Below are 226,530 nucleotides of genomic sequence, written 5' to 3' on the forward strand. Positions count from 1 at the left end.
CGCATGCTCACGCGGGCCACGGCGGCATGAAGATGACGGCCCCGGACCTCGTCGGCGCGCTCAAAACCGCGAGTGACGCGGACTTCACCCGCAAGTTCCTGGACGTGCTGTCCGGCCAGCAACAAGGCGCGGTCGAGCTGGCCCAGGCCGAGAACGGCACCGGCGGCGGGGTCAACACCCAGGCCCGCGACCTGGCCCGCCGGGTCATCGAGTCACGCAGCGCCGAAGTCGGGCAACTGCTGAACTTCAAGGCCTGATCTCCCCATGCCGAAGGCCTCCCCGGTCACCCGGGGAGGCCTTCGGCGTTCAAAAACTCAGCGGCGCTTCGGCCGCCAGACGACCATCGCGGTCTGCTGGTTCAGCGGCACCAGGTCCCGGCGGTAGGACGCGTGCGCCGCCGCCGCGGCCTGTTCGCCGGCGAGGTACGCCGCGGCCAGTTCCTCGGTCAGCTCCTGCAGGCGGGCCCGCAGCGCGTCGACCTGGTTCTCCAGCTCGATGATGCGCTTGATGCCGGCGAGGTTGACACCGTCCTCTTGCGACAGTCGCTGGACTTCGCGCAGCAGCGCGATGTCCCGCATCGAGTAGCGCCGGCCGCCGCCGGACGTGCGACCGGGGGACACCAGTCCCTGCCGGTCGTACGTCCGCAACGTCTGCGCGTGCATCCCCGCGAGCTGGGCCGCCACCGAAATGACGAACACCGGGGTCTCTTCGTCCCCCTCCTGGGGAATCCCGCCGAACATCCCACTCACCTGCCTTCGAGCAGCTCAGTGATCTCGGGCCGGGGGTCGTGCCCGGCCATCGCCTCGGCGTACGCCTGCAGTGCTTCGCGCGCCTTGTCGTCCAGTTTGGCGGGAATCGCCGCGGTGAGGGTGACGAGCAGATCACCTTGTGAGCCGTCGCGCTTGGCGATGCCCTTGCCACGCACCCGCAGCACCCGGCCGCTCGCGGTGCCCGGCGGCACCTTGAGCGAGACCTTGCCTTCGAGGGTCGGCACCGTGATCGTGGTGCCGAGCGTGAGCTCGGTGAAGTCCACCGGCACGGAGATCGTCAGGTCGAGGCCCTTGCGCCCGAACAGCGGGTGCGGGGCCACGTGCACCCGGACGTACAGGTCGCCCGCCTGCGCGCCGCCCCGGCCCGGCTCGCCCTGGCCGGCCAGCCGGATCCGCTGGTCGTCGTCGACGCCCGACGGGATCCGGACGGTCAGCGTGCGGGTCCGCGTGCTGATGCCTTCGCCGCCGCACTCGGGGCACGGGTCGTCGATGATCTGCCCGCGACCCCGGCAGTCGCGGCATGGCTCCGAGAACGCGAACGCGCCCTGGCTGCGGCTGACCAGGCCCGACCCGGAACAGGTCGGGCAGGTCCGCGGCGAGGTGCCCGGCTTCGCGCCGTTGCCGCCGCACGTCGAACAGGTCGCCGGGCTCGACAGCCGCAGCGGCAGGGTCGCGCCCTTGACCGCCTCGGTGAAGTCGATCCGGACGTCGGTCTCGACGTCGGCGCCGCGCTGGGGCCGGTTGGCCGTCGCGCCCGCCGTCGTCCGGCCGCGGCCGAAGAGCCCGCCGAGGATGTCGCCGAGCCCGCCGAAGCCCTGCTGCTGACCGCCCGCGCCGGCCTGGCCGAAGATGTCGCCCATGTCGAAGCTGCCGCCACCGCCGCCACCGGGGAAGTTGAACCCGCCCCCGGAGCCGCCGAACAGCCGCCGCGCCTCGTCGTACTCCTTGCGCTTGCTCGCGTCGGAGAGCACGCCGTAAGCCTCGGAGACGGCCTTGAACTTCTGCTCCGCCTGCGCGTTGCCGGAGTTCGCGTCCGGGTGGTTCTCCTTGGCCAGCTTGCGGTAGGCCTTCTTGATCTCGTCGGCCGTGGCGTCGGAGGAGACGCCCAGTTCACGGTAGAAGTCCTTGCCGATCCATTCCCGCGCACTCATCGGGCGTCTCCTCCTCCCACTTGACCCGGATACTGCTTACTGCTGCTGGTCATGAAGTCCGCCGTCGAGTGGCAGCTCGCCACCGACGGGCGGGTCCACCGGGGCCGCGCCGGGCTCGTGGTCGGTCACGCCGACCAGCGCCGCCCGCAGCACGCGGTCCCCGAAGCGGTAACCGCGGCGCATGACCACGGTGACCGTCGGGCCCGCCACGTCCGGCGAGGTGTTGTGCTGCACGGCTTCGTGCACGCTCGGGTCGAAGGGCTCACCCTCGTTGCCGAACGACTCGAGGCCCGCGCGCTGCAGACCGCTGATCAGCTTGTCGCCGACCGCCTTGAACGCCCCGGTGAGGTCACCGTGCTGGTCGGCCCGCTCGAGGTCGTCGAGCAGCGGCAGCAGGTCGTTCACGACCGTGGCCTTCGCGCCGATCACGACCGCCTCGCGGTCACGCTCGACGCGCTTGCGGTAGTTGGCGTACTCCGCCTGCAGGCGCTGAAGATCGGCGGTGCGCTCGGCCAGCTCCTTCTCGACGTCGGAGAAGACCGACACCGAGTCGTCCACAATGGACTCGCCCAGCGAGGGGCCCGCGTGCTCCACGGGCGCGTCCTCCGGCTCCGGCGCGGCGTGGGCCGGACCGGGCGGGCGGACCTGCCCGGTCTGGGGGTCCACCCGCCGCCGATCCCGCACGACCACCGGCTCCTCGGGGCCGCGGCCCTGGTTCTCGGATTCGTCGTAGCTGTGGGTCACTTCTTTTCGTCCTCTTCGACGATCTCGGCGTCCACCACGTCATCGGCCTTGGCCTGGCCGCCGGCCGCACCGGCGTCGCCACCGGCGGCACCCGAGGCGCCGGCCGCACCCGCGGCCGCGTCGGCGTTCGCGTTGGCGTACAGGGCGGTGCCCAGCTCCTGCGAAACGGTGTTCAGCTTCTCGATCGACTCACGGATCTTCGCCGAGTCGGTGCCCTTGAGCGCCTCGTTCGACTCGTCGATCGCGGACTTGACCTTGGCCTTGAGGTCCTCGGGCAGCTTGTCGTCGTTGTCCTTGAGGAACTTCTCGGTCTGGTAGACCAGCGTCTCGGCCTGGTTGCGGGTCTCGGCCTCTTCGCGCCGGGTCTTGTCTTCCTCGGCGTGCGCCTCGGCGTCCTTGACCATCCGCTCGATGTCGTCCTTCGGCAGCGCGGAGCCGCCGGTGATCGTCATCGACTGCTCCTTGTTCGTGCCGAGGTCCTTGGCCAGGACGTGCACGATGCCGTTCGCGTCGATGTCGAAGGTGACCTCGATCTGCGGCACACCACGCGGGGCGGGCGGGAGACCGGTCAGCTCGAACATGCCGAGCTTCTTGTTGTGCGCGGCGATCTCGCGCTCACCCTGGAACACCTGGATCTGCACCGACGGCTGGTTGTCGTCCGCGGTGGAGAAGATCTCCGAGCGCTTGGTCGGGATCGTGGTGTTGCGCTCGATGAGCTTGGTGAACACACCACCCTTGGTCTCGATGCCCAGCGACAGCGGGGTGACGTCCAGCAGCAGGACGTCCTTGACCTCGCCCTTCAGGACACCGGCCTGCAGCGCCGCGCCGACCGCGACGACCTCGTCCGGGTTCACGCCCTTGTTCGGCTCGCGGCCGCCGGTCAGCTCCTTGACCAGGTCCGACACGGCCGGCATGCGGGTGGAACCACCGACGAGCACGACGTGGTCGATGTCGCCGACGGCGATGTTCGCGTCGCGGATCACGTTGTTGAACGGGTTCCGGGTGCGCTCGAGCAGGTCCGAGGTGATCTTCTGGAACTCGGCGCGCGAGAGCTGCTCGTCGAGGAACAGCGGGTTCTTGTCCGCGTCGACCGTGATGTAGGGCAGGTTGATGCCGGCCGAGTTCGAGCTGGACAGCTCGATCTTCGCCTTCTCCGCCGCCTCACGGATGCGCTGCAGCGCCATCTTGTCCTTGGTCAGGTCGATGCCGTTCGTGGCCTTGAACTTGTCGACCAGCCACTTGACGATGCGCTCGTCCCAGTCGTCACCACCGAGGTGGTTGTCACCGGAGGTCGCGCGGACCTCGACGACGCCTTCGCCGATCTCCAGCAGCGAGACGTCGAACGTGCCGCCACCGAGGTCGAAGACCAGGATGGTCTGTTCCTTCTCGCCCTTGTCCAGGCCGTACGCCAGCGCGGCGGCGGTCGGCTCGTTGACGATGCGGAGCACGTTCAGGCCGGCGATCTGGCCGGCTTCCTTGGTGGCCTGCCGCTGCGCGTCCTCGAAGTACGCCGGGACGGTGATCACCGCGTCGGTGATCGTCTCGCCCAGGTACGCCTCGGCGTCGCGCTTGAGCTTCATCAGCACGCGGGCGCTGATCTCCTGCGACGTGTAGTTCTTGCCGTCGATCTCGGTCTTCCAGTCGGTGCCGATGTGCCGCTTCACGGACCTGATGGTCCGGTCGACGTTCGTCACCGCCTGGTTCTTCGCCGGCTGACCGGTCAGCACTTCGCCGTTCTTGGCGAAGGCGACGATCGACGGGGTGGTCCGGGAGCCTTCAGAGTTGGCGATGACCGTCGGCTCGCCGCCCTCAAGGACGGCGACGACCGAGTTGGTCGTGCCGAGGTCGATGCCGACCGCTCGCGCCATGGTGCATTCCTCCTGTGTAAGCCTGCTTCGTCCGTGACCTGCACGTTCGGCCCCACCTTGAGCGGGGCCTTGGCAAGTTGTATCGGGCCTTCGCGTGCCGCGTCAAGCTGGACTTGAGTCGGCTGCGCTCAACCTTCGTACCAGGGTAACGAGCGGTCCCGGGTTCTTGTTCCCGGCCCCGGGCACAGAACGTGCCCGGTGGCGGTGTGACACCGCTCACCAGGCACGTTCACCGGACTCGGAGCACCGCCAGGCTCGCCAGGTGCGGGGAGGTCACGCTGACCGGCACGCTCTGCGCGGGTGTGGTTCCGGGTTCGCTCCGCAGGAACCCGACCACGCCGAACATCGTGATCGCGCCGGCCAGTGCGGCGGCCAGGACCCGCCGTTCGATCTTGCCCATGGTGGAGAAGTTCCGTTCCCGAAAAGAGTGAAAAGAGTGAAGGGGGTCAGGCGGCGCGGACGGTCACGCTGCCGCTGTCCGTGGTGAGGTCGAGCGTGTGCGGCGCGGTGCCGTCGGTCGGGACGTCGATGTCGCGGTGCCCGCTGTCGCTGTCCCCGAGGACGCGGTAGGGCCCGCCCGGCACGGCGACCTCGACGCTGCCGCTGTCGGCCTTCACCTTGACGTTGTTCGGCTCCGCGAGCGACAGGTCGACGCTCCCGCTCGACGACGTCACGTCGGCCGGTCCCCGCAGCCCCGTGCCGCTGATGCTGCCCGAGTCGGCGTGCAGCTGGACCTCGCCGACGTCCCGCAGGTCGATGCCACCGCTGTCCAGCCGCAGCTTCACCAGGCCGGGCACGTCCTCGACCCGGGCGTGCCCGGAGTCGGCGCGCACGTCGACGCTCGCCATCCCGGCGATGTCCAGGCCGCCGGAGTCCACCTTGCCGGTGACCGGGATGTTCGCCGGCACGACGACCTCGAAGTCGACCGAGCAGTTCGTCCCGCAGTCGGCGAGCACGAGCTGGTCGCCTTCGACGCGGAAGAAGGTGTCCCCCGGGTTGCCGCGCCAGTGGTAGTCGATCTTCTGGTGCACGGTCGCGGGCCCCGACCCCGCGCGGATCTTCACCGACCCCGAGTCGCCGTCCAGCTTCACGCTGCGGATCGTCTCCGAAAGGGTCTTGGTGTTCTCGAAGTCCGATCCCCAGCCCCAGCCGAACGCGGTCGCCAGGCCGACGCCGATCAGGACGATGCCACCCAGAGCCAGAAGCGGGCGCGCCATGGTCGTTGGTCCCCTCAGTATGTGTCCCTCTGCGTGAGAAAACGTTATGGGCGAGGGGAAGGTCAGTACATGGGGTAAACCCCCCGAATGACCCTGAGATCCGTCCCTGACACGCGGGGGTGGCGCCCGGGGCCTAACCTGGCGCAAGACTCCAGTTCCGTGATCAGGAGGATCCATGCCGCAAGCACCCGGCCCGTACGAATCCCTGCCCGACGTGCCGTCGTTCACCGTCCGCAGCAACGACGTCGCCGACGGCGAAACCCTGGCCACGCCCCACTTGTCCGGCATCTTCGGCGCCGGCGGCGAGGACCGTTCGCCGCACCTGGCCTGGGAAGGCTTCCCCGCGGAGACGAAGAGCTTCGTGGTCACCTGCTACGACCCCGACGCCCCGACCGGCAGCGGGTTCTGGCACTGGGCCGTGCTGAACATCCCGGCATCGGTGACCGAGCTGGCTTCGGGCGCGGGCGACGGCTCCGGCCTCCCCGACGGCGCGGTGACGTTGAAGGGCGACGGCGGCGTCAAGCAGTTCCTCGGCGCGGCGCCCCCGCCCGGCCACGGCCCGCACCGGTACTACTTCGCGGTGCACGCCCTGGACGTCGACAAGCTGGAGGTCGACGGCGACGCGACCCCGGCGTTCCTCGGCTTCAACATGTTCGGCCACACCTTGGCTCGCGCGGTGATCACCCCGGTGTACGAGAACAAGGGATAGGTCTTCGAAGGGCCCGGCACTGTCGCGGATCGGCGACAGTGCCGGGCGCTTTTTTGGTGGTGGCCGATGACACACTGCGGTCATGTCACCACCGATAGCGACACCCCGGTCGAGAGCGCTGGGGTTCGGGCTGCGGAAGGCGCGGCAGGCGCGCGGCCTCGGCCTGCGCGAACTGGCTCGCGGGGCGGACGTGCGGCCCGGCGATCTGTCCAATTGGGAGCTTGGTCTGCGAGTGCCCAAGGTTGAAGAGGTTGCGCTCCTGCTGGGGCGGCTGCAGGTGAGTGTGGAGGAACGGACGCGGCTGCTGGAGCTGGCGGAGAACGCCCGCGAACCCAACTGGCTCGAGCGCGACATGCCGGACGCGCCGCCGATCCTCACGACGCTGGCCGAGTACGAGCGCACCGCCGCCTCGATCTTCAGCTGGCAGCCGATGCTGGTGCACGGGTTGCTGCAGACCGCCGACTACGCCGAGGCGATCCTGGCGCACGGCGGCGCTCCGCCTGCGCTCGTCGAGCAGCGGCTTCGCGTGCGCATGATCCGGCAGGCCGCCCTGCGCGAGCGCGGCGCGCCGGAATGTTCCATCCTGCTCGGCGAAATCGCGCTGCGGCAGCGGGTCGGCGGGCTCGAGATCCTGCTTGAGCAGCTCCGCCACCTCCTCGACCTCCCGCCCCGGCTCGCCGTGCGGGTGATCCCGTTCGGCGGCGATTTCCACCCCGGCCTCAACGGTTCCTTCAGCGTCTTCGAGTACTCCGACCTGCCCGCAATCGTCTTCTTGGACCAGCATCGCGGCAGCGCCTACATCTACGATGAGGATCAGGTGGCGGACTACAAGGCCGCCGCGAGGACCGTGTCATCCCTCGCCATGGACTCGGCGGAATCCCGCGAGTTCATCGAGGGGGTGATCGCCGAACTGGAGGCCTGAGTGAACTGGCGGAAGTCCAGCTACAGCGGGCAAGAGGCCGAGTGCGTGGAAGTGGCACTGGCTCAAGTGGTGCAGATCCGCGACACCAAGGACCGCCCAGGCGGAACCCTCCAAATCTCCACCCGATCGTGGGACGCCCTCCTCACCGACCTGAACCGGTGATCACGCCGGCCGTCCGGGATTCCCTTCAGCGCAAGGCTTCCTTGTTGACACCTTCGCGTTCGAGGTAGCGGCCCTTGGTGTGCTCACCGAAACCGAACTGCCGGTACAGCCCGTGCGCGTCGGCGGTGTGCAGCATCCAGCGGAAGCCGGCGCCGGGCCCGTGGTCGATCATCTCGCGCACGATCTCCTTGCCTAGCCCGGTGCCGCGCGCGGAGTCGACCACGAAGACGTCGGCGAGGTAGGCGCTTCCGACACCGTCCGAGAACGCCCGCGCGAAGCCGACCATTTCGCCACCGCGGTACGCGCCGACCACCCGCCAGGAACCGTCGATCGCGGCTTCGACCTGTTCGCGGGTGCGCCAGCGGCCCCAGTAGGCCTCGGTGGAGAGGAACTTCCACACCACTTCGAGGTCCAGCCGCGCCCGGTCGTCGTCGAGTTCGTAGTCACCGAAGGTCCGCATGATCGGCAAGCTAGCCCAGCGGACCGGGTCAGCCCCACTGATATTTCAGGAACTTGCCGTCCAGCGTGACGACCACCCGCTCACCACCCGGGTCTTCGCGGCGGGAGACGTCGAGCTTGAAGTTGATCGCGCTCATGATCCCGTCGCCGAACTGTTCGTGGATGAGCTCCTTGAGCGTCGGACCGTAGACCTGCAGGACCTCGTAGAAGCGGTAGATCGTCGGGTCGGTCGGCACCACGTCGTCGAGCGCGCCGCGCGTCGGCTGCAGCCGCAACGCGGCCTCGGCGCCGGCGTCCAGCTCCAGGACCTGCGCGGCCTTCGCCGCGATTTCGGCGGGGATCGGGTGCTGCCCGAGCAGCGCGGACGTCGTCCACGCGAGCGGGGCGTCCAGGGTCTCCGCGAGCTGGGCCCAGCTGAGCCCGAGGCGGATCTTGGCGGCGAGGACGGCTTCGGCGGCTTCCTGTTTCGTCGTCATGCGCCGACGCTAAAGCCGCCGTGTTTCACCGAGGTTTCAGCAGGTAGTCCACCACCGGCCGCAGCTCGTCCGCCGACGGCGGCTCGTCGTCGATCAGCCCCTGGATCAGCAGCCCGTCGATGCCCGCGAGGAACACCCGGAACGCCACTTCGTCGTCGTGCCGGACCATCGACGTCAGCACGTCCAGCCACCGCCGCGCCGCCGGGCGCAGCTCCGGCTTCCGCGCGGCCAGGAGGTAGAGCTCGTACTCGGCCATCGTCCGCCCGCGGCGCGGCCCGAGCGCCTCCGCGAGCAGGCCCGCGACCTCCTCGGCGCCACGCGAACCACGTGACCGGGCCCGGTCGATCATCCAGTAGACCTCGGTCGCCATGTCGCGGGCGCAGGAGATGAGCGTCGCGATCAGCAGGTCGTCCAGGGACGAGAAGTGGTAAGTCGTGGACGTTGTCGGGACGCCGGCCTCGGCCGCGACCGTCCGGTGCGTCACGCCGGCGACGCCGTCACGCTCGATCACGCGCAGCGCCGCCCCGATGATCTCCGCGCGCCGCTTCTCCCCGCGTACCTTGCGGCCGTCGACCTGCAGTTTCACGCTGACGCACTCCCGACCTCGATCAGCACCACACCGCCGATCACCAGCGCCAGCCCGGCGATCATCGCCGCGTTGACCGGTTCCTTGAGGAACACGACCCCGATGATCGCCACCAGCGCGACGCCGGCCGCGGCCCAGATCGCGTACGCGACACCGACCGCCAGCCCCATCTTCAGCACCCGCGCCAGCGCGACGAACGCGATGGCGTAACCGACCACCACGATGATCGACGGCCCGACCTTGGAGAAGCCCTCGGAGAGCTTCAGCGAGATCGTCGCGGACACCTCGGCGGCGATCGCCAGCGCAAGCAGAAGGTACGCACCCATAGGGTGAAAACTACCTGAACGATCGTCCCGAAACAAAGAGCGACGTACACCACATCGGTGGGACTTAGGCCCACTCAACGGGTTACTCATCAGTAAGGAAGGTTAGTCTCCCGGCACCACCACTGATCCATCCGGACGAAAGGCACCCGAACGATGGGCGCTCTGCAACTGACGCTCGGCGGGATCTCGGTCCTGCTCGGCCTCGTCGCCTGGGGCATGTTCGCCGCGACGATCGCCCGCTTCGTGCGGGTCATCCGCCTCGGCCAGCCGGACTCGACCCGCAACGGGCCGTTCATGCCGCGGCTCATGACGCTGGTCAAGGAGTTCGCGGCGCACACCCGGATGAACCGCAAGCGCAGCGTCGGCCCGGCCCACTGGCTGGTCATGTGGGGTTTCCTGCTCGGCTCGCTCGCGCTGTTCGAGGCCTACGGCGAGGTCTTCGTCCCGCACTGGGGCTGGCCGATCCTCGACGACTTCCCGCCGTTCCAGCTGCTCATGGAGCTGCTCGGGGTCGGCACGATCGTCGGCATCCTGGTCCTGATGGCGATCCGCCAGCGCAACCACCCGCGCCGCGCCGACCGCCAGTCGCGCTTCCAGGGCTCCAACTTCAAGTGGGCGTACTTCATCGAGGCCGTCGTCCTGATCGAGGGCATCGGCATCATCGGCGTCCGCGCCGCGAAGGCCGCGCTCGGCGCGCACGAGACGCCGACCTGGGCCGCCTTCGTGTCGAACCCGATCGGCGAGCTGCTGCCGGCCAGCCCGAACCTGGTCACGGTCTTCGCGTTCGTCAAGCTGATGAGCGCCACCGTCTGGCTGATCGTCGTTGCGCGCACGATGACCATGGGCATCGCCTGGCACCGCTTCAGCGCGTTCTTCAACATCTACTTCAAGCGCGAGCAGGACGGCGGTGTCGCCCTCGGCGCACTCAAGCCGATGATGAGCGGCGGCAAGGTCCTCGACCTCGAGGAAGCCGACCCCGACGAGGACACCTTCGGCGTCGGCAAGATCGAGGACTTCAGCTGGAAGGGCTGGCTGGACTTCTCGACGTGCACCGAGTGCGGCCGCTGCCAGGAGCAGTGCCCCGCGTGGAACACCGGCAAGCCGCTGTCCCCGAAGCTGCTCATCACGCAGCTGCGTGACCACGCCTACGCGAAGGCGCCGTACCTGATGGCCGGCGGCAAGCGCGACATGGCGGGTGACGAGGTCGGTTTGTCCGGCGACAACATGTACGCGGGCATCGACGTCCTCGCGATCGCCGAGTCCCAGAAGGCCCTGATCGGCGACGACGGCGGTGTCATCGACCCCGACGTCCTGTGGTCCTGCACCAGCTGCGGCGCGTGCGTCGAGCAGTGCCCGGTGGACATCGAGCACGTCGACCACATCGTCGACATGCGCCGCTACCAGGTGATGATCGAGTCGTCGTTCCCCAGCGAGCTGAACGGCATGTTCAAGAACCTGGAGAACAAGGGCAACCCGTGGGGCCAGAACGCCAAGGACCGGCTGGCCTGGACCGAGGACCTGGACTTCGAGGTCCCGGTGTTCGACGGCGACATGGGTGACGCCGAGTACCTGTTCTGGGTCGGCTGCGCGGGCGCGTTCGAAGACCGCGCGAAGAAGACGACGCGGGCGGTCGCCGAGCTGCTGCACATGGCCGACGTCAAGTACAAGGTGCTCGGCTCGGAGGAGTCCTGCACCGGTGACCCGGCGCGCCGCGCGGGCAACGAGTTCCTCTTCCAGATGCTGGCGCAGCAGAACGTCGAGATCCTGAACTCGGTGTTCGAGGGCCGCGACCGGAAGACGCGGAAGGTCGTCGTGACCTGCGCGCACTGCTTCAACACCCTCGCCAACGAGTACCCGGAGCTGGGCGGCCAGTTCGACGTGGTGCACCACACGCAGCTGCTGAACCGCCTGGTGCGCGAGAAGCAGCTGGTGCCGGTGGCGCCGGTCGCCGAGGACGTCACCTACCACGACCCGTGTTACCTCGGCCGCCACAACAAGGTCTACGAGGCGCCGCGCGAGCTGGTCGGCGCGACGGGCGCGCGGCTGCGCGAGATGCCGCGGCACGGCGACAAGTCGATGTGCTGCGGCGCCGGCGGCGCGCGGATGTGGATGGAAGAGAAGATCGGCAAGCGGATCAACGTCGAGCGCGTCGACGAGGCGCTCGGCACCGCGCCGTCGAAGATCGCGACGGGCTGCCCGTTCTGCAAGGTGATGCTGAACGACGGCCTGACGGCTCGCCAGAGCGACGGCAGCGCGAGCGAGAAGGTCGAGATCGTCGACGTCGCGCAGATGCTGCTGGAGTCGGTCAAGCGCAAGCCGGAGCCGAAGCCGGTCGCCCTCGGGGCGCCGTCGCTCACTTCGGACTCCACCGAAGAAGCCTGACGAACCGGACACCCACGGCCCGGCCACGACAGATGTCATGGCCGGGCCGTGATCGTTGACCCGGGTCCGGCGCCGCCCGCCGTCCGACGATGAGGGCATGCGAAAGTCCGCAGCACTCACCCTGACGTTGCTCTCTCCGTTCACGGCCGAGTTCCTGCTGGCCGACCAGTACCTCGCCGGTCCACCCGAACTGGTGCAGCAGCTCGTCATGTTCGCCCTTTATGTCGCCTTCTACGGCGCGGCCGCGCTGCTGATCCGCGAAACCGTCCGGCGGACGGGCCGCGGCTGGCCCACGATGCTCACGCTCGCCCTCGCGTTCGGCGTCTTCGAAGAGGGCCTGCTGACGCAGACGCTGTTCAACCCGCACTACCTCGGCCTCGACCTGCTGTCGTCCGGGCACGTCCCGGTGCTCGGCATCGGCGGGCCGTGGACGGTCTACGTGCTGACCCTGCACGTCGTGTGGAGCATCGGCGCGCCGATCGCGATCACCGAGGCGCTCTTCGGCCGGGAACCGTGGCTGAAGAAGGCCGGCGTGAGCCTCTGGAGCGTGACGCTGGTGCTCGGCGCCGCCGCGACGTTCGGCGTCTCGTACGCGATGGGGCACTTCCTGGCCCACCCGGCGCAGCTCGCCGGCGCCGCGGTGGTCGTGGTCGCGCTGGTCGTCGCGGCCTTCCGGTTCCGCTCGGCGGTGTGGACGTCGACGCCGGGGAACCCCTGGGTTGCGCTCGCGCTCGGCGTCGGCGCGAGCAGCGCGTTCCAGCTCCTCCGCGGCCTGGACAGCCTGCCGTGGCTGCTCGTCGGACTGCTCCTGGCACTGGAAGCGGCCACCGCCGTCGCGATCTTGCGACTGCGCCCGCCCGCGTTTCCGCTGGCCGCCGGAGCGGTGTTGACCTATTGCTGGATCGGCATGAAAACGACCATTCCGCACGGCACGATCGCCATTGTCGAGCAGTCCGTTCTCATTCTCGTAGCGGTAGCACTACTGGTTGTCACCAGTCGTTCAACCCGTCCACTAGCTGGGAATTCGTAGCGGCAATCGATTACCCACACAATGTTCGCGATATTCACCGAAATGGCCCATCAGGGAAAGGACAAACCACGGTCTCAAGACTGGACAACCGGCGTATCCTGGCCTTTCCTCGCCGCCATCGCTGCCAGCGAGGCCAATTCGACGATCACGGAATCAGGGGGCAGCGCGGATGGCCGAGGACCTGCGGACCGGGGAAAATTTCCTTCCCTCCACCGGCCGGCACGCTCTCCGCGGCATCCCACCCGTCGGTGATCCGCTCGGTTACCTGCCCGTCCAGCGGACGCTCGTCCGCCCGTACGTCCTGACACGCGGCCGCACGCAGTCGCGGCGGCACCTGGCGATCGAGGCCATGGTGTCGACCCGCGCCGGCGCGCACTGGAACGGCGCCCGGCTGACCGGTGAGTTCCGCTCGGTGCGCACGCTCTGCCATCGCCCGCGCTCGGTCGCCGAGGTCGCCGCCCGGCTCAGCGTGCCGCTCGGCGTCGCCCGGGTGCTGATCGACGACATGGCCGAGCAGGGCCTGGTGACCATCCACGACACCCGCGTCAACTCCGAGGGCCGTCCGGCGGTCGCGCTGATGGAACGTGTGCTGCACGGCCTGCGCCGCCTCTGACCATTACGCTCACCAAGGTGAGTGAGGAACCCGAAAAGCCTGGTGGCGAAAGCACGCTGACCGTCCTGCTCGCGGGCGGGGTGAACCTGGCGATCGCGATCATGAAGCTGATCGCGGGCATCATCACCGGCTCGGGCGCGATGCTGTCGGAAGCGGCGCACTCGGTGGCCGACACGTTCACCGAGGTCCTGCTGCTGACGGCGTTGAAGCGCTCCGACCGTCCCGCCGACCGCGTGCACCCCTTCGGTTACGGCAAGGAGCGCTACTTCTGGTCGCTGCTCGCCGCCGTGTCGATCTTCGCGTCGGGCTCGATGTTCGCGCTCTACGAGGGCGTTTCGACGCTGTTCGGGCACGGTGAGGCGCAGAGCACGTCGATCCTCAGCTACATCGTGCTGGCGGTGGCGTTCCTGCTCGAAGGCACGTCGTGGGTGCAGGCCGTGCGGCAGACCGTCCGGGAGTCCAAGGCGGAAAACCGGTCATTCTGGGCATACCTCCGGCTGATCGACGACCCGACGCCGAAAACCGTGCTCTTCGAGGACTCGGCCGCGCTGATCGGCCTCATCGTCGCGTTCGCCGGCATCGGGCTGCACCAGCTCACCGGCTCGGAGGTCTGGGACGGCGTCGCGTCGATCGTCATCGGCGTGCTGCTCGCCTTTGTCGCCTACCTGCTCGGGCGGACCAACCGCGGCCTGCTCATCGGCCGCCAGGCCAACCCGGAGATCGTCCGCGGGGTCCGCGACCACCTCTCGGCGGCGCCGGAGATCGAGGCCGTCGTGGACCTGCAGACCATGCTGATGGGCACCGACCAGGTGCTGGTCTGCACCCGCGTCGACTTCGACGACTCACTCGGCGCCGGCGACGTCGAACACGCCTGCGTCCGGATCGCGGCCGAGCTGACCGAGTCGTTCAACGACGTCACCGAGGTGTTCATCGAGCCGGTGCCGCGAACGGATCCCGACCTGCGGGCGACCGTGCTGGCCCGGTACGGCGACATCGCGGAGCGGTGGAACAACCCGGCTTAGCGCTCCTCAGTACGCCTCAATGCGCCTCAGTAGCCGAAGTCCTGCACCCAGTAGTTGCCGGCCTTGGTGAAGCCGACGCCGATCTTCGTGAGCGAGCAGTTCAGGATGTTCGCGCGGTGGCCCTCGGAGTTCATCCAGGAGGTCATGACCTGCGCCGCGGACGTCTGGCCCTTCGCGATGTTCTCCGCGCCCGGCTTCGGGTTGCCGGCGTTCTTGATGCGCTGGTCGAACGTGACGCCCTCGGGGTTGGTGTGGGAGAAGAAGTTGCGCGCCGACATGTCGTCGCTGTAGTCCTGCGCGGCCGTCGTCAGGTGCGACTCCTCGGCGAGCGGCTTGCAACCGGCGGTCGAGCGCTCGTCGTTGACGAGGTTGATGACCTGCTCGGCGACCGAGGAGGCAACGCGAGCCGCGGCCTTGGTGCTCGGTGGCGGGGCCGCTTCGGAGGTCGTCGGCTGCGGGGCGGCCGAGGTCTCGGACGGCGTGGGCGCCGCGCTGGACGTCGGCGCGGGCGCCTCGGACGAGGAACGGGGCTGGTTCGTGGCCGGGGCCTGGCCGCCGGCGAGCTCGGTGCCGCTGCCACCGCCGGAGCCGGCCGGAGCGTCGGGGAGCACAAGAGCCGCGGCGCCGAGCTCAGCGGTGTTTCCTTCGGCGGTCGCCATCCAGGTGCCGGTCGCGGCGGAGAAAACGCCGAGCAGCACACTGAGTGACACCATCACCACGCGAGCACGTTCACCAATGGGGGACACGGCGCGAGAACGTATCACGGAACGATTACAGCGAGAACCCTACGAACGCACGGGTCACATTTCTCCGGCCGGCATTCGCCGACGGACATCGAGCCCGCGGCAATCGGACGCTCCAGCGTTACTCCGTTCAGCCGCTCCGGACTTTGAACGTCGCGTCCCCGGACGCGCTCACCGGGCGCCCGGTCGGATCCTGGCCGGTGCCGGTCGCCTTGCTCGTGAAGCCTTCCTTACCGGCGATCGTCGTGCAGGAGTAGGTGATTTCGGCATCCGCGGCCAGCTCCGGAACGGCGTGCGCACACCCCGGCGTGTGGTCGTCCACTACGGACACGGCGGTGAGCGGCGCGTCGCCGGTGTTCTTGACCAGGATCTTGAACGTGACGGTTTCGCCGGCGCGCACTTCGTAGGGAGTGGCGTCCTTCATCACCGCGATCTCGGGGTGGACAACGTCGACTTTCGCTTTGGCATTCGATTGCACCGCGCGACCGGTCGGGTCCATTCCGGTGACATCGGCTTCGGCGGTGAAATCGTCGTCCGGGGCTTTGCGGGTGCAGGTGTAGGTCTGCACTTGGTGGGCTTCGAGTTTGTCGAACGCCTTCGCGCAGGCGGGCTCGTCGGTGATCTTGACTTCGGTCAGCGGCACGTCGCCGGTGTTGGTGACGGTGATCGTGAAGGTGACGTCGTCGCCCACGCGGACTGTGGCGGGCTTCGCGGCCTTCTCTATCTTCACCGCCGGGTGGATCACGTCGACTTTCGCTTGCCCTCGCGCCGTGAGCGGCGGCCCGATCGGCGCCTTCGCAGTCGCTTCGGCGGTGCTCACGACATCGTCCTTCGGGGCCTTCGTCGTGCAGTCGTACTTCTGCGCTTCGCGGGCCTCAAGCTTGTCGAACGCCTTCGCGCAGGCCGGCTCGTCGGCGACCTTGACTTCGGTCAGCGGCACGTCACCGGTGTTGGTCACGGTGATCGTGAAGGTGACGTCGTCGCCTTCACGGACCATGGCGGGCTTCGCGGCCTTCGTGACGCTCAGTCCGGGATGCAGGACGGTGTAGGCGGCGTCGTCGGTGGCGCTGACCTGGCGATTAGTCGGATCGGTGCCAGTTGCGGTGGCTGAGCTCACGAAATTGTCGGTGCCGGCGTTTACCTTGCAGGAGTGGCGCTGGGAGGCGCCGGGAGGGAGGGTGCCGATGGTCTGAGCGCACGCCGGAGTGCGGCTGTCCACAAGGGACACGTCGGTCAGGGGAACGTCCCCGGTGTTCGCGACGACGATGCTGAACGTGACGGTGTCGCCTTCCCGGACTTGCGCGGGCGCGGCGTCGTCCGTGACGGTGACCGCCGGGTGAATGACATCGACCGGTACCCCGGCGGCCGCGGTCACCGGACGGTTCGCGGCGTCGGTGCCCGTGACTTTCGCGGTGGCGGCAAAGTCGGCTTCGCCGGCGACTTCGGTGCAGGTGTAGGTCTGTGTGGCTTTCGGCTCGAGCGAGCCAAGGGGTTTGGCGCATGCCGGTGCGCCTTGATCGGCCACGGAGACGTCCCGCAGCACGCTGTCGCCGGTGTTGGTGACGGTGATCGTCGACGTTACGGTGTCGCCCTTGCGGACAACGGTGGGGTCGACGGTCCTGGCGATCGTGATGGCGGGATGGATGACGTTGATGCTCGCGGTGGCTCGGCTGAGCAAGGCCGGTCCAACCGGAGGAGTGGCGGTGACCTGCACGGCGGCGGTGACGTCATCGGCAGGTGCGCTGAGGGTGCAGCTGAAGTCCCTGGTGGCGCCGGGTTCAAGCGCGCCGTCGAGGACCTGGGCGCAGCCGGTGGCCCGCGCCTGCGGACCGGTGGCTCGTGGGGAGATGGACGCGGCCTGCGCGCCGGCGGCCTGGGCGCCCGACGTCTGTGGGCCGGCGGCTCGCGGAGCGGTGGCTTGTGTGCTGGGGGCCTGCTGATCCGTGGCCTGAGCGCCTGAGCCTCCCGTGCCTGCGACCTGCAGGGCGGTAGCTCCGATGCTCGGCTCCGGGGTACCCGGAGTCTGAGTACCTGACAGCTGCTGGCCACCGGGTCGCAGACCCGCGGCCTGCCCGTCCGTGTCCTGCCTGCAAGCCACCTCCGCGTCCGTGACCCGCAGCCCGGTCAGCGGCACGTCACCGGTGTTGCGCACGGTGATCCGGACCGGCACCGCGTCACCCTCGCGGAACGGCCCACCCGTCACCTCGGCGGTGATCCCCACCGCCGGGTGCTGCACGACGAACGCGGCCTCCGCGGTCGCCGTCACCGGCCGGGCGGTCGGATCCGTCCCGGTCACCACCGGGCGGTTCGTGAAGCCGGCCGCACCGGCAACCGTCGTGCACGTGTGCGTCTGCGTCGCTTGCGGCGCCAGCGTCCCGAGCGGCTTCACGCACCCCGCGACCTCGCTGGCGACCGCCACACCGGTCAGCGGCACGTCGCCCGTGTTGGTCGCGGTGATCGTCCAGGTCACCGTGTCGCCTTCGCGGACCTGTGCGGGCGAAGCCTGCGCAGCGAGCGTCACGGCCGGGTGGATGACGTCGACCACGGCGTCGTCGGTGACCTTCACGATGCGGCCGAGCTGGTCCTTGCCCGACGCGGCGGCCGTGTTCGTGAAGTCGTCCGGCGGGGCGGGTGCGGTGCAGGTGTACGTCTGCCTGCCCTGCGGCGGCAGCGCGCCGAGCGTCTTGGCGCACGCCGGGGTGCGGTCGTCCGTCACCGCGACGTCTGTCAGCGGCGCGTCACCGGCGTTGGCGACCGTGATCGTGAACGTGATCAGGTCGCCGGCGCGCACGATGCCGGGCGCGGCGTCCTTCGTGAGCGTCAGGGCCGGGGTGATCACCGTGACGGTGGCCGACGCGGTGGCCGTCACGGGCTGCCCGGCGAGGTCGGTGCCGGTGGCCGTCACCTGCGACGTTGTTGTCGAGGACGGGTTCGCCGTGCACGTGTACGTCTGCGTCGCGCCCGCGGCCAGGCCGTCGAAGGTGCGCGAGCACGACGTCGTCGTGTTGTCGGTGACCTTGACCGGCGCGAGCGGGCTGTCGCCGGTGTTCTTCACCGAGACGGTGAACGTGACGGCCTCGCCGGCGTGGATCACCGGCGGCGCGGCGGTCTTGGTGACCTCGACGGCGGGCGCGATCGTCGGCGCGGGCGCGTCGGCGGTGGCCGTGACCTGCTTGCCGAGCTCGTCGGTGCCGACACCGACAGCGGTGTTGAGACCGTCGGCGATCGGCGCGCGCGCCGTGCACGTCAGCGTGCGGCTTTCGCCCGGGGCGAGTGCGCCGGCAAAAGCGCACGACGGCGTCTTCGGGTCGGTCACCTCGACACCGCTGAGCCCGGTGTCGCCGGTGTTCGTGACCTTGATCGTGAACGTCGCGGTGTCGCCGGCGCGGTAGGCGGGCTTGTCGGCGGTGTTCGTGATGCCGATCGCCGGGTGGATGACGTCGACGTGGGTGGTCGCGACGCCGTCGAGCGGCTCGCCGGGCCCGCTTGTGCCGGTGACCTTCGCGGTGTTCGTGAAGTCGTCGGCCGGCGCGGGACCGGCGCAGGTGTAGTCGACCTTCTGCCCGGGCGCGAGCGTGCCGAGCGGCTTTGCGCAGGCCGGGACGGCCTCGTCGGTGACCTGCACATCGGATGCCGGGACACCGGCGGGGTTGGTCACGGTGACGGCGAACGTCACCGGCTCACCGGCGTGCGCCTTCGGCTGCGTCGCGCGCACGGCGATCTGGAGCTCGGGCACCGGCACCGAGAACGCCAGGTTCTGCGCGAGGTAGGTGTCGCCGCTGGTGACAAACCCGAGTTTCGCGCTGGTCGCGCCCGCGGGGATGTTGTCGACGTTGAACGCCTTCGCGTCCACGCTGAAGTTGTTCTTCACCCCCGGCGCCGCGGCGTTGTCGGCGTTCGAGACGAAGAAGTTCGACGTCCCACCGGTCGCCGGCTCGGCGGCCGGGGTGCCGTTGACCAGGAACTGGTCGCCGGAACCACCCCAGTCACCGTCGTAGGCGGTGACGCCGATGTGCGCGTCGGCGGCCGCCGCGCGGAAACCGGTGACCGTCGTTTCGGTGGGGACGTCGGAGACCGGGACGTGCCCGTCGTAGACGACCACCTTGCGCTTGTTCGGCGCGAAGTCGGCGTTGCGCTCCGGATAGGCGTAGACGAGCGCGATCGACCAGCCGCCCGCGCAGTCGAAACCCTTGGGGGCCCAGACGTTGCCGACCGTCACAGCCAGCGCCGACCCGGTCGGCGCACCGGCGAACTGGCTGGTCACGTCGGCGTTGGCCGAGTAGTACTGCCCCGGTTCCTCAGCGAACGCCGAAGGCGCGACGTCGACGGGCTTCGTGCTGCCGACCGAAAGCCGGACGTTCTGTGCAGCCGGTGTTCCCGGCGGCAGCACCGCGGGAGCACCTTCGCGCGAACCGCAGGTCTTCGCGCTCGTGTTGCCCGCCCAATTCAGCCGGGCGAAGACGATCTTCGCGTCGGGCGGGATGCTCACCGACGCGCTGGCCGAGTCGAACGTCCCCGGGTCGGCGTCGACGTCGGCCCACTGCATGAAGAAGTCGTCGTTGGCCAGCGTGTCCTTGCGGTCCGCGGTGTTCGCGCACGCCGCCGGCGTGGCCACCGCGGCACCCTGCAGCGCGCCGTCGGCGGCTACCGGACAGCGCAGGACGCCGTTGCCCGCGTACAGGAAGTCTCCGTAGACGACGCCGTCGTAGCCCACCTTGAACGGCTGATCGGCGGCCGCACCCGCCGACGGCACGAGCGCCGCGGCCGAGAAGACCAGTGCCAGCACGAGAAACAGGCGAAGCGGTCTTGCGGGCAACGGCACTCCTTGCCACCTCCGGGGCCGAGACGACCTTCCGGAGCCTGGCACGAGAGCGGGCCGCGCGCCTCTACCTTCACCCGTCCGTGGAGCCGGTCAGCTTCGCCGTCGACTCGTGGGTGAGGGCCGTGGCCCCCTCGACGAACCCGATCACCGTGCGGAGCTCGTCGTCGGTGTAGCGGTCGCACAGCTCGTACATGCGCTTGACGAGGTTGTCCCACAGGTGCACGCCGCTCGCGATGGCCTGCTCGTTCAACGTGATCAGGACCCGGCGGCGGTCGTCCGGGTGCGGCCGTCGGTCGACGATGCCCTTGGCTTCCAGCCGGTCGATCATCGCCGTCACCGACGCGGGCGCCAAGCCGGACAGCCGTGCCAGGTCCTTCGGCGTCTGAGGCCCGAACCGCGCGAGGTAGTCCAGCACCTTGCTGTCCACCGCCGACAGCCCGCGCGTCTCGGAGACCGCGGTGTGGAACATGACCGTCTCCGTCGACAGCTCCCGCGACCTGAGCAGGACTTCCTCGACCAGTTGCGCTCGCTCGCTTGACACGGCGCCCAGCCTAGCCCACTCTTTAGTTCGACAGAACGAATTAGTTTCTAAGAGTTTCGAGGGGATGAACGAGATGACCAAGGCGCTGATCATCGGGGGCGGGATCGCGGGCACGATCACGGCCATCGCGCTTCACGAGGCCGGGCACGAGCCGGTGCTGTTCGAGGCGTACGACCGCGGGGCCGAGGGTGTCGGCGCGTTCCTCACGCTGGCCATCAACGGTCTGGACGCGCTGATCCCGCTCGGCCTGAAGGACGTCGTCAAGAGCACGGGATTCGACTCACCGCGGATGTCGATCGGGCTCGGCAACGGCACGCGGCTGACCGAATTCACCCTGGGCGGCACGCTCCCGGACGGCACCGTGACCCAGACCGTCCTGCGCTCCGACCTCTACGTCGCCCTCCGCGACGAGGCCGCGCGGCGCGGAATCCAGGCCGAATACGGCAAGCGCCTGATCGGCGCGAGCCAGACGTCCGCGCAGGTCAGAGCGGACTTTTCGGACGGCTCACACGCCGAAGGCGACCTGCTGGTCGGCGCCGACGGCCTCCGCTCGCGGGTGCGCACGATCATCGACCCGGACGCGCCGTCACCGCGGTACGTGCCGCTGCTCAACACCGGCGGCTTCGCCGAAGGGCTGACCCTCCCGGACGAGCCGGGCGTGCTGAACATGGTCTTCGGCAAGCGGGTGTTCTTCTGCCACGTCGTCAGCCCGGCCGACGGCCGCGTCTGGTGGTTCGCGAACCCGGCCCGCAAGACCGAGCCGACCGCGTCCGAGCTGGCCACGCTGGCCGGCGAGAAGCTGCGGGCGGAGCTGCTGCACCTGGTGGCGCGTGACCAGACGCCCGCCGCCGAGATCATCCGCGCGACGCGCGAGGTCTACCCGGCGTGGCCGACGTACGACTTCCCGACGGTCCCGGTCTGGCACCGCGGCCGCATGGTGATCATCGGCGACGCGGCGCACGCAACGTCACCGGCGGCGGGCCAGGGCGCGTCGATGGCCATCGAAGACGCCGTCACGCTGGGCAAATGCCTGCGCGACGTGCCGGACGTCGCGCAGGCGCTGACCACCTACGAGGGCCTGCGGCGCGAACGCGTCGAAGCTGTCGTCGCGGCCGGGAAGCGCAACGGCGACAGCAAGGTGATCGGCCCGGTCGGGCGGGTGATCCGCGACTTCTTCATCAAGCGCGTGTTCTCGAAGCCGTTCGACGAGGACCCGAATGCCTTCATGTGGAACCACCGGATCGACTGGGACGAGAAGATCTCCGCTTAGCGCCAGGTGTCGACGCGGTGGAAGTTCTTGTACGCCCGGCTCGGGGTCGGGCCGCGCTGCCCCTGGTAGCGGGACCCGGCTTCACTCGAGCCGTACGGGAACTCGGCCGAGCTGGAGAGCCGGAAGATGCACAGCTGGCCGATCTTCATGCCCGGCCAGAGCGTGATCGGCAGGTTCGCGACGTTCGACAGCTCGAGCGTGATGTGCCCGGAGAAGCCGGGGTCGATGAACCCGGCGGTCGAGTGCGTGAGCAGCCCGAGGCGGCCGAGCGACGACTTGCCCTCGAGGCGGCCGGCCAGGTCGTCGGCCAGGGTCACGAGCTCGTACGTCGAGCCGAGCACGAACTCGCCGGGGTGCAGCACGAAGGGCTCTTCGCCCTCCTTCTCGACCAGCGAGGTCAGCTCGTCCTGCTGCAGCTGCGGGTCGATGTGGGTGTACTTGCTGTTGTCGAAGACGCGGAAGAACCGGTCGAGCCGGACGTCGATGCTGGACGGCTGGACCATGGCGGGATCGAAGGGGTCGATGCCGAGCCGGCCGGCGTCGAGCTCTTTGCGGAGGTCACGGTCACTGAGCAGCACGCCCGGCAGCCTATCCGGTGGGTTCAGGCGACCTGCATGTGCTGCGCGTAGGTGGTGTCGGGCGCGAAGATCTTCTCGAGCCGCTTCACATACCCGCGACGCCCGGCCTCACCGATCCGCTCCTGCAGCGCGGTGGCCCCGGGAATGAACCGCCGCACGGTCTCGGCCGCGAAGTTCACCCCCGCGACGGCGACGATCGCGGCCTGCGCGACGGGGTCGTTCGGCAGGCCGAGGAAGTCGGCGTTGGTCTTCCCGAGCACCAGCCGGCTGATCGAGGAGTGCACGGCGACGGACACGTGCGAAAGCACCTTCCCGACGGCGCCGCGCCCTTCCCCGACGGCCGCGTTGGCCTCGATGAGCGCCTTGGCGAGGCGCTTCGAATCGTCGTCCGGGATGAACTCGGTGGCCGCGAGCAGCCAGAGCAGCCGCCAGGCGTCCTCTTCGCCGGTCGGGAGCAGCTCGTCGTCAACACCCATGAGCCAGCCGATGTAGCGCCAGAGGTGCAGGATGTCGCCGCGTTCGCGCGCGGAGTAGCGAAGGCCGAGCAGCTGCGTCCCGAAGACGTAGACGAGCGAGAAGAGGAGAAGGGTGCCGGCGGTCTGCACCTGGTTGACGGGCCGGTCCCAGGCGGCGTAGTCCCAGTCGTCCCGCCGGTTCATCGCGGCGCGCACGTGGGCGTGCACAACCCGGATCCGCAGCGCGGAGGCGTAACCCTGCCCGCCGTGCCCGAGGGCGCCGGGCGTGGTGACGTCGATCCACCAGGTGGCGGTCTCAACGAGCCGGCGCGTCGCCTTGTACTCGATCTCCCCGGTCCCGACCAGGGATTTTGTCGCGCGCGAGGCGAGATAACCGCCCATGAGCGACATGTCCCCGAGCGGGAAGAGCCCGAGCAACCCGGCCCGCGTGATGGCCTTGGCGCCGCGCTCGAGCCGCTCGTCGTCGACCCAGTAGGGCTTGGCGTTGACCTCGTCGAAGAAGGCCTTCAGCGGCCCTCCCTCGGCGACGCCGTTCTTCAGGGCGTCCTCGAAGAGCCTGCGCCCTTGGCCTTTCGGCTGCCGCGCCATCCAAGCGACAACGTCGTCGGCCAACCGATCCTCGACCTGGGCGAACTCCCGCAGCCGGGCGACCTGCCGCGCATCACCTCGGATGTCCCCTTCGATGAACAGCCGCTGGGCCAGCCGGAACCCGCCTTGCCGGAACAGCTCGGGCTCGTCCACGACAGCTCACCTCCGAAGTCGACAACAAGTGTTGTCACTTGAGGCGCCGACGTCAAGGAGGGAGGGGTCTGGACAAGGGGATCACGCCGCCGTGTATGCTGACGACACTGCCACACCGTGACAGCAGGCGGATGTAGTTCAATGGTAGAACATCAGCTTCCCAAGCTGAATACGCGGGTTCGATTCCCGTCATCCGCTCTTTACTCTTCTTCACTTGAGTGTTTGTTCGACGTAACGCTCTCGCCGAGTTCTTTCTTTCCCAGTCGCCTGCTGACTCGACCCAAATCAACCAGCATTCCCGAAATAGATTCGTCATTGGCATCGTGCGCACGGGTTACATCAATCGCTTCCCTGAAATAGTCAGCTGCCGCAACAAGATTCTCTTCTTCCCGCATCATGACTCCGAGTCTGGCGAGCACGACACCCAAAGATTGCAAGTTTTCTTCCCGTCGGAGAATCGTAACCGCTCTGCGGTAGGCGTTGATTGCCTTAACGCTCATTCCGTCGACGCCGAACTGTGCCACGTCCTCATAAATCTTTCCCACCTGGAACGAAAGCACAGCCAATCTCTCCTTAGACACGTCGAAGTCGGCCTGACACAGGACAGCCTCGACCGTATCGGCAACCTCAACCGCACTGCCGAACTGGCGATCCAAGATCAAACATTTAGCCAATGCATTCCTGGTGATCGCAATATCTTCTCGCCTGTCACCGTGATCCCTGGCCTTGGATTCGATCGACCTGCGATACAGATCGATTGCCTCCTTGACGTCTCCTGTATCGACGTGAACTTCGGCGAGGTCATGGAGAACCACGCCGTACCAACCGGGTGCGGCATCTTGGTCGATCAGGCTCAATGCTTCCTCGAACAGAGAGATCGACTCCGAGAAGTACTCAACCGGGCCGACCTGCTTGCTGGTCATGAGGTTTCCCCTCTTCATATTCGACATAGTTTGTTTGTCTGCTAGAGATTTTTTGCGTAGGTGCCGGCCGTGGTCGACCAGGACTGCCGCCAGCTCACGTTTAGCATGGGTTGTCCAGACATTATTTCTACCAAATAATTCATCACGCAACTTTGCTATTACGCGACACTCCATCAGCGATTCTTCTGTCCGACCCATCTTGCGATAAATAGACGCGATCCACGACCGCCACTCCAGAACTGCCGGGGACTTTAGACCCCACAATCGAGAACCGGACCGCAAGCCTGCATTGAATTCCACCAAGGCTTCTTCGAGTCGGCCTTCATGGTATAAGCGGGCAGCCAGACTCATCCGAATATGGATTGTCTTTGCGTCATCTTCCCCCAAAAGTTCGAAACTTTTTCTGTATGCAGACTCATAGACCTCGCGAGCACGTTCGCTGTGTCCCGCATAAGCGAGCGCGATACCGAATTCATGCTCTGCAACGATCGACTCAGAACAATCCCTACCCAGCGCATGGACATGCCTCTCGAATATTCTCTCCAATTCGCCGAGGGCTGCAGTCATTGCCGCCGGATCCGATCCGTCGAATAAAGATCGATCACGCCGCATCATTGCCTCGGCCAATCTCGACTTCAGGGTCTCACGCGCTTCTTCACCAAAGGTGTCCGCGCACTTTTCCCCGACTGCATGGAACTCGAGCTCAGCTTGACTCAGCAAACCGCGGGCGGCGTAGTACTCCGCAGCGTGATGAGCAGCGGCGGCAGCGTCGGTAATGGATTGAGCAGTTGATTCACTCATCAACTCGGAGATTATGAAAGTACAGTGAAGCGCCAGGTCGGACCAGTTGCTCCACGAACTGGCGTTCGTTGGGTCACCCGCGTCGACCGCCGCGTGACAAACCAGCGCCGAAGCCAAATCCAAATACGCAACGCGCCTTTCCAAGTAGTCGGCACTTCGACGGCTCGCGTCTCGTACGAGCGGGTGAATGCGCAAGAGATGCGGTCGCGACTCGCCTGGAACGCTTCTATTTGCAGCAATATCGACAAGACCTAGTTCGACCAGGCTTTGAACAGCACGTTGCAAGTCCTGACTATCAGAATTGTCGAGCAGGTCCGACTCTTTTAGCACATCGAAAGCGAGTAGAAGTAAGTGTGGTATTTCAGAATCAGCAAAGGTGGAGAGGAGGCGAAGGATGGGACGAGCCACATTTTCACCCCTTCTCTCCAGAAGCTCGAAAGATAGCTCCCAGGTGCGCGAGATGATTCCCCTGGAAACATCTTCGGTCTCGTGCACCCTTTTTCCATGGTCGAGCAGCATGACGCCCGTGCTCGCGAAGCGAGCCAGATAAGCCTTGAAGGTGCGTACAGATGATTCCGTTTGCCACACCGATGAATTTGTCTCGGCCAGATATGCACCCGCCAACCGCAGGGCGAGTGGAAGACCACCCAGTCGACGTCCCAGCTCGATTGCTTCGTCTTGCCCGCCCGCGTGCGGTGCATGATCGAGCAACACTTCGCCGGCGAATTTACCTGACAACGTGTTGATGAGATGAAACGAAGACCATGATCCCCACTCCCGAAGGCTGCCATTTCGAGTGGTCAGGATCACCGTACCCATGGAGCCGGCAGACAATGGCCTGAACCAGCCCCTCCCTTCCCTGATCGGTCGCCTGTTTATGTTCAATATTTGAAGATCGTCGATGTTGTCGAACACGAGCAGCCACGGCTTGTCGAGGTCGGCAAGAGCGTCCCAGAGAAGGTCTGCCAGATCCGGCCTTCTCACGTCGGACTCCGCAATTCCGGCGCGACGCGCGACGACTTCCATACTCAGCCGGAGCTGATGAGGATCCAACGGCGCCACCCACCACACCAGCACACCAAGACGGACAGCTCTTTCCGCGATCTCCAGCGCCACCGCGGTCTTACCGCAACCACCCAGTCCGTGGATGACGTGGGACGCCGTACTTCCATCGCTGCAAGCGCCACCGTCGGAGGTCAACGACAAAAGACGAGCCATTATCTCGTCGACCACTGAATCGCGTCCGCGAAGTGGGCCTGGTCGTTGCTCGACTGGCGGGTATACCGATACGTCCACATAAGGCAAGGCCGGTTGACCGACGACAACGGTGATACCCGCCTCCGCCGCGACGTTGTGGAAGTCGACCAAAGGCGCCTGGACGGCCGGAGCGCCTTGCAGATCTCTGGATGGATTATCCGTCAGACCGTAGTGCCGTCCGATTGCGCTTTTCCCGACTTGATGGTTCCCACGTCGATTCCACCCTCGAAAGCGCCGTCGACCACTCGTACACCTGTTCCTTCGGATTCCACTGACCGGACGCGAAGAAATTGCGCTTGCACTCGTTCCAAGTCTAATCCGGCAGGAAGTTGGAAGTTTCCTTCAAGCCGCTGCACCTCATCCACCAGCTTCTGCGCCGCGGCAACCAGTTCTGCATCGAGGTCGATCCCCGAGTCGACAATGTCCTCGATGACCGCGGTTCGACGCGCTGCCGACGCAGGCTTTTGCTCGATCACATCGACGTCGACTTCGGGAAATTTCTTTGTGAACAGGGTTTCAACGCGGAGTACGCTTCCTTGACAGCCGTGCTCGCCGTCTCTCGCACTCCGGCTGCGGCGCCAATCGCAAGCGCTGAAACAAGGAGCGTAACCGGATCCACGATTACTACCACCTCTCACAAGTGCCGGTAGGGTCTGCCGCGTTGAACGTCTCCCGAGCGCACCTTGTTACGTAGCGGTCTGTAACGATCCGATAGCGGCCGGAGCGGGGTCTGGATTTTGATCACTAATGCACAGATCTGGCACCAGCGAATTCGCGCCTTTATCGAGCCAGCCTGCGCCGCAGACGGGCCGCGTGCGCGGCGGGCAAACCGGTCTTCACCGCACGCTCCAAAGCGTCGGACGCCGCCGGAGAACCCAAGCGGTGCAACAACTCCGCCCGCGAGGCATGCCACCACGGGTAATCGTCCAACTCCGCCAAGGCATCCACCAACGCCAACCCCGCCGCGGGTCCGTCCCGCTCGGCCACCGCCGCCGCGCGGTTCAAGCGGACCACGGGAGTGTCCTGGACCGACAACAACACGTCGTACCAGGAGATCACCGCGTCCCAGTTCGTCTCCGGATACGACGGTGCCAGGTCGTGGCAAGCCGCGATCGCCGCTTGCACCACGTAGACGTTCGGCACCGATGGTGTGCGGCGCAGGCCGACGCCCACCAGCTCGACGCCCTCCTTGATCAGCTCGAAGTTCCACGCCGAACGGTCCTGGTCGGCCAGCAGCACCGGCACCCCCGCGGAGAACCGGGCCGCACGACGGGCGTCTTGCAGCAGGACCAGCGCCAGCAACCCCAACGCCGTCGGCTCGTCCGGCATCAGCGAAGCCAGCAGGCGCGCCAGGCGGACGGCCTCGGCGATCAACGCAACGCGCCCCGTGTAGCCCTCGTTGAAGACCAGGTACACCGTCGACGCGACGCCGGCCAGCCGTGAGGGGAGTTCCTCGGCAGAAGGCACGCGGTACGGGATCCGAGCCGTGGCGATCTTCTGCTTCGCGCGCGTCAGGCGCTTCGCCATCGTCGCTTCCGGGACCAGCAGGGCCCGGGCCACCTCTGTGGTCGACAAACCGCCCAACGTGCGAAGCGCCAAGGCGACCTGGGCGTCCAGGGACAACGCCGGGTGACAGCACGTGAAAACGAGACGCAGCAGGTCGTCGCGGACCGACAGCGGGTCGGGCGACGGGTCGAAGGCGGGCATGGCGTCCGCCTCCTTCCCGAGGCGTTTCGCTTCGCGGCGGACGACGTCGACCGCGCGCCGGCGGGCCGCGACCAGGAGCCAGCCGCGGGGGTTGGCGGGGACGCCGTCGCGCGGCCACGTCTCGAGGGCTCGCACGACGGCGTCCTGGACCGCGTCTTCGGCCAGGTCGACGCTGCCGGTGACGCGGACCAGCGTGGCCAGTACCCGGGTGCCCTCGTCCCGGACCAGCCGCGCCACCGCGTCCCCGGCGCCGGTCATCCGAAGTCGACGACCGGCCGGACCTCGATCGCGCCGTCCCAGGCGCCCGGGATCCGGGACGCGACCTTGACGGCTTCGTCGAGGTCGGCGCACTCGATCAGGTAGAAGCCGGTGAGGGCTTCCTTCGTCTCGGCGTACGGGCCGTCGCTGGTGACAACGTCGCCGCCCTTGCCGCCGGTGACGCGCACGGTGGTCGCGGTCGCGGTCGGGTACAGCGCCGCGCCGCCGCGGATCACAGCCTGGGCGCCGTCGTGGAACTCGTTGTAGTCCTTCATCATGTCCGTCGCCTCGGGCCGCGTCGGGTCGACGTCGGAGGCGTAGATGATGGCGGCGTACTGGGGCATGAGAGCTCCTCACAGTCCTGACCGGCGCCGATCGCCGGCTCTCACTGTAAGGACGAACAGCGCGGACGTCCTCTGGACAACCGCGCCGGACTTTTTTCTCAGCCCTCGACGAGCTCCCAGTCGCTCTCCGGGGTCTCGCGGTCGTACACCTGGCCCGGCGCCGCCTTCAGCACGGTGCGGACGTCCGGGTACAGGTTCGCGACGTGCTCCAGCTCCAGGCCCTCGACCTCGAAGTCCTCCGCTTCGGGAACCTCGAAGCCGACGAACAGCCAGGTGCCGTCCTGCTCGCGGACGACCTGGCGGACCGCGCGCACCGGGGCGTCCGAACCGGTCGGGATCTCCGTCAGGCCGCTGCTGATCTGGGCTTCGTCGTCGGGGGAGCCTTCGAACTTCCAGGCGGCGCGGCGCTGGCCGAGCAGCCGGATGTCCTCGTCCTCGTCGTCGGAACCGGTCACCGACGAGAGCAGCCACGTGCGGCGGTCCGGGTCCCAATCGGCGGCCATGCCGGTCGGCAGCTCGGCGAGCGCGGCCAGCTGCGGGAGCAGCTCGAAGGCCTCGCGCACCGACATTCTGCCGAAGCTTTCGCGGTTGACCACGACGTCTTCGGACAGCTCGGTCCCGTCGCTGATGAACCAGTCGTCCTCGTCGTCCAGCACGACGAAGCCCAGCGCGTCCGGATCGTTGACCAGGGCCAGGGCGATGATCACCGGCGCTTCCGGGTCCTGGCGCAGCGGCCATGCGGTCGACATGCGCCATATCCCACCATCGGCGCGGCACACGGCGGGAGCCGGGGTCACCCGATCGATTAATTCATCGCTTGTTGATATAGTCGGGCCATGGTGCTGCCCAAGGGACTCGCCCGCTTCAACCGCGTGGTGACCAACCGGATCAACAAGCACGTCGTCAACTGGGCGCCGGGCTTCGGCATGATCGTCCACAAGGGACGGAAGTCGGGCAAGGAGTACCGCACGCCGCTGAACGTCTTCCGCACGGACGACGGCTTTGTCGTCGCGCTCACCTACGGGCCGGACACCGACTGGGTGAAGAACGTGCTGGCCGCGGAGAGTTGCACCGTGGTCACCCGGCGGCGTAATTACCGCGTGCATTCCCCCGAGCTCGTGCATGATGAGTCGCGCCGAGCGATGCCCACGCCCGTGCGGCAGTTCCTCGGCCTGCTGAACGTCCACGACTTCCTGCTGCTCAAGCGGGACTAGGGGGAGAAATGCTGCTCGAGGGGGAGCTCGTCCGGCTGCGCGCGCTCGAACCGGAGGACGCCGAGAAGATCCACCCGTGGATCCACGACCCCGAGGTCGGCCGGTGGATGGTCAACAGCCACCCCCGGTCGCTCGCGCAGATCCGCAAACGCGCCGAAGAACGCCCGCTCAACAGCTACGAACTGGTCGTGCTGGGGATCGAGGCCGACGGCAAGCTCATCGGCATCATCGACCTGCGCGACGCCGAGCCCGAGATCGGCGAGGCGGAGCTGGACGTCTACATCGGTGACGCCGAGTACCGCAAGGGCGGCGGTTACGGCACCGAAGCGCTGCGCCTGATGTGCCGCTACGGCTTCAACAACATGCGCCTGCACCAGATCACGCTGTGGGTGGCCGCGCCGAACGAGCGCGCCCGGCACGTCTACCGCAAGGTCGGCTTCGTCGAGGAAGGCCGGCACCGCGAGGCGTTCGTCGGGCTGGACGGCGAGCGCCACGACATGATCCTGATGAGCATGCTCAAGGGCGAGCTCAAGTGGTGAGCCGGCGAGGCGCCTTCAGCCGCCAGGCTTCTTCGAGCAGCTCGCGCAGCTGATCGACGTCGACGCGATCCAGGTCGACGATGATCGAGCCGGACCCGTCGTAGTGCGGTGTCGTGAAGAAGGCCGCGTCGCCGGAGTCCAGCAACGCGGCCTTCTCGTCGAGCCCGCACATCACGACCAGGCCGCCTTCGGCCTCGGTGCGCAGCCGCGCGAACCCCTTGCCCGCCACCTTCAGCGCGGGCGTGCGGTACCAGGTCGCCGCCTCGACCTCGGGGAGTTCCGAGGCCAGGCGGACGACGTCTTCCCAAGTCGTCATGGGTCCATTGTCGACCCGGCGTCTTGGAAAAACCGGATCACGGCAGCTGGGTGATCCGGTCGGCCGCGGGCGGGGCCAGGTTCGGGTGGGCGCCCAGGTACGCGACCAGCGCGTCCAGGTCCACCGGTCCGCCGACCAGGTTCGTGCCCTTGGTGAACTCGGTGAAGCCGTCCCCGCCGGCGGCGAGGAAGTTGTTCACCGACACGCGGAACGTCGCCGCCGGGTCGACCGGCGTGCCGTTCACCGTGATGTTCGAGACCCGCGAGCCCTGCGGCGCGGACGCCGAGTAGCTGTAGTGCAGCGAGCTCGAGATCTGCAGGAACTTCGGGTTCACGCCCGGCGCCCACTGCTGCTCCAGCACGTTCTTCAGGTTCGCGCCGGTCAGCGTGATCGTCTGCATGATGTTCGAGAACGGCTGGACCTTGAACGCCTCGCCGTAGGTCACCACGCCGTCGCCTTCGCCCGCCGGGGACGACGCGAAGGTCAGGTCGGCGCGGATGCCACCCGGGTTGGTCATCGCGATGACCGCGCTGTTCGACTGCGTGCCCGCCAGCTGCGCGTCGGCGATGACGTCGCCGAGTGCCGACTCGCCGGCCGCGTTCCCGGCCGCCTTCAGGTCCGTGGTGATCGTGCCGACCTGCTTGTTCCCGATCGGGGCCGCCTTCGCCGTCGCGTCGGCGACCAGCGCCGCCACGGCCGGGTCCGGGGTGACCGTGCGGGTGACGATCTCGTTGTGCGCCTGGGTGGCCGAGCGGACGACGTCCCGCGTCTTCAGGTTGATCTTCAGGTCGACGACCGACAGGAGCCGGCCGAAGGACGAGCCCTGGATGACCGGGCGCGGCTGGCCCGCCGGGTCGTTGATCACGCAGTTGTACTGCTGGTGGCTGTGGCCGGTGAAGATCGCGTCGACCTTCGGGGTGACAGCCTTGGCGATCGCGGTGGCCGGGCCCGGCAGGACCTTGCAGTCGTTCGGGCCCTCGAGCTCGGTGCTGTCGCCCTGGTGCATCAGCACGATCTGGGACTTGACGCCGAAGAAGTCGAGCAGGTTCGCGGTGCGGTTGATCGCTTCGACCTCGTCACCGAACTTGAGGCCCTTGATCGCCTCCGGCGTGACGACCGACGGCAGGTCCTTCAGCGTCGCGCCGATGATTCCGACCGGCACACCGCCCTCGAACTTGACGGTGAACGGCAACAGCGCGGGCAGCCCGTTGGTGAAGTACACATTGGACCCGAGGAACGGGAAAGCCGCACCCTTGAACTTCTTGTCGAACTGGCAACCGTCCGTCGGGTGGCAGCCGCCGAACTGCATGCGCTGCAGTTCCTTGTAGCCCTCGTCGAACTCGTGGTTGCCGACGACGGACGCGTTGACGCCCAGCATGTTCAAGAAGTCGATGGTCGGCTCGTCGTGGAACAGCGCCGAGGTCAGCGGCGACGCGCCGATGTTGTCACCGGCGGAAACGACGAGCGAGTTGCGCACCTGCGACTGCAGCTGCTTCACGTGCGTCGCCAGGTAAGCGGCGCCGCCGGCGTCCACAGTGGTCCCGTCGGACTGCGTGACGCGGCCGCTGGAGCCGGTCGGCGGCTCCAGGTTCCCGTGCAGGTCGTTGAAAGCGATGATCCGGACGTCGGTGGTGGGGTCCGGGCGCTGGCCCGCGGACGCGGGCGCGGTGGTCACCGCGGTCGTCGCCAGCGCGGCCGCGGCGAGCACCACGAGCCGGGTTGAAAGCCTCATGCGTGTTTCCTCCGATTCGCGCCCAAGGTCCCCAAACGGGCGCACGGCGGAGGATTCTGCCTCGCGGGGCAGTCACCGACCAGGGTCAAAAGACGGACGTAAAGCGAATGTCACCTAACGGCTGCCTTCGAGCAGCACCTTCGCGACGAGCGCCGGGTCGTCGTTCATCGGCACGTGCCCGCAGCCGGGCAGCAGCCGGAACGCCCCGTCCGGCGCGACCTTCCGCAGGTCGGCGACGCGTGGCCGGGCGAGGATCCGGTCGTGCTGGGCCCAGGCGATGGTCACCGGGACGCCGGTGACCGGGCCGGTGAAGCGGAAGTCTCCGCGGGACTGGGCGGCGGTCGGCTCGAAGCCCGGCGCCGTCGCGAGCGCGTAGGCGTCCTCGACAACGGCCTCCGGGGTCTGCAACTCGGGCCGCCCGACGATCATCCCGGTCAGCGCCTTGCGCCCGGCCGCCGTCGCGGCTATGCGGCGCACGACGTGCGGGGGTGTGCGCTGGGCGAGCGCGCGGTGGGCCTTGAGCGTGGCGATCGCGTACATCTTCTGGGTGCGGTTCCACAGCCCGGCCGGCGACAACGCCGTGACGCTGCGGACGAGCCCGGCCTGGCCGAGCTCCAGCGACAGCAGCCCGCCGAGCGAGTTCCCGGCGACGTGCGGACGGTCGAGGCCGAGCTCGGTGAAGAGCTCCTTGAACATCACCAGCGCGGGCTCGACGCCGTAACCACCGGCGGGTTCGGGCGACTCGCCGAAGCCGGGCAGGTCGACGGCGATGACGTCACGATGCGGCGTGAGCAGCGGAATCACCGGCGCCCAGGCCTGACGACGGTGGCCGATGCCGTGGATCAGCACCAGCGGCTCACCCCGGCCCGCGCGGTCGTAGACAACGTCGTCCATTACCCGAGAGTAAGTCCGGATCGGCGGAAAAGCTACTACCGTCGGTAACAGTTACTCTGCGTCCGGGTGAACCCGCGCGCCGGTGTCGGCCGACCGCTGGACGGCGTCGAGGACCCGGTGCACGCGCAGTGCGTGCGCGAAGTCCGGCAGATCGCCCTTGAGGTGCCGCGCGTAGGCGTGCGCAACGTTGTACGACGGCTCGGCGCTGCGCCCCGCCAGCTGCGGCAGCTCGTACCGCGTGGGCACGGAGAGCCGCTCCAGCGAACCGGTGCGGCTGCCGCGCAACGTCAGCTTCGCGATCCAGAACAGCGGATCCGCGGCGTTGACGACCAGCGTGCCCTCGGTGCCGTTGATCTCCCAGAGGAAGTCGGTGGCGGGCGACGTCCCGCCGCGCAGGTGCAACGACGCGACCGCGCCGCCGGCCAGCTCACCGGTGACGGCGATCTGGTCCGGCGCGGTCATCGGCACGGACTCGCCGGAGACCTCGTCCCGCACCCGCGACCGGACGGTCGCCATCGTCGCGGACAGCTCGGTGAACCCGCCGAGCACCATGGCGAGCGCGTCGACGGTGTGCGCGAACGGGATGGTCAGCATCGTCGCCCCGCCCTCGGGGTGGAGCTGGTAGTCGCGGCCGGCGCGGACCGAAGGCCCCCAGTTGCCGCCCGAAGCGATCAGCGACGTCGAAAGCACACGGCCGACGTAGCCGTCCTTGATGAGGTCACGCAGGTAGCGCAACGCCGGCGCGGACCGCCCCTGCAGCCCGACCGCGGTCTGCCCGCTCTTCGCGGCTTCGGCCAGTGCCTGGCTTTCCGCGTAGCTCACGCCGAGCGGCCACTCGCTCAGCACCTGCTTGCCCGCGGCCAGCGCAGGCTCGATCAGCGACCGGTGCTCGGACACCTTCACCGCGACCACGACCAGGTCGACGTCCGGATGCCGGGCCAGCTCCCCGGCGTCACCGAAGGTCAGCGGCACGCCGTACTTCTCCCCGGCCACCCGCGCCGACTCGGCGCTGCTCCCGCTCAGCGCGCGGAGTTCGTAGCCGTCCACGGCGGCGAGGGCGGGCACGTGCGCGGTCGCGGCCCAGCCGCCGTTCGCGCTGAGCCCGACGATGCCGACCCGGACCGGTGCCATGAGCTTTCCTTTCGTTGCCCTGCACAAGACTTCGACGTGCCGAGCGTCGTGGTCATTCCCGGTTCAGCGCAAGCCGCATCCGGTTACGTCTGCCGCGCCCGGCTATGACTTCGGACTCGCCGGTGAGGACGAACCCGAGCCGCTCGTAAACCCGCCGCGCGCGGTCGTTCCCGTCGAAGACGTGCAGGCCGATGGCCTGGGCGCCGGCTTCTTCGGCCGCGTTCCGGACGGCGTCGAGGAGCTGGGCGGCCACCCCGCGGCCGCGCGCTTGTGGCGCAACCCACATCGAGAAGACCAGCCACTCAGCCTCGTCGGGCCAGCCGCAGACGAGCGCCACGGCGTTGTCACCGTCGAACGCGGCGAACCAGGCGCGGTCGCGGATCCAGGTCCGCCACTCCTCAGCCGGCCGCACCCGTTCGACGGCGACGAGCGAACCGAAGTTCTCCGGGGTGTCCGCCAGCGCGCGTAGCCGGGTCTCGCGCAGCACAGGGGCGTCGTCGGGGGTCAGCCGTCGCACGTGGATCACCGGACCAGGCTGGCACGCGCCCGCGTCCGGTAACACCGGATAACGCGGCGCCGATGAGGCGGACGTTCCGACATGTGGGGGAAAGAATGGGCATCGAGGTTGTCCTCGTGGTGCTGGCCGTCGTGGTGCTGCTCATCGGCGGCACCCTGTTCAGCGCTTCGCGCGCCGACCGCTCCGAGGACCGCGAGGACGACTAGCCGATCGGCCCGTCGGCGGATCGGCCAAGTGGCCGATGGCGGTCCTGACTGCCGGGCTCTTCGACCGAAGCGGCACCCGGGTCAAGATCCATAACGTCGTCGGCATGACGAACGCACAGGTCACCGCCCTGCAGTACGGACTCATCGGCTTCCTCGCGCTGTGGACCGTGGTGTTGGTGCCGCAGCTGCTCACGCAGCTCGCCCGGCACGGTGGCCTCCGGCTGCGCGGCATCGTCACCACCGCGGCCGTGCTGCTCTACGGCTGCATGACCCTCGCCGTCGTCTTCCTGCCGCTGCCCGGGCCCGGCACCCGCCGGCTGAGCCAGACCGTGCAGCTGCACCCCTTCCAGTGGATCACCGACATCCACACCGAGCTGCTGAAGCACGGCGAGCCGCTGTCGCAGTGGTTCATGACGCAGACGTTCCAGCAGGCCTGCCTGAACGTCCTGCTGTTCGTCCCGCTCGGGGTGTTCGCCCGGATCCTGTGGCGCCGCGGGCTCGTCGGCACCGCGCTGATCGGCTTCACCGCGTCGCTACTCATCGAGATCACGCAGGTCACCGCGAACTTCGGCACCGCGCCGTACGTCTACCGCATCTTCGACGTCGACGACCTCATGAACAACACGTTCGGCGCCGGCGTCGGCTGGGTGTTCGGGGCGCTGCTGCTGACCCTGGTGCGGGCCCGGCGTTCAACGGTCGACGTGCAGCCGGCTCGGAGCCAGCGGATCCACCTCGCCCAGACGCGCTAACCGCGCCTTCCGCTGCAGGGCCGCCCGCTTGGCGGCCCGCCTGTCCTCGAGGACGACCACGAGGGCCGCGACGGCCAGGACCAGTGCGACCAGCCCGAGGACGATCGGAAGCTGCACAAAATCCTCCTCGGAACGGCGCTGTGCGGGAGATCACACAGGGTACGCAGGTCAGTGCTGAATCCGCTACCCCCGGCGACCGGCGCGGGCGGCGAACCAAGTCCGGTCACGACTTCGCCTTGTCACCGCGCCTCGCGGCGAACCAGCTCCGATCCGCGGTCAGCCAGCCGTCGAAGACCAGATCCGCCGAGGCCAAGACCTCGTCGAGAGCCAACCGGCGACAAGTGAACTCCTGGTCCCACCGCTGCCCCCGCGCCGAATACCGGACGGTCGCGGACAGCAGGTCGCCCTCCCGGACGACGTCGGCGAGCTCGAGGGTCACCTCGCCGAGCTGCCCGCCCTGACCGGAGGCGGCGGTGTCGAACCACTCCGGCGGGTGCCACTCGACGACCAGCCGTCCGTCCGGCCCGAGGTGGCGGCGGGCGGTGGCGAGCATCGCGCGGCGGTCCTCGTCCCGCTCGGTGTTGATCAAGTGGCTGCCGAGCAGCACCACGTCGAACGTCCGGCCGAGGTCCAGGTCGTCGATGCGGGCGCAGACGGTTTCGGCCCGGACGTGGGCGAGCATCGCGGGCGAATCGTCGACCGCCACGACCTCGTGGCCCAGGCCGAGCAGCGGGTGCGTGACCCGGCCGCGGCCGCTGCCGAGCTCGAGGATCGACGCGCCGGGCGGGACCGCCGCGTGCACGATCTCCGCTTCGCCGTTCGGCGGGAGCAGCAGGTAGACCTCGACGTGACAGCCGTCCGCGGTGACCTGGCCCCGATCCATGCTCCGAGCGTGCCCGAAACTGGACCGGTGAGCACCCGACCCACGAAGGACCAGCTGGCCGCCGCGTACGGCAAGACCATTCCGGACGTTCTCGCGCCCGGCCTCGACGTGCTGTTCTGCGGCATCAACCCCGGCCTCTACTCCGGCACGCTCGGGCAGCACTTCGCACGCCCCGGCAACCGCTTCTGGCCCGCGCTCCACAACGGCGGGTTCACGCCGCGGCTCTTCCACCCCGATGAGCAGGAAGAACTCCTCAAGCTCAAGCTCGGCATCACGAACGTCGTCGCCCGGACGACGGCCCGCGCCGACGAGCTCACGGATGACGAACTGCGGGAAGGCGGGAAGCTCCTGCAGGCCAAGGTCGAGAAGTACCGGCCGCGGTGGCTCGCCGTAGTCGGAATCACGGCCTATCGCACCGCCTTCGGGTTCCCCAAGGCGCGCGTGGGCCGGCAGGAGCACCGGATCGGCGAGACCGGTGTGTGGGTGCTGCCGAACCCGAGCGGGCTCAACGCGCACTGGACGCCGGCCGGGCTCGCGGTGGAGTTCGCCGCACTGCGGGACGCCGTCGTGACCCGCTGACCAGTAATGATCCGCACCCAACCAGCGTCTGACCCGTTAGACGCAACGAGGCCGGGAGGAAGGGGAGGCGCGGCCGGTTCCGGCGTCCGGACCGACGGCACGGCACCCCGTCGGCGCGGGCCACCCTCAGTAGCACCCAGCGCCCCATCCGAGCATTCTCGTCCCCGTCGAGCCGTTGTCCCGACGGGGTTTTCTACCCAGAGTTTGCTGTGACCAGCGGGTTGGGCCATGAGGGGGAATTGGCGTCATGAGCTGCGCAATCGCGACTCGTACCAAGCAGGAGGAGTCACTTTTGGCCGGTCCCGGCAGGGGAGACCGGACGGTGCCGAACGCGAGAACCGAGGGGACGCGTCCGGCGTCCCAAGAGCGACGGCGCAGAGACGGAGGCCCACGATGCACGGCATCGAGCCCACCCGCAGGCCCGCCGGGCCGATCGGACCCGGCGGGCGAAGTCTCGGCGTGGCGGTCGTGGACCCGGTCCCGATCTACCGAGACGGCCTCGCCGCGCTCGTCCACCGCAGCCAGGGGCTGCACTGGGCCGGGCAGGCGGCCAGCCACCACGCCGCGTTGCAGCTGTGCGAGCAGGTCAAACCGGACGTCGTCGTGCTGGATTCGGCACTCGACCCGAACTGCCACCTGACGAAGCTGCTCAACGCCGGCGACCCGGCGCTGATCCTCGTCACGCTGATCCGTGACGCGAATCGCACCCAGCAGTACCTGGCGGCCGCGATCGCCGCCGGCGCGCACGCGATCGTGCCGCGGTCGATCGACTCACGACGGCTTGCCGAAGCGATCCGGCGGGCGCACAGCGAGCGCCGGTACATCGACCCGGCGCTGGCCGCGCTCACCGCCCGGCCGAAGCGGTCGACGGTGCCGAAGGGGGACCTCGCGCACGACAGCCCGCCGTCGCCGCGTGGCGGAATGCCGCTGTCCAGGCGCGAATACCAGGTGCTGCAGCTGGTCGCCGAAGGACTGGAGAACTCGGCGATCGCGAAGCTGCTGTTCCTGTCCGTCGAGACGGTCCGCACGCACGTGAAGAGCATTCTGCGGAAACTCTCCGCACGAGACCGCACACACGCGGTGACGATTGCCTTCCGGGGCGGGATACTGGTTGCGAGGGCCGAGGACGGCCACGTTCCGGTGACCGCCGACACAACCGCGCTTCCGGGCCACCGCTGAGCCGCTCAAGCAGCTCGAGGCCCACTTTTCGGCGAATTTCCGTTACTCGGAAGTGCGGATCTGCTTGCTCCAGTTACCCGCAGGTAATATCCTGAAGTTACCGGCGAGTAAGGCGAACATGTGCCCGGCCGGGGAGCCGAACACATTGGAGTGACGACATGGGCCACTACAAGAGCAACGTCCGAGACCTGGAGTTCAACCTCTTCGAGGTACTCGGCGTCCAGGAGCGCCTGGGCAAGGGTGTGCTCGCCGAGTCCGACGAGGAGACCGCCCGCGGTGTGCTGTCCGAGCTGAACAAGCTCGCGTCGGGCCCGCTGGCCGACTCCTACGCCGACGCCGACCGCAACCCGCCCGTGTACGACCCGAAGACCTTCAGCGTCAAGATCCCCGAGTCGTTCAAGAAGAGCTACCAGCAGCTGCTCGACGGCGAGTGGTGGCGCCTCGGCCTGACGAACGACCTCGGCGGCTTCGGCCTGCCCCCGACCGTGCAGTGGGCCGCGTCCGAGCTGATCCTCGGCGCCAACGCCCCGCTGTTCATGTACCTCGCGGGCCCCAACTTCGCGATGATCGTGAACAAGAACGGCACCGAAGAGCAGAAGCACTGGGCCCAGCTGATGATCGACCGCGCCTGGGGCGCGACGATGGTGCTGACCGAGCCGGACGCCGGCTCCGACGTCGGCGCGGGCCGCACCAAGGCCGTCAAGCAGGAGGACGGCTCCTGGCACATCGACGGCGTGAAGCGGTTCATCACCTCCGCCGAGCACGACATGAGCGAAAACATCATGCACCTCGTGCTGGCGCGCCCCGAGGGTCCTGGCATCGAGACCAAGGCGGGCACCAAGGGCCTGTCGCTGTTCCTGGTGCCGAAGTTCCACTTCGACACGAAGACCGGTGAGCTGGGCGAGCGCAACGGCGCCTACGTCACCAACGTCGAGCACAAGATGGGCATCAAGGCCTCCACGACGTGTGAGCTGACCTTCGGCCAGCACGGCACCCCGGCCAAGGGCTGGCTGCTCGGCGAGGTCCACGACGGCATCGCGCAGATGTTCCAGGTCATCGAGTACGCCCGGATGATGGTCGGGACGAAGGCCATCGCGACGCTGTCGACGGGTTACCTCAACGCGCTCGAGTACGCCAAGGAGCGCGTCCAGGGCGCCGACCTGCCGAACATGCTGAACAAGACCGCGCCGCGCGTCACCATCACGCACCACCCGGACGTCCGCCGCTCGCTGATGCTCCAGAAGGCGTACGCCGAGGGCCTCCGCGCGGTGTACCTGTACACGGCGTCGTTCCAGGACCAGCTGTGGACCGGCGAGGGTGACCAGAAGGTCGCGCACGGCGTCAACGACCTGCTGCTGCCGATCGTCAAGGGCGTCGGCTCCGAGCGCGCCACCGAGCAGCTCGTGCAGTCGCTGCAGACGCTGGGCGGTTCCGGCTTCCTGCAGGACTACCCGATCGAGCAGTACATCCGCGACGCCAAGATCGACTCGCTGTACGAGGGCACCACGGCGATCCAGTCGCTCGACTTCTTCTTCCGCAAGATCGTCCGCGACAAGGGCGCGTCCCTGGCCTTCGTCGCCGGTGAGATCACGAAGTTCATCGAGTCCGAGGCGGGCAACGGCCGGCTCAAGAACGAGCGCGGGCTGCTCAAGCAGGCGCTCGAGGACACGCAGGGCATGCTCGGCTCGCTGATCGGCTACCTGACCGCGTCGCAGGAGGACCCGCAGAACATCAACAAGGTCGGCCAGCACACGGTCCGGCTGCTGATGTCGGTCGGCGACCTGCTCATCGGCTGGCAGCTGCTCAAGCACGCCGAGGTCGCCATCGCGAAGCTCGACGCGGGCGCGTCCGCCAAGGACGTCCCGTTCTACGAGGGCAAGATCGCCGTGGCGTCGTTCTTCTCGAAGCAGGTGCTGCCGGAGCTGACCGCCCGCCGCGCGATCGTGGAGGCCGCCGACAACGCGCTCATGGAGCTCGACGAAGCCGCGTTCTGATAGTTACGAATAGGGCTCTCCTCGCGTGAGGAGGGCCCTTTTCGTGTTTCGGGGTCACGCGGTCCGGGCACTCCGCTCACCGAGTCCGACGGACCCGAGTGGCCGGGTCCGCGGATCCTTGAGAGGAGCAAGTGATGACTGTTGCCGGCATCGTCAGCGCACTCATCGTCGGGCTGATCATCGGTGTTCTCGGCCGGCTGGTCGCACCCGGCAAGCAGGGCATCCCGATCTGGCTGACCATTTTGATCGGCATCATCGCCGCCTTCATCGGTACGGCCATCGCGCGAGGTCTCGGGTACGCGGACACCAACGGCATCGACTGGCTGGAGATCCTCACCCAGGTCGTCCTCGCCGCGATCGGCGTCAGCGTGGCAGCGGGGCTCTACGGCCGCCGCGGCGTGACCAGGTAACACCTCGGACCCCGGCCCGGCCGGGTTCGCCGCCGAAGCGAACCCGGCCGGGCCTTTCCGTGTCACCCCATCGGGGGTCCGGGCAGGCGATCCGCCGGAATCGGTGTCACGGTGGCGCTTATTGGGCGATCCGAGGAGGCATCCGTGCTCGGCGGACTTTGGGGCATCATCTCGACGATCATCGTGGGCCTGATCCTGGGGGTGCTGGGCAGGCTGTTCGCACCCGGCGACCAGAAGATCCCGATCTGGCTGACGATCGTCGTCGGCATCGTGGCCGCGTTCATCGGCAACTGGCTGGCCGGCGTGTTCGGCGTCCGGGACACCAACGGCATCGACTGGATCCGGCACATCTTCCAGATCGTCGCCGCCGTTGTCGGGGTCATCGCGGCCTCGGCCATCTACGCGAAGATCAAGGGCGGCAGCCGGACCACCGCCTGACCGACGTGCGCGCCAGCACCACGGCGAACCCGGCGCCGACGAGCAGCAGCACGGCGGCCCAGGTCATCGTCGTGGTGATGGCGTGTGCGGAGGAAACCCCGGCCAGCGTCAGGAAGACACTGCCGAACGTGGCCACGCCCACCACCTGGCCCAGCTGCAACGTCGTGGTGAGCAGGCCGCTGACGTCCGCGGCGCTTTCCAACGGGACGTGCGTGAGCGCGTGCGCCATCAGGGAGCCGAACGCGCACCCCATCGACAGGCCGAAGAGCAGCAGGGCGGCCGAGAACAGCGCTCCGCCGTCACTGCCCAGCCCGAGCAACACGTACGCGACTGCCGAACCGACGTAACCGCACGGCGTCAGCCAGGCGTGCACACGTTGCGGCAGCCGGTTCCAGAAGAAGCCGCACACCCCGAAGACCACACCACCGGGTGCCATCGTCAGGCCCGCGGCCAGCGCCGTCTCGCCGAGGCCGGTCTGCAGGTGCAGGGACACGCAGAACAGGAACCCGCCGTAGGAAGCGATGCCCGTCGCCAGCGCGGCGAGCCCCGGCGCCACCCCACGGATCCGCAGGACCTCGAGGTTGACGAGCGGGTCGCGCACCCGGCGTTCCACCACGACGAAGAGCACGGCGAGCAGCACACCCGCGGCGATCGAGGCGAACGTCCAGGCGGGCCAGCCGGTTTCGTGCCCGAGCACCAGCGGCAGCACCACGAGCACCACCGCCGGCACGGCGATCGCGAGCCCGGCGAGGTCGAGGCGGCGACCGGCTTTTGCGGCCCCGCCCGGCACCAGCTTGGCCGCCAGCACGGCGACAACCACGCCGATCGGCACGTTCACCAGGAAGATCGGCCGCCAGCCCGCGCCGAACAGGTCGGCGCCGACGAGCACACCGCCGACCACCTGGCCCGCGACGAACGCGACGGAGATGACGGCGGTGTAGGCGCTGAGCGCCTTCGCGCGTGCCGGCCCGGTGAACTGCGCCTGGATCACGCTGATGACCTGCGGCATCATCAACGCCGCCCCGGCCCCCTGCGCGATCCGCGCGGCGATCAGCACGCCCGCGCCGGGCGCCAGGCCGCAGAGCAGCGAGAAGACCGTGAAGGCGATGGTGCCGGTGACGAACAGCCGTCGCCGTCCGTAGAGCTCGCCGAGCCGGGCACCGGTGATCAGCAGCATCGCGTAGCCCACGGTGTAACCGGACACGACGAGCTGCAGCGCGGCGCCGGAGGTGTGCAGGTCGGTGCGGATGTCGGTCATGGCGACGTTCACGACGGTGACGTCGAGCAGCGCCATGAACTGGCCGAGCAGCAGGACGGCCAGCATGAACCACGGCCGCCGGTCCGGCCGGGCGGCCCGGTCCGTGGCGGCCGGGACGGAGGTGGTCAGTGTCATGCCCCTGACCTTGCGGCTCTTGTTCGTCCGGCGGAGAGAGCCTGGTGGTGCTGGTACTCCCAGCACCTGGTTCGCCGCTGGTCCGCCCAAAACTGTCGTACCCCTCGGGCACGATGTCGGCATGACCCAGACGCAGGTCCACGCGAGCCGCCGGGAGGAACTCGGCCGGTTCCTCAAGGCGTGCCGGGCGCGGATCGGCCCGGAGGAGGTCGGGCTCGCGCCCGGCGTCCGCCGTCGAACGAGCGGGCTGCGGCGGGAGGAAGTGGCGCTGCTCGCCGGTGTCGGCGTCACCTGGTACACGTGGCTGGAGCAGGGCCGGCCGATCAACGCGAGCGCGCAGGTGCTCGACGCCGTGGCCCGCACGCTGCGGATGGACCACCCTGAGCGGGAGCACCTCTACCGGCTGGCGGAGCTGACACCGTCGCGGCTGCCTTCGGCGGTCGAAGTGGTGCCGGACGCGGTGCGCGAGGTGCTGCGCGCGCTGGATCCGTTGCCCGCTTCGGTGGTCAACGGCCGCTTCGACGTGCTGGCGTCGAACGCGGCGCAGGAGGAGCTGTTCTGGGACTGGCACAGCCTGCCGTGCCTGCACAGGAACCTGCTGTGGTGCTGCGTGACCGAGCCGGCCGCGCGCGGGTTCCTGCTGAACTACGACGACGAGGTGCCGCACATGGTCGCCCGGATGCGCGCCGAGTACGGCCGGCACCTCGGTGACCCGTCGTGGGAGGAGGACATCCGGCGGCTTTCGGCGCTGAGCCCGGAGTTCACCGAGCTGTGGGCGCGGCACGAGGTGGCGGAACCGCGGCCGCGGCTGCGCCGGTTGAACCACCCGCAGGCCGGACGGCTGGACTTCCGGCTGACCGAGCTGGCGGTGTCGGAGGTGCCGGGCCTGCGGGTCCAGGTGTCCACTCCGGACGACCCGCGCACCTGGGCGCGGCTGCCTTCGACACGGCGGTCGTCATGACGTCACTCGAGCTGGGCCGCCAGGGGCTGACCGATTTTCCGGAGTTGCCGCCCGGCCTCACCCGGCTGGATCTCTACTCGAACGAGATTTCGTCGGTGCCCGCCTCGTTGTGGGAGCACACCGGGCTGGAGGTGCTCAACCTGTCGGTGAACCGGCTGTCTTCCCTGCCGCCGGGCATCTCGGCGCTGACGTCGGTGCACACGCTCGACCTGGGGCACAACCGGTTCACTTCCCTGCCGGACGAGCTGGGTGAGCTGGCCGGGCTGACCGAGTACCTGTACGTCAGCGACAACCAGCTGACCGAATTTCCCTCGGCGTGGTGCCGGCTGGGGAAGCTGAAGTACCTGGGCTGCACGGACAACCGGATTCGTGAGCTGCCGCCGGACCTCTCGGGTTTTGCCGCGCTGCGCGAACTTCGGTTGTACCGCAACGAGCTGAGCGCGCTGCCGGCGTCGATCGGCACGCTGGGGGCGTTGCGGGAGCTGCACCTGCGGGGCAACCGGTTGACTGCGCTGCCGGATTCGATCGGCTTGCTGAGTGAGCTGCGTCAGCTCGACCTGCGGGAGAACGCGCTGGTGACGCTGCCCGCGTCGATCGTTCGTTTGTCCAAATTGGACAAGCTGGATCTGCGCTGGAACAAGCACTTCCGCGAGCCGGCGTGGCTGCGTGACTTCGAGGAGGCGGGGTGCATGGTCCTTCGCTGACAACTCAACACAGGATGGTCGGACGCGGACCGTAGGTCGCGGTATGCGACGTCCGCCGGACCTCGGCGCCGCTGGTGACGTCGTAGAGCACGCGCGTGTCGGTGACACTGAAGCCGGGGGTGCCGATCGACGGCTGGCACGGGCTGATGCCGCCGAACTGGACCGGAGGGGGATCCCCGGGGGTCTGGGCGCCGGCCTGGCCCTCGACGCGGTAGTGGCGCGTGCCCCAGATCCGGACCGTCACGGAGTCACCGGAAACCGTGGCCTGGACGGCGATCCCGGTCGGCGCGTCGTTGGTCAGCTTGAGCTCGACCGGGCTGCCGTTGGCGTTGACGGCCTTGGCGTCCCGGCCCACGGGGTAGCGGTCGAGGTAGTGGTCGTGCTCGAGGTGGCCGCCGTCGGTCAGGCCCGCGAGGTAGCCCGCGTTGTACAAAGTGGACGCCAGCTGCGAGACGCCGCCGCCGACCACGGTGGGGCCGGTGCCGTCCTCGTCGGCGGGCGCGGGCACGTAGCCGTTGTCGGCGGTGCGCGGGCCGGAGCGGCCGCCGAGGCTGAACGTCTCGCCGGGCTTGACGATCGTGCCGGACACGCGGTCGGCGAGCGTCCGGTTGTTCGTCGCGGCCGGGCCGGTGAGGCCACCGGTGGTGAACTCGCCGATGACCGCGGTGATGCCGAGCGCCCCGGCGGCTTCGGTGGTCACGCCCGGCTTCGAGGCGTTGTAGACGACCGGGAGGTCCCGCGCGTCGGCCTTCTTGAGGACGTCGATCAGCGGCAGGAAGGTCTTCTCCCAGTTCACCTTCCGGGCGTCTTCGGACGGCTCGACCGCCGGCTGGTCGCCGGTGAAGACGATCTGGGCGTCCTTGCCGTCGGTCTCGGTGCTCGCGAGCCCGTCCTTGAGCGCGGCCTGGAGTTTGCCCTGGTCGATGCGGACCTCGACGGCCCCGCCCTCGACCGGCGCGAACTGGAAGGAGGACGCGATCGCGTCCGGCTTGAGCGAGACGTCCTTGCCCTGCCCGTGCACCACGACGGGCTTCGCCACCGCGGGCACGACGATCTGCCGGAAGGCGGCTTGCACCCCGGCGGCGGTCGCCCTCACCGGCGTGATCGCCATGGTCAAAGTGACCCCGCCCCGGTCGAGCCAGTGGTCGGTGACGCTGCGCACGGCGCCGTCGAGATCGGTCAGCTGCTGGCCCTGCCGCGGCAGGATCGGGTAGGGCGTGACACCACCGTCGCTGCCCTGGAGGGGCATGAACCCGACCGCGCCTTCGGTGGCCGGGTGGTCGAGCCGGCCCGCGGCGAGCTCGCGCACGGCCTGGCTGATCTGGTTCGCATCGGTGCGCGTGGCGACCCCGACCTCGCGGCTGCTGAAGAAGGACATGATCCGCGTGATCGGGCTGAGCGGCTGGTGCCCGGCGAGCCCGAGGGTGTTCGGCCAGTCGAGCCCGAGCCCGGAGCGCGAGGGGACGAGCTCGGCTTGGACATCCCCGCCGTGGATGACAACGGGCCGGGTCAGCCGCGGCTCAAGCTCCTTGCGCAGCTTCGCTTCCGCCTCGGCGTGCGTCAGCCCGCCGACGTCGACGCCCGCGACGGTGACCCCGCGCGGAACGTCCCCGGCGCTGGTGAGGAGGTCGATCGTGTAGAGGATCACGAAGAGGCCGAGCGCGAGCCCGATGGCCATCATCGTCCGGGCGACACCCTTGCGCAGCTTCCGCGCGGGAGTCTCGGGCACGGGCGGCGGCGCGGGGGTTTCGAGGAGTTCGCCGAGGAGGTCATCGGCGAAGAGATCGGTGGTCACGGCGGCCGCGTCGACGGCGGTTTCCTCGGTCGCCGCGGGTTCCTCGGGCGCAGGCTCGCGGACTTCGGTCGCGGCGGGCGGCTCGGCGATCACCGCCTCAGCAGGTGGCTCGGGCTCGTCCGCCGATTCGGGCTCGGCAGTGGCTTCTCCCGCGGGCACCAGCCGGGCGTCCGCGATCTCCGCCGCACCGGAGTCTTCGGTGACGGACTCCTCCGGCGGCTCAGCCACCTCGGACTCGGCGGCTGACTCCGCAATCGCAGGCGAAGCGAGCGGCAGCTCGGAGTCGAGTTCGTGCACCACCTCGGCGCGCTCGCGCACGTCGTCGTCTGACACGCCCCCGCCCTCCGCGGGACCCGACCTAGAGGTAGAGCCCCGTTCCGTGCTCGGTCCGCTCGGTCGCCACCGCGTGGATGTCGCGTTCGCGCATCACCAGGTGCCCCTCGCCCTGGATCTCGACCTCGAGCTGGTCTTCCGGGTTGAAGAGCACCCGGTCGCCGATCTTGACGTTCCGCACGCTGTTCCCGATGCCCAGTACATCACCCCACGAAAGCCGGCGCGCGACCTGCGCGGTCGCCGGGATCACGATGCCGCCGCTGCTGCGCCGCTCGCCCTCTTCCGGCGACAGGCGCACCAGCACGCGGTCGTGCAGCATCTGGATCTCGAGTTTCGGCCCGGCAGACACGGGCTGCATGTTACCCGCCGGAGCGCGGCTCACCCGCCATGACCAGGCTCAGCTCTCCGGCACCGCCGGCCTCGAGCCGCACCGGGACGCCCCAGTCCTGCCGGGTGATGCGGCACGCTGGGTGCTCACCGCCGTCGTCGCAGCTCGCGGCCTGGGCGACAACCTGCAGCACACCCTCGGTGACACCGTCGGCGAACCGGATCTTGCGCGTCAGGTCCGTGCCGGCGCCGACCCCGTCGGCCAGCAGCGACGGCGGCGACGCGCTGATCTCCAGCCGCGTCGAGGGGCCGAAGCGGTTGTCCAGCTTCTCGCCGGGCGGCGCGGTGAACACCACCGAAAAGTCGATCTCGCCGGGTGCGAGCACCGTCGGCGGGCGGCGCACGGCGTGCGCGTCGCCGCTGACGACCGTCGGCTCGGCCGCGGGCAGCGGGCCGACCCGGTTGCCCGCCGACTCGACGACCAGCAGCCGGCCGTCGTGCAGCAGCAGGCCCTGGGGCTCCAACAGCCCAGTCGCGATCGTGGTCACTTCGCGCGTGAAGACGTCGAAGCGGCGTACGGCGCCGTTGTAGGTGTCTGCGATCGCGATCTTGTCGCCGGGCAGCACGGCGAGGCCGAGCGGGTGCTGCAGCAGCGCCTGGTCGGCCGGGCCGTCGGTGTGGCCGAACGAGAAGAGGTCGATGCCGATCGCGGTGTGCACGGTGAACGTGTAGCCGTCGGGCTCGATCCAGCGCAGCGCTGACGTCTCCGCGTCGGCGAGCCACAGCTTGTCGCCGTCCACCGCGAGGCCCGACGTCTGCGCGAAGAACGCTTCGCTGACGTCGCCGTCTCGGAGGCCTTCGACCGTCGTCCCGGCGAAGCGGCGGATGGTGCCGCCCACCGGGTCGAACACGCTCAGTGTGTGGTTGCCCGCCATCGCGACGACGATCCCGCCGGCCGGCCCGTACCAGGCGACGTCCCACGGGCTCGACAGGTCGACCTCGACCCCCTTGCCCGCGTCGGGCCCGGTGCGCCACTGCGCGCCGGTGCCGGCGACGGTGGTCACCTCGCCGGTGATCAGGTCGAGGCCGCGCAGCTTGTGGCCGGCGGTGTCGGCGACGACGGCGTGGTACCCGGCCCGCTCGGCGACGTCGTAGGGCAGCAGCGCGATGCCGGACGGCTCGGTGAAGGTCGCGACGTCGAACGGGCCGTCCTGGTCACCGCGCGCCCCGCTGCCGAAGCGGCGGATGACGGTCTCGCCGTCCGAAGCGAACTCGACGATCGCGTGGTGCCCGGTGTCCGCGACGAGGACACGTCCCTCGGCGGTGGCGACGGCCTTGCTCGGGAAGCGCAGCTCGGTGCCCTGCTCCTCGACCGGCACGTACAGGCTGCCGCCGCGGCGAAGCGTCCCCTTCGCTTCGTGCTTCTCGACGAGGTCCGCGATGACGCGGCGAAGCGCCTCTTCGTGCCCTTCGCCCGCGGCGACGTGCACGACGTACCCCTCGGGGTCGACCACGGCCAGCGTCGGCCACGCGCGGACCGCGTACTGCGACCACAGCTCCATCTTCGGGTCGTTGACCACGGGATGGTGCACCTCGTAGCGCCGGACCGCGGCCTCGATCGACGCGCGCTCGCCCTCGTGCAGGAACTTCGGCGAGTGGACGCCGATGGTGACCAGCACGTCCGCGAACTCGGCTTCGAGGGGGCGCAGCTCGTCGAGCACGTGCAGGCAGTTGATGCAGCCGCTGGTCCAGAAGTCCAGCAGCACGATCCGCCCGCGCAGCTCGGCGAGGGTGAGCGGGCGGCCGCCGGTGTTCAGCCAGGTGTCGCCGCGCAACTCGGGGGCGCGCACGCGGCTCTGCGGTCGTGGTGAAGTCACGGCAAGAGTGAACTACACGCGTTCACGCTCTGTTCCGGCGTCCGGCTGATGAGAGAACAAACTCACCTCCGCAAGGCCGCGCGTGAAGACGGCGGAAAAGAACGCGCGACGGGGTGAGCCGCCGCTTAGGCTCGGGTCATGACCCCAGTCCAGCCGGCCGGCGCCCTCACCCCTGAGGAGGCACGGCACCTGCAGGAGAACCTCCGGGAACCGGTGCGTCCCGGGCTGAGCGAAGCCGAGCTCGACGACGTCGAGCGCCGGTTCGGCTTCCACTTCGCCGCGGACCACCGCACGTTCCTGTCCGCCGGCGTGCCGATCGGCGACCGCTGGCCGGACTGGCGCTGTGGCAACCCCGAGCAGCTGCGCAAACGTTTGGCCTGGCCGGTCGACGGCGTGCTGTACGACGTCGAGCACAACGGCTTCTGGCTGCCCGACTGGGGCACCCGCCCGGTCGGCCCGGAGGACGCGGTCCGCGAAGCCCGCCGGCGGCTGGCCGACGTGCCACAGCTCGTGCCGGTCTGCGGGCACCGGTACCTGCCCGGCCTGCGCGGGTCGATGGGCGCCCCGGTGCTCTCGGTGTACCAGACCGACATCATCGTTTACGGCTGTGACCTGCGGGATTACCTGCACCGCGAGTTCGCGACGGGCGGCATCAGCACGGCCCCGCCGGACGGCCCGAGGTACATCCCGTTCTGGTCCCGCTTCCTCGACTAACCGTTTCTGATGAAGTATCGGCTCAGCGCTAGACAGCCCGATAAACCGCCAGAGATCAGTTCTCCCGGCGCAGCATCCGGCTCACACCCGCGGCCACCGTCGTCGCCAGGATCCAGCCGGACGCCGTGAAGCCCGCCGCCATCCAGTTGTCCGGGCCGTGCATGTACCAGCGGCTCTTGTTGCCGAAGTCGACGATCGGGACCAGCAGGTCCGCCGTGTAGATCACCGGGTTCCACTGCAGGCCCGTGTCCTGCTGGTTCACCACGCAACGGGGGCCGTTCGCGATGATCTGGTGGGTCTGGTCGGCGGACTGCCAGTGCACGCAGTCGTCGGAGCCGAGGCCGAACCACAGGCTGCCCAGCACGAGCAGCGTGAACAGCCAGCCGAGCGCACGCACCGGGCGGTAGCCGTAACCGACCATCGAGCGCTGCAGCCAGCTCCACAGCCGGACGCCCGGGCCGAAGAACTTGAACCCCTGGGCCAGTGCCTCGTAGCGGAACTGCTGTTTGCGCAGCGCCACCGTCGAGGCGTGCTCCTCGTTCCCGGCCGCGCGGAGCATGTGCGCGAGCTGGTCGTACGGGCCGGGCCGGTAGCCGCGCATCGCCTTGCGCAGCAGCTCGATGCGGTGGTCAAGCGCCTTGTCGTCGGCGAGCGGGATGCCCTTGCCGAGCGCGTCGTAGCGGAAGTCCTCCAGCTCGATGCCCTCCGACGCGGCCCAGAACGCCTCGTTGTCGTTCAGCGTGCCGCAGTGTGCGCGCCGCAGGACCACCCGACCGGCGGGCGGGACGCTCGGGGTCAGCGTGAACTCGTCCGCGGCGACGTCGCCGGCGTCGAGCGCCACCGCGAACGGCGGCAGCGAGCCGAGCTGTGAACCCCGCAGGTCCACGCGCCGGGCGACCTGGGCGCCGTCGAGGTTGACCCCGCCCTCGGCGACGAACGGGCGGCCGTTGTTGTCCCGCAGCGTCAGGTCGCGGCCGATCCGGCCGGTCCGGACGTCGAGGGAGAAACTGCTGGTGGACCGGCGGCCGGGGTCCGTCAGCCGGGTGCCGGCCAGGTTGATGCTGCCGCCGACCTCGACACCCTGCAGCCGCAGCGTGCCGTGGATGGTGGCGTCGGTAAGCTGAAAGTTCCCGGCGATCTTCGACCGGCGCGCCGAAAACACATCGCGGCCCGGGTGGCGGAACATCGAGTTCCAGGCCAGGAAGTTGCCGCCGACGGTGACGTCGGCCAGCCGCAGCTGCCCGGCGGGCACCCGCAGGCTCGTCGCCTCGATGTCACCGCCGATCTCGGTGCCGTCCAGGTGCAGCGCACGGTCGTAGTACGGCTGCGACTTGCCACGCACGACGGTGATCTCGGCGCCGGCCAGCCGCAGCGAACCGCCGATCCGGGCGTTGACCATGCGCAGCGTGCCGAGCGCCTGCAGGCCGTCCGACAGCTCGAGGTTGCCGTCGACCCGCAACCGGTCGACGACCAGCGCGGGCCGCGGGTCCAGGTACGGGTCGTTGGACTTCCACGCGTCGACGGCGATCGGCCCGTGCTGGGACACCGTCAGCTTCGCCTCGCGCAGCACGATGTCGCTGTCCACCGTGGCGCTCGGCAGGTACATGATCCCGGTGGCGGAGAAGCGCTTGCGCTGGCTGGCCGGCCCGTAGTTGTCGACCTCGCAGAGCAGGCTGCCGCCGATGTGCAGGCCGTTGCCGTTGAGCGCGAAGCCGTCCGGGTTGTTCAGCGTGGCGCCGGAGAAGTTGACGTTACCGCCGGTCCGCAGGCCGGGCAGCCGGACCTCGCCGTTCGCGACCATCCGGTAGGCCAGCAACGCGCCGTTCAGCACCAGCCGGTCGGCGTGGATCGCCTTGCCGTGCGGGTGCGAGATCACGGTGCGGGTGAGCACCAGCGAGCCCTCGATCACCGCGTCGGTGAGGTTGACCGCGGCGTTCGGCATCCCGCGCTCGCGGTCGTCGCCGCGCTGGACGGTGGTCTCTTCGATCTCGTGGTCGGCGCCGTCGACCTGCACCACGCTGCGGATCAGCCGGACGTCGTTGCGGCTGCGCATGTTGCGGGCCTTGAGCCCGGGCAGCCAGCATTTGCGGAAGACCAGGCCGAGCAGGTTCGCCTCGCGCACGTCCGGCGGGTGCTCGAACCGGCAGCGCTCGAACCGGAACAGGTACTTGAGGTCCGCGGCCCGCAGGTCCAGCGTCCCGGTGATGTAGGCGTCCTCGACGTAGACGATCGGCGCGTTCGTCGCCTGCCGCCGCCAGCGCAGCAGGCCGCCGTTGCCGGGTTTCAGCAGGTCGGCGGCCTTGACCTCGTACCGGCGGTCGGGGATGCCGGCAAACGGGTCGAGGGGTGGCAGCGCGCTTTCGGTCGTCATTGCGCCGCCTCCCCCTCCTCACCCACTTTCAAAGTAGCGAACACGAACGGAATTCGCAGGCGTTTCCTAGCCCTCGAGGCCCGCGCTGTTCGTCGGGTCGAGCACGCGGGCGAGGAACGACTTCGTGCGGTCGTGCTGCGGGTCGCCGATCACCTGGCTCGGCGGGCCCTGCTCGACGACCACACCGCCGTCCATGAACAGCACGCTGTCGGCCACCTCGCGGGCGAACTGCATCTCGTGCGTGACGACCAGCATCGTCATGCCCTCTTCGGCCAGCTGGCGCATCACGGCGAGGACGTCGCCGACGAGCTCCGGGTCCAGCGCGGACGTCGGCTCGTCGAACAGCATCACGTCCGGGTTCATCGACAGCGCCCGCGCGATCGCGACGCGCTGCTGCTGACCGCCGGAAAGCTGCCCGGGCAGCGACGTCTCCTTCTCGCTCAGGCCGACCTTCTCGAGGTTCTCCCGGGCGATCCGGACGGACTCCTCCTTGCCGCGCTTGAGGACCTTCCGCTGCGCGACGGTGAGGTTCTCCAGCACGGTCAGGTGCGCGAAGAGGTTGAACGACTGGAAGACCATGCCGATCTTGCGCCGGGCGCCGTCGATGTCGACGTCCTCGTTCGTGATCTCGTTGCCGTTGACCTCGATCTTGCCCTGCTGCGGCTCCTCGAGGAGGTTCACGCAGCGCAGCAGCGTCGACTTGCCCGAGCCGGACGGCCCGATGATGCAGACGACCTGGCCGCGCTCGACCTGGAGATCGATGCCCTTCAGCACCTCCAGCGGGCCGAACGCCTTGTGCAGACCGGAAATTTGGACGATGACGTCGGTCATGTGGCACCTCCGCCGGACACCCCGGCGCCGTATTTCTTCTCCAGCCGCTGCTGCAGGATCGACAGCGGGATGGTGATGACGAGATAACAGAGCCCGGCGACGACGATCGGGGTGAGCCCCTTCGCCTCCAGCAGCGCCTGCCGGCTGAACTGCGCGAGCTCCTGCTGGGCCGGTGTCGTGCCGAGCAGGAACGCCAGCGACGAGTCCTTCGTCAGCATGATCAGCTCGTTGGCCAGCGGCGGCAGCACGATCCGGAACGCCTGGGGGATGACGATCGTGATCATCGCCCGGGTCGGCGACATCCCGAGGGAGCGCGCGGCCTCGACCTGCCCGCGCGGCACCGCCTGGATGCCGGCGCGGATCGTCTCGGCCATGTAGGCCGAGGACACGATGCCCAGCGCGATCATGATGGAGACGTTGCGCGGCAGGTGCGTGTCCGGGAAGGCGATGGGGACGCCGACGCCGACCGCGAGGAAGATCAGCAGCGCGGGCAGCCCGCGGAAGAATTCGATGTAGGCGCGCGCGAACCACCGGTACGGCCCCACCGAGGACAGCCGCATCAGCGCGAACACGAGGCCCAGCCCGAGGCCCAGCGCGAACCCGAGCGCGGTGAAGATGATGGTGTTCTTGAGCGCGACGGTGATCACGTCGGGGAACTGCTGCGCGGCGACGTCGAGGTCGAAGAACGCCCGCCCGATCTGGCCCCAGTTGGCCAGGAAGGCGAACACGACGATGATCACGAGCAGCAGGACGTACTGTGCACTCCGGAACGCCGATCGTCGCTGGCGTCGGCTCAGTGCCATTTCACTCCTCTGGCAAGCCCGGAAAGGGCATCGGAAACACCGCTGTGGCCGGTGCCGAAGCACCGGCCACAGGCGGGGGTCTTACTGAGTGGGGTTACCTGGCAGCCAGGTCGGCGCCTTGCCGAACCACTTCTGGTAGATCTGCGCGTAGGTGCCGTCGGAGACCGACGCCTTGAGCGCGTCGTTGACCGCGGTGAGCAGGGCGGTGTTGCCCTGCTTGACGCCGATCCCGTAGAACTCGTTCGTCTTGAACTCCTTCACCACCGCGGTGTCCGGGTTCGTCTTGACGAAGTCGTAGAGCACGCCGTTGTCGTTGACGCCGGCGTCGACGGTGCCGTTCTTGACGGCCTGCTCTTCCAGGGCGAGGTCGTCGAACGTGACGATCTCGGCGCCCTTCGCGTTCTCCTTGGCGTAGTCGGCGCCGGTCGTGGCCGACTGGACGCCGATCTTCTTGCCGGCGACGTTGCTGAAGTCCTTGATCGGCGAACCCGCCTTGACCAGCAGCGCCTGGGTGGCCTCGAAGTAGGGCTCCGAGAAGTCGAACTTCTGCTTGCGCTTGTCGGTGATCGTCATGCCCGCGGCGGCCAGGTCGCACTGACCGGTGTTCATGGCCTCGCCCGACTCGATGTTCTCGAAGGCGATGTCGACGATGCTCTGCTGGACACTCAGCTTCTTCGCGACCAGGTCCACGAGGTCGACGTCGAAGCCGACGATCTTGTCGCCCTGCTTGACCTGGAACGGCTGGTACGGCAAGTGCGTGCAGGTCGTGAGCTTACCGGCCGCGATGGTCTGGACACCGCCGGTCGCCGTGCCACCTTCGTCGCCCCCGCACGCAGTCAGGGCGGCGGCCGCCAGGGCGAGCGCCGGAATCAGGGCGAGCGCCTTGAGTTGGGGTCCTCGGGCCACGTCGTCACTCCTCGTAGTTCTCAGTTCGTGAGAGCACGCATATTGCCACTCATCCATACCAAAGCACAGCACTGTCGAGTTACAGCGACGTTTCGCACCGTTCCCACCAGCGTGTGAGTGTCGCGCCGGCGTGGGCACGTGGGTCAGGATGTCGTTCATGAACGCGACCCCGCCCCGGCTGCCCCCCTCCGGTCGACGTGCGAGGAAGGCGACGACCAGCCGGATCACCCGGCCGGGTGCCCGGTTCGACGGGTACCTCTCCCCGGACCGGCCGCACGCAGACGCCTACGACGAGATGTTCGCCGCCGACGGCACGGTCCGCGGGCCGTACCGGGCGCTGTACGAGTCGATCGCGGCGCTCGACGCGCACGACCTGAACTCGCGGACGCTCGCGCTGGACCGGGCGATGGTCGACCAGGGCATCACGTTCTCGCTGTCCGGGCAGGAGCGCCCGTTCCCGCTGGACCTGGTGCCGCGGGTGATCCAGGCGGCCGAGTGGTCGAAGCTCGAACGCGGCGTCGCCCAGCGGGTCCGCGCGCTCGAGGCGTTCCTCGCCGACATCTACGGCGACCGGCAGATCCTGCGTGACGGCGTGCTGCCGCGGCGGCTGATCACCTCGTGCGAGCACTTCCAGCGGGAGGCGTACGGCATCACCCCGCCGAACGGCGTGCGCCTCCACGTGTCCGGGGTGGACCTGGTGCGCGACGAGGAGGGCACGTTCCGGGTGCTGGAGGACAACCTCCGCAACCCGTCCGGAGTGTCGTACGTGATGGAGAACCGGCGGACGATGGCCCGGGTCTTCCCGGACCTGTTCGCCCAGCACCGGGTCCGGCCGGTCGGCGACTACGCGTCCCACCTGCTGCGGGCGCTGCGCGCGGCGGCCGCGGCGAACGTCGCCGACCCGATGGTCGTCGTGCTCACCCCCGGCGTTTACAACTCGGCGTACTTCGAGCACTCGCTGCTGGCGCGGCTGATGGGCGTCGAGCTGGTCGAAGGCCGTGACATGTTCTGCCGCGACAACGTCGTCTACCTGCGGACCACCGAGGGCGAGCGCCAGGTCGACGTCATCTACCGGCGCATCGACGACGAGTTCCTCGATCCGGTGCACTACCGGCCGGACTCGGTGCTCGGCGTCGCCGGGGTGCTCAACGCGGCGCGCGCGGGCAACGTCGTCGTCGCGAACGCCGTCGGCAACGGCGTCGGCGACGACAAGCTCGTCTACACCTACGTACCCGAGATGGTGAAGTACTACCTCAACGAGAAGCCGCTGCTGCCCAATGTGGACACCTTCCGGTGCTGGCTGCCGGACGAGTTCGACCACGTCATGGCGCACCTCGACGAGCTGGTCGTCAAGCCCGTCGAAGGCTCCGGCGGGTACGGGATCGTCTTCGGCCCGGAGGCGACGAAGAAGGAGCTCGACACACTGCGCCGGAAGGTGCGCGCCCACCGGCGCGGCTGGATCGCGCAGCCGGTGGTCCAGCTCTCGACCGTGCCGGCCAAGGTGGACGACCAGCTCGCGCCCCGGCACGTCGACCTGCGGCCGTTCGCGGTGAACGACGGCAAGGACATCTTCGTTCTCCCGGGCGGGCTGACGCGGGTGGCGCTGCCGGAGGGCAGCCTGGTCGTCAACTCGTCGCAGGGTGGTGGCTCGAAGGACACGTGGGTGCTGGCGTCGCGGACGGCCGGCGTCGAGCGCGAGCTGGAGCAGCCGGCCCTCGGCACGATGTCCACTGTGGATGGCCTGGCCGCCGAACAGGGACCCGAGCTCTCGGCGTCCCAGCAACAGCAGCAGCAACAGCAGAGCTAGGGAGGTTCGAATGCTGGCACGCAACGCGGAGTCGCTGTACTGGATCGGCCGGTACGTCGAACGCGCCGACGACACCTCCCGCATCCTCAACGTCTCGGTCCACCAGCTGCTGGAGGACGCGACCGTCGACCCGGACCACGCGAGCCGTCAGCTCCTGGCCGTCCTGGGCATCGACACGCCCAACGGGGAAGCCCTCGACGTCTGGAAGCTGACCGAGCTGGTGGCGTACGCGAAGGACAACCCGGCGTCGATCGTCGGGTCGATCAACTCGGCGCGCGAGAACACTCGCGGCGCCCGGGAGGTCGTCTCGACCGAGCTGTGGGAATGCCTGAACGCGACGTGGAACGCGGTGCCCGACCGGCAGCGGTACGCGCGACGAGCTGGGCCGCACGCGTTCCTGTCGTTCGTGGAAGAGCGCGCGGCGATGTTCGCCGGGCTCGCCGACTCGACGATGAGCCGTGACGACGGCTGGCTGTTCATGGTGCTCGGCCGCTCGATCGAACGTGCCGACATGGTCGTCCGGCTGCTGCTTTCACGGGTCGCGGACCGCGCGTCGTCACCGGGCTGGATCACGGTGCTGCGCTCGGCCGGCGCGCAGGACACGTACCTGCGCACGTACCGGGGCGCGCTGGACGCCGGGCGCGTGGTGCAGTTCCTGTTGCGGGACACGCTGTTCCCGCGCTCGGTGTTCCACGCGCTGCGCCAGGCCGAGGAGTGCCTGCAGCGGCTCGACCCGGGCGGCGGCGCGCGAAACAACGAGAAGTCCGAGGCACTGCGTGAGCTCGGCCGGGCCCGCAGCGAGCTGGAGTTCCTGCGCCCGGCGGACCTGCTGACCGACCTGCCGCGGCGGCTCGGGGCGTTGCAGACGTCGATCAAGGACATCGGCGAATCCGTGTCGATGCAGTACTTCAGCACGTCGCCGTGGGTGGCGTGGAGCGGTGCGGAGGTTTCGCTGTGACCTGGCAGCTGCGGGTGGCGCACCGGACGGGGTACCGGTACGCAACACCGGCGACCCAGTCGTACAACGAGGCGCGCCTGACCCCGCGCTCGGACCGCCGCCAGACGACGGTCGCGACACGCATCGAGACGACCCCGGCGACCCGTGCTTACCGGTACACGGATTACTGGGGCACGGTCGTGACGTCGTTCGACCTCCACGCGCCGCACACGGAGTTCACGGTGCTCGCGACGTCGGTGGTCGAGACGGCCGACGAGGCCGAGCCGATCCGCACGGCGTCGTGGAAGGACCTGCGCAGTGACACGGTGGTCGACCACCGCACGGAGTACCTGACCCCGACCGACTACACCCCGCGCGACGTCGCGTTGGCGCGCGAGGCCCGCGCGTTGCGGACCGGCCTCGACCCGGCGGACGCGGTGCTGGCGGTGTGCGAGTGGGTGAACAAGCAGCTGAAGTACCAGCCGGGCACCACGGGCGTGCATTCCACGGCGACGGACGCGTGGAAGGCGCGTGAAGGCGTGTGCCAGGACTTCGCGCACGTGACGCTGGTGATGCTGCGCGCGATCGGCGTCCCGGCGCGGTACGTGTCGGGGTACCTCCACACAAAACGGGACGCGAAGCTCGGCGAGGTGGTCGAGGGCGAGTCACACGCCTGGGTCGACGTCTGGACCGGCGGGTGGTGGGCCTACGACCCGACGAACGCGATCCCGGTGGGGCCGCGGCACGTGTGGGTGGCGATGGGTCGGGACTACGCGGACGTGGCACCGCTGAAGGGGATCTTCACTGGGGGTGGGCAGTCCACTTTGGATGTTTCTGTCCACTTGACCCGGCTGGCCTAGCGCGCCCCAAGGCGGCCTTCGGTGCGTCAGACGCAACCAAGGCCGCCTTGGGGCGCTCGTCAGCCGCGGGCGTGCGCGTCCAGGATGTGCGCGACGGCTTCGGTGACCTGCTGCGCGTAGTCGATGTGCAGCCACTCGTCCGGCACGTGGATGTTCGAGTCGGACCCGCAGGCGCCGGTGACCAGGAACTGGGCCTCCGGGTACTTCCGCGAGAGCAGGCCCATGAACGGGATCGACCCGCCCATGCCGGTCGCGCGGTGGGGCTGGCCGAAGACGTCGTCGCTGACCGTGCGCAGGGCGGCCGTCAGCCAGGGGGACTCGGTGGGCGCGTTCCAGCCGTCCTCCGACTGCGGGTTGTCGCCGAAGGTCACCTTCGCGCCGTACGGGACGTCCGTCGTGAGAGTCCGCTTCACGGCTTCGAGCGCCTTCGCGGCGTCGGCCGTCGGCGGGAGGCGGAAGCTCAGCGTCAACGTCGTGCTTTCGCGGAGCACGTTGCCCGCGTCGGCCGGCTTCGGGAAGCCGTCGGCGCCGATCACCGACAGCGTCGGGCGCCAGGCGTTGTTGAGCATCAGCTCCAGCGCGTCTTCGGTGATCACGCGCCCGCCTTCGACCAGCGGGAACGCCTTCGACAGCGCCTCCGGGAAGTCCTGCGAGACGGCCTTGAGCTCCGACAGCCGGTTCGCCGGGACGTCCACCTTGAGCTCGTCGAGCAGCAGCTCACCGGTAGCGCTGTCCTCGAGCCGCTCGATCAGCTTCCGCAGCACGCGGAACGAGCTGGCGACGACGCCGGACGCGATGCCGGAGTGCTGCGCCGAGCCCAGCAGCTGCACGGTGACGTCGAGGTGGAGCATCCCGCGCAGGCTCGTGACCAGCCACAACCGCTCGTAGTCGCTGCCGCCGGCGTCGAGGCAGATCACCAGCGACACCTCGCCGATGCGGTCGGCCAGGTGGTCGACGTAGGCGGGCAGGTCGGGGCTGCCGGACTCCTCGCCGGTCTCCAGCAGCACCACGATGCGCGCGTGTTCGCCGCCGGCCGCGTGGACGGCTTCGATCGCCGTCGTCGCCGCGTAGCCGGAGTAGCCGTCGTCGACGGAGCCGCGGCCGTACAGCCGGCCATCGCGGATCACCGGGGTCCACGGGTCGAGGCCCTCGGACCAGCCGCCGACCGGGGGCTGCTTGTCGAGGTGGCCGTACATCAGGACGGTGCCCTTGTCCGCCGCGCCCGGGGTCGCCGGGACGTCGACGAGCAGGAGGGGGGTCCGGTCTTCGAGCTGGACGACCTCGAGCGTCGCGCCGGGCAGGTCGCGCGCGGCGATCCACTCGCGGACGTGCTCGACGGCGGCGGCGAGGTGCCCGCTCTTGGCCCAGTCGGCGTCGAACGCCGGGGACAGGGCGGGGATCGCGACCAGCCCGGACAGGCTCGGGATGACGTCGTCGGTCCAGGCGGACACGACGGATTCACGAACGGATTTGTGCTCCACGCGGCCCATCGTGCCACGCACGTCCCGGCGTGCGGCACGTCACAACGGCGGGCACGGAGCGCGAGCGCGCGTGTGCGCACGGCCGCCCGCGTGTGCGGACGCGCCTGGTGAACGCGCGGACCGACGCCCTACTCTCGTAGGTCCAATGCTCGGGCTTCCTAACGTTTTCCCTGTTCAGAGCCCGTTTCTCAGCAACAAATCAGCAACCGCGTCTGACCAAAACGTGGACCTTCGTGCCAGGATGACGGCGTGAACCGTCAACGCCGACGGTGACCGAGCGCTTCGGAGACCCGAAACGCTGGTCCCCGCCGGTGCAGTCGCTGTGGTCGCCACAAGCGGCCGCCAGAGGCACCGACACGAGGAGTACCGCCCATGCCGTCCGAACAGTGGACGCACCCGGAGCCTGGAGACGGGCCGGCCGCCGTCGCGGCCCAGCCTTCCCCCGAGCAGGTGATCGCCGGATTGCGAGCAACCAGCGAAGGTGGCGCTGAGCTGACTCAGCTGCTCACCCCCGAAGGCGAGCGGGTCCCGTCGCCCCAGTTCGACAAGTACGTCGACGACATCGACGACGAAGCCCTGCGCAACCTGTACCGCGACATGGTGCTCGTCCGCCGCGCGGACCGCGAGGCCAACGCGATGCAGCGCCAGGGCCAGCTCGGCATCTGGGTCCCGCTGCTCGGCCAGGAGGCCGCGCAGATCGGCTCCGGCCGCGCGCTGAAGAAGAACGACATGGCGTTCCCCAGCTACCGCGAGCACGGCGTCGCGTACGCGCGCGGGGTCGACATGAAGGACCTGCTCGGGATCTTCCGCTGCACCGACCACAGTGGCTGGGACTACCAGGGCACGGGCTTCCACCCGTACACCATCGTGATCGGCAACCAGGTGCTCAACGCCGCCGGGTACGCGATGGGGCAGAAGTTCGAGGGCAAGGTCGGCGACGACGACGGCGAAGCCACGATCTGCTACTTCGGTGACGGCGCGACCTCGCAGGGCGACGTCCACGAAGGATTCGTCTGGGCCGCGGTCTACGACGCGCCGCTCGTGTTCTTCTGCCAGAACAACCAGTGGGCCATCTCCGAGCCGACCGAGCGCCAGTCGCGCCTGCCGCTCTACCAGCGCGCCCGTGGTTACGGCTTCCCCGGCATCCGCGTCGACGGCAATGACGTCTTGGCCTGCCTCGCGGTGTCCCGTTGGGCGCTCGACGAGTGCCGTCACGGCAACGGCCCGGTGCTGATCGAGGCGTTCACCTACCGGATGGACGCGCACACGACGACCGACGACCCGTCGCGCTACCGGCTGTCCGACGAGCTCGAAGAGTGGAAGCTCAAGGACCCGATCGAGCGCGTCCGGGCGTTCCTGGCCCGCAAGGGCGGCGCCGACCACGACTTCTTCGACCAGGTCCAGGCCGAGGCGGACGCCTTCGCCGCGGACCTGCGCGAGTACACGTTCAACATGCCGGAGCCGCCGCCGGAGAGGATCTTCAGCAACGTCTACGCCGAGGGCAACCCGGTCCTGGAGGCGCAGCGCGAAGAGTTCCTGTCCTACCTCGAGGGCTTCGTATCGGCGGGTGAGCACTGATGAGCGACCTCCAGAAACTCACCATCGGCAAGGCGCTCAACCTCGGTCTGCGCCGCGCGATGGAAGAGGACCCCAAGGTCCTGATCATGGGTGAGGACGTCGGCAAGCTCGGCGGCGTCTTCCGGATCACCGACGGCCTGCAGAAGGACTTCGGCGAGCAGCGCGTGCTGGACACGCCGCTCGCGGAGTCCGGCATCATCGGCACCGCGGTCGGCCTGGCCGTGCGCGGGTTCCGGCCGGTGTGCGAGATCCAGTTCGAGGGTTTCATCTTCCCGGGCTTCGACCAGATTTCGTCGCAGCTGGCGAAGCTGCACTACCGGACGCAGGGCAAGGTCAAGATGCCCGTCGTGATCCGGGTGCCGTTCGGCGGCGGGATCGGCGCGGTCGAGCACCACTCGGAGTCGCCCGAGTCGCTGTTCGCGCACATCCCGGGCCTGAAGGTCGTCTCGATTTCGAACGCCGTGGACGCCTACTGGGGCATCCAGGAGGCGATCAAGTCGGACGACCCGATCCTGTTCTTCGAGCCGAAGCGGCTGTACCACTCGGGCGCGCTGCGTGCGGAGATCGACACCGCGGGCACGCCGCAGCGGATGTTCTCCTCGCAGGTCGTCCGCGAGGGATCAACGGCGACGGTCGTCGCGTACGGCCCGTCGGTGAAGGTCGCGCTCGACGCGGCCGCCGCGGCGGAGGACGAAGGCAAGTCGCTGGAGGTCATCGACCTGCGCACGCTCTCGCCGCTGGACCTCGGCCCGGTGTTCGAGTCGGTGCGCAAGACCGGCCGGCTGATCGCGCTGTCCGAGGCGCCGTCGGAGTCGTCGCTGACGTCGGAGATCGCCGCGCGCGTCCAGCAGGAGTGCTTCTACTCGCTGGAAGCGCCCGTCCTCCGGGTGACCGGGTTCGACACGCCGTACCCGCCCGCCAAGCTCGAGGAGCACTACCTCCCCGACCTGGACCGGGTGCTGCACGCCGTCGACCGTTCACTCGCCTGGTAAGGGGGATCTCCGCGCAATGCCTACGTACAAACAGTTTCCCCTCGCCGACACCGCGGAGGGGCTGACCGAAGCCGACATCCTCTCCTGGCACGTGAAGCCGGGCGACACGGTGACGGTCAACCAGATCGTGGTCGAGATCGAGACCGCGAAGGCCGCCGTCGAGCTGCCGATCCCGTGGGCCGGCGTGGTCACGGAGCTGCACGTCGAGCCGGGGCAGACGGTGGAGGTCGGTACCGCGATCCTCACCATCGACGTCGACCCCGGTGGCGCTGCTGCTCCCGCACCGGCCGCTGCTCCCGCTGCCGCCGCCGCGCCTGCCGAGGAAGAGGAGATGAAGCCGCTGGTCGGCTACGGCTCGAAGGCCGTTGTCACGCAGCGGCGGGCCCGGAAGGGAGCCGCGCCGGCTCTCGCTCCCGCGGCTGCTGTTGTCGCTCCTCCCGCGCCTGCTGCTCCCGCAGCCCCTCGGGGTGGTTACGTGCCGCTGGCCAAGCCGCCGGTGCGGAAGCTGGCCAAGGACCTCGGCGTCGACCTGCACGCGCTGACCGGCACCGCTTCGGGTGGCGTGATCACCCGGGACGACGTTCACAAGGCGGCCAACGGCGCGGCTCCGGTCGCGGCCGCGGCGTCCACTGTGGACGCCGGTTACGACCCGGCCACCCGCGAACGGCGCGTGCCGATCAAGGGCGTCCGCAAGATGACCGCGGCCGCGATGGTGCAGAGCGCGTACACCGCTCCGCACGTCACGGAGTTCCTGACCATCGACGTCACGCCGATGATGGAGTTCCGCGAGAAGCTGAAGAAGTCGCGGGAGTTCGCCGGGGTCAAGGTCACCCCGCTGACGTTCGCGGCGAAGGCCGTCTGCCTGGCGGCGAAGCGCACCCCGGACATCAACGCGGTCTGGGACGAGGCGGCGCAGGAGATCGTCTACAAGGACTACGTGCACCTCGGGATCGCGGCGGCGACGCCGCGCGGCCTGATCGTGCCCAAGGTCCGTGACGCCGACTCGCTGTCGTTGAAGGAGCTGGCCACCGCTCTGACGGCGCTGACCGATGTCGCCCGCGAGGGCAAGACGTCGCCGGCGGACATGGCGAACGGCACGATCACGATCACCAACGTGGGCGTGTTCGGCGTCGACACCGGAACGCCGATCATCAACCCGGGCGAGTCCGCGATCCTGTGCCTCGGCGCGATCAAGGACCAGCCGTGGGTGGTGGACGGCGAGATCAAGGTCCGCAAGGTGCTGCAGCTGTCGCTGAGCTTCGACCACCGCGTGGTCGACGGCCAGCAGGGTTCGGAGTTCCTGGCCGACGTCGGCGCGTTGCTGGCCGACCCGGCGATGGCGATGACGTACTGAGTTTTCGCAGGTAGAGGGCCGTCCCGGAGCTTCCGGGGCGGCCTTCACTGCTTGCGGAAGACGATCTTCCCGGCGTCGAGGTCGACGCGGGTGCGCGGCGGGGCGCCGTCGGCTTCGTCGTCGACCAGCATCAGCTGGACCTGGCGTTGCTCGAGGTCGTGGTGCTTCGTGCCGCCGAGGATCGCTTCGACCTCTTCGGTCGCGACGCCGCTGGCCATGCGGGAGCCGTCACCGCGGCGGTGCCACGGCAGGAACCGGCGGCCCCACACCTCGAACACGGCCAGCAGGAACAGCAGCACGAGCAGCATCGGGAACGCCATCGCCCAGACCACACCCATGAGGCCCAACTTATACTCGCTTGACGGAGTGAGCACTCACTCCGCACACTGGTTGCATGACACCAGCACCCGAAACCCGGCGTAGAGCGCCGGGCATGAGCGTCGAAGCCCGGCGCGCCATGATCGTGCACGCGGTGCTGCCGCTTCTGATGGAGCACGGCGCCAACGTCACGACCAGCCAGATCGCCCGCGCCGCCGGCATCGGCGAGGGCACCATCTTCCGCGCGTTCAAGGACAAGGACGAGCTGTTCGACGCCTGCACGGCCGAGGCGCTGCGCCCCGACCACGTGCTCGACTCGATCGCCGAGATCCCCCTCGATCAGCCCCTGGCGGACCGGCTCGTCGAAGCCGCCGACGCGCTCAGCGCGCACCTCGAGCGGATGGGTGCGCTGATGGGCGCCCTGCACGCGTCCGGGCGGCACAAGCATCGCGACCCCGAGCAGCGCCTCAAGGACCGGCGCAGCACCTGGAAGGGCGGCCGCCGCGAGTCGATGGCCGTCATGCGCGGCGCGATGGTCGAGCTGTTCACGCCCGAGAAGGACCGGCTTCGGCTGCCGCCCGAGCAGCTCGCCGCACTGTTCCTGGCCCTGCTGTTCGGCGGCCGCCCGATGGCGGCGGACGACGACGCGCCCACCACGCGCCAGGTGGTCGACGTCTTCCTGCACGGCGCCGTGGAGGCCAAATGATCCCGGGCGGTGGGGGCGGGATGGAGTTCGTGATGGCCCGGCGCGGCCGCCGGCGGCACGCCACGACGGTGCCGGAAAGCGGGCTCACCGGCCCGGTCGACATCCCGGAACCGAAGCCGGAAGATCAGCCGAAGGACCTGCGCTCGCGGCTGAAGCGCGCCAAGACGTCGGTCTCGGGCACGGTCCGCGGGCTGCCGAAGGTCGTGAAGCTGACCTGGCAGGCCAGCCCGATCCTGACGATCCTCCTGGCGCTGATCACGCTCCTGTCGGGCCTGCTGCCGACAGCGACCGCGTACATCGCGAAACTGCTGCTCGACTCCGTCGTCGCGGCGATCCAGCACCGCGGCACCACGGCCGACATCGTCAACGTCGCGCTGTTCCAGTTCGGCGTACTCGCCGCGACCGCGATCAGCAGCGCACTGACGTCGATCGCGCAGTCGCTGCTGCAGGAGCGCATGACGCTGACCATCCGCCACCAGGTGATGGCCCACGCCAGCGAGCTGCACCTGGCCTACTTCGAGGGCTCGACGTCCTACGACATGCTGCGCCAGGCCGCGCAGGAGGCGCCGACGCGGCCGCTGTCGATGATGAACTCCGCGCTGGGGCTCGTGCGGACGCTGATCACGTTCGGCAGCATGATCGCGCTGCTCGTGGCCGTCAGCCCGTTGCTGGCGCTGGTCGCGCTGCTCGCGCCGATCCCGGCGTTCATCTCGCAGTCGAAGTACGGCTCGCGCGCGTTCTGGCTGACGTTCCTGATGTCGCCGATCAAGCGCCGGATGGACTACCTGTCCTCGTTGGTCACGACGGACACCTACGCCAAGGAGACGAAGCTGTTCGGGCTCGGCCCGTACTTCGTCGACCGGTTCCGCCGGCTCGGCGTCGTCTCCTACGAGCGGCAGCGGAAGCTGACGATCAACCGCAACATCAGCTCGACGTCCTGGGGGCTGCTGAGCACGTTCGCGGGCTCGGCGATCGCGCTGTACATCGCACTGGAGGCGGTCGGCGGCAGGTTGACGCTGGGCGACCTGGCGCTCTACACGGCCGCGGCCACGTCCGTGCAGACTTCGGTGTCCGGGCTGTTCACGGCGTTTTCCGGGATGTACGAGAACAACCTCTACCTCGACACGCTCTACCGGTTCCTGGACACGAAGCCGGAGATCACGCCGCCGCCGTCACCGCGCGCCATGCCGTCCACAGTGGACGGGCACATCGAGTTCGAGTCGGTGACGTTCGCCTACCCGGGATCGGAGGAGCCGGCGCTGGACAACGTCAGCTTCGAGATCCGCCCGGGTGAGACGGTGGCGGTGGTGGGCCGCAACGGCGCGGGCAAGTCGACGCTGTTCAAGCTCCTCTGCCGGCTTTACGACCCGACCGGCGGCCGCATCCGCCTCGACGGCGTCGACATCCGCGAGTACGACCCGGTCGAGCTGCGGACCCGGATCAGCGCGATGTTCCAGGACTACGTGACGTACCAGGGCACCGCGGCCGAGAACATCGGCCTCGGCGACCTGACCCGGCTCGAAGACCGCCCGCACATCGAGGACTCGGCGCGCCGAGCCGGCGCGGACGAGCGGATCGAGCGGCTCCCCAGCGGTTACGACAGCCCCCTCGGCCGCTGGTTCGACCAGGGCGTCAGCCTGTCGGGCGGCGAGTGGCAGAAGATCGCGCTGGCCAGGGCGTTCCAGCGCGAGGCGCCGCTGCTGATCCTCGACGAGCCGACGTCGGCGCTGGACGCCCAGGCCGAGCACGACCTTTTCTCGCGGCTGCGGGAGCTGTCCGAAGGCCGCACGACGCTGTACATCTCGCACCGGTTCTCGACGGTGCGGCAGGCGGAGCGGATCCTGTTGCTGGACCAGGGAAAGGTGGCCGAGTACGGGACGCACGAGGAGCTGATGGCGGCGAAGGCCGGGTACGCGGAGCTGTTCACCCTGCAGGCGCAGGCGTACCTGGACGAGATCCCGAGCTAGGGAACAATCCTAAAGACCCTTAGGAGAAATCTGTGCCGACAATTCGATACTTTGAACCCCCCTTGATCGTTCCAGGAACGCGCTCAATCTCACCTTTCTCGATTAACTTTTGAAATACTCGTCGGATTTCACCATCACGCTGAATACCTGTCACATCACGAGCCTGTCGATTTGTGACAGTTCCTTCCGATTTAAGGAATTCGATTATGAGGGTCGCTGGAGAATCCAGCTTTTCGTGACGAATTACGACAAGAACCGAGCTGTCCCTTTCGTAAATTTCAGGATCTTTGAGGCGCATTTTTTTCATGGCATCGAACGCTGTGCGAAGACCTTCACCGACATTCTTGTTTGGCGGATCCGGGAACTTATGTAACCATCGCTCAATTTGCTGATTTCGAGAAAATCGGGCGTCAAGAATATTTTTTGGTGTCACATGCCCACTTAGGCGACCAGGGCTTTCAACCTCAACCCTATCGTCGAATATTCTCACATGGACGTTGTCTTGCGCAGCGTAGTCACGATGAATAACCGCATTAGTTACGATCTCATGCAGAGTCTCATTGGGATACTGCACCTTCTCAAGAGTATCACTCTTAATCTGCTCAATTAAACTAGTCACCAACGACACCGAATCGGCAATTTGACGATAAGCAGAACCTTCGATCAGATGTGTTTTCCCGTCCACTAGGAACTCTCGACTTCCAACGAGATTACTGGTCGCGTAGCGATATACAATCACCGACGCTTTCGGCAAGACGACCTGAGGATCGTCAGCGAACAGAACCAGCGCTGCTACAGTTGGGCGCCCTTCGCGGATCAGGAGCTGTTTCCTGACCCAAGGCTCTGCAGTATCGACAGACGGAATCACGCTAACCAAAAATTCGAGCACTTGATACGAATCGACAACAAGCTCAAGCGGAGCATCTACAGTTTCAGTTTCGTGAGTTGTTATTCCTTTTTGAAGCCTTAAGACCTCCATCTCTACATCGGATTCTACCCTCTTAACCTGAGCCCCAACTCGCTTGTATATTTCACCACTGGACGACTGCTTGATGGTCCGCGTCTTACCGACCTCGATACGAAGAACAAACCCCTTAACCCTGGCGCTCTCCAGAAAAGTATATCTAAAGTCATCTCCGACTGGAAAGATTGGATTCAGGACAGCGAGATGCTGGTTTGCATCTTCAATCCGATCAAAACCATCCCACTCGAACGTACCCCTGGACGGCTCTGCGATACCAACGTATATGTCACCGCCGGAAGAATTCGCAAACGCGCTCATCCATTTTGACAGGCTAGCCGGCTTTACATCTTTTGCTTTGAAGTCGACGTAATAGTCTTCTTGAAGAGAAAGAATCTTCTCTACGTCAGCCGAGCTGATCTGCGTCCGGTCTGCCACCAAGCTCTCCCGTCTCCAGACAGACAAGACTAGACCATGGACGACGTTATATGAAGTACGCAGCAGCTGTCTGGGCAGTTGTCGAATAGGTGGCCGCTAGCAGGAGAAACCCGGTTCGCTGCGACCACGAAAGCTTCGAAGAACACGGATCGATTAACACCACGGACCAGCCTAGTCGCTGATTTAGCTCGTGCGCGCCCTCAGGGAACGAGCACGACCTTGCCGACACCTTCGCGGCTTTCGACGCGCTCGTGCGCCGCGGCGGCCTCGGCGAGGGGGTAGGTCCGGTCGATCACCGGCGTCAGCGTGCCGTCCGCGACGAGGCCGAGTGCCTCGTCGCGGGCGGCCGCGACGTCTTTGCCGTAGGCGTCCGGGCCGCCGAAGCCGATCAAGGTGAGTCCGCGTGCCACCAGGCTCGCGACGGAGTACGCCGGGAATTCGCCGCTGAGCAGGCCGTAGGCGAGGATCCGGCCGCGCGGGGCGAGTTTTGCCGTGAGCTCGGCAGCGCGCGCCCCGCCGATCGACTCGAAAACGACGTGGACACAGTCGGGGACGTTCTTCCGCCATTCCGGGTCGTTGTGGTCGAGCACAACGTCCGCGTCCGGGATGGCCTTCCCGCCGCCGGCGGTGGTGACAACCCGGGCGCCGTGGGTCTTCGCCAGCCGCGTCAAGTATCCGCCGATCGCGCCGGAAGCGGCCTCGACCAGCACTGTTTCGCCCTCGACGACCTTCGCCGTGCGGAACAGAGCGAGCGCCACCGCAGCCGGGACAGCGGCCACAACTGCCTGTTCGGCGGAAACCCCTTCGGGCACCACCGTGTACTGGCTCGCGGCGACAACCTCGGCGTAAGCGCCGCCGGTATAGGACATGGTGACGACCCGGCGCCCGACGAGCGACTCGTCGTCGGCCTCGACGACGATCCCCGCGGCTTCGTGCCCGAAGACCGTCGCTTCGCTGCCCGCGGGGAGGAGCCCGGCCCGCAGCTGGGTCTCGTAGAACGGGACCGCGACCGCCTCGACGCGGACCAGCACTTCGCCTTCGCCGCGTTCCGGCTCGGGTCGTTCTTCCACCTTCAGCACCTCGGGACCACCCGTTCCGTGCTGGACCACTGCTCGCATCTCGTCTCCCCAAGTGGACTGCCGGTCAACTTACGGTCGCCTACTATATGGACCGACGGTCAACTTGTCGAGGAGTCTTCATGGAACGCGCCGACGCGGCCCGCAACCGCCGGGCGATCCTGCGCGCGACCGAGGAGCTCCTGGAGACGAACGACCTTTCACAGGTGTCGATGGATCGCGTCGCGGCCGCGGCCGGCGTCGGCAAGGGGACGGTGTTCCACCGCTTCGGCAACCGCGAAGGCCTGATGCGCGCGTTGGTGGAGGAGCGGGTGCGAGCCCTTTCTTCCGCGGTCGACTCAGGTCCGCCACCACTGGGTCCGGGCGCCCCGCCGGCCGAACGGCTCGCGGCGTTCTTCGACGCGGTGGTCGAGCTGGCGACGCGCAACGTGAAGGTGATGGCGGCGTTCGAGCAGGCGTCGACGGACCGGCTGAACAACCCGATCTACCTGTCGTGGCACGCGCACGTCACGGGCTTGATCACGTCGGCAGCGCCTGCGCTGGACGCGGACCTCATTGCGCACCTGCTGCTGGGATCCCTGCACAGCGACCTGATGCGGCACCTGCTGAGCACCGGCGAAACCCACCGGCTGACCACCGGCCTGCGATCGATGATCAAGACGCTGCTGCGCTGATCAGACCGCCGCGAAGTGGGCGGGCAGGGAGGTGCCGCCCCGCAGCTCGACGTTCGACCACCCGCCGGGCTGCGGGTCTTCGTCGCGGTCGACGACGGTGACGGTGTCGAGCACACAATCCGTCAGCACGACGTGGCGGCCGACCCGGCTCAGGTCGATCCGGCACCGCTCGAACCGGCAGTGGTCAACGAGCACCGTCGCCCGTGAGATCGCCTCGTAGGACTGACCGTTCGCCAGGTCGAACTCGAGGTCGGCGAGCGCGCAGCGGTCGAACACCACCCGGCTGATGTGGGTGCTCAGCTGCGAAAAGCCGACCACGGGTGCGGTGAACCGGCAGCGGAAGAAGGACATCGACGCGAACTCGAGGAACCCGTCGGAGAAGTCGGCCTTCTCCCCGCCGAACTCCGTCCCGACAAATTCGGCCTTGCCCGAGGTGACGCTCAACCCGGCGAAATTGGTCTCGGCCGCAGAGAACCGCGCGCCGTGGAAGCTCAGCAACCGCCCGAACTGCGCGCCCGCGAAGGAGGCCACGCCGCCGACGAACTCCGCGCCGTCGAACAGGACTTCGCCGTCGAACTTGAGGCGCGCAAAATCGGCGTTCTCGAGGGTGACGCCGCTGAAGTCGAAGTCCAGCGGGGACCAGGAGATCACCGCCGAGGCGCGGGTCCGGTCGCGGATCACGCGCAGGATCGCTTCGCGCACTTCGGTCTCGCCGGCGCCTTCGCGCGTGATCCGGAAGTAGCCGCAGAGGACGTCGACGCAGACCTGGCGCTTGTCCACCCAGTCGTCGGCGAGCCCGGCCATCGCGTACACACCCGCGAGCCGGACGGCCGCGCTCTCGTTGGCCAGCTGCTCGGCGGCGCTGCCGAACCGTTCGTTGAACTTCTGCACGACTTCGCGCTCGGCCCGCTGAACGGCGAGATCGTGCTCGTCCTCGGCAACACGTTGCTTCCGGTAGTTGACCGCGAGCAGCACCACCCCACCGAACCCGGCGACCACCGAGAGCGCGATCTTCAGCAGGTCGAGCAGCTGCGCGACGTCGAACTGGCCGGCGTCGGGCAGCCGCGGCCAGCCGAGGAACCAGAGCAGGCCGCCCCCGGTGCTCCCGGCCACGACCAGGGCGACCACCAGCCAGCCCAGCACGGAGCCGACCATCCCGCGACGGCCGCGCACCCGCTTCCGCCGCGTCCACTCGACCCCGGGGAACAACGACCGCCGACGGCGGCCGAGCCAGACCACGAGCAAGGCCAGGACCAGGCACAACGCGATCAGGAGCCAGCGGAGCCAGTCGGACACGATCGGTGAGACTAGCCGGTGCATCCCGAGGCCGGGAGCAAATCGGACAGGTTGTTCGTTGTGCGGGTATGGCTGTCGCGTTCCTGCTCTACGTCTTCGCCGAGATCGCCGCGATCTGGGCAGTCGGCTCGGCCGTCGGCGTGCTCGGCACGCTCGGCCTCCTCCTGGCTGGCGCCTTCATCGGCTCCTGGCTCGCCCGCCGCGAAGGCGCCAAGGCGATGAGGGCGTTCACATCCGCCGCTCGATCTGGGCAGCCGGCGGAGAAGGAGCTGACCGACGGAATGCTGGTCGGCCTCGGCGGCGTGTTGATCCTGATCCCGGGGTTCGTTTCCGACGTGCTGGGGTTGCTGTTGATGCTGCCGCCGTCGCGCGCGGTGGTGCGCCGGTTGTGGCTGAAGCGGATGGAGAAGCGGGCGGTTCGGTTCGCCAACCAGCGTCGGGGGCCGGTGATGGTGGTGGACAGTGAAGTGGTCCCTGAAGAACCGCGGCGGCCGGAGCAGCCGACGGTGATCGAAGGCCGGATCGTCGAGAACTAGTCCACGGTCGGCTTGGGGATGTCGAAGTAGCTCGAGAACCGCACCGCCGGGGCGTACTCGCCCTTCACCTTCACTCGGCCCGTCACGAACATCGCTGCCACTGCCGCGTTGCCTGTGGCCATGCGGATGAAGTCGTCCACGGACAGGGTGATCGTCGTGTCCGGGCTGCGGGACAGGTCCGCTGAGGAAACGCACACGCCGTCTTCGATTACTGTCTGGAAACGGTCGTAGCCGTCTTCGCCGGTTCCTTCCGAGAAGCGCCAGGAAACCACGAAGTCCACGTGGCGCGCTCGCTCCGGCAAGAAATGCTCGGACATTCGGCGGAATATCTCGTCCAGGAACACCGAACGCAGCTCCGGGTGGTCGGCGATCGCCTTCAGCTGGTTGCGGGAGGCTCGGCGGACCACGTCCACCAGGACGTCCGTCGACAGGGAGCTCAGCTCGATGCCTGCACCGGACTCGCCCAGCATGTGCAGCGTTTCCAGGACCTGGATGAACTGCTCGGGGGTCAGGTTGGCGATGACCAGCTTGTCCGCGAACGCGTTGACCGCGTGGCCGGCGCGAACACCACGGGGCCGGGAAAGGCGCCACTTCGCTTTTCGGGGCACAGCGACGAACTATACGGGGTGTGGGAGGTCGAAGAATCCGATCAGACCCGCCGCAAAGGCGAGGTCACCTTTGACTTTGATTTTTCCCGTGACGAACAACACTGCCGGCGTCGCCTGGTGGGTGATGAGGCGGAAGAAGTCGGCCGGGGCGATCGTGATCGTGACTCGCGGCGAGGAGTGCATCTCGCGGCTCACCGTGCACGAGCCGTGCGAGATCACCGTCTCGTAGCGGTCGTAGCCGCCTTCGCCGATGCCGCCCGACATGCGCCAGTGGACCACCGCGTGCAGGTCGCGGGCCCGGTCGGGGCGGATGTGGGCGCCCATCCTGGCGAAGATCTCGGCCAGCACGCGCTCGCGCAGCGGGCGCTCCGCGACGACGCTCTCGAGCTGCGCGCGCGACGCCGAGGACACCAGGGACGCGAAACGCGCCGGTTCGACCTTGCTCAGGTCGAACGCGGGGGCGCGCTCCGCCAGGCGGAGCAGCGCAGCCAGGAGTCTTCGGAAGTCGTCCTTGCCGAGGTCGCGTGGGTTCACCGCGTCGGCGAGCGTGTTGACGTCGAGAGTGTGCGCCTCCCGGCCTACCGGGTCGAGCCGCTCCAGGGCGTTGAGCAGGGCCGCTCCACGGAGCTCCGCGACCTGATCTGCGCTGGTCATCCCGGCGTTGTCGGCCATGGTCACTCCCTCTCAAGTTACTCACACGTAGGCTACCCGCCAGTAGGTAGGCGGGCAAGCGTGCCGAAATCACCCTCCCGGGGCAGCGCCCGGTACCGTCTCCGGGCAGCAACAGGGAGGTCCAGCGTGTCAGAGGATGATCAGCGTCCGCCCGAGCGGGCTCGGCGGCTGCCGCGCGCGGTGCGCGAGCGGCAGATCTTGGACGCGGCCGTCCAGGTCTTCTCGCGCCACGGCTACCACGCGGCCTCGATGGACGAGATCTCCGACGTCGCCGGTGTCTCGAAGCCGATGATCTACACCTACCTCGGGTCGAAGGAAGACCTGTTCGGCGCGTGCATCCGCCGCGAGGCGACCCGCCTGCTCGAGGCCATCCAGGCCGGCGTGAAGCCCGATCTGCCGCCGGACATGCAGCTCTGGCACGGCCTGCGGTCCTTCTACCGCTTCGTCGCCGAGTACCGCGAGTCGTGGACGGTGCTGCACCGCCAGGCGCTCACCGTCGGCGGCGCGTTCGCCGCCGAGATCACCGACATGCGGGCGCGCGCGATCCAGCTGGTCGCGGCGCTCGTGGTGTCCGCGGGCACTCGCAAGGGCGTCGGCGAGCAGGCCGAGTTCTCCGGCGAAGGCCTGTCCGCGGCCCTGGTCGGGGCGGCCGAGTCGCTGGCCGACTGGGCCCTCGACCACCCCGACATCTCGGACGGCGTCCTGGCGTCGTGGCTGATGAACCTCGTCTGGCTCGGATTCAACGACCTCATCGAGGGTGCGGTCTGGAAGCCGTCAGAGTGAGGTGATCGTGCCGTCCAGGTGCGGCTTCGACTTGCTCCACAGCTCGAACGCCCAGCCCTCCGGCGTGGACCACGACGTGAAGCCCGCCTTGGCCGGCAGCAGCACCGGCTGCTTGAACCGGACGTCGACCGTGAACGCCTCCGGCAGGCGGCCTTCGAACGCGGCCAGGGCGTGGGCCTTCGTCCACATCCCGTGGGCGATCGCGCGAGGGAAGCCGAACAGCTTGGCCGTCAGCGGGTGCAGGTGGATCGGGTTGCGGTCGCCCGAGACCTCGGCGTAGCGCCGGCCGATGTCACCAGGGACCCGCCAGATCGCGTCCGGGGTCGGCGGGGCCAGTTGCTCGCGGCGCGTCGAAGAGCCAGCAGAGCCGCCGCGACGCAGGTACGTGCTGACGTCGGTCCACACCGCCTCGTCGCCGACCTGGGCTTCGCTGACAACGTCGAACTGACGGCCCTTCTCGTGCGGGCGCAGGTTCTCCGCGCGCACCCGGATCGTCAGCGGCTCACCGAGCCGCAGCGCGCGGTGCTGGGTGATGCGGTTCGCCACGTGCACCATCCCCAGCAGCGGGAACGGGAACCCCTGCTCGGTCATCAGCGCCATCTGCAGCGGGAACGCCAGCATGTGCGGGTACGTCGCGGGCAGCTCGTCGCTCAGCCGGAAGCCGCACACCGTGTTGTACGCCGCCAGGTGCGCCGGGTCGACGACAACGCCGGTGCGCACCAGCTCCGTGTCCGGCAACGATGAACCAGCCGGCTTGCGCAGGACGCCGCCGAGCAGGGCCTTCGGGTACAGCGTCGCCAGGCTCGGCGTGCTGTCGAGTTCGCGGATCGCCACGCCTCACGCCCCCAGCAGGGCCTGGCCGCAGACGCGGACCACGTTGCCGTTGACCGCGGCCGACGCCGGGTTCGCGTACCAGGCGATCGTCTCGGCGACGTCGACCGGCAGGCCGCCCTGGCCGAGGCTCGACAGCCGGCGGCCGGCTTCGCGGATGAACAGCGGCACCGCCGCCGTCATCTTGGTCTCGATGAACCCCGGCGCGACGGCGTTGATCGTGCCGCCGTAGGCCGCGAGCTGCGGGGCGCCGACGTTCACCATGCCAATCACGCCGGCCTTCGACGTCGCGTAGTTCGTCTGGCCGACGTTGCCGGCGATGCCCGCGATCGACGAGACGCCGATGATCCGGCCGTTCTCGTTCAGGATCTTGTCGTCGAGCAGCTTGTCGTTCACCGCGAGCTGCGCCGCCAGGTTCACCGCGAGCACCGAGTCCCACGCGCTCTCGCTCATGTTGCCCAGCGTCTTGTCGCGCGTGATGCCCGCGTTGTGCACAACGACGTCGACGCCGCCGTGACGCTCCTTCAGGTACTCAACGAGCTTCGCGGGCGCGCTCGGCGAAGTGATGTCGAGCTGCAGCGCAGACCCGCCGATCTTGTTGGCGACCTTCGACAGGTCACCACCCTGGGCGGGGATGTCGAGGGCGACGACGTGCGCGCCGTCGCGGGCCAGGGTCTCGGCGATCGCCGCGCCGATGCCGCGGGACGCGCCGGTGACCAGCGCGACCTTGCCGTCGAGGGGCTTCTCCCAGTTCGCGGGCGCAGCAGCCGTCTTGCCTTCGGCGCCGATCCGGATGACCTGGGCGTCGACGAACGCCGACTTCGCGGACAGCAGGAAGCGCAGCGTCGACTCCGTCGCCTCTTCGGCGCCTTCGGCGACGTACACGAGCTGAGCCGTCGCGCCGCGCTTCAGCTCCTTACCGACGGAGCGCACGAAGCCCTCGAGCGCGCGCTGAGCGATCCGCTCGCGGCCGTCGACCTGCTCCGGCGGGGTGCCCACGATGACCACCCGGCCGGACGGCCCGACACTGCGGATCACCGGGTGGAAGAAGTCGTAGACCTCGCGCAGGCGCGAAGGGTCGGTGACGCCGGTGGCGTCGAACACCAGCGCCGCGTGCCGGTCACCCGCACTGGTGACCACCTCGATGCCCGCGTCGGCGAGTTGATCCTTAAGGGTCTTTTCGAGGCGGCCGCCAGGCGCGGCACCGAGAAGTGCGGGACCCTCGAGGGCGGGTTGCCCGGGCTTGTACCGGCGCAGGGTGGCGGGGTTGGGCAGGCCGAGCTTCGGCACCACGAACTTCCCCAACGGGCTTTTCGTGAACTGCTGGTACCTGTCAGCCATCGAATGCCTCCCGTGCAGTCTGCGTCACGTCGCAGTCTAACCTACTCCTGAGTAGGTTACAGTGTGAGAGAGCCGACCAGAGAGGTGGAGTTCATGCCGCCGAAGAAAGCCCCCGCCGTGCGCAAGGTAGCGATCATCGGCGGCAACCGGATCCCCTTCGCGCGGTCCAACGGCCCGTACGCGAAGGCGTCGAACCAGGACATGTTCACCGCCGCGCTCGACGGCCTGGTCAGCCGGTTCTCGCTGCAGGACGAAGTGATCGGCGAGGTTGCCGCCGGCGCCGTGCTCAAGCACTCGAAGGACTTCAACCTGGCCCGCGAGAGCGTGCTGGGCAGCAAGCTCTCGCCCGCGACACCCGCGGCCGACGTCCAGATGGCGTGCGGCACCGGCCTGCAGGCCATCGTCAACGTCGCGAACAAGATCGCGCTCGGCCAGATCGACTCCGCCATCGCCGGCGGTGTCGACACCACGAGCGATGCGCCGCTGGCCGTGAACGAGGACCTGCGCCAGATCCTCATCGGCCTCAACGCCGCGAAGACGCTCGGCGACCGGCTCAAGCTCGTCGCGAAGATCCGCCCCGGGCACATCGTGCCGGCGATCCCGCGCAACTCCGAGCCGCGCACCGGGCTCTCGATGGGTGAGCACGCGGCGCTGACCGCGAAGATCTGGGAGATCACCCGGGAGGCGCAGGACGAGCTGGCCGCCACCAGCCACCAGCACCTCGCCGCCGCTTACGAGCGCGGGTTCTTCGACGACCTCGTGACGCCGTTCCTCAAGCTCGCGCGTGACCAGAACCTGCGCGCCGACTCGACCGCGGAGAAGCTCGCCAAGCTCAAGCCGGCGTTCGGCGGCCCGGACGGCACGATGACCGCGGGCAACTCGACCCCGCTGACCGACGGCGCGTCGACGGTCCTGCTCGCCACCGAGGAGTGGGCGAAGGCGCACAAGCTGCCGGTGCAGGCGTACCTGACGTTCTCGCAGACCGCCGCCGTCGACTACGTGCACGGTGAGGAAGGCCTGCTGATGGCGCCCGCGTACGCCGTGCCGCGGATGCTCGCGCGCGCCGGGCTTTCGCTGCAGGACTTCGACTTCTACGAGATCCACGAGGCGTTCGCGTCGCAGGTGCTGGCCACGCTCAAGGCGTGGGAGGACCCGGCGTTCGCCAAGGAGAAGCTGGAGCTGGACGAGCCGCTGGGCTCGATCGACCGCGCGAAGCTGAACGTCAACGGCTCGTCGCTGGCGGCCGGGCACCCGTTCGCCGCGACCGGCGGCCGGATCGTCGCGACGCTGGCGAAGCTGCTGCACGAGAAGGGGTCAGGCCGCGGCCTGATCTCGATCTGCGCGGCCGGCGGCCAGGGCGTCACCGCGATCCTGGAAAAGTAGCTCTCACACAAAAGGGCCGCCCCTCGCGAGGGGCGGCCCTTTTGTGTGGGTCAGCTGGTGGGCAGGGCCTTCTCGGCCCGCTTCGCGAGCTTCTTGGCCCGCTTCTGCCCCTTGCGGGTCAGCTTCCCGGCGCTGTTGCTGACGTCCTTCGCGGCGTTCCGCGCGCGCCAGGCGGCCGACGGCTTGCCGTGCGTGTCGGCCACCGCGAGCAGCAGGCCACCGGCCAGGCTCGTGTTCTTGAAGAACTGGATCTGCTGCTGCTGGCGCTCGCCCGGGTCCTGGATGGTCCAGAAGCTGTGCGCCGCGAGCGTCGTCGGCACCAGGCTGCCGAGCAGCAGCCCCGCCGCGAGGCGCGGCGCCTTGCCGGACGCGAGCGCAAGACCGGCGCCGATCTTCACGGCGGCGTCGATGCGGACGAGTGTCACCGGGTCACGCGGAACCTGCTCCGGGACGACGTCGCCGACCTTCTCGAACGCGCTCTCGAGGAACGGCTCCGCCGCCTTCGCGTGCCCCTGGGCGTTCCTCAGCGCATTGATCCCGCCGGTCACGAAGATCGTGGCGAGCAGGGGACGTGCCACTCGACGGAGTATCACGGTCATTGCCTTCCTCGTACGGGCCGCTGCCTGGTCGAACCTACCCGCTGGGTGCCCGCTCGGCTCGTGCTCGAACCCTCATCGGTGTTTCTGCCCGAATATCGTGTCGTTGCTAGAGAATGCTAGAAAGCGTTAGCGCTTGACCTTGACGTTGCGTCAACTTCTATCGTCGAAGCCATGGAGTGGTCGATCCAGGACATCGCCCGCTCGGCCGGGACCACGAGCCGGACACTGCGCCACTACGGCGCGGTCGGCCTGCTCGAGCCCAGCCGCGTCGGCAGCAACGGCTACCGCTACTACGACGAGCAGGCGCTCGTCCGGCTGCAGCGGATCCTGTTGCTGCGCGAGCTCGGCCTCGGGCTGCCGGCGATCGCCGACGTCCTGGACGGGCAACGCGACAGTGCCGCCGCGCTCGAGACCCACCTGGAGCTGCTCGAACAGGAGCGGCGGCGGATCGACCGGCAGATCGGTTCGGTCCGCACCACGCTACGGAAACTGAGAGGAGGTGAACGACTGATGGCAGACGAAGTTTTTGCCGGCTTCGACCACACGAAGTACGAGAAGGAAGTCACCGAGCGCTGGGGCGCGGACGCCTACCGGCACGGCGACCAGTGGTGGAGCTCGCTGACGGCCGACGAGAAGAAGGCCCACCAGCAGGAGCAGCTGGACATCGGCACCGCGTTCGGCGAGGCCCACGCGGCCGGGCTTGCCCCGGACGCCGACGAGGTCCAGGCGATCACCCGACGGCTGCACGCGTGGCTCCGGCCGGCGGTCTCGTCGGTGTCCGCGGGCTACTTCGCCGGACTCGGCCAGCTGTACGTCGACGACCCGCGCTACGGCGCGTACGACGAGAACCACGGCGCCGGGACGGCGGAATTCATCCGGGACGCGATGAAGATCTACTCGGAGCGGAACCTCGGTGCGTAACGCTGCGTCGTAGTCGGCGCTGGGGGTAGGGACGAGCAGGGCTGCAGACCTGTTCGTCTCTATGTACCCGCTGGGCGCAGGAGCGTGCGCCGGGTCGTGTCGAGGTGGCGGACCACCTGGTATTCGGCGCGGCTGCCGACCACTGGTGGTGCGCCGTCGCCTTCCACCACCGACCAGCCCCCTTCGTACCGGACGAGGTACGAGCCGTCCGAAGCGAATGCGTCACTGACCTCGGCCGTCAGGATCACACCGACCGGGTGGCGGATCTTCCGCGCCCGCCAGTCGGCTTCGGACACGCCGTTGTCCAGCGGCCCCGACCGCCACCGCGGATCGAGTGGCCACAGGCGGACCTGCCTCGAACTCGATCACCGCGCCACCGTGCCACACCGGAGCGGGCGATCCGGTGGGCCATCCGGTCGAACCTCGGCGACACGCGCTAGCCGTCTATGGCCGAATATCGGGCTCGCGCTAGATACGTCGATAACTTGGCAGAGTGGACCCCATCCGCAACCCCTTCGCACCGGGCGCCGGGCAACGGCCGCCCGAGCTGGCCGGGCGCGAGCGTGAGCTCAAGGCGTTCGAAGTGGTGCTGGAGCGGGTTGCGCGGGGGAGACCCGAACGCAGTCTGGTGCTGACCGGGCTGCGCGGGGTCGGCAAGACCGTGCTCCTCGGCGAGCTGCGGGCGATGGCCGTCCGGCACAAGTGGGGTGCCGGGAAGATCGAGGCGCGGCCGGACGCCGACCTGCGGCGGCCGCTGTCCGCCGCGCTGCACCGGGCCATCCGGGACCTCGCCGTGCGGCACCGCGCGCCGGACCGGGTCGAAGAGGTGCTCGGGGTGCTGAAAGCGTTTGCGCTGCGGGCCAACAAGGCCGACGCGAAGCTGCGCGACCGCTGGCAGCCGGGCATCGACGTGCCCGCCGCGCAGGGCCGCGCCGACTCCGGCGACATCGAAATCGACCTCGTCGAGCTCTTCACCGACGTCGCCGAGCTGGCCGCGGACGTCGGCACCGGCGTCGCGGTGTTCATCGACGAGATCCAGGACCTCCAGCCCGACGACGTCTCCGCGCTCTGCGCCGCCTGCCACGAGCTGTCGCAGTCGGGCGCGCCGCTGGTCGTCGTCGGCGCCGGGCTGCCGCACGTGCCCGCCGTGCTCTCGGCGTCCAAGTCGTACTCCGAGCGGCTCTTCCGCTACGCGCGCATCGACCGGCTCGACCGCGGGGACGCCGACTTCGCCGTGATGGCGCCGATCGAGCGTGAGGACGCCGGCATCGAGCCGGAAGCCCTCGACGCGCTCTTCGACGCCTCCGGCGGCTACCCGTACTTCATCCAGGCCTACGGCAAGGCGGCCTGGGACGCGGCGCCGTCCGACCCGATCACGGTCAAGGACGTCCAGGTCGCGGCGCCCGAAGCGGAGTCGGAGCTGGCGGTCGGCTTCTTCGGGTCACGCTACGAGCGCGCGACGCCCGCCGAGCGGGAGTACCTGCAGGCGATGGCCGAGCTGACCCAGGGCCGCGACGAGCCCGCCGGCACTGCCGACGTCGCCGTGTTCCTCGGGCGGAAGCCGTCGTCGCTCTCGCCGGCCCGCGACAGCCTGATGAAGAAGGGCCTGGTGTTCTCCGCCGAGCGGGGCCAGATCGCCTTCACCGTGCCGCACTTCGGCCACTACCTGCTCGGACGCGACTGACCTGGGCTTTTCCGGCTGTCTCGCGGTCTATGAGAGTCCCTACGGCTCTATTGCAAAATCGCTAGATCTCCTTAGATGGCATTAGCCGGTTGCCTCGTCGTGACGGCCGCCACCCCCGATCTTTTCGGCGCTTACCCAGATTTGCCGATGATTCATCGGCGAGTGCGCCACATCACCGGACATCCGTTGGAATCCTTGTGAAAAAAGGTGCATACTAGAGGCACAAGCCACCGAAACCCTCGAAGGGGATGCAGAAACCGATGAACAACATCGCCGCCAAGCTCCGTGCCCGCCGCGCCGAGGCTCGTACTCGCCGGGCGCTGGACCGGGCGATCGACACCGCCGCGACCGCGACGGTCCGTCAGGAACTCATCGCGATCGCGCAGGCTCGCTCCGGCTACATGCGCTGATCACTCACCCCGTGGCGGTCGCCCATTAGAGTGACCTATGCCACATAGTGTGCGAGGTGTAACGCCGCGCGAAGTCGCGTCGATACCCCCTACGACCCCGTGATGCTGGCGGACCCCCGACCTGGCAGCATCGCGGGGTTTCCCATATCCAAAAGTTCTTGACCCGGGCGTTCCGTCGAGTAATCTTTGACTTCGTCAACGAACTTGTTGAGGTGGTCAATGAACGACGCTGAGCTGGCCGAACGGGTGGCCGCGGTCCGGGCTTTCAACCGGCTCTACACCGGAGTCATCGGTGTCCTGGACGAAGGCCCGGCCGACGCCGAGTACTCGTTGCCGGAAGCCCGCGTGCTCTTCGAGCTCGCGCACCAGGAGCCGCTCGCCGTCACCGACCTGCGGAAACGTCTCGACCTGGACGCCGGGTACGCCAGCAGGCTGCTCGCCCACCTCGAGTCCCGCGGCCTGGTCTCCCGCGAACGGTCCGACGAGGACGCCCGCCGCCAGTTCGTGCGGCCGACGCCGGCGGGCCGCGACGCGTTCGCCCTGCTCAACCGCCGGTCCACCAACCGCATCGGCGCGCTGCTGAGCCGCTTCGACGAGGAAGACCAGCAGCGGCTACTGACCGCCATGCGCACCATCGGCGACGTCGTCGGCGAACGCCGTCACGACCCGGCGCTCGTGCTCCGCCCGCCACGACCGGGTGACCTCGGATGGGTGGTGCAGCGGCACGGCGCCGTCTACGCCCGCGAGTACGGCTTCGACGCCCGGTTCGAAGGGCTCGTCGCCCGCATCGTCGCGGACTTCACCGCGCAGGACGACCCGCGCCAGGCGTTCTGGATCGCCGAGCTCGACGGCGAGCGGGTCGGAAGCATCGCATGCGCCCGTGGGCACGACGCGGAGACCGCGAAGCTGCGGCTGCTGTTGCTGGAGCCGTCGGCCCGCGGCCACGGCGTGGGCCGGCGGCTGGTCACCGAGTGTGTCGAGTTCGCCCGGGCCCACGGCTACCGGGCGATGGAGCTGTCGACGGTGTCCACCCTCGAGGCCGCCCGCAGGCTCTATCGCGCGGCCGGGTTCAAGCTCGTCGGCGAAGCGGATTTCGACGACTGGGGTCCGAAGCTGACCGACGAGACCTGGCGCCTGGAGTTCTAGCGCGGCACCCGGCCGAGCAGGAAGAACTCCGGGTTCGGGCGCAGCGCGGTCAGGTGCGCGAGCCGGTTCGACATCGCGAACAACGCCGTGATGGCGCCGACGTCCCAGATTTCGTCGTCGGTCAGGCCGGCGTCGCGCGCGGCTTCGAGGTCACCCTCGCCGAACAGCGCCGAGTCCTGGGCCAGCGCGAGCGCGAGGTCGACGATCGCGCGGCCGCGCTCGTCCAGCTCGACCTGCCACGGGTTGCTCGACACGCGGTCGGCCAGCTCGGGGTCCTTGGCGCGGATGCGCAGGATCGCGCCGTGCGCGACAACGCAGTAGGTGCAGTGGTTGGCCCCGGACGTCGCGACGACCACCAGCTCGCGTTCGGCCTTGCTGAGTCCGTCGGAGCGTTCCATCAGCGCGTCGTGGTAGTCGAGGAACGCCCGCAGCTCGGCCGGCCGGTGGCCGAGCGCACGGAAGATGTTCGGCGTGAACCCGGACTTCTCCGCGATCACGCCGACCCGCTCGCGCAGGTCGTCGGGCAGGTCTTCGAGTTCCGTCACCGGGAACCGGCTCACCGCGTCGCTCATACCCTGCACGCTAGCCGGGTCGATTCCGTGGCGCGTTGTGGTTATCCACAACTCGCGGAGGCCGGGCACCTGCCGCTGCCCGCCGCGCTTTACCTGCGGGCCTGGCCGCTTGCACCTGAAGCCTGGTTGGCTGTCACCGTGACGGACTACGTCGACGGGTACTGCGAACGGGTTGCGCCCGGGCTTTGGGGAGAACCGCTCAACAGTCTCAGCAATCTTGCGTTTCTCGTCGCCGCCGTGCTGGTTTGGCGGCTCGCCGCGGGGGATCGGGTCGGGCGGGTGCTGGCCGCGTTGATCGGGCTCGTGTTCGTCGGGAGCACCGTCTTCCACCTGCTCGCGACGCGGTGGGCCGCCGTCGGGGACTCGGTGTTCATCCTCGTTTTTGTGCTGGTGTACGCCGTGTTGTTCGCGCGGGTGTTCTTCGGCTGGCGGCTGGCCTGGCTTGCCGCGCCCGCGTTTCTCGCGCTCACCGTTGTCACCGCGCTGCTCGGCGGTGGCCTCTACCTCTCCGCGCTCATCGGGCTCGGGATCTTCGCCGCGCTACTGGCCTTCGAGCGCGACGCGTACTGGACGCACTTCGCCGTTGCGGGAGCGGTGTTCGCGCTCTCGCTGAGCTTGCGCACGGTCGACCGGGACGTGTGTGACTTCGTCCCGGTCGGCACGCACTTCCTCTGGCACCTGCTCAACGGCCTGGTGCTTTACCTCGTCTCGAGGACGATGCTGCTCGAGCGCCGTCCTTAGTGGACACCGATCGGGCGCAGGTCCTTGTCGTGCTCGTCGGCCAGGTAGTCCTTCGGGTTCGTGTCGTCCGTGCCGTTGAAGATCTTCATCTGGCGGGCGATCACCGTGACGATCGCCGCGACCACCAGGTTGGCGATCAGGGCGACGAAGCCGACGTAGATCTGGACCTGGGAACCGGCGAACGGGTGCCAGCCGAAGATCGACATGTTGCCCATGGCCAGCGCCGAACCGCCGAAGTGCTGCTTGCCGCTGGCCGGGTTGGGGATGCCGTACAGCATGATCAGGCCCCAGCCGATGCCGACGACCCAGCCCGCGATCAGGCCCCAGCGGTGGAACCAGCGCGTGTACAGCGCGAGCGCCACGGCCGGCAGCGTCTGGAGGATCAGCACCCCGCCGATGAGCTGGAGGTCGATCGAGAACTGCGGGTCGATCAGGATGATCACGGCGACCGCGCCGAGCTTCACGACCAGCGAAGCGAGCTTCGCCTGCTTCGCTTCTTCCTTCGGCGTCGCGTTCTTCCGGATGTACTCCTTGTAGATGTTGCGCGTCCACAGGTTCGCCGCGGCGATCGACATGATCGCGGCCGGCACCAGCGCGCCGATGCCGATCGCGGCGAACGCGATGCCGGCGAACCACGACGAGAACTGGTTGTCGAACAGCACCGGGACGATCGTGTTGCCGTCCGCCTTGCCGGTCGCCGCGTTTGTCAGCGGCTTGACGCCCGCCGTGATCGCGACGTACCCGAGCAGCGCCAGCAGGCCCAGCACCAGCGAGTACGCCGGCAGCGCGACCATGTTCCGCTTGATGACGCTGCGGCCGCGCGAAGCCAGCACGCTGGTCAGCGAGTGCGGGTACAGGAACAGCGCGAGCGCCGAACCCAGCGCCAGCGTCGCGTACTGCAGCTGGTTGTTGGCGTTCAGCAGGATGCCGTCGGCCTTCGACGGTGTCTTGTCGAACTTGTCCACCGCCGTGTCGAAGATGTGCGCCCAGCCGCCCAGCTTCGAGGGCAGGTAGATGATCGCCACCAGGATCACGATGTAGATCAGGATGTCCTTGACGAACGCGATCAGCGCGGGCGCCCGCAGGCCGGACTGGTAGGTGTAGAACGCCAGGATCACGAACGCCACCAGCAGCGGCAGGTGGCCGACGATGCCCGAGCCGTTGATGCCCATGGTCCGCAGCACGGCTTCGAGGCCGACCAGCTGCAGCGCGATGTACGGCATGGTCGCGACGATGCCGGTGATCGCGATCAGCAGCGCGAGGATCGGCGAGCCGAAGCGGCCGCGCACGAAGTCGGCGGGCGTCACGTAACCGCGTACGCGCGAAACCGACCACATCCGCAGGGCCGGCAGCAGCACGATCGGGTAGACGACGATCGTGTACGGCAGCGCGTAGAGGCCGAGCGCGCCGGCGCTGAACACCAGCGCGGGCACCGCCACGAACGTGTAGGCCGTGTAGAGGTCACCGCCGAGCAGGAACCACGTGATCCACGAGCCGAACTTGCGGCCGCCGAGGCCCCATTCGTCCAGGTGGTCCAGCCCACCGCCGCGCTGCCAGCGCGCCGCCATGAAGCCGAGCACGGTGACCAGCGCGAACAGGACCGTGAAGATGATCAGTTCGGGCCACTGCAGGTTGCTCATCGAGCGTCCCCCTCGTCCAGGTCGTCGACGCTCAGCCGGTCCGGGGCGTCAACCGTCGCCTTGTCCCGCGTCATCAGGTAGACGATCCAGGTGCTGAGCACCCCGACCGCGACCATCAGGAACTGGAACCAGTAGAAGAACGGCATCCCGAACAGCCGTGGACCGTCCATGTTGAACAGTGGCGTGACCAGGACCAGCAGCGGAACGATCAGGAGCAGGTTCCACGGGTTGAACCGCGACCCGTACACCTTCTCGTCGTGCTTCTCAGTCGACATCGGACCTCACCTAACACTCCCGTAACCGACCGCCTGACCTTAGAACCTGGGTGACGGGACGTCACGTCTGTCCGATATCGATTTGATCGCCACGGAGTGCGTTGCCGACCAACGTCGGTTGCCCCGCACCTGAGCGCCCTATATCAATAGCCGGACTCCGCACGCGAAAACCCATAAAGGGGCAACCGAATGACACGACTCCGCTACGCGGTGGTGATCCCGGCGATCGCCGGCACCCTGCTGGCCGGGTTCACGCCTGCGTTCGCAGGTCAGGAGGTCGCGGCCGCCAAGCAGCCGCTGAACTCCACGAACATCCCGCCGCAGTACGCGAACCAGACGCTGAGCTGGCACAAGTGCGCCGTCCCGGACGAGCTGCCGACGGCCCCGCCCGCCGGCGCCGAGGGTATGGAGTGCGCGACGTACAAGACGCCGCGCAACTGGTACCAGGCGAACGCCCAGATCGACCTGACCATCGCGGTCAGCCGCCTGAAGGCGACCAAGGACGCGACGGCCAGCGTCGTCACCAACCCCGGTGGCCCGGGCGCGCCCGGCCGCAACTTCCCGGCCCGGCTGCGCAACCAGCCGAAGCTGCGCGAGCACCAGGAGATCGTCGGGTTCGACCCGCGCGGCACCGGCAAGAGCACGAACATCACGTGTGGTGGCGCCATCGGCACCGGGTCCGACCTGGACCCGCGTGACCGCGACCGCGCGAACCTGAACCTGATCCTGCAGGCGACGAAGTACGCGGCGCAGTCCTGCCAGGTGAAGTCCGGCGAGCTCGGCCCGCTGATCAACACCGACCAGACGGTCAAGGACATCGACCTGCTGCGCGTGCTGCTCGGCCGCGACAAGATCAACTGGGTCGGTTACTCGGCGGGCACCTGGATGGGCGCGCACTACGCGCAGGCCTACCCGACTCGCACCGGCCGGTTCGTGCTGGACTCCGCGACGGAGTTCACGACGACGTGGCAGAAGTCGTTCGACTGGCAGCCGCTCGGCTTCGAGCGCCGCTTCCGGTCCGACTTCCTCCCGTGGGTGGCGAAGTACGACAAGCTCTACCACTTCGGCACCACCGGCGAGGCGGCCCGCCAGACCTACGAGCAGGTCCGCTACGCCCTGACCCAGGGCGCGGTCACGCTGCCCGACGGTTCGAGCGTGTCGGCCAACGGCCTGGACGCCTTCATCGCGTCGAGCATCTACTCGAAGCGCTCCTTCCCGGGTCTGGCCGACTACCTGGTCAGCGTCCGCACGCTGACCCAGGGCACCGCCTCGGCGCAGGCCAAGACCTCGGCCGCGCAGAAGGTCAAGGCCGGCGACACGAGCACCGTGACCTACGGCGCGCAGCCGCTGATGGTCCCGGCCGACGGCGACTCCTACGACGCCAGCTTCTGGACCATCCCGTGCAACGAGGGTCCGTGGACCGGCACGACGAACAGCGCCATCAAGGACTCGCAGAAGCTGATCGACAAGCAGCTGCCCCTGCTCGGCGCCGGCTGGTTCATCCAGCCGTGCCTGTTCTGGAAGAAGACCCCGGCGCCGCTGCCCGTGCTGGACGGCAAGGGTGTCCCGCCGGTGCTGATCGTCGAGTCGGAGCACGACCCGGCGACGCCGATCGAGGGTGCGCGCCGCGCGCACAAGGCGTTCGCGGGTTCGCGGATGCTGACGATCACCGGTGAGGGTGACCACGGCATCTACGCCGGCGGCAACGCGGGTGTGGACAAGGTCGTGGAGGCCTACCTGGTCGACGGTGTGGTGCCGAACGACCAGAGCCTGCCGGGTGTGGCACTTCCGGTGCCTCCGGGAGCCTGACGCCACCAGGTGTAGTGGGGCCCCGTCGGACTTCGGTCCGGCGGGGCCTTTTCCACACCTGTGCACAGAGTTGTCCACAGGCTGGGGACAACTCCTGGTATTAGAATCGGGTTCATGGTGCGGGTGCCGCTGACGGACGAAGAGCGCGAACGGGGCGAACGCCTCGGCCAGGCGCTGCGGACGGCGCGGGCCGGCCGGAGCATGGTCGACGTCGCCGGCGAGGCCGGGATCTCGGTCGAAACGCTGCGGAAGATCGAAACCGGGCGGATTCCGACACCGGCGTTCTTCACCGTCGCGGCCATCGCGGACGCGGTGGGGCTGCCGCTGGACGAGCTGCGGGCGGCGGTGGCGCCGGCCGGGTCTTCGGCGCTTTCGCAGGCCAGTTAGCTCGCTGGGCGTGCGCTGGCACCTCACCGAAGACCTCGACGGCTTCCTCGCCCAGGCCGGGGACTTCCTGCGGTCGCGGCCAGCTCTGCACACCTCGCAGCTGACCCGGATCGAGAAGCTGCGGACGCAGGAGGAGAAGGGCACCGTCTTCGGCCGGCTGGAGCAGGAAGGCGAGGTCCGCGCCATCTTCTACCGCCGGCCGTCGCAACGCCTGATCCTCACCGCGGCCGCACCCGAGCAGGCTGACGCACTCGCCGCCAGCCTGGCCGGCCTCGGCCACCCGCTCTCCGGCGTCACCGCGGACCATGACTCCTCGAGCGCGTTCGCCGAGGCCTGGCGACAGTGCACCGGCGCGACGGCCGTGCCCGATGTGCGGGTCCGCACGGAAGTCATCAGCTGGTGCGCCGAGTTCGCGGCCGCCGTCGGCGAGGCCGCCATGGACGCCGAGGCCTGGGCCGTTTCGCGCTTCGGCGACAAGCACTTCACGTTCTGGGAGACCGAGGAACCCGTCGCCATGGCGGGCTCGACGCCGATGGTGGCCGGGATGGTCCGGGTGGACCCCGTTTACACCCCGGCCCGCGCCACCGATGTTGTGCTCTACACCGACCCGGCCAACACCACCAGCAACGCCCTGTACCGGCGGATCGGCCACGTCCCCATCGCCGACTTCACCGGTTACGACTTCGCCTAGCTCGGGCGCAGCTGGGTCAGGATGTGGTCGCGGTCGTTGAGGAACGCGCAGGCGGGCACCGGCAGGTCGTAGCTGTTGAGGAGCTTCTCGAAGTCGGAGAACTCGTCGGCCGACAGGTTCAGGCCGACCTTGACCGCGTGCGCGGACAGGACGTCGGCCAGTTCCTCCCACTCGCCGGACCACAGCAGGGTTCGGTAGTGCGTGTAGTCCTCCGGGGAAAGCCGGTCGGCGAGGTGGGTCAGCACGCTGTCGGCGAAGAAGCTGATCCGGTTTTCCTTGAGGTCGGCGACCGTCGGGTTGGCCGGGTCGCGTGCCGTGTCCGGGTTGCGGACCACGCCGGGGCCGGCCACCGGGTAGGCCGTGTGGACGTGGCCGTTCTCCTCGACCAGCACGATCACGTGCACGTTGAACCGCTCGCCGGCACAGCGCCAGCGGCCGTTCAGCTGCTGCCGGCGGGCCTCGCTCGGATCGTTCGCGACGTCCTTCACGACCGCGATGATGTGCTCGTCACTCCAGCCGGCCGGGAACTCGCTGGTCGCCCTGCGCCCCACCCCCGGTGCGTGCCCGCCGCCCACTGGCTGCTCCCTTCGTCGCAACGAGCGTAGGTCAAATGCCGAGGGACAGCACCACGATCCCGAGGACCTGCAGGTCGAGGCCCCGGAAGAGCTGGCGGACGAGGTTGGCGGGCATCGGGCCCATCGGCGTGTCGACAAACGCCGGGTTGCCGTAGTCGACGGCCTTCCGGGTGACCGTGCGCAGGATCGAGAGCACCGACAGCGGCACGGCGAGCCACGCGGGGCCCGCGAACGACGTCCCGGCGGCCAGCGTGACGGCGAACAGGACCACCGCCCAGAGCAGACCGGCGCCGGCGAGCACCAGGCCGTGGGTCAGCACCAGCTCGCGGTTCGACGTCCCGAGCCACCGGCGGCGGCCAGGGTTGCGCCAGAGCTCGCCGAGCGCGGCACCGAACGGCGTCAGCGCGACGTACGCGCCGATGCCGATCAGGACCGCGCCCGGCAGCGTCGGCAGGGCGATGTGCGCAACGACGACCGCGAAGGCGACCAGGGCCGCCGCGCCCGCGTAGCGGGACCGGCCGAGTGTGCTCGCCCAGGCCAGCCGCAGCGGTGTCGGGCGGCGCAGCGAAAACCGCCCGATCGGCCCGGACGGCGGGAGCAGCATCATCGGGTCGAGGAACGTGACGGCGACCGAGCGCAGCACCCGGCCGTCCCACCCGGCGAGCAGCGACCCGCGGCCCGCGTGCGAAACCGGCTCGCCGCCGAAGGCCAGCGGCAGCGCCGCGACCAGCACTCCGGCCGCGACGAACTGCACGGTTGCCGGGCCGAGGCCGAGCGCGGCGATCACCAGCCCGAGCACCGCGAGCACCAGCGGCCCGAGCGCGTCCAGGCGCAGCGACGTCCGCCGGGCCGACACGAACGCGACCACCGCGGTCGCGGCGACCACGGTGACGGCCGCGCGCCACTGGTCCAGCCCCGCTCCGCCGACGGCGAGCAGCAGCGCGGCCAGGTAGGTGGTCACCGCGACCATGCCGGTCCAGGCGCCGAGCAGCCGCAGCGTGACCACGCGGCCGCGGTCCACCGGCGCGAAGTCGAGCCAGGTCAGCTCTGCCGGTTCGACCCACGCGAAGCCGCGGCGCAGCAGGCCGCGCCAGCCCACCGCGCAGCACAGCGTCAGCAGCCCGAGGACGGCCGGGAAGTCCACCCGGGCCGAGCCGTAGACGGCCGGGCGCCAGGCGTCGACGTGGAAGAACGCGGTGAACAGGAACCCGAAACCGAAGAGGAAGGCGAACGAAGCCGTGTCGCCGCTGAAGATCCCGCCGAACCGCTTGCGGCCCGGGATCCGCATCCGGCGCGGCGCCAGGGTCACCACAGCTCGAGGACGCTGTCCGCGGCTTCCAGCAGCGGCGGGTGGTGCGTCGCCACCACCACCGCCGCGCCGGCCGCCGTCGACCGGGCGATCACCTCGACCAGCCACTCCTTGCCCGCCGTGTCGAGCGCGCGCTCCGGCTCGTCGAGCAGCAGCACGCGGTGCGGGCGCGCGGTGACCCCGAGCAGGAGCAGCCGGCGGCGCTGGCCCGCGGAGAAGTGCCCGGCCGTGACACGCATGCGTTCACCCAGGCCCGCGTCACGCAGCAGTTCCTCGTGGTCACCGAGGTCGGCGCCGAACGAGCCGGACAGGAGCTCGAGGTGCTGCAACGGCGTCAGCTCGGCGAAGAAGTCGGAGTCGTCGAACAGCACCGACACCTTGCGGCGGAACTCGACGTCACGCTCGTCGGGCACCTTGCCGTCGACCAGCACCCGCCCCCGCTGCGGTGCCTGCATGCCGTAGAAGCAGCGCATCAAGGTCGACTTGCCGACCCCGTTCGGCCCGACGATCGCGGCGCACTCACCGGGGTCGACGGTGAAGTCGAGGTCGTCGAACAGCCAGTGCTCGCCGGCGCGGACGCCGAGGCCGGTCGCGGTGATCACCGGAGTGCTTCGATCACCGGCGCGAACTGGGTCATGTTCTGCTCCAGCACGGTGTAGTAGGTCAGCCCGAACCGCTCCCGGTGCGCGTGGAGCTGCTCGGCGACCTCCTCGGCCGAGCCGACCAGTGCGGTCGGCAGCTCCGCGAGCTGCTCGACGTCCAGCACGCCCTGGGTCTGCTTCGCGAGCTCGGCCAGCGCACCCGCGCGGTCGTCGGTGATGTGCACGAAGTGGCAGAGCAGGTTGAACTCCACCTCGCGGCCGCCCAGCTTCGACCGGACGAACCCGACGCGTTCCTCGATCTCCTCGGCGCTCGCCGGGGCCAGCGCGCCGCCGTCCGGCGTCTTGGCCGCGCCGGTGAAGCCGATGATGTCGGCGTGCTCGGCCGCCAGGGTCAGGAGCCGGTCGCCGCGGCCGGCGAGCAGCAGGGGCGGCCCGGCGGGACGCACCGGCGCCGGCTTGTGCTCCGGGTCGGCATACGCCCGCTTCAGCTCGAGGATCGCGCGTTCGAGGTGGTCGACACGCTCGCGGGCCGGCGGGAACGCCATCCCGGCGGCCTCGAACTCCTCCTTGACGTACCCGGCGCCGAGGCCGAGCTCGAGGCGGCCGCCGGTGAACTGGTCGGCGCCCGTGACGTCCCGGGCGAGCAGCACCGGGTTGTAGAACGGCGTGTTCAGCACGAAGGTGGTGAGCCGGACCCGCTCGGTGACCTCGGCGGCGAGCACGAGCGCCGGGAACGGCGGCGCCATCCCGAGGTGGTCCGCCGCGCCGATCACGTCGAAGCCGAAGTCCTCGGCCTTGCGGCACTTCTCGACCCACCCGGCGCGGTCGTCGGGCACGTGCATGTTGACACCGAAGCGGAAATCCCCAGTCATGGCACCAAGGTACTCATCGGCCGCGCAGGTGCTCGATCACCGGGGCGAGCCTGGTCAGGTCGTCTTCGATCACCGTGAAGTAGCTGATGCCGAGCGTCTCGCGGGTGCGCAGCAGCTGGTCGGCGACGGCGGCCGCGGATCCCGTGAGGACGGTCGGCAGCTCACCCAGCTCGTCAACACCGAGATCGGGGACGCGCTCGTGGACGGCCTCGAGCGCGCCGCGCCGGTCGTCGGTGATCCGGGTGACGTGCACCAGCAGGTTCAGTTCGACGTCCCGGCCGTTCAACGCCTTGCGCGTGAACTCGACCCGCTCGGCCAGCTCCGCCGGGCCGGCCAGGGACATCCGGCCTTCGACCTTGGTCGCGGCGGTCCCGGTGAACCCGACGATGTCGGCGTGCTTCGCGGCCAGCTTCAGCACGCGGTCGCCGCGCCCCCCGAGCAGCAGCGGCGGCCCTTCGGGACGCACCGGCGCCGGCCTGTGGTCCGGGTCGGCGAAGGCCCGCTTCAGCTCGGCGACCGCACGCTCGAGCCGCGCGAACCGCTGCCCCGGCGTGCCCCACTCGATCCCGGCCGCGTGGAACTCCGCCTCGACGTACCCGGCGCCGATGCCCAGCTCGAGACGCCCCGCGGTGAACTGGTCGGTGCCCGTGACGTCGCGGGCGAGCAGCACCGGGTTGTGGAAGCAGGCGTTGAGCACAAACGTGTTGAGCCGGACCCGCTCGGTCGCCTCGGCGGCGAGCACCAGCGCGGGGAACGGCGGCGCCATCCCGACGTGGTCGGCCGCGGCGACGACGTCGTAACCGAGGTCTTCGGCCTTCCGGCACTTCTCCACCCACTCGGCCCGTGAGCCGGGCACCACCAGGTCGACGCCGAAGCGGAACGGTCTCATGGGCCCGAAAGTACAGGGAAAGGGACGCCTCCCGGATGCGGCCGGGAGGCGTCCCTTTCTGTTTCGGGGAACTCAGGCGAGGCGCTGAGCCAACGCGTCGAGCTCGTCACGCAGCGAGGTGGGCACCTCGCCGATCTTCTCGAACCACTCTTCGATCAGCGGCAGCTCTTCGCGCCACTCCTCGGGCTTGACGTCGAGCGCGGCCTGGATGTCCTCGATCGGCTCGGTGAGACCCTCGGTGTCGAGGTCCTCGGCCCGCGGCACGAAGCCCACCGGCGTCTCGACGGCGTTGCCCTTGCCCTCGACGCGCTCGATGACCCACTTGAGGATCCGCGAGTTCTCGCCGAAGCCCGGCCACAGGAACCGGCCGTCGTCACCGCGGCGGAACCAGTTGACGTAGAAGATCTTCGGGAGCTTGTTCGCGTCGGCGTTCTTGCCGAGGTTCAGCCAGTGCTTGAAGTAGTCACCGGCGTGGTAGCCGAGGAACGGCAGCATCGCCATCGGGTCGCGGCGCACGTTGCCGACCGCACCGGCCGCGGCCGCCGTGGTCTCCGACGACATGGTGGCGCCCATGAACACGCCGTGCTGCCAGTCGCGGGCCTCGTTCACCAGCGGCACCGTCGTCTTGCGACGGCCGCCGAAGAGGATCGCCGAGATCGGCACGCCCTTCGGGTCGTCCCACTCGTCGGCGAGGATCGGGCACTGCGACATCGGCGTGCAGTAGCGCGAGTTCGGGTGGGCGGCCTTCTCGTCGGAGTCGGGCGTCCAGTCCTGGTTCTTCCACGACGTCGCGTGGGCGGGCTTGTTCTCCATGCCCTCCCACCAGATGTCGCCGTCGTCGGTCAGGGCGACGTTCGTGAAGACCGTGTTGCCCTTCTCGATCGTGCGCATCGCGTTCGGGTTGGTGTGCCAGTCGGTGCCCGGCGCGACGCCGAAGAAGCCGAACTCGGGGTTGACCGCGTACAGGCGGCCGTCTTCGCCGAAGCGCATCCACGCGATGTCGTCACCGAGGGTCTCGGCGCGCCAGCCCGGGATGGTCGGCTGCAGCATGGCGAGGTTGGTCTTGCCGCAGGCGCTCGGGAACGCCGCCGCGACGTAGTGGACCTTGTCCTCGGGCGAGATCAGCTTGAGGATCAGCATGTGCTCGGCGAGCCAGCCCTCGTCGCGGGCCATCACCGAAGCGATGCGCAGCGAGTAGCACTTCTTGCCCAGCAGGGAGTTGCCGCCGTAACCCGAGCCGTAGCTCCAGATCGCGCGCTCCTCGGGGAAGTGCGAAATGTACTTCGTCGTGTTGCAGGGCCAGGAAACGTCCTTTTGGCCCGGCTCGAGCGGCGCACCGACGGAGTGCAGCGCCGGCACGAATTCACGCTCGGATCCGTCCGGCGCGACGAACTTGTCGAGGGCCGCGCGACCGGCGCGGGTCATCACGCGCATCGACGCGACAACGTAGGCGAAATCGGTGATTTCGATACCCAGCTTGGGATTCTCGTCGGCGAGCGGACCCATGCAGAAGGGGATGACGTACATCGTGCGGCCGCGCATCGAGCCCCGGAAGAGCTCGGTCATGGTGGCCTTCATCTCGGCCGGGTCCATCCAGTTGTTGGTCGGACCGGCGTCCTCGGGACGCTCCGAACAGATGAAGGTCCGGTCTTCGACGCGGGCGACGTCGTTGGGGTCGGAGGTGGCCCAGAAGGAGTTCGGCTTCGACTTGAGCTGCACGAACGTGCCGGCGTCGACGAGCTCCTGGTTGATCCGGGCGGCTTCTTCGTCAGACCCGTCGACCCACACCACGCGGTCCGGGGTGGTCAGCTCGGCGACCTCCCGGACGAAGGACAGCACGCCACTGTGCGTCGTCGGCGCGGTGTCCAGTCCGGGGATGGCGACTGCGGTCATCTCTACTCCTGACTTCCGACGACAAATGAGCCCGCACCGGGAACGACGCTGTTCCGGTGCGGGCTTCATTGCCTGCGGCCGAATGGCTTCGCACACCGGTTGGCGAACCGGTGTGCGGGTTTTTGGGATTCTTCGAGAGTAACCGCATGACCGGCAGGTAACCGAGAGCTGACGTGTACGTTCTCTCACAGGACCGATAAGGGAATCGATTCAGAAGCCTGCTTCTTTTTGTTGAAGACATGAAGAAAGCCCGGCGCGCGAGCACCGGGCTTTCAAACTGTGACCTGGGTTACCCCTAGTTGGGTGAGATCCACTGACCGGTGCCGGAGTCGATGCGCGCGACACCCTCGAGCGTCTGCGTGCCGGCACCGCCCCACTCGGCGTCGCCCGCCGGGTCGCCGCCGAGGGCCGGCTCGCTCCCGGAGTCCATCAGTCCACTGGAGACTTCGGTCCACTGACCGGGGCCGGAGTGCTCGAACGTCGTGGTCGTGCCGTCGGCGTCGGTCTGCACCGCGATGTCCGCTTCGCCGTCGCCGTCCTTGTCGGTGAAGGCGATCGTGCCGCCGCTCTTCGTCTCGACGATGGCGGTGTCGTTGTGTCCGTCGTGGTCGGTGTCGATGGTCGCGACACCGGCGTCGACCTCGCCGTCCGGCAGGTCCGCGTGGATGTGGCCGCCGGAGCCGTCGTCCCGGCCGCCGGTGTCCGTGTCGTCGTGGCCGCCGTCGCCCGCCTGGACCCACTGGCCGCTGGCCTCGTCGTAGACAGCCTGCTCGACGACGTGCCCGGTCTCGTCCAGCACGGCGTACTGGTCGGCTTCGCCGTCGTGGTTCGTGTCGATGAAGGCCTGGGCCGTGCCGTCGTCGTGCTCGACGATCGCGGTGTCGTTGACGCCGTCCTCGTTCACGTCGTAGTTGACCTCGGCCTGGTACTCCTGACCGTCGACGTGGACGGTCATCGCGTCCGCGCCGCCGGCGTCGGTGTCGCTGCCGCCGCTCTCGTCGACCCACATGGGACTTCCCCCTTTGAACCGGGTAACGCCGTCTCTGACCTGCTGTCTGAGGGTATGACTCACCGTAGGCCCGTTCGGTTCCGCTCCACAACCGGGCGCGCGGTCAGGCCGGCTTGTCCCGGAGTGCCCGGATGCGGGTGAGGAAGGCTTCGGCGCGCTCACGGCCGTCGCTGACCTCTTTGAGCCGCTTCGCCACGATCGAGATCTTCTTGGCGCGTTCCTGGGCGCCCATCTTGATCGTCTTGTCGACTTCCTTCAGGTCGGCCTCGATCGCGTCGATGCGCCGGCCGAGCGCCTCGTCCAGCGCCATCGACAGCTGCTGCTCGGCCTCGATGAGCTGCTCGGCGACGAGCTGGTCGAGCGTCGAGCGGGCATCCGCGATGGCCTCGACCAGCCATTGCTTCATGTGCTGCTTGTCGGCCGCGTGCTTGCGCGTGCGGGCCATCCACCAGCCGGCGCCGAGGCCGATGATGATCGTCGCGGGCAGCACCACCGGGTTGAGGATCGCGACGCCGGCCAGCGGCAGCGCGGCCACCTTGCCGGCGCCGACCCCGCCCGAGATGCCCATGAACACGAGCAGCTTGTCTTCGGCCGTCGGCGGCTTCTTGTCCGGCGGCCGCAGCACCACCGGCGGCCCGCCCGCCCGGGCGAACTGCGCGCGGATGACGTCGAGCTCCTCGGGGGAGAACAGCTCCGACAGCGAGACGTTGGTGACCTGGTTGAGGCGTTGCGAGAGCAGCATCGAGACCCGCTGCGACGTCGTCTGCAGCGCGATGTCGACCTGCTGCGGCAGCGCGGCCAGCTCGTCCCGCTTCGCGCCGTCGATCAGCTGCCGGAAGTGGGTCTGCGCGTCCCGCATCTGCCTGCTGCTCTCGTGGCCGACCTCGACGCGGGTGCGCTGCACCTCGCCACGCAGCTTCAGCTGCCAGCCTCGGGTCGACGTCCGGCGCTCGGCCTGCAGCTGGTCACGGCGTTCACGCAGCACCTCCGCCTCGGCCTCGCCCGCGGACAGCGCCCGGCTCTCGGCCTGCAGCTTCGCCTTCAGCTCGCCCAGCGCACTGGACAGCGCGCGCAGCGTGTTCGCCTCGGCGAGCATCGCCGAGCGGCCGACGAGGAGCTCCTGCAGCGCCGTCTGGATCGCGGCGACGCCGGACTTCTCCCGCAGCATCGCGGCCATCTGCTCGTTGGGCGCCTTCGACGCGGTCTCGAACATGCGCGCCGACACCGGGTGGAACACCGCGTCGGCGAAGCGGGGCGCGTACTCGCGCAGCAGCTGCCGGTCGGCCTCCATGACCTCGCGCCAGCCGCGGAACATGTCCACCTTGGTCAGCGCGAACACGACCGTCTCGACGCGCTCGCCGACGTCACGCAGGAACTGCAGCTCGGTCGAGGTGAACGGCGCCGAAGCGTCCACGACGAACAGCAGCGCGGTCGCGCCCGCGGCGGCTTCCTTGGCGAGCTCGCCGTGCATCGAGTCGAGGCCGCCGACCCCCGGGGTGTCGACCAGCGACAGCCGCTCCAGCAGTGGCACCGGCCCGGTGACCTCGACGTACCGCGGCGGGATCTGGCCGGGCGGCAGCTCGTGCGCGGCGGACACCCAGTGGATCAGCTGGCCGAGGTCGATCGGCACCGGCGCGAGCTGGCCGGGGTAACAGGCGTGCGCGCCCCACGTGTCGGCGTGGTCGAACACGAGGTAGGTGGCGGTGGCGACGTCGGCGTCCACAGGGGACAGTCCCGGCCGCGCGAGCAGCGCGTTGACCAGCGAGCTCTTGCCGCGGTTCGTCTCGCCGACCACCACGACGGCCGGCTTCTTCGGGCGGGCCTGCCGGATGTTCTCGACCCACTTGGCGGCGTCCGGGTCGGCGTCGCGGACGACGGTCAGCAGCTGGTCCCGCGCGGCCTGGACCTGCGCGGGCAGGCTCGGCGCGGTCGGTGCGCTCACAGCGTCTTCTTCGCGTAGACGGTGACGATCGGGGCCCGCAGCAGCCGGTCGTGGTCGGCGAAGCCGGTGACCTCGGTTTCCGCGACCGTGCCGTCGAGCATCGGGTCGTCGGTCGGGATCGCGCCGCCGGCTTCGTGCCGGGCCGGGTCGAACCGCTGGCCGTCGGGCCGCAGGGCCTGGACGCCGATCGCGGCGAGCCCTTCTTCGAGGCGTTCGACCACGCCACCGCTGCGGGCGCGATCCAGCGCGTACAGGCACATCTGGATCAAGGCCTGGCGATCGGCGAGGGCGCGCTCGAGGTCGGTAACGGCTACCGGCTGCAAGGGGTGCACATCGGTGTCCGACGCCACTGCGGGGCTGCCGGTTCCCTTTTCCGCGTCGGCTTCTTCGACGATCTGCGTGAGGCTCACCGCCGCGATCTGGCCCGTCGGTGTGTCGTCGGGATCCACGGATCCGTCCTTCCGAAACCACGCCACCCGCACCACCCCGTCCCGGTTCCGGCTGATTCCACCAGTTTGCGGCACTCAGCTGCCATCCGGGGCCGGAACGGCGTGAACCGGGCGGAGGAAGCGCACCAGGATCGTCCGGAGGATCGCCTGTTCGGCGGGCAGATCGAGGTCGGGGTCGAGACTGGCCCGCGAAATCATCGCGTCGATCAGGCCGACGAGCCAGCCCGCGGCCGCGCGCGGGGGGACACCGGGGTCGATCAGCCCGGCGCCGGCGGCCCGCTCGACCAGCACGGCCAGGCCGTCGCGCAACGCGCCGTCGTTGCGCTGGATCAGCGCGGCGAACTCGTCGTCGCGGGCGGCCTGGGCGGCGGCCTCGAGCACGAGTCGGACGACGGCCGGGTGCGCGACCTGCCCCGCCAGCTCGGCGACGACGTCGAGCAGCGCGCGCCACGGGTCGTCCGCTTCGGCCGCGGCGGCCAGCCGTTCGCCGGTTTCGCGGGCGTCGTCGGTGAAGATCGCCGTGAACACCGCGCGCTTGTTGGGGAAGTAGTGGAAGAGGCTGCCGGAGCTGATCCCCGCGGCGCGGCAGATGTCCGCCGTGGTCGTCCGCTCGAAGCCCTTCTCGGCGAAGCACCCGGCGGCGGCGTCGACGATCGCGCCGCGTTTGGCCGCGTGCTTGGCCGGGTCGACCGTCCTCATCGTTCGACGGGCGGCTCGTCCCGCCAGGGATACCCGTGCTCGGCGAAGGCCGGCGCCAGCTCTTCGCCCGAAAGGTCGGTCTTCTCCCGCGCGATCTCCCGGCCGTCGACGGTGCGCAGGACGAGCTCCTTGCCGTCGAGGTAAACGGCGTCGAGGTCGGCCTCGATGCGGCGGGTCTTGTCCCCGCGAACCAGCGTGACCCGCGTCGGCGACACCGTGACGACCAGGCGTTCGTGCGCCCAGATCGCGGCGAAGACCAGGCCCAGCGCCAGGCCGCCGCCGACCGCGGCCAGCGTCGCCCACGGCTGCGGCAGGGCCGTGAGCACCTTGAACACGCCTTGGAACGGGAAAGCAGGCAGGCCCACGACCCAGGCGGCGATGGCCCAGACACCGACCCCTAGCGCACCGCCCACCAGCGGGCAGCCGATCCAGGACCCGGTGCGCAGCCACGACGGCTCGTCGACGGTCGTCTCCATGCCGCCTATTATTAGACCGCGTACTCGGTTTATGAAAGCCGGGTGGTCAGACCAGCTCGCCGATCACGTCGCGGAGCACGGCTTCCAGGCCCGGGCCGTCCTCGGCGAGCCGGGACGAGACGAGCAGCTGGTCGTCGGCCGTGCGCAGCCAGATCGACCCGGCCACCGAGATCTCGATGACGTTCAGCCGGAACGGGTACGCGCGCCGCCCCTGGCGCACCTCGGCCTCCCGCACGAGCTGGCCGAGCCGCTCGCCGGCCACGATCTGGCGCCGGTAGAAGCCGGGCGCCCACGGCGTGCCGCCGGACGGCTCGCCGGCGCCGCGCAGGGCGGGGCCGCGAGCGTTGGCGAAGTGCCGGGCCGCCTCCGGGGCGAAGATTTCGACCGCCTGGCGCATCGCCGACTCCGGGGCGAGCGCGGGCCGGCCGTAGCGGCCGCGGGGGTTCCGCGGGTCGGGGTCTTCGCGGTTGCGGAGGAACCCCAGCAGGTCGACCCACCAGTCGGCCCACTGCACCTGGACGGCCGCGCGGTCGATCTCGGGCGGGACGTGCACCGGCACCTGCGGCTCGACCGGCGGCAGCACCTGTCCTTCGGAAACGGACAGGGCCAGGGCGTCGCGGATGTACAACGCGACGTCGATCTCCGTCTCGCTGCTCCAGCCGGCTCGCCAGGATGTCGTGTTTTCTAGGCGCACGCCTTCACAGTACGCGGGAAACGGCGTCTACCAGCGAAAGTCGGCAAGGAGAAACAAGCTCAGGCTTCACGCAGCTGCTGCCAGATCAAGAAGTACGCGCGATGCACCACGTGGGCGACGCGGCTCTGGGCCGGCGTCGCGCCGAAGGAGGCGAAAGAACGCCACCAGCCCGCGCGTTCGAGGGCGTGCGCGGCCAGCTCCGGCCGCGGCGCGCCGGGCTTGCCGAGCTGGGCGCCGATGTCGGCGTTGCTGCCGACCCGCAGCACCTCTTCCGACAGGTCTTCCGGCATGTCGACCGCGCCGGACGCGACCAGCGTCAGCGCTTCGAGCAGCCGCAGCTGGTGGGCTTCGGGCTTGGCGAGCAGCACCTCGATGGCGTCGTGGACACGCTGGCGCTCGGCCGGGTCGCCGGAAGTGTGCGCGAGCGCGGTGACCGAAGCGAGGGCCGCGGCCGCCTTGATCCCGTCGGCGCGGGCGGCGAACACCACCGACAGCCGCTGCCGCACCGACTCCAGGCCGGACGCGTCGAGCAGCGACCGCCGCAGCGCGCCCGCCGTGAGCTCCGGCTCCTTGCGGATGGCGTCGACGGCGTGCGAGATGCCGAACAGGTCGAGCTTCTCCAGCAGCCGCAGCCGGGTGCCGGCCGGGACGTCGCACTCCCAGCTGGTGAAGATGTCGGCCGAGATCAGCATGGTCTGCAGGACGTCGTCGTCGAGCTCGGCGAGCTGCCGGAGCGCCTCGGCGTCGGCGGAGGTGAACCCGCCGGACTCGGCGGACTCGGCGATCAGCCCGATCACCGGCAGCACGTCGGCGACCCGCGGCTTGAGCGTCGACGCCTGCTTCTCCGACAGGATCGTCGCGGCCTTCCAGATGTCGCCGTCCGCGCCCTCGACCGACTCGGGTGCGATGGTGTCGGCCTTGTTGAGCACGGCGATCGCGTTGACCGGGCCCGCCTCCCGGCTCGCGGTGGCCGCGGTGAACGCGGCGAGCGCCTGCTGGTCGTCGGCGCGGACGCCCTGGGTGACGACGTACAGCACGGCTTCGGCGCCGGCGACGGCGTTGCGCGAGGTGTCGTCGAGCTCGTCCGAGCCGGCTTCGTCCTCGTCGTCGTCCTTGCGGTGCTTCGCGGCGCCGAGGAGCTGCTCGGTGCGGGACACCGACGCGGCGTCGAGCGAGCCGAGGCCGGGGGTGTCGATCACCGTCATGTCCTGCAGGACGGCGTTGGTCAGGTACGCCTCGATGTGCGACACCTTGGTGATGTCGACACCCAGCTCGGCCGGGATCATCCCGTCCGAGGCGAAGGGGAGCACCTGCTTGCGGCCGTCGGTGAAGACGATTTCGACCCGGTCGACCGTGCCGTACTGGAAGCGTGTCACCAGCCGGGTGCACTCACCGATGTCGGTCGGCGCGACCCGGCGCCCGATCAGCGCGTTGACCAGCGTCGACTTGCCGGACTTGATCCGCCCGGCGACGGCCACCTGCAGCGGCGCGCCGAGCCGGCGCAGCACCTCGGCGAACCCGGCCGCAGTGCGCGGGGAGACCTGTGACTGCAGCCGGTGGCACAGGTTGGCCACCGACATCGACAGCGGACCCCCGAGCCGGCCCTGATCCGGTGACGTCACGGCCCCCAGCCCTCCCCGGTCGAACGGACACGACCCGGTGAATCGTGCCATGGTCCTCATCCTCGGGTCGCACCGAAGGTGGTACCGCCGACCGACGCGCCGGTCCGGGCCCGGGACCTAGTGTTGTCTGGTGCGACGGCTGAGTCTTTGGATGCGTGCCCACCCCATGGCGGGCGACACGGTGCTCGCCGTCCTGCTCGGCCTGGTCGACATGCTGCTGTTCGTCGCCGACGGCTTCGCCGAAATGCCGGAGCTGCCGCCCTGGTACGTCGCCGTGCCGGTGAACATCGCGATGGTGACACCGCTGGTGTTCCGGCGGAAGTCGCCGCTGTGGTCGGCCTACGCGGTGCTGGTGATCAGCATCGTGCACGCCACGCTGCTGCTCGGCATCGGCAGTGTCGCCGGGCTGGCGATGAGCATCTACTCGGTCGTCGTCTACGCGGGGCGGCGGCAGGGGCTGGTGTTCGTCGGCGCGGTCGTGGTCGCCTCGGCCGTGCAGCTGGCGCTGGAGGAGACCGACGAGCTCGTGATCTCGGTGCTGTTCCTCGCGTTCGGCATCGCCCTGTGCTGGACGCTCGGCGAGTTCGTCGGCGCCCGGCGCGCCTACGACGTGGAAGTGGAGGCCAGGTTGCACCTGCTCGAGACCGAACGGGACCAGGCCACCCGGATCGCGGTGGCGGAGGAGCGCGGCCGGATCGCGCGCGAGCTGCACGACGTCGTCGCGCACGCGGTGAGCGTCATGGTGGTGCAGGCCGACGGCGCGTCCTACGCGATCCAGAGCAACCCCGAGCTCGCCCAGCGGGCCCTGCAAACGATTTCCGAGACCGGCCGCGGCGCGCTCGGCGAGCTGCGCCGCCTGCTGGACGTGCTCCGCAGCGACGACGCGGACGGCGAACCCCGCGTGCCGCAGCCGGACGCGCACGCCCTCGCCGACCTCGCCGAGCGGATGCGCGCGGCCGGGGTGCCCGTGGAGCTGGAGACCGACGAGCTCGGCGACCTGCCGGCCGGCGTCTCGCTGGGGGTGTACCGGATCGTGCAGGAGTCGCTGACCAACACGCTCAAGCACGCCGGGCGCGGCGCGACCGCGTCCGTGCGGGTGCACCGCACCGGCGACCTGATCGAGGTGCTGGTGTCCGACGACGGCGCGGGCCGCGTCCCGCAGCTCATCGCGGCCGGCCGGCGCGACCAGCGCCTCCCCGGCGGCAACGGCCTGATCGGCATGCGCGAGCGTGCGAACGTGTACGGCGGGACCCTGGAAGTGGGCCCGGCTCCGGGTGGTGGGTGGCAGGTCCGCGCGGCGCTGCCGGTTAGGTTGACCTCGTGATCCGTGTGGTGGTCGTCGACGACCAGGAACTGATGCGCGTCGGGTTCCGGATGGTGCTGGGCGCGCAGGCCGACATCGATGTCGTCGGCGAGGCCGGCGACGGCGCCCAGGCCATCCGGATGGCCGAGGAGCTGCGCCCCGACGTCGTGCTGATGGACGTCCGGATGCCGGTGCTCGACGGTGTCGAGGCGACCAAGCAGATCGTCGCCGCCGGCACCGCGCGCGTGCTCGTGATGACGACGTTCGACCTCGACGAGTACGTCTACGCGGCGCTGCAGGGCGGGGCGAGCGGGTTCCTGCTCAAGGACACCCAGCCCGACCACCTGGTGTCGGCGCTGCGCGCGGTCGCCTCCGGGGACGCGGTCGTCTCGCCGTCGGTGACCCGGCGGCTGCTCGACCGCTTCGTCGGCGCCGGCGGCTCGCCGATGCGGGACACCGCCGAGCTGGACGTGCTCACCGACCGCGAGCGCGAAGTGCTCGTGCTGATCGCCAAGGGCATGTCGAACCTGGAGATCGCGGAAGCGCTGTTCCTCTCGGAGGCGACGGTGAAGACGCACGTCGGCCGGATCCTGGCGAAGCTGGACCTGCGGGACCGGGTGCAGGCGGTGGTGCTGGCCTACGAAACCGGCCTCGCCCGCCCCGGCCTCGGCTGACGCTCAGGGTTCGAACCGCGCGAGCACCCGGCCGAGCAGGCGGGTCAGCGTCTCCCGGTCCTCGGCCGAAAGCGGCTCGAGCAGGTCGTCCTGCACCTGGTCGAGCCGGGTGTCCATCCGCCGCAGCTGCGCGGCGCCGCCGGCGGTCAGCGTCACCCGGTTCCGCCGGCCGTGGCCCGGGTCGGGCGTGCGGTCGACGTGCCCCGCCTCGACCAGCTCGTTGACGGCCGCGACGACGTCGCTGCGGTCGACGCGGCACCGGCGGCCGAGCTCGGCCTGGCTCGCGGGCCCGAACTCGTCCAGCGCCGCCAGGATGCGGTAGTGGTACCCGCGCGCCCCGGCCGCGGTGAAGCCGTCGGCCACCAGCCGGCGGACGTGCACGGCCAGCTGGGTGATCAGCCAGCTCGGCTTCCGGGCCAGGCGCTCGGGGGGTTCGTCCATGGCGGCGACTCTAGCGGCAGGAATGTTGGCAGCCCCCACGATCGAGCGTAGTGTTGGTCAAACCAACATTGGTAAGACCATCAAGGGAGCCGTCGTGTCCACCACGCACACCACCGACCGGACCGAGATCGCCGACCTCTTCGCTCGCCTGGCCGCCCTGCTGGACGAGCACCGCCCCGAGGACGCCGGCACCGTCTACCTCGACGACGCCGTGGTCCGCTCGCCGCAGCGCGAACTGCACGGCCTCGACGAGATGATCGGGCACCTGGAGCGAAGCCGGGTCGAGGGTGAACACACCCAGCACGTGCACGGGGACGTCCTGGTGCACGTGGACGGTGACCACGCGACGGCCACCGCGAACCAGCTCGTGTACGTCTACCGGACCGGAGAAGCCCCGCACCGGACCAGCGGCCAGCGCACGGCGGTGACCGCCGTGCGCACCCCGGCCGGCTGGCGGTTCGGCTCCATGCACATCACGCCCGCCTGGACCCGGAAGGACTGACCGTCAGCGGAAGTCGTCCGGCGGGGTGGTGGCCGGGTCCTTGCCCGCGTGGCGGACTTCGGTGAGCCAGCGGCCGAAGTCCGGGCGGTCGCCGTCGATGTCGGTGTAGCCGTACTCCTTCATCAGGGTCCACGACGCCAGCGTCTGCCCGGCGAAGCGCGCGGCGTCCGGATCCTGCGCCAGGGCCGCGACGCCGCGGGCCAGCAGGTACGGCGTCTCGGAGATCTTGAAGTCGACCGGCGCGATCTTGCCCACCGCGTCGCGCCAGTTTTCCTCGGTGACCTCGAAGATGTCGAGCATCGACTCCGACCGCAGGAAGCCCGGCGTCACGGCGAGCCCGACGCAGTCGTTCTTCTTCAGCTCCACGCCCAGCGCCCGGCCGAGCGCGCGGATGCCGCACTTCGCCAAGTAATAGGGGAGCCCCGCGCCGACGTAGTCGTCGTTGTCGCCGTCGGTCACCTCGAGCACCAGCCCGCGGCGGGCGACGACCAGCGGCAGGAGCTTGTGCAACGCGATGAGGTGGGTGTCCAGCGCGTTGTGCGTCAGGTTCAGCGCGTCTTCGAGCGGCGTCTCCCAGAACGGCGCGTCGAAGTGGAAGTACATGTCGCCGCCCCAGACGTCGTCGACCAGGATGTCGATTCCGTCCACTTCGGACTCGATGCGCGCCTTCAGTGCGTCCACATCGGACACCGAGGTGAAGTCGCAGCGGACGGCCACGGCCTTTCCGCCCGCCGCTTCCACCAGTTCGCCGGTTTCTTCGATCGTTTCCGGGCGCTTCATCGGCGACACCGTTTCGCGCGTCGTGCGGCCGGTGACGTACACCGTCGCGCCCGCGCGGCCGAGTTCCACCGCGATCGCCCGCCCGCAGCCCCGGGTCGCCCCGGTGACAACCGCGACCTTGCCGTGCAAACTCATGGTTCCTCCCGTCCCCGCCACGCGGTCAGCACCGCGTCGACGTCCTCCGCCAGCCGGTCGGCCAGCCGCCCGTGCGGCCGGATCGACCAGTCGATCGACACTCCGTTGATCACGCCGAGCACCGCGCGCGCCGCCCGTGGCACGCTCGGGGCGTGCGGCAACGCGGAAGCCGCCGCACGCACCAGCCGTCGCAGTTCTTCTTCGACCGCCGTGAAGTGCTCGCCCAGCAATGCGCGCAGCACCGGGTCGCCGATGTCCACACCGAGCTGGCCCAGGTGGTTCGCTGCCTCTTCGGCGTCACCGAGCACCGCGTAGACGGACACCGCCGCGGCGCGCAGGCCGTCGACCGGGTCGTCCGCGCGCGCGGCGCACTTCCGCATCTGCTCGACCGCGCGCCGCGTGGCCCGCCGGCTCATCTCCTGCAGCAGACCGCTCTTCGAGCCGAACCGCTGCGCGACCGTGCCGACCGAGACACTCGCCTCGGCGGCCACCTGCGCCAGCGTGAAACCGGGGCCGCAGCGGCCGATCACGGTCTCCGCCGCACTCAGCAGCCGCTCGTCGGTGATGCTCCTCGGCCGGGCCACGCCATTATTGAACCACAGTTCATTAATGACTGCGAATCAGGGTCACCTCAGGGTCATCACGGATCGCGCATCGGCCGAAGAGCCAGGAAGGTACTACTCAGGTAGGGGGGCCGGTTCGGCCTACAGGGTGACGCGCGAACCGCCCCCGACCCGCGACGATGAGTGCGTCGTAAGCGAGGGGCGAAGAGGAGAAGCCATGATCGAGGCAACCGGCCTCACCAAAAGGTACGGAAAAACGCTGGCGGTGAACAACCTGTCGTTCTCCGTGTCCGCGGGCAAGGTCACCGGCTTCCTCGGTCCCAACGGGGCGGGCAAGTCCACCACCATGCGCATGGTCCTGGGCCTGGACAACCCGACCGGCGGCCAGGTCACCATCGGGGGCAAGAAGTACCACGACCTCAAGGAGCCGCTGCGCACCGTCGGCGCGCTGCTCGACGCGAAGTGGGTGCACCCGAACCGCTCGGCGCGCGCCCACCTGCAGTGGATGGCGAAGTCCAACCGCATCCCGAACACCCGCGTCGACGAAGTTCTCGACACCGTCGGCCTGACCAGCGTCGCGGGCAAGCGCGCCGGCGGGTTCTCGCTCGGCATGTCACAACGGCTTGGCATCGCGGCCGCCCTCCTCGGCGACCCCGAGGTGCTGCTGTTCGACGAGCCGGTGAACGGCCTCGACCCCGAGGGCATCCTCTGGATCCGGAAGTTCATGCACCGCCTGGCCGAGGAAGGCCGCACCGTCTTCGTCTCGAGCCACCTGCTTTCGGAGATGGCCCTGACCGCCAGCGACCTCGTGGTGATCGGCCGCGGGCAGCTGATCTCGCAGTCGTCCACCCAGGACTTCGTCTCCCGCGCGGCGGAGAACACGGTGAAGGTCCGCTCGCCGCAGCTGGCCGAGCTGCGGGACGTCCTGCAGCGCGCGAGCGCCGGGGTCACCGAGGACGGCACCGCGCTCGTGGTGTCCGGAATGGACAGCGACAAGATCGGCGAGATCGCCGCGTCCAACCGGATCGTGCTGCACGAGCTGAGCCCGCAGACCGGCTCGCTGGAGCAGGCCTTCATGCAGATCACCGGCGACTCCGTCGAGTACCACACCGGGCTCGACGCCGAGGCGCAACACGTGCTCGAGTCCGCCAAGTAAACGGGGAAACCAAGATCATGAACCTGCTCGCGGTCGAACGCATCAAGCTGTTCAGCACCCGCTCGCCGTGGTGGTGCGCGCTCATCACCCTGGCCCTGACCATCGGTTTCGCCGCCATCATCGCCGGCGCGACGCCGTCCGACGCGCAGCTCACGCTGCCCGCCACCCAGTTCGGCGGCTCCCAGTTCGGCATCGCCGTCGTGATGGTGCTCGCCGCGCTCGCGGTGACCACCGAATACCGCTTCAACACCATCCGCACCACCTTCCAGGCGGTGCCGCACCGCTCGCCGGCGCTGATCGCCAAGGCGGTCGTCGTCGCGCTGGTGGCGCTGGTGATCGGCGAGATCGCCGCGTTCGGCGCGCTGGGCCTCGGCATGCTCATGCGGCCGAACGACAACCTCGGCCTGCACACCGCGCAGGACTGGATGAACGTCGCGGGCCTCGGCCCGGTGTTCGCCATCAGCGCCGTGCTCGCCGTCGCACTCGGGATCCTGATCCGGCACAGCGCCGGGGCCATCGCACTGCTGCTCATCTACTACTTGGCCGTAGAGGAGCTGGTGCAGCTGATCCCGAAGATCGGCGCCCACATCCACGAGTGGATGCCGTTCAACGTGGCGAACAAGTTCCTGCGCGGCTCGGCGGTCGTCGACGGCCCCGCGCCGTCGGACTCGCCGCTGAGCCCGGGCTGGGCGCTGGCGTACTTCGCCGGCATCGCCATCGTGTTCCTGCTCGTCGCACTCGGGGTTGCGAAGAAGCGGGACGCCTAAAAGGGGGAACAGGGGAAAGAAAACGGGAATCCGGGTCGCGCTGTCGGGGGGCGACCCGGATTCCCGTTTCACGTTAGGCTCCCGGTGACGGGACGGGGGAGCGCATGATCGAAGCGACGGCACTGACCAAGAGGTACGGCGCCACCACCGCGGTGAACGACCTCACCTTCACCGCGCGGTCGGGCCGCGTCACCGGGTTCCTCGGGCCGAACGGCGCCGGCAAGTCCACGACCATGCGGCTGATCCTCGGACTCGACGAGCCGGACGCGGGCCGGGTGCTCGTCGACGGCGTCCCGTACCGGCAGCTGCAAGATCCACTCAGGACGGTCGGCGCGATGCTGGACGCCACCTGGCGCCACCCCGGCCGCAGCGGGCGCGACCACCTGCGCTGGCTGGCCGCGACCAACGGCATCCCCGAGAAGCGGGTTGAAGAGGTGCTCGCGCTGGTCGGGCTGACCAGTGTCGCCAAGACCCGCGTCCTGCAGTACTCGCTCGGCATGCAGCAGCGGCTGGGCATCGCCGCCGCGATGCTGGGCGACCCGCGGGTGCTGCTGTTCGACGAGCCGGTGAACGGCCTCGACCCCGAGGGCATGGCCTGGATCCGCCAGCTGCTGCACGCGCTGGCCGCCGAAGGCCGGACCGTGTTCGTCTCCAGCCACCTGCTGCCCGAGATGGCGCAGACCGCGCAGGACCTGGTGGTGATCGGCCGCGGCCGGCTGATCTACCAGGGCACGATGGACGAGTTCATCGCGCGCACGAGTCAACACGGAGTGCGCGTGCGCACCCCGCACGCCGACGAGCTGCGTGCCGCGCTGACCGGGCAGGCCGAGTTCACCGAAGACGGCGGCGCCTTCCTGGTGTCCGGATTGGACAGCGACCGGATCGGGCAGCTCGCCTTCGACGCCGGCGCGACCCTGCACGAGCTGAGCCCGATCACCGGCTCGCTCGAAGAGGCCTACCTCGACCTCACCCGTGAGTCCGTCGAGTTCACCGCAGCGTCGTCCCCGGAGGTCGCCCGATGACCACAACGACGAACCTGCTCCGCGCCGAGCGCATCAAGCTCTTCAGCACCCGCGCGCCCTGGTGGTGCCTGGCGATCGCGTTCCTCGCGCCGCTCGGCTTCACGGCGTTGTTCTTCGCGCTGGCCGGGCCGGAGATCCCGGCCACCGTCGGCAACACCCAGCTCGCCAGCGGCAACGGCCGGACGGTGCTGCTCGTGCTCGCGATCCTCGCGACGGCGTCGGAGTTCAACTGGGGCACGATGCGGCTGACGTTCCAGGCCGTGCCGAGCCGGGTGCCCGCGCTGGTGGCGAAGGCCGTGGTCGTCAGCGCGGTCGGCGCGGTGCTCGGGCTGGTCGTCGGCTTCGGCTCGTGGGGGCTGGCGTACCTGGTGCAGCCGGACGCCGACCTGGGGCTGAACTCCGGCGCGGACTGGCGGTCGGTGCTCGGGCAGGGCCTGGTCTTCCTGATCACCGCCATCGCCGGGGTCGGGGTCGGCCTGTTGCTGCGCAGTGTCGCCTTCGGGCTGACGGTGGCGCTCGTGTGGACGCAGGTGCTCGAAGGCGTCGTCCTGTTCATCCCGGGCGTCGGCAAGCACCTCTACCAGTGGATGCCGTTCCACGCGGCCGACGAGTTCGTCGGGGCGGGCGGGTTCGCCGCGGGCCCGCTGCAGCTGCCGGACGCGCCGCTCGGGCCGTGGGGCTACCTCGGTTACTTCGCGGCGATCAGCGTTGCGCTGTTCGCGGCCGGGGTGTTCCTCACGGCACGGCGTGACGCCTGAGCGTGACGGTCGTCTCGATACCGCAAAAAACTGCGTTAAGAGAAGATGAAGAGCCTGTGGCTTCTCTCACAGCCACCGGACATACTGCTATGACCAGGCAATATTCGTAAGAGAGCGAACCGGAACCGTCTAGCTCCCCTGGAGGTGATCCTTGACGGTGGACACCGGTCAAGAATTGGGCAGCACCATTCCGCGAGCCCGCGTCGAAGACGACGCTCCCCGGCTCGAACCGATGTTGGACCTCGAATGGTCGCGGGCGATCGAACTCCCGCAGGCCGCAATGACCGCGGGCACCCCCGCGGAGCTCCGCCGGGCGTGGGTGCACCGCGCGCCGGAAGACAGCGTCCTGGCCCTGTTCCGCGCCTCGGCGGGGATGGCCGGGCCGATCCCCGCGCCGTGGTGGCTGCGTGCCGTCGCGGACGGCAAGCTGGATTCGCGGGAACAGGGTTTCCGCGTCGAAGACCGGATCGCACAACTGCTCGGCCGGCGGCCGGGCTGGGAATTCGTCCCCTGGGCCGCGGACGGCGAATCCGGCTACTGGGAGTTCATGCCGTCCGAACGCGGGAAATCGGGACACGCGATTCCCACCACGGTGATGAACACCGACCGGCACGCCGGCTGGATCGACGTCCTCCCGGCGCACACCGGGGCGACGCCCGACCCGATCCCGGTCGCCGGACTGGCCGGGCTGCGGTCCCGGCTCGGGGAGTTCGAAGCCGCTCGGTGACCGTTCGTTAGCCTCGGTACGTGGAGAACGAGGACAGTCGACGGCTGCGCAGCGTGGTCAGTTACGTCAAACGCGGCGGCCGGATGACCGTCGGGCAGCAACGCGCGTGGGACGAGCTGTGGCCGGGGCTCGGCCGCACGGTCGGCGAGCTGCCCGGCGGGAAGCTGGACTTCGCCGCGTGGTTCGGCCGCGAGGCGCCGGTGCTGATCGAGATCGGCTCCGGCATGGGTGAGACGACGTCGCAGCTGGCCGCCGCCGCGCCGGAGCTGAACTACGTCGCCGTCGAGGTCTACGACCCCGGCCTCGGGCAGCTGATGCTGCGTGCCGACAAGCTGGGTGTCGAGAACCTGCGGCTGCTGCACGGGGACGCCGTTGTGCTGCTGACCGAGCACGTCGAGCCGGGGTCGCTGCACGGTGTCCGGCTGTTCTTCCCAGACCCGTGGCCGAAGAAGAAGCACCACAAGCGGCGGATCGTGTCGCCGTCGTTCGCCGCGCTGGTGGCGTCGCGGCTCGCGCCCGGCGGCACCTTCCACATGGCGACCGACTGGGAGAACTACGCCGAGCAGATGCTCGAGGTCTGTTCCGCGGAGCCCGCGCTGCGCAACCGGTACGCGGACGAGCCCGGCGGCTGGGCGCCGCGGCCGGAGTGGCGGCCGGTGACGAAGTTCGAACAGCGTGCCGACGTCGAAGGCCGCGTCTCGCACGACCTGATCTTCGAGAAGCGCTAGAAACGCTGAAGGGGACCCTCCCCGGATCCCCGGCGGAGAAGGTCCCCTTCAGCTCACCACCCCCGGTGCTCGCCCCTCCCCCGACAGAGGGGCGAACGTCCTATTCGTCGGCCAGCGGCTCCGCCTGGACCCGCTTGAGGGCGGGCGTGCAGACCGAGGCACCGAGCAGGGCCACGCCCACGCCCAGCACCACCGGCGCCAGGAGCCACGGGCTCACCACGATGCCGCGTGGATCGACCATGCTGTAGAGCCCAACACCGACGAGCACCCCGACGATTCCCGCGCCGATCGTGGCGACCAGCGCCGGCAGCGCGGCCTCCATCCGCAGCGCCCTCGACAGCACCCGCACCGGCGTGCCGGCGGCCATCAGCGCCCCGAACGTCCGGCGGCGGTCCATCACCGAGCCCGCGGTCGCGACCGCGGCACTGCAGCCGGCCAGGATCCCGGCCGCGATCAGCCCGATCACGGTCACCCGGCGCAGGTCGCCGAGCTCGGTCTGCTGGTTGAACAGGTACTGGTCCCGGCTGCCGATCTCCTCGCCGGCGGCCGGCGCGGCCAGTGCCGTCCGGACGATCTCGCGGTTGGCGTCGGTGGTCGGCGCGACCACGGTGACGTACTTCGGCGCCATGCCGTCCGGCAGCGCGGCCGGGTCGATGATCGACGTGCTGCTCAGGTCGGCGTCCGGCAGCTGGACGGCTTCCGCCCGCGTCCCCGACTTGACGGCCACGGCCGGCCCTTCCCAGTTGTCGGCGATCTTGTACTGCGCCAGGTCGAGCGCCGAGTCGCCGAAGACGGCCGGACCACCCGTGCAGTTCTCCGCGGTGAGCCCGAACCGGGTCAGCTTGACCGCGTCCGCGCAGCTCATCACCAGCGCCCGGTGACCGGTGCGCTGCCGGCCCTCGCCCTGGACCAGGTAGACCTCGCCGACCGAGACGGCCTTCTCGGACTGGCCGTACTTCTGCAGCGACGCGTTGGCCTGGTCGACGATCTTGCTCGCGTGCTCACCGTCGGTGTCGACGTAGAGCACGGAATCCTGGAAGGACCGGCCGCCGCCGGCCATCGACTCGAACGTCGGTAGCAGGGTCAGCGCCATCGACCCGGCGAACACCGCGAGCACGATCCCGGCCGAGGCGCGGTAGGCGCCCTTCGGGTCGTCACGCAGGCGACGGCCGGCGAGCAGCGCGGACGGGCGCCGCCAGATGCGGACGAACGTGCCGCCGACCGCCGACGTCACCCACGGCCCGACGATCGCGGCCGAGCCGACCAGCAGGAACAACCCCGCCATCACCATCGTGATGCCGTCGGAGTCCCCCGCCGTCGTGACGGCGTAGAGGAAGAAGAGCCCCGCCGCGGGCAGCGCGAGCAGGCGCCACCAGCGCAACGGCTTCTTCGTGTGGCCGCCGGTGGCGAACAGCGGGTTCTTCAGCACGCGGCGCAGGCCGAGGATGCCGGCCAGCACCACGAGCACCGGGATGGCCACCACGATGAACACCGTCAGGCCGACCGGCAGCGCGAAGTCGGACGCGAGCCAGGTGCCCCCGGCCCACGGCACGAACGACGCGAGGCCGTGCAGCGCCGGGCTCAGCAGCAGGCCGAGCAGCGCGCCGATGCCCGCCGACAGCGTCGTCTCGGCGGCCACCATGTTCGTGACCTGCCCCGGCGTCGCACCGGCCAGCCGGATCGCGGCGAGCCGCCGTTCGCGGCGGGCCGCGGTCAGCCGCGCCGACGACGCGACCAGCACCAGGCTCGGCACCAGCAGCACGATGATCCCGACCCAGGACAGCAGCATGAGCAGGCCGTCCGGGCGTGCTTCGCCCTTCGGGAACCCGGCCACCTGCGACGAGGCCTCCGGCATCTGGTCCGCCGTGTGCCCGGTGAGCGCGACGAGCTGCTCGGGGAACCGCAGGCCGTCCTCGCCGAGCGCGCCGACGGGCTTGCCGAACCGGTCGCCGAGCTGCGCGGCGGAGTTGCCCTGCAGCAGCCGGCCGAGCGCGGGTGACACGACGGTCTCACCCGGGCCGGGCAGCTGCGGCACCCCCGCCGGCAGCTCGAGCCCGGCCGCCGTGGCGCCGGGCGCCAGCGCGACGTCGACCCGGATGATCTGCTTGCCGTCGAAGTAGTCCTTCGAGGTGGCGTACAGCAGCCTCGCGGGGCCGTCGGAGTTTCGGCTGTAGAAGTCGTCGCCCTGCCAGAGGGCACGCTGCTCGCGGTGCTGGGTCGCGAACGGCAGTGTCGCCAGCAGCAGCACCAGCCCGGTCGCGACGGCCACCCCGATCGCGGTGAGGATCGCCGACGTCCGGGTCCGCCGGTCGACCTTCAGCACCCGCAGGGCGATCTGGAGCGAGTTCACGCCGCCAGCCTCGTCGCGATCAGGCCGTCGCGGATGGCGACGGTCTTCGGCATCGACTCGGCGAGCTCGCGGTCGTGGGTCACCACGATCACCGCGGCTCCCGTCTCCTGGGCCGCGCCGAGCAGGGCGTCCATCGTGTCGCGGCCGGTGCGCGTGTCGAGCGCGCCGGTCGGCTCGTCGGCGAAGATCACCTTCGGCCGGTGCGTCAGCGCCCGCGCGATCGCGACGCGCTGGGCCTCGCCGCCGGACAGCTCACCGGGACGGCGGCGCTCCTTGCCGGCCAGGCCGAGGCGCGAAAGCCAGACGCGGCCGGCCTCGATGGCCTCCTTGCGGCCGAGCCCGGCCAGCAGCGACGGCAGCGCGACGTTCTCTTCGGCCGACAGCTCCGCGACCAGCATCCCCGACTGGAAGACGAAGCCGAACTCGGTGCGGCGCAGCTCGCTGCGCTTCTTCTCACCGAGGTGGTCGACCCGCTGGCCGGCCAGGAAGATCTGCCCGTCGTCGGCGCGGAGGATACCGGCCAGCACGTGCAGCAGCGACGTCTTGCCCGAGCCGGACGGCCCGACGATGGCGACGGCGTCCTTCGGCTGGATGTCGATGTCGATGCCGGCCAGGGCGTACTGCGCGCCGTAGCGCTTCACCAGCCCGCGGCCGGACAGCACCGGGCCGTTTGTCCACTGTGGAGTGTTCGGGTCCACGAGGTTCTCCCTGTCGGTTCGGATCTTGATGCCGATGAGCTTCGCCGAGAACCGGGGGTGTCCACTTCGGGCAGACGGCCAGTGACGGCCGGTGCCGCATCGGCCGATCGGCCGAGGGAGCACGAGCCACTCGGCCAAGGTGCGAACCGGCGCGGATCCTCTAACGTCACGTTGTGACCGCCGCGCCCCCGCCGAACTCCTTCTACGCACGCGCCGCCAACCTGGTGCGGCGGATCGGCGTGCCCTCGGCCGTCCTGTACGCGGCGCTGCTGTTCGACATCGTGTTCACCACGCAGGCCGCGCTCGACGAGCACGGCCCCCACTTCGTCGACTTCGGGCTGCTGCCCGGCATCTTCGCGATGGTGGCGTGTGCGTTGTGGGCCCAGCAGCGGGCCGCGGTCGCCGGCGCGGCCGGCGCGGCCGTGCTCGTGTTCTCGACCCTGGCCATCCACGCGTTCGACATCCCCGCGTACTCGAGCGTGCTGCCGAAGGTGACCATCACCGAGGTCGTGGCCGGGGTGCTGATGGTCTACTACGTGGCCCGCCGGGCGCGGGCCGGAGTGGCGTTCTGCGTGGTCGGCGCCCTGGTCGCCGGGTGTCTCGTCGCGGTGTTCGGCCGCTACAACCGGGTGAGCGGCATCGGCTCGAGCTCGGTGATCCAGGCGATGCTGTTCGGGCTCCTGCTGCTCGCCGGGGCGGTGCTGCCCGCCGTCATGAACCGGGACCGCGGCCCGAAGGCCGATCCGCGGGCGCGCAAGCTCCACCGGGTCAACCAGCTGGCGCTGGGGCAGTGGCCGCTGATCGGCCTGCTCGGCTTCGCGCTCATCTTCGAGTTCGGCTACACCTACTCGAGCAACGCCCGCGGTTTCCCGATCCTGTTCTGCTCGCTCGTCGCGGCGGCCATCGCGGTGCTGTCGCCGCGGCGCCCGGCGGACGCGGTCCTCGGCATCGCCGGGATCCTGCTGCTGTCCGCGGTCGTCACGCCGTTCCTGCACCTGCGCTACGACTACCCGATGCCGGGCGGTGTGCCGTTCGTGCAGGTCATCGCCGGGATGGGCGTGGTGGTGAACCTGACCCGCGCCCGGGGGCTGAGCTCGTCGTGGCCGCGGGTGTCGGTGCTGTCGGGCGTCGTCGCGCTCGCGGCGATCGTCAACTCGGACAAGCCGGACGGCCTGCAGTCCGACCCGCAAACGCTTTCGGTCCTGGCCTTCGCCGCGGCGCTGATGCTCGGCATCTCGATCGCCGTCGGCCTGATGCTGCGGTCGCGGGACTCCGAGCGCACCACGGTCGTCCAGTCCGCTGTGTCCGAAGCGCAGACCGCCGAGCGGATGGCGCTGGCCCGCGAGCTGCACGACGTCGTCGCCCACCACGTCACCGGGATCGTGGTGCAGGCGCAGGCCGCGCGGATGATGGCCGCGAAGAACCCGCAGATCGCGGTCGAGGCGATGGGCCGGATCGAGAACGCCGGGGTCGAGGCGCTCGTGGCGATGCGGCGGCTGGTCCGCTCGATGCGCGGGGACGCGCCGGCCGGGTCGAGCGAGTTCAGCGAGCAGGCGACCACGGATCTCGGTGCCGACCTGCGGAAGCTCGTCGAAAGCGCGAACCACGGCGTGCCGACGTCGATGCACCTCGAGCTGCCGCCGGACCTGCCGCACGAGGTCGGCCGCTCGGCGCTGCGGCTGGTGCAGGAGTCGCTGACGAACGTCGGCAAACACGCCTCCGACGCGACCGACGCGTTTGTCCTGGCCGAGGTGAACGGCGAGGAGCTGCACCTGCGGGTGACGGACAACGGGCGCCGGACGGCGCACCGGCCGGCCGGCGGGTCGGGCGGTTACGGTCTGGTCGGGATGCGCGAACGTGTCGCGCTGCTCAAGGGCCGGCTCTCGGCCGGGCGCGGCCCGGACGGCGGCTGGCGGGTCGAAGCTTGGCTGCCACTGGCGGCCACGGAAGGGGACGAGTGATCCGGGTACTGATCGCCGACGACCAGGAGATGGTGCGGATGGGCTTCCGCATGATCCTGGACTCCCACGACGACATCGAGGTCGTCGCCGACGTCGCGGACGGCGTCTCGGCGGTCTCGAAGGCCCGCGAACTGCGCCCGGACGTCTCCCTGCTCGACATCCGCATGCCCGGCCTCGACGGGCTCGAGGTCACCCGGCAGCTGGCCGGCCCGGACGTGACCGACCCGCTGAAGGTCGTGGTGGTCACCACCTTCGACCTCGACGAATACGTGCACACGGCACTGCGCAACGGCGCGTCCGGCTTCCTGCTGAAGGACGCCGGCCCGGCGCTGCTGATCGAGGCGGTGCGCGCGGCCGACCGCGGGGACGCGCTGGTGTCACCGCAGATCACCGTCCGGCTGCTCAAGCACTTCGACGGCGCCGGCTCGCCGAAGTCCAAGGCCGCGCCGCCGTCCGAGCCGCTGACCGCGCGCGAGATGGACGTCGTGAAGGCGGCCGCGCGCGGGCGGACGAACAGCGAGATCGGCGCCGAGCTGTTCATGTCGCTGTCCACCGTGAAGACCCACCTGGCGTCGGTGCAGAGCAAGATCGGCGCGCGCAACCGCGTCGAAACCGCGGCGTGGGCGTGGCGGAGCGGAGTCGTCTCGTAATTGCGAGTGCGTAGTATCCAGAGATGCAACGCCGTTTCCACGCCCCTGTCGTTCTCCCGGCCGACCCGTCCTGTTCGCTTCTCCGTGACGCGGTTGTCGATGTCGACGCCGATGGGCGCATTTCCCACTGCGGACCGGCGGCCACCGCCCCCGAGTCCGCCGCACCGGTCACCACCCTGACCGGCATCCTGCTCCCCGGCCTGGTCAACACGCACGCGCACAGCCCGATGACGCTGCTGCGCGGCATGGGCGGCGACCTGCCGCTGCTGCCCTGGCTCAACGAGATCATCTGGCCCGCCGAAGCGAAGCTGCGGCCCGAGGACGTCCGCACCGGCATGCTGCTGGGCTCGCTCGAGATGCTGCGCCACGGCGTCACGACCAGCGCCGAGATGTACTTCGAAGGTGAGCAGCTGGTCGACGCGGTGCTCACGACGGGCGGCCGCGTGCTGGTCGCGCCGCCGGTGATGGAGCTGCCCGGCCTCGACTGGCGCGCTCAGCTGGCCGCGATCGAGCGCTGGATCGACACCGACGGCCTGCGCTTCGGCCCGGGTGACCGGATCGAGCTCGGCTACGGCCCGCACTCGGCGTACATGCTTTCCGAAGAGGGTTTGCGCACGACGGCGGAGTCGGCGGCGGCGCGGGGCGCGCTGGTGCAGATCCACATCGCCGAGGCGGCGCTCGAAGACACGGCGGTCCGCGAGGCGCACGGCTCGGTGCCGGCCCTGCTGCAGAAGCTCGGCATGCTGGACGGCCGGGTGCTCGCCGCGCACGCGATCCACCTGACGGACACCGACATCGCACTGTTCGCCCAGCACGGCGTCGGCATGGCGCACTGCCCGGGTTCGAACGCGAAGCTCGCTTCGGGCATCGCGCGAATTGCCGAGCTGCGGGCGGCCGGCGTGGCGGTCGGCCTCGGCACCGACGGCCCGGCGTCCAACGACGACATCGACCTGTGGGAAGAGCTGCAGCTCGCGGCGATGTTCGCCCGCCTGTCCACCGGCGACTCGACGGTGCTGACGGCGGCCGACGTCTTCCTGCTGTCGACGCGCGGCGGCGCCGAAGCATTGGGCCGTGACGACATCGGCGCGCTGGAGCCGGGCCGCTGGGCCGACCTGGTGCACATCGACCTCGACGACCCGGCGTTCGCGTGCGGCATCGACGTCCCGGACGTCCAGCTGCTGTCGAACCTCGTCTGGGCGGCGGGTTCGCGTCGCGTCCGGGACGTGTGGGTCGCCGGTGAGCAGGTCGTCGCCGACGGCGAGTCGCTGAAGGTGGACCGGGCGAAGGTGCAGGCCGGTGTGGCCGAGACCGCGGCCCGGCTGCGCGCCTGAGCCTCAGCGCGGGCGGAGGATGACCTCCGTCGGGTGGGCGTCCGGGGTGGCTGACACCGCTGTCACCACCGCGGTCGCCACCGAGTCCGCCTTCAGCAGGTGCGACGTGTCGTACTCGCGGCCTTCGCCCTTGAAGATCTCCTGCTGCATCTCCGTGTCCGTGCGGCCGGGGTAGACCGTTGTCACGCGGAGGGCCGGCTCCTCCTCGCGCAGCGCGTCGGCGAAGGCGCGGACGGCGAACTTGCTCGCCGCATACGGGGACCAGCCCGGGCGGGCGTTCAGCCCGGCACCCGAGTTGATCACCACGACGTGGCCGTGGGCCGCGCGCAACGCCGGCAGCAGCAGGCGGGTCAGCTCGACCACCGCCAGGGTGTTGACCTCGAAGTTGTCGCGCCACGCTTCGGCGGGCAACTCCTCGATGCGGCCGAGGCGGGCGACGCCGGCCGAGTGGACCAGGACGTCCAGGGCGGCGATGTCCGCCACCGCCTCGGCGAGCGACGCGGGGTTCGTCAGGTCCACCGGCCACGGCTTCGCGCCCGGGAGCTCCTTCGCCAGCGCGGCCAGCGCGTCGGCGTCCCGGCCGCCGAGGAGGAGGCGGTGTGTCGGGGCGAGCTGGTGGGCGACCGCCGCGCCGATCCCGCGCGAGGCGCCGGTGACGAGGGCGAGGGGAAGATCCGTCATGGCCCCACCGTATCGGCGAACCCGGCGTCCACCGTGCGGTCGTCGCGGTGGCCGGGGCCGAGCGTCCGCTGGTCGGCGCACCCCGCCGGGTCGACGTCCGAGTCCTTCGTGTCGTCCCCGGCGTCCTTCTTCGTGGGGTGCCGGCCCTCCGCGGTGAAGCAGACCTGGTAGGCGCCGTCTTCGAGGCCGGTGAAGGCGTAGGCGCCGTCCGGGCCGGTGACGACGCTCGTGCCGGTGACGACGCTCGTGTCGGTGTTCAAGGTGGCCTTCACCCCGGCCAGCCCCGGCTCACCCGGGTCCTGGAGTCCGTTCCCGTCCTGGTCCTGCCAGGCGAAGTCGCCGAGCCGGTTCGTCGGCGGGGCCAGCCCGAGGTCCACCGTGAAGTCCTCGTGCGCCGGGCCGCCCAGGGTGCGCGGCGTGGTGCAGCCGTCCGGGTCCGCGTCGGAGTCGCGGTCGTCGGCCGCCGCATCCTTGCGCGTGGCGGTGAAGTCCGCCGGGATGGCGAAGCAGACCTGGTAGGTGCCGTCCTTCAGCTTCTCGAAGCCGTACTTGCCGCTCGTGTCGGTCGTCGCCGTCCCGACCGTGCCGCCCGCGCCGTCCTTCAGCGTCACCTGCACCCCGGCGACGCCGGGCTCGCCGGGATCCTGGATCCCGTCGCGGTTGCGGTCCGTCCACACGAAGTCGCCGATCTTGGCGATCGCGGGCGGTGGCACGACGGTGATCGTCGCCGACGCCGTCTTGTCGCCCAGCGTGCCGCCCGGGTGGTGGACGCCGGTGACCTTCGCCGTGTTGACGTGCCCGGTGTCGGCCACCGTCAGGTTCGGGTGGTCGCAGGTCAGCTGCCGGTTCGCGCCCGCGGCCAGCGCGAACGGCTCGAACGGCGTGGCGCACCACGGGTCCTGCACCGTGATCCCGGTGAGGTCCTGGGTGCCTTCGTTGGTGACGGTGACGCGGTAGTGCGCGGTCTCGCCCGCGGTGACCGTCGCGAACGGGCCCCACGCGCCGGTCGCCGGGTTCTGCACTTCCTTCTTCACCGAGTACGCCGCGAGCTGCAGCACGACGCAGTCCCAGCGCAGCCGTTCGGAGCTCGTCGTGGCGAAGAACTTCACGGTGGCCGCCTTGGCCGGCGCCGTCGCCGCGGGGAAGTCCTGCTTCGCGAGGTGCCCGTCGCTCGCGTTGTGGTCCGCGACCAGCTTCGTCTCCTGGACCTGCGCACCGGTCGTGTCGAAGAACCGCAGGCCGGTGGCCGGTCCGGCGGCCGGGGCGTGCGAACCGGTCGACACGCTCAGCGTGTAAACGCCGCCGGGCACGAACTTCTCGGTCTGGTAGGCGGTGCTGGCCTTGCCGTCCGGTGTCTGGACGACCGCCGACCGCTGCCCGTCGACGGCGTACGCCTGCTCGGTCAGCAGCTTCGGCGCCTTCGCGGCCGGGGTGCCCGGCGGCACCGGCGCGGCCGGGGTGAAGACGTACCCGTCGGGTGCGCCGTTGCCCGTCACCTGCTCGACGCTCGGGTTCGCCGCGACCCCGCCGCACGCCGGCGGCGGGTCGGCCGCGGCCGCCGCGGGCACCACCGCCCCTGAAGCCGCCACCACGGCCGCTGCCACCACGTGCGCCGAACGGATCATGCCTCGACTATGGCGCGGGGCGCGGGCCCGCACCGGCCGAGAACCGTCCACTTAAGAGTGAACCTCGACCGGCGCGGACCTGCTGTGTCAGCGTTCGCCGATCCGGCCGGGCAGTCCGAAGCGGCCCTTCTTCCACACCGACACGAGCGACGGCCGCGGCTGCGCGGTGCCGCCGTCGGGCCAGTGCGACGTCGGGTTCGCCGAGCTCGCCGCGTTCTCACCCGGGTGCTGCACCGCGACGAGCACCACGTGGTCGGTGACGTTCGGGCCGCACGTCTCGGCGCCGACCGGCACCGAGAGGAACTGCTTGACGTGACCGCGTTCCGGCCCGGTCACCGGCACCGAGAACAGGCCGTCGTTCGCGCCGAGCGCGTTGCCGTCGGTGGAGATCCACAGGTTGCCGTGCCGGTCGAAGGTGACGTTGTCCGGGCAGGAGATCGGGCTGACCTGGCTCTTGTCGAAGCCGCCGTAGTAGGTGTCGGCCGCCGCCGGGTCACCGCAGACGAGCAGCAGCCGCCAGGAGAACTTCGTCGACGCCGCGTCGCCGCGGGCCTCCTCCAGCTCCAGGATCTGCCCGTTCTTGTTGGCCACGCGCGGGTTCACCTCGTCGACGCCGGCCTTGCCCGCCGCGCCGCGGTCGGTGTTGTTGGTCAGCGCCGCGTAGATCCGGCCGTTGACCGGGTTCGGCTCGATGTCCTCCGGCCGGTCCATCTTCGTGGCGGCGACCTTGTCGGCGGCCTGCCGCGTGAAGACGTAGACCTCCTCCGCGGTGAATCCGTCCACAAAGGACTTGTTGCCGCTGGCCAGCGGGATCCACTCGCCGGCGCCGTCGAATTCACCGTCCGACGGGAGCTTGCCGGTGCCGTCGATCTCCGAAACCAGGCTGTCGCCGGTGAAGCGGGCGACGTACAGGGTGCCCTCGTCGAGCAGTGCCGAGTTGTGCCGACGCGCGTGCGCGCTCTTGCCCGGCTTGTACTTGCCCTTGGAGACGAACTTGTAGATGTACTCGAACCGCTCGTCATCGCCGGTGTAGGCGGCGACGCGGCCGTCGGTGGTGATCTTGATGTTCGAGCCCTCGTGCTTGAGGCGGCCGAGCGCGGTGTGCTTGATCGGCGTCGACGTCGGGTCGTTCGGGTCGATCTCGACGACCCAGCCGAACCGGTTCGGCTCGTTCGGCTCCTGCGCGACGTCCCAGCGCTTGTCGAACCGCTCCCACTTGCGGGTGCTCGTGCCGGTGCCGATCGCGTACCGCTTCAGCCGCGCGGCCTCGACCGGGTCGGTCACCTTCTCGGAGTTGGCGAAGTACTGGTGGATGTTCTCTTCGCCGGAAAGCACGGTGCCCCACGGCGTCACACCGCCGGAGCAGTTGTTCTGCGTGCCGCGGACCTTGCGCCCGGTCGGGTCGGCCGACGTCTTCAGGTACTTCGAGCCGGCGGCCGGGCCGCGCACCTCGAAGATCGTGTCGAGGGTGATCCGGCGGCCGTACCGGCTGGGCACGACCTCGAGGCCGCCGTGGACCGGGTCGCGGCGGGTCAGCAGCACCGAGAGGCCGTGGGCCGCCCAGGCGATCTTCACCTGCTCCTCGGTCGGGTTCGCCGGGTCGTACTGGTCGGCCGGGAACAGGTGCACCTCGGCGGTGTACTCGTGGTTGACGACGAGCAGGTTGGTCAGGCCCAGCGGGTCCTGCGGGATGAGCCCGACGAAGTCGTTGTTGTAACCGAACTGCTTCGCCTGGCCGGCCGCGGTCTGCTTGGTGAAGTCGAACTTCGGCGCCCCCGGGACGACCGGGTCGCCCCAGCGGATGACGACGTTCTGCGCATAACCGTCGGGGATGGTGACCACGTCCAGCTTGTTCGGCGGGACCGGGTCGAAGTCGGTGCCGGGCACCGGCCGCGGCTTCGGGCCGTGGCCGTGGTCGTGGCCGTTCGTGGTGACGTCGGCGGCGGCCGCGGTCCCCGAAAGCGCGGCGAACCCGCCGGCCGCGGCGGCCATCACGGCGCCGGCCTGGAAGGCCCGGCGGCGGGAGATGTCCTTGACGACGTCGCCGAAGTACTCGTTCCCGGACTCGTTCGGCTCGGGGTGGGCACAGGCGTTGCCACAGCGGTATTCGCAGGTGACCGGGGAGCGGCCGCCGGGGTGGACGGGAAGGAGCGGAAGCAGACGGTCGGGCACGAGGCCTCCATGGTGGGAGTTCGGGAACGAACCGACCGTAGGCTTTGAAAACCAGCCAATCCAGACATTCAGGTGAACGGCGGGTGTACCGCTCACCCGAATGGCCGTGGGCTCAGAACTCTTCGCCGACGAGTGCCGCTTCCTGCGGCACGGCGTGCGGGTCGGCCTTCCGCTCCCGCATCGAGAGCAGGCCACCGGCGATCACGCACAGCACGGCCGAGGCGACGAACGGCGCCTGCGGCGAGCCGAACCACTCGGCGACGTGCCCGACCAGCGTCGCGGCGACCGCGCCACCCAGCCAGCGGCAGAAGTTGTAGCCCGCGCTGGCGACCGGGCGCGGCGCGTCGCTGATCGACATCGCGGTGCCGGTGAACAGCGTGTTCAGCAGGCCGGACACCAGCCCGGAGACGATGATGCCGGCCACCAGCACCGGCTTGCTCGGCACGGCCAGCACCAGCATCAGCACGGCGTAGCCGAAGACGGCGGCCGCGGCCGCGTGCCGCTCGCCGAGCTTGGCGGCCAGCCGCGGCGCGAGGGCGACCCCGGCGACCGCGACGCACAGGCCCCAGCCGCAGAAGATCAGCCCGACGGCGATCGCGCTCCAGCCGAGGACGAACGGCGACCAGGCCAGCACCGCGAAGAACGCGGCGGTGTAGAGCGCCGAGGCGACGGAGGTGCGCAGCAGGCCGGGGTGCTTGAGCGCGCGGATCGGGTCGAGCAGCTTGATCGGCGCACGCTTCTCGTGTTTGTCGCCCTTGAGGAACACCGCGCACAGCACGAGCGCGCCGGCCATCAGGATCGCGGTGCCGAGGAACGGGCCGCGCCACGAGATGCTGCCGAGCAGCGCGCCCAGCAGCGGGCCGACCGACAGGCCGACACCGAGGGCGGCCTCGTAGAGCAGGATCGCGCCGGACTGACCGCCGGTCGCGGCGCCGACGATCACCGAAAGCGCCGTCGCGATGAAGAACGCGTTGCCGAGGCCCCAGACCGCGCGCAGCCCGACCAGCTGCTCGATCGAGCCAGCGGCCGCACACAGCGCGGTGGCCACGACGATCAGCGACAGGCCGGCGAGCACGGTCCGCTTGGGCCCGAACTTCGCGCTCGCCGCGCCGGTGACCAGCATCGCGACGACCTGGACGCCGAGGTAGGACGAGAAGAGCAGGGTGACCTGGGACGGCGTCGCGTCCAGCCCCTTGGCGATGGACAGCAGGATCGGGTCGACCAGGCCGATCCCCATGAAGGCGATGACCGCGGCGAACGCGGTGATCCACACCTGCTTGGGCTGGCCCTTGACCGCGTCCAGCAGGCTCGAGTGGTGTTCAGCGCTCATCGCTGATCAGTTCCTCCTTCTTGGTGTCGACGAGCAATTTGGCGAGAGCCGGCAGGGCGGCTTCGATCGCAGCGCGGTCGGCGTCGTCCATCACGATCAGGCGTTCGCGAAGGAACTCTTCGCGGGCGGCGACCGTCTCGGCGTAGAAGCGACGACCCTCGTCGGTGACGTCCACGAGCACCGCGCGCCGGTCGGCGGGGTCCGGCGTGCGGGTGGCGAGGCCGAGGCGTTCGAGCCGGCCGACGACGTCCGTCATCGACGGCAGCTTGACCTTTTCGAACTCGGCCAGCGCGCTCATCCGCCGCGGCCCGCCGTTGACCAGCTCGCTCAGCACCGAGCCCTGGGTGAGGGTCAGCGTCAGCTGCGGTGTCTGGCGGCGCACCTGGTGGTAGAGCCGGAAGACCAGCGGCCGCAGCCGGTGGGCGAGATCGGCGATCGGGGAAGTCACTTAGCTATGCTAACAAATATTAGTAAGGGTAGCTAAGTAAGTCGGCTCACAGGCTAGGCTCGGGAGCATGGACGCGGTGATCTTCGACCTCGACGGTGTGCTCGTGGACTCCGAACGGATCTGGGACGAGGTGCGGCGCGCGGTCGTCGCCGAGCACGGGGGCACTTGGCGCGAGGAGGCGACCCGGGCCCAGCAGGGGATGAGCACCCCGGAATGGGCCCGCTACCTGGTGGAAGAGCTCGGCGCGCGGCTCACGCCGCCCGAGATCGCGACGCTCGTCGTCAAGCGGATGGCCGCCCGGTACGCCCAGGAGCCGCCGCTGATCGACGGCGCGGTCGACGTCGTGCGCCAGGTCTCGAAGCGCTGGCCGGTCGCGATCGCGAGCTCGTCCCCGGTGATCCTGATCAAGGGCTTCCTCGACGTGACGGGCCTGCCGGTGGGGGCGGCGGTGTCGTCCGAGCAGGTCGGCGCGGGGAAACCGGCGCCGGACGTCTACCTGCGCGCGGCCGAGCTGCTGGGCGTGGCGCCGGAGGACTGCGCGGCGGTCGAGGACACGACGAACGGGCTGCGGTCGGCGCTGGCGGCGAAGATGGCGGTGTATGCGGTGCCGAACCCGCACTTCCCGCCGGATCCCGAGGTGCTGAAGCAGGCCACGGCGGTGGTCGAGAAGATCACCGACCTGCCAGGGGCACTGGGGCTCAGCTGACGGCGAAGCGCACCGGCGGCGAACCGGGCTTGACGTCGGCGAGGAACAGCTGGCCCGAGCCCAGCGTGCCGATCGGCTTGGCCTGGCTCAGGTCGCCCACCACGTCGTAGAGGCGCAGCTCCCGCACCCCCCGGTCGACGAGGAAGACCGCCTTGCCCTCGGGCAGCGGGCCGCCGTACTTGCCGATGTACCCGGCGAGCACGGGGGATCCCGAAAGGGGCACGCACGACGGCGACTCGATGCCGAAATTCGAGTTCGGCCCACCGTAGGCCACCCCCTTGGGCAGGGCCAGGACGCAGAGTATGCGCTTGCCCGCGTTGTCGGTGTTCTCGACGGCGTACGAGGTCCAGGTGTCGGTCTGCCCCACGAAGTCGGTGAGCGCCTTCGGCTCACCCGAGTCGACGATCACCGGCGACATCTCGGGCCGCCCGATCGTCAGCACCTGGCCCGGGTCCGCCGGCGGGGCCGGCACGTCCACCTGCGTGGCCACCGACACGCTGGTCAGCACCACCAGCACCGCGGCCAGCGGTGCGATCCAGACCGCCGCCCGACGGCGGCGGTGGGGTCTCCGCTGGCGGCGCTGCTGCTCCGCCCAGGCCGCGTCGAGGTTCGGCGTGACCTCCTCGGCCTGTCCGCGCAGTGCTTCGGCCAGTTTGCGTTCGAGGTCGGTCATCGCTCACCTCCCAGGTCGTCCCCCAAGTGTTTGCGCAGGTTCTCCATCGCGTGGTGGGTGGTCGCCTTGACGGTGCCCGGCGAGATGCCGAGCGTCTCCGCGATGCCCGCCGTGCTCAGGTCCAGCCAATACCTCAGCACGAGAACCTCGCGCTGTCTGCGGGAAAGTTTTTCGAGCACCGCGCGCAGCTGCTGGTGCTCCCAGTTGGCCACCGCCCGGACCTCGGCCGACAGCTCGTCCGGCGGCCGGTCCTGCGGCGTCCGCCGGACCACCTTCAGGTGCCGGGTGCGCGACCGCGACATGTTCACCACGGTCGTGCGGAGGTAGCCGGCCACCCGCGTGTGGTCGGACAGCGTGTCCCACCGCTGGTGGAGCTTGACGAAGGCCTCCTGCGCGACGTTCTCCGCGTCGTCCGCGCCGAGCAGGTGCGCCAGCCGTGTCATCTGGCCGAAGTACTCCCGGAACAGGTCGTGGAAGGTCGGCGCGCCCAGATCCCCCGGCACGCTCTCGCCCACGCTCGCACTCACACCCCGCCAACGCGCACCCCGCCCCACCGGTTTAGTCCAGCACGCGAAGAAGGCCACCACCAGGGTTTACCCCGGTGGTGGCCTTCGACGGCGAGTGGATTTACCGCTCGGTCTCGCCGCGGATGAACTTCTCGACGGCGTCGCGCGCGGTCGAGTCGTCGTACTGCTCCGGCGGCGACTTCATGAAGTAGGAGGAGGCCGACAGGATCGGGCCGCCGATGCCGCGGTCGAGCGCGATCTTCGCGGCGCGGACGGCGTCGATGATGATGCCCGCCGAGTTCGGCGAGTCCCACACCTCGAGCTTGTACTCCAGGTTCAGCGGCACGTCGCCGAAGGCGCGGCCCTCGAGCCGGACGTAGGCCCACTTGCGGTCGTCGAGCCACTGCACGTAGTCCGACGGTCCGATGTGGACGTTGCCCTTGCCGAGGTCGCGGTCGACCTGCGAGGTGACGGACTGGGTCTTCGAGATCTTCTTCGACTCGAGCCGCTCCAGCTCCTTCATGTTCAGGAAGTCCATGTTCCCGCCCACGTTGAGCTGCATCGTCCGGTCGAGCTGGACGCCACGGTCCTCGAACAGCTTCGCCAGGACGCGGTGCGTGATGGTGGCGCCGACCTGGGACTTGATGTCGTCGCCGACGATCGGCACACCCGCGTCTTCGAACTTCTTCGCCCACTCCGGGTCGGAGGCGATGAACACCGGCAGCGCGTTGACGAACGCCACGCCGGCGTCGATCGCGGCCTGGGCGTAGAACTTGTCGGCCACCTCGGAGCCCACCGGCAGGTACGACACGAGCACGTCGGCCTTCGCTTCGCGCAGCGCGGCGACGACGTCGACCGGGGTCTCGTCGGACTCCTCGATCGTCTCGCGGTAGAAGCGGCCGAGCCCGTCGTGGGTGTGCCCGCGCTGGACGGTGACGCCGAGCGGCGGCACGTCGGCGATCTTGATCGTGTTGTTCTCGGAGGCGAAGATCGCCTCAGACAGGTCGCGGCTGACCTTCTTGGCGTCCACGTCGAACGCGGCCACGAACTCGATGTCGCGGACGTGGTAGCCGCCGAAGTCGACGTGCATCAGGCCCGGCACCCGCGTGGTCGGGTCCGCGTCGCGGTAGTACTGGACACCCTGGACCAGCGACGCCGCGCAGTTGCCGACGCCCACGATGGCCACCCGTACGCGGCGGTTCTCGCCCATGGGGGTTTCTCCTTCAATCAGTGTCTGTTCAGTAGGTCTGGTGCCGCGACGCTGCGGCCCGGCCGTGGCTCAGGTCTCGGGACCCTGCCGTTCGGCTTGTTCGTGCGCGATCAGCTCGTTGAGCCAGCGCACCTCCCGCTCGCTGGTCTCCAGCCCCAGCCGGTGCAGCTCGCGGGTGTAGCGATCGATCTTCTGCTCGGCCCTCGCCAGCGCCGCCCGCATGCCCTCGCGGCGTTCTTCGACGCGACGGCGGCGGCCCTCGAGGATCCGCATCCGCACGTCGGCCGGGGTCCGCGAGAAGAAGGCCAGGTGGACGCCGAAGCCCTCGTCGTCCCAGGTCTGCGGCCCGGCGTCGCCGAGCAGCTCACCGAAGCGCTCCTTGCCCTCCGCGGTGAGCTTGTAGACCCGCCGCCCGCGCCGCGACCACGCCCGGTCGTCGGCCTCGTCCAGCTCTTCGACCAGGTACCCGGCCCGCAGCAGCTTCCGCAGGGTCGGGTACAGCGAGCCGTACGAGAACGTCCGGAACGTGCCGAGCGTCTCGTTCAGCCGCTTGCGCAGCACGTACCCGTGCATGGGCGCTTCGTGCAGAAGACCGAGGATCGCGAACTCCAGCACACCGCACCCCCTTCCGGGAACAAACCTCGACGATCGGCGTTGCTCCGAATGATCGCCTCGATCCAACCTACTCAGCCACTATATCGCGCCGATACATCGAAGTGGCGAAGCCAACAGGCCTCCTCACTCTGGAGTGGGGGAAATTCACCGGAGAGTTATCGAACGTCCGGCGTGTCCGCTCCGGCCCCGCTCCCGGCCGCGCTAGGGGGCGTGGACGACACAGGAAGAGCCCGTACTCTGTCCTGGTGCTCAACCAGCGGCAGGTCGTGGACTACGCGCTGCAGCGCCGTGCGCTGCTGGCCGAAGTCCGCTCCGGACGCGTCGGCAGCTACGAAGCCTGCGACGCCGGTCCGTACCTGCTGCGGGCGGCGAAGTTCCACGGCCGGGCCGGTGACCTGCCCTGCCCGATCTGCCGCCAGGAACCGCTGACCCTGGTGTCCTGGGTCTACGGTGACGAACTCAAGCACGTCGCGGGCTCGGCGAGGACCCCCGAAGAGCTGGCCAGGATGGCCGGACTGTTCGCCGAGTTCACCGTGTACGACGTCGAAGTGTGCCGGGCGTGCCACTGGAACCATCTGGTGCGGTCATACGTCCTTGGCACGGGGGAACCGGCCGACGGTCCGCGAAGGACCGCAGGCCGGTGAGCTGTATCACAACCGCTGCAGAGCGCAGAACGGCGCGCTACCGGGCGCCGGTCTGGGAGGCCCATTCGTGAACGACGACCGCAACCGCTCTTGGCCCGGCCAGGAGCCCGATGCACCTCGCCGTGCCCCATCAGGCTCGCGCCCGGGGGACGACCCCGGACCGGCGTGGCCCGGCGAAGACGCCCCTCGGCGGCCGCAGCGCGGCACGCCGCCCCGCGGGGTGCCGTCCGGCCGGGCCGGCGGCGGCCCCGAGTGGCCGTCCGGTGACGAAGGCGGTCCGCAGTGGCCCGGCGAAGAGCCGCCACGGCAACCGCAGCGTCCCCGCCAGCAGGGCATGCCGGCGCGGCGGCCGGTCCCGCCACCGCCGGGCCAGCGCCCGGCGCAGGGTCCGCCTCCGTCGCCGCCGCAGGGTTTCCGCCAGCAGCGCGGCGGGCGGCCGGTGCCGCCGCCGGGGCGCGAACCGGACCTGATCACCCACCACACGCACAACGGGACCGACGACTTCGGGCGTGACCCGTACGACGACGGTTACGACGACGACGCCGCCTTCAACGAGTTCGCCGACGACGTCGCGCCCCAGGAGGAGCTCGACGAAGACGGCAAGAGGATCCTCACGCCGGCGCAGCGCAAGAAGCGCCGGTGGAAGATCATCCGGCGGGTGGCGTACGCCGGCGTCGGGCTGTTCTTCGTGGTCCCCGCGATCGCGTTCGTCATCACCTACTTCCTGGTCGACGTCCCGACGCCGGAGAGCATCAAGGCGCTGCAGAACCAGCCGATCACCTACTACGACGCCGGTGGCCAGGTGATGGGCCGGGAGCTGCCGCCCGGCGGCGACCGCCAGCTGCTCAAGCCCGGCGAGGTGCCGGACGTCGTCAAGCACGCCGTCTACGCGGCGGAGGACGCGACGTTCGAGACCAACTCGGGCTTCGACGTCAGCGGCATCGCACGCGCGGTCTACAACCAGGTCACCGGTGGCCAGGGCGGTGGTTCGACCATCTCCCAGCAGTACATCAAGAAGGCCACCGAGAACGACGCCCCGACGCTGACCCGCAAGTGGACCGAGCTGGCCAAGTCGTTCAAGATGAACAACCAGCAGTCCAAGGAAGAGATCATCACTTCCTACCTGAACATCGTCTTCTTCGGCCGCGGGGCGAACGGGATCCAGGCGGCCGCGAAGGCCTACTTCAACAAGGACGTCAAGGACCTCAACGCGTCCGAAGCGTCCTTGCTGGCCGGCTTGATCCAGGGGCCGAGCAAGTCGGAGAACCAGGAGTACGCCCAGCGGCGCTGGGCGTACGTGATGGACCAGATGGTCGCCAACAAGTGGCTGCGCCAGGACGAGCGCGCCGGCTTCCAGTTCCCGACGCCGATCCCGAAGAACGCCAACAAGGAGCAGAACTCGGGCAAGCTCACCTACCAGGTCCGCGAGCGGATCAAGGACGAGCTCGCGGCGCGGGGCTACGACGAGAGCAAGCTGTTCACGACCGGCGCCAAGATCTACACGACGATCGATCCGGCGGCGCAAGCCGCCGCCGACCAGGCCGTCCAAGAGGGCATGAAGGGCCAGACGGACGAAAACCTGCTCAGCGCGCTCGTCGCGGTCGATCCGAAGACCGGCGGCGTGCTCGCCTACAACTACGGTCCGGAGATCGTGAAGGACAAGGACGGCAAGGACCAGATCGGCCAGGACCGGGCGGACCAGGCCCGCAACCCGGGTTCTTCGATGAAGCCGTTCGACCTCACCGGGTTCCTCAAGATGGGCGGGGGCCTCGGTGACACGTTCGACGGCTCCAACAACCGCAAGTTCCCCGGCGTCGCCAAACCGATCCGGAACGCGGGCGAGGACGAAAGCTGCGGCCCGGACTGCACGGTCGCGCGGGCCATGGAGATTTCGGCGAACACCGTGTTCTACGACATGGTGCTGAACAAGGTGCACCCGTCGGGGGTCGCGAAGGCAGCGGAACAAGCCGGCGTCCGGACGAAAGCCAACGGTGGCAACGCGACGCTCTTCACCGGCGACAACAACATCTCGCTCGGCGGTGGCGAGACGGCGGTGTCACCGAGGGACATGGCGGCGGCGTACGCGTCGTTCGCGGGCGGCGGCACCTACCACGAGCAGCACTTCGTCGCGAAGCTGACGAACAGCCAGGACGAGGTGGAGTTCGACGAGAACAACATCAAGTCCAACCCGGCGTTCGACAACGACGCGGCGAAGAGCCAGCAGATCGCGGGCAACGTCACCGAAGCGCTCAAGCCGGTCATTTCGCACTCGAACCTGAAGTGCCCGACCGGCCACGAGTGCGCCGGCAAGACCGGTACGCAGCAGTACGCCCCCAAGGAGACCGACCCGGCGTCGTACGGCAACCTCAACTCGCAGACCTGGATGGTGGGCTACACCCCGTCGGTGTCCGCAGCCGTGTGGGTCGGCGGTGACGGCAACCGGGCGTTGCACGACGCGAAGGGCAAGCCGATCTACGGCTCCACGATCGCCGGTCCGACGTGGCAGAAATTCCTGAACCTCTACCTCAAGGGCAAACCTGCGGAGAAGTTCGAAAAGGTCGCCCCGCTGGGCAAGGACGTCAACGAGGTGACGACGACCCCGTCGAAGCCGTCGGACACGCCGAGCACGACGCCCACGCCGACCAGCCCGGAGTCGTCCGACAGCACCGAGCCGTCGGACAGCGAGTCGAACACGTCGAGCCGTCCGAGCCGGCCCACCAGTTCCCGGCCCGGTCCGGGCACCGGGCTCCCGTTCGAACCGGGCAACAACGGCGGTGGTGGTGGCGGAGTTGCTGCCCCACCGGGCGCCGGGCCCGGATAACCCTCGGCACGATTCACCCGGCAACGGGCCCCGCACTTCGCCAGTGCGGGGCCCGTTGCCGTTTCCGGCTCAGTACCAGGGTGTCAGCGACATGACGCCGTTGAAGTACGCGCCGCCGCGGAAGCGCCAGTTCGGGCTCGGGTTCGTCGCCTTGGCCGCCGAGGTCAGCGACCAGACGTAGGACGACGTGCCGAACGGCCCGCACTGCAACCACGTGTTCCCGCCGTCCTGCGACCAGTCCATCCAGACCGAGTCACCCGGGCCGAGCGCGGCTTCGCTGCCGTGCGCCCGCGCCCACCCGCGCTTCACACCACCGACGATGCCGACCTCGACGGTCAGGCTGCGGCCCGGCGAGTTGGCCACGACCGTGCCTTCGAGGTCGTCCGGGATGTCGACGAACCCGTTCGCCCCGTGCGCGCAGTCGGCGGCGGACGCCGAAGCGACCCCGGAAACACCCACCATCAGCGACGCGGAAACCACGGCGACGGCCGCGCAAGCGCCCAGCTTTCTCAACGACGACAATGCATTTCCCCCTAATACCGAAGTTTTTACCAGAAGACGCATGACCGGAGTCGACGCTAGCAGTCGGACTCATTTCGAACGCTGATCCGATCGGGTTGCCTTCACTCGGATGATCAACCGGACAAAACCTATTAAATGCCACATGACAGTCCTTAACCACCTACGTGAACTCCGTGTCAAACCCACCCGAATGGCGGCTTGGCACCCACCTCGAATTCGCAGTTTGATGTTGTCTGCCGCGAGTTCGCGCTGGTGATCGCGGCTGCACCAGGGGAGGGCATCGGCGCTTCATGCACCGTGAGGTCTCTCATGACGGCGTTCTTCGGCTGCCGGCCTTTCCGCACCCGCGTCATCCACTTCGAATTCCACGCACGCTGATCCGTTCGGCGTAGCTCTTTCGACCACACGACGTCGATCACCAAGGTTTTCGTGCGCCGGAATTCCCCGTGTCCGAAATCTTTCGGCTCATCCTGCGCGCGGGAGAGGGAAGAAATGAGACCCAGCTGGCGGAAGGCCGCGGTCACCGCGTTCGCCTTCCTCACCCTGGCGCCGGCGGTGACGGCATTGTCCGTCCCCGCGCAGGCGTCACCCGCCGCGCCGGCGGCGGTTCCCGACGATCCGCCCGCGGTCAGCGCCGCGAAACGCGACGAGCTGCTCGGCCAGGGCTGGCAGGCGTCCGGCGACCGGTTGTGGACGACCACCGGCGACGCCGAAGGCCTGCACGTCCTGACCGCCGAGGCGAAGACCGGCTACAACTGGCACACCGTCGCCGATCTGACGGTGGCGGGACTCGAGACCGACCAATGGATCGGCCACGGCTGCGTCACCGGTTCGGGACAGCGCGCCGTGATCGTCTACGCGCCCCGCACCTTCACCAACCAAGAGGACCTCACCTCCCGCGGGGGCCTCACCGCGGTGGTCGACCTCGTCACCGGGGCGGTGACGAAGCTGCCGATCCGCACCGCGCTCTCGTACTACAACCCCGGTTGCGGCACCGGCGAAACCGCCACGCTGACCCAGGAAGGCGGCGACCGGATCCCGAAGACCGGCGTGGTCACCGTGGACACCACGACCGGCAAGCTCAGCGCGCGCACCGAGCTCGCCGGGCAGACGACTTCGGCCACGCCGGTCGACGGCGGTTTTGTCGTCGCCGACACCGCCGGCCTGCTCAAGGTCGGCACCGACGGGACCAAGCAGCGGATCGTCGCCGGCACCGGTGGTGTCCCGTTCAACGTCCGGGCCGACGCCCAGGGCGGCGTGGTGTTCATGGACCTCGCGGGCGCCGACAGCCGGATCCGGCGAGTCGCGTCGGCCGGCCGAGCCAGGCAGGACGCGCAGACGCTGGCCAGTGGTGCGGCCGGGTCGATCGGGGTGGCTTCGGGCCGCGGCGGCAAGGTGTTCCTCACCGGCACCCCCGCCAAGCTCGCGGCCCTGCCCGCCGCCGTCGCCAAGCTCGACGTGCCGGCGGACGCCGAGGTCTCCTCGCTCGGCGAGACGGCGATCACCGAGGTGGCGCTCGCCAAGGTGAAGCCGGGCAGCAAGGCGGCGAGCGACCCGCACCGCCCCCGTCCCGTGCACATCGCGACCCGCAGCGTGCGCACCGGCAAGACGTTCGGGTTCGGCGTCGACCCCGGTGACACGCTCAAGCCGCGCTGGAACGACACCGTGGACGCCGACCGCGTCTGCTCCGTCCCCCGCAACGACCCCGCGACGCAGGTCTACCAGCCGACCCCGCGCGAGGTGGAGTGGGCCGCGGACAACGCGGTCAACGGCGCCCGCAGCCAAGGCAACAAGGTGCCCGCGCAGATCCTGCTGGGCGTGCTGGGCCAGGAGTCCAACCTGTGGCAGGCCGCCCGCAACATCTGGGCCGGTGAGTACGGCAACCCGCTGGTCGGCAACTACTACGGCTTGAGCATCTACGAAGCCCCCACGACCGACGACTGGGACATCCGCTGGGACAAGGCCGACTGTGGTTACGGCGTCTCGCAGACGACCGACGGCATGCGGCTGGCCGGGCACCCGAAGCCGGGATCCACGGACGTACCGCGGCCGCCCGCCGAACAGCTGGCGATCGGCACCCGGTACCTGCAGAACGTCGACTCGGGCCTGGCGATCCTGATCGCCAAGTGGAACCAGCTGCAAGCGCGGCACATGACCCTGAACAACAACGACCCGCTGCGCATCGAAAACTGGTTCTACGCCACGTGGGCCTACAACTCCGGCTTCCACGACGGGACCCAGCCGGACGACGACCACGTCGTCGGCCTGGGCTGGCTGAACAACCCGGCGAATCCCCGCTACCTGGCGGACCGGGCCAACTTCGGCGCCAAGCCGTCAGACTTCGCGCACCCGGAGAGGTGGCCCTACCCGGAGAAGGTGCTCGGGTTCGCCACCAGCCCGCCGTCGGGCTTCGAGGGCCCGAACCAGCCGGAACCGTTCTTCCGGGCGGCGACCTGGAACGGCGCGACCGGCCCGGACACGACACCGGGCACGGACAACTACAACCGCCGGACCGCGCGGCCCGCGCCGCAGACGTTCTGCACCGCCGACAACAACTGCCTGTGGGGGCAGAGCATCCCGCCCGACGTCGACGGGGAGGCGCCCGGGCCGTGCGCGCACCAGAACGCGGCCGGCCAGTACGACCTCAAGTGCTGGGTCAAGACGCCCGCGACGTGGAAACCAGACTGCAGTGCCACCTGCGGCTTCGAATTCATCCGGTACGACCCCGGGGTGGGGAAGCCCGCCGACGGCGCCAGCTACCCGCCGCGGTGCGACAACAACGACGCGACGCACAACGGGATCGTCGCCACGGCCGGGGTGGTCGACGACGTCACCACCGAAACCCACGCCGTCCGGCCGTGCTCACCGGGGATCCACGCCAACCTGGCGGGGAGTGACTTCTCCTTCAGCTACCCGAATGCGTCGTCCAAGATCGACCTGCACCAGGTCGGCGGCGGTTACGGGGCGCACTTCTGGTACGGCCACACCCGGATGGACACCGACGAGGGGCGCAAGACGCAGCTCATCGGCAACTGGACCTTCCCGTCCGTCGACGGGCTGGCCAAGCTGATGATCTACGTCCCGAGCCACCTCGCGGACGCGAACGTGGTCTACGTGGTGGACACCGCCAACGGCCCGGTGAACGTGCCGCTCAACCAGGCCGACCACCACGACGAATGGGTGACCCTCGGGGTGTTCCCGTTCTTCGGCCAGCCGAAGATCCACCTGAACACGATCACGACCGCGGTCGCGAACGGCCTCGACGCGGTCGCGTTCGACGCGGCGGCGATCGACAAGGTGGCCGACGGCCCGGGGTACACGCCGATGATCGTCAACGAGTCCGGCGGTCCCGACGGCGGTTACGCGTGCCTGCAGCTCAAGGGCAACGTGGCCAAGGTGGGGTCGACGGCCGAGTTCCGGTCCTGCAGCAAGAGCTGGGGTTACGGGTACTGGTCCGCGACCGAAGCCGGCCCGACGGTGACGATCCCCGGCAGTCCGCCCACGGTCCTGAAGACGTTCGTCGTCAAGGACCGCACGGCGGGACTGTGCCTGCAGGTGGCCGACGGGCGCACCGACGACGGCGCCCCGGCAGTGCTGGCCAACTGTGTCGCCGGTGATCAGAACCAGATGTGGACGGCGCCGCCGCCCCCGCCGGCGCGGCCGGCCGGACCGGTCCGGCAGTTCATGATCAACTACAAGGCGGCGAAGTGTCTCACCCTCGGCACGGCGAACCCGAACGGCACCTCCACGGTCGTGCTGGGCAGCTGCGACCAGACCGGGGAAAGCCCGTGGCAGTACTGGAAGGGGTACACGCAGGCCAACCCGCTGGCCAGCTGATCCCGTGAAACCATGATCCGCGGGGCGGGCGTCGGCCCGCCCCGCGGATCCCTCATCGAACTGGCGCCATGTACAGGTTCTTGCTGCTCGCCGTCACGACGGCCCTCACGGTCCCGGCCGCCCCCGCGGCGGAGCCGTACTGGGCCGGCCAGCTCGAGCTGCCGCGGGCGTGGCAGCTGTCCGAGGGCGCGGACATCCGGATCGGGCTGATCGACACCGGCGTCGCCGCGGACCCCGACCTGGCCGGCGCGATGCTGCCCGGCGCCGACTTCCCCGACGTGGGCGCGCCGGCCGGCGACGCCATCGGCCACGGCACCACGATGGCCCTGCTCATCGCCGGTCGCGGGATCGGCGGCGGCACCCGCGGGGTCGCCCCCCGCGCCCGGATCCTGCCCGCCCGGCTGACCGGCGGCGCGGAAGACGCCGTCGCCGCGGTGCGCTGGGCGGTCGACCAGGGCGCCAAGGTCGTGAACATCTCGCTCGGCGCCGGGCACAGCGGCGAAACCGACTACGACTCGGCGCTGGCGTACGCGAAGGAACACGACGTCGTGGTGGTCGCGGCCGCGGGAAACGTCGGCGAAGACAGCGAAGTGACGAGCCCCGCCGACCGGCCGGGGGTGCTGGCCGTCTCGGCGGTCGACCGGTCCGGCCGGTTCCGCGACGACGTCGGCGTCAGCGGGCCCGCGATCAGTTTTGCCGCCCCGGGTGTCGACATCTCGACGTCGCGACCGGGGGAGCGGGCTCCCACGTCCGGGACGAGCCAGGCGACCGCGCTCGTTTCGGGAGCGGTGGCACTGGTCCGGGCCCGCTACCCGGAGCTCTCCGCCGACGAGGTCACCGACCAGCTCGCCCGGACGGCGAAGGACCTCGGCGCGCCGGGCCGGGACGACCGCTACGGCTTCGGCCTGATCGATCCCCTGGCCGCGTTGTCGGTGACGCCGCCGAGCTCGGGCGTGCCGTGGTGGGCGGTCGCGCTCGGAATCGCGGCCGGCCTCGCGGTGGTGGTGGGCGGTGCCCTGGTGTTCCGCCGTCGACGGCGAGCCGCCCCGGGGTGAACCACCGGCGGCCGCGGTCCGTGTCCCTACGAGAGGACTGCGTCCGCAGCCCACCGTGGAGGACGGCCCGTGAACAACGACCGCACGTCGCCCGGTCGCGCTCCCGACCCACGCCGTCGCGCCCGCCGGCCGGTGCCCCGCGCCGGGCTGCTGGGCAGCGAGCCGGAGCTGATCACCCACCACGAGCACAACGGCACCGTGCCGGACGAGCCGCCGACCGTGCCGATCCTGCGGCCGCGGCCCGGCCAGCCACCGCGCCGGCCACGCCCGCTCACCACCCAGGACCTGCGGAAACGGCGCTGGCGGAAGATCCGGCGGATCGGTTACGTCGTCGCCGGGGCGTTCTTCGTCGTCCCCGCGATCGCCTTCGTGATCACCTACCTCGCCGTCGACGTCCCCTCGCCGGAAACGGTCGCGCAGGCGCAGGGCCAGGCCGTCACCTACCTCTTCAGCGACGGCACCGAGATGGGCAAGGACGTGCCCACCGGCGGCAACCGGCAGATCCTGGCGGCGAACCAGATCCCGGACGTCGTCAAGAAAGCCGTGATCGCCACCGAGGACGCGTCCTTCGAGACCAACTCCGGCTTCGACATCGGCGGCATCCTCCGCGCCGGGTACAACCAGGTCACCGGCGGTTCGGGCGGCGGGTCGACGATTTCGCAGCAGTACATCAAAAACGCCTCCGGCGACGACGACCCGACGCTGACGCGCAAGTGGGTCGAGCTCGCGAAGTCGTTCAAGATGAACCAGACCTACGAGAAGGCGGACATCATCACCGCCTACCTCAACATCATCTACTTCGGCCGCGGCGCCTACGGCGTCCAGGCCGCCGCGCAGGCCTACTTCGGCAAGGACGTCGGCGCGCTCGACTACTCACAATCCGCGCTGCTCGCCGGGCTGATCCAGCAGCCGGGCCGCTCGGAGAACACCGCCGTCGCCACCGGCCGGTGGACCACGGCGCTGGACCGGATGCTGAAGAACGGCTACCTGACCCCGGCCCAGCGCGCCGCGGCGAAGTTCCCGACGCCGATCCCGCTGCGGGAGAGCCGCGAGGCGGGTGCGCTGAACCCGTTCATCAAGAAGCAGGTCAAGGCCGAGCTGGCCGCGCAGGGCATCGACGAGAAGCAGTACTACTCCGGCGGGTTCCAGGTGTTCACCACCATCGACCCGCAGGCGCAGCAGGCGGCCGAAACGGCGGTGGCCGAAGGGATGGCCGACCAGACCGACGACCGGATCCTCAACGCGCTGGTGGCCGTCGACCCGAAGACCGGCGGGGTGCTCGCCTACCACGGCGGCGACGCGATCGTGAAGGGCCCGAACGGCGAGGACCAGGCCGGCCGCGACTGGGCCGACGAGCCGCACAACCCCGGGTCGTCGATGAAGCCGTTCGACCTGGCCGCGTTCCTCAAGCTCGGCCGTGGCCTCGACGCGCGCTTCGACGGCACGTCACCCCGCACGTTCCCGGGCGTCGACCTGCCGATCCGCAACGCCGGCGACAGCAGCAGCTGCTCGGAGCAGTGCACCGTCTCCGAAGCGATGCAGCGGTCCACGAACACCGTGTTCTACGACATGGTGCTCAACGTGACGAAGCCGTCCGGGGTCGCGGAAGCCGCGCAGGAGGCGGGCATCCGGACGTCGGACAACGGCGGCCGGAGCAAGCTCTTCACCGGCGACAACAACATTTCGATCGGCGGCGGCGGAACTCAGGTCACGGCGGCGGACATGGCCTCGGGGTACGCGACGTTCGCGGCGGGCGGCGTCCAGCGTGACCGCCACTTCGTCCAGAAGGTGACCAACGCCAACGGCGAAACGGCGTACGAGGCCAAGGATCGCTCGGCGGACGCGTTCGCCGACAACGACGCGTCCAAGAGCGCGCAGATCGCCGGAAACGTGACGGCGGCGCTGGCCCCGGTGATCCAGTTCTCCCGGCTCACCTGCCCGGCCGGCCACGAGTGCGCGGGCAAGACCGGAACCCAGCAGCACACCCCGCAGAACGACGAACCCGCGTCGGCGGCGAACGCCAACTCCCAGACCTGGATGGTGGGCTACACACCCTCGGTGTCGGCGGCGGTCTGGGTGGGCAGCGACGGTGACAAGGCCCTGCGCGGCCCGGGCGGCGCCCCCCTGTTCGGCTCGACGCTCGCCGGGCCGATCTGGGACCGGTTCATGCAGCTGTACCTGACGGGCAAGCCGGCCGAGCGGTTCGACCGCGTGACGGCGATCAGTTCGCCTCAGGACCGGGTGCAGGTCCAGCAGCAGCCGCAACAACAACAGCAGCAGCAACAGCAGCCGCGTGATCAGCGGAACCAGCAGGCCCAGCCCGGCAACCGCCAGCAGCAGGACCAGCTCCGCCAGTTCCAGCAACGGCTTCAGGAGCTGCAGGACCGCCAACGAAACCGGAACGGCAACGGCGGCAACAACAACGGCAACGGCAACGACTCCGGCCAGAGCGGCGACCCGGATCCGGGCGGCTGAGCGAGAAAGATGGCCGTGACCTCAGTACTGGGGGTTACCGAGGTCACGGCCGGTCAGGGGGGCGCCGTCAGAGCTTGACGACGGTTCCTTCGACGCCGGAGCGGTGCGCGGCTTCGATCACCCGCAGCGCCTCGACCGAGGACGCGGGATCAACCGGGAAGTCGCCTTCACCGCGTAGCGCGTCGCGCACCTGGGCGTAGAACTGCTCGTAGCGGCCGACCTCGGTGGGCACGGTCTTGACGTCGTTGCCGACGCCGATCTTCCCCGCGTCCGCCGCCGGTTCCACACCCCAGCCTTCATCGCCCGGGCGCATACCCGCCTTGATCTGCGGTTCCTGCACGTCGAGGCCGTACTTGGTGAACGTCGCCCGGTCGCCGAGGATCCGGAACCGCGGGTTCTGGGTGCCGGCGAGCGCGGACGCCCACAGGTGCGACCGGACGCCGTTGGCGTGCTTCAGCGCGACGAACACGTCGTCGTCGACCTGGACGCCGGCGCGGCGCCGGTCGGCCTCCGCGTAGACGTGGGTGACCGGGCCGAACAGCTGCAGCGCCTGGTCGACGATGTGCGCGCCGAGGTCGTAGAGCAGGCCGCCGGCCTCGGCCGGGTCGCCGAACTCGCGCCAGTTGTCCTTGGGCTTGGGCACCCAGCGGTCGTAGCGGGATTCGAAGCGGAAGACGTCGCCGAGCCGGCCGGAGTCGAGGACCTTGCGCACGGTGAGGAAGTCGGAGTCGAGCCGCCGGTTCTGGAAGACGGTGAGGCCGACGCCCGCCGCCTTCGCCGCGGCCACGACCTGCTCGGCCTCGAGCGCGGTCGGCGCGAACGGCTTGTCGACGACCACCGGGAGGCCGGCTTCGATCGCCCGCAACGCGAGCGGCACGTGGGTGCGGTTCGGTGTGCTGACCACGACCAGGTCGAGGTCGCCGGCCCGCTCGAACAGGGCGTCGGCGCCGGGCACGACCGCCGCGCCCGGGTGGTCGGCACGCGCCTGGGTGGCGTTGCTCGACGTCGTGATCACCGCGGGGGTCAGCCCGGGTGTGGCGGCGACCAGCGGTGCGTGGAAGACGCGTCCGCCGATGCCGTACCCGAGGATCCCCACGCGCAAGTCGTCAACCATGGCGCCCATTAAACAACAGTGTTGCGTAATTCGCCAGGCGTGCCATGATCTGAGCCATGGCCGCCACCGGGAGGAACCTGCGCAACGTGCGCGAGCACAACCGCGCCCTCCTGCTCTCGCACATCCTCCGCGCCGGCGGCCTCAGCCGGGTCGAGCTCGCCGAACGCACCGGGCTGACCCAGCAGGCCGTCTCCAAGATCGTGCCCGAACTCCTCGACGCCGGCCTCCTGGACGAGGAGCGTCAGCCGGCCGGGGGTGTCGGCAAGCCGCGGACGCGGCTGACCGTCCGGTCCGGGGCCAAGCACGCGCTCGGCGCGCGCCTCGACCGCGACGAGTACCGCGTGCTGCGCACCAACTTCATCGGCGAGGTCGAGGAGACCGCGGGCGGCCCGCTCCCGGTCGGCTTCACACCCGAGCAGGCCGTCGAAGCCATCGGCGCCACCGCGCTCGAGCTCGCGGACGGCTTCGGCGTCCTCGGCCTCTGCCTCGGCGCGGTCGGCCCGCTGGACCACCTCGCCGGCCTGGTCCGCGACGCGACGAACATGCCGGGCTGGCACGACGTCCCCCTGCGTGACCTGCTCGAGAAGCGCACCGGGCTGCCCGTGACGCTCGACAAGAACACCAACGCCGCCGCGTTCGCCCAGCTGTGGCCGCACGGCGAGCCGACCGCGACCGCGGTGGTGCTGGTCGGCACCGGGATCGGCGTCGGCCTGCTGATCGACGGGCGGCTCTACCGCGGCCCGCGGACCAACGCGGGTGAGTTCGGGCACACCACCATCGCCTACGACGGCCCCCGCTGCGCCTGCGGGCGACGCGGCTGCGTCGAGATCATGGCCAAGCAGGCGCCCGACACCCGCACCGCTGCCGGCTTCCTCGGCATCGGGCTCGCCGACCTCGTGCAGGTGCTCGACCTGGAGCGGATCGTGCTGGCCGGACGCGCGGTGCGGGACGAACCGGGCACTTACCGTGACGCCGTTTCGGAACGCCTCGAGGAGCTGCTGCCGCTGCCGCACTGGCAGCGGATCGAGGTCGTCGAGGACTCCTTCGGCGAGGAAATCGTCACGCGCGGAGCGGCCGCCGAGGTCCTGGCCTCGTACTACGCGAATCCGGCATGATCGTCGCCTTCACCTCGGCGACGGGCGATCACCGATAACATCCCGCTCGTGCCAGAGGAGACCACGCGCGAGCCGGACCCCGGCCCCGTGACGCTGAGCAGGGCGGATCGGGTCGTCCCGAGTTGGACCGAACCCCTCGCGGCCGCGGTCACCAGACCCGTCGGCGGGCCGCTCGGCGAGCACGCGGCGGTCGGCAGGCACTGGTTCTGGTCACCCCAGCGGGTCGGGCTGCTGCTCGCGACGCTGGCCCTGATGCTCTGCTGGTTCGGCAAGGGCTCGTGCATCCAGCAGTACCAGGACTCCAGCGGCGCCAACCAGCTCGACTGGCGCGCGGGCCGCCCGTTCGTCGCGATGTGCTACTCCGACATCGTGCCGCTCTACAGCTCCGAGCGGCTCGACCGGCCGAGCACCTTCCCGTACTACACGTCGTGGAAGGAGAGCTCGCAGACCGCGGAGAACGACACCCGGTACATGGAGTACCCGGTGCTCACCGGCCTCTTCCAGTGGGCGAACGCGAAGCTCGCGGCGGGCTGGCTGGACGTCGCCCAGAGCGGCTGGCTGCCGGGCGCGCTGCCGGTGGCGATCTACTTCGACATCACCGCGTTCTTCCTGGCGATGGCCTGGCTGGTGACGGTGTGGGCGACCGGCCGGACGATGAAACGGCGGCCGTGGGACATGGTGCTGGTGGCGATTTCGCCGCTGGTGCTGGTGCACGCGTTCACCAACTTCGACGCGATCGCGACGGCGTTCACCGCGACCGGCCTGCTCGCCTGGGCGCGCAAAAGGCCCGTGCTCGCCGGCCTGCTGCTCGGGCTCGGCGCGACGGCCAAGCTCTACCCGCTGTTCCTGCTCGGTGTGCTGTTCGTGCTGTGCCTGCGCGCGGGGAAGCTGACGCCGTTCTGGAAGACCGCGGCGGCGGCCGTCGTGACGTGGGTGGCGGTGAACGCGCCGTTCATCCTCACCGCGACGCGCGGCTGGTGGGAGTTCTTCCGGATGAGCACCCTGCGGCCGATGGACCCGGATTCGCTGTACAACGTCGTCTCGTCCGCCACCGGCTGGACCGGCTTCGACGGCGTGCTGCAGAAGAACCAGAACCCGGCGTACCTGAACCTCACGGTGGCCGTGCTGTTCCTGGCCTGCTGCGCGGGGATCGCGTACGTCGCGCTCGCGGCGCCGAGACGGCCGCGCGTCGGTCAGCTCGCGTTCCTCGTCGTGGCCGCGTTCCTGCTGACCAACAAGGTGTGGAGCCCGCAGTACTCGCTGTGGCTCGTGCCGCTGGCCGTGCTGGCGATCCCGCGCTGGCGGCTGCTGCTCGGCTGGATGCTGATCGACGCGCTGGTCTGGGTGCCGCGGATGTTCTACTACCTCGGCGTCGACCACAAGGGCCTGCCCGAAGGCTGGTTCCTCGGCACGGTCGTGGTGCGCGACCTGGCCGTGGCCGGGCTCTGCGTGCTGGTGGTGCGGGAGATCTACCGGCCGGCGACCGACCTGGTCCGGGCCGCCGGCGACGACGACCCGGCCGGCGGTTTCCTCGACGGCGCCCGGGACGTGATCGTCCCGAACGCCGTGCGCCACCGCCGGAAGGTCGCTGCCGCTTAGCCGAGCTTTTCCCGCAGGTAGGCGATGTCAGTGGCCTGGCCGTCGGCCGGGGTTTCGACGACCACCGGCGCGCCGGCCGCCCGGGCCACCTCGACCAGCACACCGGGGTCGATGGTGCCGTCCCCCTCGACGACGTTGGCGTGCCGGTCGCGGGTCGAGCCGAACTCGTCGCGGGAGTTGTTGAGGTGCACCAGGTCGATCCGGCCGGTGATGGCCTTGACCTTCTCGACGGCCGTCGAGAGGTCCCAGCCCGCGGCGAACGCGTGGCAGGTGTCCAGGCAGAACCCGGCGCCGAACTCGCCGACCTTGTCCCACAGCCGGGCGATCACCTCGAGGTCGCGGGTGATCGCGTTGTCGCCGCCGGCGGTGTTCTCGATCAGGATCGGGACCTTGAAGCCGCCCTTCTCCTGCTCGCGCTCGAACAGCTTGCGCCAGTTGTCCAGGCCGGCCTCGACGTCGTCGGTGTCCCCGACGTGCCCGCCGTGCACGATCAGGCCCTTCGCGCCGATCGCCGCGGCGCCGTCCGCGTGCTGCGTGACGTTCTTGCGGGATGGGATCCGGATCCGGTTGTTCAGCGAAGCCACGTTGATGAGGTAGGGAGAGTGGATGAACACCTCGACCGGGTCGGCCGCGACGGCCTCCCCGTGCGGGTGTGGCTTCGGGGCCTTCCAGCCCTGCGGGTCGGAGAGGAAGAACTGGACGACGTCGGCTTTGCGCTCGGCGACGGCAGTCAACGGGTCGTCGTCACGGACGTGGGCGCCAATCAGCATGCCGAGCACGCTACTCCGGGTTTTCTTTTCCCCTGCGGGACCGGTTGGTGACGCTCGTGGAGTACCGTGAGCGCGTTCCGTGATCCAGATTGGTCCGACTGCCGGAGGGGCATCGATGGGGAAGCACGTCGCCCGGATCACCGCACTGGGGTTCACTCTCGCCACCACGGCCGTGCTCGCGGCCCCGGGCGTGGCGAGCGCGGCTCCCAGCCCGACCCTCGGCGGGGACTGCGCGGCCACGCTGCAGAACGGCCAGGCCCGCGACACGAAGACCGGCCTCCTGCTGGACGCCGGCGCCCCGCTGAACGCCCCGGACCGGCTGACCGTCGGCCTCGACTCCAGCTCCCGGAACACCAACGGCTCGGCCCCGCTGCTCACCCTTCCGGTGGGTGACACCGTTAAGGCGCTCGGCATCGGTGACGTGCCGGTGGTCGGCGACCTCGCGGCGAAGGGCGTCTGCCCGCCCGTCCAGGGTGTCGTGAACACCGTCGGCGGCGTGACGCAGGGCGTGGTCGACGAGCTGCCGCCACTGCCGCTCCCGCCGGCGCCGGCCCCACCCACGCCGCCTGCACCGCCGGCCCCGCCCGGTCCGACCCCGCCGGGGCAGACCCCGCCGGGGGACAGCACCGGCCCGGTGACCAGCGGTCCCGGGAGCGCGGGCCTGCCGGGTGACGCGATTTCGGGCATCTTCACCAACGCCGCGCTGCTGCCCGGCAGCCTGGTGCAGGCGCCGGTGATCGCCCAGATCATCCCCGGCCAGCAGATCCCGACGGTCGACGAGCAGAAGTCCGGCACCGCGGAGGCGCTGCCGGGCGTCACGCCGCCGGCGAAGCTGCCGATGCTGCTCGCGGTGCTGGCCCTGGCGATCGTCGCGGCGGCCCTCGTCCGGGCCTGGATCCGCCGCAAGCCCGCCTGATCTCACCCACGGTGACGCCCGCTTCCACTCGAATGCCGGACATTCCTGAGTGAGCGGGCGTTACTCGTCTGCCTTAACGTCGTTGTCCTGGGGAGAGGCCACGAGACCAAGGGCGGCGAGCATGCAGGATCGGGCACGGAGGGCTACTGCGGTCGGTGCGACGGCGTTCGTCCTCGCCGGATCGGCCGTGCTCGGCATGCCGGGTACGGCGTCGGCAGACACGGTCACGGCCAACTGCGGCGACACGGTGACCGTGAAGCCCGGCGACCTGATCAAGACTCCGCTCGGCATCAAAACCGTCACCGACCTGCTTGGTGGCGTGCTCGGCGCACTCTGCAAGATCACCGTCAAGGTGGTGGACACAGCCGTCGCCCCGGTCCCGGTGGTGGGTGCGCCCGTTGCGAGTGCGGTGAACGGTGCTGTCGCCGACACGACCAACGGCCTCGGCAAAGTCACCGACGATGTCGGCAAGACCTTGAGCGGCGACAAGCAGCAGTCGCCCGCTCCCGGCTCGGGCGGCAACCCGCAGCAGAACCCACCGTCCCAGGGCGGTGCGCCTCAGCAGGGCGGCACCCCGGCCGGCACCACCCCGATCCCGGAGGCGAACAGCCCGCTGCTGCCCGGCTTCTTCCCCGGCGGCGGCTCGGCACTGGGCGGCTTCCCGTTCACCCTCGGCACCGGTTACGCGCCGATGCGCGACTACAGCGGCATCCCCTACGCGACGGCCGGCCTCTTCACGCCGTCCCCCGCGATCCGGTACGGCAGCCAGATCCCGGGTTACGCGCCGCAGTACGGCCTCAACGGTCCGGACGGCACCGCTGACGGCAGTGGCGGCGTCCAGACCGCCGGCGAGGCACAGGCGCTACCGTCCGCGTCCGACGGCTTCACGAACGGGTCGAACCTCCCGATGCTGATCGCGGTACTCGCACTCTCCGGAGTCAGCGCGGGTCTGGTGCGGACCTGGGTGCTCCGCCGAATGGCCGCTGCGAATTGACCCGACTGCCGAGTATCTTTCGCGTATCCCCTTCGTTGATCCTCTTGTCCAGGACGACGTCTCGTTAACCCCACGGAGGACAGTGCTCGTGCGGAAGTTCTTGACCGTGACCGCCCTTGCCGCCTTCGTGACCGGTAGCGCATTCCTCTCCGCAGGCACGGCTTCGGCCAGCCAGCAGGTCGTCAGCAACAGCTGCACGGGCACCGTCTCCGGCCAGATGGGCGACCAGGTCGCGATCGACGGGGCTTCGGTCAAGACCCTGGTCACGAACGGCGCGAACAACGCCGGCACGCTCGCGGTCGGCAGCTGGGCCGGCGACTCCATCGCCAAGAACCACGCGATCCTCGTGGGACAGGTGCCGAACTCGGCGGGCGGTGAAGCGAGCGGGGCCGCGATCGGCAAGGCGGTGCGCACGGCGCTGGCCAACTCCGGCACCTGGGGTCTCGGCTTCGACTGGAACAAGACCCTGAACAGCGTGGAGAGCACGGTCGCCAAGGCCTGCAACCTCACCCTGCTCGCCAGCAACTACGTGGCTCCCAGCACGCCGGGCACCCCGGGCGCGGGCGGCACCGGCACCCAGCCGGGCGGCGGCACCGGGACCGTCCCCGGCGGCACGAACGGCAACCTCTCGAACCTCAACCCCGGCACCGCGGGCGGCAACGGCGGCACCGCGCCGATGCGCGACTACAGCGGCATCCCCACCGCGACCGCCGGCACGGCCGTCGCCCCCGGGGTGCGCTACCCGGCGAACGGCACGCTCCCCGGTGACGCGTCCGCGCCGCAGGCGGGCCAGGGTGACCCGAGCGGCCAGGGCGCGGACGTCCGCGACGCGGGCAACGCGCAGTCGCTGTCGGCCCCGGGCTCGTCGAACGACGTCCAGCTGCCGATGCTGCTCGCGGTGATCGTGCTCGCCGGTGTCACCGCCGGGCTCGTCCGCACCTGGGTCCTGCGCCGCGCGAGCTGACCCCGCTGTCCGGCCTCCCCGAGGCCCCCAGGTAGCCTTACCTGGACAAACCCTCCTGTCACGGACAGTCCGTGACCGCGAGCCCATAGGAGGTGAGTGGTTGTGTCACGCCATTACGAGGTAATGGTCATCCTGGACCCCACGCTCGACGAGCGCACTGTCGCTCCGACGCTGGACACCTTCCTCAACGTCATCCGCACTTCGGGCGGAAGCGTCGAGAAGGTCGACGTCTGGGGCCGGCGCCGGCTTTCGTACGAGATCAAGAAGCACGCGGAGGGCATCTACGCCCTGCTCGACCTGAACTCGTCCTCGGACGCGGTGAAGGAGCTGGACCGCCAGCTGTCGCTGCAGGAGACCGTGCTCCGCACCAAGGTCATGCGTCGCGAGGTCAAGCGCGCCGCTGCGCCCAAGCCCGTCGCCGCCAAGGCCTGAGCCGAAGGGTATTCCCGATGGCTGGAGACACCGTCATCACGGTGATCGGCAACCTGACGTCCGACCCGGAACTGCGTTTCACCCCGTCCGGTGCGGCGGTCGCGAACTTCACCGTCGCGTCCACGCCCCGCACGCTCGACAAGCAGTCGGGCGAGTGGAAGGACGGCGAGGCGCTGTTCCTGCGCTGCAACATCTGGCGCCAGGCGGCGGAGAACGTCGCCGAGTCCCTGACCCGCGGCGCTCGCGTCGTCGTGCAGGGCCGCCTGAAGCAGCGGTCGTTCGAGACGAAGGAAGGCGAGAAGCGGACCGTCGTCGAGCTCGAGGTCGACGAGATCGGCCCCTCGCTGCGTTACGCCACGGCCAAGGTCAACAAGGTCAGCCGCGGTGGCGGCGGCGGTGGTGACTTCGGCGGCGGCGGTGGCGGTGGAAACCGCGGTGGCGGCGGAATGCCGGCCGACGACCCGTGGGGTTCCGCCCCGGCCGCCAGCAGCGGTGGCGGCGGCGGCTTCTCCGACGAGCCCCCCTTCTGATCTCGTACACATCCACAAGAGTTGAATTCCAGGAGTAACCAGTGGCCAAGCCACCCATTCGCAAGCCCAAGAAGAAGGTCTGCGTGTTCTGCAAGGCCGAGAAAAAGGGCCGTCCGGAACTGATCGACTACAAGGACACCAACCTGCTGCGGAAGTACATCTCCGACCGCGGCAAGATCCGTGCCCGTCGCGTCACCGGCAACTGCAGCCAGCACCAGCGTGACATCGCCATCGCGGTCAAGAACTCCCGCGAAATGGCGCTGCTGCCCTACACCTCGACCGCGCGCTAAGGGAGGGCACTGACATGGCGAAGATCATCCTCACCACGGACGTGGCCAACCTGGGCGGCCCCGGCGACATCGTCGAGGTCAAGGACGGTTACGCGCGCAACTACCTGCTCCCGCGGGGCTACGCGATCGTGGCCTCCAAGGGCGCGGAGAAGAACGTGCGCACCATCCAGCGCGCGCAGGAGAGCCGTCGCATCCGCGACCTCGACCACGCCAAGGAGATCAAGGCGACGCTGGAGGGCCTCGGCGCCATCCAGCTCACCGGCAAGGCGGCCGAGGGCTCGAAGAAGCTCTTCGGTTCGATCACCGCCGGCGAGATCGTCGACGCGATCAAGGCGGCCGGTGGCCCGCTGCTCGACAAGCGGGTCATCGAGCTGCGCGACCACATCAAGACCGTCGGCAAGCACTCGGTCGGCGCCCGGCTGCACCCGGACGTCAAGGTCGACGTGCGGCTCGAGGTCAAGGCCAAGTAGCTCGTAGCACGTGCTGAAGGCGGGTCGCTCCCTGGTGGGCGGCCCGCCTTCACGCGTTTCGGGGGAACCCCGGACACACCGGCGCCGTCGTAGGACAATGGAGCGGGACGCGAAGGGAGCGCACCGGGATGGGTAACGAGGTCAACATGTCCGCGCCGTCCGGCGGCGGGGGTTTCACCTTCGACGCCGACAAGATCGACGGCGTGATCAAGCAGTGGCAGGACCTGCAGACCGACCTGCAGAACGACGCGGCCGACGCCAACCTGATGGCCGACGTGAAGGCGCCGGGCAAGGAGTTCGCCAGCGGCGACTGGGAGAAGCTCGCCAACCCGTCCGGCAAGGCGTTCCTGGAGCAGAACCAGAAGATGCAGGAATACGTGAAGAACTACATCCAGGCCCTGCTCGACGCGAAGAAGAAGATCACCGCCGCGGACGCCGACCACACCGGCGACATCTCGAAGGCGGGGACGCAGGCGTGAACCGCCGGCTCGTCCTGCCCGGGCTGGCTCTCGTGGTGCTCGCTCTCGCCGGCTGCAGCAGCAAGACCGGCGGCACGGCCAACCCGGCCGCGTCCAGCCCGGACGACACCGCGAGCAGCGCGGCCGGCGGCAACTCGGCGCCCAAGGTGTCGAGCCCGCTCGACCCGGCGAAGCTCAAGTCCGACCCGTGTTCCGTCCTCTCGTCCTCGCAGCGCTCCACGCTCGGCGTCGAGGACGGCACCCCGCGGTCCGGCGAAGCGGGTTCGACCTGCGCGTGGGTCTACACCGACGACGAGACCCGCAGCAGCCGCGTCGACATCGCGGCCGACCCGAACACCGACGGGCTCGCGGGCATCTACGACCTCTACGCCAAGGGTGGCACCGACCAGTACGAGTACTGGGAGCCGACCGAGGTCTCCGGTTACCCGGGGGTCTACGCGGCGACGAAGGACTTCCGCAGCAAGGGGCAGTGCAAGCTGCTGGTGGGCGTGACGGACACCCAGGCCGTGCAGGTCTTCAGCCAGCTCGGCAGCGGGCCGGGGGCGAGCGACCCGTGCCCGCAGACGCTGAAGGTGGCCGAAGCGATGATCCAGACCCTGAAGGAGGGCTGAGATGCTGGAACTGGTGCTTCTCGGCGGGTTCGCCGCGTACAACATGGCGACCACGCATTCGGACGACCACACGTCGGAGCAGGGTGATCGGAAGATCGACTGTTACGACATCTGGGAGAAGATCACCACCGGTCCCGGCACGGGCTCGATCCAGAACGGCCAGGCGGCGGCGGGTCGGCTGAAGGGCGCCTACCAGGAGCGGCTCAGCACCATCGACGGGCTGGCCAAGGAGATGGACGCGGCCTGGACCGGCGGCGGCTCGGAAGCGGCGCAGAACGCGGGCGCGCACCCGCTGCGGGTGTGGATGGAGGACTCGGGCACCAAGCTGACCGACTCCGACAAGTACCTCGGCGAGCAGAACAACGCGTTCACCACGGTGCACGCGCAGGTGCAGGAGGTCCCGAAGGACCCGCCGAAGAACAACCTGCTCAACGCGGTGACGCCGTGGACGACGGATACCGACCGGGCGATCCGCGACTACAACACCAAGGGCCAGGCCAACGTCGACGCCTTCAACACCTACTACAAGGCGAGCAACGACAACGGCCAGAACATGCCGGCGTACTCCGCGCTCAAGGGGCAGCAGGAGAACGTCAACATCGACGACGGCAAGGACGGCAAGAAGAAGCCGGGTGACAAGGACGGCAACGGGACCGACGACGGCGGCGGCGAGCGCGACGGCGGCCCCGGTGGCGGACCGGGCGGCGTGAACATGCCGGGGCCGGGCGGCGTCCCGTCGTTCGGCGGCCAGCCGGCCACCCCCGGCGGCAGCTTCGACCCGTCCAAGGTGCCGGGCGGGAACTACGACCCGTCCAAGGTGCCGGGCTTCGACCCGTCGCAGGTTCCCGGCGGGAACTACGACCCGTCCAAGCTCCCGGGGGGCAGCAACTACACCCCGCCGAACTTCAGCGACGGCACCACGTCTTCGGGCTTCAAGCCGTCCGACCTGCCGGGTGTGCCGGGCTTCGGCCCGGGCGGCACGCCGAACTTCTCCGGCGGTGGTGGCGGGGGCGGGTTCGGCCCCGGCGGCTCGGGCGGGATCGGCGACCCGACGGCGGGCTTCGGCCCGGGCGGCGGGGGCTTCGGGCCCGGCGGCTCGACCGGCGCCCTGCCGGGCGGGGCCGGCGCGGGTGCGGGCGGCATGGGCCGCGGCGGCATGGGCGCGGGCGCCGGCGGCGCGATGGGCGCGGGCGGCGCCGGGGCAGGCCGGGGCGGCTCCACCGGGATGGGTGGCATGGGCGGCATGGGTCACGGCGCCAAGGGCCAGGGCGGCGGGGACGAGGAACGCACCTCGAAGTACCTGCTCGGCGACGACCCGAACGAGATCTTCGGGACCGACGAACTGACCGCGCCGCCGGTCATCGGCGAGTAACACACGCAAGACCGCCGGGCGCGTGCCAAGATGGGCGCGCCCGGCTTTTCCGGTGCTCACGGGCGCACGAAGCTGATCTTCACTAGGGGGAAGAGCGGTGCTGGACAGGCAGGTCACCCTCACGACCGGCACCCTGATCAACCTGATCCGGCGCCGGGGCGGCGAGCCGCACACCGTGCTGGCCGAGACGCCGACCTGGTACAGCGAAGAGGCCCAGCGCGCCGAGGACGAGCGGGTCAACACCGAGCTCGCCAAGGCCGGGCTGTTCGGCCCGCGCGGCATGCACCCCGGGTTCGTCGCGACGGTCGAGGCGATCGCCCGGCCGCAGCTGGAGTACTACGGCTGGGTCGACGGCGGGTTCCAGGGCAAGCCGGTCAGCTACCGGCTGCTCGGCGGCAGCGCCGGCGGCGAGGCGTTCGTGCTGGCCAAGCACGAGGAGCTGGACGTCGTGGTGCTCGGGTCATCGCGGCCGGGCGAGCTGCTCGACGACTTCCTCGGCCAGATCCCGAAGCTGGCGCCGGGGCGCGGGACACCGCTCGCGGTGCCGAAGAGCCAGATCGAGGGGACCGCCCGCGGCGGCGACGATGGCGGGTTCGCGGTGCTCCGCAACGACCGCCCGGCCGAGGGGTCGCACGAGGTCGAAGAGCTGCGGCGGATCCTGGCGTTACGCCGAATGGGGAGTGGCAGCCTCTACGTCGCGGCGCGCAGCCGGGCCGGCGCCTGGCAGCGGATCGAACGTCCGGTGAACTACATCGATACGTCCGAAGGCCGGTGGCTGACCGAGGAGATCCCGGGGCGTGGGGAGAACCGGATCGCCTTCACCCCGGCCGACCAGCGCGTTCTCGCTGAGCGGTTACGCAGCGCACAGGGCCGGCTCACCGCGGCCTGACCCGACGGCCGTTCAGCCCGCCGGGTGACGGCTCTACCCTCCGTGATATTCATCCACAGGCGGCGCGGTCCAATGGGTTCGAGCTGGTCCACGACACGCCGAACAACGGACTTCGCGCGACACGCCGCACGAGTTTTCAGAGACTTCTCCACACCTTGTTCACAGGCCCTGACCTGGGGATTCAGCAAAGCCGATCACCTTTGTCCCCAACTTGTCCACAGCTCTCGCGGCACCTGTGACTGGTTACCCCCATTCATCCCCAGGTTGTCCACAGATGGGTCCCCATGCTGAATTGCCTTCGGCCTTCCGGGGGATCTAGCGTGCCCGCTCGGGCCTGTACTCACGGTGGCGCCCGGCGTGCCTCCGAGAGTCGGACGGCGTTCTCGCCGATCATCGGGGACGAGGCCCGGCAGACGGGTGGCGCGGATCGAGCCGCGTGCTTCGAGAGCGAAGATCCGGCATACTCGAACGGGTGTTCGACACGATGAGGAGGTGTCCGGGGCGGTGGCGCTGACCGACGACCGCAGTCCGATGTATGCGGAGAACGACCCGGGTCCGAGCGACCCGGGCCCCGGTGGCGGGTTCGACCGCCAGCCGCCGCAGGACATCGCGGCCGAACAGTCCGTGCTCGGCGGCATGCTGCTGTCCAAGGACGCGGTTGCCGACGTCATCGAGGCGCTCGGCCCCGACGACTTCTACAAGCCCGCGCACCAGGCGATCTACGACTGCGTCCTCGACCTCTACGGCCGCGGTGAGCCGGCCGACCCGATCACCATCTCGGCGGAGCTCGAACGCCGCGGCGAGCTGGGCCGCGTCGGCGGCGCGCCCTACCTGCACACGCTGATCGCGACGGTGCCGACGGCGGCGAACGCGGGGTACTACGCGGAGATCGTCGCGGAGAAGGCCGTGCTGCGCCGGCTGGTCGAAGCGGGCACCCGGATCGTGCAGTACGGCTACGGCGCGGCCGCGGCCGACGGCGCGAACATCGACGAGGTGGTCGACCGCGCCCAGGCCGCGATCTACGACGTCACCGAGCGGCGGACCAGCGAGGACTACGTCGCGCTGGAAGAGCTGCTGCAGCCGACGATGGACGAGATCGACGCGATCGCCTCGCGCGGCGGCCAGTCCCAGGGCATCCCGACCGGGTTCACCGACTTCGACGAGCTGACCAACGGTCTGCACCCCGGCCAGATGATCATCGTCGCGGCCCGGCCCGGTGTCGGCAAGTCGACGCTGGGCCTGGACTTCGTCCGGTCGGCGTCCATCAAGCACGGGCTGACCAGCGTCATCTTCTCGCTGGAAATGAGCCGGACCGAGATCGTCATGCGCATGCTCTCGGCCGAGGCGAAGATCCGCCTCTCCGACATGCGCGGCGGCAAGATGTCCGACGACGACTGGACCCGCCTGGCCCGCCGGATGAGCGAGGTGTCCGAGGCGCCGCTGTTCGTCGACGACTCGCCGAACATGACGATGATGGAGATCCGGGCGAAGGCGCGGCGGCTGAAGCAGCGGAACGACCTCAAGCTCGTCGTCCTCGACTACCTCCAGCTGATGACGTCCGGCAAGCGGGTCGAGTCGCGGCAGCAGGAAGTCTCGGAGTTCTCGCGGCAGATGAAGCTGCTGGCGAAGGAGATCGAGGTCCCGGTGATCGCGATCAGCCAGCTGAACCGTGGTCCCGAGCAGCGGACGGACAAGCGCCCGATGCTGTCCGACCTGCGTGAGTCCGGCTCGCTGGAGCAGGACGCCGACCTCGTCATCCTGGTCAACCGCCCCGACGCGTGGGAGCGGGACGACCCGCGCGCCGGCGAAGCGGACCTGATCATCGCGAAGCACCGTGCCGGCCCGACCGCGACGATCACCGTCGCGCACCAGCTGCACTACAGCCGCTTCGTCGACCTCTCACACGACTAACCGAGGGCGCTGTACCCGCGGACGAACGCCGTGAGGAGCCGGCCGAAGTTCGCCCGGTCCTCGTCCGGCCAGTCCGCCATGACCTCGGCGAACACCGAGCGCCGGAAGGCGTGCAGCTCGTCGAGGTGTGCCTGGCCGGCGTCGGTCGGCACGAGCACCGCACGCCGTCCGTCACGCTGATCGGCTTCGCGGCGGAGCAGGCCCTGCTCGACAGCGCGCGCCACGAGCCGGCTGGCGCGCGGCTGGTCGACGCCCATCGCCGTGCTCAAGGCCGTCACCGTGCTGGGCTCACCACGCTCGGCGAGCTCTTCGACCACGTCGAGCAGCTCGTGCACCGGGTCGTGCGCGCCCTGGCCGCGGGCCTTGCCGATCCGGCTCAGCGCGCGCCGCTGCTGGCTGCGGCGGATCGCGATCATCCCGCGCTCGACCTCGGTCACCGCGTCCGTCATGGTTGCCCCACCTCCCAACTGCATGTACTTTTACATGTAGTTGTTCATCCACATACCGGAGTATCCATGAAACCCCTCGGCTGGTGGCTTCGCCACGTCCACGAGCTTCTCGAATCCTCCATGGCCCAGGCCTTCGAGGCGGAATCGCTGACTCGCCGACACTGGCAGGTACTCAACACGATCGCCCACGGCGCCCGCACGCCGGAGGACCTCAGCGCGGCACTGGCGCCGTTCGGTTCGATCACCGCCCAGCTCGCCGATCTCCGCGCCCGCGGCTGGGTCACCGAAGACGGCGCCTTGAGCGACGCCGGCCGCGCGGCACACGCGCGTGTCGAAAAGCGCGTCGAAGTGTTCCGCACCACGGTGACCAACGGCGTCAGCGACGACGACTACCACACGACCATCCAGACCTTGCAGCGCTGCGCGGCGAACCTCGAAGCCGCCTGAGGAATATCCCGGGCCACAACGGCGTCCTACTCAAGTAGTTGAACTTTCAAACACTGGAGCCGTTGATGACCCGCACCCCGGTCCTCTACCTCAGCCACGGCGCCCCGCCGCTCGCCGACGACACCACCTGGACCCGCCAGCTCGCCGGCTGGTCCGCCGACCTGCCGAAGCCCCGCGCGATCCTGATCGTGTCGGCGCACTGGGAGGAGGCGCCCCTGACCATCGGGGCCACCACGACCGAGCCGCTCGTCTACGACTTCTGGGGTTTCCCCGAGCGCTACTACCAGGTGAAGTACGAGTCGCCCGGCGCGCCGGAACTGGCCGCGAAGGTGAAGAAGCTGCTTCGCTCCACTGAGACCCCGGTGCACGACGCGCCGGAACGCGGCCTCGACCACGGCGCCTACGTGCCGCTGGTCGAGATGTACCCGGACGCCGACATCCCGGTGCTGCAGGTTTCGATGCCGTCGCTCGACCCGCAGGAGCTGTTCACCCTCGGCCGCAAGCTCGCGCCGTTGCGCGACGAAGGTGTGCTGATCATCGGCAGCGGCTTCTTCACGCACAACCTGAGCGGCATGGCCCGCGCCACCGACGGGACACCGCCGGCCTGGTCGGCCGAGTTCGACCACTGGGGCGACGAAGTGCTGCGCAGCGGTGACGTCGACACGCTGCTCGACTTCCGGCACAAGGCCCCGGCCGCGACCCTCGCGCACCCGCGGATCGAGCACTTCGCGCCGCTGTTCGTCTCCCTCGGCGCGAGCTCGGGGGCAGGCCGCACCGTGATCGACGGGTTCTGGCACGGCCTGGCGAAGCGCTCCCTCCAGTTTTCCTGAAGACGCGAACGAGCCCCAGGAGCCGGCGCTGGCTCCTGGGGCTCGTCGTCTCCAGGGAGGGAGAGCTATTCGGTTACTACTTGCGCTTGACCAGACCCAGCAGCTTCGCGAGGAAGCCGGTCGAGTCGAGGCCCGACATGGCCGGGACCTGCGCGGCCGGGGCCGCGCTGTCCAGCACCGGCAGCTTCGCGTTCACCGGCAGGGCCGGGGCGGCGGGCAGCGCGGTCGGGGCGGCCGGCAGCGCCGGGGTCACCGGAAGGGCGACCGGCAGCGTCGGGACGCCGCCACCCAGGGCCGGCAGCACCGGCAGCGCGACGGGCAGACCGGCGGTCGGCAGGTCCGCACGCTCGGTGTGGCCCGGCAGGGCACCGCCCAGCATGGAGAGGCTGCTCAGGCCGGGCAGACCACCGGCGGTGGGCAGGCCACCGGTCGGCAGGTCCGCACGCCGGGTGCCGCCACCCAGCGCCGAGAGGGCGCTGAGGCCGGGCAGGCCGCCCGCGGTGGGCAGGCCGGCGGTCGGCAGGTGCGGCAGCAGCCCGGACATCGGGGTGCTCACCGGCACGTCGGCACGCTGGGCCGGGATCGCCGTCGGCAGCGCGGGCAGGCCCTGGGTGGGCAGCCCCGCGGTCGGCAGGCCACTGGCCAGCCCGGTCAGCGACGGCAGCTCGCCGGCACCCAGCTCCGAGCCCTCGACCGGGTTCGCGATGGCGTCCGCGTCCGCGGCCTCACCGTTGATGCTGGTCATGTCGGTCGCGTCGGCGGTCGCAACCCCGAGCAGCTCCAGGGGAACCCCGAAGATCTGCACCGGCGCCACGATGTCGTGGTAGAAGTTGTACCCCGACAGGCTCGACCCGTCACCCTCGGTGACCGGCTCGCCACCGTTCTCCGTGGTCAGCGTGTTGTCGCCGACGGCGTGCGCAACGCCGCCCACGGTCACCGCGTCGCCGAACAGCTGCGCGATCGCGGTCACCGGCAGGTCGAGGATGTTGCCGGAGATCGCGCCTTCGACACCGGAGGTGGTGTCGTCGCCCGCGTTCTTGACCTGGGTCATGCTCACGCCGGTGCCGGTCGCGACACCCGCGGCGCTGACCGCGTCACCGAAGACCTGCACCACCGGCAGCGCGTCCGCGCCGACGATGTTGCCGGCCACCGCGCCACCGTCGCCGTTGGTGGTGGCGTCGCCACCGGCCTCCGACGTGGTGTCGTTGGTGCCCAGGCCGTGGCCCAGGGCGGCACCCGCGACACCGTCGCTGAACACCTGAGCGACACCGGCGACCGGGGCCTTCACGATGTTCCCGGCGAGCGCGCCGTCCTGCCCGTCGGTGAGGGCGTCGCCGCCCGCCGAGGAGTCGGTGATGTTGTCGTTCTCACCGGTGCCGATGCCCGCGAGGGCGGCACCGCTGCCGGCGGCCAGCACCGGGAGCGAGACCGGGGCCTCGATGATGTTGCCGGCGCCGGCGCCCGCGGGGCCGTTCGCCGTGACGTCGCCGCCCGCGTTGGACGTCGTGTCGGTCGAGCCCTTGCCGTGGCCCTGGCCGACGAACGCGCCGCCGATGTTGGCGACCTGCACCGGCAGCGAAGCCGGCACGGTGCCCAGGTTCGAGCTCAGGAAGCCGTTGTCGTCGTGCGTGCTGCCACCGCCGCCGCCCGAGACGACCTTGGTCTCGTCGGCCGAGCCGGAGCCCTGGCCGATGAAGGAGCCGCCCACGCCGAAGACCTCGGCGGGGAGACCGACCGGCACCTGGACGACGTTGCCCGAGCCGGACGAGTCGTTGCCCTGCGTGCCGTCGTACGCCCCGGCGGTGACCGTCTTGTCCTCGGTCGCCGTGCCGGACGCGTTGCCGATGTGGCTGCCGCCGATACCGAAGACCTCGGGCGCGCCCGCGGTCTGGGTGTTGACGATGTTGCCGCCGAGGACGGAGCCGTTGCCCTTGGTGTAGCTGCCGTTGCCCGCGTTGGCGTCGGTGGTGTTGTCGTGCGCGGCGTTGGCCTGGCCGATGTAGGTGCCACCGATGCCGAAGGCCTCGACCGGCAGCGCGACCGACGGGTTCAGGACGTTGCCCGAGCCGCTCGCGTTGTCACCGGCGGTCTTGACGAAGCCACCCGAGTCGACCGTGCTGGAGGAGCTGCCGGTCTCGGGGATGCCCGCCGAGGCGTTGCCGATCCACGAGCCCGCGACACCCGCGACGTTCGCGATCGGGGACAGCGAGGCCGCCCCGCCGTTGCCGGACAGGAACGAGTCGTTGCCGCTCGTCTCGAGGTAGGTCGGGATGCCCAGGCTGCCGTCGCGGGTGTCCCCGGCGGTGGCGTCGGCGGAGGTGTTGCAGCCGTCGGAGTTCGACAGCGAGCCCCACACGGCGCCCGAGTTGCAGTTGAACTTGACCGGCAGGGCGATCGGCGCGCCGACCACGTTGCCGGAGCCGCTGGCCTGGTCGCCCGAGCTGAGCAGCGAGCCGCCCGAGGTCGCGACGGTGTCGGCGGAGTAGCCGTGGCTCTGGCCGTTGCCGAGCAGGTACGAAGCGGCGTTGCCGGTCACCTGCACCGGGGTGGCGAGCTGGCCCGCGACCACGTTGCCGGAGAGGGCCGAGCCGTCACCGTTGGTGTCGACGTTCCCGGTCTCGGTGGTGCTCTGGCTGGCCGACCCACCGGTCACGCGGCCGGTGCCGCCGGCGACGCCGCCGCCGTTGCCGGCGATCTGCACGGGGAGCGCCCAGTCGAGGGCGACCGCGTTGCCCGCGAGGCTGGAGTCTTCACCCGTCGTCGCGATGTCCTGGTTGTGCTCCCAGGTCTGCGTGTGGTCGCCGCCCTCGACGTTCGCGTCGCCGATCACGCCGACCGCGTTGTCCACGATCTGGATCGGGACGACGACGTCGCCGGTGACCTTGTTGCCCTTGAGGTTGTTGTGCCCCGGGGTGAAGGCGCCCGCGCCGTCGGCCTTGGTGGCACCGCCGAGGGTGCTCTGGCTGATCGGGCTCGCCTCGTCGAGCTGCTTGGCAGCCTCGTTCGCGGCGTTGGTGACCGGCTTGGTGCTCAGCTCCGTCTGCCCGGCGGGCAGGTCCAGCTGGCCGAAGGGGGTGCCGACCGCGTTGTTGGCTTCCTGGATGGGAGCCGTGACGTTCAGGTCGAGCGGGGACGCCGGGGCGTCCGGGTTGACGTTCTCGTCGGCCGAAGCGATGCCGGTACCCAGCATCAGCAACCCACCGGTGACAAGTGCGGTCTGGAGTCCGCGCTTTGCCCACGTCTGCATGGGGTTTTTCTCCTTTATTTCGGGTTCCCTTGCGGGCTTGTGGGGGTGCGCTCGTCGAAGTCGAAACGGGGTCCGAGACGCACCGAGGGGGGAAGGAACTTCTTGCGGGCGCAACAAAGCGCACCGCCGTGTCACGGGTATCGCGCGGACGCAGAGCCGTCAGATGCAGACGGACTTGGGCGCGTCAGCGACCCGTGAAGGGAGGTGTTCAGTCAGGAGTGACACCGGGCTGCTCGCCCGGGGTGCGCATCGCGGTGCGCAGGCCGGCGCGGCTCATGGCCGCGACGGCGGAGTCGACGGCTTCGGTCGTCCAGAACGGGACACCGAAGTTGAGGCCGTCGAGGTGGCCACCGGGGGCAGAGCTGCCACCCGGGGCGGTGGGAACGGACGGCGCAACCGGAAGCTGCACCGGAACCAGCGGCGACGGCAGATCGCGGTGCCCGTCGCGGGACTCGCCCGCGGCACCGGAGTCGTCGTGCTGGACACCCGTCGGCATCACGAGCGCGGCTCGCAACGCGGCGGGGAGCTGGACGGTCGAGACGGCGACCGTGTCCGTGGCCTGGCCGACCCCGGTGCTCACCGGCGCCTGCTCGACCGGGGCGAGCCCCGGGAGCGACGGAACCAGGTCGCCGTGGCCGGCCGGGTCGAGCAGCTGCCACACGTCGTGGGCCGGCTCGGGGGTGAAGGTCTGCTCGAGGACCTGGCGGGTGTCCTCCGGCTTGCGGACGATGTGCTCGACCGCGCCGAGGGTGCGGTGCGCCGGGCTCACGACGGCGTCGTCGGCGAAGTCCGAAACCGAGTCGCTGACGCGCTCGGAGACCTCGTGCTCGAGGACGCGGGAGCTGTCCGGCTCGCTCCACGCCGTGGCGGCCTGGCCCGAGAAGTCCGAGACGCCGTTGTTCACGTCGCCGAGGTCGCCGGTGGTCGCCTCGGTGACCGGCGCGACGGACGAGGTGCCCACCTCGACGGTGTCGGCCGAGGCGGTGGCGGAGGAGACGAGCCACGCGGCGGCGGTGCCGGCCAGCGCGCCACCGAGCACGAACAGCGCACGCGTCACGAGACGGCGGGAGCGCGTCGCGCCCTGCCCCTCGTTCGCCGCGGTGTCCGACACTCGTTGTCTCCTCGTGGTCAGTCTGTGATCGATCGGCGACTTGCCGTTGCGGAAGCGACCTAACCAAACTCACGCCACGCGGCGCACCCTCGACACGACTTGATGCCCCCATCGTGTGAAGAACACATTGTGTAGCCCGGTCTCACGAAAAGTGATCACCGCTGGCCGCGATCGGTGCCGGACGTGGCCGGGGGAAAGCGGCCGAATCGGGCGGTCCAGCCGCTACGGTGAGCCGGTGAGCCACGCGCGACGCGAAGACAAGTTCCTGCCGGAGCACGAAGACGTCACCGGGCTGATCCCCCGGGGCCTGCGGATCAGCGCGGCGCTGGCGTGGCGGTTCATCGTGGTGGCCGCCGCCCTGTACGCGGTGGTGTGGGTGGTCGGCTACCTCTCGGTCGTCGTCATCCCGCTGTCCATCGCCCTGCTGGTTTCGGCGCTCCTCGCGCCGGCCGTGCAGAAGCTGGTGGCGGTGCGGTTCCCGCGGGGGCTGGCGACCGCGATCGTCCTCATCGCCGGGCTGGCCGTGCTGGGCGGGCTGCTGACCTTCGTCGTCACGCAGTTCTCCTCCGGCCTGCCCCAGCTGCAGCAGCAGGTGAACGCGAGCCTCGACCAGATCAAGAACTGGCTGCTCAACGGCCCGCCGCACCTGCGCCAGGAACAGATCCAGGACTTCATCAACCAGGCGATCGGGTTCATCCAGAACAACCAGGCGTCGATCACCACGACCGCGCTGACCACGGCGAGCACCGTCGGCGAGATCCTCACCGGCTTCCTGCTGACGCTGTTCATCACGATCTTCTTCCTCAGCGGCGGCGACGGCATCTGGACGTTCCTCGTCCGCGCCGTGCCCCGCCGGGTCCGCAACCGCGTCGACGTCGCCGGGCGCCGCGGGTTCGCCTCGCTGGTCAGCTACGTCCGGGCGACGGCCGCGGTCGCCGTGGTCGACGCCGTCGGCATCGGCGTCGGCCTGTGGATCATGGGCGTGCCGCTGGTGATCCCGCTGGCGACGCTGGTCTTCATCGGCGCGTTCATCCCCATCATCGGCGCGGTCATCACCGGCGGTGTCGCGGTGCTGATCGCGCTGGTGACGAACGGCCCCATCGGCGCGGTCATCGTGCTCGGCATCGTGATCGGCGTGATGCAGCTGGAGAGCCACATCCTGCAGCCGCTGCTGCTCGGGCGGGCCGTGAAGCTGCACCCCCTGGCCGTGGTCCTGGCCATCACCGTCGGCCTGGTCGCGGGCGGGATCGCCGGCGCGCTGCTGGCCGTGCCGCTGCTGGCGGTGCTGAACGCCGGCGTCCGGTCGCTGCTGCACGAGACCAACCCGGACCCGGCCGAGGTCGACGTCCTCAAGGACCAGGCGGCGCAGCCGAACGACGCCGAGCCCGGCGGGCCGGAAGCGGAAATCGCGACGGTCGCCGAAGGGGAAGCCGAGTCGTCGACGGCCGAGCCGCCGAAGCGCACCGACAAGCCGTGACCGTCCGGCGGTCACGCGACCCGATCACGCCGATGTGGCGCGGCGTGATCGCGTTCCGCGTCCTCACCTGGGCGTTCGCCCTCGGCACCGTGATCGTCCAAAGTGGGCACTACGCGCGGGAGTGGCTGGCGTGGACGGTCCTCGGTGTGATGGCCGCGTGGTCGATCCTCACCGGCTTCCTCTACCTCCGCGAGCGGACGCGGCCGCCGTGGCTGGTCGTCGTCGACGTCGTGGTCAGCACCGCGCTGCTGCTGACTTCGCCGTGGGTGCTCAGCGACGCGCAGTTCGCGCTGACCGTCCCGCTCATCACCACGGTGTGGGCGGCCGTGCCACCGGTCGCCGCGGGCGCGCGGTTCGGCGCGGTCGGCGGGGTGCTGGCCGGGCTGGTGGTCGGGGTGGCGACCGGGCTGGCGCGGGAGCGGTTCGACCTCGACGTCGCGCGGGACGGCGTCCTGCTCGCCGCCGCCGGGCTGCTGGTCGGCATGGCCGCGACGATGGGCCGCCGGTCCGCGGCGCGGCTGGAGCAGGCGTTGCGGAAGGAAGCCGCGACGGCCGAGCGGGAGCGGCTGGCCAGGTCGATCCACGACAGCGTGCTGCAGGTGCTCGCCCGGGTCCGTAAGCGCGGCAACGAGGTCGGCGGTGAAGCGGCCGAGCTGGCGCGCCTGGCCGGCGAACAGGAGATCGCGCTGCGCGCGCTGGTGACGACCGAACCGCTGACGCCGAACGACAGCGGCACGACGAGCCTGCGTGCCGCGTTGCAGCTGCTCGCGACACCGTCGGTGCAGGTCTCGACCCCGGCGGACGACGTCGAGCTGCCTGCGCACGTCACCGACGAACTGCTCGCCGTGACCCGCGAAGCGCTGGCGAACGTCGACAAGCACGCCGGCCCCGAAGCGCAGGCGTGGGTGCTGCTGGAAGACCTCGGTGACGAGGTCGTGGTGAGCATCCGCGACGACGGCCCCGGCATTCCCGACGGCGTCCTCGAGCGAGCGGCTTCGGAGGGGCACCTCGGCGTGGTGGAATCCATCCGGGGGAGGGTTCGCGACCTGGGCGGGAGCGCGGCCCTCGACACCGCGCCCGGCCGGGGCACGGAGTGGGAGGTCAGGGTGCCGAGCACGAGGGGTGCGAAATGAGCGAGCCGCGGATTTCGGTCATGGTGGTCGACGACCACCCGATCTGGCGCGACGGGGTCGCCCGTGACCTGACCGAGCACGGCTTCGACGTGCGCGCGACCGCGCCGGACGCCGCCGCGGCGCTGCGCATCGCGCGGACCGTGCGGCCGGACGTCGTGCTGATGGACCTCAACCTCGGCACCACCTCCGGTGTCGACGCCACCCGCGAGATCACCGCGGCGCTGCCGTCGACGAGGGTGCTGGTGCTGTCCGCGAGCGGCGAGCACAAGGACGTCCTGGAGGCGGTGAAGGCCGGCGCGTCCGGCTACCTGGTCAAGTCGGCGTCCGCGGCGGAGCTGGTGGACGCGGTGCACCGGACCGCCGCCGGCGACCCGGTGTTCACCGCGGGCCTGGCCGGGCTGGTGCTCGGCGAGTACCGGCGGATGGCCGACGCGCCGGCCGAAGGCGCCGAGCCGCCGCGGCTGACCGAGCGCGAAACCGACGTCCTGCGCCTGGTCGCGAAGGGGCTGACCGCCCGCCAGATCGCCGAGCGGCTCGTGCTGTCGCACCGGACCGTGGAGAACCACGTGCAGTCGACGCTGCGGAAGCTGCAGCTGCACAACCGCGTCGAGCTGGCCCGGTACGCGATCGAACACGGCCTCGACGAGGAATAGGACTCAGGGCAGCACCGCGAACCCCGACCAGTCGCCGGCCGGCAGGGCCGCCTTCCCCAGCCGCCACTGCGGCTCGCCCGGGTGCCAGGCGGCCAGGACGCCGTCGGCGAGGACGAGGTCGCCGACGTCGTTCCAGTCGAGGCCGCCGCCGCGTTTGAGGTGCTCGGTGATGAACGGCATCCCGGCGGCGTGTTCCCAGTCCGGCCCGTTCAGGCGGAGCAGCCAGATGTCGCGGGTCTGCGTGCTGGTGCCCCGGTAGGACGGGTTGGCGAAGTCGATGGCCCAGATCTCGCCGTCGCGCGAGGGGACCACGGTGGACGGGATGCCGAGCGTCGGCCGGCTGAGCTGACGGCGGCTGTTGTCCCGCAGGTCGACGAGGGTGAGGTCGAGCAGGCCGTCGAGCAGCATCCGGTCACCGGCGACGCCGATGATGCGCGGGGCCTGCTGGATCGTGCGGCCGGTTTCCGGGTCGATCAGCGCGTCCGTCGACTGGGCGGCGCCGGCGTTGATGGTGATGAGCAGGCCGTGCGCGGTCTCGGCGTGCACCTCGGTGCGGCAGCTGGCGGACTGGCCGGGGCCGAACTCGCCGCCGTCGAGCGAGACGTGCTGGAGGCGGCAGCTGTCCGGGGCGTCCTGCCGGATCAGCCACACGCTGGCGGCGTCCACCCCGGGCCCGACCGACCAGGCGTCGCCGAGGGACCGCGGCGGGCTCGACGGTCCGGTGTAAACGAGGATCTCGAACGGCTCGGTGCTGTGCGTGTACGGCGGATAAACCGTCAGGACGGCGTGCGTCCCGACCCGGAGGACGCTCATGCCGAGGTCGCCGCCGGGATAACCCGGCGGTGTCGCCGCGGATCCGCGGTCGGCGTCGAAGAGGGTCGGGCCGGTGGTGGGAAGCAGCGCCGTCACGCCGATCCCGCCGGTCGTCTGGACCCCGGCGAGCCCCTCCCGCGGGGTCTGCACGACGGTGGGCGGCGCCTCGGTGGACGTCGGCGGCGCGGGTGGTGGCGGAGCTTCGCCGGTGCACCCGGACAGCAGGACCAGAGCCGCGCAACCGGCGGCGCCGCGGAATACGGGTCCGTTCAGGGTTTTCCCCCGATCTCCCTGGTGAATTCCGGTTCTACCATCGTGAGCATGGGCGAGGAAGAGAACGTGGCGGCGGAACCGGTGACCGAGACCAAGCCGTTGAGCGAGCGCGATCTCCGGGTGTCCGACGACGAGCGCGAGCACGTCGTCGGGGTGCTGCAGAAGGCGATCGGCCGCGGCATGATCGACCTCGACGAGTTCACCGAGCGGACCGACCGCGCGCTCGCGTCGAGGACCCGCGGTGAGCTGAACGCCGTGCTGGCCGACCTCGCCGGCCTCTACCACCCGGCCGCGGCCATGGCGGCTGCCCCGTCGTACGCGCCGCCGGCGGGTTACGGCGGTTACTCGTCCGGACGGCGGTTCGAGCTCAACGCGAAGTACTCGTCGCTGGTCCGCAGCGGGCCGTGGGTGGTCCCGCCCGAACTGGTGGTGCGCAACAAGTACGGCGCCACGAAGCTCGACTTCACCGAGGCGCAGGTGCAGTCGCCGGTGGTGCACATCGAGCTGGACGCCAAGTGGGGCTCGGTCGAAATCATCATCCCGGAGCACGCGGCGGTCGACGTCAACGCGATCAGCGACGTCAAGTTCGGCTCGCTGGAGGACAAGACACGCAGCAACGGGCACATGGGGAACCCGCGCTTCGTGCTGAGCGGCCGGGTGCACGGCGGTTCGCTGGTCGTCCGGCACCCCCGGCGGGGGTTGTTCGGCTAGCCGGGGCCCCTCTGCCCCCGGCGTAAAAGAAGGCCTCCCCACCCAGGCATCGGGTGGGGAGGCCTTCGCCGGTCAGGCGGTCCGCAGGTTCTTCGCGACGAACCAGACGAGGATCGCGAACGCGGCCGCGGCCAGCCCGGCGACCACGTGCAGCCCGCTGGGGAGCCCGTGCGTCCGGACGACGGCGTTGCCCAGGGTGCCGACGGTCGCGATGCCGAGCGAGTAGCCGAATTCGTTGACGGTCTGGGCGAGCGCGGAAGCGGCGCCCGCCTTGCGCAGCGGGACCGAGCCGATGACCAGATCGGTGCCCAGCGCGACCATCGGGCCGACGCCCAGCGACGTCACGGCGAACCCGAGCGCGGGCCACACCGGCCCGGCCGCCGGGTCGACCAGGGCGAGGATCACCATGCCGGACGCGGCGAGCGCGACCCCGGCGGCGATCAGCCTGCTCGGCGCGAAGTGGCGGGCGAGCACGGGCGCGGCGAGGAAGCTGACGGTCGACGCGGCCATCCCCGGCAGCAGGGCCAGCGCGGCGCCGATCGGCGAAAGCTGCTGCGCGATCTGGAAGAACTGCGCGACGAACAGCATCGTGGTGCCACCGAGCATGCTGAACAGCAGCATTCCGCCGAGCGTGGTGCGGAAGGCCTTCGCAGCGAACAGGCTGAGGTCGAGCAGCGGGTCGTCGAGGGTGCGCTGCCGGTTGACGAAGACGTACCCGACAGCCAGGCCGGCGGCCAGGGCCAGCACCGGCACCAGGTGCACACCGTGGGCGAGCTCCTTGACGCCGTAAACGACGGGCAGGATCGCGCCGAGGGAGAGCGCGACGCTGGGCAGGTCGAGCCGGCCGGCGGTCTCGTCGCGGTACTCGGGCAGCAGCTTCGGGCCGATGACCAGCAGCAGGACCATGGCGGGGACACCCAGGAGGAAGCAGGAGCCCCACCAGAAGTGCTCGAGCAGGAAGCCGCCGACGACCGGGCCGATGATCGCGCCGACGGTGAAGCAGCCGGCCCAGATCCCGATCGCTTCGGCGCGCTGCCGCGGGTTCTTGAACATGGTGCCGATGAGCGAGAGCGTCGACGGGGCGAGCGTCGCCCCGGCGATCCCGAGCACGGCCCGCGCGGCGATGAGCATGCCGGCGCTGGTGGAGAAGGCGGCCGCGATGGAGGCGACCCCGAAGGCGGCGGCCCCGATGAGCAGCAGCTTCCGGCGGCCGATGCGGTCCCCGAGGGTCCCCATGGTGACCATGAACCCGGCGATCATGAAGCCGTAGGTGTCCATGATCCACAGCTGCTGGGTGCTGTCGGCGTGCAGGCTCGCGGCGAGCTTCGGCAGGGCGAGAACGAGGACGAAGACGTCCAGCGACACGAGCAGGGCGGGCAGGGCCAGCACGGCCAAGCCGATCCACTCCCGGCGCCCGGCCTGCTCCACTGCCGGCGTCGGCGCTTCGATGGTGGCGGTCATGACGGGGTCCTCCCGGCTCGGTGGTCTTGGTGCTCACCACTACGTCGAGCGGGCAGGGCTCAGATCGACAGCGTCTTCCGGCGTCTTCGGCAGAAAGCCGTGAAGGCCACCTTCGCGGTGGCCTTCACGGACTTTTGGCGGGTTGTCCACACCCCTCGGTCAATGTGGACAACTGCGCTCGTCCAGGCTCGCACAGATCAGCACCGTCGGTGATGACCGATAGACTGAAAGTGGGGGGGGCGCCCCCGCGCGCGAGTCGTCGGGGCAGGTCAGGGGCGTGCCGCCGCGCGGGCCGCTGCCGGGTCCGACGTGGCCAAAGCTGCCTCGGCCACCGCTTCGCAGTCCGCCAGCGTCGCGCTCGCCAGGCTCGCGCCCACCGTGCGGACCGCCGGGGCGTTCATCGAGAGGCTCGTCAGGCCCAGGCCGGCCAGGACCAGCGCCAGCCGCGGGTCCGCCGCCGCTTCGCCGCAGACGCCGGCCGGCTTGCCCGTGGCCTTCGCCGCGTCGCCGATCAGCTTCAGCAGGCGGAGGAGCGCCGGCTGCCACGGGTCGTTGAGCTTCGCGACCGCGCCCAGCTGGCGGTCCGCCGCGAACGTGTACTGCGCCAGGTCGTTCGTGCCGACCGAGACGAAGTCGACCACCTCGAGGATCTCCCGGGCGCTCAGCGCCGCCGCCGGGATCTCGATCATCACGCCGGCCCTGCTGATGCCCGCCGCGCGGACGCGGTCGGCGAACCAGGCGGCCTCTTCGACGGTCGCGACCATCGGGGCCATCACCGAGACCTCGGCGCCGGAGTCGGCCGCCGCGCCGGCGATGGCTTCGAGCTGGCGGTCCAGCACCTCGGGACGGTCGAACGCCACACGCAGCCCGCGCACACCGAGCGCCGGGTTCGGCTCGACCTCGGGCGAGAGGAACGCCAGCGGCTTGTCGGCGCCCGCGTCCAGCGTCCGCACGATCACCGGCTTGCCTCGGAACGGCGAAAGCACCGCCGTGTACGCCGCGCGCTGGTCGGCCACCGACGGTTCGTCCGAGGCGTCCAGGTAGCAGAACTCGGTGCGGAACAGGCCCACCCCTTCGGCGCCCGCGTCGGCCGCGGCCTGCGCGTCGGCCGGGGAGCCGACGTTGCCGTAGACCTTCACGCGGTGGCCGTCCGACGTCGCGCCGGTGCCGTTCCACTCGGCCAGCGGTGCCACGGTCGCTGTGACGACCGGGGCCGCCGGGTCCGCGACCTCGACCGTGCCCGTGTCGCCGTCGACGGCGAGCGCCTCCGCCTCGAGCGCGAGCAGTCCGCGCACCGCGACGACGGCCGGGATGCCGAGAGCGCGCGCGAGGATCGCGGTGTGGCTGGTCGGGCCGCCTTCTTCGGTGACCAGGGCGAGCACCTTCGCCGGGTCGAGCCCCGCGGTGTTGGCCGGCGCGAGGTCGCGGGCGACCAGCACGCTCGGCGACGCCAGCTCGGGCACCCCCGGCGGCGCGATGCCGAGCAGCTCGGCGATCAGCCGGTCACGCACGTCGCGGACGTCCCGGACGCGCTCCGCCATGTACCCGCCGGCGGCAGCCAGCGCTTCCGCGAAGCCTTCGGCGGCCTGGTAGACGGCTCGCGCGGCGGGCAGTCCCTGCGTCTTGACCAGCTGTTCCGCCTGCGAAGCGAGCGCCGGGTCGGCGGCCATCGCGGCGGTCGTGATCAGGATCGTCGCGGCTTCGCCGGTCGCGGTCTCGGCCTGCTTCTCCAGCCGGCCGGCGACGATCGCGGACGCGGGCACGATCCGGGCGGCCTCGGCGGCCGGATCGGCCGGGGCCGGGGTGGCGGCGGGCTCGCCGAGCGGCTCCGCGACGCGGACGACGGGACCACTCGCGCGGCCGGGGCTGACGGCGACCCCGGACAGAGACTCAGACGACATGGTCTAGACCATAGCTCAGATACGTCTCGATATCTCGTGGTGGCGGGCACAAGCCGCGCCGGCGTACCTGTTCGAGCACCGGCCGGACCTCCTCGTGCCACCACGCTTCGGCCAGTTCGTCGCGGCTCGACACCGGCCGTCCGGCCAGCATACGGCGGAATCCCCAGGCCTCGGCGCTGTCGGCGAGCCGGAACCAGTCCGCCGGGTCGTCGAGCCACAGCCCGAGGCGGACGTCGTCGGGCAGCGGAACGCGCTCCAGGAACATCCGTTCGGCGGACTTCGACGGCAGGTCGGCCAGCGTCAGGCAACGCAGCGCGCACGCCACCGTGCTGATCCAGCGGACCCGCGCGCGGATCGTCCGGGCGCCGCGGGCACGGGCGATGGCGACGCGGTGGTGGCCGTCCTCGACGAAGAACATGTCGGACAGCCGCACGAGCCGCACCGGCGGGAGGTCCGCGGCCGTCCGCGTCAGGTTTTCCCAACGGTCGCGCAGCGCCCGGTTTCGCGGCCGGAACTCGCGGTCGAAGTCCCCGGCGCGGGCGACGGTCCCGACCACACCCTCCAGCGGCACGTCGTAGACGCCTTCGTCGACCTCGGTCTGCTTGCCGAGCGCCTTCAGGGTCTCGTCGAGGGGCATGATCGCGAGGTGGTCGGGCCGCCGCGCCTCCGCGATCGCCCTCAGCTGAGCGGCGTAGCCGCGCCACCAGGCCGAACCGAACGAATCGCCCATGTGATGGACAACACGGGCCGCCGGGTGATCATTCCCCCAGGTCGGCGGCGGTCGGGTAGGACGGCTGCGCGCCGTGCCGCGTCACGCTGAAGGCCGCGACGCGCACCGCGCGCTTCGCCGCGGAGACCAGGTCGGCGCCATCGGCGAGCGACGCCGCGAGCGCGCCCGCGAAGGCGTCCCCGGCCCCGGTGGTGTCCACGGCCTCGACCTTCGGCGACTCGACCTCGGTGGCTTCGCCGGCTTCGACGACCACCGCGCCGGCCGCGCCGAGCGTGACGACGGCCGAGCGTGGCCCGAGGGCCAGCAGCTTCCGGAAGTCCGCGCCGGGCCCGGTCAGCCAGGCGGCCTCGTGCTCGTTGACCAGCAGGACGTCGAGCTTGGCCAGCGTCTCCGGAGAGAGCTTCGCCGCCGGCGACAGGTTCAGCAGCACCCGGACGCCCTTCTCCGCGGCCCGCGCGACGGCGTGCTCGACGGTCGGCAGCGGCACCTCGAGCGAGACGACCAGGATCTCGACGCCGTCGAAAACGGTGTCGACGTCGCCGGGCTCCAGGCTCGAGTTGGCGCCGGGCGAGACCAGGATCGAATTCTCGCCGTCCGGCGTGACGGTGATGTAGGCGATGCCGGTCGGCCGGTCGCTGGTCCGGACCAGTCCGGTGTCGACGCCGGCAGCGCGGAGCGAGCCGAGCAGCAGCCGGCCGTAGGAGTCGTCACCGACGGCGCCGAGGAGCGCGACATCCGCACCGAGCTTGCCCGCCGCGACCGCCGTGTTGGCCCCTTTGCCGCCCGGCGAGAGCACGGTGTCGCCGCCCAGGACCGTCTCGCCCCCGGCCGGCCGCCGGTCCACCGCGACAACGAGGTCGGCATTGGCGGACCCCACCACGAGTACGTCGGAGTTCATGTCCGCACTGTGCCACGAAACCCGTTCGGACCAGGTCAGCACGGGCGGCCCGGAGGAAAGTGAAGGTTTTTGTAACTTATTCGGGGCTCAGTGCGACAATCATGCGAGCAGCGGATGCCCGTCACTCGTTCGGGGGATGTCCGTCCCCCGGTCGTCACATAAGAGACCGGTCCCGCTCTCCAGGTGCGTCATCGCGGAGACGTGATGATGTTGCCCCAACCGGCGCGAGCCGGGCAGGGCATCGGGTCGCCGGCGCCGATCACGTAGCCCCCCGAGTGATCGGCGTCGGCGGCGCCCCCGCGCCCCGAAGGCCTCATCGTCGTGTCTTCCAGCGGATGATGGTGCGCTTGACGGCGTGCACGATCCCGAACCCGCCGCGGCGCACCTCCCGGGCAGGCCACCTGATCCGGCCGGGGTGGTACCGCTCGAACGCTTCGGCCAGCCGTCGCGCTTCGTCCGCGGGCAAGACCGGCGACAGCAGGAAACCGTGCGGTGAGCGGGTGCGGAACCCGGGCAGGAGACGGAACTCGCGGCCGCCACCGCTCAGGGTGAGATGACAGGCGACGTGGCTGCCGATCACGTGCTCGTCGAGGACGAGCCGGTCGATCGACGACCACGGGACGACCGTCGGCGGGCGATCTTCGTTCGGTTGCCGCACACCGTCTTCCGCCACGGTGATCTCGACCGTCTCCGGCGACACGAGCCTCCGGTGGGCGTAGGGCACCAAGGCGAGGACCAGCAGTCCGATCGGCGCGAACACCCAGGCGAAGAACCAGCCCAAGGTGCCGACGTCGCCGAGCCCGCTCATCGCGACGACCATCGTCACCGAAGCGGCGATCAACGCGAGTCCGCCGACCAGCACCACCACGGCGCCCGGCCGCGCAGCCCGCCGGCGCTCGGCGTCGGCGACCACCGGGACGCGGACCCGGACCGGCGAGCCGGGCTCGTCCGGGGGGCGCAGACCCGGATCCGGCTGGAACGCGATCCAGCCGAGGACGCGGAGCCCGCCGAGCTTCGCCACGATCGCGCCCGCCGCCCCGAGGACAACCGCGCCGAGCGCGCCCAGGAAGCCGTACGGGTGGTCGACGGCACGGCGCCAGATCTTGTGGTCCTTCACGGCGTTGACCGGGTGGGCGGCGTCGTCGGCCGGAGTCAGCTCGTCCGGCCCGAAAAAGGCGCTCATCTCGGTGCCGCCGGGCGGTGAGACGCGGCCGTAGCACTTCCAGTAGTAACCCGCGCCGCTCAACGACAACGGCCCGTGCCGTTCACACGCGCCGGGGAAGTCACCGACGCGGGCGATCAGATCACTGCCGCTACCGGGGCGCTCGGTGTTGCTGACCGGCGCGTCGACGAGCCGGACCAGGGTCAACCCGCCGATGCCGAAGAGGATCAGCAACGTGTAGGCCAGCACGCCGCGGACGATGATCTTCGTCAACTGCCAGGCTCGTAACGGCTTTCTCGCTCCTACCGTGGTCACTCGATCGAGCCCGAGATCCGCTGGGCGCCGGACTGTCCGGAGAACGGCTGCCCGTCATCCGCGGTCACCGGCCCGGACCGCGGCACCTTGTCGACCGGGTAGTTCGTCGAGTGGTCCTCCGGGACGATGGACGTCTCGTCGCGATCGTGCTGCCGCTCTCCCGCGGACTGGCCGGGTCCGGTCACCAGCTGTTCGAAGGCCTTCATGCCGGCCTCCCGCGCGGCGGCCTTGGCGAATCCTTCGAACATCTCCTTGCCCGCGGTCCCGACCGCGGAGACGACCCGGCGGAAGAAGTCACCGAGACCTTTGAGGAACTCCTTGGCGCGCGCGAAGGCGCGAGCCAGCTTGCTGCACTGCTCGACCATCTTGCCGCCCTGCTTGACCGCGAAGGGCACGCCTTCCGCAGCCAGCGCCGCCGGATACGCGGGCGGCGGGGTGCGGCACAGGATCATGATGATCTTGGCGAGCGTGTCCGTGATCAGGTCGCGGATCAAGGTCCGGACGACGTCCAGGATCGTCTTGCAGATCCCGACCACCTCGGCGACCTTCGTCGCGGAGTCCGACAGGGCCGCATACGCGTCCAGCTGCTTCTGGACGTAAGCGCGGTACTGGTCGGCCGCCTTGCCCTTCCAGTCGAGGCAGTTCTTCCGGACTTCGGCGGTCAGCTGCTCGGCGGTCTTCTGGACGTGCTCACCGATGGCTTCCCACTTCTTGCCCTCCAGATCGAGGGCGTCCTGGTCACCGGTGACCCAGTCCAGCGGCTCCTTCAGGAAGTCGACGTGCTCGATGACCCAGCCGAGGCCCCAGCTGATCAGCGTCTCGAACGGGTTTCCGTCCTTGACCAGGTCCATGGCGCCCAGGCCGGCGTTCGCGAGGCTGAAGAGCCCCTCGGTCCAGTCGCCGTGCAGGATCTTTTCGAGGCCGCCGTAGTAGTCCTGAAGCGCGCCGGCGCCTTCAAGAGCACTGTCGACCACGTATTTCTCGGAATCCGTTTCCTTCTTGACGTCTTCCATCGACAGGCTGTCAGCCACGGCTGCCTCCCGAAGCCTGGTTCACGAGCGCCGATGCCGACTCTTCGTCCACACGACGCTGCTTCGCCCACTTGCGGACGGCTTCCACGTGGTACTCGGCGCCGTCGACCGCCGCCTGGAGCGTGTCCGTCGCCTGCCCGGACAGGTGGCCGCACCAGGTGCTCAGCTGGCACAGCTGCCCGATCAGGCCGAACGCCTCCGGGCCCGCGGGCTGGTCGTGAGCGAGCGCCAACGCCTGCTTGAGGACGTCGAACGTCGCTTCCATCTGCTTGGCGTGCTCGTCGATCGCCTCGGGGTTCTCGTCGAACCCCGGACCGCTCTGCCCGGCCATCTTTCCCTCCCCGTCCGGTGGCTCAGCGCAGGTAGTCGCCGTCGCCGAAGTAGTCGTCGTCCGTGCCGTCGTCCTTCGCCGGGCGGGCCGGGCGCGGGGGCGGCTGGGGAGCGGGCGGCTTGCGCGGTTCCTCTTCCGCGATGAACCGGGCGCCGTCGTCGGGCCGGGTGTCGCGGACTCCCTCGGCGAAGCCTTCGGGCTCCGGTTCGGGGTACTCGCGGTGCAGCTGGCCGACGAGCTCGTTCATCGTCTCGGAGCCCGCGATCGAGGGGACGCCCGCCTGAACCGCGGTCGCCAGCCTGCTCTGGGCGGCCTGGACCGTCCGCAGGATCTGGTCGGCCAGGTTCGGCTTGTCGCGCACGGCGTGCCCGATTTCGAGGCCGACCAAGTTGCCCAGGTGGTTGACCTTGACCGCGATCTGGCCGTCCTTGCTGCGCTCCGCCACCGAGACGGTTTCCATCTCGGCGCGCATCCGATCAGCCTTCTGCTGCGCCTCCGCCATCCTGGCTTCGAAGCCGGCGAAAAGCTGCTCAGGGTTCGTCACGCGAACCTCCCCGTTCACGTCAGTAGCCGTACGGCGACCGAGTGTGGCACACCGCACCGACAGTTATCGGCCATTCCGCTGGGTGTGACGAACACCCCGCGGTTTTCCGCACCCGGTCGGGTGGCCAGCCGGGTGTTTGTGCTGCTCAGTGACTCATAGCGTGATCTTCATGAGCATCTCCGACTGGAAACGGACGATCTACGCGATCCTCGCTCTCCCGGCCTGTTTGGGCGGTCCGGAAGTGCGGCGACGGCTGGCTCGACGTTGTCTGGGCGCCGAGCCGCGGCGGGGCGCCGTGCTCGCCAGTGCGGCGGCGTTCCCGATCGCGGCGTTGATCTGGTTCCTCGTCTGGCGGATCACGACCTACGGGCTCTTCTGGGACGACGCCACCGCGAACGAGTCGTGGGGCGGGCCCTCGCTCGCCGGCGCGTGGATCGTGCACTTCTTCTGCGCGCTAGGCATGGCCGTGCCGTGCATGTGGCTGCTGCGGCCGTTGACGCGGCGGCAGGTGCGGACCCCCTGACCTGGTCGATCTTCTCCACGGTAAGTCACCGGTGCGGTATCGTGCGTGACGCCAGGGGAGGGTCGAACCGCGAGGGGAGCGCAGTTCGGTGGGGTTGTTCGGCGACATGCTCGACGCTGCCAAGCACGTCGGGTCGGAGATCGCGCACGCCGTCCAGTCGGGGTCCGACGGGCTCGGCAAGGTTCTGACCGGCGCGGGTGTCGGCCTGCTCGCGGGCGGGCTGCCCGGCGCGGTCGCGGGTGCGTACATCGGCTCGCAGACCGGCACCGGGGCGGCCAACCCGCAGGCCGCGGGGTTGTCACCGGGCCAGCTGGTCAAGGCGGTGATGACGGGGCCGGGCACGGAGTCGCTGGGGAAGGTGCACGACGCCGGGGTCGCGCAGGCGGACTACCAGCGTCAGCTCGAAGACGGCACGCGCGACCTGACGTCCGGGCTCGAATCCGCGTGGACCGGCGGCGCTTCGGAGGCGGCCCGCGAACGGCTGCGGCCACTGGCCGATTCGGCGGCCTCGGCGTCGTCGACCTTGACGCTGAACTCGCGGCTTTCGATGGCGCAGATCGACCAGTTCCAGCGGATGAAGAACTCGCTGCACCAGGACGTCACCGACCAGCCGCCGACGCGGAGCGCCTGGGACGTCGGGACGCCGTGGGACACCGACACCGAGGACCGGATCAACCAGTACAACAAGAAGGCCCAGGAGAACGTCGAGCGCTACAACTCGTACGCGGACCAGTCGAGCACCAACACCGCGAGCCGGACGATCGACTACGGCCAACTCGGGACCTACGACGGCGGTGAGTTCGAAATCAACGACCCGCCGCCGCCCCCGCCGGACGACCGCGATCCGAAGCCGCCGCGTCACCGCGTCGACGACGGCCGGCCGGACGTGCCACTCGTGCGGCCGCCGGGTGAGGTGACCCCGCCGCCGCCGGTGACGCCGCCGCCGGCGCAGCACACGCAGCCGCCGGTGCCGGTGCCGGTCGGCGACGACACCGTCCGCGCGCAGGGTTACGTGCCGCCCACACCGTCGCAGTACCCCGGCTACCAGCCACCCGGAGCGGGACCTGGCGGTGGTTTCGGCCCCGGCTCGGGACCAGGAGGCGGGTTCGGACCCGGCTTCGGCGGCGGCTTCGGTCCCGGTGGCGGCGGGTTCGGCCCGGGCTCGGGCGCGTCGTCCGGCTCAGGTGCACGTGGTCCCGGTGCGTCCACCGGCGCCGGGCTGCCGGGCGAGGGACGTCCGGGCACGACCGGCGGGATCCGAGGCGGCGCGGCGGGCAAGCCGGGCTCACCCGGCATGGGCGGCATGGGCCAGGGCGCGAAGGGCGGCAAATCCGAGGACGAAGAGCACCAGCGCGCGTCGTACCTGCTGGAAGCCGACCCGGAGAGCGTCTTCGGCCCGTCGGACGAACGGACCGTGCCGCCGGTGATCGGGCTGTGACGCTCTTCCTGCCCAAGGCCGCCTTGCTCACCGCCTGGGAGTGGGAGCGGCACGGGCCGCCGCCGGCGGTGCTCGGCGCGGACAACCTCTGGCTCGGCGACGAAACCCGCAAACGGCTCGAGGAGAAGGTCCTCGACGTCCTCACGTCGCTTCGGCTCGCGACGGGCGGCATGGTGACACGCGAGTTCCGCGAAGTCCTGCGCGTTCTCGCGAAGGGCGCCCACCAGTTCACGGGTTGGCTCGGCGACATCAACGCGGACGAGTCGGGCGCGGTCCTCGTCTCGGCCGACGGCCCCAAGGCGTTTCGGCTCATCCGGAAGGACACCACGATCCGGATCGACGAGGTGGAGCCGTCGCGGATCGCCGAATCGCTGGTGGACGTGCTGCCGCCGGTGCCGCCCGCCAGGATCACGCCGGTGGCGATCCCGGAGTCGCGGTTCTCGGGCCACGAGGCTTCGTACGACCTCACCGATCCCACGAACGACACCCGCGACCCGCTGCCCTGGGCGCGGCGGCTGATGGCGGCGAAGCGGACGGGGCTGCACCAGTGTTACGCGGTCAACCGGGGGTCGCGCAGCGCGCCGATCACCGCGGTGGACATCGCCGGGACCGGGCGGGTGCTGACGTACGTGTATCCGGGGCGGGAGCGAATGGTCAGCTTCCAGCCCGGCACCCGAGGTGCGCTGATTGAAGTGCTGTACGCGACGCTCAACGGGCTAGGGGGAGGACGATGACGGACGCGATCTTCAGCGGCGTCGGCTTCTGGGCGACGGACCTGCCCAGCGGGGCTGCGCCGCCTGCTGGTGGGCAGGGGTTCGCGATGAGCTCGGCCGAGATGCGGGCGATGCTCAAGAAGGCCGAGACCCAGCGGCAGGGCATCGAGCAGCAGCGCATCAACGCCGCGATCCTTTCCCAGGCCATCGCGCCGGCAGACGAACCGGTCAGCCGCGAGGCGGTCGACGGCCGGAACGGGGTCAACGAGGTGGGCCGCTACTACGAAGGGCACTTGACCTACCAGTACAACTACCTGACCGAACTGATTCGCCGGCTGAGGTCGGCGCTGGGAATCACCGAAGAAGCCGACCAGCAGGCAGCGGACTCGACGAAGAAGAGCGGGAAATTCGAATGAACAGGCGCGGAACCACTGTTGCCACGATCGCCGTTTGCGGGCTGCTGCTCGCGGGCTGCACCGGCGAACGAGGATCGGCCAGTCCCGCGCCATCAACCGCGAACAGCACGGCCGCCGCGCTCCCGCACGACGGAGCACCGAAGGTCGGCACCCCTTTGGCGGCGACCGTTCTGGACGCCAGCCCGTGCGACACGGGGTTGACCGCCGAGCAGGTGAGCACGTTCTTGGGTGATGCCACCCCCGGCAAGCTGAGTGACAGCCAGCTCGGCCCCATCTGCAACTGGAGCAGCAACTCGGGCAGCGGCGCCGGCATCGCGGTCAGCTATCAGACCAAGTCCGACCAGGGGATCAGCCTGGCCTACCAGAACGTGCAGCCGAAAGCCGCACGGTGGACGCCGCTCGCACCGATTCAGGGTTTTCCTGCCGTCGCCTACGCGAACACCAACGACAAGCGCGCTTGCGTGATCGTCGTCGGAGTGACCGACGAGCTGGCGTATTCGATGGGGCTGACACTCGGAGACAAGGCCGCGGGTGAAGGTAAAGACTGCTTCGACGTAGCGCCCGAGGTCGCCGACGCCGTGCTGACCAACCTCAAGGCGCGGGCCTGAGCTGCGCCTTTCCGTGACCACCGGCCGCCGCGTTAATGCAAGACTTGTCGTAGTAAGCGCCTAGACTGTTCGGATGAGCCACCCCACGCGGAGGGGTCGCGCACGAGCGGCTACCGAACAGGACATCCGGCGGACCGCCCGGAAGCTCCTCGTCGAGCAGGGGCCCGAGGCGGTCACCCTGCGCGCCATCGCGCGGGAGCTCGGCATCACCGCGCCCGCGCTGTACCGGTACTACGAATCACGGGACGACCTCGTCGAGAACCTGCGGCTGGACGTCTGCGCCGATCTGGCGGACGAGCTCGCCGAGGACATCGCCGACCTGTCGGACGACGGGATTTTGCAGCTCTTCGCCATCTGCAAGGGCTTCCGGCGGTGGGCGCTGACCCACACCAAGGAGTTCACGCTGGTCTTCGCGTCGCCGACCGGGGGTGTCGGGTCCGCGGCGGGGAGTGCGCTGAGCCGGGTCGACGAGCCGTTCGGGCGGATCTTCCTGGCCGCCGCCGGGCGGGTGCTCGCGCGGACCGACATCGTCCTCCCGTCCGCCAGCGGTGTGCCCGACGAGCTGCGTGACGACTTCAAGACGTTCCAGGAATCGCTGGTCACCGTGCTCGCCGAGTCCGATCAGGACGTTCCGGTGGAGAAGATCGACCTCGGCGTGACGTACCTGATGATCCAGTTCTGGGCCCGGCTCTACGGGCACGTCACGCTCGAGGTCTTCGGCAACTACCCGATCCCGATGTCCAAACCGGACGTTCTCTTCGAGGCCATGCTCATCGACCTGGCGCGCGAGATCGGGCTCTACTCCGGTTAGGCCGCGTGCCCGCCGTCGACCGAAAGCACCGCTGCCGTCACGTAAGCGCTGCTCGGCGCAGCCAGGTAGGACACCGCGGAGGCGACTTCCGACGGCTTCCCGTACCGGTCGAACGCCGTCAACGCCCGCTGGTCGGCCGCGTACGGGCCGTCGGCCGGGTTCATGTCCGTGTCCGTCGGGCCCGGGTGGACGAGGTTGACCGTGACGCCGCGCGGGCCGAGCTCACGCGCCAAAGCCTTGGTCAGGCCGACCATCGCCGCCTTGCTCGTGGCGTACAGCGACATGCCCGGGCCGGGCACACGATCCGTGACGCAGCTGCCGATCGTGATCACGCGGCCGCCTTCACCCAGGTGCGCGGCCGCCGCCTGCGTCATCACGTACACACCGCGGACGTTCACCGCGAGCACGCGGTCGACGTCTTCCAGGGACGTGTCCGCCAGCGGGCCGACAAAACCGACACCCGCGTTGTTCACCAGGACGTCCAGCCGGCCGAACTCGGCGACGGTCTCCGAAACCGCCGCAGACATCGCGGACGCGTCCGCCGAATCGGCCTGGATCGCCAGCGCGCGACGGCCGAGGTTCTTGATCTGCTCGACCACCTCGGCCGCCCGATCGCCGTTGTGCTGGTACGTCAGCGCGACGTCCGCGCCGTCCTCGGCGAGCCGCAGTGCCGTGGCCGCGCCGATGCCGCGGCCGGCGCCCGTCACCAGTGCCACCTTGCCGTCGAGGGTCATCCCCGGTTCTCCTTCGATCGAACGGATTTTCTTGACCGTTCAATCAAATCGGGGATGACCGCCGAACACTGGCGCCTTTCCGCCGTGGCGCTAGAGGACGATGTTGACCAGCCGCCCGGGCACCACGATCACCTTGCGCGGCGCGCCGTCGCCGACCATCGCCGCGACCTTCTCGTCGGCCAGCGCGGCCGCCTGGACCGCTTCCGACGACGCGTCGGCCGGCACCGTGACGCGGGAGCGGACCTTGCCGTTGACCTGGATCGGGTACTCGACCGAGGCCTCGACCAGGTACTTCTCGTCCACCACCGGGAACGGGCCCTGCACCAGCGAGTCCGCGTGGCCCAGCCGGTGCCACAGCTCCTCCGCCAGGTGCGGGGCCAGCGGCGCCAGCATCAGCACCAGCGGCTCGGCCAGTTCGCGCGGTGTCGACGCGGCCGCGCCGTACACCTTGGTGACGTGGTTGTTCAGCTCGATCAGCTTGGCGCCGGCCGTGTTGAACCGCATCTCCGCGTAATCCTCGCGGACGCCCGCGACGGTCCGGTGCAGCACCTTCCGGTCCGCCTCCGAAGCGTCCTCTGTGGACACTCGCAGCTCGCCGGTCTCCTCGTCGACCACCAGGCGCCACAGCCGCTGCAGGAACCGGTGCGCGCCCACGACGTCCTTGGTCGCCCACGGGCGCGACATGGCCAGCGGGCCCATCGCCATCTCGTAGAACCGGAACGTGTCGGCGCCGTAGTTCTCGGCCATCTCGTCCGGCGTGACGACGTTCTTCAGGCTCTTGCCCATCTTGCCGTACTCCTGGCTGACTTCTTCGCCGTTGAAGAAGTACTTGCCGTCGCGCTCCTCGACCTGCTCGGCCGGAACGTAGACGCCGCGCGCGTCCGTGTACGCGTACGCCTCGATGTAGCCCTGGTTGAACAGCTTCCGGTACGGCTCCTTGGACGTCACGTGGCCCAGGTCGAACAGCACCTTGTGCCAGAACCGCGAGTACAGCAGGTGCAGCACCGCGTGCTCGACGCCGCCGACGTACAGGTCGACGCCGCCGGTGTCGTCCGCGCCGTACTCGCCCGGGCGCGGGCCCATCCAGTACTGCTCGTTTTCGGGCGCGCAGAACGTTTCGCTGTTCGTCGGGTCCAGGTAGCGCAGCTGGTACCAGCACGAACCCGCCCAGTTCGGCATCGTGTTGATGTCGCGGCGGTAGGTCTTCGGGCCGTCACCCAGGTCCAGCTCGACCTCGACCCAGTCGGTCGCGCGGGCCAGCGGGGACGACGGCATCGAGTCGCGGTCTTCCGGGTCGAACGTCACCGGCGAGTAGTCGGCGACCTCGGGCAGCTCGATCGGCAGCATCGAGTCGGGCACGGCGTGGACTTCGCCGTCCTCGTCGTAGACGACCGGGAACGGCTCGCCCCAGTAGCGCTGGCGCGAGAACAGCCAGTCGCGCAGCTTGAACTGCACCGTGCCGACGCCGGTGCCCTCTTCCGCCAGTCGCTCGATGATCGTCTTCTTGGCTTCGGCGACGTCCATGCCGTCCAGGAAGCCGGAGTTGATCGCCGGGCCGTCACCGGTGAACGCCTTGCCGTCGAAACCTTCGGACGGCTGCACGGTCCGGATGATCTCCAGCCCGAACTTCTCGGCGAACTCCCAGTCGCGGACGTCCTGGCCGGGCACGGCCATGATCGCGCCGGTGCCGTAACCCATCAGCACGTAGTCGGCGACGAAGATCGGGATCTGCTTGTCGTTGACCGGGTTCGTCGCGTACGCGCCGGTGAAGACGCCGGTCTTCTCCTTGTTCTCCTGCCGGTCCAGCTCGGACTTGCGGGAGGCGGCGACGCGGTATTCCTTGATGGCCTCCGCCGGCGTCGCGGCGTCACCGGTCCAGCGCTTGTCGACACCTTCGGGCCACGCGGCCGCGGTCAGCTTGTCGACCAGCGGGTGCTCCGGCGCCAGCACCATGTAGGTGGCGCCGAACAGCGTGTCCGGCCGGGTGGTGAAGACCTCGATCTTGTCTTCGCCGGCCTTGAACGTGACGCGGGCGCCGTGCGAGCGGCCGATCCAGTTCCGCTGCATGGACTTGACCTTCTCCGGCCAGTCCAGCAGGTCCAGGTCGTCGACCAGGCGGTCGGCGTACGCGGTGATCCGCATCATCCACTGCCGCAGGTTGCGGCGGAAGACGGGGAAGTTGCCGCGCTCGCTGCGGCCGTCGGCGGTGACCTCTTCGTTCGACAGCACCGTGCCCAGGCCGGGGCACCAGTTGACCGGCGCTTCGGAGATGTACACCAGGCGGTGGTCGTCGATGATCGTCTTGCGCTCGGCGGCGCTCAGCGACGCCCAGTCCTTGTCACCCGGCACCGGGCGCGAGCCGTCGGCGAACGCGGCTTCCAGCTCGGCGATCGGCCGCGCCTTGCCCGCGTCGGTGTCGTACCAGGAGTTGAAGATCTGCAGGAAGATCCACTGCGTCCAGCGGTAGTACTCGGGGTCGATCGTGGAGATGCGACGGCGTTCGTCGTGGCCCAGGCCCAGGCGCCGGATCTGGCGCAGGTAGGTCCGGATGTTCTCCTCGGTCGTCTTGCGCGGGTGCTGCCCGGTCTGGACCGCGTACTGCTCGGCCGGCAGGCCGAACGCGTCGAAGCCCATCGTGTGCAGCACGTTGCGCCCGATCATCCGGTGGTACCGGGCGAAGACGTCGGTGCTGATGAAGCCCAGCGGGTGCCCGACGTGCAGGCCGGAGCCCGACGGGTACGGGAACATGTCCTGGACGAACAGCTTGTCGCTGGGGACCGGCTGGCCCTCGACCGCGAGCGGCCCGACCGGGTTCGGCGCGTGGAAGGTGCCGTGGTCGGCCCAGTGGTCCTGCCACCGCTGCTCGATCTGCCCGGCCAGCGCGGCCGTGTAGCGGTGCGCGGGGACGTCCGCGGGCGCCCCTGTCGTCTCGGTCATCGCCGTCTTCCTCCGCTGTCGCTACTCCAGAAACAACTCGACCCCTCAGCCGCATGGGCATGAGGGGTCGCCGCGCCGGCCGGGCCGGGCCCGGTCAGCGCGGCAGGCTAAGGAGCAGCCGAGCCGTGTTCATGTGCACATCGTAACTTGCTGGTCAAAGCCGTTCGGAGGGGACCGCCAGTGCGACGAACTGGGTGACCTGGGTGGCCGAGAAGTTGTTGTCGCTGACGAGCACCAGGCTGCGCTCGCCGTCCGGCAGCTTCGGGCCCCACGTCATGCCTTCGATGTTGTCCACGGTGGACAGGCCGAGGTCGGCCGCGTCGAAGAGGAGCCGCTTCTTCACCGGCTTGACGTGCTTCGCGTCGGCCAGGGACTTGACGTTCAGGACGTTCGTCGCGCCCTTCGTGTCGATCTCGTAGACGCGGACCTTGTTGCCGACACCGGTGACGAACGAGCGCTCCATCATCAGGAACTTCGTCGGGTCGGCCTGGTCGACGGCCAGCATCGAGGAGACGCCGGTCGTCGCGAACGCGCCGGCCGGCACCGGTGACGCGAAGATCGGCTCCTGCGGGTAGGCGTACTGCGCGAGGACCGGGCCGTAGCGGCCCTGCAGCGTGATCCGCGAGACGCCGCCGGTGGTGCGCGTCGACTCCGGGCCGTCCTGCAGGAGCGGGCCTTCGACGTCGCTGGCGATCAGCGCGCCGAACCCGGCGAAGGTGAGGCCTTCGAGCACCAGGTTCTGGCGCGGGCCGGCGGTCGGCGTCATCTTCTCGTTCGCCGGGATCGGCAGGTCGCGGACGTATTTTCCGTCGCGGCGGGCTTCGCGGATCGACGGGTCGATCAACGTCGTCGCGGTGCGCTCGCCCTCCTGCGACCAGTAGTAGTCGCCGCTCCACGGGTCGACGCGCAGCTCTTCGGGGTCGATCGTCTGCTCGTTCTGCGGCTTCGCCGGGTCGTTCTGCGTCAGCGGCGGGTACGGCGTGCCGTCCGGGCGCAGCAGCGGCTTCGTGCCGGTCAGGGTGACCGGGCCGACGCCGTTCGCGGACACCGGGAAGGTCGCGGTGTAGAAGCGGGCGGGGTTGATCGCCGACCGGTCGTCGCAGATCAGCGCGTATACGCCGGTCCGGGGGTCGTAGTCGATGCTGGACAGGCCGCCGACCGTCGTGCCCTGGAACTGCAGGGAGTTCGGGACGATCTGCTCGCCGAGCAGCCGGACGGGCCGCTGGTGACTTTCGGTGGCACTCGCCGGCGACGCGGCGAGGATTCCCCCGATCAGACCAAGGGCCAACACGGTGGGCAGTACACGGGGTGACATGGCCTGTAGCACAGTCGATCAGGGTATCCGGCAGGTTGCCGGGACGTCACGCTTATCCTTGACCTCGTGTTCGCTATCGCGCTGGTTCCGGTCGTGCTGGGTCTGCTCGTCGGCTTTGGGGGTTTCCTCGGTTTTCGCGAGCGCTTGACGCGCGAGGGCGGCACCGGGGTGCGCACGCAGGCGGCGTTGCGCAGTGAAGAAGCGTTCAAGCTGGCCAACCGCGTCGCGGGGCTGCCGACGATGGCCGGCGGCGCGATCTCGGTGCTCACCGGGCTGGCCGGGCTCGCGATGCCGACGACCGGCGGCCTGGTCTCCGCCGCGCTCGCCGGCGTCCTGGCGATGCTCCTGCTGGTCGCGGGCGGTGGAGTGCTCGGCAACCGGGCGGCCCTGACCGTCCCCGCGCCGGCTCCGGCGGCGCCGGCCGGCTGCAGCGGCTGCGCGTGCGGCGCCGGCGGCTGCGGGGTCTTCAAGAAGGACGACGCCTAATTCCGCTGGAGGTCACCCGGGTGGGTGGCCAGCAGCGCGATCGGCACACCCTGACGGCGCAGCACCTGGCTCCACAGATCACCGCTGGGCGAAGCCAGGATGTCGCTCGGCAGCGCCGGCACGATGACCCAGTCGTCCCGCTCGATCTCGCTCGCCAGCTGTCCCGAGTCCCAGCCCGCGTACCCGGCGAACACCCGCACCCCGCGGACCTTCGGCACCAGCACCTCGGGATCGGTGTCCAGGTCGACCAGCGCGACCGGGCCGCGGACGGCGATGACGCCCGGCACGCTCGCCGCCGTCTCGCCGGTGCGCAGCGCCGCCAGGCACAACGCAGTCTTCTTCTCGACGGGACCGCCGACGAACACCGCCTGGGGCTCGGCGACGTGCCCACCCCAGTTGGGCAGCACGTCGTGGACGGCTACGTCGCTGGGCCGGTTGAGGACGACGCCGAGCGTGCCCTCTCCGCGGTGGTCGATGACGAACACCACGGTCCGGCGGAAATTGGGGTCGACCATGGTGGGGGCGGCGACCAGGAGCGTTCCCGGCTCAACCTCGGCGTCCGCTGGCACGCGACCCATGATCTCACCCCTGGCCCGGCGAATTACTTCGGCTCGGGAACAATCGCCCCACCCGCCCCGTTTGAAACAGTGGTCGGCGCACTCCGTGTCCCCCGGGCTCACTGAAGAACCGCCTTTGTGGAATACCGTCCGGCTGGAGCCACACTGCGCATAGCCGCCGAGAGGCGACCTCAGTGCGTCGGCCACCTACTACGCTGGCTCCGTGACGATCAGCGCCGGTGCGGCAACCCGAAAAGGACCTCGGGAGCTGCTCAAGGACCCGGACTTCCGGCGTCTCCTCTTCAGCCGCTTCGCCGCCAGCTGGGGTGACGGCGTCTTCCGCGCCGGTCTCGCCGGTGCTGTGCTGTTCAACCCCGAGCGTGCCGCCGATCCGCTGGCCATCGCCGGTGGGTTCGCCGCGCTACTGCTGCCGTACTCGGTGGTCGGCCCCTTCGCCGGTGCGCTGCTGGACCGCTGGGATCGGCGCAAAGTCCTCGTCTTCGCGAACCTCCTGCGCTGCCTTGCGATCGTCAGCGCGGCCGCCGCCGTCGGCTTCGGGTTCGGCGGTGTCGGCCTGTTTTCGCTGGCCCTGGCCGCGGAGGGGATCAGCCGCTTCATCGGGTCCGGGCTTTCGGCGTCACTGCCGCACGTCGTGGCCGAAGAGAGCGTCGTGACGGCGAACGCCTTCGCCACGACGCTCGGTTCGGTGGTCGCCGTCATCGGCGGCGGCTGTGCGATCGGCCTTCGCGCGCTCTTCGGCAGCAACGACGTCGGATCGGCCGAGACCACGGCGTTCGCCGTCCTCGGCACGCTGGTGTCCGCCCTGATCGCCCGCGGTTTCGCGCGTGGTGTGCTCGGGCCGACGGTGGTCGACGAGCCGCCGAACCCCGTGCTGGCCGTTGCACGCGGGCTGGCCGACGGCGCGAAGCACGCGTGGCGCGCGCCGAGCGTCACGGCCGGTTTTGTCGCGCTGTTCGCGCACCGGGCGTCGTTCGGCGTGTCGCTGCTGGTCACCGTGCTGCTGATGCGCAACTACTTCACCGACCACGGGATCTTTCGCGCCGGCCTGCCTGGGCTCGGGCAGATGGCCGCGCTCGCCGGAGCCGGTCTACTGCTCGCCGGGTTGCTGACTGCTCGGCTGATCCGCCGGTTCGGCCGGCTTCGCGCGGTGCTCGGTTCGCTGCTGCTCGCGGCGATCGCGCAGTCCGCGCTGGGCCTGCCGATGCTGCTGCCGCTGGCGCTCGTCGCGTCGTTCGTCATCACCGGGGCCGGGCAGGTGCTGAAGCTCTGCGTCGATTCTTCGATCCAGCTCGACGTCGCCGACGAAGCCCGCGGCCGGGTGTTCGCGCTGTACGACACGCTCTTCAACATCACGCAGGTCGCGGCGGTTTCGCTCGGCGCGCTCGTGGTGCCGGACAACGGCCACGCGCCGGGCCTGCTGATCGCCGCGACCGTCTGCTACCTCGTCGGCGGGGCCGGGTACCTGGTGGCCCGGCGCCGCACGATTCGCTGAGGCAAACACCCGAACCGGTCACGGTCATTGCTCCATTGGCATTAGGGTGACGGTTAGTCATTAGTAGGTTCGAGGGACGACGGGGGCACCTGTGACCACCGCGGGCGACGACCGTGCACGGCTCGAAGCACGCAATGCCGCGATGAAGGACCAGATGGACACCCTTCTGGAGAACTTCGAGCGGCAGACGGCCCAGCTGCGTGACGCCCAGGCCGCGGCGGCCGAGACCACCGCTCAGGTGAGTTCCCCCGACGGGCTGGTCCGCGCCACGATCGACGCCGGCGGCAGCCTCGCGAAGCTCGAATTCTCGCCGAACACGTTCGAGCGCACGACGCCCGCGCAGCTCGCGAACACCGTCCAGACGTTGGTGCGTCAAGGATCCTTGCAGGTCAAGCAGAAGATCGCGGACCTGATGGCGCCGATCACCGAGGGCCTGCCCGACCTCGCCGACCTGGTCGAGGGCGCGCCGTCGCTGGCCGGGCTGGTGCCGGAGATCCCCGAATTCGTCGAAGAACCAGCTCCTGCCCCGCGGCCGGAGTCGTTCGAGGACACCGGGTCGATCCTGCGCAACGACCAGGCGCCCCCGCCGCCGATGCCCGCCCCGAAGCCGGCGCCCAAGCGCGTCCGCCCACCGCGTGACGACGACGAGGAGCCGCCGACGTCCTGGATGACGAGGGGCGACTGATGCCGGACGGGGGTGCCGGCTTCACCGCGGAACCGGACGCGGTGCTGCGCGCCTCGAACGGCCTGGTCACCGCCGCGGACGGCCTCGACAGCGCGCTGAAGACGTTGCAGGGCGCGCTCGCCGCGCAAGGCGAGTGCTGGGGCGGCGACGACTCCGGCAAGGAGTTCGCGAAGGACTACGTGCCGGGCTCGCAGGGTGCCGTCGAGGGGTTCACCAACCTCGTGCAGGGGTTGCGTGGCCTGCAGCAGAACGTCACCAAGTCGATGAAGGCCCTCTCGGGCGCGGACGAAGACGTGACTTCGCAGCTCAGCAAGGGGCAATGACGCGTGGGTATGGAGATGCCCGACGCGGTCAAGTGGCTGCTGCCGATCGTCGTCGGGGAGAGCTGGCCCGAGGGCGACGAGACCAAGCTGCGCGCCCTACGCGACGCGTGGCACACGGCGTCCACCGCCCTCGGCCCGGCCACGGACGCGGGCAACCAGGCCGCTTCCGGCATTCGCGACAACTGGACGGGTGACGGCGCCGACGCGTTCGTCGAGCAGTGGAAGAAGTTCGTCGAAGGCGACGAGGCGTACTTCAAGCAGCTGGCCGACGCGACGAAGGCCCTCGGGGATTCGTGCGACCAGACGGCCCTGGACGTCGAGTACACGAAGTACATGATCATCATCTCGCTGATCGTGCTGGCCGCCCAGATCGCCGCGATGATCGCGGCGGCCGCGGTGACGTTCGGCGGCTCGACGGCGGGCATCGCGCCGGCCCAGATCGCCACCCGGATGACCGTGCAGATGCTGTTCCGGCAGCTGCTCGAGAAGCTGGCGCAGCAGGGGTTCAAGCAGGTCGCGAAGGAGCTGCTGGAGAAACTGCTCAAGCAGGGCCTCAAGAAGATCGGCATGGAGGTCCTCAAGAACGAGGCCATCAACCTCGGCATGGACGCGGGCATCCAGGGTCTGCAGATGGCGAAGGGTGACCGCCAGAGCTGGGACTGGTCCAAGACGAAGGACGGAGCGATCTCGGGCACGGTCGGCGGCGTCGTCGGTGCCGGTAGCGGCGCGATCGGCCGCGGGGCGACCGAGGGGCTTTCGCACAGTGCCGGCGGGCAGATCGCGGACGCTGCTGTGCGGGCTGGGACCCGGGGTGCCGTCGAGGGTGTGGTGCAGACGGTCGGGCAGGCGGCGGTTACCGGGGATCTCGGGTCGTTGACGCCGGAGCAGTTGCTGACCGGGGCGTCGAGTGGGGCTGTTGGTGGGGCCGTCGGGGGCGCCAAGGAGCAGCTGAACTCGGTTCACGAGGCGAACATTCCGCGGGCGGAGCCGGATGGGTCGGGGGACTCCGGTGGCGCTGGGGATTCCGGTGGCGCTGGGGACTCTGGGTCCGGTGACTCAGGCTCGGACTCGGACTCAGGCTCAGGCTCGGGTAATTCCGGCGACTCCGGCGATTCAGGCTCGGGCAACTCCGGCGATTCGGGCGACTCGGGCTCGGGCGACTCTCGTGGCTCGGCTGACTCGCAGAACTCCAGCGAGCCGGGCTCGGGTGACCGGCGGGACTCCGGCGAGCCGGGCTCGAGCGACTCCGGTGAGCCGGGCTCCGGTGACCGGCGGGACTCCGGCGAGTCGGCCTCTGGGCGCGCCGGTGATTCGACCTCCGGCGACTCGGGTCGGCCGGGTTCTGGAGACTCGCGGGATTCCGCGGATCCGGCGGATTCCGGGGAGCCGCGGCGGGCGTCGGATGACCAGCCGAGTTCGTCGGAACCCGAGTCGCGGAGCGAGCCCGAGTCGCGAGGCGAGGAACCTCGGCAGGAGCCATCGTCCGAACCGGAGTCGCGAGGTGAAGAGCCCGAGGCGCGGCGAGAGGCGTCTTCGGAACCTGAGTCGCGGGGAGAAGAGCCGCGAACGTCGGAGCCTGAGCCACGAGGAGAAGAGCCGCGGGCCGCTTCGGAGCCCGAATCGCGCGGCGAGGAGCCGCGACGTGGGCCGGAGGACTCCGAGCCGGACGTCCGGCGGGAAGCCGAGCGCGCGGACAGCACGCCTGGTCCGGCGCAGCAGCCGGCCGAGCCGCAGCCCATGCCCGAGGCGGCGCGGCCGAGCGCTGATCACGTTCAGCAGGCGGAACGTCCGGAGGCGGCCGCGCAGCAGCAGCCCGAACCACCCCGCGCGGCAGAGCCCCAGGCGTCTTCGGCACCAAGCCAGCCGACGGGCGGGTCCACCCCACCGCCGATGGGCGGCGGCGGAATGCCGAGCACGGCAGGCGGTCAGCCGCACGGTTCCTCGGGTGGCGGCGCAAGCTCGTCGCACACCTCGCCGAATGGCGGCTACGGTATGGCCCCGCCGGGATTCGGCTCCGAGCCGGGACGGCAAGGAGGCGGCCGCCCACAGGACAACGTCGGAGCGGCAGGGTTCACGGGCGGCCCGAGCCAGCCGTTGGCGGCGGACGCCGGCCAGTTCCAGAACGGCCCGGCGCCGCAACAGACCCCACCCGCGGGCGGGTTCACACCCCCACCCTCCGGCGGAATGCCCAGCACCAGCGGCGGCCCGGGAGGCACCGGCCCCCGCCCCGGCGGACCCCAGCAGCCAATGCCACCCCGCGGCGGCCAGCCACCACACCAGCAGCCGCAGGACCCGCGCCGGATGCCCCCGGGCGGGCAGCCACCGACGCGGCCGGGTGGTCAGCCACCCATGGCCGGAAACCCGCACCACGGCGGCGCGCAGCCACCAAACCGACCCGGCCAGCCGACACCGCAAGGCGGCCAGCCACCCGCAGGTGGAGCCCCACAACACGGCGGCCCACAGCCGCCACACGGCGGGCAGCCGCCGGCGCGGCCAGGTGGCCAGCCCTTGGCTGGCGGCGGACAACCGCCAATACGCCCAAGCGGCCAGCCGCCGACAGCGCCAGGCGGACAGTCGCCCACGCGCCCAGGTGACCAGCGGCCAGGTGCGCAGCCCTCAACTGGCGTCGGACAACCGGCAGTACACCCCAGCGGGCAACCGCTGGGCGGACAGTCGCCCACGCGCCCAGGCGAGCAGCGGCCAGGTGCGCAGCCCTCGGTCGGTAGCGGCCCGCCGCCGGCGCCGCAAGGAGGACAGCCGCAAGCTGGCGGGCAACCGCCTGCGCACCCAGGCGGGCAGCTGCCACAAGGTGGGCAGCCGTCCACGCGGCCGGGCGAGCAGCGGCCAGCTGGTCAGCCGCCGACGGCTGGTGGGCAGCCGCCGCACGGTGGGCCGTCGCCGCGGCCGGGTGGGCAGCCGCCGATGTCGCATGGGGGGCCGCCGCCGCAGGGTGGGGGGCATCCCAACGATCCGCGGCGGGTTCCGCCGCGGCCGGCGGGGCCGCCTCAGGGTGGGCCGCATCCGCCTATGCCGGGTGGGCAGCGTCCGGCGGGGTATCCGAACCAGCCGCGTGGCCCCCAGGGTCCCGGCGGACGGCCGCCGATGCCGCCTCCGCCTGGCGGGCGGCCGCCGATGCCTCCGCACGATCCGCGGGTGGGTCCGCCGCGGCCGGGTGGGCCGCCGCAGGTTCCGCCGCCGCGGTTCGGGCCGCCGCAGGAGAATCTGCCGCACCGGCCGTTCGAGCAGCCGCGGCCGGGGGATCGTGCGCCGGAACAGCCGCGGGTTCAGCGACCGTTCGAGGAGCGGCCGACGCCCGCGCCACGGCCGGTCGGCGAGCAGCCGGCGACGCCGGAACGTCCGGCGCAGCAGCCCGCAGCCGAACGGAACGCGCCCACATCTGAGCAGGCACCGGCCGCGCAGCACGCACCTGCGGCCGAACACGCCCCGGTGCGGGAACGGCCTGCCGAACAGGGTTTGCCCGCGGCACAGCACGCCCCGGCGCAGGTCGAGCACCGTCCGCCCGCTGCCGAGCGGACGGGCGACCAAGCACCGGCGCCCGAGCGCCCGGCGGCCCACGACCGGCCGGTCGAACACGACGCCGCAGGCGAGCAAGAGCACCCCGCCGAGCCGCTGCACGACGACAGTCCTGAGCAAGCGCCCGACGAGTACGGGCAGCCGGACCAAGACGGGCCCGACGAGCCTTACCTCACCGACGACAACTTCCACACCGACGACCCCGCCGGTCCACGACGGATCGAAGACACCTTCATGGACTCCGGGCGCCAAAGCCCGGAGACCGGCGAGTGGCGTCACGAACAAGTCCGGCGCGAAGCCCTCGCCAAGCGCGACGAGTTCCACCCCGGCATGTCCGACGACGGGGCCTTCGCCGTGCACGCCTACACGCGGCAGGAGATGGTCGGGCCGCTGAACCGGGCGCTGCGGTTCGGGAGTCCCGAGCTGGCCGATCTCGCGCCGCAGGCGGGGGCGCTCGTTTCCGGGCTGAACGAGATGCCGCCGCACGTCGGGACCGTGTCGCGGCGAGTTGACTTCCACGGTGATCCCGCTCGGCTCCAGGCCTTCCTCGAGCGGTTCCACCGGGGTGCGCACATCACCGAACCGTCGTTCCTCAGCTCGTCGAAGGTCGACGCCGACCATCCGCGCAGCACCTTTGCCGGTGAGGTCGAGCTGCGGATCGAGTCCAAGACCGGCCGGGACGTCGAGTCCATGGCCAGCATCGGGCGCGAGCGTGAGGTGCTCTTCAAGGCCGGCACGCAGTTCGAGATCACCGGGGTCGAGATGGGGCCGGGGCACCCCAAGCACCCGAACCACCAGCCGGGTGAGCCGCAGTGGATCGTGCACGCCGAAGAGGTCACCGCCGGCGATCCGCGGCACCTCGGTGAGGCCGACGCGCAGCGGGCGATCGAGGATCGGCGGGCTCAGGAACGCGCTGACGAGGACCGTTTCCAGCGCGAGGCCGACGCCGAGCTCGAGCAGTTCTACACCGACCACCCGGAACTCAAGCCGACCAACAACCTGGCCAAGCTGCTCGGCGGGGACGCCGAGGACCTGCCGCCCGCGCCCGAGCGGCGGGTGCCGGCCACTCGGGAGCCCGAGGGCGGCTGGTCCCAGCTCGCCGAGCCGCTCACGCCCGGCGGCCGGCCTGTGCTGCACGCGGGGTCCGTCGAGAGTGCGCAGCAGCACGCGCGGCTCGTGCGGGACGCCGTTCCCGAGCTCGCCGCGGTCAACACCCGCAACCACTACGGCCCGGACGCCCTCGAAAACGGCTTCCACACGAACGCCGCCGAGTCGATGGTCGCCTTCGAGCGGCGGATGAACGGCGAAGACGTCGTCGCCGGGCCGAGTGCGAACCAGGACCGCGCGCACGTCAGCGAGCAGCTCGGCGGGCAGTGGCAGAGCCGGGACAGCTTCGGCGACGTCGCGCGCGACCTCGGCGAACAGCCGGTCGGTGCGCGGACGGCCGTCGCCTTCGAAGTCGACGGCGAATCGCGGCTGGTCGCCGGTGTGCACACCGAGCACGGCATCGTCTTCGCCGATCCCGTCACCGGGCGGCTCGCCGAGCTGCCGCCCGGCGCCACCGGCATCCACGAGCTACCGCTGGGGCACCACGAAACGCCGGCGATCAGCGATCGGCTCAACCCGGCGCCCGAGCGCGTCCCGCACAACGAGAACTACCTCTTCGACGGCGAGCACCGCGGCACCCCGGCCGACCACGAGAGCATCCGCCGCGCGGTTGGTGACGACGACATCTACCAGCAGATCCACGACCGCGCGCTGGCTCGCCGGGACGCCGCCGGCGTGCCCCTCACCGACGAAGGCGCCGTCGCGCTTCACGGCTACACGCGCGGCGAGTACGCCTACGACGTCAACGAGGCCATGCGCCGCGGCCCGGGCCACCCCGGCTTCGACCTCGCGCAGGAGAACACGCGCGCCATCATCGACGGCCTCAACCAGGTCCCGCGCGAGTCCGGGGAGTCCCTCCGTGGCATCGACGTCGGTGGTGATCCGCGGCTGGCCGAGCTCGTCGCCGGGCCGTACGAGCCCGGCTCGGTGGTTGTCGAGCCCGCGTTCTCGAGCGCGTCGATCAAGACCGGCGAGTTCGCGACCAGCAAGTTCGGTGACGACGTCGAGCTGCACGTCCGTTCGGACAACATCCGGGACATCTCGAAGCTCGCCGAGAACCCGGGTGAGCGCGAGTCGCTGTCGCCGCCCGGCACCCAGCTGCTGGTGCACGAAAAGCGGCTGGAGATCACGCCCGAGGGCCGCCGCAAGTGGGTGATCGAGGCCGAAGAGATCGGGCCCGGCCACCCGCGTTACCTCGACCCCGAGGCCGCGCAGCAGAAGATGGCCGAGCGGCGCGCGGAGAACGACCACAACGCGGCCGAGTTCGAACGCCGCAAGCAGGAGTCGATCGCCGAACGTCTCGGCGGGCTCAACGAGCCGGTGGTGGAGCACCACCAGCCGTCGGTCCACGACGTGCTCGACGGCCCGGCCGAGCCGCCGCCGGTTCCGGAGCCGACACCCGACTACTCGAGCCTGGCGCGCGCGACGAACCCGCCCGCCGAGCCTGCCATCCACGCCGGCGCGGCGACACCGGCGGAGCGTGCGGCCTACGTCAACGACCGCCATCCGCACCTGCGCGACGTCAATCCGGGCTTCCACCAGCCGGGCGCGCTGGAGAACGGCTACGTCTCGAACTGCACGCGCGGGCCCGGAGCGTACTGGGACCGGCTGCACGGCGGCGACGCGACGGCCGAGCCGATCCCGCTGCACGAGATGGGCAGCCGCGGCACGCTCGAGCACATCGAAGGCCGGTTCGGCGAGACGTTCTCCGGCCGGGCGAGCTACGACGACGTCATCCGCGAGATGCGCGAGCGGCCGGTGGACCACCACGCGGTGGTCGCGGTGAAGTACGACGGCCCGAACGGCGTCGAGTACGGGCACGTCGCGATGGTCGTGCACACCCGCGACGGCGTCGCGTTCATCGACCCGCAGTCCGGCGACCTGATGCACCTGCCGCACCCGCCGAAGGACATCAAGCTCCTGCACGTCGGGACGCCGGGTACCGAGCACGTCCAAACCGAGGTGCCCGGTGAGCACGGCGGTTACGGCATGTCCGAGCCGTCCGACGCCTTCCTGGCCCGCGACGACGTCGCCGCGGCGCTCGACGGCCACCCCTCGGCCGACTTCATCCGCGAACACCTCGGGGAGCACCCCGAGCTGATCCGGATGATGAGCGAACCCGGCAACGACTACCTGACGCGCTCGCTGCTGGACAACCCGAAGACCATCGAGAGCCTGCTCAAGCACCCGGACGCGATCCCGATCCTCGCGGACGCCGTCCACGGGGTGGACACCCGCGGCTACCAGGTGGTCGACGACGTGCGCCAGGAAGGTGTCGAGCCGTTCGACCCGACACCCGAGCAGGCGCAGATCGTCGACGAGGTGTCGCAGGTCGTCGACTCGGTCACGCCCGATCTGGTGCGCCAGGGTGGTTTCGACGGTCCGCGGACCGAGGCCTACTGCCGGCAGTGGCTGGCCGAGGAGCGCGCGAACTGGCCCGAAAACCAGCGGACGCTGAACGAGCTCGCCGAGCGGGCCGCCGGGCCGGACGGGGACGTCAAGGGCCGGCTGGAGCCCAAGGAAGACGACCGGGCGATGGCGAAGATCCGCAAGTACCAGTACGACGGCGCGCAGCTGACCGACCTGGTCGGCGCGCGGATCCAGTTCGAGCGGGTGGCCGACCTGTACCGGACGCTGGACCAGCTGCGCCAGGACCCGGGCGTGACGATCGTCGAGTTCTCCGACCGGATCGCCGACCCGAAGCCGAGTGGTTACCGGGACCTCCAGATGTCCGTGCGGCTGGAGAACGGGCACGTCGCCGAGCTGCGGCTGCACCTGAAGTACATCGACGACGTCGCCGACTACGAGCACTCGCTCTACGAGGTCCGGCGCGACTTCGACACCCTCAGGGAGAAGGAAGGCCGCGAAGTGCTGTCGCCGGAGGAAGTGGCGCTCGACGCGGCGATCGTCGAGCAGGTGCGCGGGCGTTTCGAGGAAGCGCTGCGGCGGGGACTGACACCCGAGGAGAACGGCTGATGGCCTTCCGGACCCCGATGTTCTACCGGTACTACGCGCAGCCGTACCGGGTCGACGCGACCCCCGACGGCGGGCTGACCGGCAGCATCCTCGACCTGGACACCGGCTTCTTCACCGAGGACCCCGGCCACGTCCGCGAGGTGATCTGGTCGACGACCGAGTCGGACATCCGCGGGCCGTTCGACGAGGAGCAGTTCGTCCAGGAAACCGAGCGGGCGCGCAACGAGCACCTGACCGGCGAAGGCGCGATCTTCGCGCTGTACGAGACGGTGCGAGGTCTGCACGACCAGGCCCGGCGGCGGGACAGCCGGCGGCTAGAGCCGCAGGAGGTGGCGCTGATCCGGTCCATCTACACCCGCACCTACCAGATGTGGGCGGACGAAGCCGCCCGGCGCGCGGCCGGCGAGGCGCCGGCGTTCGAAGCGAAGCCGCGGAACCCGGGGCAATGATTCACGTGGAACAACGACTTTCCCCCGAAGAGCAGCGCACCCTCCTGGTGCAGCTGGGAAAGCTCGTCCGCGAGCAGCGGACGGACGCCGCCGGGCCCGCCGCCGTCGACTTCCGGCAGGTCGGCGGGCACACCGAGGCCGAGGGCCACAACGCGGCGACGTCGGACGCGATCACCGAGCTGTTCACCGGACTGCGCAAGGGGATGTACACCGAGGGCCGCGGCACCTGGCTGCAGGCGCGGTTCACGCTCACCCCGGACGGCACCTTCGACTTCGACTTCGCGCTCGACGACGATCCGGTGTGGACGGACCCGCCGCCGTCGGCCGCCTACCCGGACGAGCTCGCCGTGTTCCCGCGGGACGGCGAGCACATCCCGGACTGGTGGCGGCTTCGCGCGCAGCTACCGCTCGGTGTGGTGTTCCGGCACGCCGAGGTCGGCGGCCCGGACGTCGAGCGGCCGCCGCTGACCGACACCGAGGCGCCGCTCGTGCTGCAGTACCTCGAACGTGAGGCCGTCGTCCACGAGGAAGACGACGAACGCTTCCACACCGACGGCACCTGGATCTGGTCCGCCGCGGTGCCGCACCTGCTCGCGGAGCACGGCGTGCCGCCCGAGCCGGACCTGGTCGCGCACATCCGCCGCCACCACTTCCAGCCGCCGTACGTCGAGCCGCTGGTCCGCCGGACCGCCGAGGCGGACCTGCTGGGCAAACCGCGCCCGAAGCCGGGCCGCGCCGACGTGAAGAAGACCGGTGGTGACGTCTTCGCGGAGCGGGAGACGACGCCGGACCCGAAGCTCGGCGACGAAGAGCTGCTGATGGTGCTCGTGCAGCGGCTCGGCGAGCACGGCGTCTGGCCGGAGGCCTACCGCGTCGGCGAGCGGGCGGACGGCACCTGGTGCCTCAACTTCACCGCCGACGGCTGGGAGGTCGCCGCCTACACCGGCGGGGAACCGCACGAGCCGAAGTACTTCGACCGGCTCGACGACGCCGCCCAGCAGCTGCTCGGGGCGTTGCTGCTGCACCCCGCCCGGATGACCGCCGGCCACGAAACGCCCTTGGAAACGGCCAAGGAGCTGGACGACTGGCCGGTGCACCCGGCTCCGGGTGAGCCTCCCCTCACCCTGCTCCGCAACAAGCGCATCACCCGGCTGGTGGCGGGTACGGTCGTCCTGCGCTTCGGCGAGGAACCCGGCAACCTCGTCCACCACGGGGAGGTACGGTTCGCCACGACGTCGCTGCCGCTCGAACGGGAGCGGGTGCGGCGGAGCTACCGGCTGAGACGCCCCTTGCACGTGATCACCGGCATCACGGTTCCGTGGGCGAACCTGCCGGGTGGTGCGGTGGCCTTCGTGCTGCCGAAGACGATCGCCGAGCACGAGTCCGACGGAAGCCTGGAGAGGATCGAGTAGGTGGAAGCGGCGGAAGCGATTGCCAAGGTCGGCCAGTGGCTGCGCGCGGTGCACGGCCCGGACGTCTCCGGTCCCGCCGGGCTCCGGGTGGACACCGAGAAGGTGCTGCGCATCCCCGAGGGCTGGTCGGTGCCCTACAACACCATCGAGTTCCTCGACGAGGGCCGGCCGGAGAAGGAGATCTTCCCGCCGCCGTCGGTCGTGGTCCGCGAGCCGGACGGCGAGCTGCGGCAGGCGCACCCGCACCCCGGCGGGCTGTCGGTGCCGGTGGCGTTCCCCGGCCAGGAGAACTGGCGTGAGGTCGTCGACCCCGAGTACGTGAAGGCCGGGCTCGGTGAGCTGGGCGTGCCGCTGCAGGCGGTCGCGGGCTGGGTGAAGGTCGACGCCGACGGGGTGCAGACCGGCGAAGAGCGGGAGAACCCGGAGTACAAGGCCGGGCCGATCCGCCGTGGTTACCCGAAGCCGGAGAACACCCTCGAGACGCTGCTGTCGTTCGCCAGCGTCGGCTGGCTGACGCGGGAGCTGCTGCTCATCGGGCTGATCCGCTGCGAGGTGTTCATCCCGCTCGACCTGGAGACCGGCAAGACCGACCGGTTCTACTTCGCCGAGGAGCGCAACGAGCTCAAGGTGTTCAGCTCGACCCGGCACCTGCCCTCGCGCGAGCACGGCTGGTGGAAGGTCGACGTCGCGACGCTGGCCGAGTTCGAGCACCCGCCGAACCTGGTGATCAACGGCGGCCCGACGACCATCGAGGACGTCTCCAGCGGCGAGCTCGCCGAGATCGTCAAGCGCTTCCCGCGGCACGAGCCGCGCATCGACGTGCACGGCCGCTGCCCGGAGGCCGAGGAGGACCTGATCCGCGTCGCCGCCGACACGGCGTCGCGGATGGGCCTGCCGGACCCGGTCAAGCCGCCGCTCGCCGCGGCCGAGAAGGCCCGCCGGCGCGGGTACGAGCTGACCGCCGAGGAGTGCGCGAAGACCGTGCTCGGCGAGTCGTGGCTGAAGCGGCTGCAGATGCCGGAGCCACCGCGCAGCAAGCCCAACGACCTGCGCGCGAACGGCCTGGCCCCGACGTACGACAACACCGGGAACCCGGTGCCGCGGCTGGACACCTTCGGCAAGTACTTCGAGCGGGACCTCGACGGGTTCCGCTACGGCTGGCAGCGCGTCACCGGCGCGTACGTCGGCTTCGCCCTCGGCGAAGCACTCGGCGCCGCGGTCGACCGGATGCCGCTCCACGACATCCACGCGAAGTACGGCATCGAAGGCCTCGCCGACCTGGTCCCGGCGTTCGACCAGCCGGGCCGGATCGGCTCGCTGACGCAGCGGCTGCTGTTCTACACCGAGGCCGTCATCCGCAGCCCGCACCGCGAGCAGCCGGAGTCGCGCGAGGCCGAGCAGCTCTTCCCCGGTGTCGTCCGCGGGGCGCTGCAGCGCTGGCTGCGCACCCAGGGCGCGCCGCTGGACGACCCGGACGGCTGGCTCGTACAGGTCGCGGACCTGCACGCCCGGCGGGACGCCGACGATGTCGAGCTCAACGCCTACCACCAGCTCGCGACCGGCACCGCGGGCGCGCCCCCGATGACCGGCGCGGCCGCGCTGATCCCCGCGTTGCCCGCCGCGCTGACCATGGCCGGGCCCGGCAGCGGGTTCAGCGGCGGTGCGCGCCAGGCGGTGCGCGACCTCGCCGGCGTCACCCACCCCGGCGAGGAGGACCTGGCCGCCGCGACCTACCTGACCTGGCTGTTCGAGCACGCGCTGACCAAGGACCCGTTCAGCTTCCCGATCTGGAACCTCAGCCGCGAGGTGCTCAACCCGGACAACCAGCACCAGCAGGGTCCGGAGTGGACGGCGATCAAGGACATGGTCGCCGAGTCGGTGCCGTTCTTCGGTGAGCACGGGCTGCCCGACCTGCGGATGCCCGAGCTGATCGGCGACGGCAAGACGACGCTCTCGGTGCTCGGACGCGCGTTCGCCGCGTTGTCCGGCTTCGAGAACTACCCGGAGCAGGCGCTGCTTCGCGCCGTCAACCACTCCGGCCGCAGCGCGCTCACTGGTGCGCTCGCCGGCGCCCTGCTCGGCGCGCGCACCGGCATCCCCGGGCTGCCGCAGAAGTGGGTCGACCAGCTGGAGCTGCGGTACCTGGTGGAGAACGTCGCTTCGGACGCCTATTGGCACTTCGACCGGCACTCGGCGTTGAGCGCGCTCGGCGACGAGTGGATCGAGCGGTACCCGCGGCATTAGCCCGAGGATGGGGAGAATGGAAAAGCAGGAAGCCATCGGCGACGACTTCGTCGAGTGGCGTCCGGACGTCGACCCGGAGTTCGACGAAAAGGCGTTCCCGGACTTCGGCATCCCGGTGCGCGCCATCCGCGGCTGGACGCAGCACACGCTGTACGGGGAGCCGACGGGCCCGCGTCGCGGCAACGAGCAGTACACCCCCGGCCCGGTCTGGCGCGGCTTCCCGGTGCCGGCCACCGACGCCGAAAAACTCGTGAACTACCTGGGCGCGAACTGGATCAGCCGGGCCGAGTTCGTCAGTGCGTTGCTGGACTGCGAAGTGCTCGTGCCGATGCAGGACGGCGAGCCGCTGGTGCGCCCGGTTCCGGGCGGCCACGAGGTCATCGCCTACAGCTCGTCGGCGAAGGTGCCCGGGCGGTACCCGCACCGGTGGCGCGTGGTCGTCCGCGACCTGCTGGCCGAGCGGCCCGGGACGGGCTTGACCCTCGACCCCGGCACCGGGCTGGTCCGCAGCCTCACCGCCGCCGAGCTGGGCGACGTCGGCCGTGGCGAACCGCGACCCAAGGTGGTCGAACCCGCGCCGGAAGCCGGGCCGGAGGTCGCTGAGGCGCTGCCCGCGCTGGTCGCGGAGTTCGGCATCGAGCCGCCCGACCTGCTGGAACGGCACCTGCGGTACGCCGTGGACCACGCCCGCGACCAGCACTTCGAGCTGACGCCGGAAGAGTGCATCCGGTACCTGCGCGGGTTCGCCTGGCAGTACCGCAACGGCGTCCGGCGCCGGGCCGGCCAGGAGCCGGAATGGCCCGCCGACCTGGGCGCCAACGGCCTGATCGCGCACGTGGACGAGCAGGCGCGCCCGCGTCCGGTGCCGTGGACGTTCGGCAAGTTCTCCGCCTTCGGCACGCTCGCCGCGCGCTTCGCCTGGCACCGGATCGTCGGTGCGTACGTCGGCTTCGCGATCGGTGACGCGATGGGCGGCGGCGCCGACCCGGCGGGCCCGCTGCCGATGGGCGGGCTGACCCGACACCTGCTGTTCCACACCGACATCGTGCTGCGCGGCCTGCCGCCGGTGCCGACCGGCGAGGTGCCGGCCACCCTGCCCGAGCCGGACCCGGTCGGCTGGCTCGCCGTCGCGACCCGGCAGGCCGGTCCCGCGCCCGCCGAGTTCTCGGCGCTGCTGGCCACGGCGTTGGCCGCGACGCCGGCCGGGGCGGTGGCCATGGCGGACGTCGACGGCGAGCGGTACGCGAAGGACGTCGCCCGCGAGCTGACCGGCAGCGGGGCCGGGGCGGAGGTCACCGAAGGCGTCGAGCTGCTGGTGGCGTTGTTCCAGGCTCTGCTCACCCGGGACGCGTTTGCGCTGCCGGTGCACCTGCGGCTGCGGGAGATCGGCGGCGACCTGGCAACGTCGACGCTGGCGCTGCGCGAAGACCGCGAAGCCGACGACGTCGAGCAGCTGGAAAGCATCGGCGACGGCCGGGACGTGCGGTCGGTGCTCGGCCGGGCGCTGTTCGCCGCGGCCAAGCGCGGTTACGACCCGGAGGCGGCGATCACGCTCGCCGCGCGGTCCGGCCCGGTGGCCGGCGCGATCGCCGGAGCGCTGGTCGGCGCCCGGCTCGGGGTGCCCGGCCTGCCCGCCGCGTGGGTCGCGGCGCTGCCCGATCTCGGCCTGCTCGACGACGTGGCGAGTGACGTCTTCTGGTACTTCAACCGCAACGGCCTCCAGACGGAGACCGCGGAACACCCGCGTTGGGAGCGCCGCTACCCGAGCGGCCGCTTCACCCCGGAACCGAAGGGACCCGATTTGCGCTCACGACTGCGGGGCAGCCTGCTGGCCGGGGCGATCGGTGACGCGCTGGGCGCGAAGACGGAGTTCGACTCGATCGACCGGATCCGCGAGATCGCCGGGCCGGCGGGCATCACCGACTTCATCCCGGCGTACGGCGGGGTCGGCCGGATCACCGACGACACGCAGATGACGCTCTTCACGCTCGAAGCGCTGATCCGGGCGCACGCCCAGCAGCGGCGGACCGGCTCCGCCGACGTCGTGCACTCGCTGCAGATGGCCTACCAGCGCTGGCTGCACACCCAGGGTGTCCAGTGGGACCGTGCCCGCGGGCCGCGGTCGGAGGTCGAGGCGCCGGACGGCTGGCTGGTCACCCACCAGGAGCTGTTCAGCCGCCGCGCACCCGGGCTGACCTGCTTCGGCGAGCTGGAGGCGTACGGGCGCTCGGGCGTGCGGGGCACCATCGAACGGCCGGTCAACAACTCGAAGGGCTGCGGCGGCGTGATGCGCGTGGCACCGATCGCGCTGTGGTCGGACGACCTCGCCGAGGTGTTCCGGCTGGGTGCGGAGAGCGCCGCGCTGACCCACGGTCACCCGAGCGGGTATTTGTCGTCGGGCTGCTTCGCCGTGGTCGTGCACGAGCTGCTCCACGGAAAGTCCCTGCTCGACGCGGTGGCGGCAGCCCGTGCCGAACTGGTGAAATATCCGCAGCACGAAGAGCAGGGCGCGGCGCTCGACGCGGCTCTGGCGCTGGCGGGACAGGGGCCGCCGACACCGGAAAAGCTCGAGTCACTGGGCGCAGGCAACGTCGGCGAGACGGCGTTGTCGATGTCCGTGTACGTCGCGCTGACCACCACGGACGCCGACTCGGCGTTGCTCGCGGCGGTCAACCACGGCGGGGACAGCGACTCGACCGGCTCGGTCTGCGGCAACCTCGTCGGCGCGATGTACGGCGAGGAAGCACTGCGGGGCAGCTGGCTCGAGCGGCTGGAGCTCCGCGACGTCATCGTCGGCCTGGCGGACGACGCGCTCACCGAGTTCGGCCCGGATGCGCCGGGTGATGACCGGTGGTTCGCTCGGTACCCGGTCGACTAGGTTCTTGAGGTCACTGGGGTCAGGGGAGGACAAACGTGCGTTACCGGGTTGAGGTGGCCGAACGCCCGGACGGCCTGTACGCGACGTGGGGCGAGGGGACGTTCCGCGCGCAGCGTTCCACCACGGACGGCACCGTGCTGCTGTCCGTGTTGCCGGAAGAAGAGGCGCCGGAGGGCTTCGACAAGGAGCACGACGGGCGTCCCGCGAAGGTGGTGCCGGCGAGCGAAGTGCCGTCGACGTTCACCCTGCGCACCTTCGGCGAGTACGACGACGAGGTCTTCGAGGTCGCGCCGGGCGCGCGGCCCGAGCTGACGCTCCGCTGGGTCCACGACGACGCCGCGCGCGCCGCGCAGCTGGGCCTGACCGACTTCTCGGTCACGGTCCCGGCGAAGCAGCTCACGGCGTTGTGGCAGACACGGCTGGACTTCACCGAGCAGCCGGAGGCCCGGCCGCAGCCGGGGGAAGGTGACCAGAACGCGCTGCTGCGCGCCATCGGGCGGACGCTGCTGCACACCGTGCCCGGCGGCTGGACCCGCGTCGGCGCGCAGTTCCGGCAGGTCGGGGACTACTCCGAGATCGAGCTCCGCGCGGTCGGCGACGAGGACGGGCCGGTCTCGGTCTCGCTGCCGGCGGTGCCGCGGCTCGGCGGGCTCTTCGCGCGGCTGCGGGCCGCGATGTACCAGGCCGAAGCGGGCACCTGGTTCCAGGGCACGTTCACGCTCGACTCGGCGTCGCAGTTCGACTTCGACTTCGACGCCGACCGCGAGCCGGACTGGCGGGTGCCGCCGAACGACGGCGGCCGCCCGTCGACCGCCGCGTACGAGCTGGAGCTGGCGAACTTCCCGCGGACGCCGAAGCACATGCCGGCCTGGCTGACGGGGAAGGCCGGGCTGCCGCTGGACATCGCGTTCCGGCACGCTCGCGCCGCCGACTCCCACACCGAGGGCGAGCGCCCGGTGGTCAACCGGCCGCCGGTGCCGCCGGACCAGGTCCGCGGGGTGCTCGACTACCTGTTCCGGGCGCCGGTCGCGCTGCACCGGCCCGCGCCGCTGCCGGACATCTTCGGCGCACCTGGTGCGCCACCGGACGTGCCGAACGCCTTCCACACCGACGGCACCTGGATCTGGCCCGCCGCCGTGCCGCACTACCTGCGCAAGTACGGGGTGCCGCCCGAGCCGGAGCTGGTCGAGCACGCGCGCGCGGCCGGCTTCCGCCCGCCGTTCGTCGGCGAGCTCGTCCGGGCGACGGCGGAGGCGGAGGTCGCCGGGCACCCGCGGCCGGCGCAGACCCCGGCCGACCTGCCCGACGAGCGGGCGCTCAGCCGTGTCGCCCAGGGCGAGCAGGTGCGGAACCTCAAGGGCGCGGAGACGCTGGAGCTGCTCCAGCAGCGGCTCGCCGAGCACGGCGTGCCGCCGGCGGCCTACCGGATCGGCGCCAAGGAGATCCCCGCCGACGACGTCTGGACGCTGCGCCGGGCCGAGAACGGCTGGGAGGTGTCCCGGCCGCCGGCCGACGAGCCGGTGGCGTTCGGCTCGCTCGGCGACGCGGCCCGCTTCCTGCTCGGCGTGCTGCTGATGCAGCCGCCGCGGCCGGCGGAGGAGTCCGACCTGCCCGCCGACTGGCCGATCCTGCCGATGCGGGGTGAGCCGCCGTTGAACTTCTACCGCGGCAAGCGCCTGGTCGTGCTCGCGCCGGGCACGACGATCGTCCGGTTCGGCAACGAGACCGGCAACCTGGTGCACGCGGACGGGACGCGGTTCGTCGAGACGTCGCTGGCGTTCGAACGCGAGCGGGAGAAGCGGCTCTACCGGGTGCAGCGCGCACTGCGGGTGCTGACCGGCGTGACGGCGCCGTGGAGCGCGATGCCGGGCGGCGCGGTCGCCTACCTGCTGCCGCGGCCGGTCGCCCAGCACCTCGAAACCGGCGCGCTCAGCCGGGTGTGATCAGGACGCGGTGATCAGGACGGCGGGTGACCACCAGTAGTCGGCGAGCGGTTCGACGACCACCTCGGTGAAGCCCGCCGTCTTCAGCTGCTCGGCCCAGGTCGCGGCCGGGTGCTCCCAGTTCGTCCGCTCCTGCCCGGCGACGAGGCCGAGCAGGACGGGCAGCAGGAATCCCTGCGCGACCAGTGAAGCGTCTTCGCCGTACTCGGTGACTCCGCGCTCGTAGCGCGCGACGAGCGAGCGAAGGTGCTCCGGCGAGCCTTCGGTGAACTCCGGGACGTCGAACTCGGCGAGCACCAGCGTCCCGGTGCGCGGCTGAAGCGCGCGAAGCACCTCCGCGCGCTGCTCCGGCTCGATGGACTGCAGTGCGAACGTCGACTGCGTGAGGTCCCAGCCGAGGTCGTCGCGGGCGAGGAACTCCTGCGCGGTCGACTGCCAGCACTGGGCCGACGGCACCCGTTCGTGGACCCCCTCGAGCAGCGCGGCCGACGGTTCGACCAGGTCGATCCGGCCGGGCTCGTGCGTGGCCTGCTCGAGCGCGGGCACCACGGCCAGGCCATCGCCGCAGCCCAGGTCGAGCAACGATTCCGGCTTCGTGTCGTCGTAACGGGCGGCGAGCGCGGTGCTCAGCGCCCGGTACAGCCCGACGTTGCCACCCCCGCGGATGAACGCCGTGAACGCGCTGGGCTGGTCGTACACCGAAGCCGAACCCTCGCCGGCCAGGTAGGTCCGCAGCTCGTCGGCCAGCGAAGAACCGGCACGGCCGGCCTGGGCGGCGAGTTCGGCGGCCTGGTCGTGGTCACCGGCGCGGTGGGCGGCGAGGGCGTCGGCGAGCAGCTCGATCGAGGTCATGTTCAGGAGATATCAGAACGGCACCCAGAGCGTCACTCGGGTGCCCCCACCGGCGAGTCCCGATTCGACCCGCGACGTCCCGCCGACCTCCGCCAGGCGTGCGGTGATCGACTCGCTGATGCCGAACCCGGCCGGGCGGTCGGCCGGGCTGAACCCGGCGCCGTGGTCACGGGTGATGACGGCGATGCCGCCCTCGCGTTCCTCGACCCGCACCACGACCCGGTCGGTGCCGGAGTGCTTCATCGTGTTCCGCAGCGCCTCGCGCACGGCGTCGCGGATGGCGATCTGGCGGACCTCGGACAGCGTGTCGTCGTCCAGCTCGGCCACCACGAGCTGGGCGCGCAGCCCGTCGCGTGCCATCTCGGCGGCGAGCGCGGCCAGCTTCTCGCCCAGCGGCCGGGCGCCGGCCTCGGCCCGGTCGGACGCCGCCGACTCGATCGTGTGCCGGATCTCCATCGCCTGGGCCCGGGCCAGCCGCTGGATCTCGACGAGTCGCTCCTCGGCGTTCGAGGTGCCGGACAACGCCATCGCCTCGAGCGTCTGCAGCACGGTGTCGTGCAGCATCCGGTGCTGCTGGGCGCGCTCGGCGAGCCGGCCGTTGCGGGTGCCGTACGCCAGCGCCAGCCGGGTGCCGAGCCCGGTCAGCACCAGCGCGGCAGTGGCCAGGAACATCAGCGCGAGCAGCGCGGAGTACGTCGAGAGCGCGTCGGTGACGCGGAACTGGCCGGTGTTCAGCCAGTTCGCCAGCATCCGCAGCGGGAAGCTGACCAGCCCGAACACCAGCCCGCTGGGCACGCCGAGCGCGAGCGTCAGCAGCCCGGCCTCGCCGAACAGGTGGACGCTGCTGACCGCGAGCGCGTCGGTGTACACCTCCGGCGGCACGGTCAGCGCCAGGACCAGCGGCGAGAGCACGGTGAAGACCAGGTCGACCGCGAGCAGCTTGCCCGCGTCGCGGCCGCGGAACGGCGCCGAGCGGAACATCCAGCGGAAGCCGATCACGTTCAGCGCGATCGACAGCAGCGTGAACAGCCCGACCGGCAGCAGCCCCCGCGAGCCGTGCTCGACGACGAAGACGCCGAACTGGCCGGGCACCGCGAGCAGCCGGTAGGCCAGCGGGATGAGCACGACGTACCGGGTGGCGCGCAGGAGCAGGCCGTCCCGCTGCACCGGGTCGATCGGCCCGGCCATCTTGGAGATGCGCTTCAGCGCGTGGATCGGGGTGGGGTCGCCGACCTCGTCGGAGAGCTCGCTGGTGGCCGTCGCGATCGCCGGCGCGCCCTGCCGCAGCAGTGCCACCAAGAAGCTGCCCCCGGCCACCGCTTTCGGCGAGTCGGGCGCTTCGGTGGACATCGCGCAGACAACTCCCTGGTCACATCGGTGAGCCGAGGTCCGGAGTATCCCCAATCCGTGGTCCGCAGGTCCAGCGTTCCACGGAATTCATCGCGAGTTGGTCAGAAGTTTCCGATTCCCTGTTCGGCCGCCCACCGCTTCAGCTCGGCCACGGCGTCGTCGTGCTCCAGCGGCCCGCGGTCCAGCCGCAGCTCCTTGAGGAACTTCCACGCCTTGCCGACGTCCGGGCCCGGCTGGAGGCCGAGCAGCTCCATGATCTGCTCGCCGTTGAGGTCCGGCCGCACGCGGTCGAGGTCCTCCTTGGCCTTGAGCGCGGCGATGCGGGCCTCGAGGTCGTCGTAGGTCGCCTGCAGCGCCGCCGCCTTCCGGCGGTTGCGCGTGGTGCAGTCGGCCCGCACCAGCTTGTGCAGCCGGGTCAGCAGCGGGCCGGCGTCGGTGACGTACCGGCGGACCGCCGAATCCGTCCACTCGCCCTTGCCGTACCCGTGGAACCGCAGGTGGAGGAACACGAGCTGGGAGACGTCGTCGATGATCTCCTTGGAGAACTTCAGCGCCCGCAAACGTTTGCGGGCCATCCGCGCCCCGACCACCTCGTGGTGGTGGAAGCTCACCCCGCCGCCCGGCTGGAACTCCCGCGTCGCGGGCTTGCCGGCGTCGTGCAGCAGCGCGGCCAGCCGCAGGATCAGGTCCGGCTCGGACGCCGGCTCGTGCGACTTCTCCAGCTCGATCGCCTGGGTCAGCACGGTCAGGGAGTGCTGGTAGACGTCCTTGTGCTGGTGGTGCTCGTCGATCGCCAGCCGCATCCCGGGCACCTCGGGCAGCACCCGGTCGGCGAGCCCGGTGTCGACCAGCAGCTCCAGCCCGGGGAGCGGGTCGTCGGCCAGCAGCAGCTTGGACAGCTCGGCCTGGACGCGCTCGGCGGTGATCCGGTCGATCTCGTTCGCCATCGAGGTCATCGCGTCGACGACCCGCGGCGCGGCGGTGAAGCCCAGCTGGGCGGCGAAGCGCGCGGCCCGCAGCATCCGCAGCGGGTCGTCGGCGAACGACTCCTGCGGCGTCGCCGGCGTGTCGAACACCTTCTCCTTCAGCGCGCTCAGGCCGTCGTGCGGGTCGATGAACGTCTTCGACCCCAGCTCGACCGCCATCGCGTTGACCGTGAAGTCGCGGCGCAGCAGGTCACCCTCGATGCTGTCGCCGAAGGTGACCTCGGGGTTGCGGCCGACGCGGTCGTAGCTGTCCGCGCGGAACGTGGTGATCTCGAGCTGCATGCCCTTCTTCGTCACGCCGACCGTGCCGAAGGCGATCCCGACGTCCCAGACCGCGTCACCCCAGTCGCTGACGATCTTCAGCACCCGGTCCGGCCGGGCGTCGGTGGTGAAGTCGAGGTCGCCGGAGCGCCGGCCGAGCAGCGCGTCGCGCACGCTCCCGCCGACGAGGTACAGGCGGTGCCCGGCCCGGGCGAACCTCTCGGCCAGTTCGTCCGCCAGGGGGGAGAGCCGCATCAGCTCGACCACCGCGTTCTCCTTGGCGACCACGTCGTTCACGAAAATCCCACTACTTGTCGGGTGCGATTACTACAGGCACCGCCGGACAGGACACGGAGAGCCAGCCTACCGGGGCAACCGTTTGCTCTAGCATCGCAGCATGTCTGGATCAGCCGGCCGTCCCGGCGCCTCCAAGCCGCGGAGGCGGCGCAGGCGTCAGCGCGGCAGGCGCCTGACCACGGTCGACGAGACGTCGGCCGGTGGCCTCGTGATGGACGCGGCGCGCGAACAGGCGGTGCTGATCGGCCGGCTCGACCGGCACGGCAGACTGCTGTGGTCGCTGCCCAAGGGCCACATCGAGGACGGTGAGACGGTGGAACAGACGGCCGTGCGCGAGGTGAAGGAAGAAACCGGCATCTCCGCGCGTGTCCTGCGGCCACTGGGCACCATCGACTACTGGTTCGTGGCCGAGAAGCGGCGGATCCACAAGACCGTCCACCACTTCCTGCTCGAAGCGCTCGGCGGCGAGCTCTCCGACGAAGACGTCGAGGTCACCGAGGTGGCCTGGGTCCCGCTGGCCGAGCTGGAGACCAAACTCGCCTACTCCGACGAGCGCAAGCTCGTCCGGAAGGCCAAGGAACTTTTCGCGCGCCCGGACGTCCTCGGACGAGACGAGCACGCCCCTGAGGGAGCCCCCGAGTGAAGCGGTTCGCCGCAGCCTTCCTTTCCGTCCTCTTCCTGGCCGTGCCCGCCCTCACCGGAGCCACGGTGGCCCAGGCGGAGGAGGGCGCCCGCCTGCGCGTCGAGCTGACCCAGCTCGCCCCGCGCGTGGTGACCAGCTCGACGACGACGCTGACCGTCTCCGGCACCGTCACCAACACCGGCGACCGCAAGGTCAACCGGCCGCAGGTGCGGCTGCAGGTCGGCGATCGGGTCACGACCTCGCGCGGGGTCAACGACGTGCTGTCGGGCGCCGTCATCAAGGACTCCCCGTTGACCGACTTCAGCTCGGTCGCGGACGCGCTGGAGCCCGGGCAGAGCGCGCCGCTGAACATCACGGTGAACCTGACCGGCTCGAAGGCCGCGCAGTTCAGCCGCCCCGGCGTCTACCCGCTGCTGGTGAACGTCAACGGCACGCCGGAGTTCGGCGGGCCCGCGCGGCTGGGCGCGGTCAGCATGCTGATGCCGGTGCTGGCCGGGCCGGGCAAGTCGGCCGGGCACTCGTCGGCGGGCGCGCCGAGCATGACCCTGCTCTGGCCGCTGACCAGCAACGTCCCCCAGGTCTACGCGGCGCCGTACGGCCAGCCGCTGGTGCTGCGCGACGACCGGCTGGCCGACGAGATCGGCCCCGACGGCCGGCTGAACGCGCTGGTCACCGCCGCGTCCACGGCCGTGCACGGCGACTCGGACCTCGCGAAGTCGATGTGCTTCGCGCTCGACCCGGACCTGCTGGCCACGGTCGACTCGATGAGCCGCGGCTACCGGGTGCACACCGAGAACGGGAACATCGACGGCAAGGGCGTCCAGACCGCGAAGACGTGGCTGACCTCGCTGCGCTCCCTGCTGACCGGCCGGTGCGTGGTGGCGCTGCCCTTCGCCGACGCCGACCTCAACACCGTCGCGCGGATCCGTCCCGGCGACCCCGTCCTGGTCGCCCAGGCGGCCGCGGCGGCCGCCACGATCCAGCAGCTGGCCGGCGTCACGCCGCAGACCGGCGTGCTCTGGCCGGACGGCACGCTCAACGAGGCGGTGCTCACCGCCCTGACCCAGGCCGGCGTCAAGACCGTCCTGACGGACGCGGCGAAGCTCGCCCCCGTCGGCGGAGGCGGCGGGGTCACCGTGCAGGGCAGCGCGGTCCGGGCCCAGCCGACGGACTCGCTGATCTCCGCGGCCATGACCGGCGTGCCGAGCGTGCCCGACTCGGTCACCGTGGCCGCGAGCACCGAACGGGCGATCGCCGGCCAGAACGGGCTCGGCGCGCTCGCCTTCCGGGCCGGTCTCGGCCTGCCGGCCGGGCAGGAGCGCCCGAAGCACCTGCTCGTCGCGCCGCCGCGGCGCTGGGACGCCCCGGCCACCGAGCTCACGGCGTACCTGCAGCAGGTCGGTGAGTTCCTCGACGCCGGGGTGGTCACGGCGGAGTCGCTCCCGTCGCTGCTGTCCGCGGACCCGGCGGGCACCGGCGCGGTCGGCGACGGCGGCCAGAACCCCGACGCGGCCGTCGACCCCGCCGTCGTCTCGACGCTGACGAAGCTCGACGACCAGGCCGCCGGGATGGCGTCCGCGATGCAGCTGGACCCCACCAAGCGGGTGAAACCGGAGGACGTCGTCGCTTCGGTGCGGCTGGCCGAGCTGCGCGGTGCCTCCACCGGCTGGCGGGGCCTGTCGGCCGACGCGGCGACCGCGAACGCGCAGGCCGAGATCGGGGCCATCAGCGACCGGGTGAGCGTCCGGCAGCCGCAGCAGATCATCGCGCTGGCGTCCGGCAACTCCCCGCTGCCGGTGTACGTGGTGAACGACCTGCCGGTCGGGATCAACGCGCGGTTCTCGCTCAACAACAACACGGGCCTGCGCGCGGACGAAGCCAAGCAGGTGTCGTTCCCCGCGGGCGGCGGCCGGCAGTACTTCCTCCCCGTGGAGGCGCTGCGGGCCGGCCGGTTCAGCGTCGATGTGTCGTTGAGCACGCCCACCGGTACCCCGCTCGGGTCATCCGCGCGGTTCGAGCTGACGTCGACGGAGTACGGCGCGATCACCATCATCGCGACCGTCGCCGCAGGTGTGGCCCTGCTTCTGCTCGCCTCCCGGCGCATCTACCGGCGGGTGAAGGACGCCCGGACGGGTCGCGACGTCGTCGACTGATCCGTCGGCCTTCGAGTGCTTCGGCCGGTTCCCGATTACCCTTGGTCCGCACGTGCGCGGCACCAGGCCGCGGCACCGGGGTTCGAGCACCGAGGATTGGGCACGCGTTGGAGAGAGAGCCGGGCTTACCACCCGAGCGTGCGAGTCGTCCTCGGCGCGAAGGCGCACCGCCCCCGCAACGGGGTGACGGGCCGCCGCGGGCCGCGCAGCCGCCCCGCCGCCAGCCGCCCCCGCAGCAGCCGCCGCCCGAGCGCGGCCGTCGTCAGCCGCCCCGCAACGGGCACACCCGCCAGATGCCGGCGCCCGACGAGGCGCCGGTCCGCGACAAGCGCGCCCGGCGCGACGACGTGCCTCCCCGGCGTCCCGTCCGCGACGACGCCCCGGCCCGGCCCGCTCGTGACGACAACCCGCCGCGGCGGCCGGCCCGCGAAGACGGCCCGCCGCCCCGGCGACGCGACGACGTTCCCCGTGAGGGACGTCCGCCGCGCGACGACGGGCGGGTCCGCGACCAGCGCCCCCCGCGTGACGACGCACCCGGCCGGCCGGCCCGCGACGACGGCTGGCCCGCCCACGACGAGGCCCCGGTCCGCGACGGCCGCCCGGCCCGGCGCGTCCCGCCGCCGGGTCCGCCGCCCCAGGGGCCACCTCCGCAAGGACCGCCGCCCCAGGGCCCGCCGCCGCGCGCCGGCCAGCCGCCCCGGGCGGCCGGCGGTCCGGCGCCCACCCGTGTCCAACCGGTGCCGCCGCCGGCGGGGCCACCCGCCCAGCCGTCGGCCCAGGGCCGGCTGCCGCAGCCCGCCCCGCCGCTGCCACCCCCCGTGACGCCGCCTCCGATGACACCGCCTCCGGGCACCCCGGCGCCCGGCACGCCCGCCACCGGCACCCCGTCCCAGGGGGTGCCGGTGCCGCCCCGCGGCCGTGGCGCGCGCCGGCCGGCGCCGGTCCGGCCGTGGCAGGAGGACGCCCAGCGACCGCCCGACCCGGAGGCGACGCGGTTCATCCCGCGCACCGCCGGCGTCCCGATGAACTCGCGCTGGCCGGTCGCCGACCCGGACGTCATGCGCCCGTACGACGCGCTGGCCACCCAGGTCATGCCGGCGCTCAAGACGCCGCTCGTCAAGCCGGTCGAACCCGGCAAGGAAGCCGCGGCCCCGGCCAAGGCGCCGTCGCTGGCGAAGGCGTCCGGCCGGATGGCGATCGCGTCGCTGATCAGCCGGATCACCGGGTTCCTGTGGAAGCTGCTGCTGGTCGGCGCGATCGGCCAGGGCATCGCGAACGACTCGTTCAACGTCGCCAACACGATGCCGAACATCATCTTCGAGCTGCTGATGGGCGGGGTGCTCGCCAGCGTGGTGGTGCCGCTGCTGGTGCGCTCGCAGGACGAGCCCGACGGCGGCACGGCCTACACCCAGCGCCTGATCACGGTGGCGTTCTCGCTGCTGCTGGTCGGCACGGTGGTCGCGGTGCTCGCGGCCCCGGCGTTCACCGGCCTGTACGTCGACGGCTCCGGCAAGGCCAGTTCGGGCCTGACCACGGCGTTCGCCTACCTGCTGCTGCCGGAGATCTTCTTTTACGGCATGTTCGCGCTGCTCTCGGCGGTGCTGAACGCGAAGCAGATCTTCGGGCCGACGGCCTGGGCGCCGGTGATCAACAACCTGGTCGTCATCTTCACGATCCTGGTCGTCTGGATCATGCCGGGCGACATCAACACCACGTCCCCGTCGATCACCGACCCCAAGGTGCTGACCCTGGGCATCGGCGTCACCGGCGGCATCATCGCCCAGGCCATCCTGCTGGTGCCGCCGCTGCTGCGGTCGGGCTTCCGGTTCAAGTGGCGCTGGGGCATCGACAAGCAGATGAAGGAGTTCGGCGGCCTCGCGCTCTGGATCCTCGGCTACGTCGCGGTGAGCCAGGTCGGCTACACGATCAACACGCGCGTGCTGACCAGCGGTTCACCCGGTGGTGTGACCGCGTACAGCAACGCCTGGCTGCTCTTCCAGCTGCCGTACGGCGTCATCGGCGTCTCGCTGCTGACCGCGATCATGCCGCGGATGAGCCGTGCGGCCGCCGACGGCGACCACAAGAAGCTGATCGGCGACCTCTCCTACGCGTCGCGGATGTCGACGGTGATGCTGGTGCCGATCTCCGCGGTGATGACCGTGGTCGGCGGCTCGATCGGCATCGCGCTGTTCACCTTCGGCAAGGGCACCGTCGACACCGCCGAGCGGCTCGGCGACGCGCTGGCCATCTCGGCGTTCGCGCTGCTGCCGTACGCGCTGGTCATGCTCCAGATGCGCGTCTTCTACGCGATGAAGGACGCGCGGACGCCGACGCTGATCATGATCGTGATGACGCTGGTCAAGGTGCCGCTGCTGTACCTGTGCCCGGTGCTGCTGTCGCCGGACAACGTCGTGCTCGGCGTCATGATGGTGAACGCGCTGACGTTCGTGGTCGGCGCGATCCTCGGCCAGGTGTGGCTCTGGGTGACATTGGGCAACCTGCGCAGCAAGCGGGTGATCGGCGTGATCCTCTTCACGGTGGTGGCCAGCGGGCTCGGGGTCGGCGCCGCGTGGGTCGCCGGCTCGATCGTGCCGGACTCGTTCGGGCCCACTTTGCAGGCCTGGGTGAAGCTCTTCCTGCAGGGCATCGTCGGGATCACGGTCTCGTTCGGCGTGCTCATGGCGCTGAAGGTGGAGGAGCTGAAACCGGCCACGTCGAGGTTCACCCGGTTGATCAAGCGGGGGTAACGATTCCGGTACGGATGGCGACGACTCCCGCGTCGTATTCTGGGTAACCTTGGAGCGGGGAGCTAACGGGAGAGTGCGGGTGGACACGAGGCGGAGCGAACAGGCGGGGGGTGCGAACCACGTGGGCAAGGCCCAGGTCGGATCGCTGGCCCCCGGGCGCGTGGTCGGCGACGGCCGCTACCGCCTCCTCGCGCAGTTCGGCGTGGACGAGCGGGGTGACGCGCACCTTTGGCGCGCCCGCGACGGCCAGCTGAAGCGCGATGTCGCGTTGACCCTGCTGGTCGGCGACCCGGCGGACCCGGAAGCCGCGCGGCTCGCGCGGCGCACCCTCGAACGCGCGACGCACGCGTCGAAGTTCGGCCACGGCGGTGTCGCCCGAGTGCTCGACGTGCTCGCCCTCGGCAGCGGCATCACCTCGAGCGAGGGTCTGCTCGGCGTGGTCGTCGCGGAATGGACCAAGGGCAGCGACCTGGTCGACCTCGTCGCGCAGCGGCCGGTCGCCCCCGGCGCCGCCGCGCGGATGGTGCAGGCGCTGGCCGAAGCCGTCGAGCAGGCCCACCAGAACGGGCTCGTGCTCGGGCTCGACCACCCCCAGCGGCTGCGGCTGACGCCGAACGGCGCGTTGAAGCTCGCGTTCCCCGGCCCGCTGCCGGAGGCGACGCTGCGCGACGACGTCAAGGCGCTCGGCGCGGTCCTCTACCTGCTGCTCACCGGACGCTGGGCGCTGCCCGGCGGCCCGCCCGCCATCCAGCCGGCGCCGACCACACCGCAGGGCGGGATCGTGCCGCCGCGGCAGCTGATCCCGACCGTGCCCGCCGACCTGTCGTCGCTGGCCGTCCGCACGATCGAGGACGGCGGCAACGGCGGCATCCGCACCAGCGCGGCCATCCTCCGCATGCTCGACCAGGTCGCCGAGCAGGAAGAGCGCACCCAGCTGATCAAGGCCGTCGGCGGTGACCCGGCCGAGGGCGAAGGCACGGTCTGGACGACGAAGAAGCCGGTCAAGGACGTCGCCCGGCGGCGCAAGCTCGCGCTGGGCGTCACCGTGCTGGTGGTCGCGACCGTCGTCATCCTCGCCTGGGGCGGGCTGATGCTGATCAACGTCTTCCAGGGTGACTCGAAGGCGAGCGGGCCGACGATCAACGTCGCCGCGCCGCCCGCGTCGAGCCAGCCGGCCGGGCAGCCGCCCGCCTCGAGCCAGCCGGCCCCGCCGCCGTCGCCCGCCGTGGGCGCCGCGGTGAAGCCGCAGGCGGTGGCCGTCTACAACCCCGAGGGCAAGGGTGACAACACCTCGCGGGCGAAGTTCGCGACCGACGGCAAGCCCGAGACGCAGTGGCGGACCGAGCAGTACAAGCAGCAGTTCCCGGTCATCAAGCCCGGGGTCGGGCTGGTCGTCACCTTCAAGGACCCGATCAACCTCAGCCAGGTGAAGGTGGCCGGCGGCACGCCGGGCACCAAGGTCGAGATCCGCTCGGCGACCGAGAAGAACCCGGACTTCGCGGACACGAAGGTGGTCGGAAACGGCGATCTGGTGGACGGCGAGACGACGATTCCGCTGGCTCAGCCCACCCAGGGCGAGTACTTCGTCATCTGGATCAGCCAGCTGGGTGGCGAGGAAGGGAAGTTCCAGACCGAAATCGCCGACCTGACCTTCCTGCCTGCGGGGTGACGCACCCGACCGGGTCAGTAGGCTCTTGCGGGTGACAGCTGCAGCTCCCACGGATGCGGATCTGATAGCGGCTCACGCCGCGGGGGACCCTCATGCGTTCAGCGAACTCGTCCAGCGACATCGCGACCGCATGTGGGCGGTCGCTCTGCGCACGGTCCGGGACCCGGAGGAAGCCGCCGACGCGTTGCAGGACGCGTTCATCTCGGCGTTCCGCGCCGCCGACAAGTTCCGGGCCGAGTCGCAGGTCACCACGTGGCTGCACCGGATCGTGGTGAACGCCTGCCTCGACCGGATCCGCCGCCGCCAGGCCCGCCCGACCGTCCCGCTGCCGGAGACCGGCTTCAACGAGCCGGCCACCCCGCGCGACTCGATGGCCGAACGGGAGACCAGCCTGCTCGTGCGCGAGGCGCTCGACCAGCTGCCCGAGGACCAGCGCGCCCCGATCCTGCTCGTCGACGTCGAGGGTTACTCAGTCGCCGAGACCGCGAAGATGCTCGGCATCGCCGAAGGCACCGTGAAGAGCCGGTGCGCGCGGGGCCGCGGAAAACTCGCGAAGGTTCTCGGACACCTGCGGAACCCCGATGCGATTGCGAACGTCCCAACTCACGAAAGCAAACGGGCCGGGCGCCAGCCGGGTAGCGGGGAGGGACGATGACGGACGAAAGCCGGGGGATCGGGGGGACCGTCGGTCCGCCCTGGTCTGTCGACGTGCTCGCCGACCTCCACGCCGGAGTGCTGGACGACGCGCAGGCGGCCGAGCTCTGGCCGCTGGTCACCGCGGATCCGGAGGCCCAGGCGATCCTGGAGGCCCTCGACGCGACGCAGGCCGACCTGGCCTCGCTCGCCGACGCGCCGGCCCCGCCGATGCCCGCGGAGTTCGCGGCTCGCCTGGACGCGGCCTTGGCCGCCGAAGCAGCGGCCAAGTTTTCTGAACGACCACAGCTCGCGCCGCGGACGGCACCGGAGCAGGCCGGGCCCGGGGACGCCCCGGTGGTGGACCTCGCGGCGGCCCGGCGGCGCCGGAACAAGCGGCTCGGCTGGGCCGCCGGCGTCCTGACCGCGGCCGCGGCGGCGATCGTCGCGGTGACGGTCGCGATCCCCGGCACGACGCAGCAGACCGGCACCCCGAACGTCGCGGCCCCGCCGCCGTCCGGCCCGACGGTCGGTGACGACGGCAGTGGCGCGCAGGCCCTGGTCGGCAAGGCGATCGGCGTCCGCGACTTCGGCCCGCTGGAGAACGAGGACCGGCTCGACGCGTGCATCGCGGCCGCCGGGCTCGACCCGAAGGTGCGGCCGGAGGGCATCCGCCCGGTCAACGTCGGCGGCAAGGCCGGCGTGATGATCATCCTGACCACCGGCAAGCTGGCCCAGTTCCGCCTGGTCGCCTTCGGCGCGGACTGCGGACCGGCGAATCCGGCCGTGCTGTTCGACAAGATCGTCGGGGAGAAGTAACCGCGCCGCCGAGGAGACGAGTAGCGGCTGTCACCCCGGGGAACATGGGCACCTACGATCGTGTTGAGCCTGGTACACGGGTCACTACGAGCGGAGGTCACGGGTGGCTGCCGAGGAAATCAGGAACCTGATCATCGTCGGGTCGGGTCCTGCCGGATACACCGCTGCCGTTTACGCGGCACGGGCCCAGCTGGAACCGCTGGTGTTCGAGGGCACGCAGTTCGGCGGCGCGCTGATGACGACGACCGAGGTCGAGAACTTCCCCGGGTTCCGCGACGGCATCATGGGTCCGGACCTGATGGAGGAGATGCGCAAGCAGGCCGAGCGCTTCGGCGCCGAGCTGCGCGCGGAGGACGTCGAGTCGCTGGAGCTGACCGGGGACGTCAAGTACGTCAACGCGAACGGCAAGCGCTACGCCGCCCGCGCCGTCATCCTCGCCATGGGTGCCGCCGCGCGGTACCTGAACGTGCCGGGTGAGCAGGAGCTCCTCGGCCGCGGTGTGTCGGCTTGTGCGACCTGTGACGGTTTCTTCTTCCGCGACCACGACATCGTGGTCGCCGGCGGCGGCGACTCCGCGATGGAGGAGGCGACCTTCCTGACGAAGTTCGCGAAGTCCGTCACGGTCGTCCACCGGCGCGAGGAGTTCCGCGCGTCCAAGATCATGCTCGAGCGCGCCCGCGCGAACGAGAAGATCAAGTGGCAGCTTAACTCGCAGATCACCGGGGTGCTCGGCGACGGCAAGGTCGAGGGTCTGCAGCTGAAGGACACCCGGGACGGCACCGAGTCGACGCTGGACGTCTCCGGCTTCTTCGTCGCGATCGGCCACGACCCCCGCAGCCAGCTCGTGCGCGGGCAGGTCGAGCTGGACGAGGACGGCTACGTCGTCACCCAGGGCCGGAGCACATACACGAACCTCGACGGTGTCTTCGCGGCCGGCGACCTGGTCGACCGCACCTACCGCCAGGCGATCACCGCGTCCGGCTCCGGCTGCAGCGCGGCGATCGACGCGGAACGATGGCTCGCGGAGCACGGCGAACCGGACGCGCACGAGGCGGCCGAGCTCGTCGGCGGCGGCTACGGCGCGGGCACCAACTGACTTTCCGGCGTTCAAACCACCTGAAGGAGAAACCATGTCCAACACCGTCAAGGTGACCGACGCGACGTTTGTCGACGAGGTCCTGACCAGCGAGAAGCCGGTTCTGGTCGACTTCTGGGCCACCTGGTGCGGGCCGTGCAAGATGGTCGCCCCGGTGCTCGAGGAGATCGCGGCGGAGAACGGCGAGAAGCTGACCATCGCGAAGATCGACATCGACGAGAACCCGAACACGCCGCGTGACTACCAGGTGATGTCGATCCCGACGCTGATCCTGTTCCAGGGCGGCAAGCCGGTGAAGCAGATCGTCGGCGCGAAGCCGAAGGCCGCGCTGCTGTCGGATCTCGCCGACGTCCTCTGAGCCGAAACGCTCCCGGCGGACCCGGGGCCTGCGGGAACCCTCCTGCGGACCCCGGGTCCGTCGTCGTTCGGGGGAATGCACCCCGTGTGGGTGAATGCAGCGTGACAAGAGCCACCCGAGGTGCGCCACGATCGGGCTCTTGACGCACCTACCGGGCCTGCGCTGTCACCGAGAGTTGGCAAGGCACAATAGAGGACCTGGGCCCGTCCCAGTGCAGGTTTTCCCGAAGTCTTGCCACGCGCCGAACCCCCGAGTCGGCGCCTTAGGAAGAGCGAGGAGTGCATGCGGGTACTCCGCCGCGGTGACGCCGGTCCGGACGTCGCCGAGATCAGGTCCATCCTGGCCGGGATGGACCTGCTCCCGCCGGTCACCGGTACCGACGCCTACGACACGTTCGACGTCGCCACCGAGAGCGCCGTCCGTGCCTTCCAGCAGCGCCGTGGGCTGATGACCGACGGCGTCGTGGGTCAGGCGACGTTCCAGGCCCTCAAGGGCGCCAGCTACCACCTGGGCAGCCGCCCGCTGTCCTACGCGATCGCGGCCCCCATCCAGGGTGACGACGTCTTCACGCTGCAGGAGCGGCTGACCGAACTCGGCTTCGACGCCGGCCGCCCGGACGGCTACTTCGGCGCGTCGACCGAGCGCGCGCTCCGGACGTTCCAGCGCGACATGCGCCTGACGCCGGACGGCGTTTGCGGTCCCGCGACCATCCGCGAGCTGCACCGCCTGTCCTCGCCGCGGGCCAGGGGCGGCCGCCCCGTGTTCCTGCGCGAGCAGGAGCAGGTGCGCCAGGCCGGTCCGCGGCTGCGCGGCAAGCGCATCGTGATCGACCCCGGCCACGGCGGTGACGACCTCGGCGTGGTCGCCGGCGGTCTCCGTGAAGCCGACATCGCGTGGGACCTCGCGCGCCGCCTGGAAGGCCGGATGAAGGCCACCGGCATGGAGGCGCTGATCTCCCGCGGCCCGAACCACAGCCCCACCGAGCTGGAGCGCGCGCGGTTCGCCAACGACGCGGGCGCCGACCTGTTCCTCTCGCTGCACAGCGACAAGAACCCTTCGCCGCGTGCCCAGGGTGTCGCGAGCTTCCACTTCGGCACCGGCAACGGCACGACGTCGACCGTGGGTGAGCTGCTGGCCGGCTTCATCCAGCGTGAGGTCGCGGCCCGCACGGGCCTGCAGGACAACCGCACGCACTACAAGTCGTGGGACATCTTCACCCGTACCCGCTGCCCGGCGGTCCGGGTCGAGATCGGCTACCTGACGAACCCGGACGACGCCCGCAAGCTCGGTGATCCGGCGTTCCGCGACATCGTCGCGGAGGGCATCCTCATCGCCGTCAAGCGCCTGTACCTCCTCGGCGAGGGCGACCAGCCGACGGGAACGTTCACGTTCGCCGACGTCCTGGCGCACGAGCTCGCCAAGGCCGAATAGGGCGACCACAACCCCTAGCGGCTCACCTTCACCTGCTCCACCACACCTGGGGACGCGCACTCGCCGTCCCCAGGTTTTGGCGCAGTCATCCACAGCTTGTCCACCGCGCCTATCAGCGCTCTGTGGATAACTCGGCACTTCTTCCACAGCTGTCCACGCGCTGCGGAATCCGTGTTTCAGACGCGCCGAAGCACCGGCGCAAACGTTTGCGGTCTGGTTCGGGAAACGGTCAGGCGCGACCGAGGCTCGGCTCGGCCGTGGTGATCGTCACCTGGCCGAGCAGCCGCTCCAGCGCCGCTTCGACGTCTTCCTTCCAGGTGATCGCCGAGCGCAGCTCGAGGCGCAGGCGCGGCCACTTCTGGTGCGGGCGGACCGTCTTGAACCCGACGCTCTGGAGGAACGCCGCCGGCAGCACGCAGCTGTGGCCGCCGTCCGGGTCCGACTCGTCGGGACGCGCGTCGCCGAACGCCTCGATCGCGCGGACGCCTCGCTTCGTGAGGTCCTTCGCGACGGCCTGGACGAGCATCCGGCCGAGCCCGCCACCGCGGAACTCGGGGAGCACCTGGAACGCCGTCAGCAGCACCGCGTCCGCACTCGGCGGGGACGTCGGGAAGGCCAGCGACCGCGGGACGGCGTTCGGCGGGGCGTACAGCACGAACCCGACCGGCAGCGTGTCGCTGTAGACGATGCGGCCGCAGGAACCCCACTCGAGCAGGACGCTGGAGACCCAGGCTTCCTTTTCGACCTCGGTGGCGCCGAACTCCTCGGCCTGGTTCTTCAGGTGCGGGGCCAGCTCCCAGTACACGCACCTGCGACAGCTCTTCGGCAGATGCTCGAGGTTGTCCAGTGTGACGCCCACGACGCGACGTGACACCCGCGACCTCCCTGACCTGCTGCTCCCGACGGGCTGCCCGGCCGTCAAGCCGCGCGGAACCACAGCACGAACACGGGAGCCATGAACGATGGTAGGCCGATGTGACAAGCACCGAAAGGTCAGGGGGCCTGGATGGGTGCCCGGTTACACTCGATGGGATCCATCAGCTCCCGCGGGAGTGACCGTGTCCACCGAGCCCCGGGTGAATCGTCGATGACCGAGAACCGCCCCAGCAAGCCGCACAGTGGCCGACCGAGCAGTGGCCGTCAGAACCTCGACCCGCACCTCGAGCGGTATGCCGCGCGCACCGCCGGGATGACCGCCTCCGAGATCCGGGCGCTGTTCGCGGTGGCCAGCCGGCCCGAGGTGGTCTCGCTGGCCGGCGGCATGCCGAACCTGGCGGCGCTCCCGCTCGACACGCTCTCGGCGCAGGTGGCGGAGATCATCGCCGAAGACGGGCTGGTCGCCCTGCAGTACGGCTCGGCGCACGGCGTCCCGGTGCTGCGCGAGCAGATCTGCGAAATCATGGCGCTGGAGGGCATCAAGGCGCACCCGGACGACGTCGTGGTGACCGTCGGCTCCCAGATGGGCCTGGACATGGTCACCCGGCTGTTCTGCGACCCGGGTGACGTCGTGATCGCCGAAGGCCCCTCGTACGTCGGCGCGCTGGGCTCGTTCGCCGCGTACCAGGCGCAGGTCGTGCACGTGGCGATGGACGACCAGGGCCTGGTGCCCGAAACCCTGCGCGAGGCGCTCCGCCAGGCGGAGAAGGCCGGCAAGCGCGTCAAGTTCCTCTACACGATCCCGAACTTCCACAACCCCGCCGGCGTCACGCTGGCCGTGGAGCGCCGCGCGGAGATCCTCGAGATCTGCCGCGAGCACGGCGTCCTGGTGGTCGAAGACAACCCGTACGGGATGCTCGGGTTCGACGGGCAGACCTACCCGGCGCTGCGCTCGACGGACCCCGACAACGTCGTGTACCTCGGCTCGTTCTCCAAGACGTTCGCCTCGGGCCTGCGTGTCGGCTGGGTGCTCGCGCCGCACGCCGTGCGCGAGAAGCTCGTGCTGGCCGCGGAGTCGGCAACGCTCTGCCCGCCGACGTTCAACCAGATGATCGTGTCGCGCTACCTGGCCACGCACGACTGGAAGGGCCAGATCAAGAAGTTCCGGGAGAACTACCGCGAGCGCCGCGACGCGATGCTGTCCGCGCTCGACCAGTACCTGCCCCCGGGCTGCTCCTGGACCAAGCCGGACGGCGGTTTCTACGTCTGGGTGACGGTGCCCGAAGGGGTCGACACCAAGGCGATGCTGCCGCGCGCGGTGACCGCGCGGGTGGCGTACGCATCCGGAACCGGCTTCTACGCCGACGGTTTCGGCAGCCGCCAGATGCGGCTGTCCTACTGCTACCCGACACCGGAGCGGATCCGTGAGGGCGTCCGGCGGCTGGCCGCGGTGCTGGAGTCCGAAATGGACCTGGCCCGCACCTTCGGTAACGTGGGCTCGCGCCAGATCCAAGGGCCGCAGAATCCCTCACCGGACACGGTCTGAGTTTTAATCCAGCTAAGGAGTTTCCACGGTGGTCGACCGTACCGTTGCCGTGCTCGCCGGCGGGCTCTCGCACGAACGCGACGTCTCGCTGAGGTCCGGGCGACGGCTCTCCGCGGCGCTGAAGTCCGAAGGCCTCGGCATCGAGGAGTGGGACACCGACGCCGGGCTGCTGGAGCGCCTGCGCACGCAGCGGCCGGACGCCGTGGTGGTCGCCCTGCACGGCGGCGAAGGGGAAAACGGCTCGGTGCAGACGGTGCTGGAGATGCTGGAGGTGCCGTTCGTCGGCACCGGCTCCCAGGGCTGCCGCCGCGCGTGGGACAAGCCGACGGCCAAGGCGCTGCTGGAGAACGCCGGGTTCGTGACGCCGGACTGGGTGGTGCTGCCGCACAGCACGTTCCGCGAGCTCGGCGCCCAGGCGGTGCTGGACGCGATGGTCGAACGCCTCGGCCTGCCGCTGATCCTCAAGCCGGACCAGGGCGGTTCGGCGCTCGGCACCCAGGTGGTGCGCGAAGCGGCGGAGCTGCCCGCGGCGATGGTCGGCTGTTTTGCTTACGGCGACACGGTTCTAGCCGAGCGCTTCGTGGACGGCGTCGAGGTGGCCGTGACGGTCATCGAGGGCGCGGACGGACCCGAGGCCCTGCCCGCGGTCGAGATCGTGCCGGAGAGCGGTGTGTACGACTACACGGCCCGCTACACCGCCGGCTTGACCGACTTCTTCACCCCGGCCCGGCTCGACGACGCCGCGGCCAAGGCGGCGGCCGAACTCGCCGTCGCCGTCCACCGCGTCCTCGGGCTTCGGGACATCTCGCGGACCGACGCGATCGTCGCCGCAGACGGCACCGTGCACTTCCTCGAGGTGAACCCGTCGCCGGGCCTCACCGAGACGTCGACGGTGCCGATGGCCATCGAAGCGGCGGGCAAGTCGCTCGGCACGGTGTTCGCCGAGCTGATCGGGCGCGCGATCACCCGCTGAGTCAGAGGTACGGACTGAAGTGGTCGGCCACCTGGTCGGCCACTTCTTCTGTTTTCCGGGAGCCGTCGATCGCCAGCACCCGGACGCCGAGTTCTTGTGCTCTGGCGACGGCGTCCTGCGCGAGCAGCCGATCGCGCGCGATCCGGTTTTGCTGCGCGAGTTCCGGATCGCTGACTTTGCGGCTGACCGAGCCGGCGCGGGGGAGCGTGGCCGCCTGGTGCAGCCGGAACTCGTCGGTCGGCACCATGACGATCATCCGGCGCGGTGAGTCGAGCAGCGGCACGACCAGCTCCGGGCGCAGCCCCCACCCCTCGGCGATGAGCGGCCGCGCGGAGTCGAGTGCGCGCAGATCGTCGAGCGTCCACTCGAACCGGAGCGCGAAGATCTCGCGAGCGTCGGCCGCCATCTTCTCCGGCGTGCGTCGGACCCAGTTCTGCTCCGGATCACGCTCGACGTGTTCACCCCGCGCGAGCCGCCGATCGAAGTGGCCGCGCGCGTCGTGGTAGTCGTAGTGGTACGCCGTCAGTCCGTGCCGGACGGCGAGCAGCCGGGAAACCGTCGACTTGCCGGCCCACTGCCCACCCCCGATCCAGAGCGCGCGGCCGATCGTTCCGGTCGGATCCCACACGCGTCCCCCCGTTGCTCTGTGTCGCGGCGGTGTCACCACTCAGCAATCATCACCGTGACGAAACACCCTGGGGTGATCCCTAGTCGGAATTCGGTGTCTGATTTGCCCCATTCGCATCGATGATCGCAACGATTCGCTCGAGGTCGTCCACCGAGCCGAACTCGAGCGTGATCCGGCCCTTGCGGCGGCCGAGGTCGACCTTCACCCGGGTGTCGAACCGGTCCGAGAGGCGGTTCGCGAGCTCTTGCAACCCGGGTGCCTGGATCGGCTTGCGCGGCGCGGGCTTCGGCTTGGCCGGCTTCTCGCTCTTCTTGAGCGTGACGGCTTCCTCGGTCGCCCGGACCGACATGCCCTCCGCGATGATGCGGGCGGCGAGCTCTTCTTGGCTGTCGGCGTCCTCCAGCGAGAGCAACGCGCGCGCGTGCCCGGCGGACAGGACACCCGCGGCGACCCGGCGCTGCACCGGCAGGGGGAGCTTGAGGAGCCGGATGGTGTTGGTGATGACCGGCCGGCTGCGGCCGATCCGGCTCGCCAGCTCCTCGTGCGTGACCGCGAACTCGTCGAGCAGCTGCTGGTATGCCGCCGCCTCTTCGAGCGGGTTCAGCTGGACGCGGTGGATGTTCTCCAGGAGCGCGTCGCGCAGCATCGACTCGTCGGCGGTCTGCCGGACGATCGCCGGGATCGCCTCGAGCTCCGCCTGCTGCGACGCGCGCAGCCGCCGCTCGCCCATGACGAGCTCGTACTCGTCGTTGCCGAGCTCGCGGACCACGATGGGCTGCATGAGCCCGAACTCGCGGATCGAGTGCTCGAGCTCGGCGAGCGCCTCCTCGTCGAAGGACAGGCGCGGCTGCTTCGGGTTGGGCCTGATCGAGCCGACCGGGATCTCGCGGTAGACCGCGCCGGCGACCTCGCCACTGTGCTGCTTCGCCTGACCGTTGGCCGCGAACCAGCCCTTTTCCTCGGCCGCCTTCTGGTCCGCCGCAGCGCCGTCGGCGGGCGTCGGCAGCGCGCCGCCGCCCGCCGGTCCCGTCGGGATGAGGGCGGCGAGTCCGCGCCCCAGCCCTCCTCTGCGTTCGGTCATGTGGAACTACCCTTCTCCATCTGTGCGCCGCGCTCGGCGATCTCCTTGGCCGCGTCGACGTAGCTCATCGCACCACGCGAGCCGGGGTCGTAGGCAAGCACGGTCTGGCCGTACCCGGGCGCCTCGGACACCTTCACGCTGCGGGGGATGACGGTCTTGAGGACCGTGTCGCCGAAGTGGTTCCGCACCTCGTTCGTCACCTGGTCGGCCAGCTTGGTCCGGCCGTCGTACATGGTGAGGAGGATCGTGGAGACGCGGAGCTCGCGGTTGAGGTGCTGCTGCACCAGCTCGATGTTGCTCAGCAGCTGCCCGAGACCTTCGAGTGCGTAGTACTCGCACTGGATGGGGATGAGCACCTCCTGCGCGGCGACCATCGCGTTGACCGTGAGGAGGCCCAGCGACGGCGGGCAGTCGATGAAGACGTAGTCGACGCCGATCTCGTTGAGGATCTCCGCGGAGATGGCCTCCTTGAGCCGCGACTCCCGCGACGCCATCGAGACGAGCTCGATCTCGGCGCCGGCGAGGTCGATCGTCGCGGGAACGCAGAAGAGGTTCGGGGACTGCTCGGTCGGCTGGGCCGCGTCCGCGAGCGTCACCTCGCCGATGAGCACCTCGTAGATGGACGGCGTCCCGGACCGGTGGTCGACGTCGAGCGCGGTGCTCGCGTTGCCCTGCGGGTCGAGGTCGACCACGAGCGTCTTGAGCCCGTGGACGGCGAGCGCGGCGGCGAGGTTGACCGTGCTCGTGGTCTTGCCGACGCCGCCCTTCTGGTTGGCGACGGTCAGCACACGACGGCGGCCGGGGCGGGGGAGCGTCCCCTCCTCCGGGTGCAGCAGACGCGCGGCGCGGGTGGCTTCTTCGGCGATCGGGGTCCAGCCCACGTCGGGCGTGGTCTCCGTGGAGTCGGACGGCGGGGGATTCACCTGTCTCGACACCTCCTCCATGTAGAAGTCTGGTCGGTGGTCGAGTCGCGTCGTTTCACGTGGAACACCGCGGCCCGTGTGTCAGCTCTAGCGCTTCCTGCTCCGTGCCTTCGGCGGCAGGCGACGGACCTTCACAACCGTGCTGGGGACCTCTAGTACGTCCGAACCGCACTCGACGATCAGCGGGGCGGCCCCGCCGGCCTTCTCGATGGCGGCGCCGTCCCGCTCGATCTCGTCCGCAGCGCTGGCGCCCTTGAGGGCAACCAGGAAACCATCGGGACGGACCAGCGGCAGGCACCAGTCCGCGAGCCGGGCGAGCGGGGCGACCGCGCGAGCGGTGACGATGTCGGCGCCACCGTGCTGCTCACGTACAGGCCGCTCCTCCGCGCGTCCACGGACGATGGTGATCGGGAGTTCCAGCTTCTCGGCCACCTCGGCCAGCCAGTCCACCCGGCGGGCCATCGGTTCGAGCAAGACGATATCGAGGTCCGGTCGCGCGATCGCGAGCGGTACTCCCGGAAGCCCCGCCCCCGACCCGACGTCGACGACCCGAGCCCCCTCGGGCATCTGCTCGCCGATCACCGCCGAGTTGAGCACGTGCCGCTCCCACAGCCGCTCGACCTCCCGCGGCCCGATCAGCCCACGCTCGACACCGTGACGCTCCAGGAGTTCGACGTACCCAACGGCTTGGTCCAGGTGGGCCCCGAACACCCGCTCCGCCGCCTCCCGCACCGCGGCTTGCTCCAAGCTCACTCCGTCTACTCCTCGTCCGCCGGTTTCACGTGAAACCGCGCTCCGTCGATTGTCCCCGATGTTGAGGTGAAAACGAGCCGACAGACCGCAGATGTGGACAACTCCACTCAGCCAGCGCACGCCCGGGAGGGTGGGGCGCCAGTTCCACGTGAAACATCGCCGCTGCGGGGGACGCCGAGACAAGCTGCCGCCGGGTTCGAGTCGAGGCGACCGACCCGGCAGTGGGTTCCCACGTCGCCGTCGAGAGCCGAGCTGCGACCGCCCGCCTCCTCGTGCGCACCCACCAACCTCCGGACCGCCGACGAAGCCGGACGACCCAGCGCACGTTCCACGTGAAACCTCACCGGTGTAATTCGCCCAGTCGCCGCCGAGCCAGATCGGCTCCGGCGGACCGAGTTGGTCGCGCGCCAACGTGCCCGGCGCTCCGCATCGGTGCGGTCTGCGGGACACAGCGTCGCCGATCGACCGAACCGGCTCACCGCGATGAACGGTCACCTTCTCCAGTGCCACCCGATCCGCCCGGCGAGCGGCAGGGAGTCGCGACCAGTCCGTCGGCCACCTTCTAGCCCGCCCCCACGCGCCACGAATCACCCCTCAGCCGACCGGCCCACCGCCTCACCCGCCGACCCACGTTCCACGTGAAACCTCACGCCTGTAATTCGCCCACCCGCGGCCGAGCGTTCCGCAACCGGATCCCGCTGAACCCGAGCGAGCTCCCCGCCGCCGCATCAACGAACCCCCACAGGTTCGACACCACCCGCAGCTGTATCCCCGCCTCGTCGTGAAGCGCCAGCAGATCCCCAACCGGCTCCGGCGGCCCGAGCGGCGAAACCGGCGACGTCGCCACAACCGCGTGAGCGTGCTCCCCGAACGACCGGAACGACGCCGCCGAGAACCGGTACGCGTACAGCCGCACCGACTGCATCACCGCGAGCCAGCCGTACTCGATCGCGTGCACCCGGGAGTCACCGAGCCACGACCGGTCCGCCTCGGTCGTCCCCGGGACCGTCCATGCCATCGCCCGCGGGCACTGGCGCGGGAACCAGTAGTCCGGCGCGCGCTCCGCACCCACCGCCCAGACGTACGCCTCCGGCTGCTGAGCCGTCGCCGCGACGTGGGGCTCGAAGCGGGTGATCGTCGAGTCTTCCGAGAAGTGCAGGACCTCTCCGGGCGCCGGGCGCATGCGCCCACAACTAGCACACAAAGAAGCGGCCCCACCCGAACCAGTCGGATGGGGCCGCTCCACGAGCACCGAAGCTCAGGACTCCGGGAAGATCACCACGCGCCGCTTCGGGTCCTCGCCCTCGCTCTCGCTCGTGACACCCGAGACCGTCGCCACCGCGTCGTGGACCACCTTGCGCTCGAACGGGCTCATCGGCTGCAGCCGCACCCGCTCGCCGCTCGAGAGGACCGACTCCGCGGTCGAGCGGCCGAGCTCGCGCAGCTCCTCGCGACGGTCCGAACGCCAGCCCGCGATGTCCAGCATCAGCCGGCTGCGGGAGCCCGTCTCCTGCTGGACCGCCAGGCGGGTCAGCTCCTGCAGCGCCTCGAGCACCGTGCCGCGCGGGCCGACGAGCTTCTCGAGGTCCTCGCCGCCGTCGATGCTCACGATCGCGCGGCCCGCTTCGACGTCCAGGTCGATGTCGCCGTCGTAGTCGAGCAGGTCCAGCAGCCGCTCGAGGTAGTCGCCGGCGATGTCGCCCTCCTGGACGAGGACGTCGTCGCCACCTCCCGCCTTCTGTTCGCCCGCTTCTTCGGTGGTCGTACCCGGGGTCGCGTCGTCCTGATCGGCGTCGATCGTGTCGATCGTCTCCG

Annotated in this window: 213 protein-coding genes and 1 tRNA gene (2 of these 214 only partly in view); 106 read left to right on the forward strand and 108 right to left on the reverse strand. The window is 70.1% G+C overall.

Going from position 1 to position 226,530, the window contains the following annotated elements; genetic code table 11:
- Positions 1-257 carry the end of a DUF305 domain-containing protein gene (locus tag ACIA5G_RS08135; RefSeq protein WP_395921498.1) on the forward strand. 283 nt of this gene lie to the left of the window's left edge, so only the last 257 of its 540 coding nucleotides appear in the window; its start codon lies beyond the left edge, outside the window; its stop codon occupies positions 255-257.
- 57 nt (positions 258-314) lie between these two features.
- On the opposite strand, the gene ACIA5G_RS08140 is transcribed toward ACIA5G_RS08135, so the two are convergent.
- From ACIA5G_RS08140 to ACIA5G_RS08165, 6 genes are all read right to left on the reverse strand, one after another.
- Positions 315-740, reverse strand: a complete 426-nt coding sequence (locus ACIA5G_RS08140) for a heat shock protein transcriptional repressor HspR (protein ID WP_395921500.1) — start codon at positions 738-740, stop codon at positions 315-317.
- Between the two features lie 5 nt (positions 741-745).
- A complete protein-coding gene (dnaJ, locus tag ACIA5G_RS08145; RefSeq protein ID WP_395921501.1) occupies positions 746-1,921 on the reverse strand; it encodes a molecular chaperone DnaJ in 1,176 nt (391 codons plus the stop codon).
- Between the two features lie 36 nt (positions 1,922-1,957).
- Positions 1,958-2,665, reverse strand: a complete 708-nt coding sequence (grpE, locus tag ACIA5G_RS08150) for a nucleotide exchange factor GrpE (protein ID WP_395921502.1) — start codon at positions 2,663-2,665, stop codon at positions 1,958-1,960.
- Positions 2,662-4,533 carry a molecular chaperone DnaK gene (dnaK, locus tag ACIA5G_RS08155; protein WP_395921503.1) on the reverse strand — a complete coding sequence of 624 codons (1,872 nt, stop codon included), beginning with the start codon at positions 4,531-4,533 and terminating at the stop codon, positions 2,662-2,664. Before dnaK ends, grpE begins: the two co-directional genes overlap by 4 nt.
- Positions 4,534-4,762: 229 nt before the next feature.
- Positions 4,763-4,933 carry a hypothetical protein gene (locus tag ACIA5G_RS08160; protein ID WP_395921505.1) on the reverse strand — a complete coding sequence of 57 codons (171 nt, stop codon included), beginning with the start codon at positions 4,931-4,933 and terminating at the stop codon, positions 4,763-4,765.
- Positions 4,934-4,979: 46 nt separating this feature from the next.
- Positions 4,980-5,750 (reverse strand): DUF4097 family beta strand repeat-containing protein, encoded by a 771-nt coding sequence (locus ACIA5G_RS08165; RefSeq protein ID WP_395921507.1) that lies wholly within the window; start codon positions 5,748-5,750, stop codon positions 4,980-4,982.
- A gap of 175 nt (positions 5,751-5,925) precedes the next feature.
- Here ACIA5G_RS08165 and ACIA5G_RS08170 point away from each other — a divergent pair, with 175 nt between their 5' ends.
- The 3 genes from ACIA5G_RS08170 (at position 5,926) to ACIA5G_RS08180 (ending at position 7,543) form a co-directional block, all read left to right on the forward strand.
- Complete coding sequence (locus ACIA5G_RS08170) at positions 5,926-6,459, forward strand: YbhB/YbcL family Raf kinase inhibitor-like protein (RefSeq protein WP_395921509.1); 534 nt, start codon at positions 5,926-5,928, stop codon at positions 6,457-6,459.
- Between the two features lie 82 nt (positions 6,460-6,541).
- Positions 6,542-7,381, forward strand: coding sequence for a helix-turn-helix domain-containing protein (locus ACIA5G_RS08175; RefSeq protein ID WP_395921510.1), 840 nt, complete (start codon positions 6,542-6,544; stop codon positions 7,379-7,381).
- Positions 7,382-7,543 (forward strand): DUF397 domain-containing protein, encoded by a 162-nt coding sequence (locus ACIA5G_RS08180; protein WP_395921511.1) that lies wholly within the window; start codon positions 7,382-7,384, stop codon positions 7,541-7,543.
- 25 nt (positions 7,544-7,568) lie between these two features.
- On the opposite strand, the gene ACIA5G_RS08185 is transcribed toward ACIA5G_RS08180, so the two are convergent.
- The 4 genes from ACIA5G_RS08185 to ACIA5G_RS08200 are packed head-to-tail and all read right to left on the reverse strand — an operon-like array spanning position 7,569 to position 9,390.
- Positions 7,569-8,003, reverse strand: coding sequence for a GNAT family N-acetyltransferase (locus tag ACIA5G_RS08185; protein WP_395921512.1), 435 nt, complete (start codon positions 8,001-8,003; stop codon positions 7,569-7,571).
- Positions 8,004-8,031: 28 nt separating this feature from the next.
- Positions 8,032-8,478 (reverse strand): cyanase, encoded by a 447-nt coding sequence (gene cynS / locus ACIA5G_RS08190; RefSeq protein ID WP_395921513.1) that lies wholly within the window; start codon positions 8,476-8,478, stop codon positions 8,032-8,034.
- A 25-nt stretch (positions 8,479-8,503) separates the two neighbouring features.
- Positions 8,504-9,064: a TetR/AcrR family transcriptional regulator gene (locus ACIA5G_RS08195; protein WP_395921516.1), complete on the reverse strand. Its 561-nt coding sequence runs from the start codon at positions 9,062-9,064 to the stop codon at positions 8,504-8,506.
- Positions 9,061-9,390 carry a DMT family transporter gene (locus ACIA5G_RS08200; RefSeq protein ID WP_395921517.1) on the reverse strand — a complete coding sequence of 110 codons (330 nt, stop codon included), beginning with the start codon at positions 9,388-9,390 and terminating at the stop codon, positions 9,061-9,063. The genes ACIA5G_RS08195 and ACIA5G_RS08200 overlap by 4 nt, the downstream gene beginning before the upstream one ends.
- Positions 9,391-9,543: 153 nt before the next feature.
- Between ACIA5G_RS08200 and ACIA5G_RS08205 the strand changes: the two genes are divergently transcribed.
- From ACIA5G_RS08205 to ACIA5G_RS08220, 4 genes are all read left to right on the forward strand, one after another.
- A complete protein-coding gene (locus ACIA5G_RS08205) occupies positions 9,544-11,772 on the forward strand; it encodes a (Fe-S)-binding protein (RefSeq protein WP_395921518.1) in 2,229 nt (742 codons plus the stop codon).
- Positions 11,773-11,869: 97 nt separating this feature from the next.
- A complete protein-coding gene (locus ACIA5G_RS08210; RefSeq protein WP_395921519.1) occupies positions 11,870-12,802 on the forward strand; it encodes a hypothetical protein in 933 nt (310 codons plus the stop codon).
- A 169-nt stretch (positions 12,803-12,971) separates the two neighbouring features.
- A complete protein-coding gene (locus ACIA5G_RS08215; protein WP_395921520.1) occupies positions 12,972-13,415 on the forward strand; it encodes a DUF742 domain-containing protein in 444 nt (147 codons plus the stop codon).
- A 17-nt stretch (positions 13,416-13,432) separates the two neighbouring features.
- Complete coding sequence (locus ACIA5G_RS08220) at positions 13,433-14,437, forward strand: cation diffusion facilitator family transporter (protein ID WP_395921521.1); 1,005 nt, start codon at positions 13,433-13,435, stop codon at positions 14,435-14,437.
- A 26-nt stretch (positions 14,438-14,463) separates the two neighbouring features.
- Here ACIA5G_RS08220 and ACIA5G_RS08225 read toward each other — a convergent pair whose 3' ends face one another.
- The 3 genes from ACIA5G_RS08225 to ACIA5G_RS08235 all read right to left on the reverse strand — a co-directional run bounded on the left by ACIA5G_RS08225 (position 14,464) and on the right by ACIA5G_RS08235 (position 20,543).
- The gene (locus ACIA5G_RS08225) at positions 14,464-15,156 is read right to left on the reverse strand and encodes a CAP domain-containing protein (RefSeq protein WP_395921522.1); all 693 of its coding nucleotides are present in this window, start codon (positions 15,154-15,156) and stop codon (positions 14,464-14,466) included.
- Positions 15,157-15,310: 154 nt separating this feature from the next.
- Positions 15,311-19,966: a hypothetical protein gene (locus ACIA5G_RS08230; RefSeq protein WP_395921956.1), complete on the reverse strand. Its 4,656-nt coding sequence runs from the start codon at positions 19,964-19,966 to the stop codon at positions 15,311-15,313.
- Positions 19,967-20,072: 106 nt separating this feature from the next.
- Positions 20,073-20,543: a MarR family transcriptional regulator gene (locus ACIA5G_RS08235; protein WP_395921523.1), complete on the reverse strand. Its 471-nt coding sequence runs from the start codon at positions 20,541-20,543 to the stop codon at positions 20,073-20,075.
- A gap of 73 nt (positions 20,544-20,616) precedes the next feature.
- On the opposite strand from ACIA5G_RS08235, the gene ACIA5G_RS08240 reads away from it, so the two are divergent.
- Positions 20,617-21,813, forward strand: coding sequence for an FAD-dependent oxidoreductase (locus tag ACIA5G_RS08240; RefSeq protein WP_395921958.1), 1,197 nt, complete (start codon positions 20,617-20,619; stop codon positions 21,811-21,813).
- Here ACIA5G_RS08240 and dcd read toward each other — a convergent pair.
- Complete coding sequence (gene dcd / locus ACIA5G_RS08245) at positions 21,810-22,391, reverse strand: dCTP deaminase (RefSeq protein ID WP_395921524.1); 582 nt, start codon at positions 22,389-22,391, stop codon at positions 21,810-21,812. The two genes, ACIA5G_RS08240 and dcd, sit on opposite strands and share 4 nt — an antisense overlap.
- Before the next feature lie 23 nt (positions 22,392-22,414).
- Positions 22,415-23,608, reverse strand: coding sequence for an oxygenase MpaB family protein (locus tag ACIA5G_RS08250; RefSeq protein WP_395921525.1), 1,194 nt, complete (start codon positions 23,606-23,608; stop codon positions 22,415-22,417).
- A 127-nt stretch (positions 23,609-23,735) separates the two neighbouring features.
- On the opposite strand from ACIA5G_RS08250, the gene ACIA5G_RS08255 reads away from it, so the two are divergent.
- Positions 23,736-23,806: transfer RNA gene (locus ACIA5G_RS08255), tRNA-Gly, on the forward strand.
- A gap of 2 nt (positions 23,807-23,808) precedes the next feature.
- On the opposite strand, the gene ACIA5G_RS08260 is transcribed toward ACIA5G_RS08255, so the two are convergent.
- The 5 genes from ACIA5G_RS08260 to ACIA5G_RS08280 all read right to left on the reverse strand — a co-directional run bounded on the left by ACIA5G_RS08260 (position 23,809) and on the right by ACIA5G_RS08280 (position 29,647).
- Positions 23,809-26,448 carry a tetratricopeptide repeat protein gene (locus ACIA5G_RS08260; RefSeq protein ID WP_395921526.1) on the reverse strand — a complete coding sequence of 880 codons (2,640 nt, stop codon included), beginning with the start codon at positions 26,446-26,448 and terminating at the stop codon, positions 23,809-23,811.
- A gap of 302 nt (positions 26,449-26,750) precedes the next feature.
- On the reverse strand, positions 26,751-27,065 hold the full coding sequence (locus ACIA5G_RS08265) for a hypothetical protein (protein ID WP_395921528.1): 315 nt from the start codon (positions 27,063-27,065) through the stop codon (positions 26,751-26,753).
- Positions 27,066-27,369: 304 nt separating this feature from the next.
- Positions 27,370-28,554, reverse strand: a complete 1,185-nt coding sequence (locus ACIA5G_RS08270; protein ID WP_395921529.1) for an RNA polymerase sigma factor — start codon at positions 28,552-28,554, stop codon at positions 27,370-27,372.
- The gene (locus ACIA5G_RS08275; RefSeq protein ID WP_395921530.1) at positions 28,551-28,898 is read right to left on the reverse strand and encodes a YciI family protein; all 348 of its coding nucleotides are present in this window, start codon (positions 28,896-28,898) and stop codon (positions 28,551-28,553) included. The genes ACIA5G_RS08270 and ACIA5G_RS08275 overlap by 4 nt, the downstream gene beginning before the upstream one ends.
- A gap of 98 nt (positions 28,899-28,996) precedes the next feature.
- Positions 28,997-29,647, reverse strand: coding sequence for a hypothetical protein (locus tag ACIA5G_RS08280; protein WP_395921532.1), 651 nt, complete (start codon positions 29,645-29,647; stop codon positions 28,997-28,999).
- Between the two features lie 87 nt (positions 29,648-29,734).
- Between ACIA5G_RS08280 and ACIA5G_RS08285 the strand changes: the two genes are divergently transcribed.
- Together ACIA5G_RS08285 and ACIA5G_RS08290 are read left to right on the forward strand one after the other, a co-directional pair.
- Positions 29,735-30,112 (forward strand): nitroreductase family deazaflavin-dependent oxidoreductase, encoded by a 378-nt coding sequence (locus tag ACIA5G_RS08285; protein ID WP_395921533.1) that lies wholly within the window; start codon positions 29,735-29,737, stop codon positions 30,110-30,112.
- Positions 30,113-30,120: 8 nt separating this feature from the next.
- Complete coding sequence (locus tag ACIA5G_RS08290) at positions 30,121-30,651, forward strand: GNAT family N-acetyltransferase (protein ID WP_395921534.1); 531 nt, start codon at positions 30,121-30,123, stop codon at positions 30,649-30,651.
- Here the strand turns inward: ACIA5G_RS08290 and ACIA5G_RS08295 are convergent.
- The 5 genes from ACIA5G_RS08295 to ACIA5G_RS08315 form a co-directional block, all read right to left on the reverse strand.
- A complete protein-coding gene (locus ACIA5G_RS08295) occupies positions 30,641-30,967 on the reverse strand; it encodes an MmcQ/YjbR family DNA-binding protein (RefSeq protein ID WP_395921535.1) in 327 nt (108 codons plus the stop codon). The genes ACIA5G_RS08290 and ACIA5G_RS08295 overlap by 11 nt on opposite strands.
- 37 nt (positions 30,968-31,004) lie before the next feature.
- Positions 31,005-32,699 carry a bifunctional metallophosphatase/5'-nucleotidase gene (locus ACIA5G_RS08300; protein WP_395921537.1) on the reverse strand — a complete coding sequence of 565 codons (1,695 nt, stop codon included), beginning with the start codon at positions 32,697-32,699 and terminating at the stop codon, positions 31,005-31,007.
- 114 nt (positions 32,700-32,813) lie between these two features.
- Entirely contained in the window at positions 32,814-33,593 is a 780-nt protein-coding gene (locus ACIA5G_RS08305) for an alpha/beta fold hydrolase (protein WP_395921538.1), read from the reverse strand.
- Positions 33,594-33,644: 51 nt separating this feature from the next.
- Positions 33,645-34,724, reverse strand: a complete 1,080-nt coding sequence (locus ACIA5G_RS08310) for a Gfo/Idh/MocA family protein (protein ID WP_395921540.1) — start codon at positions 34,722-34,724, stop codon at positions 33,645-33,647.
- A gap of 52 nt (positions 34,725-34,776) precedes the next feature.
- A complete protein-coding gene (locus tag ACIA5G_RS08315; RefSeq protein WP_395921541.1) occupies positions 34,777-35,250 on the reverse strand; it encodes a GNAT family N-acetyltransferase in 474 nt (157 codons plus the stop codon).
- A 301-nt stretch (positions 35,251-35,551) separates the two neighbouring features.
- Between ACIA5G_RS08315 and ACIA5G_RS08320 the strand changes: the two genes are divergently transcribed.
- Positions 35,552-36,196 (forward strand): VanZ family protein, encoded by a 645-nt coding sequence (locus ACIA5G_RS08320; RefSeq protein ID WP_395921543.1) that lies wholly within the window; start codon positions 35,552-35,554, stop codon positions 36,194-36,196.
- Between the two features lie 223 nt (positions 36,197-36,419).
- On the opposite strand, the gene ACIA5G_RS08325 is transcribed toward ACIA5G_RS08320, so the two are convergent.
- Positions 36,420-37,079, reverse strand: coding sequence for a class I SAM-dependent methyltransferase (locus ACIA5G_RS08325; RefSeq protein WP_395921545.1), 660 nt, complete (start codon positions 37,077-37,079; stop codon positions 36,420-36,422).
- A 27-nt stretch (positions 37,080-37,106) separates the two neighbouring features.
- Between ACIA5G_RS08325 and mug the strand changes: the two genes are divergently transcribed.
- From mug to ACIA5G_RS08350, 5 genes are all read left to right on the forward strand, one after another.
- Positions 37,107-37,658, forward strand: coding sequence for a G/U mismatch-specific DNA glycosylase (mug, locus tag ACIA5G_RS08330; protein WP_395921546.1), 552 nt, complete (start codon positions 37,107-37,109; stop codon positions 37,656-37,658).
- Between the two features lie 393 nt (positions 37,659-38,051).
- Entirely contained in the window at positions 38,052-38,837 is a 786-nt protein-coding gene (locus tag ACIA5G_RS08335; protein WP_395921548.1) for a response regulator transcription factor, read from the forward strand.
- Positions 38,838-38,995: 158 nt separating this feature from the next.
- A complete protein-coding gene (locus ACIA5G_RS08340; protein ID WP_395921550.1) occupies positions 38,996-40,831 on the forward strand; it encodes an acyl-CoA dehydrogenase in 1,836 nt (611 codons plus the stop codon).
- A 134-nt stretch (positions 40,832-40,965) separates the two neighbouring features.
- The gene (locus tag ACIA5G_RS08345; RefSeq protein ID WP_395921553.1) at positions 40,966-41,241 is read left to right on the forward strand and encodes a GlsB/YeaQ/YmgE family stress response membrane protein; all 276 of its coding nucleotides are present in this window, start codon (positions 40,966-40,968) and stop codon (positions 41,239-41,241) included.
- A gap of 144 nt (positions 41,242-41,385) precedes the next feature.
- The gene (locus tag ACIA5G_RS08350; RefSeq protein WP_395921555.1) at positions 41,386-41,679 is read left to right on the forward strand and encodes a GlsB/YeaQ/YmgE family stress response membrane protein; all 294 of its coding nucleotides are present in this window, start codon (positions 41,386-41,388) and stop codon (positions 41,677-41,679) included.
- On the opposite strand, the gene ACIA5G_RS08355 is transcribed toward ACIA5G_RS08350, so the two are convergent.
- Positions 41,651-43,072 carry an MFS transporter gene (locus ACIA5G_RS08355; RefSeq protein WP_395921557.1) on the reverse strand — a complete coding sequence of 474 codons (1,422 nt, stop codon included), beginning with the start codon at positions 43,070-43,072 and terminating at the stop codon, positions 41,651-41,653. The genes ACIA5G_RS08350 and ACIA5G_RS08355 overlap by 29 nt on opposite strands.
- A 121-nt stretch (positions 43,073-43,193) precedes the next feature.
- Here ACIA5G_RS08355 and ACIA5G_RS08360 point away from each other — a divergent pair, with 121 nt between their 5' ends.
- Complete coding sequence (locus tag ACIA5G_RS08360; RefSeq protein WP_395921559.1) at positions 43,194-44,033, forward strand: helix-turn-helix transcriptional regulator; 840 nt, start codon at positions 43,194-43,196, stop codon at positions 44,031-44,033.
- Positions 44,030-44,737 (forward strand): leucine-rich repeat domain-containing protein, encoded by a 708-nt coding sequence (locus ACIA5G_RS08365; protein WP_395921561.1) that lies wholly within the window; start codon positions 44,030-44,032, stop codon positions 44,735-44,737. The genes ACIA5G_RS08360 and ACIA5G_RS08365 overlap by 4 nt, the downstream gene beginning before the upstream one ends.
- Before the next feature lie 4 nt (positions 44,738-44,741).
- Here ACIA5G_RS08365 and ACIA5G_RS08370 read toward each other — a convergent pair whose 3' ends face one another.
- Genes ACIA5G_RS08370 through ACIA5G_RS08380 form a run of 3 tightly spaced genes read right to left on the reverse strand, consistent with a single transcriptional unit; the run spans position 44,742 to position 49,042 of the window.
- Complete coding sequence (locus ACIA5G_RS08370; protein WP_395921563.1) at positions 44,742-46,865, reverse strand: VanW family protein; 2,124 nt, start codon at positions 46,863-46,865, stop codon at positions 44,742-44,744.
- A 25-nt stretch (positions 46,866-46,890) separates the two neighbouring features.
- Positions 46,891-47,223 (reverse strand): GroES family chaperonin, encoded by a 333-nt coding sequence (locus tag ACIA5G_RS08375; protein ID WP_395921565.1) that lies wholly within the window; start codon positions 47,221-47,223, stop codon positions 46,891-46,893.
- A 1-nt stretch (position 47,224) separates the two neighbouring features.
- Positions 47,225-49,042 (reverse strand): NHL domain-containing thioredoxin family protein, encoded by a 1,818-nt coding sequence (locus tag ACIA5G_RS08380; protein ID WP_395921960.1) that lies wholly within the window; start codon positions 49,040-49,042, stop codon positions 47,225-47,227.
- Positions 49,043-49,207: 165 nt separating this feature from the next.
- On the opposite strand from ACIA5G_RS08380, the gene ACIA5G_RS08385 reads away from it, so the two are divergent.
- Complete coding sequence (locus tag ACIA5G_RS08385) at positions 49,208-49,783, forward strand: hypothetical protein (protein ID WP_395921566.1); 576 nt, start codon at positions 49,208-49,210, stop codon at positions 49,781-49,783.
- A 55-nt stretch (positions 49,784-49,838) separates the two neighbouring features.
- Here ACIA5G_RS08385 and ACIA5G_RS08390 read toward each other — a convergent pair whose 3' ends face one another.
- The 4 genes from ACIA5G_RS08390 to ACIA5G_RS08405 form a co-directional block, all read right to left on the reverse strand.
- On the reverse strand, positions 49,839-52,154 hold the full coding sequence (locus tag ACIA5G_RS08390) for an oxidoreductase (protein ID WP_395921568.1): 2,316 nt from the start codon (positions 52,152-52,154) through the stop codon (positions 49,839-49,841).
- A 66-nt stretch (positions 52,155-52,220) separates the two neighbouring features.
- Complete coding sequence (locus ACIA5G_RS08395) at positions 52,221-52,985, reverse strand: amino acid ABC transporter ATP-binding protein (RefSeq protein ID WP_395921570.1); 765 nt, start codon at positions 52,983-52,985, stop codon at positions 52,221-52,223.
- The gene (locus tag ACIA5G_RS08400; RefSeq protein ID WP_395921571.1) at positions 52,982-53,788 is read right to left on the reverse strand and encodes an amino acid ABC transporter permease; all 807 of its coding nucleotides are present in this window, start codon (positions 53,786-53,788) and stop codon (positions 52,982-52,984) included. The genes ACIA5G_RS08395 and ACIA5G_RS08400 overlap by 4 nt, the downstream gene beginning before the upstream one ends.
- A gap of 81 nt (positions 53,789-53,869) precedes the next feature.
- Positions 53,870-54,694, reverse strand: coding sequence for a transporter substrate-binding domain-containing protein (locus tag ACIA5G_RS08405; protein ID WP_395921572.1), 825 nt, complete (start codon positions 54,692-54,694; stop codon positions 53,870-53,872).
- A gap of 148 nt (positions 54,695-54,842) precedes the next feature.
- On the opposite strand from ACIA5G_RS08405, the gene ACIA5G_RS08410 reads away from it, so the two are divergent.
- Genes ACIA5G_RS08410 through ACIA5G_RS08420 form a run of 3 tightly spaced genes read left to right on the forward strand, consistent with a single transcriptional unit; the run spans position 54,843 to position 58,298 of the window.
- Positions 54,843-56,501 (forward strand): circularly permuted type 2 ATP-grasp protein, encoded by a 1,659-nt coding sequence (locus ACIA5G_RS08410; protein ID WP_395921573.1) that lies wholly within the window; start codon positions 54,843-54,845, stop codon positions 56,499-56,501.
- A gap of 10 nt (positions 56,502-56,511) precedes the next feature.
- Positions 56,512-57,459 carry an alpha-E domain-containing protein gene (locus tag ACIA5G_RS08415; protein WP_395921574.1) on the forward strand — a complete coding sequence of 316 codons (948 nt, stop codon included), beginning with the start codon at positions 56,512-56,514 and terminating at the stop codon, positions 57,457-57,459.
- Positions 57,456-58,298, forward strand: a complete 843-nt coding sequence (locus ACIA5G_RS08420; RefSeq protein ID WP_395921575.1) for a transglutaminase domain-containing protein — start codon at positions 57,456-57,458, stop codon at positions 58,296-58,298. Before ACIA5G_RS08415 ends, ACIA5G_RS08420 begins: the two co-directional genes overlap by 4 nt.
- Positions 58,299-58,357: 59 nt before the next feature.
- On the opposite strand, the gene ACIA5G_RS08425 is transcribed toward ACIA5G_RS08420, so the two are convergent.
- Positions 58,358-59,779 (reverse strand): M20/M25/M40 family metallo-hydrolase, encoded by a 1,422-nt coding sequence (locus ACIA5G_RS08425; RefSeq protein WP_395921577.1) that lies wholly within the window; start codon positions 59,777-59,779, stop codon positions 58,358-58,360.
- A 372-nt stretch (positions 59,780-60,151) separates the two neighbouring features.
- Between ACIA5G_RS08425 and pdhA the strand changes: the two genes are divergently transcribed.
- The 3 genes from pdhA to ACIA5G_RS08440 are packed head-to-tail and all read left to right on the forward strand — an operon-like array spanning position 60,152 to position 63,703.
- The gene (gene pdhA / locus ACIA5G_RS08430; protein WP_395921578.1) at positions 60,152-61,357 is read left to right on the forward strand and encodes a pyruvate dehydrogenase (acetyl-transferring) E1 component subunit alpha; all 1,206 of its coding nucleotides are present in this window, start codon (positions 60,152-60,154) and stop codon (positions 61,355-61,357) included.
- Positions 61,357-62,349 (forward strand): alpha-ketoacid dehydrogenase subunit beta, encoded by a 993-nt coding sequence (locus ACIA5G_RS08435; protein WP_395921580.1) that lies wholly within the window; start codon positions 61,357-61,359, stop codon positions 62,347-62,349. The genes pdhA and ACIA5G_RS08435 overlap by 1 nt, the downstream gene beginning before the upstream one ends.
- A gap of 16 nt (positions 62,350-62,365) precedes the next feature.
- Positions 62,366-63,703, forward strand: coding sequence for a dihydrolipoamide acetyltransferase family protein (locus tag ACIA5G_RS08440; RefSeq protein ID WP_395921581.1), 1,338 nt, complete (start codon positions 62,366-62,368; stop codon positions 63,701-63,703).
- Between the two features lie 44 nt (positions 63,704-63,747).
- Here ACIA5G_RS08440 and ACIA5G_RS08445 read toward each other — a convergent pair whose 3' ends face one another.
- On the reverse strand, positions 63,748-64,041 hold the full coding sequence (locus tag ACIA5G_RS08445) for a DUF6191 domain-containing protein (protein WP_395921583.1): 294 nt from the start codon (positions 64,039-64,041) through the stop codon (positions 63,748-63,750).
- Between the two features lie 95 nt (positions 64,042-64,136).
- On the opposite strand from ACIA5G_RS08445, the gene ACIA5G_RS08450 reads away from it, so the two are divergent.
- Both ACIA5G_RS08450 and ACIA5G_RS08455 read left to right on the forward strand, forming a co-directional pair.
- Positions 64,137-64,727 carry a TetR/AcrR family transcriptional regulator gene (locus tag ACIA5G_RS08450; protein WP_395921585.1) on the forward strand — a complete coding sequence of 197 codons (591 nt, stop codon included), beginning with the start codon at positions 64,137-64,139 and terminating at the stop codon, positions 64,725-64,727.
- Between the two features lie 20 nt (positions 64,728-64,747).
- Positions 64,748-66,694: an ABC transporter ATP-binding protein gene (locus tag ACIA5G_RS08455; RefSeq protein ID WP_395921962.1), complete on the forward strand. Its 1,947-nt coding sequence runs from the start codon at positions 64,748-64,750 to the stop codon at positions 66,692-66,694.
- Positions 66,695-66,713: 19 nt separating this feature from the next.
- On the opposite strand, the gene ACIA5G_RS08460 is transcribed toward ACIA5G_RS08455, so the two are convergent.
- Both ACIA5G_RS08460 and ACIA5G_RS08465 read right to left on the reverse strand, forming a co-directional pair.
- Positions 66,714-68,093, reverse strand: a complete 1,380-nt coding sequence (locus tag ACIA5G_RS08460) for an ATP-binding protein (RefSeq protein ID WP_395921586.1) — start codon at positions 68,091-68,093, stop codon at positions 66,714-66,716.
- A 200-nt stretch (positions 68,094-68,293) separates the two neighbouring features.
- A complete protein-coding gene (locus tag ACIA5G_RS08465; RefSeq protein WP_395921587.1) occupies positions 68,294-69,211 on the reverse strand; it encodes a zinc-binding alcohol dehydrogenase family protein in 918 nt (305 codons plus the stop codon).
- A gap of 80 nt (positions 69,212-69,291) precedes the next feature.
- On the opposite strand from ACIA5G_RS08465, the gene ACIA5G_RS08470 reads away from it, so the two are divergent.
- Entirely contained in the window at positions 69,292-69,843 is a 552-nt protein-coding gene (locus ACIA5G_RS08470; protein WP_395921589.1) for a TetR/AcrR family transcriptional regulator, read from the forward strand.
- Here ACIA5G_RS08470 and ACIA5G_RS08475 read toward each other — a convergent pair whose 3' ends face one another.
- The gene (locus ACIA5G_RS08475; RefSeq protein WP_395921591.1) at positions 69,844-71,139 is read right to left on the reverse strand and encodes a pentapeptide repeat-containing protein; all 1,296 of its coding nucleotides are present in this window, start codon (positions 71,137-71,139) and stop codon (positions 69,844-69,846) included.
- Between the two features lie 68 nt (positions 71,140-71,207).
- Between ACIA5G_RS08475 and ACIA5G_RS08480 the strand changes: the two genes are divergently transcribed.
- Complete coding sequence (locus tag ACIA5G_RS08480; RefSeq protein WP_395921592.1) at positions 71,208-71,675, forward strand: FxsA family protein; 468 nt, start codon at positions 71,208-71,210, stop codon at positions 71,673-71,675.
- Here ACIA5G_RS08480 and ACIA5G_RS08485 read toward each other — a convergent pair.
- Positions 71,672-72,283, reverse strand: coding sequence for an SCP2 sterol-binding domain-containing protein (locus ACIA5G_RS08485; RefSeq protein WP_395921593.1), 612 nt, complete (start codon positions 72,281-72,283; stop codon positions 71,672-71,674). The two genes, ACIA5G_RS08480 and ACIA5G_RS08485, sit on opposite strands and share 4 nt — an antisense overlap.
- Before the next feature lie 9 nt (positions 72,284-72,292).
- On the reverse strand, positions 72,293-72,955 hold the full coding sequence (locus tag ACIA5G_RS08490; RefSeq protein ID WP_395921595.1) for an SCP2 sterol-binding domain-containing protein: 663 nt from the start codon (positions 72,953-72,955) through the stop codon (positions 72,293-72,295).
- Between the two features lie 126 nt (positions 72,956-73,081).
- Between ACIA5G_RS08490 and ACIA5G_RS08495 the strand changes: the two genes are divergently transcribed.
- The gene (locus tag ACIA5G_RS08495) at positions 73,082-73,738 is read left to right on the forward strand and encodes a TetR/AcrR family transcriptional regulator (protein ID WP_395921596.1); all 657 of its coding nucleotides are present in this window, start codon (positions 73,082-73,084) and stop codon (positions 73,736-73,738) included.
- Here the strand turns inward: ACIA5G_RS08495 and ACIA5G_RS08500 are convergent.
- Both ACIA5G_RS08500 and ACIA5G_RS08505 read right to left on the reverse strand, forming a co-directional pair.
- Positions 73,730-74,572: a MaoC family dehydratase gene (locus tag ACIA5G_RS08500; RefSeq protein WP_395921597.1), complete on the reverse strand. Its 843-nt coding sequence runs from the start codon at positions 74,570-74,572 to the stop codon at positions 73,730-73,732. The two genes, ACIA5G_RS08495 and ACIA5G_RS08500, sit on opposite strands and share 9 nt — an antisense overlap.
- Before the next feature lie 3 nt (positions 74,573-74,575).
- Entirely contained in the window at positions 74,576-75,910 is a 1,335-nt protein-coding gene (locus ACIA5G_RS08505) for a 3-oxoacyl-ACP reductase (RefSeq protein ID WP_395921598.1), read from the reverse strand.
- A 93-nt stretch (positions 75,911-76,003) separates the two neighbouring features.
- Here ACIA5G_RS08505 and ACIA5G_RS08510 point away from each other — a divergent pair, with 93 nt between their 5' ends.
- Complete coding sequence (locus tag ACIA5G_RS08510) at positions 76,004-77,293, forward strand: acetyl-CoA C-acetyltransferase (protein ID WP_395921599.1); 1,290 nt, start codon at positions 76,004-76,006, stop codon at positions 77,291-77,293.
- Between the two features lie 50 nt (positions 77,294-77,343).
- Here the strand turns inward: ACIA5G_RS08510 and ACIA5G_RS08515 are convergent, their stop codons facing one another.
- Positions 77,344-77,892, reverse strand: coding sequence for a DoxX family protein (locus ACIA5G_RS08515; protein WP_395921600.1), 549 nt, complete (start codon positions 77,890-77,892; stop codon positions 77,344-77,346).
- Between the two features lie 171 nt (positions 77,893-78,063).
- Between ACIA5G_RS08515 and ACIA5G_RS08520 the strand changes: the two genes are divergently transcribed.
- Positions 78,064-78,813, forward strand: a complete 750-nt coding sequence (locus tag ACIA5G_RS08520; RefSeq protein ID WP_395921601.1) for a MerR family transcriptional regulator — start codon at positions 78,064-78,066, stop codon at positions 78,811-78,813.
- 59 nt (positions 78,814-78,872) lie between these two features.
- On the opposite strand, the gene ACIA5G_RS08525 is transcribed toward ACIA5G_RS08520, so the two are convergent.
- Positions 78,873-79,109 (reverse strand): hypothetical protein, encoded by a 237-nt coding sequence (locus ACIA5G_RS08525; protein ID WP_395921602.1) that lies wholly within the window; start codon positions 79,107-79,109, stop codon positions 78,873-78,875.
- A gap of 197 nt (positions 79,110-79,306) precedes the next feature.
- On the opposite strand from ACIA5G_RS08525, the gene ACIA5G_RS08530 reads away from it, so the two are divergent.
- The 3 genes from ACIA5G_RS08530 (at position 79,307) to ACIA5G_RS08540 (ending at position 82,053) form a co-directional block, all read left to right on the forward strand.
- Positions 79,307-80,497, forward strand: coding sequence for an AAA family ATPase (locus ACIA5G_RS08530; protein WP_395921603.1), 1,191 nt, complete (start codon positions 79,307-79,309; stop codon positions 80,495-80,497).
- Positions 80,498-80,745: 248 nt separating this feature from the next.
- Positions 80,746-80,907, forward strand: a complete 162-nt coding sequence (locus ACIA5G_RS08535) for a hypothetical protein (protein WP_395921981.1) — start codon at positions 80,746-80,748, stop codon at positions 80,905-80,907.
- Positions 80,908-81,126: 219 nt separating this feature from the next.
- On the forward strand, positions 81,127-82,053 hold the full coding sequence (locus ACIA5G_RS08540; protein WP_395921604.1) for a GNAT family N-acetyltransferase: 927 nt from the start codon (positions 81,127-81,129) through the stop codon (positions 82,051-82,053).
- Here ACIA5G_RS08540 and ACIA5G_RS08545 read toward each other — a convergent pair.
- Positions 82,050-82,625, reverse strand: a complete 576-nt coding sequence (locus ACIA5G_RS08545; RefSeq protein ID WP_395921606.1) for a peroxidase-related enzyme — start codon at positions 82,623-82,625, stop codon at positions 82,050-82,052. The genes ACIA5G_RS08540 and ACIA5G_RS08545 overlap by 4 nt on opposite strands.
- Positions 82,626-82,763: 138 nt before the next feature.
- Between ACIA5G_RS08545 and ACIA5G_RS08550 the strand changes: the two genes are divergently transcribed.
- On the forward strand, positions 82,764-83,366 hold the full coding sequence (locus ACIA5G_RS08550) for a hypothetical protein (protein ID WP_395921607.1): 603 nt from the start codon (positions 82,764-82,766) through the stop codon (positions 83,364-83,366).
- On the opposite strand, the gene mctP is transcribed toward ACIA5G_RS08550, so the two are convergent.
- Together mctP and ACIA5G_RS08560 are read right to left on the reverse strand one after the other, a co-directional pair.
- The gene (gene mctP / locus ACIA5G_RS08555) at positions 83,363-85,006 is read right to left on the reverse strand and encodes a monocarboxylate uptake permease MctP (protein WP_395921609.1); all 1,644 of its coding nucleotides are present in this window, start codon (positions 85,004-85,006) and stop codon (positions 83,363-83,365) included. The two genes, ACIA5G_RS08550 and mctP, sit on opposite strands and share 4 nt — an antisense overlap.
- Entirely contained in the window at positions 85,003-85,281 is a 279-nt protein-coding gene (locus ACIA5G_RS08560; RefSeq protein WP_395921611.1) for a DUF3311 domain-containing protein, read from the reverse strand. The genes mctP and ACIA5G_RS08560 overlap by 4 nt, the downstream gene beginning before the upstream one ends.
- Before the next feature lie 189 nt (positions 85,282-85,470).
- Here ACIA5G_RS08560 and ACIA5G_RS08565 point away from each other — a divergent pair, with 189 nt between their 5' ends.
- From ACIA5G_RS08565 to ACIA5G_RS08575, 3 genes are all read left to right on the forward strand, one after another.
- Positions 85,471-87,090: an alpha/beta hydrolase gene (locus ACIA5G_RS08565; RefSeq protein ID WP_395921614.1), complete on the forward strand. Its 1,620-nt coding sequence runs from the start codon at positions 85,471-85,473 to the stop codon at positions 87,088-87,090.
- Between the two features lie 114 nt (positions 87,091-87,204).
- The gene (locus ACIA5G_RS08570) at positions 87,205-87,477 is read left to right on the forward strand and encodes a helix-turn-helix domain-containing protein (RefSeq protein ID WP_395921615.1); all 273 of its coding nucleotides are present in this window, start codon (positions 87,205-87,207) and stop codon (positions 87,475-87,477) included.
- A 10-nt stretch (positions 87,478-87,487) separates the two neighbouring features.
- Positions 87,488-88,168, forward strand: coding sequence for a GNAT family N-acetyltransferase (locus tag ACIA5G_RS08575; protein ID WP_395921617.1), 681 nt, complete (start codon positions 87,488-87,490; stop codon positions 88,166-88,168).
- On the opposite strand, the gene ACIA5G_RS08580 is transcribed toward ACIA5G_RS08575, so the two are convergent.
- The 13 genes from ACIA5G_RS08580 to ACIA5G_RS08640 form a co-directional block, all read right to left on the reverse strand.
- Complete coding sequence (locus ACIA5G_RS08580) at positions 88,165-88,743, reverse strand: EndoU domain-containing protein (protein WP_395921619.1); 579 nt, start codon at positions 88,741-88,743, stop codon at positions 88,165-88,167. The two genes, ACIA5G_RS08575 and ACIA5G_RS08580, sit on opposite strands and share 4 nt — an antisense overlap.
- A gap of 31 nt (positions 88,744-88,774) precedes the next feature.
- Positions 88,775-90,055: a hypothetical protein gene (locus tag ACIA5G_RS08585; RefSeq protein WP_395921620.1), complete on the reverse strand. Its 1,281-nt coding sequence runs from the start codon at positions 90,053-90,055 to the stop codon at positions 88,775-88,777.
- On the reverse strand, positions 90,049-90,654 hold the full coding sequence (locus ACIA5G_RS08590; protein WP_395921622.1) for an ATP-binding cassette domain-containing protein: 606 nt from the start codon (positions 90,652-90,654) through the stop codon (positions 90,049-90,051). The genes ACIA5G_RS08585 and ACIA5G_RS08590 overlap by 7 nt, the downstream gene beginning before the upstream one ends.
- Complete coding sequence (locus tag ACIA5G_RS08595; protein ID WP_395921624.1) at positions 90,651-91,526, reverse strand: LLM class F420-dependent oxidoreductase; 876 nt, start codon at positions 91,524-91,526, stop codon at positions 90,651-90,653. Before ACIA5G_RS08595 ends, ACIA5G_RS08590 begins: the two co-directional genes overlap by 4 nt.
- A gap of 13 nt (positions 91,527-91,539) precedes the next feature.
- The gene (locus ACIA5G_RS08600) at positions 91,540-92,415 is read right to left on the reverse strand and encodes a TIGR03621 family F420-dependent LLM class oxidoreductase (protein WP_395921626.1); all 876 of its coding nucleotides are present in this window, start codon (positions 92,413-92,415) and stop codon (positions 91,540-91,542) included.
- 72 nt (positions 92,416-92,487) lie between these two features.
- Entirely contained in the window at positions 92,488-94,308 is a 1,821-nt protein-coding gene (locus tag ACIA5G_RS08605; RefSeq protein ID WP_395921627.1) for a phosphoenolpyruvate carboxykinase (GTP), read from the reverse strand.
- Between the two features lie 295 nt (positions 94,309-94,603).
- On the reverse strand, positions 94,604-95,317 hold the full coding sequence (locus ACIA5G_RS08610) for a hypothetical protein (protein WP_395921628.1): 714 nt from the start codon (positions 95,315-95,317) through the stop codon (positions 94,604-94,606).
- Between the two features lie 103 nt (positions 95,318-95,420).
- Positions 95,421-97,259, reverse strand: a complete 1,839-nt coding sequence (locus tag ACIA5G_RS08615) for a dynamin family protein (RefSeq protein ID WP_395921629.1) — start codon at positions 97,257-97,259, stop codon at positions 95,421-95,423.
- On the reverse strand, positions 97,256-97,609 hold the full coding sequence (locus tag ACIA5G_RS08620) for a nucleotide exchange factor GrpE (protein WP_395921964.1): 354 nt from the start codon (positions 97,607-97,609) through the stop codon (positions 97,256-97,258). The genes ACIA5G_RS08615 and ACIA5G_RS08620 overlap by 4 nt, the downstream gene beginning before the upstream one ends.
- Positions 97,610-97,783: 174 nt before the next feature.
- Positions 97,784-98,407, reverse strand: a complete 624-nt coding sequence (locus ACIA5G_RS08625; protein ID WP_395921631.1) for a TetR/AcrR family transcriptional regulator — start codon at positions 98,405-98,407, stop codon at positions 97,784-97,786.
- The gene (locus tag ACIA5G_RS08630; protein ID WP_395921632.1) at positions 98,404-98,883 is read right to left on the reverse strand and encodes a hypothetical protein; all 480 of its coding nucleotides are present in this window, start codon (positions 98,881-98,883) and stop codon (positions 98,404-98,406) included. Before ACIA5G_RS08630 ends, ACIA5G_RS08625 begins: the two co-directional genes overlap by 4 nt.
- Before the next feature lie 46 nt (positions 98,884-98,929).
- Positions 98,930-99,577 carry a hypothetical protein gene (locus ACIA5G_RS08635; RefSeq protein ID WP_395921633.1) on the reverse strand — a complete coding sequence of 216 codons (648 nt, stop codon included), beginning with the start codon at positions 99,575-99,577 and terminating at the stop codon, positions 98,930-98,932.
- A 59-nt stretch (positions 99,578-99,636) separates the two neighbouring features.
- Positions 99,637-101,157, reverse strand: a complete 1,521-nt coding sequence (locus ACIA5G_RS08640) for a dynamin family protein (RefSeq protein WP_395921965.1) — start codon at positions 101,155-101,157, stop codon at positions 99,637-99,639.
- A 208-nt stretch (positions 101,158-101,365) separates the two neighbouring features.
- Between ACIA5G_RS08640 and ACIA5G_RS08645 the strand changes: the two genes are divergently transcribed.
- Both ACIA5G_RS08645 and ACIA5G_RS08650 read left to right on the forward strand, forming a co-directional pair.
- Positions 101,366-102,523 carry a sensor histidine kinase gene (locus ACIA5G_RS08645; RefSeq protein WP_395921967.1) on the forward strand — a complete coding sequence of 386 codons (1,158 nt, stop codon included), beginning with the start codon at positions 101,366-101,368 and terminating at the stop codon, positions 102,521-102,523.
- On the forward strand, positions 102,520-103,176 hold the full coding sequence (locus tag ACIA5G_RS08650; protein ID WP_395921634.1) for a response regulator: 657 nt from the start codon (positions 102,520-102,522) through the stop codon (positions 103,174-103,176). The genes ACIA5G_RS08645 and ACIA5G_RS08650 overlap by 4 nt, the downstream gene beginning before the upstream one ends.
- A 3-nt stretch (positions 103,177-103,179) precedes the next feature.
- Here ACIA5G_RS08650 and ACIA5G_RS08655 read toward each other — a convergent pair whose 3' ends face one another.
- Positions 103,180-103,617, reverse strand: coding sequence for a MarR family winged helix-turn-helix transcriptional regulator (locus ACIA5G_RS08655; RefSeq protein WP_395921636.1), 438 nt, complete (start codon positions 103,615-103,617; stop codon positions 103,180-103,182).
- 94 nt (positions 103,618-103,711) lie between these two features.
- On the opposite strand from ACIA5G_RS08655, the gene ACIA5G_RS08660 reads away from it, so the two are divergent.
- Positions 103,712-104,119, forward strand: coding sequence for a nuclear transport factor 2 family protein (locus ACIA5G_RS08660; protein WP_395921637.1), 408 nt, complete (start codon positions 103,712-103,714; stop codon positions 104,117-104,119).
- A 3-nt stretch (positions 104,120-104,122) separates the two neighbouring features.
- On the opposite strand, the gene ACIA5G_RS08665 is transcribed toward ACIA5G_RS08660, so the two are convergent.
- Positions 104,123-105,034 carry an SDR family NAD(P)-dependent oxidoreductase gene (locus tag ACIA5G_RS08665; protein ID WP_395921639.1) on the reverse strand — a complete coding sequence of 304 codons (912 nt, stop codon included), beginning with the start codon at positions 105,032-105,034 and terminating at the stop codon, positions 104,123-104,125.
- On the reverse strand, positions 105,031-105,618 hold the full coding sequence (locus tag ACIA5G_RS08670) for a TetR/AcrR family transcriptional regulator (protein ID WP_395921640.1): 588 nt from the start codon (positions 105,616-105,618) through the stop codon (positions 105,031-105,033). The genes ACIA5G_RS08665 and ACIA5G_RS08670 overlap by 4 nt, the downstream gene beginning before the upstream one ends.
- Positions 105,619-105,814: 196 nt before the next feature.
- On the opposite strand from ACIA5G_RS08670, the gene ACIA5G_RS08675 reads away from it, so the two are divergent.
- The 6 genes from ACIA5G_RS08675 (at position 105,815) to trmB (ending at position 110,755) form a co-directional block, all read left to right on the forward strand.
- Positions 105,815-106,753 carry an ABC transporter ATP-binding protein gene (locus ACIA5G_RS08675; protein WP_395921642.1) on the forward strand — a complete coding sequence of 313 codons (939 nt, stop codon included), beginning with the start codon at positions 105,815-105,817 and terminating at the stop codon, positions 106,751-106,753.
- Between the two features lie 17 nt (positions 106,754-106,770).
- Positions 106,771-107,520, forward strand: a complete 750-nt coding sequence (locus ACIA5G_RS08680) for an ABC transporter permease (protein WP_395921644.1) — start codon at positions 106,771-106,773, stop codon at positions 107,518-107,520.
- Between the two features lie 104 nt (positions 107,521-107,624).
- Positions 107,625-108,542, forward strand: a complete 918-nt coding sequence (locus tag ACIA5G_RS08685; RefSeq protein ID WP_395921645.1) for an ABC transporter ATP-binding protein — start codon at positions 107,625-107,627, stop codon at positions 108,540-108,542.
- Entirely contained in the window at positions 108,539-109,300 is a 762-nt protein-coding gene (locus ACIA5G_RS08690; RefSeq protein ID WP_395921647.1) for a hypothetical protein, read from the forward strand. Before ACIA5G_RS08685 ends, ACIA5G_RS08690 begins: the two co-directional genes overlap by 4 nt.
- A 175-nt stretch (positions 109,301-109,475) precedes the next feature.
- Positions 109,476-110,027 carry a hypothetical protein gene (locus ACIA5G_RS08695; protein ID WP_395921969.1) on the forward strand — a complete coding sequence of 184 codons (552 nt, stop codon included), beginning with the start codon at positions 109,476-109,478 and terminating at the stop codon, positions 110,025-110,027.
- 44 nt (positions 110,028-110,071) lie between these two features.
- The gene (gene trmB / locus ACIA5G_RS08700; RefSeq protein WP_395921971.1) at positions 110,072-110,755 is read left to right on the forward strand and encodes a tRNA (guanosine(46)-N7)-methyltransferase TrmB; all 684 of its coding nucleotides are present in this window, start codon (positions 110,072-110,074) and stop codon (positions 110,753-110,755) included.
- 100 nt (positions 110,756-110,855) lie between these two features.
- Here trmB and ACIA5G_RS08705 read toward each other — a convergent pair whose 3' ends face one another.
- Positions 110,856-113,105: an FtsX-like permease family protein gene (locus ACIA5G_RS08705; protein WP_395921649.1), complete on the reverse strand. Its 2,250-nt coding sequence runs from the start codon at positions 113,103-113,105 to the stop codon at positions 110,856-110,858.
- Entirely contained in the window at positions 113,102-113,803 is a 702-nt protein-coding gene (locus tag ACIA5G_RS08710) for an ABC transporter ATP-binding protein (protein ID WP_395921651.1), read from the reverse strand. The genes ACIA5G_RS08705 and ACIA5G_RS08710 overlap by 4 nt, the downstream gene beginning before the upstream one ends.
- A 173-nt stretch (positions 113,804-113,976) precedes the next feature.
- On the opposite strand from ACIA5G_RS08710, the gene ACIA5G_RS08715 reads away from it, so the two are divergent.
- From ACIA5G_RS08715 to ACIA5G_RS08725, 3 genes are read left to right on the forward strand one after another with little or no spacing between them, the layout of a single operon-like run.
- Entirely contained in the window at positions 113,977-115,764 is a 1,788-nt protein-coding gene (locus ACIA5G_RS08715) for a sensor histidine kinase (protein ID WP_395921653.1), read from the forward strand.
- Positions 115,761-116,414, forward strand: a complete 654-nt coding sequence (locus tag ACIA5G_RS08720; protein WP_395921655.1) for a response regulator — start codon at positions 115,761-115,763, stop codon at positions 116,412-116,414. Before ACIA5G_RS08715 ends, ACIA5G_RS08720 begins: the two co-directional genes overlap by 4 nt.
- A gap of 23 nt (positions 116,415-116,437) precedes the next feature.
- Positions 116,438-117,745 carry an amidohydrolase family protein gene (locus ACIA5G_RS08725; RefSeq protein WP_395921657.1) on the forward strand — a complete coding sequence of 436 codons (1,308 nt, stop codon included), beginning with the start codon at positions 116,438-116,440 and terminating at the stop codon, positions 117,743-117,745.
- A gap of 3 nt (positions 117,746-117,748) precedes the next feature.
- Here the strand turns inward: ACIA5G_RS08725 and ACIA5G_RS08730 are convergent, their stop codons facing one another.
- The 5 genes from ACIA5G_RS08730 to ACIA5G_RS08750 all read right to left on the reverse strand — a co-directional run bounded on the left by ACIA5G_RS08730 (position 117,749) and on the right by ACIA5G_RS08750 (position 124,001).
- On the reverse strand, positions 117,749-118,426 hold the full coding sequence (locus ACIA5G_RS08730) for an SDR family oxidoreductase (protein WP_395921659.1): 678 nt from the start codon (positions 118,424-118,426) through the stop codon (positions 117,749-117,751).
- Entirely contained in the window at positions 118,423-120,051 is a 1,629-nt protein-coding gene (locus ACIA5G_RS08735) for an SdrD B-like domain-containing protein (RefSeq protein ID WP_395921660.1), read from the reverse strand. Before ACIA5G_RS08735 ends, ACIA5G_RS08730 begins: the two co-directional genes overlap by 4 nt.
- 87 nt (positions 120,052-120,138) lie before the next feature.
- Positions 120,139-122,223, reverse strand: coding sequence for a PhoX family protein (locus ACIA5G_RS08740; RefSeq protein ID WP_395921662.1), 2,085 nt, complete (start codon positions 122,221-122,223; stop codon positions 120,139-120,141).
- A 112-nt stretch (positions 122,224-122,335) separates the two neighbouring features.
- Positions 122,336-123,553 carry an MFS transporter gene (locus ACIA5G_RS08745; RefSeq protein WP_395921663.1) on the reverse strand — a complete coding sequence of 406 codons (1,218 nt, stop codon included), beginning with the start codon at positions 123,551-123,553 and terminating at the stop codon, positions 122,336-122,338.
- Positions 123,543-124,001 carry a MarR family winged helix-turn-helix transcriptional regulator gene (locus ACIA5G_RS08750; RefSeq protein ID WP_395921665.1) on the reverse strand — a complete coding sequence of 153 codons (459 nt, stop codon included), beginning with the start codon at positions 123,999-124,001 and terminating at the stop codon, positions 123,543-123,545. Before ACIA5G_RS08750 ends, ACIA5G_RS08745 begins: the two co-directional genes overlap by 11 nt.
- Positions 124,002-124,068: 67 nt before the next feature.
- Between ACIA5G_RS08750 and ACIA5G_RS08755 the strand changes: the two genes are divergently transcribed.
- Entirely contained in the window at positions 124,069-124,707 is a 639-nt protein-coding gene (locus ACIA5G_RS08755) for an HAD family hydrolase (protein ID WP_395921666.1), read from the forward strand.
- Here the strand turns inward: ACIA5G_RS08755 and ACIA5G_RS08760 are convergent.
- The 4 genes from ACIA5G_RS08760 to ACIA5G_RS08775 all read right to left on the reverse strand — a co-directional run bounded on the left by ACIA5G_RS08760 (position 124,700) and on the right by ACIA5G_RS08775 (position 127,711).
- Positions 124,700-125,380, reverse strand: a complete 681-nt coding sequence (locus ACIA5G_RS08760) for a hypothetical protein (protein WP_395921667.1) — start codon at positions 125,378-125,380, stop codon at positions 124,700-124,702. The two genes, ACIA5G_RS08755 and ACIA5G_RS08760, sit on opposite strands and share 8 nt — an antisense overlap.
- On the reverse strand, positions 125,377-125,907 hold the full coding sequence (locus ACIA5G_RS08765; RefSeq protein WP_395921669.1) for an RNA polymerase sigma factor: 531 nt from the start codon (positions 125,905-125,907) through the stop codon (positions 125,377-125,379). Before ACIA5G_RS08765 ends, ACIA5G_RS08760 begins: the two co-directional genes overlap by 4 nt.
- Positions 125,908-126,007: 100 nt before the next feature.
- Positions 126,008-127,096 (reverse strand): inositol-3-phosphate synthase, encoded by a 1,089-nt coding sequence (locus ACIA5G_RS08770; RefSeq protein WP_395921671.1) that lies wholly within the window; start codon positions 127,094-127,096, stop codon positions 126,008-126,010.
- 69 nt (positions 127,097-127,165) lie between these two features.
- Entirely contained in the window at positions 127,166-127,711 is a 546-nt protein-coding gene (locus ACIA5G_RS08775; protein WP_155548231.1) for a PadR family transcriptional regulator, read from the reverse strand.
- A gap of 245 nt (positions 127,712-127,956) precedes the next feature.
- Between ACIA5G_RS08775 and ACIA5G_RS08780 the strand changes: the two genes are divergently transcribed.
- Positions 127,957-128,355: a DUF5318 domain-containing protein gene (locus ACIA5G_RS08780; RefSeq protein WP_395921672.1), complete on the forward strand. Its 399-nt coding sequence runs from the start codon at positions 127,957-127,959 to the stop codon at positions 128,353-128,355.
- Between the two features lie 67 nt (positions 128,356-128,422).
- A complete protein-coding gene (locus ACIA5G_RS08785) occupies positions 128,423-131,176 on the forward strand; it encodes a transglycosylase domain-containing protein (protein WP_395921673.1) in 2,754 nt (917 codons plus the stop codon).
- 69 nt (positions 131,177-131,245) lie between these two features.
- Here ACIA5G_RS08785 and ACIA5G_RS08790 read toward each other — a convergent pair whose 3' ends face one another.
- A complete protein-coding gene (locus ACIA5G_RS08790) occupies positions 131,246-131,689 on the reverse strand; it encodes a hypothetical protein (RefSeq protein ID WP_395921675.1) in 444 nt (147 codons plus the stop codon).
- Positions 131,690-131,874: 185 nt separating this feature from the next.
- Complete coding sequence (locus ACIA5G_RS08795) at positions 131,875-132,222, reverse strand: hypothetical protein (RefSeq protein ID WP_395921677.1); 348 nt, start codon at positions 132,220-132,222, stop codon at positions 131,875-131,877.
- Between ACIA5G_RS08795 and ACIA5G_RS08800 the strand changes: the two genes are divergently transcribed.
- The 3 genes from ACIA5G_RS08800 (at position 132,191) to ACIA5G_RS08810 (ending at position 139,065) form a co-directional block, all read left to right on the forward strand.
- Entirely contained in the window at positions 132,191-135,535 is a 3,345-nt protein-coding gene (locus tag ACIA5G_RS08800; RefSeq protein WP_395921678.1) for a ricin-type beta-trefoil lectin domain protein, read from the forward strand. The two genes, ACIA5G_RS08795 and ACIA5G_RS08800, sit on opposite strands and share 32 nt — an antisense overlap.
- Before the next feature lie 68 nt (positions 135,536-135,603).
- Positions 135,604-136,590 (forward strand): S8 family serine peptidase, encoded by a 987-nt coding sequence (locus ACIA5G_RS08805; RefSeq protein ID WP_395921679.1) that lies wholly within the window; start codon positions 135,604-135,606, stop codon positions 136,588-136,590.
- Between the two features lie 69 nt (positions 136,591-136,659).
- The gene (locus tag ACIA5G_RS08810; protein WP_395921680.1) at positions 136,660-139,065 is read left to right on the forward strand and encodes a transglycosylase domain-containing protein; all 2,406 of its coding nucleotides are present in this window, start codon (positions 136,660-136,662) and stop codon (positions 139,063-139,065) included.
- A 67-nt stretch (positions 139,066-139,132) separates the two neighbouring features.
- Here the strand turns inward: ACIA5G_RS08810 and ACIA5G_RS08815 are convergent, their stop codons facing one another.
- Positions 139,133-140,179 (reverse strand): Gfo/Idh/MocA family oxidoreductase, encoded by a 1,047-nt coding sequence (locus tag ACIA5G_RS08815; protein ID WP_395921682.1) that lies wholly within the window; start codon positions 140,177-140,179, stop codon positions 139,133-139,135.
- Between the two features lie 56 nt (positions 140,180-140,235).
- Here ACIA5G_RS08815 and ACIA5G_RS08820 point away from each other — a divergent pair, with 56 nt between their 5' ends.
- Complete coding sequence (locus tag ACIA5G_RS08820; RefSeq protein ID WP_395921684.1) at positions 140,236-141,294, forward strand: ROK family transcriptional regulator; 1,059 nt, start codon at positions 140,236-140,238, stop codon at positions 141,292-141,294.
- Positions 141,295-141,342: 48 nt separating this feature from the next.
- On the forward strand, positions 141,343-142,893 hold the full coding sequence (locus ACIA5G_RS08825) for a glycosyltransferase family 87 protein (protein ID WP_395921685.1): 1,551 nt from the start codon (positions 141,343-141,345) through the stop codon (positions 142,891-142,893).
- Here the strand turns inward: ACIA5G_RS08825 and ACIA5G_RS08830 are convergent.
- Positions 142,890-143,663, reverse strand: a complete 774-nt coding sequence (locus ACIA5G_RS08830; protein WP_395921686.1) for a deoxyribonuclease IV — start codon at positions 143,661-143,663, stop codon at positions 142,890-142,892. The two genes, ACIA5G_RS08825 and ACIA5G_RS08830, sit on opposite strands and share 4 nt — an antisense overlap.
- Before the next feature lie 115 nt (positions 143,664-143,778).
- On the opposite strand from ACIA5G_RS08830, the gene ACIA5G_RS08835 reads away from it, so the two are divergent.
- The 12 genes from ACIA5G_RS08835 (at position 143,779) to dnaB (ending at position 153,521) form a co-directional block, all read left to right on the forward strand.
- Positions 143,779-144,579 (forward strand): hypothetical protein, encoded by an 801-nt coding sequence (locus ACIA5G_RS08835; RefSeq protein WP_395921687.1) that lies wholly within the window; start codon positions 143,779-143,781, stop codon positions 144,577-144,579.
- Between the two features lie 121 nt (positions 144,580-144,700).
- On the forward strand, positions 144,701-145,573 hold the full coding sequence (locus ACIA5G_RS08840) for a hypothetical protein (protein WP_395921688.1): 873 nt from the start codon (positions 144,701-144,703) through the stop codon (positions 145,571-145,573).
- Positions 145,574-145,655: 82 nt separating this feature from the next.
- On the forward strand, positions 145,656-146,537 hold the full coding sequence (locus ACIA5G_RS08845) for a hypothetical protein (RefSeq protein WP_395921689.1): 882 nt from the start codon (positions 145,656-145,658) through the stop codon (positions 146,535-146,537).
- Between the two features lie 102 nt (positions 146,538-146,639).
- Entirely contained in the window at positions 146,640-146,969 is a 330-nt protein-coding gene (gene rpsF / locus ACIA5G_RS08850; protein WP_395921690.1) for a 30S ribosomal protein S6, read from the forward strand.
- A 17-nt stretch (positions 146,970-146,986) separates the two neighbouring features.
- Entirely contained in the window at positions 146,987-147,499 is a 513-nt protein-coding gene (locus ACIA5G_RS08855; RefSeq protein WP_395921691.1) for a single-stranded DNA-binding protein, read from the forward strand.
- Between the two features lie 41 nt (positions 147,500-147,540).
- Positions 147,541-147,789 carry a 30S ribosomal protein S18 gene (gene rpsR / locus ACIA5G_RS08860; RefSeq protein WP_003098744.1) on the forward strand — a complete coding sequence of 83 codons (249 nt, stop codon included), beginning with the start codon at positions 147,541-147,543 and terminating at the stop codon, positions 147,787-147,789.
- 14 nt (positions 147,790-147,803) lie between these two features.
- Positions 147,804-148,259 (forward strand): 50S ribosomal protein L9, encoded by a 456-nt coding sequence (gene rplI / locus ACIA5G_RS08865; RefSeq protein ID WP_395921692.1) that lies wholly within the window; start codon positions 147,804-147,806, stop codon positions 148,257-148,259.
- Between the two features lie 128 nt (positions 148,260-148,387).
- Positions 148,388-148,738 carry a hypothetical protein gene (locus tag ACIA5G_RS08870; RefSeq protein ID WP_395921693.1) on the forward strand — a complete coding sequence of 117 codons (351 nt, stop codon included), beginning with the start codon at positions 148,388-148,390 and terminating at the stop codon, positions 148,736-148,738.
- Complete coding sequence (locus ACIA5G_RS08875) at positions 148,735-149,349, forward strand: DUF3558 domain-containing protein (RefSeq protein ID WP_395921695.1); 615 nt, start codon at positions 148,735-148,737, stop codon at positions 149,347-149,349. Before ACIA5G_RS08870 ends, ACIA5G_RS08875 begins: the two co-directional genes overlap by 4 nt.
- A 1-nt stretch (position 149,350) precedes the next feature.
- Positions 149,351-150,721: a hypothetical protein gene (locus ACIA5G_RS08880; RefSeq protein WP_395921696.1), complete on the forward strand. Its 1,371-nt coding sequence runs from the start codon at positions 149,351-149,353 to the stop codon at positions 150,719-150,721.
- A 97-nt stretch (positions 150,722-150,818) separates the two neighbouring features.
- Positions 150,819-151,610 (forward strand): ESX secretion-associated protein EspG, encoded by a 792-nt coding sequence (locus ACIA5G_RS08885; RefSeq protein WP_395921697.1) that lies wholly within the window; start codon positions 150,819-150,821, stop codon positions 151,608-151,610.
- 504 nt (positions 151,611-152,114) lie between these two features.
- A complete protein-coding gene (gene dnaB / locus ACIA5G_RS08890; protein WP_284743528.1) occupies positions 152,115-153,521 on the forward strand; it encodes a replicative DNA helicase in 1,407 nt (468 codons plus the stop codon).
- Here dnaB and ACIA5G_RS08895 read toward each other — a convergent pair.
- The gene (locus tag ACIA5G_RS08895) at positions 153,518-153,970 is read right to left on the reverse strand and encodes a MarR family winged helix-turn-helix transcriptional regulator (RefSeq protein ID WP_395921698.1); all 453 of its coding nucleotides are present in this window, start codon (positions 153,968-153,970) and stop codon (positions 153,518-153,520) included. The genes dnaB and ACIA5G_RS08895 overlap by 4 nt on opposite strands.
- 66 nt (positions 153,971-154,036) lie before the next feature.
- Between ACIA5G_RS08895 and ACIA5G_RS08900 the strand changes: the two genes are divergently transcribed.
- Together ACIA5G_RS08900 and ACIA5G_RS08905 are read left to right on the forward strand one after the other, a co-directional pair.
- The gene (locus ACIA5G_RS08900; protein ID WP_395921700.1) at positions 154,037-154,417 is read left to right on the forward strand and encodes a MarR family winged helix-turn-helix transcriptional regulator; all 381 of its coding nucleotides are present in this window, start codon (positions 154,037-154,039) and stop codon (positions 154,415-154,417) included.
- A gap of 65 nt (positions 154,418-154,482) precedes the next feature.
- Positions 154,483-155,247, forward strand: a complete 765-nt coding sequence (locus ACIA5G_RS08905; RefSeq protein ID WP_395921701.1) for a DODA-type extradiol aromatic ring-opening family dioxygenase — start codon at positions 154,483-154,485, stop codon at positions 155,245-155,247.
- 76 nt (positions 155,248-155,323) lie between these two features.
- Here the strand turns inward: ACIA5G_RS08905 and ACIA5G_RS08910 are convergent, their stop codons facing one another.
- Positions 155,324-158,494: a beta strand repeat-containing protein gene (locus tag ACIA5G_RS08910; RefSeq protein ID WP_395921702.1), complete on the reverse strand. Its 3,171-nt coding sequence runs from the start codon at positions 158,492-158,494 to the stop codon at positions 155,324-155,326.
- Positions 158,495-158,702: 208 nt separating this feature from the next.
- Complete coding sequence (locus ACIA5G_RS08915; protein WP_395921704.1) at positions 158,703-159,605, reverse strand: hypothetical protein; 903 nt, start codon at positions 159,603-159,605, stop codon at positions 158,703-158,705.
- Between the two features lie 235 nt (positions 159,606-159,840).
- Between ACIA5G_RS08915 and ACIA5G_RS08920 the strand changes: the two genes are divergently transcribed.
- Genes ACIA5G_RS08920 through ACIA5G_RS08930 form a run of 3 tightly spaced genes read left to right on the forward strand, consistent with a single transcriptional unit; the run spans position 159,841 to position 162,868 of the window.
- Positions 159,841-161,082, forward strand: coding sequence for an AI-2E family transporter (locus ACIA5G_RS08920; protein ID WP_395921705.1), 1,242 nt, complete (start codon positions 159,841-159,843; stop codon positions 161,080-161,082).
- Positions 161,079-162,215 carry a MacS family sensor histidine kinase gene (macS, locus tag ACIA5G_RS08925; protein WP_395921707.1) on the forward strand — a complete coding sequence of 379 codons (1,137 nt, stop codon included), beginning with the start codon at positions 161,079-161,081 and terminating at the stop codon, positions 162,213-162,215. The genes ACIA5G_RS08920 and macS overlap by 4 nt, the downstream gene beginning before the upstream one ends.
- On the forward strand, positions 162,212-162,868 hold the full coding sequence (locus tag ACIA5G_RS08930; protein WP_395921709.1) for a response regulator: 657 nt from the start codon (positions 162,212-162,214) through the stop codon (positions 162,866-162,868). Before macS ends, ACIA5G_RS08930 begins: the two co-directional genes overlap by 4 nt.
- Before the next feature lie 3 nt (positions 162,869-162,871).
- On the opposite strand, the gene ACIA5G_RS08935 is transcribed toward ACIA5G_RS08930, so the two are convergent.
- Positions 162,872-163,831, reverse strand: coding sequence for a hypothetical protein (locus ACIA5G_RS08935; protein WP_395921710.1), 960 nt, complete (start codon positions 163,829-163,831; stop codon positions 162,872-162,874).
- Between the two features lie 171 nt (positions 163,832-164,002).
- On the opposite strand from ACIA5G_RS08935, the gene ACIA5G_RS08940 reads away from it, so the two are divergent.
- Positions 164,003-164,665: a DUF1707 domain-containing protein gene (locus tag ACIA5G_RS08940; RefSeq protein WP_395921711.1), complete on the forward strand. Its 663-nt coding sequence runs from the start codon at positions 164,003-164,005 to the stop codon at positions 164,663-164,665.
- 72 nt (positions 164,666-164,737) lie between these two features.
- Here the strand turns inward: ACIA5G_RS08940 and ACIA5G_RS08945 are convergent, their stop codons facing one another.
- The 8 genes from ACIA5G_RS08945 to ACIA5G_RS08980 all read right to left on the reverse strand — a co-directional run bounded on the left by ACIA5G_RS08945 (position 164,738) and on the right by ACIA5G_RS08980 (position 173,038).
- Positions 164,738-166,126, reverse strand: a complete 1,389-nt coding sequence (locus ACIA5G_RS08945) for an MFS transporter (RefSeq protein WP_395921713.1) — start codon at positions 166,124-166,126, stop codon at positions 164,738-164,740.
- A gap of 269 nt (positions 166,127-166,395) precedes the next feature.
- A complete protein-coding gene (gene ptsP, locus ACIA5G_RS08950; protein WP_395921715.1) occupies positions 166,396-168,027 on the reverse strand; it encodes a phosphoenolpyruvate--protein phosphotransferase in 1,632 nt (543 codons plus the stop codon).
- Complete coding sequence (locus ACIA5G_RS08955; RefSeq protein ID WP_395921716.1) at positions 168,017-168,757, reverse strand: hypothetical protein; 741 nt, start codon at positions 168,755-168,757, stop codon at positions 168,017-168,019. Before ACIA5G_RS08955 ends, ptsP begins: the two co-directional genes overlap by 11 nt.
- 28 nt (positions 168,758-168,785) lie before the next feature.
- On the reverse strand, positions 168,786-169,655 hold the full coding sequence (locus tag ACIA5G_RS08960; RefSeq protein ID WP_395921717.1) for a ribokinase: 870 nt from the start codon (positions 169,653-169,655) through the stop codon (positions 168,786-168,788).
- Between the two features lie 313 nt (positions 169,656-169,968).
- Positions 169,969-171,090: a DUF6346 domain-containing protein gene (locus tag ACIA5G_RS08965; RefSeq protein ID WP_395921719.1), complete on the reverse strand. Its 1,122-nt coding sequence runs from the start codon at positions 171,088-171,090 to the stop codon at positions 169,969-169,971.
- Between the two features lie 38 nt (positions 171,091-171,128).
- The gene (locus ACIA5G_RS08970) at positions 171,129-172,163 is read right to left on the reverse strand and encodes a WXG100 family type VII secretion target (RefSeq protein ID WP_395921721.1); all 1,035 of its coding nucleotides are present in this window, start codon (positions 172,161-172,163) and stop codon (positions 171,129-171,131) included.
- Complete coding sequence (locus ACIA5G_RS08975) at positions 172,156-172,494, reverse strand: hypothetical protein (RefSeq protein WP_395921723.1); 339 nt, start codon at positions 172,492-172,494, stop codon at positions 172,156-172,158. Before ACIA5G_RS08975 ends, ACIA5G_RS08970 begins: the two co-directional genes overlap by 8 nt.
- Before the next feature lie 22 nt (positions 172,495-172,516).
- Positions 172,517-173,038, reverse strand: a complete 522-nt coding sequence (locus ACIA5G_RS08980; RefSeq protein WP_395921724.1) for a YbaB/EbfC family nucleoid-associated protein — start codon at positions 173,036-173,038, stop codon at positions 172,517-172,519.
- Between the two features lie 169 nt (positions 173,039-173,207).
- Between ACIA5G_RS08980 and ACIA5G_RS08985 the strand changes: the two genes are divergently transcribed.
- The 6 genes from ACIA5G_RS08985 to ACIA5G_RS09010 all read left to right on the forward strand — a co-directional run bounded on the left by ACIA5G_RS08985 (position 173,208) and on the right by ACIA5G_RS09010 (position 177,547).
- Positions 173,208-173,561, forward strand: a complete 354-nt coding sequence (locus ACIA5G_RS08985; protein WP_395921726.1) for a hypothetical protein — start codon at positions 173,208-173,210, stop codon at positions 173,559-173,561.
- 88 nt (positions 173,562-173,649) lie between these two features.
- Complete coding sequence (locus ACIA5G_RS08990; protein ID WP_395921728.1) at positions 173,650-174,999, forward strand: hypothetical protein; 1,350 nt, start codon at positions 173,650-173,652, stop codon at positions 174,997-174,999.
- Complete coding sequence (locus ACIA5G_RS08995; RefSeq protein ID WP_395921730.1) at positions 174,996-175,733, forward strand: ESX secretion-associated protein EspG; 738 nt, start codon at positions 174,996-174,998, stop codon at positions 175,731-175,733. The genes ACIA5G_RS08990 and ACIA5G_RS08995 overlap by 4 nt, the downstream gene beginning before the upstream one ends.
- Positions 175,730-176,128, forward strand: coding sequence for a hypothetical protein (locus ACIA5G_RS09000; protein WP_395921731.1), 399 nt, complete (start codon positions 175,730-175,732; stop codon positions 176,126-176,128). The genes ACIA5G_RS08995 and ACIA5G_RS09000 overlap by 4 nt, the downstream gene beginning before the upstream one ends.
- Positions 176,125-176,736 carry a DUF3558 domain-containing protein gene (locus tag ACIA5G_RS09005; RefSeq protein WP_395921732.1) on the forward strand — a complete coding sequence of 204 codons (612 nt, stop codon included), beginning with the start codon at positions 176,125-176,127 and terminating at the stop codon, positions 176,734-176,736. The genes ACIA5G_RS09000 and ACIA5G_RS09005 overlap by 4 nt, the downstream gene beginning before the upstream one ends.
- Before the next feature lie 73 nt (positions 176,737-176,809).
- Positions 176,810-177,547: a TetR/AcrR family transcriptional regulator gene (locus ACIA5G_RS09010; protein WP_395921734.1), complete on the forward strand. Its 738-nt coding sequence runs from the start codon at positions 176,810-176,812 to the stop codon at positions 177,545-177,547.
- On the opposite strand, the gene ACIA5G_RS09015 is transcribed toward ACIA5G_RS09010, so the two are convergent.
- The 3 genes from ACIA5G_RS09015 to ACIA5G_RS09025 form a co-directional block, all read right to left on the reverse strand.
- Positions 177,544-178,281, reverse strand: a complete 738-nt coding sequence (locus ACIA5G_RS09015) for a 3-oxoacyl-ACP reductase family protein (RefSeq protein WP_395921735.1) — start codon at positions 178,279-178,281, stop codon at positions 177,544-177,546. The two genes, ACIA5G_RS09010 and ACIA5G_RS09015, sit on opposite strands and share 4 nt — an antisense overlap.
- A gap of 90 nt (positions 178,282-178,371) precedes the next feature.
- Positions 178,372-181,218: a leucine--tRNA ligase gene (leuS, locus tag ACIA5G_RS09020; RefSeq protein ID WP_395921737.1), complete on the reverse strand. Its 2,847-nt coding sequence runs from the start codon at positions 181,216-181,218 to the stop codon at positions 178,372-178,374.
- Between the two features lie 154 nt (positions 181,219-181,372).
- Positions 181,373-182,533, reverse strand: coding sequence for an esterase-like activity of phytase family protein (locus tag ACIA5G_RS09025; protein WP_395921738.1), 1,161 nt, complete (start codon positions 182,531-182,533; stop codon positions 181,373-181,375).
- Between the two features lie 66 nt (positions 182,534-182,599).
- On the opposite strand from ACIA5G_RS09025, the gene ACIA5G_RS09030 reads away from it, so the two are divergent.
- Positions 182,600-183,019: an SdpI family protein gene (locus tag ACIA5G_RS09030; protein WP_395921739.1), complete on the forward strand. Its 420-nt coding sequence runs from the start codon at positions 182,600-182,602 to the stop codon at positions 183,017-183,019.
- On the opposite strand, the gene ACIA5G_RS09035 is transcribed toward ACIA5G_RS09030, so the two are convergent.
- Positions 183,016-183,597 carry a YqgE/AlgH family protein gene (locus ACIA5G_RS09035; RefSeq protein ID WP_395921741.1) on the reverse strand — a complete coding sequence of 194 codons (582 nt, stop codon included), beginning with the start codon at positions 183,595-183,597 and terminating at the stop codon, positions 183,016-183,018. The genes ACIA5G_RS09030 and ACIA5G_RS09035 overlap by 4 nt on opposite strands.
- Positions 183,598-183,799: 202 nt before the next feature.
- On the opposite strand from ACIA5G_RS09035, the gene ACIA5G_RS09040 reads away from it, so the two are divergent.
- The 3 genes from ACIA5G_RS09040 to ACIA5G_RS09050 all read left to right on the forward strand — a co-directional run bounded on the left by ACIA5G_RS09040 (position 183,800) and on the right by ACIA5G_RS09050 (position 186,097).
- Positions 183,800-185,089, forward strand: coding sequence for an MFS transporter (locus ACIA5G_RS09040; protein WP_395921743.1), 1,290 nt, complete (start codon positions 183,800-183,802; stop codon positions 185,087-185,089).
- A 142-nt stretch (positions 185,090-185,231) separates the two neighbouring features.
- Positions 185,232-185,774, forward strand: coding sequence for a YbaB/EbfC family nucleoid-associated protein (locus ACIA5G_RS09045; protein WP_395921973.1), 543 nt, complete (start codon positions 185,232-185,234; stop codon positions 185,772-185,774).
- A complete protein-coding gene (locus tag ACIA5G_RS09050; protein ID WP_395921744.1) occupies positions 185,774-186,097 on the forward strand; it encodes a WXG100 family type VII secretion target in 324 nt (107 codons plus the stop codon). The genes ACIA5G_RS09045 and ACIA5G_RS09050 overlap by 1 nt, the downstream gene beginning before the upstream one ends.
- A gap of 96 nt (positions 186,098-186,193) precedes the next feature.
- Here the strand turns inward: ACIA5G_RS09050 and ACIA5G_RS09055 are convergent, their stop codons facing one another.
- Positions 186,194-187,060: a hypothetical protein gene (locus ACIA5G_RS09055; RefSeq protein ID WP_395921745.1), complete on the reverse strand. Its 867-nt coding sequence runs from the start codon at positions 187,058-187,060 to the stop codon at positions 186,194-186,196.
- 1,653 nt (positions 187,061-188,713) lie between these two features.
- Positions 188,714-189,028, reverse strand: a complete 315-nt coding sequence (locus ACIA5G_RS09060; RefSeq protein WP_395921747.1) for a hypothetical protein — start codon at positions 189,026-189,028, stop codon at positions 188,714-188,716.
- Between the two features lie 516 nt (positions 189,029-189,544).
- Here ACIA5G_RS09060 and ACIA5G_RS09065 point away from each other — a divergent pair.
- The 6 genes from ACIA5G_RS09065 to ACIA5G_RS09090 are packed head-to-tail and all read left to right on the forward strand — an operon-like array spanning position 189,545 to position 202,640.
- Positions 189,545-193,714 carry a toxin glutamine deamidase domain-containing protein gene (locus tag ACIA5G_RS09065; RefSeq protein ID WP_395921748.1) on the forward strand — a complete coding sequence of 1,390 codons (4,170 nt, stop codon included), beginning with the start codon at positions 189,545-189,547 and terminating at the stop codon, positions 193,712-193,714.
- On the forward strand, positions 193,714-194,163 hold the full coding sequence (locus tag ACIA5G_RS09070) for a hypothetical protein (protein WP_395921750.1): 450 nt from the start codon (positions 193,714-193,716) through the stop codon (positions 194,161-194,163). The genes ACIA5G_RS09065 and ACIA5G_RS09070 overlap by 1 nt, the downstream gene beginning before the upstream one ends.
- On the forward strand, positions 194,160-195,575 hold the full coding sequence (locus tag ACIA5G_RS09075) for a TNT domain-containing protein (RefSeq protein WP_395921752.1): 1,416 nt from the start codon (positions 194,160-194,162) through the stop codon (positions 195,573-195,575). The genes ACIA5G_RS09070 and ACIA5G_RS09075 overlap by 4 nt, the downstream gene beginning before the upstream one ends.
- Positions 195,576-197,819 carry an ADP-ribosylglycohydrolase family protein gene (locus tag ACIA5G_RS09080; RefSeq protein ID WP_395921754.1) on the forward strand — a complete coding sequence of 748 codons (2,244 nt, stop codon included), beginning with the start codon at positions 195,576-195,578 and terminating at the stop codon, positions 197,817-197,819. It abuts the gene before it with no gap.
- Between the two features lie 16 nt (positions 197,820-197,835).
- On the forward strand, positions 197,836-200,697 hold the full coding sequence (locus ACIA5G_RS09085; RefSeq protein ID WP_395921755.1) for an ADP-ribosylglycohydrolase family protein: 2,862 nt from the start codon (positions 197,836-197,838) through the stop codon (positions 200,695-200,697).
- Positions 200,698-200,732: 35 nt separating this feature from the next.
- Positions 200,733-202,640, forward strand: coding sequence for a TNT domain-containing protein (locus tag ACIA5G_RS09090; RefSeq protein WP_395921757.1), 1,908 nt, complete (start codon positions 200,733-200,735; stop codon positions 202,638-202,640).
- Here the strand turns inward: ACIA5G_RS09090 and ACIA5G_RS09095 are convergent, their stop codons facing one another.
- The 3 genes from ACIA5G_RS09095 to ACIA5G_RS09105 all read right to left on the reverse strand — a co-directional run bounded on the left by ACIA5G_RS09095 (position 202,641) and on the right by ACIA5G_RS09105 (position 206,386).
- On the reverse strand, positions 202,641-203,492 hold the full coding sequence (locus ACIA5G_RS09095; RefSeq protein ID WP_395921759.1) for a class I SAM-dependent methyltransferase: 852 nt from the start codon (positions 203,490-203,492) through the stop codon (positions 202,641-202,643). It abuts the gene before it with no gap.
- Between the two features lie 12 nt (positions 203,493-203,504).
- On the reverse strand, positions 203,505-204,842 hold the full coding sequence (locus tag ACIA5G_RS09100) for a sensor histidine kinase (protein WP_395921760.1): 1,338 nt from the start codon (positions 204,840-204,842) through the stop codon (positions 203,505-203,507).
- A gap of 101 nt (positions 204,843-204,943) precedes the next feature.
- Positions 204,944-206,386, reverse strand: a complete 1,443-nt coding sequence (locus ACIA5G_RS09105) for a CCA tRNA nucleotidyltransferase (protein WP_395921762.1) — start codon at positions 206,384-206,386, stop codon at positions 204,944-204,946.
- Between the two features lie 100 nt (positions 206,387-206,486).
- Here ACIA5G_RS09105 and ACIA5G_RS09110 point away from each other — a divergent pair, with 100 nt between their 5' ends.
- Complete coding sequence (locus ACIA5G_RS09110) at positions 206,487-207,029, forward strand: NUDIX hydrolase (protein WP_395921764.1); 543 nt, start codon at positions 206,487-206,489, stop codon at positions 207,027-207,029.
- A complete protein-coding gene (locus tag ACIA5G_RS09115; protein WP_395921765.1) occupies positions 207,026-209,182 on the forward strand; it encodes a DUF6049 family protein in 2,157 nt (718 codons plus the stop codon). Before ACIA5G_RS09110 ends, ACIA5G_RS09115 begins: the two co-directional genes overlap by 4 nt.
- Before the next feature lie 125 nt (positions 209,183-209,307).
- Here ACIA5G_RS09115 and ACIA5G_RS09120 read toward each other — a convergent pair whose 3' ends face one another.
- Positions 209,308-209,835 carry a hypothetical protein gene (locus tag ACIA5G_RS09120; RefSeq protein WP_395921766.1) on the reverse strand — a complete coding sequence of 176 codons (528 nt, stop codon included), beginning with the start codon at positions 209,833-209,835 and terminating at the stop codon, positions 209,308-209,310.
- A 180-nt stretch (positions 209,836-210,015) separates the two neighbouring features.
- On the opposite strand from ACIA5G_RS09120, the gene murJ reads away from it, so the two are divergent.
- The 7 genes from murJ to ACIA5G_RS09155 all read left to right on the forward strand — a co-directional run bounded on the left by murJ (position 210,016) and on the right by ACIA5G_RS09155 (position 217,935).
- On the forward strand, positions 210,016-211,929 hold the full coding sequence (gene murJ, locus ACIA5G_RS09125) for a murein biosynthesis integral membrane protein MurJ (RefSeq protein ID WP_395921767.1): 1,914 nt from the start codon (positions 210,016-210,018) through the stop codon (positions 211,927-211,929).
- A 79-nt stretch (positions 211,930-212,008) separates the two neighbouring features.
- Positions 212,009-213,598: a protein kinase family protein gene (locus ACIA5G_RS09130; RefSeq protein WP_395921768.1), complete on the forward strand. Its 1,590-nt coding sequence runs from the start codon at positions 212,009-212,011 to the stop codon at positions 213,596-213,598.
- Between the two features lie 31 nt (positions 213,599-213,629).
- Entirely contained in the window at positions 213,630-214,253 is a 624-nt protein-coding gene (gene sigM / locus ACIA5G_RS09135; protein ID WP_257922722.1) for an RNA polymerase sigma factor SigM, read from the forward strand.
- A complete protein-coding gene (locus ACIA5G_RS09140; protein WP_395921769.1) occupies positions 214,250-215,050 on the forward strand; it encodes a hypothetical protein in 801 nt (266 codons plus the stop codon). The genes sigM and ACIA5G_RS09140 overlap by 4 nt, the downstream gene beginning before the upstream one ends.
- Before the next feature lie 103 nt (positions 215,051-215,153).
- Complete coding sequence (gene trxB, locus ACIA5G_RS09145) at positions 215,154-216,146, forward strand: thioredoxin-disulfide reductase (protein WP_395921770.1); 993 nt, start codon at positions 215,154-215,156, stop codon at positions 216,144-216,146.
- A 34-nt stretch (positions 216,147-216,180) separates the two neighbouring features.
- A complete protein-coding gene (gene trxA, locus ACIA5G_RS09150; protein ID WP_020642536.1) occupies positions 216,181-216,504 on the forward strand; it encodes a thioredoxin in 324 nt (107 codons plus the stop codon).
- A 282-nt stretch (positions 216,505-216,786) separates the two neighbouring features.
- Positions 216,787-217,935 (forward strand): N-acetylmuramoyl-L-alanine amidase, encoded by a 1,149-nt coding sequence (locus ACIA5G_RS09155; RefSeq protein WP_395921772.1) that lies wholly within the window; start codon positions 216,787-216,789, stop codon positions 217,933-217,935.
- Positions 217,936-218,164: 229 nt separating this feature from the next.
- Here ACIA5G_RS09155 and ACIA5G_RS09160 read toward each other — a convergent pair whose 3' ends face one another.
- Complete coding sequence (locus tag ACIA5G_RS09160; RefSeq protein WP_323325249.1) at positions 218,165-218,809, reverse strand: GNAT family N-acetyltransferase; 645 nt, start codon at positions 218,807-218,809, stop codon at positions 218,165-218,167.
- Between the two features lie 213 nt (positions 218,810-219,022).
- Here ACIA5G_RS09160 and ACIA5G_RS09165 point away from each other — a divergent pair, with 213 nt between their 5' ends.
- Both ACIA5G_RS09165 and ACIA5G_RS09170 read left to right on the forward strand, forming a co-directional pair.
- Positions 219,023-220,357 (forward strand): PLP-dependent aminotransferase family protein, encoded by a 1,335-nt coding sequence (locus ACIA5G_RS09165; protein WP_395921773.1) that lies wholly within the window; start codon positions 219,023-219,025, stop codon positions 220,355-220,357.
- Between the two features lie 28 nt (positions 220,358-220,385).
- Positions 220,386-221,330 carry a D-alanine--D-alanine ligase gene (locus ACIA5G_RS09170; RefSeq protein WP_395921774.1) on the forward strand — a complete coding sequence of 315 codons (945 nt, stop codon included), beginning with the start codon at positions 220,386-220,388 and terminating at the stop codon, positions 221,328-221,330.
- A 1-nt stretch (position 221,331) separates the two neighbouring features.
- On the opposite strand, the gene ACIA5G_RS09175 is transcribed toward ACIA5G_RS09170, so the two are convergent.
- From ACIA5G_RS09175 to ACIA5G_RS09200, 6 genes are all read right to left on the reverse strand, one after another.
- Positions 221,332-221,958 carry a hypothetical protein gene (locus tag ACIA5G_RS09175; RefSeq protein WP_395921776.1) on the reverse strand — a complete coding sequence of 209 codons (627 nt, stop codon included), beginning with the start codon at positions 221,956-221,958 and terminating at the stop codon, positions 221,332-221,334.
- 79 nt (positions 221,959-222,037) lie between these two features.
- The gene (locus ACIA5G_RS09180; RefSeq protein ID WP_395921778.1) at positions 222,038-223,039 is read right to left on the reverse strand and encodes a ParB/RepB/Spo0J family partition protein; all 1,002 of its coding nucleotides are present in this window, start codon (positions 223,037-223,039) and stop codon (positions 222,038-222,040) included.
- Positions 223,036-223,962 (reverse strand): ParA family protein, encoded by a 927-nt coding sequence (locus tag ACIA5G_RS09185; RefSeq protein WP_395921975.1) that lies wholly within the window; start codon positions 223,960-223,962, stop codon positions 223,036-223,038. The genes ACIA5G_RS09180 and ACIA5G_RS09185 overlap by 4 nt, the downstream gene beginning before the upstream one ends.
- A gap of 87 nt (positions 223,963-224,049) precedes the next feature.
- Positions 224,050-224,715: a 16S rRNA (guanine(527)-N(7))-methyltransferase RsmG gene (gene rsmG, locus ACIA5G_RS09190; protein WP_395921780.1), complete on the reverse strand. Its 666-nt coding sequence runs from the start codon at positions 224,713-224,715 to the stop codon at positions 224,050-224,052.
- A 646-nt stretch (positions 224,716-225,361) separates the two neighbouring features.
- Entirely contained in the window at positions 225,362-225,898 is a 537-nt protein-coding gene (locus ACIA5G_RS09195) for a DUF6886 family protein (RefSeq protein WP_395921782.1), read from the reverse strand.
- A gap of 75 nt (positions 225,899-225,973) precedes the next feature.
- Positions 225,974-226,530 carry the 3' portion of a protein jag gene (locus tag ACIA5G_RS09200; RefSeq protein ID WP_395921784.1) on the reverse strand. The gene runs 4 nt beyond the window's last position, so only the last 557 of its 561 coding nucleotides appear in the window; its start codon lies beyond the right edge, outside the window; it ends in the stop codon at positions 225,974-225,976.

Source organism: Amycolatopsis sp. NPDC051758, from assembly GCF_044453095.1.
Taxonomy (GTDB): Bacteria; Actinomycetota; Actinomycetes; order Mycobacteriales; family Pseudonocardiaceae; genus Amycolatopsis.

What these genes read in the sequence shown, in the direction of transcription:
- ACIA5G_RS08140 (WP_395921500.1), bottom strand. Translation starts at nt 740, where the DNA reads ATGTTCGGCGGGATTCCCCAGGAGGGGGACGAAGAGACCCCGGTGTTC.
- dnaJ (WP_395921501.1), bottom strand. Translation starts at nt 1,921, where the DNA reads ATGAGTGCGCGGGAATGGATCGGCAAGGACTTCTACCGTGAACTGGGC.
- dnaK (WP_395921503.1), bottom strand. Translation starts at nt 4,533, where the DNA reads ATGGCGCGAGCGGTCGGCATCGACCTCGGCACGACCAACTCGGTCGTC.
- ACIA5G_RS08160 (WP_395921505.1), bottom strand. Translation starts at nt 4,933, where the DNA reads ATGGGCAAGATCGAACGGCGGGTCCTGGCCGCCGCACTGGCCGGCGCG.
- ACIA5G_RS08165 (WP_395921507.1), bottom strand. Translation starts at nt 5,750, where the DNA reads ATGGCGCGCCCGCTTCTGGCTCTGGGTGGCATCGTCCTGATCGGCGTC.
- ACIA5G_RS08170 (WP_395921509.1), top strand. Translation starts at nt 5,926, where the DNA reads ATGCCGCAAGCACCCGGCCCGTACGAATCCCTGCCCGACGTGCCGTCG.
- ACIA5G_RS08175 (WP_395921510.1), top strand. Translation starts at nt 6,542, where the DNA reads ATGTCACCACCGATAGCGACACCCCGGTCGAGAGCGCTGGGGTTCGGG.
- ACIA5G_RS08185 (WP_395921512.1), bottom strand. Translation starts at nt 8,003, where the DNA reads ATGCGGACCTTCGGTGACTACGAACTCGACGACGACCGGGCGCGGCTG.
- cynS (WP_395921513.1), bottom strand. Translation starts at nt 8,478, where the DNA reads ATGACGACGAAACAGGAAGCCGCCGAAGCCGTCCTCGCCGCCAAGATC.
- ACIA5G_RS08200 (WP_395921517.1), bottom strand. Translation starts at nt 9,390, where the DNA reads ATGGGTGCGTACCTTCTGCTTGCGCTGGCGATCGCCGCCGAGGTGTCC.
- ACIA5G_RS08205 (WP_395921518.1), top strand. Translation starts at nt 9,544, where the DNA reads ATGGGCGCTCTGCAACTGACGCTCGGCGGGATCTCGGTCCTGCTCGGC.
- ACIA5G_RS08210 (WP_395921519.1), top strand. Translation starts at nt 11,870, where the DNA reads ATGCGAAAGTCCGCAGCACTCACCCTGACGTTGCTCTCTCCGTTCACG.
- ACIA5G_RS08215 (WP_395921520.1), top strand. Translation starts at nt 12,972, where the DNA reads ATGGCCGAGGACCTGCGGACCGGGGAAAATTTCCTTCCCTCCACCGGC.
- ACIA5G_RS08240 (WP_395921958.1), top strand. Translation starts at nt 20,617, where the DNA reads ATGACCAAGGCGCTGATCATCGGGGGCGGGATCGCGGGCACGATCACG.
- ACIA5G_RS08270 (WP_395921529.1), bottom strand. Translation starts at nt 28,554, where the DNA reads ATGACCGGCGCCGGGGACGCGGTGGCGCGGCTGGTCCGGGACGAGGGC.
- ACIA5G_RS08275 (WP_395921530.1), bottom strand. Translation starts at nt 28,898, where the DNA reads ATGCCCCAGTACGCCGCCATCATCTACGCCTCCGACGTCGACCCGACG.
- ACIA5G_RS08280 (WP_395921532.1), bottom strand. Translation starts at nt 29,647, where the DNA reads ATGTCGACCGCATGGCCGCTGCGCCAGGACCCGGAAGCGCCGGTGATC.
- ACIA5G_RS08285 (WP_395921533.1), top strand. Translation starts at nt 29,735, where the DNA reads ATGGTGCTGCCCAAGGGACTCGCCCGCTTCAACCGCGTGGTGACCAAC.
- ACIA5G_RS08290 (WP_395921534.1), top strand. Translation starts at nt 30,121, where the DNA reads ATGCTGCTCGAGGGGGAGCTCGTCCGGCTGCGCGCGCTCGAACCGGAG.
- ACIA5G_RS08295 (WP_395921535.1), bottom strand. Translation starts at nt 30,967, where the DNA reads ATGACGACTTGGGAAGACGTCGTCCGCCTGGCCTCGGAACTCCCCGAG.
- ACIA5G_RS08300 (WP_395921537.1), bottom strand. Translation starts at nt 32,699, where the DNA reads ATGAGGCTTTCAACCCGGCTCGTGGTGCTCGCCGCGGCCGCGCTGGCG.
- ACIA5G_RS08305 (WP_395921538.1), bottom strand. Translation starts at nt 33,593, where the DNA reads ATGGACGACGTTGTCTACGACCGCGCGGGCCGGGGTGAGCCGCTGGTG.
- ACIA5G_RS08310 (WP_395921540.1), bottom strand. Translation starts at nt 34,724, where the DNA reads ATGGCACCGGTCCGGGTCGGCATCGTCGGGCTCAGCGCGAACGGCGGC.
- ACIA5G_RS08320 (WP_395921543.1), top strand. Translation starts at nt 35,552, where the DNA reads ATGACGAACGCACAGGTCACCGCCCTGCAGTACGGACTCATCGGCTTC.
- ACIA5G_RS08325 (WP_395921545.1), bottom strand. Translation starts at nt 37,079, where the DNA reads ATGGATCGGGGCCAGGTCACCGCGGACGGCTGTCACGTCGAGGTCTAC.
- ACIA5G_RS08335 (WP_395921548.1), top strand. Translation starts at nt 38,052, where the DNA reads ATGCACGGCATCGAGCCCACCCGCAGGCCCGCCGGGCCGATCGGACCC.
- ACIA5G_RS08340 (WP_395921550.1), top strand. Translation starts at nt 38,996, where the DNA reads ATGGGCCACTACAAGAGCAACGTCCGAGACCTGGAGTTCAACCTCTTC.
- ACIA5G_RS08345 (WP_395921553.1), top strand. Translation starts at nt 40,966, where the DNA reads ATGACTGTTGCCGGCATCGTCAGCGCACTCATCGTCGGGCTGATCATC.
- ACIA5G_RS08355 (WP_395921557.1), bottom strand. Translation starts at nt 43,072, where the DNA reads ATGACACTGACCACCTCCGTCCCGGCCGCCACGGACCGGGCCGCCCGG.
- ACIA5G_RS08360 (WP_395921559.1), top strand. Translation starts at nt 43,194, where the DNA reads ATGACCCAGACGCAGGTCCACGCGAGCCGCCGGGAGGAACTCGGCCGG.
- ACIA5G_RS08365 (WP_395921561.1), top strand. Translation starts at nt 44,030, where the DNA reads ATGACGTCACTCGAGCTGGGCCGCCAGGGGCTGACCGATTTTCCGGAG.
- ACIA5G_RS08375 (WP_395921565.1), bottom strand. Translation starts at nt 47,223, where the DNA reads ATGCAGCCCGTGTCTGCCGGGCCGAAACTCGAGATCCAGATGCTGCAC.
- ACIA5G_RS08385 (WP_395921566.1), top strand. Translation starts at nt 49,208, where the DNA reads ATGACCCCAGTCCAGCCGGCCGGCGCCCTCACCCCTGAGGAGGCACGG.
- ACIA5G_RS08390 (WP_395921568.1), bottom strand. Translation starts at nt 52,154, where the DNA reads ATGACGACCGAAAGCGCGCTGCCACCCCTCGACCCGTTTGCCGGCATC.
- ACIA5G_RS08395 (WP_395921570.1), bottom strand. Translation starts at nt 52,985, where the DNA reads ATGACCGACGTCATCGTCCAAATTTCCGGTCTGCACAAGGCGTTCGGC.
- ACIA5G_RS08400 (WP_395921571.1), bottom strand. Translation starts at nt 53,788, where the DNA reads ATGGCACTGAGCCGACGCCAGCGACGATCGGCGTTCCGGAGTGCACAG.
- ACIA5G_RS08410 (WP_395921573.1), top strand. Translation starts at nt 54,843, where the DNA reads ATGTCGTTCATGAACGCGACCCCGCCCCGGCTGCCCCCCTCCGGTCGA.
- ACIA5G_RS08415 (WP_395921574.1), top strand. Translation starts at nt 56,512, where the DNA reads ATGCTGGCACGCAACGCGGAGTCGCTGTACTGGATCGGCCGGTACGTC.
- pdhA (WP_395921578.1), top strand. Translation starts at nt 60,152, where the DNA reads ATGCCGTCCGAACAGTGGACGCACCCGGAGCCTGGAGACGGGCCGGCC.
- ACIA5G_RS08435 (WP_395921580.1), top strand. Translation starts at nt 61,357, where the DNA reads ATGAGCGACCTCCAGAAACTCACCATCGGCAAGGCGCTCAACCTCGGT.
- ACIA5G_RS08440 (WP_395921581.1), top strand. Translation starts at nt 62,366, where the DNA reads ATGCCTACGTACAAACAGTTTCCCCTCGCCGACACCGCGGAGGGGCTG.
- ACIA5G_RS08445 (WP_395921583.1), bottom strand. Translation starts at nt 64,041, where the DNA reads ATGGGTGTGGTCTGGGCGATGGCGTTCCCGATGCTGCTCGTGCTGCTG.
- ACIA5G_RS08450 (WP_395921585.1), top strand. Translation starts at nt 64,137, where the DNA reads ATGAGCGTCGAAGCCCGGCGCGCCATGATCGTGCACGCGGTGCTGCCG.
- ACIA5G_RS08455 (WP_395921962.1), top strand. Translation starts at nt 64,748, where the DNA reads ATGGAGTTCGTGATGGCCCGGCGCGGCCGCCGGCGGCACGCCACGACG.
- ACIA5G_RS08465 (WP_395921587.1), bottom strand. Translation starts at nt 69,211, where the DNA reads ATGCGAGCAGTGGTCCAGCACGGAACGGGTGGTCCCGAGGTGCTGAAG.
- ACIA5G_RS08470 (WP_395921589.1), top strand. Translation starts at nt 69,292, where the DNA reads ATGGAACGCGCCGACGCGGCCCGCAACCGCCGGGCGATCCTGCGCGCG.
- ACIA5G_RS08480 (WP_395921592.1), top strand. Translation starts at nt 71,208, where the DNA reads ATGGCTGTCGCGTTCCTGCTCTACGTCTTCGCCGAGATCGCCGCGATC.
- ACIA5G_RS08490 (WP_395921595.1), bottom strand. Translation starts at nt 72,955, where the DNA reads ATGGCCGACAACGCCGGGATGACCAGCGCAGATCAGGTCGCGGAGCTC.
- ACIA5G_RS08505 (WP_395921598.1), bottom strand. Translation starts at nt 75,910, where the DNA reads ATGGCTGACAGGTACCAGCAGTTCACGAAAAGCCCGTTGGGGAAGTTC.
- ACIA5G_RS08510 (WP_395921599.1), top strand. Translation starts at nt 76,004, where the DNA reads ATGCCGCCGAAGAAAGCCCCCGCCGTGCGCAAGGTAGCGATCATCGGC.
- ACIA5G_RS08515 (WP_395921600.1), bottom strand. Translation starts at nt 77,892, where the DNA reads ATGACCGTGATACTCCGTCGAGTGGCACGTCCCCTGCTCGCCACGATC.
- ACIA5G_RS08520 (WP_395921601.1), top strand. Translation starts at nt 78,064, where the DNA reads ATGGAGTGGTCGATCCAGGACATCGCCCGCTCGGCCGGGACCACGAGC.
- ACIA5G_RS08535 (WP_395921981.1), top strand. Translation starts at nt 80,746, where the DNA reads ATGCAGAAACCGATGAACAACATCGCCGCCAAGCTCCGTGCCCGCCGC.
- ACIA5G_RS08540 (WP_395921604.1), top strand. Translation starts at nt 81,127, where the DNA reads ATGAACGACGCTGAGCTGGCCGAACGGGTGGCCGCGGTCCGGGCTTTC.
- ACIA5G_RS08545 (WP_395921606.1), bottom strand. Translation starts at nt 82,625, where the DNA reads ATGAGCGACGCGGTGAGCCGGTTCCCGGTGACGGAACTCGAAGACCTG.
- mctP (WP_395921609.1), bottom strand. Translation starts at nt 85,006, where the DNA reads ATGAGCAACCTGCAGTGGCCCGAACTGATCATCTTCACGGTCCTGTTC.
- ACIA5G_RS08560 (WP_395921611.1), bottom strand. Translation starts at nt 85,281, where the DNA reads ATGTCGACTGAGAAGCACGACGAGAAGGTGTACGGGTCGCGGTTCAAC.
- ACIA5G_RS08565 (WP_395921614.1), top strand. Translation starts at nt 85,471, where the DNA reads ATGACACGACTCCGCTACGCGGTGGTGATCCCGGCGATCGCCGGCACC.
- ACIA5G_RS08570 (WP_395921615.1), top strand. Translation starts at nt 87,205, where the DNA reads ATGGTGCGGGTGCCGCTGACGGACGAAGAGCGCGAACGGGGCGAACGC.
- ACIA5G_RS08595 (WP_395921624.1), bottom strand. Translation starts at nt 91,526, where the DNA reads ATGACTGGGGATTTCCGCTTCGGTGTCAACATGCACGTGCCCGACGAC.
- ACIA5G_RS08600 (WP_395921626.1), bottom strand. Translation starts at nt 92,415, where the DNA reads ATGAGACCGTTCCGCTTCGGCGTCGACCTGGTGGTGCCCGGCTCACGG.
- ACIA5G_RS08605 (WP_395921627.1), bottom strand. Translation starts at nt 94,308, where the DNA reads ATGACCGCAGTCGCCATCCCCGGACTGGACACCGCGCCGACGACGCAC.
- ACIA5G_RS08610 (WP_395921628.1), bottom strand. Translation starts at nt 95,317, where the DNA reads ATGTGGGTCGACGAGAGCGGCGGCAGCGACACCGACGCCGGCGGCGCG.
- ACIA5G_RS08625 (WP_395921631.1), bottom strand. Translation starts at nt 98,407, where the DNA reads ATGAGGACGGTCGACCCGGCCAAGCACGCGGCCAAACGCGGCGCGATC.
- ACIA5G_RS08630 (WP_395921632.1), bottom strand. Translation starts at nt 98,883, where the DNA reads ATGGAGACGACCGTCGACGAGCCGTCGTGGCTGCGCACCGGGTCCTGG.
- ACIA5G_RS08640 (WP_395921965.1), bottom strand. Translation starts at nt 101,157, where the DNA reads ATGTCGGTGGCCAACCTGTGCCACCGGCTGCAGTCACAGGTCTCCCCG.
- ACIA5G_RS08645 (WP_395921967.1), top strand. Translation starts at nt 101,366, where the DNA reads ATGGCGGGCGACACGGTGCTCGCCGTCCTGCTCGGCCTGGTCGACATG.
- ACIA5G_RS08655 (WP_395921636.1), bottom strand. Translation starts at nt 103,617, where the DNA reads ATGGACGAACCCCCCGAGCGCCTGGCCCGGAAGCCGAGCTGGCTGATC.
- ACIA5G_RS08665 (WP_395921639.1), bottom strand. Translation starts at nt 105,034, where the DNA reads ATGAGTTTGCACGGCAAGGTCGCGGTTGTCACCGGGGCGACCCGGGGC.
- ACIA5G_RS08675 (WP_395921642.1), top strand. Translation starts at nt 105,815, where the DNA reads ATGATCGAGGCAACCGGCCTCACCAAAAGGTACGGAAAAACGCTGGCG.
- ACIA5G_RS08680 (WP_395921644.1), top strand. Translation starts at nt 106,771, where the DNA reads ATGAACCTGCTCGCGGTCGAACGCATCAAGCTGTTCAGCACCCGCTCG.
- ACIA5G_RS08685 (WP_395921645.1), top strand. Translation starts at nt 107,625, where the DNA reads ATGATCGAAGCGACGGCACTGACCAAGAGGTACGGCGCCACCACCGCG.
- ACIA5G_RS08690 (WP_395921647.1), top strand. Translation starts at nt 108,539, where the DNA reads ATGACCACAACGACGAACCTGCTCCGCGCCGAGCGCATCAAGCTCTTC.
- ACIA5G_RS08725 (WP_395921657.1), top strand. Translation starts at nt 116,438, where the DNA reads ATGCAACGCCGTTTCCACGCCCCTGTCGTTCTCCCGGCCGACCCGTCC.
- ACIA5G_RS08730 (WP_395921659.1), bottom strand. Translation starts at nt 118,426, where the DNA reads ATGACGGATCTTCCCCTCGCCCTCGTCACCGGCGCCTCGCGCGGGATC.
- ACIA5G_RS08735 (WP_395921660.1), bottom strand. Translation starts at nt 120,051, where the DNA reads ATGATCCGTTCGGCGCACGTGGTGGCAGCGGCCGTGGTGGCGGCTTCA.
- ACIA5G_RS08745 (WP_395921663.1), bottom strand. Translation starts at nt 123,553, where the DNA reads ATGAGCGCTGAACACCACTCGAGCCTGCTGGACGCGGTCAAGGGCCAG.
- ACIA5G_RS08755 (WP_395921666.1), top strand. Translation starts at nt 124,069, where the DNA reads ATGGACGCGGTGATCTTCGACCTCGACGGTGTGCTCGTGGACTCCGAA.
- ACIA5G_RS08760 (WP_395921667.1), bottom strand. Translation starts at nt 125,380, where the DNA reads ATGACCGACCTCGAACGCAAACTGGCCGAAGCACTGCGCGGACAGGCC.
- ACIA5G_RS08770 (WP_395921671.1), bottom strand. Translation starts at nt 127,096, where the DNA reads ATGGGCGAGAACCGCCGCGTACGGGTGGCCATCGTGGGCGTCGGCAAC.
- ACIA5G_RS08800 (WP_395921678.1), top strand. Translation starts at nt 132,191, where the DNA reads ATGAGACCCAGCTGGCGGAAGGCCGCGGTCACCGCGTTCGCCTTCCTC.
- ACIA5G_RS08805 (WP_395921679.1), top strand. Translation starts at nt 135,604, where the DNA reads ATGTACAGGTTCTTGCTGCTCGCCGTCACGACGGCCCTCACGGTCCCG.
- ACIA5G_RS08815 (WP_395921682.1), bottom strand. Translation starts at nt 140,179, where the DNA reads ATGGTTGACGACTTGCGCGTGGGGATCCTCGGGTACGGCATCGGCGGA.
- ACIA5G_RS08820 (WP_395921684.1), top strand. Translation starts at nt 140,236, where the DNA reads ATGGCCGCCACCGGGAGGAACCTGCGCAACGTGCGCGAGCACAACCGC.
- ACIA5G_RS08830 (WP_395921686.1), bottom strand. Translation starts at nt 143,663, where the DNA reads ATGCTGATTGGCGCCCACGTCCGTGACGACGACCCGTTGACTGCCGTC.
- ACIA5G_RS08835 (WP_395921687.1), top strand. Translation starts at nt 143,779, where the DNA reads ATGGGGAAGCACGTCGCCCGGATCACCGCACTGGGGTTCACTCTCGCC.
- ACIA5G_RS08840 (WP_395921688.1), top strand. Translation starts at nt 144,701, where the DNA reads ATGCAGGATCGGGCACGGAGGGCTACTGCGGTCGGTGCGACGGCGTTC.
- ACIA5G_RS08855 (WP_395921691.1), top strand. Translation starts at nt 146,987, where the DNA reads ATGGCTGGAGACACCGTCATCACGGTGATCGGCAACCTGACGTCCGAC.
- rplI (WP_395921692.1), top strand. Translation starts at nt 147,804, where the DNA reads ATGGCGAAGATCATCCTCACCACGGACGTGGCCAACCTGGGCGGCCCC.
- ACIA5G_RS08870 (WP_395921693.1), top strand. Translation starts at nt 148,388, where the DNA reads ATGGGTAACGAGGTCAACATGTCCGCGCCGTCCGGCGGCGGGGGTTTC.
- ACIA5G_RS08880 (WP_395921696.1), top strand. Translation starts at nt 149,351, where the DNA reads ATGCTGGAACTGGTGCTTCTCGGCGGGTTCGCCGCGTACAACATGGCG.
- ACIA5G_RS08895 (WP_395921698.1), bottom strand. Translation starts at nt 153,970, where the DNA reads ATGACGGACGCGGTGACCGAGGTCGAGCGCGGGATGATCGCGATCCGC.
- ACIA5G_RS08900 (WP_395921700.1), top strand. Translation starts at nt 154,037, where the DNA reads ATGAAACCCCTCGGCTGGTGGCTTCGCCACGTCCACGAGCTTCTCGAA.
- ACIA5G_RS08905 (WP_395921701.1), top strand. Translation starts at nt 154,483, where the DNA reads ATGACCCGCACCCCGGTCCTCTACCTCAGCCACGGCGCCCCGCCGCTC.
- ACIA5G_RS08910 (WP_395921702.1), bottom strand. Translation starts at nt 158,494, where the DNA reads ATGCAGACGTGGGCAAAGCGCGGACTCCAGACCGCACTTGTCACCGGT.
- ACIA5G_RS08930 (WP_395921709.1), top strand. Translation starts at nt 162,212, where the DNA reads ATGAGCGAGCCGCGGATTTCGGTCATGGTGGTCGACGACCACCCGATC.
- ACIA5G_RS08940 (WP_395921711.1), top strand. Translation starts at nt 164,003, where the DNA reads ATGGGCGAGGAAGAGAACGTGGCGGCGGAACCGGTGACCGAGACCAAG.
- ACIA5G_RS08945 (WP_395921713.1), bottom strand. Translation starts at nt 166,126, where the DNA reads ATGACCGCCACCATCGAAGCGCCGACGCCGGCAGTGGAGCAGGCCGGG.
- ptsP (WP_395921715.1), bottom strand. Translation starts at nt 168,027, where the DNA reads ATGTCGTCTGAGTCTCTGTCCGGGGTCGCCGTCAGCCCCGGCCGCGCG.
- ACIA5G_RS08955 (WP_395921716.1), bottom strand. Translation starts at nt 168,757, where the DNA reads ATGGGCGATTCGTTCGGTTCGGCCTGGTGGCGCGGCTACGCCGCTCAG.
- ACIA5G_RS08960 (WP_395921717.1), bottom strand. Translation starts at nt 169,655, where the DNA reads ATGAACTCCGACGTACTCGTGGTGGGGTCCGCCAATGCCGACCTCGTT.
- ACIA5G_RS08975 (WP_395921723.1), bottom strand. Translation starts at nt 172,494, where the DNA reads ATGGCCGGGCAGAGCGGTCCGGGGTTCGACGAGAACCCCGAGGCGATC.
- ACIA5G_RS08985 (WP_395921726.1), top strand. Translation starts at nt 173,208, where the DNA reads ATGAGCATCTCCGACTGGAAACGGACGATCTACGCGATCCTCGCTCTC.
- ACIA5G_RS09000 (WP_395921731.1), top strand. Translation starts at nt 175,730, where the DNA reads ATGACGGACGCGATCTTCAGCGGCGTCGGCTTCTGGGCGACGGACCTG.
- ACIA5G_RS09005 (WP_395921732.1), top strand. Translation starts at nt 176,125, where the DNA reads ATGAACAGGCGCGGAACCACTGTTGCCACGATCGCCGTTTGCGGGCTG.
- ACIA5G_RS09010 (WP_395921734.1), top strand. Translation starts at nt 176,810, where the DNA reads ATGAGCCACCCCACGCGGAGGGGTCGCGCACGAGCGGCTACCGAACAG.
- ACIA5G_RS09015 (WP_395921735.1), bottom strand. Translation starts at nt 178,281, where the DNA reads ATGACCCTCGACGGCAAGGTGGCACTGGTGACGGGCGCCGGCCGCGGC.
- leuS (WP_395921737.1), bottom strand. Translation starts at nt 181,218, where the DNA reads ATGACCGAGACGACAGGGGCGCCCGCGGACGTCCCCGCGCACCGCTAC.
- ACIA5G_RS09025 (WP_395921738.1), bottom strand. Translation starts at nt 182,533, where the DNA reads ATGTCACCCCGTGTACTGCCCACCGTGTTGGCCCTTGGTCTGATCGGG.
- ACIA5G_RS09035 (WP_395921741.1), bottom strand. Translation starts at nt 183,597, where the DNA reads ATGGGTCGCGTGCCAGCGGACGCCGAGGTTGAGCCGGGAACGCTCCTG.
- ACIA5G_RS09045 (WP_395921973.1), top strand. Translation starts at nt 185,232, where the DNA reads ATGAAGGACCAGATGGACACCCTTCTGGAGAACTTCGAGCGGCAGACG.
- ACIA5G_RS09050 (WP_395921744.1), top strand. Translation starts at nt 185,774, where the DNA reads ATGCCGGACGGGGGTGCCGGCTTCACCGCGGAACCGGACGCGGTGCTG.
- ACIA5G_RS09060 (WP_395921747.1), bottom strand. Translation starts at nt 189,028, where the DNA reads ATGCGACATCGGCGGCTGCCCACCCGGCCGCGGCGACGGCCCACCGTG.
- ACIA5G_RS09070 (WP_395921750.1), top strand. Translation starts at nt 193,714, where the DNA reads ATGGCCTTCCGGACCCCGATGTTCTACCGGTACTACGCGCAGCCGTAC.
- ACIA5G_RS09075 (WP_395921752.1), top strand. Translation starts at nt 194,160, where the DNA reads ATGATTCACGTGGAACAACGACTTTCCCCCGAAGAGCAGCGCACCCTC.
- ACIA5G_RS09085 (WP_395921755.1), top strand. Translation starts at nt 197,836, where the DNA reads ATGGAAAAGCAGGAAGCCATCGGCGACGACTTCGTCGAGTGGCGTCCG.
- ACIA5G_RS09095 (WP_395921759.1), bottom strand. Translation starts at nt 203,492, where the DNA reads ATGACCTCGATCGAGCTGCTCGCCGACGCCCTCGCCGCCCACCGCGCC.
- ACIA5G_RS09100 (WP_395921760.1), bottom strand. Translation starts at nt 204,842, where the DNA reads ATGTCCACCGAAGCGCCCGACTCGCCGAAAGCGGTGGCCGGGGGCAGC.
- ACIA5G_RS09110 (WP_395921764.1), top strand. Translation starts at nt 206,487, where the DNA reads ATGTCTGGATCAGCCGGCCGTCCCGGCGCCTCCAAGCCGCGGAGGCGG.
- murJ (WP_395921767.1), top strand. Translation starts at nt 210,016, where the DNA reads ATGACACCGCCTCCGGGCACCCCGGCGCCCGGCACGCCCGCCACCGGC.
- ACIA5G_RS09140 (WP_395921769.1), top strand. Translation starts at nt 214,250, where the DNA reads ATGACGGACGAAAGCCGGGGGATCGGGGGGACCGTCGGTCCGCCCTGG.
- trxA (WP_020642536.1), top strand. Translation starts at nt 216,181, where the DNA reads ATGTCCAACACCGTCAAGGTGACCGACGCGACGTTTGTCGACGAGGTC.
- ACIA5G_RS09155 (WP_395921772.1), top strand. Translation starts at nt 216,787, where the DNA reads ATGCGGGTACTCCGCCGCGGTGACGCCGGTCCGGACGTCGCCGAGATC.
- ACIA5G_RS09165 (WP_395921773.1), top strand. Translation starts at nt 219,023, where the DNA reads ATGACCGAGAACCGCCCCAGCAAGCCGCACAGTGGCCGACCGAGCAGT.
- ACIA5G_RS09180 (WP_395921778.1), bottom strand. Translation starts at nt 223,039, where the DNA reads ATGACCGAACGCAGAGGAGGGCTGGGGCGCGGACTCGCCGCCCTCATC.
- ACIA5G_RS09195 (WP_395921782.1), bottom strand. Translation starts at nt 225,898, where the DNA reads ATGCGCCCGGCGCCCGGAGAGGTCCTGCACTTCTCGGAAGACTCGACG.